The organism is Parahaliea mediterranea, assembly GCF_003402235.1.
GTDB lineage: Bacteria > Pseudomonadota > Gammaproteobacteria > Pseudomonadales > Halieaceae > Parahaliea > Parahaliea mediterranea.
Genome location: NZ_QEWO01000002.1, coordinates 112,277 through 341,056 on the forward strand (window position 1 = coordinate 112,277; position 228,780 = coordinate 341,056).

Below are 228,780 nucleotides of genomic sequence, written 5' to 3' on the forward strand. Positions count from 1 at the left end.
TCGCCGTCCTCGATCATGTTGTAGTCGACAATGGCGTTGCCGACGTTGCGGCGCAGGCGCTTTTGCAGCTTGTTGAACTCGGTTTTTTCCTTGCGGGAAAGTTCGCGCATGGGGAGCGGTTTCATGTCGTTGATTCGCGGCGCATTTTACAGGGGGCTGCTTGTTTTTTCATCCATTTCCCCGGAGAATGAGCGCCCCGATTTTCCCCACATACCCCCCAACCGACTACTGAGGACGCCTCTCCATGAAAGCACCTGTTCGAGTCACCGTCACTGGCGCCGCGGGCCAGATCGGCTACGCCCTGCTGTTTCGCATTGCTTCCGGCGCCATGCTGGGCGACGACCAGCCCGTGATCCTGCAACTGCTGGACATCACCCCCGCCATGGAAGCCCTTGAGGGCGTGCGCATGGAACTGGATGACTGCGCCTTCCCGTTGCTGGCCGGCATCACCTGCTCCGACGACCCGAACGTGGCCTTCAAAGACGCCGACTACGCCCTGCTGGTAGGCGCCCGCCCCCGCGGCCCCGGCATGGAGCGCAAGGACCTGCTGGAAGCCAACGCCGCCATCTTCTCGGTGCAGGGCAAGGCCATCAACGACAACGCCAGCAAGAACATCAAAGTGCTGGTGGTGGGCAACCCGGCCAACACCAACGCCCTGATCACCCAGCGCAACGCGCCGGACATCGACCCGCGCAACTTCACCGCGATGACCCGCCTGGATCACAACCGCGCCATGACCCAGATTGCCCAGAAAACCGGCAAGACTGTCAACGACGTGACCAACATGACCATCTGGGGCAACCACAGCGCCACCCAGTACCCCGACCTGTTCAACGCCAAGGTAAGCGGCGAGAAGGCCATCGACCTGGTTGACCAGAGCTGGTACGAGGCCGACTTTATCCCCACCGTGCAGCAGCGCGGCGCCGCCATCATCAAGGCCCGCGGTGCTTCCTCCGCCGCCTCTGCCGCCAACGCCGCCATCGACCACATGCGCTCCTGGGCGCTGGGCACCGACGGTGACGACTGGGTCTCCATGGGCGTGTACTCCGATGGCTCCTACGGCATTGCCGAAGGCCTGATCTACTCCTTCCCCTGCCGTTGCAAGGGCGGTGACTGGGAGATCGTTCAGGGCGCGGAGATCGGCGAGTTCAGCCAGGCCAAAATGAAGGCCACCGAAACCGAACTGGCCGAAGAGCGCGACGCGGTACAACACCTGCTGCCCTGAGCCGCAGGCACCGCTGCAAGGCAATGACTGACGACGGGGGCAACCGCAGCTATCACCACGGCAACCTGCGGGCAGAACTGCTCGACACCGCCGTGGCGCAACTGCGGGAAAAGGGCGCGGAAGATCTCAGCCTGCGCGCCCTGGCGCGCGCCATTGGCGTGTCCCAGACCGCCCCCTACCGTCACTTTGCCGACAAGGGAGAGCTCTTTGCCGCCATGGCGGCCCGCGGTTACCGCGGGCTGCTCACCGCCCTCAAGCAGGCCGGCAATGTCTCCGGTGACTGCCCGGAAGAGCAACTCACCGCCTTCGCCCACGCCTACGTGGCCTACGCGGTGGAAAACCCCCAGCTGTTCAAGCTGATGTTCGGCCCCAGCACCCAGCCCGCGGTGCAGTACCCCGAGCTGCGCGAAGCCAGCCGCGCCACCTTCTTGCTGGTGCAGAGCATTCTGCGCCGCGGCATGGAACGGCAGATCTTCGCCGAACAGGACCTCGCCTACCTCGCCAACGTCGGCTGGGCCGGCATCCACGGCCTGGCCACCCTGCGGGTGGACGTGCCAGACCTGTTCCAGCGCCACATCGACCTGCAGCGCCAGGTTGACCTCAGCGTTAGCACCTTTATCGCCGGCATTCGCCAGGCACCTGCCAGCGCCTAAGCAAAACGCCAATCAAAGCGATACCACCCGCGCCTGCACCGCCTGCGGCTCGCCCCGCGGCAACAGGTAGCGCCAGTACACCAGGCCCGATACCCGCCCCTCCGTGTGCAGCCAGTTCGGGTGGCCCGGGTCCTCGTGCGCCAGCAGAATGCGAAAGCTCCCGTCGTCCTCGTAAACCAGCTGGTTGCGGTTAAAAGACACCTGGCGCCGGGTGTAGTCGTAGGTCTGCATGAAGCGGTTCCACAGCACCACATTGGCAAACCGGCAGTCTGGAAAGCGGCCGCGAATTTCCAGGGCCTGGCCCGGCATGACGACATAGGGCGCCATGGCGTACCAGGCGCTCAGGTTGCCGTAGCCGCTTTCGCTGCGCCACTGGCCCGGGGCGGCAAACTGGTTGGGCTTTAGGGACACCCAGGGGATGGGCGGGCGCTGGGCCGGATTGGGAATGGCCAGCGGCATCTGCCCGCGAACAAAATTGGCGACGCTTTGCAGCGACAGGGCCACCGCGCTGTCGCCACCCCAGGGCGCCGGTGGCGCCGCGTCAAGGGCCTCGATGGACAGCACCTGGCGCGCGGCGGGGTCACTCATCACACACTGGGGCGTTTCGTAGTAGTGCCGGGTGGTCACCTGGCCGGCCTCGGCGGGCAGCGGCAGCCAGTTGCCACGGGCGGGCTGCTCGCCGCCCAGCAGAATCTCGAAACTGCCGTCCACGGCAACCTCCAGCTCGCGATCGTCCAGCTCGGCGATGGAGGCCGAAGCCGCCCCGCCCTGCCCGCTGCCGGCCTCCACGGTAAACGACGTAAAGGTGGCGCTGCCAAGCTGGCCGCGAATGCGGTAGCGGCCGCCACCCTGCACCGGGGCAAAGTAATAGAGCGCATCGGGGTTGTCCCCCAGCAGCTTGCGGCGCTGGGTCACGTAGGGCACAAAGGCCGGGTGCGCGGTATCGGCCTCCAGCCAGAACTGCAGGCCGGTCTGCAGGATGTGAGCCAGCACGCGCTCGCCCTCGGCCACATCGTCCGGCCGCTCGATGCCATAGGCGGGGCTGATGAACTTCGCCTCAAGCTCCGCCAGGGCCTGGATCAGGTCCGCCATCGCCGTGCGACTGGCACTGTCGCTGCCGGCGGCGCCTGCCAGGCTCGCTCCCAGCATCGACAGGCCGCCAAGGGTACCGGCGCCCTGTAAAAACTCACGTCTATCCATGCTTCGCTCCTGTTGTTATTTTCGCGTTGTCGTTGTCGTTGTCGCTGGGCTTTTTGCTGAGCCTTTACTGAGCCTTTACTGGGCTTTGGCTGGACTTTGACTGGACTTAGATTCGCTTTGCACAGCCGCCGCGCCACACACCCGTGTGTAGCACAGCCCTTTGCGCCGCGGCCAGCGCGGGCCCGGGCAACCCGGCGGATAGTGCCCGCCATGCCAGCCTGCTGAACTGGTCGCTGGCTTGTGGGCACCCGGGGCCGCGGCTACACTCCATGACAAGCCAAGGGGCCCGCAACAGGGAGAGCCACATGCCGCAACGTATCCTCAAACTGACCACCGTCATTCTCGCCCTGCTGGCCCTGAGCGGTTGCGGCTACAACCGCCTCACCGCGGGGGACGAGCAGATCAAGGCGGCCTGGGCCGAGGTGCTCAACCAGTACCAGCGCCGCGCCGACCTCATCCCCAACCTGGTGCGCACGGTGGAAGCCTTCGCCAAACAGGAGCGGGACGTGCTGACCGGCGTGACCGAAGCCAGGGCAAAGGCTGGCAGCATCCAGGTGTCGCCGGAGATGGTGAACGACCCGGCGGCCATGGCGCAGTTCCAGCAGGCCCAGGGCCAGCTGAGCAGCGCCCTGTCGCGCCTGCTGGTGACGGTGGAGCGCTACCCGGAGCTGAAATCCGACGCCAACTTCCGCGACCTGCAGGCCCAACTGGAAGGCACCGAAAACCGCATCACCGTGGCGCGCAACCGCTACATCGACAGCGTGCGCGAATACAACACCCTGGCGCGCTCCTTCCCCACCAACCTCACCGCCATGGTCTTTGGCTTTGAGGTTAAACCTTCCTTCAGCGTTGAAAACGAGGCGGAGCTTGCACGCCCGCCAGAGGTACAGTTCGGCAACGATGGCTGAGCGCTTCCCGGCCGCGCTCCGCAACTGGTGCATAGCGCTCGCCCTGCTGCTGTGCGCGGGCGCTTTGTCGGCCCAGCCGCTGCCAGCGGTCCCAGCGCTGGAGACGCGGGTCAGCGACCTTGCCGGCACGCTCAGCGCTACCCAGCGCCAGGCTCTGGAAGAACGGCTCGCACAACTGGAGGCCGACACCGGCAGCCAGCTGGCCATTCTGATCGTTAACAGCACAGCGCCCGAGGACATTGCCGCCTACGGCATGCGCGTGGTGGAACAGTGGAAGCTCGGCCGGGAAGCCGTTGACGATGGCGTTCTATTGCTGATCGCCAAGCAGGACCGGCGCATGCGCATTGAAGTGGGCTACGGCCTGGAGGGCGCGATTACCGACGCCCAGGCGCGGCGCATCATCAGTGAGCGGATTGCCCCCCACTTCAAGAACAATGACTATGCAGGCGGCATCGACGCCGGCACCCGGGCACTGGAGGCGCTGATTCGGGGGGAACAACTGCCCCCGCCGGAAAAATCCCGGAGTCGCAGCAGTCAGGGCACCGACTGGGGTGCCTTATTGCCGGCTATTTTCGTGCTCGGCTGGATGCTCATCGGCACCCTCCACACCCTGCTCGGCCGCACCGGTGGCAGCATCGGCCTGGCGGTGATAACCGGCGGCCTGACCTGGGCCATCGCCGGCGCAATCGGCCTGGCATTCATCATTGCCATTGTCACCTTCATCGTCGCCATACTCGTACCCGGCGGCAATACCTGGTCCGACCGGGGCGGATTTGGCGGCGGCTATGGCGGCGGCTTCGGAGGCGGCGGCGGCTTTGGCGGCGGAGGCGGCGGTTTTGGAGGCGGTGGCGCCTCGGGAGGGTGGTAAATGCAACATCGCTGGCTGGCCAATCTGCTGACAACCCGCTGGTCGCTGCGCAGGCACTTCCCGCCGGCGGTGCTGGATGCCATCGAACAGGCCATTGCCGCCTCCGAGCAACGCCACAGCGGCGAATTGCGCTTTGCGGTGGAGAGCGCCATGGACCTCGCCAGCCTGGCCCGCGGCCACACCGCGCGCGAGCGCGCCATCGAAGCCTTCTCGCGCCTCCACGTGTGGGACACCGACGCCAACAACGGCGTGCTCATCTACCTGCTGCTGGCGGAAAAGGACATCGAGATCGTCGCCGATCGCGGCTTTAACGGCAAAGTCAGCGCCCAGCAGTGGCAGGCCGTGTGTACCGCCATGGAACAGGCCTTCGCCGAGGGGCACTACGAACAGGGCACCCTCGCCGGCATCGAGGCCATCTGCGTCCTCATCCGCGCGCATTTTCCGCCGAAAGCTGGCGACGAGAACGAGCTGCCGAATCGGCCGGCGGTGCTGTAATACCGGCCCGAAGCGGCAGAACGGCAGCGATACTTACAATTCCCGCAACACCGCCAGCGGCGGGCTCGATACCACGCCCCGGCAGCTGTACACCCCCAGCGCGCCAATCAGTAACATGCCACTGGTAATGCCAATCGGCCACAACCACGGCGAGGGCACGTAGCGCATATCCAGCACCCAGGCCTGCAGCAGGTACACGGAAAACTCCGCCGCCACCGTGGCCAGCAGCCCGGCAAACAGCCCGAGGGTGGCAAACTCAATGGCCAGGCCGCCAAGGATCAAACCGCGCCGGGCGCCCAGCGCACGCAGCACGGAGCTTTCGTGCAGGCGCGAATCAACACTGGCGCGCACCCCCGCCACCAGCACCAGGGCGCCGGCGGCCAGAATAACGCCCAACACCAGTTCGATGGCCGCGGACACCTGATCCACAATCCCCCGGACCTGCTCCACTACAACATCCATCTCGATGACGGTCACGGTGGGAAACCGGCGAATGAACTGATTGAGGAAGGACTTTTGCCCCGGGTCCAGGTGAAAACTGGTCATGAAGGTCGCAGGAAAGTCCGACAGCACCCGGGGCGGGAACACCATGAAGAAATTGGGCCGGAAGGACTGCCAGTCCAGCTTGCGGATGCTGGCGACGGTAACCTCCAGCGGCTCAGAGCCAATCAACAGGCCGATGCGATCGCCAACCGCCACCTCCAGGCGCTGGGCGAACTCCTCCTCCAGCGACACCAGCGCCTCGTCCGTACCCGCCGGCCACCACTGCCCCGCTACCAGTTGATTGCCCGCCGGCACCGTGTCGGACCAGGTGAAATTGGCGCCGCGCTGGTGGCGCTCGCTCTCGCCTGTCGCGTCTTCACGCGCCGGCAGGGCCTGCCCGTTGACCGCCATCACCCGCCCGCGAATCATCGGGTACAGGGCTTCGCTCGGCACATCGCTGCGGCGCAGCATCTGCTCAATGGGCTGCACGTCTTCGGGGGCAATGTTGAGCATGAAGTGATTGGGCGCATCGGCGGGCAACTGGGCCTGCCACTCGCGAATGAGCGAGGTGCGCACCAGCACCAGCACCAGCAGCAACATAATGGCCATGGCAAAAATCACCACCTGCAGGGCATTGGCAGTGCCCCGCCGCTGCAGGCCAGCCAGGGCCAGGCGCCAGATGCTGCCGGCACTCATGCCCACCAGGCGGCCGCCGCGCAGCAGGGTAAGCGCCAGGCCCAGGCCCAGCACACCGGTCACGCCAAGGCCCAGCAGCAGCGCGCCGGTCAGGCGCAGGTCGCCGCTGTACCACCACATCAGGCCCGCCACGGCGACAAAACCCAGCAGGTAGTCGCCCAGCGTGCGGCGGTTTTCACTGGGCATGTCGCGGCGCAACACCCGCAGCGGGCTGGCCTGGCCCAGGCGGCGCAGGGGCGGCCAGGCAAAACACAGCAGGCAGGTAAAGGCGGTGGCAAAGCCAATGGCGTAGGGCCTGGGCCCGGCGGGGCCCGGCATCACCGGCAACTGGTCGGCAAACAGGGCGAAGAACACCGCCTGCAGCGCCCAGCCGGCGGCGCAACCGATGGCGGTGGCCACCAGCCCCAGCAGCACCAGGCTGCTGCCGTACAGGCGGTTGATAACCCGGGCCTGGGCGCCCAGGCTCTTCATGATGGCCACATAGTCGGTATGTCGCTCGCTGAAGCGGCGCGCGGCCAGGGCAATGGCCACCCCCGCCAGTACCACCGCCAGGCTGCCGGCCAGCAGCAGGAAGCGCTCGGCCCGGGAAAGCGCGCGCCCCACCCCGGGCTGTCCCTGGTCCACATCCAGCAGGCGCTGGCCGTTTTCCAGCTGCGGTTGCAGCCAGGCGGTAAAGGCGGCAACGGTTGCGGCATCACCGGCATAGAGCTGCCGATACTCCACCCGGCTGCCGGGTTGCACCACGCCGGTGGCGGGAATGTCGCTGTAGTGCATCAATACACGGGGGCCAAAGCTGGCCAGCCCCGCCGCCTGGTCGGGCTCGGTGCGGGTGGCGGCCACCACGGTAAATTCCGCCTCGCCGATGCTGACGCTGTCCCCCACTGCCACATCGAGCAGGGCGAACAGCCGCGAATCCAGCCACACGGTGCCGGGCTGCGGGCCTTGGGCCGCCGATAGCACCTCGCCGAAAGGCTCGCTGCTGTAGGTCAACTCACCGCGCAGGGGGTAGCGGTCGCTGGCCGCCTTGACAGACGCCAGCACCATGGCCTCGTCGCCGGCATAAATCATGGAGGGGAAGGACAGGGTGGTTGCCGTCTGCAGGCCCCGTCGCCCGGCCTCTTCCAGCAACGTTGCGGGGGCCTCGCGGCTGCTGCGCAGCACGGCGTCGGCGGCAAGAAAGCGGTGGCTCTCCTGTTCCAGCGCCGACTGCAGCCGCGTGGTAAAGGCGCTGATGCCCGTCACCACGGCCACCGCCAGCACCAAGGCGGCCACCAGAATGCCCAGCTCGCCGCCGCGCCAGTCCCGGGCCAGCATGCGCCTGGCGGTCATCGCCATCTCAGCCCACCACCAGCTCGCCCGCCTCAAGCTGCAGGCGGCGCTGGCAGCGCTGGGCCAGCTTGAGGTCGTGGGTCACCAGCACCAGGGTGGTGCCGTGTTCTTTGTTCAATTCAAACAGCAGCTCAATGATGTGCTCGCCGGTGCGGCTGTCGAGGTTGCCGGTCGGTTCGTCGGCAAACAGGATGTCCGGCCGCGAGGCAAAGGCCCGGGCAATGGCCACGCGCTGCTGCTCGCCACCAGACAGCTGGCGCGGGTAATGGTCCAGTCGCTGGCCCAGCTCCACCCGCTGTAGGAAGTGTTCAGCCTGGTTCAGGGCATCCTGCTGGCCTTTCAGCTCCAGGGGCAGCATCACGTTTTCCAGGGCGGTGAGTGCCGGCAGCAGCTGGAAGGACTGGAACACAAAACCGACATTTTCCGCGCGAAACGCAGCGCGGCCGTCTTCATCCAGGGCGGACAGGTCTGTGCCGCCAATCACCACGCGGCCGGCGGAGGCCTCATCCAGGCCCGCCAGCAAGCCCAGCAGGGTGGACTTGCCCGAGCCGGAGGCGCCGACAACGGCAACGGTTTCCCCCGACTTGATTTCGAGGTTGATCCCTTTCAGTATCTCCAGCTCGCGCCCGCCCACGGGCACCGTTTTCTGAAGATTCTCGGCTCGTATCATGCGAACTCCCCTGGCGTCATTGGCACTCACCCTGTTACGGAATACCCTGCTGACCGGATGGCTTTGCCTGCTGCTGGTGGCGCAGGCCCAAACACAAACACAAGCCCAAACCCAAACCCAAACCGAGCCCCGCACAGTGATGGTGCTGGGGGATAGTATCAGCGCGGCCTATGGCATGTCTCTGCAACAGGGCTGGGTGAGCCTGCTGGGAGATGAACTGGCTGAGCGCGACCCGCCCTGGCAGGTGGTGAACGCCAGCATCAGCGGCGACACCACCGCCGGCGGCCTGCGCCGCCTGCCGGCGCTGCTGGACACCCACCAGCCACAGCTGGTGATTATTGAACTTGGCGGCAACGACGGGCTGCGCGGCTATCCCACCACCAAGCTGAAGGACAACCTGGTGCAAATGGCGCGGCTGTCCCGCGAGGCCGGGGCCCGTGTGCTTATTCTGCCGATGGAGATTCCGCCCAATTACGGCCCGCGCTACACGCGGGCGTTTCGCGAGAGTTTCAGCGCCGCCGCCCAGCAGGCAGGCGCCACCCTCGGCCCCTTCCTGCTGGACGGCGTGGCCACCGACCCGGCGCTGATGCAGGGCGATGGCATTCACCCCACCGCCGAGGCTCAGCCACTGCTGCTGGATAACCTGCGCAAATCCATCGCGAAGCTGCTGTAAATGGCGGAAATGCTGTAAATGGCGGAGCTGCTGTGAATGGCGAACTACTGAAAATCGTGGAGCAACTGTGAACGACAAGGCAAGCACCTGGAACACGCTGCAAGCGGCGGACCGCGCCACCCTGTGGCACCCCTATGCCTCGGCGACCCGCGCGGCGGATGCCTACCCCGTGGTGGGGGCCCGGGGCGTGCGCCTGCAACTGGCCGACGGGCGCGAGCTGATCGACGGCATGGCCTCCTGGTGGTGCGCCATTCACGGCTACAACCACCCGGTGATCAACCGCGCCCTCAACGAACAGCTGGAGCAGATGTCCCATGTGATGTTCGGCGGCCTCACCCATCCGCCAGCGGTGAAGCTGGCCGGCATCCTCCTTGACCACACCCCCGCCAGCCTCTGCCGCGTGTTTTTCAGCGACTCCGGCTCGGTGGCGGTGGAGGTCGCCCTGAAAATGGCCATCCAGTACTGGTATTCGGTGGGTCGGCCGCAAAAACAGAAGCTGGTGGCCCTGCGCAACGGCTATCACGGCGACACCTTCGGCGCGATGGCCGTGTGCGACCCGGTCACCGGCATGCATCACCTGTTTGGCGATGTGCTGCCGCAACACCACTTTGCCCCCGCCCCCGACTGCCCGGTGGACGGCCCCTGCAGCGATGGCGAGATCAAACCCATGGCCGACCTGCTGGCGGCCCACCACCAGGACATTGCGGCAGTGATCGTGGAACCGGTGGTACAGGGCGCCGGCGGCATGCGCTTCTACTCGCCGGAATACCTGGTGAAACTGCGTGCGCTGTGCGACGCCTTCGATGTGCTGCTGATCTTCGATGAAATTGCCACCGGCTTTGGCCGCACCGGCAAACTGTTCGCCCTGGAGCACGCCGGGATCGAGCCGGATATCCTGTGCCTGGGCAAAGCACTCACCGGCGGTTACATGAGCCTGGCCGCCACCCTGTGCAATCAGCGCATTGCCGAGGGCATTAGCGAGGGCGAAGCCGGCGCCTTCATGCACGGCCCCACGTTCATGGGCAACCCGCTGGCCTGCAGCGCCGCCATTGCCAGCACCGAGTTGCTGCTGTCACAGCCCTGGCAGCGCAGTGTGCAGCGCATCAACGCCGCCCTGGAGCGAGGGCTCGCGCCGGCGCGGGCGCTGCCGGCTGTGGCCGAGGTACGCACGCTGGGTGCCATCGGGGTGATTGAACTCAAGCAGGCGGTGGATATGGCGGTGGTGCAGCCGATGTTCGTCGAACGCGGCGTGTGGGTGCGACCCTTTGGCAAACTGGTGTACGTGATGCCGCCGTTCATCATGAACGATGAAGACCTGGCCACCCTGAGCGCCGCAATGGTCGACGTGGTAACCGTGTTGGGAGAACACTGACACTCTGCAGCGCCGTACCTGGCCTGCTATGCGGCTTCATAAAAAGCGCTGCCCCAATCGACGAAATTTCCCTATCATGATCTGACCGCTACAACTGCGGCTACATAACAACCTCATGAGGGAAGCAACATGGGAATGATCAGCGAGTTCAAGGAATTTGCCGTCAAGGGCAACGTGGTGGACATGGCGGTCGGCATCATCATCGGCGGCGCCTTTGGCACCATCGTCAAGAGCCTGGTGAGCGATGTCATCATGCCGCCCATCGGCCTGCTGCTGGGCGGGGTGGATTTTTCCAACCTGTTCCTGGTGATCAGCGGCGATGGCAACTACCAGACTATCGAACAGGCTGCTGCGGAAGGTGCCGTTACCATTAACTATGGCGTGTTCATCAACAACCTTGTGAGCTTCCTGATTGTGGCGCTTGCGGTATTCCTGCTGGTGAAAGGCATCAACAGCCTGAAGCGCAAGGAAGAAGAGGCCCCTGCCGCCCCCGCCGAACCGAGCGAGGATATTCTGCTGTTGCGCGACATTCGCGACAGCCTGAAAAACCGCTGATGACACGCCCGCCCGGCTCATGGAGCCGCCTTCGCGCGGGCTCCCTGGCCGGGGCGGGCGCAGGCCCTGTCACCGCCGCCTGCTTCACTCGTTGCAGAGGTCGGCCAAAACACCCCCAGTGATGGCCAGCAGGTCACCCGGCGCCAATTGGATTTCCAGCCCGCGCCGGCCGGCGCTGACGTAGATGTTGGCAAAGGCGCCGGCACGCGCATCGAGCAGGGTACGCAGGGCTCGCTTCTGCCCCAGCGGGCTGACCCCACCGAGCACGTAACCGCTGCTGCGCTCTACCTGCTTACCATCGGCCATGGCCGCCTTCTTGGCACCGGCGGCGCGGGCCAGTTTTTTCAGGTTGAGCGTGTGCTCCACCGGGATGATGGCCACCACCTGTTCCGCGCCCGCTTCCGCCACCAGGGTCTTGAAGATCTGCTGCGCGGGCACACCCAGCTTTGCGGCCGCCTCCAGGCCGTAGGACACAGCGCCCGGGTCGTGACTGTATTCGTGAATGGCAAAGGCAATGCCCGCCCTGCGGGCGGCTTCAATCGCGGGGGTCATGGTGGGGCAAACTCGTGTTCAGTGGGCTTTGGTTTTTTCCACGCCGCAGCGGCTGCAGCGATAGCGTGTCACCAGTTTGCCCTGCTTGACGTCGAATTGCTTGGCCTTGTCCACCACCCATTTGTGGTGGCCGTGCTTGCACAGGGTTTTGCCCTTGTGCTTGTCCTGCAGGGAGGGTCGCTTGAAGGGAAGTATGTCGGCCATGGGCGCTGTCTATGGGCTAGGGCTAGAACAAAGGACTAGGACAACGGCTTAACACAGTGCGGTTACAGCAAGGTGCGCTCCAGCGCTTTCTGCCAGCTGGCAAAGCGCTGGCGACGCCGGTGGGGTGTCATGCCAACCCGAAAGGCCTGATCTTCCTGCCAGATCTTGCGGATATCCCCCACGCCATTCCACAAACCCACACCGAGCCCGGCCAGGTAGCAGGCGCCAGCCACGGTGGTTTCTATCACCTGCGGGCGAATCAGCTTGCGGCCCAGTACATCGGCCTGAATCTGCATCAACAGGTTATTGGCGGCGGCGCCACCATCCACCCGCAGGGGCTTCATGCGCTTGCCGAGGTCGCGCTCCATGGCCAGCAGTATGTCGGCATTTTGCAGCGCCATGGCGTCCAGGGTTGCCCGGGCGATATGGCCACGCTGGGTGCCACGGGTCAGGCCGCCCAGCATGCCGCGGGCGTCGGGGGCCCAGTGGGGCGCACCAAGGCCTGTCAGGGCGGGCACAAACTCCACCCCACCATGGTCGTCCACTTCCCTGGCCAGAGCCTCCACATCCGCGGCCTTGCGAATCATCTGCATCTGGTCACGCAGCCACTGCACCGCCGCGCCACACACAAAGGCGCCGCCTTCCAACGCATAAACCGGCTTGCCGCCCTCCCCCAGCTGCCAGGCCAGGGTGGTGAGCAGGCCAGAGCGCGACAGCAATTGCTCGCTGCCGGTATTCATCAGAATGAAGGAGCCGGTACCAAAGGTGCACTTGGCATCGCCGGCGGTAAAACAGGCCTGGCCGAACAGGGCCGCCTGCTGGTCGCCAGCCACCCCGGCAATGGGAATGCCATCCGGCAAGCCCTGCACGGCGCGGGTATGGGCCAGCACTGCACTGGAGGGCACCACCCGGGGCAGGATGTCCTTGGGCACTTCAAACAAATCCAGCAGTTCGCTGTCCCAGTCGCAGCGCTTCAGGTCCATCAGCGAGGTGCGCGAGGCGTTGGAAACATCGGTAACGTGGGTGTCGCCGCCGGACAGCTGCCAGATCAGGTAGCTGTCCACGGTGCCCGCGGCCACTTTGCCCGCGCGCAGTTTGCGGCCGATACCGCGGGTATTGTTCAGCAGCCAGCGAAACTTGCTGGCGGAAAAATACGGGTCGAGCACCAGGCCGGCTTTGCGCCGCACCATTTTTTCATGCCCTTGGGACTTTAACCGCTCGCAGAATTCCGTGGTGCGCCGGCACTGCCAGACAATCGCATTGTTGAGCGCATCGCCAGTGTCGCGATCCCACAGCAGGGCTGTTTCGCGCTGGTTGGTAATGCCAATGGCGGCAATATCCGTCGGCTTGCACACGCGCTTGCGCAGCACCGCGCGAATGCCCTTGTGCACCGACTGCCAGATATCGGAGGGGGCATGTTCCACCCAGCCGGGCTGGGGGAAATGCTGGGGAAACTCAACGTTGACGCTGGCGCGAATTCGCCCCCGGCCATCCATCAGGGCGACGGTTGAGCCGGTGGTTCCCTGATCGATGGCGAGGACGAAGTCAGCCATCAGGCGGCGTAGCCTTCTACAGCCTTGATTTCGAGGAAATCGGTAAAGCCGTGGGCGCCCCACTCGCGTCCGTTACCGGACTGCTTGAAGCCGCCGAAGGGCACATCAAAACCGCCCGAGGCGCCGTTGATGTGAACGTTGCCGGCGCGGATGCGCGAGGCCACTTTGCGCGCGTGCTCGATGTCGCCGCTCTGCACATAGCCCGCTAGGCCGTAGGGCGTGTCGTTGCCGACACGGATGGCCTCTTCCTCGGTGTCGTAGGGGATCATCACCAGCACCGGGCCGAAGATTTCCTCGCGGGCGATGGTCATGTCGTTGTTGACGTTGGAGAACACCGTGGGGCGAATGAAGTAACCCTTGTCGATGCCTTCCGGGCGGCCGGGGCCGCCAACAACCAGCTTGGCGCCCTCTTCAATGCCTTTTTCGATCAGGCCCTGGATTTTGTTGAACTGCACTTCGGAGACCACCGGGCCCATGGTGGTTTTGTCGTCCTGTGGGTCGCCCACCACCACAGAGGCCGTTACCGCCTTGGCGATTTCCTCGGCCTGCTCCAGCATGGCCCGGGGCACCAGCATGCGCGAGGGCGCATTGCAGGACTGCCCGGTGTTGTTGTACATGTGCAGCACGCCGCGGGTAACGGCCGCTTCCAGGTCGGCATCGTCGAGGATGATGTTGGGCGACTTGCCACCGAGTTCCTGGGCCACGCGCTTAACGGTGGGGGCCGCATTCTGGGCCACCAGGGTGCCGGCGCGGGTGGAGCCGGTGAAGGACATCATGTCCACGTCGGGGTGCTGGCTGAGGGCCGTGCCCACGCCCGGGCCGTCGCCGTTGACAAGGTTGAACACGCCGGCGGGAACGCCCGCCTCGTCCATGATCTGGGTCCACACGTAGGCAGACAGGGGCGCCACTTCGCTGGGCTTTAGGATCATGGTGCAACCCACGGCCAGTGCCGGGGCCACCTTGCAGCCAATCTGGTTGACCGGCCAGTTCCAGGGGGTGATCAGGCCGCAGACGCCGATAGGCTCCTTGAACACGCGGTGCGGGCCCAGGTCTTCCTCGAATTTAAATTCCTTGAGCACGCGCAACGCTTCCTGCAGGTGGCCAAATCCGGCCATGGCCTGGGCTTCTACCGCCAGCTTCTTGGGCGCGCCCATTTCTTCGCTGATGGCCGCGGCCACGTCGTTAAAGCGTTTTTCGTACACGGCAACGCAGGACGCCAGCAGGTCGATGCGCTCCTGGCGCGCGCTGTAGCCGTAGGTGTCAAAGGCCTTGCGCGCGGCGGCCACGGCCAGGTCCACGTCAGCCGCAGAGCCAATGCTGATGACGCCGCAGGCCTGTTCCGTGGCGGGGTTGATCACTTCCAGGGTGCGCGGAGTCACCGGGTCGACCCACTGACCATTGATATAAAACTGGGTGTATTCGTGCATGGTTATTCTCCGATTGTGAATTTGCGGGTTGATGTAATTAGCATAATCGTACAGTGGCACAGAGGCGCTAGTGTAGCACCGCCGGGGGGCGAGGCTACCACCCCAAGGGGTTATCGGCGCCGCGCCCGGCGATAGGCCAGCGGCGACATGCCAGTCCACAGTTTGAACGCGCGGGAGAAGGCCGGTTCCGTCATCGCCAGCGACTGGGCCACTTCGCCGATGGGGCCGTTGCCCTCCAGCAGCATGGCCTCTGCGCGATCGCGCCGATACTGCTCGCGCAGGCGGCGGAAGCTGCTGCCCTCGCGCTTCAGCTGGCGGTGCAGGGTGCGGCTGCTCATGTGCCACTGGCCGGCCAGGGCCTCCAGGCTCAGGTCCGCCTGGGCATCGGCCAGCGCCCGCAACACCCGGGCGCTGACGCTGTCGGCAAAAATCTGCTTCACAAACCACTCATCCGGCAGGCGCTGAAGATAGCGGCGCAGGTCGCGCCGGGAACGGATCACCGGCGCGCGCAACCAGGCGCTGTCCACCTGGATGCTGCTGATGTCTTGGCGGTATTGCACCGGGCCCGGGAACATCAGACGGTATTCGGCCCGGTGAGCCGGCGCGGCAAAGCGAAAGGCCGTGCGCAGCAGCGGCATGCGCTCGCCGATCAACCAGTTGCAGAAGCGGTGCCAGATGAGCAGCATGAATTCTTCCAGCAGGTGGTCCGGGTCGGCCTCTGGCTCGGCCAGGCGCAGGGCCAGTTCGCAGTGTCCGCCCTCGCGCAGTTCCCAGCGCAGGGCCGGCGAGGTCAGGTTGTAAAAGCGCACCGAGTAGCGCAGGGCCTCCCCCAGGGTGGCGCTGTCCACCATCTGCCGGGCCATCAGGGCAAAGGTGCCAAAGCGGTGGGCGCCGGCGCCAAAGCCCATCAGTTCATCGTCCAGTTCCCGCCACACTAGGCGCATCAGCGCGCCCAGTTGCACCGGGCTGATACGCACCCGCCCCTCATCCAGCAGGTCGCGGTTCAGGCGCACCGCCTGCAACAACTGGTCCTGCGCCACGCCGAGCGCCGTGGCGCGCGCCACCAGCACACGGGCGAAGTGCGTGGCGATGCCGGGGCGGTGAAGATCGGCCAGTGTTGTCATGTAATGGTAATTCCGTTGCAACTGCCGGCGCTTTATACCTTAACTGCACAGCAATTGACCACCGGCTGTCGTCTACGATCAAAAATTGGCGGGTTGCGTCATTGTCTTGCCAGCGGCTTTTACTCACACTTTCGCCTTTCCCACGCCCGCGATGGAGCACCGTTATGGACAAAGAAGAATTGACCCTGTTTCGCGATATGGCCCGCCGTGCCTTCGAGCAGGAAATCGCCCCCCACTTTGAAGCCTGGGAAGAGCAGCACATGGTGCCTCGCGAGCTGTGGAACACCCTGGGCGCCGCCGGGCTGCTGTGCCCGGACGTGGACGAAGCCTACGGCGGCGCCGGCACCAGCGCCCACGTGACCCTGGCGCTGATCGAAGAACTGTCCGCCATGGGCTTTGGCGGCATTGCCACCGGCACCGGCATTCACTCCAACATTGTGGCGCCCTACATCAGCCGCCACGGCAGCGAGGCACAAAAGCAGCAGTGGCTGCCGAAGATGGTCAGCGGCGAAGCCGTGGGCGCTCTGGCCATGACCGAGCCCGGCGCCGGTTCTGATGTGCAGGGCATTCGCACCACCGCCGTGCGCGACGGCGACGAGTGGGTCATCAACGGCTCCAAGATCTTCATCACCAACGGCATTCACGCCGATCTGGTAATCGTGGCCGCCCTCACCGACCCGGGCAAGGGCGCCAAGGGCACCAGCCTGTTCCTGGTGGACGCCAGCCTGCCGGGCTTTGAGAAGAGCAAGAAGATCGAGAAGATCGGCCAGCACACCTCCGACACCGCCCAGCTGTTCTTCCAGGATCTGCGGGTACCGGCCGATGCGCTGCTGGGCGAAGAGAACAAGGGCTTTGTCATCATGATGGAAGAGCTGCCCAGGGAGCGCCTCGGCATTGCCGCCCAGGCGATTTCCGCCGCCGAGGGCGCCCTGGCCCACACCATCGAATACGTGAAGGAGCGCAAGGCCTTTGGCCAGAGCGTGAGCAGCTTCCAGAACACCCGCTTCAAGCTGGCGGACGTGCGCACGGAAATCGCCCTGAACCGCGCCCTGTACGAGCAGTGTGCCGACGAGTACACCCGCGGCGAACTGGGTGCCGACAAGGCGGCCATGCTCAAACTGGCAGCCTGCGAAATGCAGTGCAAAACCATCGACGACTGCCTGCAGCTGTTCGGCGGCTACGGCTACACCACCGAGTACCCCATCTCCCGCTACTACACCGATGCCCGCATCCAGCGCATCTACGGCGGCACCTCGGAGATCATGCGCGAGCTGGTGGCCCGCTCCATCCTCGGACGCTAGCCCGCAAGCCCGGCACCCCCGGGCCGGCTTTACCTACCAGCTGGCCTGCCACCGGGTTAGGCCAGCTCTCCCACCAGCCCCAGCGATACCAGCACGCTGAAGCCCACTGTCACCGTCAGGCCACACAGCAGCGTGGTGAGAATGATGATATTGGCCGCCAGGGTGCCGTTGCCCCGGGCCGCCACCACCATCACGAAACTGGCCGCCGCCACCGGCGCCGCCAGCAGCAGGAAGATCACCCCCAGGGCCTGCCCCCGCACTCCCATCAGCAAACCGAGGCCCAGGCCAATGGCCGGGCCCACGCACAGGCGCCAGGCCGCCGCCTCCCAAGTCATGCGCCCAAGTCGGTGCAGGGTATTGAGCTGAATCGCGCCGCCAATGGCCAGCAGCGTGAGGGGAATGAAGTAACTGGAAATGGCCGACGACACCGCCGGCACCAGGGCCGGCACGGGCAGGCCCAGCAGGGAGACGGCCACCCCAAGGCCAATGCCTATCAGCAACGGGTTGCGCAGCATGCCCAGCACCATCGCCCGCGGCGAGCGCTGCCCGCCCAGGGTGGCATTGAGCACCGCTACCGCCAGCACGTTGTAGAGGGCGGTCATCACCGCCAGCGGCAGCGTGGCCAGGGCCAGCCCCGGCTCGCCGTAGGCGGCGTGACACAGGGCAATGCCGACAATGGCGAGGTTGGAGCGATAGGATGCCTGCACGAACACCCCGGCATCCCCCAGGGCAAAACCGCGCCAGCGGCAGTAGGCGGCGCTGGCCAGCAGGGTGGCGATGGTGGCGGCAACACCGGCCATCAGGTAGCGGGCATCGCCGAGTTGCCGGTAGTCCACCGTCGCGGCGCTGGCAAACAGCAGCACCGGCAGCACGGCCATAAAGGCAACGCGGGATATCACATCCACATGGCGCTGCTGGATCAGCCCCACACGGCGCAGCAGCACACCCAGCAGCACCCACCCGAAGGTGGGGCCGCTGACCGAAAGTGCCGTTACGATGAGTTTGAGGGTATCGCTATCCGCCAAAAAGTGGGTACTGCCTGCCGGGGAAAAGCGCGATTATGCCAGTTCCCGCAGGGTCTCGCCGAGGGCCGACAGCAAACTGTCGATGGCCGTGGTCTCAATGACGAAGGGCAGACCCATCTGTACCGTGTCGCCACCGTAGCGCACATAAAAGCCCTTCTCCCACATTTTCATGGCCACCTCAAAGGGGCGCCGGGCCGGCTCGCCGGGGTAGGCCTGCAATTGCAGTGCGCCGGCAAAACCGCAGTTGCGGATGTCGGTCACATAGGGCGCGCTCTGCAGCTGATGCAGGCCGTCCTCAAAGTACGGTGCCAGTTGCGCCACCCGCGCGGGCAGCTGCTCCTGCTCCAGGATGTCCAGGGCGGCAATACCCGCCGCACAGGCCACCGGGTGGGCTGAATAGGTGTAGCCGTGGGGGAACTCCAGCATGTACTGCGGGCCGCCCTGCTCCATAAAAGTGTGGTAGATGTCCCCGTGGGCGATCACCGCCCCCATGGGAATGGCGCCGTTGGTGAGCTGCTTGGCCACGTTCAGGATGTCGGGCACCACCCCGAAGGCCTCGGCGCCGGTCATGGCGCCACAGCGGCCAAAGCCGGTGATCACCTCGTCGAAGATCAGCAGGATGTCGTTGGCGTCGCAGATCTCCCGCAGCCGCTTCAAATAGCCGAGCGGCGGTGGAATCACCCCGGCGGAGCCAGCCATAGGTTCTACAATCACCGCGGCGATATTGCTGGCGTCGTGCAGGGCAATCAGTTCCAGCAGCTCATCCGCTAGGTGTGCGCCATTGGCCGGCAGGCCGCGGGTAAACACGTTGTCCGCCAGCAGGGTGTGGGACAGGTGATCGGCATCCAGGCCCTGGCCGAACAGCTTGCGGTTGGCGCCAATGCCACCCACCGCAATGCCGCCCCAGTTCACCCCATGATAGCCCTTGGCACGGCCGATCAGCTTGGTTTTAGCCGGCTGCCCCTTCAGGCGCCAGTAGGCGCGCGCCATTTTCAGGGCGGTGTCGGCGCACTCGGAACCGGAGTTGGTGAAGAACACATAATCCAGCCCGTCGGGGGTCAGGGCCTTGATGCGGTTGGCCAGCTCAAAGGAGCGCGGCTGGCCAAACTGGAAGGCCGGCGAGTAATCCAAGGTCTGCAGCTGCCGGGTTACCGCCTCGCTGATCTCCGGGCGGTTGTGGCCGGCGCCGCAGCACCACAGGCCAGACAGGCCATCGAGGATGCGGCGGCCGCGATCGTCAATGTAGTAGCAGCCGTCGGCGCCAACGATCATACGTGGGTCGTCCTTGAACTGGCGGTTGCCGGTGTAGGGCATCCAGTGGGCTTCCAGTTGCGCGCGGGTGAGGTGCTGGGTGTCTGGCATGTGGGTCATGGCCTGGTTTCCAAGTGGCTAATGCGAGGCATTCTAGGCCCGGCTATTAGTTTCATAAATTCATATTTAAGAACGTATATTTTCAGTATTATGAAACTTTTGAATAGCGGGCAATCCGATGAAAAAACGCGCCCTGCTCGGCACCGTTACCGACAGCGACCTGCGCCTGCTGCGGGTGTTTCGCGCGGTGGTGGCCTGCGGCGGCTTTGCCGCGGCGGAGTTGGAACTGAACATCAACCGCTCGACCATCTCGCGCCACATCAAGGATCTGGAAACCCGCCTTGGCGTCACCCTGTGCCGGCGCGGGCGGGGCGGTTTCGCCCTCACCCACGAGGGCCAGCAGGTACATGCCAGCGCCCTGAAAATGATGTCGGCGATGCAGGACTTTCAGCACGAGGTGAACGACCTGCACCGCCAGCTCACCGGCAACGTGACCCTGGCCCTGTTCGACAAGACCGCCTCCAACCCCGAGTGCCGCATCGCCACCGCGCTGGGGCACTTTGATGCACTGGCGCCGGAGGTTCACCCCCAGGTGCATGTGGAACCCATCAACGCCATCGAGCGCGGGGTGATCGAGGGGCGCTACCACATTGGCGTCATACCCGAGCACCGCCCCTCCGCCAGCCTGCGCTATTTTCCCCTGTTCCGCGAGCAGATGTACCTGTACTGCGGCAGCGCCCACCCCCTGTTTGCCCAGCGCGCCAGCCGGGATGCAGTGCGCCGCAGCAAGTACGTGGGCATTGGCTACCACAGCCCAAACATGGAAGTGACCCGCCAGCTTGGCCAGCAACGCCACGCCACCGCCTACGATCAGGAGGCAGTGGCCCACCTGGTGCTGTCCGGCGCCTACCTTGGCTACCTGCCCGCCCACTACGCCGCCCCCTTCGAGGCCAGCGGCCAGATGCGCGCCCTGCTGCCAAAAACCTTCCAGTACGTGTGCGAATTCAGCGCTATCTTGCGCCCGGCGCCACCACCCAACCGGATTGTCAAAACCCTGCTCGACTGCCTGCTCAGTGCCCACGGGCTATCTGACACGGACGCGCTGAATTGGGTATGATGCCGCCCTTCACCGCAAGCCATCACTCAGACCATGAAAGGCCCCACGATGACCCAAAAACGACTGCAATCCCTCCTTGCCGGCTCGCTACTGCTGCTGGCCGGCACCGCCCAGGCACACGCCCCCACCGATATCGCCGGCGGCTTCAGCAGCGGCTTTTTGCACCCCCTGCTGGGCTGGGATCACGTGGCCGCCATGGTGGCCGTTGGCCTATGGGGCGCCTTCCTCGGCCGCCCCGCCATCTGGCTGCTGCCGGTGGTGTTCCCGCTGGTGATGGCCATCGGTGGCGCCCTCGGGGTGGCCGGCATTGCCCTGCCCGGGGTGGAAATAGGCATTGCCGCCTCGGCCCTCGTGCTCGGCCTGATGGTGCTGCTGGCGGCGCGGCCGCCGCTGCCGGTGGCCGCGGTGCTGGTGGGCGTATTCGCCATCTTCCACGGCCATGCCCACGGCACCGAATTGCCCCACGCCGCCAGCCCGCTGGCCTACAGCCTGGGCTTTGTACTCTCCACTGGCCTGTTGCACCTGGCCGGTATCGCCTTCGGCCTGCTTACCCGCCTGCGCTTTGGCAATACCCTGGTACGCGCCGGCGGCGCGGTTATCGCCCTGGCCGGCGCCTGGTTCCTGTTCCAGGCGCTTTGAGTGAAGCTCGCTCGCCCCGCCGCGCGGCCCGCCCTGGCTGCGCTGCTGGCCCTGCTGCCGCAGTTGGCCCTGGCCCACAGCCCCATTGAAGGCATTGGCCGTTTCTACGGTGGCCTGCTGCACCCGGTGATGGTGTTGCCCCACGCCCTGGCGTTACTCACCTTTGCCTTACTGGTGGGCCAGGTTGGGGTAAGCGCCATGCGCCGGGCCTACCCGCCCTTCCTGCTGGCACTGGCGGTGGGGCTGACGCTGGCCGGCTTTAATATTACCTTTGGCCTGCCAAGCGAACGCCTGCTGCTGTCCAGCGCCCTGCTGTGCGGGCTGCTTGCGGTTGCCCAGTGGAAACTGCCCCTGCTCGGTTTTACCGTGCTGGGCGCCCTGCTCGGCGCGGTGGTGGGGCTGGATTCCGGCGTTGAGGCAAGCCTAAGCCGCCAGGAGACCTTTGCCGCCCTGCTGGGCTGCTGGCTGGGGGCCGCCATCGGCCTGATTGTGATTGCGGGGGTTGTGGAACTGGCGCGCCGGCCCTGGCAGCGCTTAGCGGTGCGCATTGTCGCGTCGTGGGTGTGCGCCAGCACGCTGCTGGTGCTGGCGCTGGCCCTGCGCTAGGCAGCGAGGGCCAGTGCCGCGGCGTGCCGGTCAGTCGCGGTAGCCGGTGATGGCCTTGGCGGCCTGGTAGGCGAAGGTCATGGCCGGGCCCAGGGTTGAACCAGGGCCGGGATAACAGGGCAGCGTCGGCGCGCTGCAGTTACCAATGGCGTAGAGCCCCTCGATCACCGAGCCGTCATCCCGCACAACCTGGGCGTCGGCATTGATCACCATGCCGCCCTGGGTACCGAAGTCGCCCGGGTCAACCTTCATGGCGTAGTAAGGCGCGGTATCCACCGGCCCCAGGCAGGGGTTGGGCGAGAAGCGCGGGTCGCCGTAGTAGCGGTCGTAGGCCGCATCGCCACGCTGGCAATCCAGATCCACACCGGTGCGCGCGTACTCGTTCATGTTGTCCACGGTTTTTTGCAGGCCAGCCGGGTCGACGCCGATTTTGCGCGCCAGTTCGGGAATGGTGTCGGCCTTGGCAAAAAAGCCCTCTTCTTCATAGCGCTTGGGCAGGGCCCAGTCGGGGCGGAACTTGCTGTTGTACAGCGGCCCAACGAAGTAGCGGGCGCGGAAATTGGCGTCGAACACCTGCCAGGCCGGGTTGCAGGGGTTGTCCTCGCTGTGTTTCTGGAAGGTCTCCTGCTGGAAGGCCATGTAGTTCTGCGATTCGTTGCTGAAGCGTTCCCCCGCCGGGTTCACCACAATGGAGCCGGGGTAGGACTTTTCCATAATCGACAGGCGCGGAATCTCCTCGCCCGGCACGGAGATGGTGTTGCACCACCAGGCCTCGTTCATGCGGTGCATTTTGGCGCCCAGGCGAATGCCTTCGCGAATCGCATCGCCGGTGTTGTCCAGGGTGCCGGCGCTCCAGCGGTGGTCGGTGGGCTGGGGCAGGTACTGCTCGCGCATCTGCTGGTTGTGCTCGAACCCCCCCGCCGCCAGGATCACCGCCTTGCGGGCCTGGATGCGCAGCACCTGGCCGCCGCGGTTGACCTCGATACCCAGCACCTTGCCGTCTTCATCGATCACCCGGGTCATGGCGGTGTTCAGCCACAGGGGAATATCCCGGTCCTGCAGCGAGGCACGCAGGCGTGCCACCCCCGCGCAACCGGTGGCAAGGCGGCGGTGAAACTTGTCCTTCAGGCGCCAGGGAATATCCAGCACATAGTCCAGCACCAGCTTGGCGGCGGTTTTCCACCAGCCCGGTTGCTGGCCGACGAGCAGGGCCGCCTCTACCTGGGTGATGCCGATCAGCCCCCCCAGGTGCATCATCGGGTGGGTGCGCCGCAGGCGGCGCCACTCGTCACCGAGCTGGTCGGCGTTGAAGGGCTCGGGCTCCATGGAGCGGTGCCCCTCGCGGGAGCCGTCGAGGTTGGTGTAGTAATCCGGGTAGTGGGCAAGGGACACGTAGCGCACCTGGGTGCGCTCGTGCAGAAAGTCGACCATCTTGGGGCCGTTTTCCAGGAAGGCGTCCAGCTGGTAGTTGGGCACCTCTTCCTCGGTAATCAGCTGGCGCAGGTAGGTGCGCGCATCGTCGATGGTATCCTGCGCCCCCTGGGCCCTGGCGTAGCGGTTGCAGGGAATCCACACCCCGCCGCCGGAAATGGAGCTGGTGCCACCGTAAAGGTGGGACTTCTCCACCACCAGCACATCGCGGCTGCCCATTTCATAGCTGCACAGGGCCGCCGTTTGCCCCCCGTTGCCGGAGCCGACGACCACCACGTCAAAGCTGTAATCCCACTGTTGTTCTGCGGACATGCAACACCTCATAAAAAGCAAGGCGCAATGGTAGCCCAGCGACCACACAAATCGGCCCTCTGCGCCCGGTGAAGGGACCCAAGGTTCAATAAATTGGTCGCGCTGTGGGGGCTGGAATGAAAAGCTGCACCGTCGCCGCGCCGCCCCAGGCACGCACCGAGCCTTGCCAGCCATCGCCAGCCCTGTCTAAGATGCTGGCAGGTGGTGGTTCCGGTACTGCTGCCCTTTGAACGGCCAATCGCTGGAGCGGCCATTCTCAAGAACACGCTCGACGATCAATTGGACGATCAATTCGTCAACCAAATTCGACAACCAACCAGGCAACACACTCAACAAAAAAGGATACCGCCATGCGCAAGCTGCTTCGCCATTCCCTGATTGCCGCCGGCCTCAGCGCCGCCATCGCCGCCCCCCTCGCCGTTGCACACTTCGACGACAAAGAACCCCTGCAGTCCTGGCGGCAGTCCTATTTTGCTCTGCTGGCCGCCAATTTCGGCCCCATCGGTGCCATGGTCAAGGGCGAAGCGCCCTGGGACGAGGCCAAGCTGAAGGCCTACGCGGAAGACCTGGAACACATCAGCGAAGTGGATGCCCTGCGCTTCTTCGCCCCCGGTTCGGACAAGGGCCAGACCCGGGCCAAACCGGAAATCTGGAACAACATGCAGGACTTTTCCGACAAGTACGCCGCCCTGCAACGCGCTGCCGATACCCTGGAAGATGTGGTGGAAGACAGTGCCGGCGACCGCAAGGCCGTGGCCCAGGCCTTTGGTGAAGTGGGCAAGGCCTGCAAGGCCTGCCACGACGATTACAAAGCGAAGAACTATCTCTACTGAGCCCTGCCATAACTAGGCCCTGCCAACAACAGGGCCTACCAGTAGCTGACCGGTGCCGGCACCAGGGCGAAGGCGACCCACAGCAGGGCGCCGACCAGCACCAGCAGCAGCGGCGCGCGCCACCAGGGCACCGGTGGCGCGCTGCCCTCGCGCCCGGGGGCACGCCCGGCGAACATGGCCTGCAGGAGCTTTTCACCGCGCCCGAACTGGTAGTACAGCACTGCCGTAAGGTGCAGGCCGATCATCACCAGCAAGGCGTTAAAGCAGACCTCGTGCACTACCCCGGCGGTATCCTGCCATTCGCTGCTGGCCAGGTGGCGCAGCGGGCCGTCGAACAGAATATCGTCGCCGTTAAAGAGGCCACTCGCCACCTGCATCAGTAGCAGCGTCAGCATCACCAGCACCGACCAGCCGCCCAGGGGGTTGTGGCCCTCGGCGTGCCCCGCCTTGCCGCACACGTAGGCAATGAGCGTGGCGGGGCCGCGAACAAAACTGGCAAAACGTGACGCGCGGCTGCCGAGCCATCCCCAGCACAGGCGAAACAGCACCAGCAACAGCACGCCGTAGCCGATCCACTCGTGCCATTGCATGTGGCCCTCTTCCGCTGTCCACCAGGCAGCCGGCAGCGCCGCCACCAGCAGCCAGTGGAAGGCGCGGGTAGCCCAGTCCCACAGCGGATAGGCCGCGCGCTCAGACATGGCTCACCAGCCCCATGCGGCCGGCTGTTGTTGCCGGCCTAGCAAAAAAGCCACCCCCGCGTTCACTCGCCAGGGGCCTGCAGCAAATCCATCAGCGCGGTAACCGTGGCCTCCACCCCCAGGGTAACGGCGGGCTCGGGGGTGATCTTGAACAGCGGCGAGTGGTGCGATGGCACTGGCGTGCCACCGGCCTCCTCGCGATCGAAATCCGCCTGCGGCGTGCCGCCAATGGCGAAGTAAGTGCTCGGAATGTAGGGGTCGGTGGTGAAGAAGGGGAAGTCCTCAGCGCCCATGCCCTTGCGCTTCTGTGGCTCGGCGATGCTGTCTTCACCGAGTTTTTCAACCCACACGGAACGCAGGCGCTGGGTCAGCTTGCTGTCGTTGATGGTGGGGGGCACCCACTCCTCGGACACAATCACCTCGGGCAGTTTGTCTTCGGGCAGCCCGGCCACCCGGCCCATGTTCTCCGCCACCCGCTTGATGCCATCCAGCAGGAGCTGGCGGGTTTCCAGGTCGTCGTTGCGCACTGTCAATTGCAGGCGCGCCTGGTCGGAAATGATGTTGTGCTTGGTGCCGGCATGGAAGGAGCCCACGGTGATAACGCCACCGAAACGCGGGGGCTTTTCGCGGCTGATGACCGTCTGCAGGGCCAGCACGATCTGGCTGCCCAGCACTACCGGGTCCACACCGCGATGGGGGCTGGCGCCGTGGGCGCCCACCCCGTGGATGATGATGTCCACGGTGTCCGCGCCAGAGTAAGGCGAGTCTTCCGTCACCCCGATCTTGCCGGTGGGCAGCTCCGAGGTCACGTGAAACGCCAGGGCATAATCCGGCTGCCCAAAGCGCTGCCAGAGCTTGTCTTCCATCATCAGCTTGGCGCCGCCGACCCGTTCCTCGGCGGGCTGGCCAATCAGCATCAAGGTGCCGGACCACTGGTCCTTGCGCGCCGCCATGGCGCGCGCCGTACCCACCAGGGCGGTGATGTGCACATCGTGACCACAGGCGTGCATCACAAAGACCTCGTTGCCGTCCCAGTCCACCTGCTTGGCGCGGGAGGCATTGGGCAGGCCGGATTTCTCCTCCACCGGCAGGCCGTCCATGTCGGCGCGCATCATCACCAGCGGGCCCGGGCCATTCTTCATCATTGCCACCACGCCGGTACCACCGACGCCCTCGGTCACCTCAAAACCCGCGGCGCGCAACTCCTTGGCCAGGCGCGCGGCGGTTTTGGTCTCCATGTTGGAGAGCTCCGGGTTACGGTGAAAGTAGTCGAACAGTTCGCCGAGGTGGTTCTGGTAATCCTTCTCGACGGCCTTGCTGAGGTCATCGGCATGGGCCAGCGGAATAGACAGCGGCATGGAAAGGGCACCACCAAGGGTAGCGGCAGCAAACAGGGAGCGGGCTCGAGACATGGGCAGTTTCCTTGGAACGGAACAATCAGCCATCGAGGCTAACAGAGCCGGCGCAAAGCGCAAGCGCGCGGAACGGACAGCGCGCTGCGCAGACACACTGCGGAACTGATTAGCGAGGGCATTGATGTGGCGGTGTAGCAATCGCCCTGGCAGCGCAGGGTGATGAAGTGCATCCCCTGCCACGCAACAACGCTCCCGGCGCCTGAGCCGGGGTGTTGCACGTCAAATGATGAAAAAAAGTGTCTCGGCTGAGACTGTGGCTATCCGCTGAAGCCAAAACTATCGGCTAAACGAAAGGGTATCGGCTGCAACGGAAGGTGATCAGCTAAACGAAGGCTACCCGCTGAAGCGCATGGTCGCGGCCCAAACGAGAGCCATCGGCCGCAATGTGGCCTGTTGCCTCAGCCGAGGCGATCGGCCATCGACAGGTCGTAGCCCAGCTGGCGGGCCTGCTCCCGCGCCTGGGGGCGCTCGGCCTCCGGGCGCGAGGCAACCCACAGGTTGGTGGAGCGCGTTCCGCTGCGACAGAAGGCCAGCACCGGGCCCCCCTCGTCGAAGGCGGCGGCAATATCTGCCAGCGGCGCACCCGGAAAGTTCATCGCCGTTACCGGCAAAAAGCGGTATTCCAGGCCGGCAGCCGCCGCAGCGGCGGCCATTTCCGCGCTGCTCGGCTGGCCGGGCACTTCCCCGTCGGGACGGTTGTTGAACACCACGCGAAAGCCGGCCTCGGCGATGGCCGGCATATCCGCCGGCGAAATCTGCTCCGAGGCTGCCACGCTGTCACTGAGGCGAACAATTCTCATACCGGCTCCCACGAGGTCGTCAAAGGCTACTGCTTATACAGGGCTTCGAGGATCTGGTCTACCGTAAAGGAAGCCGGACGCTGGCGCGGCGGGTATTCCTGCAGCGATTTCACAAAGGCGCCGACTGCCACCTGGGCCTTCATCGCCTGGGGGCCAATCTTGCGATCCCACCAGTTGTTGTAGCCGTTGGAATCGGTATCGGCGCGCTCGAAGGGATCGCGGCGCAGGTGGAACAACTTGGGAATGCGCAGGGGCACGAAAGGATCGCGCCACACGTCGAAACGGTTGGCGCGCTGCTCGGCAAACACCAGTTTCCAGTCGCCGATACGGGCGGCGGTCAGCTGGCCGTCGTCGCTGAAGTAGAAGAATTCCTCGCGCGGCGTAGACTCGCTCTTGCCTGTGAGGTAGGGCAGGAAGTTATAACCATCCAAGTGGACCTTGAAGGACTTGTCGCCAAAACGCTTGCCCTTTTTCAGGTCTGCCACCACTTTGTCCTGGCCGGCGGCGGCCATCAGGGTCGGCACCCAGTCCAGGTGGGACATCACCTGGTTGCTGATACGGCCGGCGGGAATGTGCTGCGGCCAGCGCACCACGGCCGGCACCCGGAAGCCACCCTCCCAGTTGGTGTTCTTTTCACCGCGGAAGGGGGTAATGGCGGCGTCGGGCCACAGGTTGTAGTGGGGGCCGTTGTCGGTGGTGTAGAGCACTATGGTGTTGTCGGCAATGCCCAGAGCATCAAGCTTGCTGAGCAACTGGCCAACATGGCCGTCGTGCTCCACCATCGCGTCGTTGTAGAAGCCCTGGCCGCTGGCGCCCAGGGTATCGTCCTTCACGTGGGTGTAGTAGTGCATCCGGGTGGAGTTAAACCACACGAAAAAGGGCTTTTCCGCCTGGTGGGCACGGTCGATAAAGTCCAGGGACGCGGCCAGGAATTCCTCGTCGACGGTCTGCATGCGCTTGCGGGTCAGGGGGCCGCTGTCTTCAATGCGCCCGTCGGCAAAGCTGTGAATCACACCGCGCGGGCCAAAGCGCTTGCGGAAGGCCTCGTCCTGCGGGTAGTCGGGGTCTTCCGGGTTTTCCTCGGCATTCAGGTGGTACAGGTTGCCGAAGAATTCGTCAAAGCCGTGGTTGGTGGGCAAAAACTCGTCCCGGTCACCCAGGTGGTTCTTGCCGAACTGGCCACTGGTATAGCCCAGCGGGCGCAGCAGTTCGGCCAGAGTCGGGTCTTCGGGCTGGATACCCAGGTCCGCCCCGGGCACACCCACCTTGGTCAGCCCGGTGCGCAGGGGGTGCTGGCCGGTAATAAAGGCGGAGCGCCCGGCGGTGCAGCTCTGCTCACCGTAGTAGTCGGTGAAAATAGTGCCCTCGTTGGCGATGCGGTCGATGTTGGGGGTCTGGTAGCCCATCTGCCCCATGCTGTAGCGGCTGATGTTCCAGATGCCGATGTCGTCGCCGAAGATCACCAGAATATTGGGCTTTTCAGCCGCCAGTGCCAGCTGGCAGCCAAGGCCAATCAGCAGGGTCGCGGCCAGCCGGCCGATGCGCTTTCGCAGGAACATGCTTGTTATCCTTCTCGTGTTGATGACAGGGCCCCCAGGCTGACTATAGCCCAAGCGCGGCCAGCCAGCTTAGCGTGGGCGTGCCCACCTTTCTGTAAAACAGCTGACATTCTACGCTTCAGGTGAGGCCGACTTCACCCAGCCCCTGCCACAGCAGGCGGCAGCCCACCAGGGCCAGAAACACGCTGATAATACCGTAGTAAAGCCTGGGCTCGGTGCGCTCCACCAGGTAGCGCCCGAACAGCACTCCCAGTGGGGCCAGCGGCACCAGCACCAGGGAGTACAGCAGGTTTTCGCCGCTGAACTGCCCCAGCAGGTAGTAGGGAATGAGCTTGACGGCATTGACCGCAGCGAAGAACAGCCCGGCGGTACCGGCAAACAGCAGCGGCGGCAGCCCCCGGGGCAGCAGGTACATGGTCAGCGGCGGGCCGCCGGCGTGAATGCTGAAACTGGTGAAGCCGGCTAGGCTGCCGAAACAGGCGGCGCTGGCTGCCTTGTGGGGGCGGGCCTTGCGCGCCGCGCCAGACAACAGGAAATGGGCGCCAAACACCAGCGCAACCACGCCGATCAGCACCCGCATCCAGGCATCGCTGAAGCTGTCGGCGGTGAAGTAACCCACCGCAACCCCCACCAGCGCCCCCGGCAACAACAGGCGCAGGGCACGGCCGTCGTACTGGCCCCAGTAGCTTTTCACCACCACCGCGTCCATCACCACCAGAATCGGCAGCAGGATGGCGGCGGCCTGGGTGGGCGACATCACCAGGGCCATCAGCGGCACAGACACCATGGCGATGGCACCGCCAAAGCCGCCCTTGGCAATGCCGTACAGCAGTACCGCGGGAATGCTGACGAGGTAAAAAAGCGGCTCGTTCAGCAAAGCGGCGTCAATCGACCAGGCCGAATTCGTCGCGCAGGACGCTGATGATTTCCGCCTTGGGATTATCCGAAATCACCAGCTTCTCGCCGGTGATGCGCTCGGCAATGCCAACGTAGGTGTCGCTCACCGCCATCAGCACCTCGGTGGGCAGGGCGTTGTCCCGCGCCAGGGCCTGGCGCTCGGCCATGCGGTCCTTGTTGAGCAGAATGTCGCTGTCCGGGAAGTGGTTCAGCAACAGCTGACGGAAGCCCTCCTTGGAGTTCTCGACGATCTTGCCCTCGCGCCAGGCCGGGCCGTCCCAGATGCGGGAGGAATCCGGGGTGCCGACTTCATCCATGTAGATCAGTTTTTCCTGGCCGGCGGCATCGGTGACGTAGCCAAACTCGAACTTGGTGTCGACGAAGATCTGGTCCAGCTTGGCCAGCTCGGCGCTGATCACGTCAAAACCCTCTTTGAGCAGGGTTTCGTAGCGGTCGATATCGGCCTGGTTGCTGAAGTTGAAGGCCGCGTAGTTGGCGTCGATATCAGCGCGGGTAATGTTGACATCGTCCACCGCCGGCACGCCGGGAATGCCCTCGAGAATGCCCTTGGTGGAGGGGGTAATCAGCAGCTCGGGCAGTTTCTGGTCGCGCTCCAGGCCATCGGGAATGGCGATGCCGCAGAACTCCCGTTCGCCCTTGGCGTAGCTGCGCCACATGGAGCCGGTGATGTACTGGCGGGCAATGGCCTCGATCATCACCGGGCGCGCCTTCTGCACGATCCACACCAGCGGGTGGGGAATCTCCAGGATGTGGCTGTCGGCCAGGCCCTGCTCGCGGAACAGGCGGAACCAGTGGTTGGAAATGGCGTTCAGGGCTGCGCCTTTGCCCGGCACGCCGGCCATGCCACCCTCGCCGTGCCAGATACAGTCAAAGGCGGAGATGCGATCGGAGATCACCATAATGGCCAGCGGCGCATCGGCGGCCACATCGTAGCCGCGCTCGCGCACCAGGCGCGCGCTGTCTTCGGGGGTCAGCCAGTACACCGAGCGCACCTTGCCGCTGTGAATGGGCTCCGCGGTGCGGATGGGTAGATCGTTGTTTACCGCCAATACCTTGTCTGCAAGACTCATGTGCCTGTCCTGATCTGTCGATTGCTGAGGGGGATGAACACCGCGCCGACGCGGCGCCGCGAAAGGGCGAATCATAGCAAAGTCACCGGCGCGAAGGCATCCCCGGGACATCCCCGGAGTTTGTCGCCCTGCCGCCCTTTCACTATCATTGGCGGCCCTTTGCCACCCCGAGATGCACCATGCTGCGCTACCCTGCCATTCTGACCGCCCTCCTGCTGCTGGCCCTGCCGCCACACCCTGCGGGGGCCGCCACCTCCCTCGCCGACTGCGCGCTGATTCGCGACGACGCCCTGCGCCTTGGCTGCTACGACGCCCTGGCCCGAGACCAGGCCATGGCAGCCGAACCGATGGAGAACGACGCCCCGGAACAGGAGGTGATCGTGCAGGAAGGGCCCGGCCGCAAGGAACTGCTGGCCGGTGAGCGCCTGCGCCAGGAAGAGGCCATCGCCAACAACGCCTTTGTGCTGACGCCCCACCGCCGCAACTACCTGTTGCCGGTGACCTACAACGCCAAGCCCAACGAGGCGTCCTGGAATACCCAGTACCCCGACGAGGACATGCAGGACATCGAGGCCAAGTTCCAGCTGAGCGTGAAGGCCCTGCTGTGGGAGGACGTCTTCGGCGATCGCGGCAGCCTGTGGGTGGGCTATACCCAGGAAAACTGGTGGCAGGTTTACAGCGAATCCTCCCCCTTTCGCGAAACCAACTACCAGCCGGAGCTGTTCCTGACCTTCGCCAACGACTGGGAGGTTCTCGGGTTCACCAACACCGTGCTGAGCCTGGGCCTGAACCACCAGTCCAACGGCCAGGGCGGCGACCTGTCACGCAGTTGGAACCGCGTGATGGGCGGCGCAGTGTTCGAGCGCGAGCGCATGACCCTAAGCGCCCGGGCCTGGTATCGCCTGCCCGAAGACGACGAGGAAGACGACAACACCGACGTGCTGGAATACTACGGCTACGGCGATCTCACCGGCGTGTGGCGCTACAAGCAGAACGAGTTTTCCGTGATGCTGCGCAACAACCTGCGCGGCGGCGACGACAACAAGGGGGCCGTGCAACTGGAGTGGACCTACCCCATCAGCCCGCGCTTCAAGGGCTACGTGCAGTACTTTTACGGTTACGGCGAAAGCCTGATCGACCAGGACCACCTGACCAACCGCATCGGCATTGGCTTTTCACTGACGGACCTTTTGTAACTCACCGAAGGGCCGGTAGGTTACCGGCTCTCGCTGGGCAATATGGCGGTGCTCGCGCAGGTGCAGGGCAATGTCCACGCCCAGTTTGAGCAGGATCAGCACAACCAGCATAGACAGCGGCTCGCCCAGGGCCACCACACCAATGCCGCCAATCAGCACCGCCACGTGCAAAATAACAATGCGCCCGTAAGGCGCGAACATCAGCGCCTTGATGCCCAGGCGGTCGCGTTCGCGCGCCAGCAGGAAGTTCATCACGAACGACACCCCATGGCTCAGCACCAGGGCGGCGAAGGCCACCAGCCAGGCAGCGGGGGCGTGCGCCAGCACCTGGCGCACCACATCCACCAGCAACTGCACAAACACCAAAAAGAACGGCCAGGGCTCGCCGCTTAAAAAATCCGCCTGCGGGTCGACCAGCATTTTCAGGATGAACAGGCCGTGCACCGCACAGAAGCCGCCGTAATGCACCGTAAAAAAGCAGGCTGTGAACAGCCCGCCGATGGGCGATGTCACCAGCATTTTCAGCAGGGTATAAAAGCCCACCACCAGATTCTCCGACCAGTACAGCACCACCAGCGCCGCCACGTCCCAGTCCAGCCAGAGCACACCGTACAGGGGCAGCAGGTTGACCACGACCAGCAGCGCCAGCGACGCCCTGCGCCTTAAACCGTTATAGGATGGCTGGCTGTTAAGCGGCGTCTCTGTCATGGTGTGCCCCCGGCCCCTGCCCCGCCACCTGATTTGGGGCACAAAAGTGGCTAGAATAGCGCAGCCCCGCGACGCCACCAACGCAGGGGCTGCCATCCTATAAATCCAAGAGGTGCACCGCCACACCATGAAATACGCTAACGCCTGCCAATCCCGAACCCGCAAACTGACCCTGGCGCTGCTGCCCTGCGTGGCCGCCGCGGCCCACCCTGCGGCCTTTGCCAGCGCCGGCGAGCCGGCCCTGCACACCGAGCAGGTGCTGGTGACCGCCACCCGCAGCCCGCGGGATGCCCTGCGCATCCCGCTCAGCCACGCCAGTGTGGACGCCGATGCCATCGACCTCACCGGCGCCATCCATATCAACGAACTGATGCAGCGTGTATCCGGCAGCTGGATCAGCCGCGGCAACGGGCAGGAAAGCCTCACCGCGCTGCGCTCGCCAGTGCTGACCGGCGCTGGCGGCTGCGGCTCCTTCCTGATGGCCGCCGACAGCATCAGCCTGCGAGCGCCGGGTTTTTGCAACGTGAACCAGCTGTTTGACGCCAATACCGAGCAGGCCGGACGGGTGGAGGTCATCAAGGGCCCCGCCACCGCGCTCTACGGCACCAGCGCCATGCACGGGGTGATCAACGTGCTCTCCCCCACCCCGGCCGAAACCCCCGAGCAGCACTTGTCCCTGGAGGCCGGCGCCAACGACTACTACCGGGGCGGCTACCACTACAGCGGCAACCACGGCAGCCACGGCATCGACCTGCGCGTCAACGGCAGCACCGACGGCGGCTACCTGGACGACGCCGGCTACGACCAGCAGAAGCTCAGCCTGCGCCACGACTACAGCGGCGAAACCTGGGCCTTCCAGAGCGTGGTGGAAGGCAGCAACCTGAACCAGGAAACCGCCGGTTTTATCAGTGGCTACAAGGTGTATGAAGACGATGACCTGCGCCGCGACAACCCCAACCCGGAAGCCTACCGCGACGCCTGGTCGGTGCGCGCCTACAGCCAGGCCTCCCGCGAGCTTGCCGGCGGCACGACACTGCAGATCACCCCCTACTACCGCAAAAACCGCATGACCTTCCTGCAGCACTTTGTGCCCTGGCAGCCGGTGGAAGACAACGGCCACGAGAGTCTGGGCCTGCGCACCCTACTGCAGGGTGAACGGGGCGCGCTGACCTGGATGGCCGGCGCCGAGGCAGAGTTGACCGACGGCTGGCTCACCGAAATCCAGGACGGCGACTTCAGCCCCAACCAGCCCGCCGGCGTGCACTACGACTACCAGGTGGACGCCCTCACCGCCGCCCTGTTCACCCAGCTGAGCTGGCAGCTGGCGCCGCGCTGGACCCTCGACGGCGGCCTGCGCTACGAGGACACCCGCTACGACTACGACAACCGCACCGGCGATGGCGACGCCTGCGCCCCCGGGGCCTCGGCCTGTCGCTTCTATCGCCCGGCGGATCGCACCGACAGCTTTGAGGATGCCACCGTCAACCTGGGCCTGGCCTTTGAGTACCGCCCCCGGCAGGTGCTGTTTGTGCGCGCTGCCAACGGCTTTCGCGCACCGGAGACCAGCGAGCTCTACCGCCTGCAGGCCGGCCAGCAGGTGGCCGACCTGGATTCGGAGCAGATCCAGAATCTGGAGGTGGGGTTGCGCGGGGACGTGGGCGGTAGCCTCAACTACAGCCTGTCGCTTTACCACATGCGCAAGGACGATGTGATTTTCCAGGATGCCGACCGCTACAACGTGAGCGGCGCCCGCACCCGCCACCGCGGCGCCGAGCTGTCGCTGGACTATCGCTTTCTGGAACAGTGGTATGCCGGGCTCGACTTTACCGTGGCCAAGCACAGCTACGACAACAACCCACAGCTGCTGGGCCTGAATGAGAACATCGCCGGCAACGACATCGACACCGCCCCGCGCCGCTTTGGCAGCGCCCGGCTGGGCTGGCAGGGCCAGCGCGCGGTGGCGGAGCTGGAATGGGTGTACCTGGACGAGTATTACCTGGAGCCCACCAACAGCTTTGAATACGAAGGCCACCAGTTGTTGAACCTGCGGGCATCTACTGCCCTCGGCCGCGGCCTGTCCGCCACCGTGCGGGTCACCAACCTGCTGGACGAGGAGTACGCCGAACGCGCCGACGTGGGCTTTGGTGAATATCGCTACTTTGTGGGCCAGCCGCGCAGCGTTTTCCTGCAGCTGGATTACAGCCTGGGCGGGTAAGGCCGCCCTTTTGCTATAACAGGCGGCTCACCGCCGCCTGCATCAAGACGCGCTTAAAGCGCCTCAGGCCATCCGGCGAATGCCCACCGCCTCGCGCACACTGGCCAGCAGGGGCACGCTGTGCTCGCGGGCCTTCTCGGCCCCGCGCTGCAGCACCGATTCGATATAGGCCGGGTCCTGCAGCAGGCGGTTGTACTCCTCCCGGGCGGGCGCCAGTTCGCCGTTCACCAGCTCAAACAGCTGTTTTTTGGCTTCGCCCCAGGCAATTCCGTTCTCAAACTCACGGCGCATGCGCGCGGTTTCGTCGGGGCTGGCAAAGGCGCTCCACACCTGAAACACCGTGGAATCGTCCGGGTCTTTCGGCTCGCCGGGCTCCAGCAGGTTGGTCTTGATTTTGTTGATGTGCTTCTTGAGCTGCTTTTCCGGCAGGAACAGGGGGATGGTATTGCCGTAGCTCTTGCTCATCTTGCGCCCGTCCAGGCCCTGCAGCACGGCTACGTTATCGTCCACCACCGCCTCCGGCAGGGTGAACAACTCGGCATAGTTGTGATTAAAACGCTGGGCGATATCCCGGGCCATTTCCAGATGCTGGATCTGGTCGCGCCCCACCGGCACCCGGTGGGCGTTAAACAACAGAATGTCCGCCGCCATCAGCACCGGGTAGTTGAACAGCCCCATGGTGATGCCAAAGTCCGGGTCTTCGCCGGCCGCTTCGTTGTCCTGCACCGCCGCCTTGTAGGCGTGGGCGCGGTTCATCAGGCCCTTGGCGGTGTTGCAGGTGAGAATCCAGGTCAGCTCCTGCACTTCCGGGATATCGGACTGGCGGTAGAACACCGCCTGTTCGGTATCCAGGCCCAGGGCCAGCCAGGTGGCGGCAATCTCGCGGCTGGACTCGGCCACATGGTCCGGGTCCTGGCATTTGATCAGGGCGTGGTAGTCCGCCAGAAAGAAAAAGGACTCCATACTGGTGTCCCGGGACGCGGCGATCGCCGGGCGAATGGCGCCGACATAGTTGCCCAGGTGGGGCGTGCCGGTGGTGGTGATGCCCGTGAGGACGCGCTGTTTTGCGGCTTGGCTCATACGGCTGGCTCGGCTGTAAAAGGCGGCAATTCTAGCGGGATTCCCCGCCTCCGGCCAGCGCGCCCAGGGCCTGACGCCAGCGCGGCGCCAGCGCTGCCAGGCTGTGCCCGGCCACCGATGGCGGCTGCACGGTGCCGCGTCGCAAGGCGCTGGCCAGGGCCATCACCCGGTCGGCGGCGCCTGTGGCCTCGCGCGCCGGCTCATCCGGATGCGACGGATAGAGAAACGGCGCCGGATACAGCTCCGGGTAGGCCAGGCGCCGGGGCAGCACCGGCAGGCAACCGCGCTCCACCGCCTCCATCACCGCCAGCCCCTGAAATTCATGCAGGGCGGTGGCCAGCACAATATCCGCCTGGGCCAGCAACTGCTGGTAATCCGCCACCGCCTCCAGCCAGCCCAGTTGCACCAGCCGCGCACCCAGCGTGCGCTGGATGCGGCTGAACACCTCGGGCACCTGGCGAAACTGCTGGCCGACAATGGCCAGCTCAAAATCCAGCCCGCGCGCCAGCAGCACCGTCAGCAGGGCCTCCAGCCCCTCCCCGCCCTTGTCGTATTCCAGCCGCGCGGGCCACAGCAGCCGCAGGGGACGCTCGTTCACCGCGCCCTGCCCGCGCCAGGGGCAAAAGGTTGACGGGGCGTTCTCGCCAGGCAGCAGCGGCACCGGCAGCACCGCGCTTTTGTCCGCCAGCAGCGCCACCGCTTCGGGTGGGGCGTAGTCCGGCAGCCGTTTCAGCAGCGCGGTTACGCCGGCAAGGAAGCTGTCCCGGTTCCAGGCGCTGTTAAAGGCCAGTTGATCGGCAGCCAGGGCGCTGTACAGGCTGACCATCTGCGCCTCCAGCAGGCCGTGGCGAGCGCGCCCGGGCGGGTAGGCAAACTGGTTCTCGTGGAAGTACAGCAGGCTGGGGATACGCGCCAGTGCCGGCACCAGGCCGCGCAATGTAGCCAGGTCCACCATGGAGGTGGCAATCAGCCGGTCGGCCCCGGCCTCCAGGGTGTGGCGTTCGCGCAGGGCCCAGTGCAGGGGGTTGCCCCGCACGCGCCAGCTAAAATGGCGCGGCGGCAGGCCCAGGCAGGTCCACTGCCAGTCGGGCAGCATGCCGCGTAGGCCGCGCTGCCAGTAGCGGTGGCTGGGGGCGTCGTAGGCAGAAAGCAGCAGTGCCCGCAAGGCTGGCTCAGCCGGTGAACAGGGGGCCGACGTGATTGTAGAAGCGACGCAGCACGCGGCTTAAGTCCCAGGCGTCCCGACTGCCGGCCAGTTCGCGTATGGAATGCATACCAAAGGTGGGCACGCCGATATCGAGGGTGCGAATGCCTGTGCCCCCGGCGGTAATCGGGCCAATGGTGCTGCCGCAGGCCATGTCGGTGCGCACCACAAAGGCCTGCACCGGCACCTCCTCGGCGGCGGCCAGCAGACGGTAGAGGCCGGCGGTCTCGCTGTTGGTGGCATAGCGCTGGTTGGCGTTGATCTTGATCACCGGCCCGGCATTCAGTTTCGGGCCGTGGTTGTCGTCGTGCTTATCGGCAAAATTGGGGTGAATGCCGTGGGCGTTGTCGGCGGAGATCATCATGGAACCGTCGGTGAGCCCGGCGTAACGGGTTTCATCACCGCCCACCATCCGGCGCAGCACCGAGCGCAGCAGTGGCCCCTGGGCGCCGGCGGTGGACAGGCTGCCCACCTCCTCGTGGTCGTTGCACACCAGCAGGCTGCTCTGGCGGCCATCCGCCGCCAACAGCGCCTGCAGGCCGGTAAAGCAGCTGAGCAGGTTGTCCAGCCGGGCCGAGGCAATGAACTCGCCCGCAAGCCCCACCGGCGCAGCCACCTGGGTGTCGTAGAAGGACAGTTCGTAATCCAGCACCCGGGCCACGTCGATGCCATCGTGCTCGGCCCGCAGTTGCTCTGCCAACAGGGCGCGAAAGTCCGGCTTGTCGTCGCCCGGCAGCTGGGTGAGGATGGGCAGGATGTCGGTCTGGGGATTGACGCTGCGATGCTGGTTGACTTCCCGGTCCAGGTGAATGGCCAGGCTGGGAATAAACGCCACTGCTCGCTGGAAGTTGACCAGGGCTGATTGCATGGCGCCGGCTGCATCGGCGTAGCTTACCCGCCCGGCCAGGGACAGGTCGCGATCAAACCAGGGGTTGAGCAGCACACCGCCGTAAACCTCCACACCCAGCTGGTAGTAACCCTGGCGCACCTTCTCGGGCTGGGGTTTGACCATCAGGCAGGGGCTGTCGGTGTGGGCCCCAACCATGCGCATGCCCTGCTCCGGGCCGGCATCGCTGCCCATCACAAAGGCAACCAGGGAGCTGTCGTTGCGGGTCAGGTAGTATTTGCCGCCGGCCACCAGGGGCCAGTTATGCGCCTCCTGCAGGCGCTCAAAACCCGCCGCCTGTAACAGGGACGACATCGCCTGAACGGCATGAAAGGGGGTGACGGCGCGGGCGAGAAATTCGCACAGCGCCTGGTTGAACGCGTCGCAACTTGCCTGGGACATGACTACCTGACCTGGGGTGGGCGGGGCCGGCAGCCCCGCAAAAGCCCGCTAGGGTAGTCGGCTGCCCCTAGCGGCGCAAGTCGTTGATGGCGGCCTTCAGCAGGCTCTTTTGCACGGCGGCGCTCCACTGGCCATCGCCGGCGGCCGCGGCCACGCCAAGGCCGGAAACCAGGCAGTGCAGGGTACGCCAGGCGTTCAGTGGCGACACGCCTTTCTTCAGCTCTTTCTTCTGGGCCTGGCGCAGCAGGCGCATGGCCACCGCCTGGCGCTCGGCCTGGCGCTCGGCCAGTACTTCGGCGACGGCATCCGACTGCCCCGCCAGGGTGACAAAGGCCAGTCGCACCCGCCACTCATCCACCAGTTCATCGCTCACCGGCAACTGGGCCATCAGCCGTGCCTGCAGCGATGCCAGTCCACCGGGACCGTCATCCTCCGTCGGCAAACGGGCATCGCACTGGCCCTCGACGTAGTTCAGGGCCGCCAGCAACAGCTCGTGCTTGTCTGAGAAATAGTGTTGCACCATCCCCTTGGTGCAGCCGTGGCGGGCCGCCACGGTGCGCAGGGTTGTGTGCTCGAGTCCGGATTCAGCCACCACCTGTGCGACCGTCGCCGATAACAGTAAACGCTGTTCTTCGTGATCCACAATCTTGGGCATCGTCTGGGTCCTCCGGTGGGCCACCCTCGCTATTCAATTTGAGTGTAGCAAAGGCTATCGATGTTGCCCGTAAGATTTTTTGCTAGGCCACCCAGATGGCATATAGAAGCGCGGCAAGGGCAATGCGGTAGTAGACGAAAGGCATCAAGCCAATGCGGTCAAGCAGCCTGAGGAACAGGCCGATACAGGCATAGGCCGTGATACCTGCCACCAGGGCGGCAAAAACCAACGCTCCCCAGTCTACCGGCGCCGCCTGTTCCATCAGGTCGAGCACCTTGAGCAAGCCCGCCCCGCCAATCACCGGTATAGAAAGCAGGAATGAAAAACGGGCAGCATCATGCCGTGACAGGCCCAGCATCAGCGCCGCGGTGATGGTTACGCCAGAGCGCGACACCCCCGGGATCAGCGCCAGCGCCTGGGCCAGCCCCACTGCGATGGCAACCCCCCAACTCAGGGCGGCCCCACCGCCCCCCCTGCGGTCGGCCACCCCCAGTAGCAGGCCGAACACGAGTGTGGTGGTGGCAATCACCGGCAGGCTGCGCAGGTTGGCCTCGATAAAGTCATCCCCGGCAAAGCCAAACAGCACCGCCGGCAGGGTCGCCACCGCCAGTTGGGCCACCAGGCGGCGCTGGCCGGCGGCGTCCTGCCCCTTGCCACCCAGGCAGGCCGTGGCCATGTCGAACAGATCGCGCCGGTAAAACAGCACCACCGCCGCCAAGGTGCCCACATGCACCGCCACATCAAAAGCCAGGCCCTGATCGGGCCAGCCCAGCACCAGCGAGGGAATCACCAGATGGGCAGAGCTGGAAATCGGCAGGAACTCGGTCAGCCCCTGCAGCAGCGCCAGAATGGCGGCTTGCGTGTAATCAATCATGCGGATTTGCCCTGTTCCGACAGTTTTTTCCAGGAGATTTCATCACGGACATACACCGGGCACACCGCATCGGCGGCTTGTGTTTCGCCCCGGGCGAAGGCGGCCAGGGCAAGGGGGAACTGATCCCGCGCCCGGGGCAGCAGGTCTGGGTGACGTGCCCCAAGGCGCGCGCGCACACCCTCGGGCATGGCATCGAGATGGGCCAGGCCGCTCCCCAGGGCAACCAGTTCAGAATCGCCGCCCACGGCCAGATTCTGGGGCTTGCACACCGCCGCCGGCTGGATGGCCACAATGTGCTCGCCCTCCACCCACAACAGGCTCCAGTACAGCTCGCCAATCTGGGCGTCCAGGGTGCTAAGGAGCGTGTCGCCGCTGCTCACCCTGCCCTCCCGCAGGGCCGTGTAGGCCTGGGCGTGCAGGGTCGACACCGGCACGGCCGGCAGCTGGTTGGCAAAACACAGCCCCTGAACGGCACTGGCACATACCCGCAATCCTGTGAAAGAGCCCGGCCCTTCGCCATAGCTGATGGCGTCAATGCCCTGCTCGCGCAGCCGCCCGCTGGGCAGCAACTCGGCCAGCATGCCAAACAGGCGCTGGCTGTGTTGGCGCGGGATGACTTCGTGGTATTCGCTGATTTGGCCGGCGCATAGCAGGGCAACAGAGCAGGCGTCTGTGGATGTGTCGATTGCGAGCAGGTTCGCCATAGGGGGTGTGGTCGTGGTCAGCATGGTTCGGGGCGGGTGCCGGCCCATTGCCCGACACAATCAATTCTGGAATTATCCCACAGGCCCCGGAACGGGCGAAAGACGGGAAGAGGATTCACACTGAACAAGTTCAACCCAGAGAGCCATTGCATCACGGGCCTGCTGCTCGCCGGCGGTGCCGGGCGCCGCGTGGGCGGGCGCGACAAAGGCACCCTGATCTGGCAGGGGCGCCCCCTGGCAGAACACGTGGCCAGCCGCCTGCGGCCCCAGGTGAATGCGCTGTGGGTCAGCTGCAACCGCAATGCCCACTTCTACGCCACGATTGGCGACCGACTGTTCAAGGATCACCTGCCGGGCTTTGAAGGCCCCCTGGCCGGTATCGCTGCGGCGGCCAGTGCCATCAACAGCGAATTTTTGCTGGTCAGCGCCTGCGACACCCCTGCCCTGCCCACCGACCTTGCCCGGCGCCTGCTTGGCCCCATGAGCGATAACGCCTTGCAACTGGCCGTCGCCTTTGACGGTGAAAAGGAGCAGTACCTGGCGGCACTACTGCGCAGTGACTGCCTGGCATCGCTGCCCGCCTACCTGCAACGCGGCGAGCGCTCTGTGCGCGGCTGGTACGCAACACTGCGCCGGGAACGGGTGGACTTCTCCGACTGCCCGCAGGCCTTTGCCAACTTCAACCAGTTGGATCAGAACTGACACCCCCGCAACGAAAACCGCCGGCACGGGGCCGGCGGTAATGGGGTGAGGCTTTCGCGCTATCTTATCAGGACTTGCTTGCCGCCTTCCTCGGGGCTGCCTTGCGAGCGGCCACCTTGCGCTTGGGTGCCGCCTTGCGCGCCGCCGCCTTCTTCCTGGCGGGTGCCTTGCGAGCCGCGGCCTTTTTCTTCGCGGGCGCCTTGCGTGCAGTTGCTTTACGCTTGGGCGCAGCCTTGCTTGCTGCGGCTTTTTTGCGCTTGGGCTTGGCGGCGGCTTTTTTCTGGGCGGCCTTCTGCTTGGCAGCGGCCTTCTTCTCAATCGCCTTCAGCTCACGTTCGAGCTTTTTCTCCAGCGCCGATAGCTTCTTACCATCAGCACGGACCCGTGTTTTGCTCCAGGTGGCGGCGTACTTGGCCAGCGCCTTCGCCTTGTCGGCTTCGGTCTTAGCGGCAAGTTCTGCCTTTTTCAGTAACAGCTTTTCTTTCAGCGCCAGGCGCGACGCCTTCAGCTTGGCGTCGTCCGCCGCCTCGCTGACCCGCTTGCGCGCCGTGGCAATGCGCTCACGCACAGCCTTGACCCGGGCGGAAGCCTTGGATGATGCCAGCGCCGCACTCTTCGATGCACGCTTGTCTGCCTTTGCCTTGGCTGCCGCTACGCGTTTGCGAGCTTCCGCCAGTTTTTTCTGCTCCGTTTCCAGGCCCTTCTGCAGCTTGTCCAGCGCATCGTTCGCGCGTTTCAAAGCCGGTGTAACAGCAGGCTTGGCGGCTGCCTTCCTGCGGGGGGCTTTCCTGGCCACGGCTTTCTTCGCCGGTGCCTTACGGGAAGCTGCCTTCTTCTTAGCGGTTGCCATGTCGCAAATCTCCACGGTTGTGATACGGGTGACGCCCCAACAAAATAACAACAATCCCAAAAGCACACAACAAAATGCTCAGGCGTAATAGTCTGTAAATAAACGGGTTTGCGGCGTTATCGGCTGCTCGCCGCAAGCGCGCTGCAAGAACACGATCAACAGCAAACAATTTATAAGACCTCACAAAACACTATAAATATAGGGATTTAATACATCCGGCGTTTGCCAGGCAAAAAATTTCGCTTGCACCCTATCGCCAGAAACCGGCATAGCAACACGCCAAACGGCAAAAAAATCGTGCGAAAAAAATTTTATGCATTATTGCAGTTTTTGCCCGTACAACACCCACATCACCATACGCGCAACGCGCACATCATCACGCTCGTACTACAACAGCAACAACCCTGGCGATAAAAGCTCGCGCTGGCGAGGTGGCAATCCATTCTCCTTGCCTGCAAACCAGCGTCACGCTGTTGCCTCGCAACACGAACAACATGCCAAGTGGGAGAACGAAAAAAGGACGATTCACAGCGCGCATCGTTGCATGCGCGCGAACCTCAAATGACGAACAACCTGCTGCACCTAATCGCTGCCACGAAAAGATTGATCGACGCAGCCGATGAGTTAACACCGGTGATTTGATAAAGGGTGAAGACCGCCTTTTTCTCCTTCGCCGAAACGCAGACAACGGTGCTGGTGCCACCACATCAACCCCGACAAGATGGCAACGTCCAGCCCCGCCTCGAAGGGTCTGCGACACACCCTTAACCAGACAGAGCGCGCAGGGTTCAATACGGAGCAAACCGCTCGGTTTCGAATCGAGGATGGCTCAATGGGCTGTCAACAAACTTCCAGCCTTTCGAAGGGAGGTTAGACAAGTGGAGCTATAACGGCCGGGATCGCATTCGACATCGGACCACAGGCGGTTCGATGAGACATAAAAAAACCTCGAGCCTTTCGACTCGGGGGTTTGTTTGGTAGAGCTAAGGGCCGGGGTCGCGTTCGACATCGGGCCGCAGGCGGTTCGATGGGGCATAAAAAAACCTCGGGCCTTTCGACTCGAGGTTTAGATTGGTGGAGCTATGCGGGATCGAACCGCAGACCTCAACACTGCCAGTGTTTTTGAAAAAACTCATGTATCCATTTGTTTTTAAAGGGTTTTACTTGAATTTCTGTACACTAAAACCCGTGTACTTAGGGGTCTTAGGGGTAGTTGCGTCAACATTATGTGTGCCATCCAAGTAGAAGGCTTCGAGCCGGAATTCATGCTTTCGCCACCGCACAAATGGCCATTTTCTAACCACCCATGCCAAAAGAAAAAATTGGGGCCGGTCATATTCCAAATTCATAGCAGGAAAAGGATTTGTTCATTTTTTGATCGATAATTCTCATCTATATTTTTGTCGCCTACTTGGACTCCAATGTACCGGGGCCACTTTCGTAACCCATTTATTGTTCTGAGGAGAACCATTAGCGGACACTACTACGGCAGTCTACGTTGACGCTGAGTTACCATCCGGTCAGCGCTGTAGTGATGATCGAAATTGCTCGCAGACGCCAAAAAGTGTATACTTTGGCGACATACCGACTTCGCGATTGGATTGGTCACTGCACACCTACGAAGCTCCGTTTCTGCTATTCGTCTTCTACCCCGATCTTTGCTGGGGGAACCTTCTTCACCCTGTATCCAATACAACGGTCCTTGATCTTCCGAAGCAGGGTATCGAAACAGAACCTTTTAGGCTTCACGCACACTCTAGCCTGACTATCGAGATATCTAGTTATCTAGCATACCTCTCCAAACACCACCTATTGCTTCGTTTTAACGAGCCCGAAATCAATGGGGTCATGGAACTCGATTCTGATCCCGACATCGACGAATACGAAGAGATCGAGATTGACTATGGCATACTGTCGTTTCACCTCCCTGCCGCAGTTCAGGCCCTCACAGGGCTATCCAACGAAGTGGGCTTCAGCTTTATCGATGGGATGCTGTACTCAACAACCTACCTCGACATAGAAGTAGTTCACGGAATCGAATCCAGTACAACACGAGCTGCACAGATATGATGGAATGGGGAAACATTAAACCAGAGAACCGCATCAAAGCTTTACACCGCAGACTCGATGATCTGCTCGAAAACCCAGCCAGTAAGTTCATTCATTTTGACATTGTTGAGGGCTTCACGTTCTTGGGTTTAACCAGCTATCACTATAAGGGGAAGCTAATCAAACTAAACGACAGCAAAGATTTCAGAGTGATCTTCGAAGTCTGAGGTCTCGGTAAAGTCGTCCAGCGGTTAAAAGCGCGCGAATTGATTATTTTTTAACCAATTCAAAGGGGGGCGCACCTTCACTTTGATATCAATAAGTAAGCAAGTACCAACTTTTAAGTGCGATTAAAGCAGCCACACATCACAGGACGTACAAACCAACTTCCATCAATAAAAAAGTCTCTCGATCAATTTAAATACCGCCGAGGCCTCCAGTGAAGAGATGTACTTCTTAAATTCATGACTCACAAAAAAAACTAGATGTCCCATCAAGGAAGCAACTTCCGAAAACCACCTCAGATACCACCAAAACCACTAATAGAAGAAAAGGTATTACTCGACCCTTTATGCACCAAACAGGAAACTGCAGAAAGATATAGGCCAGAAATGAGATCAACAGGAAAGCAACCAATGTCAGAAGAGGGTCAACCCCTCCAGCACAAATAGTATCTGTTCGTTGGAACGTTTGAATAAATAAAACAACTGGCGTGGAAGTCAGTAGTGCTCGGGTTGCAGACACTGCCGCAACTTCTTTCGCTTCATCCCAATTTTCACAATTAAACTCATGCTCTTTGGCCAAAGTAGGAGCTAAAGCAATACCTAGCTTAACAAACGCACTAACAAGCATCCACCCCCATATCGATGCCCATTCAAATTCCACTCTATTTTACCTTAACTTTTTCTTTTACATTATACGTACTTGGTATCGGGTTTTGGCCCACCACATCAGTTCGCGCAACCAAGCTACACATTCCGACATCTATCGCCACCCACTCCCCCACATCTTGCGACATTCTATTGGGAAAAAAACCAACCCGGCCCCCGACCTGAAATTTTCCCGGACCAGACCCTCCATTCTTAAATCTTGACTTAGCCACCTTGGCTAATTCCGAGTTATGCGATATAACTTCACAATCGTAGGGCATGTTGCTGTGGTTCAGGCAATTGAGCAGAAGGTCTCCAGCGCTAATCGAGCTGGAATTTGATTTTTTTGTGGATTTTGGTTTAGCAACTAAACGAATCCAACCACCATTAACATTGACCCGATCACCCATATACTTGCTCACCCAAGTTGTTTTCGCTGCACAAGCCTTTCAACAGGCTTTCAGTCAATTTTCGACTTTCACTAAGCTTGTGATTTTCGTGGCTACTTGAAAGAAGATCTGAAAAATTTCGAAGTTGCGTGGAGGGGGCCATGATGGTGGCCGACGTGTACTGCTCTGTTAATCGATCGAGAATCAGCTCAACTTGAATATCACGATCTCCAATGACCATCATAATCGGCTTGGTATATCCATGTTGGTGAAAACTCCTAACAAAATCAGAAACGACTTTCTCGGAAGCGGTAGCGGAAAGGTCATGCTCGCTTATTCTTTCAAATACACTTCTCTCAGAGAAATTGTCAATAATATCCTGAGCCTCATCTTCATTTTCGTAAAGAACACTGCCAACCAAATTATCAATTTTTAGTTTTACGAATTCCCGAGCAACCCCAGCTAATACCTCCTGCCAGGATCGACTACTGTCCAACCTCCAGCCAATAACCCAGCTATCCCCTTCAATATTGCCATAGCCGACTACAACAGGCTCACCATTTAAGGTGGCGACCCTACGTCTAGGCTGCGCAGAATTCGTATCTGTTATATACTCAGTAATAAGAATCACCTCGCTCATATTACACACTCCTTACTACAGGAACCCCCAACCACAGTTAACACATAGACCACAGTCGCACAATTGACAACCCCGAAAATTCGATTTTTATCCGCCTCCCTGGAAAGACATGCGCCCTCGAGAGCGAGCCATTGATGTGAAAACGCTTCACGCCAAAATCGACCAGCTGACTCTAGAGAACGATTTTAGAAGGTGCGCACACCAAGGCGGATTTGCTGAGCGAAAAGCAATGATCGTCTGCACCTAGAGCTGCGTTTGCCGGTGCTGATATACTGCGCGACCTGATTCGTCAGGATCGCCATCAGGTAGGGCGAGGAAAAATATCCGATGAAGCTGACGGACATCGAAGCGCCCAACCCAAACCAAAGACGACACAGTGTCATCCAGCGCACCCCGTCTACCCCACTTACTCAAAATGCCTTGCCATCATCCGCCCCAACTAGACGAGGGCAATATGACCATGTCTCCTATGCACCAGATAACTTTCGTTTCTATGCGTATCGGCACATGGTTTATGAGCTACAAACCGACAAAACACCCGCTATCACACTCAATTAAATCGGCCTATGTTAGCCGATATGACAAATACTGTACGCTTCCAACATAATATGTACGCAATGGATAATTGATGCTAGAAAATGAGAACGGCAATTTTATACTGGAACGCCGGTCATCGGCTTTACAACTCGCTGTAATGCAAAAAAATTTCCAGAATTTAATTTTGGCAACTGCATAAGGTATGCCAAAATTCCGGGGAAATTGCGTCGAATGCCCACCGTCCCACGGACGGACTTGCACTTTCAAGCGTTATTTATCAAGGCTTCTGAAGCCTCAAGTTCATATCCATCTTGCTGTAAAAGTTCTTGGCGATGCCGTCCCACTTTCAGACTCGCCACGATCAATTCCCGTCAACTGCTCAGCACCCATGCTCTTGATATTATTTTTTAAGCCCACAAGCTCAGATATCGGGTAACGCGACATCGGACTGGGTCCGTTGCTGGTTTGTGTCCCGGGGGCTTCCCTTATGGGGATTCCACTTTACAGAAGCGCACCTGGGCTTTGAGCGTGCGTGTCCCGCCATGATTCGCCTGAAATATCGATTCACAGAACCAACCCCTTCGGTCCTGAGTCATTTCAGATTTCGAGATATGGTAACGACTACTGGCTACTATGACCGAAGCTGAACAACCGCCACCGGTCACTACCCAACCATCCTCACTGGGAAAAGATTCCGGAACTATTGCAGTGGCCGTCAAAGTGTCAACAGCACTCGGCTGCGTCGTTGATTCGTACACCTCGCATCTCAGCCTACGGGAGGAAGCGGTGGCCAGCTGAGCCTCAATTCTTTCCAGACGATTTTTCGCCGGCCCGTCAATCATCTCCTGAAACTCGACCCGCATATCCCCTGTGTCAGTCTTCACTTTTACGTTAGCAGGAGGAAAATACTCAGCCCTTTGCTCATAGAATTGGGTGAGCTTGCTAGAGCGTGTGCAACGCAGCGATTTCGAACGCGCCGAAAGCTCTATACTTTCCGATTCACCCAGCACCTTTCCGTCAACCTTGCACTGCATGTTGTGGGTGTCGACTCCTGTTAACAGAGCACTTCCAGAGGTCTGCGAAATTTCAATGTCAACCATCCGTTGGCTTTGATCAATTGTCGGAGTAATCTTGGTCTTTTTGTTCAGTAGGTCAATGCAGGATCGCCAGGCATCCAACCCCTTGTCGTAGAGGTTCTTAGTCATAACACGGACACGTAATGCATTCCCAGTCTTATGTTCCAGGACCTCACATAATTCCTGCGTACTAAGGTCTGACCCAGCACTGTCTTGAGAGGCTCCAATACCAAGAAAGTCGCTCAGAACAGATATCTCAAGCGCGTCAGAACTCGCTCGATTAGAGATGCCAGCAACGACACTACAGTGCCGCTCGTACATCAATGAATAATACTCGTGGTCCCCCGAATAATTCATTGTGTTGGTAATCCCATGTGACAACAATCGATTACAGGGTTCGTAGTTATCCTGAGCATGGCCGGCTGAAGGAAAGAGGTACAACGCACAAGCCGCAATAAGGCAATTCTTTGCTACAGGGCACATGGGCTTATCCTTAGTGTGATTGCACAGGATTGTATTTATGCAATTCAATTTAGTTCACATTTCTGAGGGTGGCAAGCTTTGATGTAGCGATTTCATGACAGATCGCGGGCAACCACCTTGCCCACGTAGAGATAATGTCAGGAAATCGGAAGAGATTAAGGCCTCTAAACCGCCAACAAACTTAACACATTGATTAGAAAGAAAAATAATCGTCAATTTTACCCTGTAAATCCTGATGTACATTGGCGATTTGTTAGTTTAAGGGCTCATTTTACGACCTGCAACGGACGTTTCGGGACCCAAAACCCTCTCCTAGTCAAAAATTTCTGAAAATTAGCGGTCAACTATTGTTGAAAACGACCACCGAAAAGCAACAGAATTCAAATCTTGTGATTGGTGGCATCGAGTCAAATCGAGTGTCAAAAGTGTCTGATTCCTAACATGTGAGGCTACTAGTAATGCCAAGCCTTGGCGTGGTGTGCCCCTCGACCCTCGTTGAGACTAACGCCCGCATGATGCATTGTTGACCGAATATACCCAAAAGCAAAATATCTGCTAACCTAAAAAAGAATATTACATTTCCAGAATCGAAGATCCACCTAAGTAACCCATCAATAAATTTCCAATCTTTGTGCGTCAGCGCGTATCGACGACTAGCTTAGGCTGACCAATGGAATTAGCAGGACCAATAACGTGCCAGATTATTACTGGCGAGGAAAAAGGCAGGTTAGACTATGATTTTTAAAAAGCTTTGCCAGGCTTCATCAATTTTCTTGTTTATTCTAGCTTCCGGATGTGCCTCAATTCGTGGCACAGGCTTATCCATACTTCCAAAAAACTGGGGAAATGAAGAGGGATACATCTGGTGCAATGCAAGGTATCTTGATATTAATGCGTACAAAGAATCAGGTTCAGCTAAGCCAGAGAGCGACCTGAAACTAGCTTTAGCGCGCAAAGGATATATTTATGCCTTGGCGGCAGGGCTAACTCTTCAGAAATCTGGTGAGAGCGAAGACAAGCACTTTTTTGCTCCCGACAGCCTCAGACGAATTGATACCCTGAACGTAGATGATCGTAAATCTGGATTTCAAGCAAGCACATTTGAATACTATGGGTCAGGTGATCGATTTTCGTCACCCAAGATCATTATTGCCTTTCGTGGAAGCGACGAGTTTTATCCAGATTATTTGAAGCACAACTTTGCTCTCTGGTGGGAGCCAGTCCAATTTAAACCAGCCCGTGAATACGTAAAAAAGGTCGCAAAAACGTACCCAAGCAATGACCTCATCGCTACTGGCTTCTCTTTAGGCGGCGGCTTAGCGATACATGTGCTTCAGAGCAAACCAACATCTAGCCTAATAACACAGGCATGGGCCTTCAATCCAAGCCATCGAACCGGAGTAAAGAAATCACCAAGTGATCGACTGTATCTAGCAGCAGTAGAAGGCGAAATTTTAGAATTATTCAGAACCGATGGATTGGGAGCTATCGAAGGCCACTATTCCAATGAATACGGGCTGATTAACTCTAGCTCAATCTATGGGCATTCGCGCTGGGTACTTATTAGACAGATGCTTTACTATGCTGATCTTGTCGAATTCGAAGAGTCTGGAAGAACTAAGAATCGTACTGAACCACTAGATATAATAATGGCTTCTAATGTACCGAATGGATGCACCGAAAAAATTCGTAGAGAGTTAGCCAACCACGGCCGCATTGCTAAGACCCAGACGAGTAGTCACTCAATTTGAACCAACCGGCTGCTGTTAAAAATTGATTTTATGGACCGGGATTTTAATCTGCTTCTTAGCCTAATTCCAGTCTCACACCTCTTGAATAGCGATACCAGCTCAATCCGAGTGTTAAATGTGGCCTTTCCTGATATGTGAGGCCGCTAGCTAAATCCCGCCTAGAGTCTCAAAACTGGAATACCCCAGCTGAGACTTTCACCTTTATCCAGAAGGGATTTTTCAAGGTGGCGTCCTGCCACAATTTACATAATCTTGATTCGTCATGATGCTCTTAAATCTACATGGGCCGGTGATTTTCGCACCTTCGGAAGCGCCTCCCGCATAGACGCAGTGAGAAGGATTATTGATATTAGCGGCCCACCCCTCAGGGCACCTAGCTGTATTGGTTTGGCCACCACCTGCCGTACGTTCCTGCGCAGTTTTCTCCTTAATTCTCTGGACTGAAGGTGGTATCTGTCTTGGTGTCGAAATTGATGGCAAAGAAATATCTCTCGCTGCTTCTTTTCGCGTCGTTTGCGGCACTTGCACTGCATTTTTGGCAGGTTGTACCGCATGGTTTGCGGAAGGAGCCACAGTCCATAGATTGCCATAGAAAGTCACAATACCCAAAAACATCAACACTGCCAGCAGTGCAATCAATGCATTGGAGTTACTGATTTTTTTAATGGCACTACCAACTACAGGTTGATTAGTATTCGTATGGCCAAGAGCATCCTCGGTGACCCCAAAATCAGATTCGCGCGTAGATCGTTGCTTGCGAGCAGCTTCTGCGCTATACATCACATGCACCAACGCACATAAAAGCAGCAGAAAAATGCCAAATATTGTGAAAAATGTCTTTCCTGGCGTGAACATCAGACCACCCAAGCCTCCAACTACACACCAAAACGTCGCTGGCTTTCCCTTCCCTTCAAAAACAATATTTCCAGCCCAATAGAGGATGCCGATAATGGCTAGAATGGTGAAAACAATAAGGTCGAGGACATTGCCGGAAGGTGATCCCCCACCAGCATCATAAACAATGGCTAAAGGATTGCTCCAAGTAGATTCACTGAGGATTGTCGATAGAACCGCAAACACCGCAGCGCTTCTTGGTGAAAAAAGGAAAGCACGCTCCATTTTTTGCTCCTTCTTTGGATTTTATTAGCGCATTTTAAGCGTTACATAAAAAGGTCTAAAAATATTAATCCGATATAGTTCAGAAAACAAAGAAAATTTCTAAGGAAATTATAGCAAGCACATCTAGCAAGAAAGTGCGGGTGAATCTAAGAATGAGAAAAGGTGTCTGGAAAAATAGGCGTAACAAGCTTCAGAGGCTGCCCCCCAAGGTTGCGGGCGTAACGAATGATTGGCGAAATAGTGTCAGTAACGATAGGAAAATAGAACTGTGGCTCATCGCATTAGCCGTATTTATCTCGGTGATTGGCACTATCTGGACAGAGTACCGAAGCATGAGACACGACAAGTTATCGGTGCGACCATATCTTCAGCTTAGAGGCTCTGTATTGGTCGAGACCGGCGTATTCGAACAGAAAATTGTTAATACTGGGCTTGGCCCTGCCATTGTATCGACGTTCAACTTGAGCGTTGATCATATCGATGTGGATGGCTTCCGAAATGCGATCGCCTTGCTCGAGTCTGGCGCGAATACACGCAGGTGGGAATTTAACGACTTGAAAGAAGGAGCTGTTATCCAGCCGGGGGAAGAAATATTGCTTGTTAGAAAGTCACTTCTGGATGAGTTTACCGAGGAAGAGTTTTTGCATTACAACGCCTCCTTTAACAAAATCGTTGTGCATATCTGCTACTGCTCTATGTACGGTGAATGCAGGTCAATTAATCAAGGAGGCTCACTCCCTGTCTGTAAGAGCATATGACTTCAACTCTGAGGTGTTACCGGCCGCCGGTCTGGCCGATTTTCATTTCTCTTAAGTTGTGACACCCCCTCCTCCGCATCCCATATGGGTCTCGGTAAATTCGTCCAGCGGTTAAAAGCGCGTGAATTGATTATTTTTTTACCAATTCAGGGAGGCCCGCATCTTCACTTTAATATCAACAAGTAAGGAAGTACTAACTCTTAGGTGCGGTAAAACAGCCGCACGTCACAGAACACCATCCGCCCCTATCAGGCGTGAGCAATATGGCCATGCTTAGGATTTGGGAGGCTTCGACGGCCCTCCAAGCGGTCTTTTCTGACTGCGTTTGAATCCCGTTCTCCACCCTATTAACCCCCATGAAATTCATTTGCTCGGGGTATATATTCTATTCAATGCATGGCCCATACAGAGGACCCGGTCGGTCAGTCCGGGCTTGGAATGAGACGACTGGGATAGCCGTAAACTAATATTACCTTGTTGCCAGCGACGAAAATTGGGTTTCCTTCATCGATCTGGGCTACTGTGAAAATAGCTTCTTTTGATGTTTTTATTACGTATTCCGTAGCGTTATAGACGTTATTCATTCCCTCAATGGCATCGCCAATTAGTATTCCCCCGACGATGCCCGCAATAATTACGCCTGCGTTGTCGCTATTTGCCGCCAATCCTCCACCCGCAAGGCCACCCAACGTTGAACCCCGTCCAGTAGTGTCGTATTGGATGTAGGCTGGCCTAGCAGAAATGACAACGGCATCAACAGATCGTTGTGCATTTCCTATAGATTCTACCCGGTAACGACCTTGCCCATCGACCGTCGAACAACCGCCTAAGACTGCAATGGTGAGCACTGTCAGAAATGACAGTGCCTTCACTGGATACGGCAAAGTTCTATTCCCCGCTTCCTTCGAACATTGGTTTGGAAAAGTCGGCTTGCTCTAAAAGCTTGATAAAGTCAGCAATGTTGTTTCGTACGGCTCTATTCCATGATTCCACAGCGCGAGCTTGACCATTCAAGGCGTAACCAGCCGGCACGACACCTTCACTCATAATCTCCTCCGCAAACAGAAGATCACCCGTCTCTCGGTCAACGATCTCATAAATGGCACCTACAGAAGTGGTCATGGAGGCACCAAATGCTGGGATATCAAACTCAGTGATACGAACTGATACGTTAACTTTCATTTCCGTGTCATCTGAAAAAATCAAAGACCGGTTGATGGCGTCTTGCAGGCCTTCTTTCCAGACCGGCGGTATCGTTGCATTAGCTTCGACATTTCGCTGCTGAGATTGCGGAGCGTAACCAACAGTAAGAGATTTCATCTCGGCATTTTTCCGGTTGGTAACCATGCCAACGTCTTGAACGGTGAAGTCAACAGGCGGAATAGACGCACATCCCGCCATAATGGTTAGTGCGCACGCTGCAAACAAAACTCGAAGGAATGATCTCATTACTGGATTCCTTTTCTTGAACTAGATTTCCCTAACAACGGGTTAAGGTAACCATTTATATCTAAGATTGCCAGTGATCGAGAGCTAATGCTTGATCTGTATCAATCTCCGCCTATCTAGCTCTGGTCGATAGCTCCATGGTTTGAGCCGCAGCCCTTGATCCAGTTTGTAGCCTTTAAAAATCATGCTGGACAATTAAGCGATAAATTATTCGTCTACACTGGGAACACCAAACCCACGTCGCACCCAAGCAATACCATGGCCTAGTATTAGAATGACTAACGGAGGGACGACAGCAGAAGCTGTTCCGATATAACTGAAAAGAGCGCGACTCTCAGTTCGCGCAGCCTGAGCTGCAGACTCTTGCAAGGCAAAAAGTCTTGAAATCGCCAACTTAATTGCCGCCTCATATTCAAGAGTAACTCTCTCTTGCTCCTCACCGGAAATAGGTGCTCCACCTTTCTCTGCCAATTTCGAGAAGGCTTCATTTTTATCTGATGCTAGATCGTCCTTAGTGATCTTAAACCGCTCACCTTCCACGTTGGTGATCGTGGCCTCAAAAGTAAACTTTTGTGCATTTTCAATCGCTCGCTCCTGTGCACGCTTTACTCCATATTCGATATTGTCGAAGTAAATGATTGGCACAGTAACAGCACAAGTGATCACCCATACCGTAGACAAGAATACCCACAGCCGCATCCATCCGTTCACTATGTACCTCCGTGTGATTCTCGATTCGTCGATATCGCAAAAAACTCGGCTGTCGTTAACCAACCCCAAAAGGTTGATGTGGCGCGCAATAATTGGTCAGCGCTGCCAGCGTGGAGAACATTTCCACCTGCAAGTTTTCGGCATCCTGAATAAACTGCTCCAACTCCTTGGCGGTGATCACCACTTCGCGATTCTGGTACTTCGCAAAATCCACGGCCAGATCGGTGCCCTCTCGGTTGATGTACACACTAAAAGGGTTATGGACAAATATATTGCGTTTCCCGGCCAGCTCCGCCGCTCGCCTGAAATGGGCCCTTGCCTCTATCTTTAGATCGTCGGGCGCGTTGCTCCGCTCCACCATCCGTCGCAGTATGTCGAGTCGGCTGCCAAAACTAAGATTGACGATAAGTTCCTGCATGTTGTCCTGAGAATAGTGGCCTATGAACTCCTGCGTGACATGCTCGACACGGGCGAAGTACAGCACTGACTGCCCGAGCAAGCGAAGCGTAAGGAGTAAGTGGCAAGGAAGTGGTAGCTACTACCGGGATTTCTCGCTCCACCTACTTCCGATTGAAGAAGAATATAGACATGTAAACCGTTACTGAAGGCCCCGATAGCTATATAATCTTCAAGTACACATTTAAGATATTGCTTTCGCCTAGAGCCAAACCAAGGAACGACGTACTCAGGCCAAGGATTTTATCTCCTCTAGTCTATCATCAGATATCAACATAGTTGAGGAACCATCTTCCGAAGACTCAATAGATACACCCTCTCCCATCTGCACAGCCAGTTCAGTACCATGGTAACTCAGTAGTTTTTCATAGTCTTGTCTTTCTAAAATTTCTACTAATAGTTTGTCAATTGGAAATATGGAAGTGAAATTCTCAAACCGAAAAGAAATGAGTTTCTCAAAATTCCTGGGGAAAAACGCAGTAAAAGGAACGCCGTTCACTTCAAAAACTACAGAACTGCCAAGCTTCTCTACATTGCCTAAATCAAGGGGCGAGTTATCGAAGCTGACTACACTACCGCTTCTCCTGACTGCTCTCGCTCGAGACGCAAGCAGCTCTGAAAGCCTCCAGAATCCAGCGAATTTTGTCAATTTTGAGTAATAAAATAGTAGTTGGTAAATCAGTAAGTGGCGGGGAAAATCTGAAGGCACATAGTCAGGGTCAACAACCGTCATTTTCGTTGGTTTACTACCCCGGGGTATCTGACTAATGAACCCGTACTTTGGTGTAGTAACGCCAGATGCAAGTTTCTTATCGAAGATATCATTTCTTGCAGATGAAATACTTCCCTTCCTGCCCTTGGCCTCCAGCAAGTAACGCAAGCCATTTTTTTCAAAATAGAAGTCACAACGCTTTCTAGAACCGTCAATTACGTAAAACCGATTTCTATTTACAGAGAACAGCTTGGAAGCTAGGTCAAGACAAAGACCAACGGCCAGAACCTCCGAAGAGCGCGTTTGAAACTCCGCAGCTTCTTTCTCACGGATATAAAAATGTCCATCTTCACGAACACCATCTAGACTCTGAATCAAGTCAATGAGTGAGTTAGTGAAACGTAATATTGAGCTATCAGGAAAGCGTCCACTGTAGTGGACCATTGCAGAACGAATTATTCGCAGCGGAGTAGTTTTGAAACCAGTACCCTGTATTGTGGCATATGCATTTGTGTCAAACAGCGAAATATCTAGAGGATGAGCAGTGGAGTTTTCGAATACCACAGGCACTAATCTTGATTGAGTATACTTTTTCATTGTCTAAAGTGCCCTTAATCAATCCCAAAATGTAAGTAACTGAGCGTACAGGAGGGTTTGCTTCGAGGCTTCTCGCTTGCTCATCCCGAACACTTTAAAGCAGGAAGGATCAATATACGCCCTGTTAGTGCAAGGCCTGTAGTAGGATTGTATGCCACTCTTCAATTTGATAAGAATAATCAAGATTCGTGGATCAGGCACATCCTGATCCGCGAATCGATTCACCATCGATGCAGACCGCAGTCAGTTCTGTACCCGTAATCATGCATCCGAGGATTCCCTTTCCGGATTGACCACCGCGAATGACCGTGAACGAGGTTTCTACCTTAAAGACGGATTCAGACATTTTGGTAGAGTTAGTCAGAAGATCAAAATCATCGTCAATATACACGCTAGCTTGAATACCTCTAGAGTAGTGGATGTCTGCATAGCCAATGCAAGCATCGACAGCCCCACTATCATTGAGATGAGAGAAAGGACTCGCCGCCCTAAGTTCTGATGCGGCCTGCTCTGAAACAACTCGCTCTTGAACATCGTTGTAGTGTGCCAGCAACTCAGGCTTCTTAGCCTCATAGTCGTCAAGGACTGGGGCAACAACATTCTTCAAGACATTATCACTATTGGGTAGTGCGGCGATCATTGGCAGAACGGGGAGCCTATCCTCATTTACGCTGCTCCGAACAGATATGGGATCAAACTCCAAATAGCTAACATAATCTAAATTTAGTTGCGGGCTAATCTCCACTATATTCCCGTCAGCGTCTATTTTTCGTTCTGTATCTGCGTTCAGATAGTCTCTATAGATTGAATCGATTGAGGAAAGAACTTCGTCACTATGCTCGATGTCAGTAAGAGTAAAGACCCGGATGTATTTTGTTCCACGCAACGAATCAGCACAACGATGTAGTCCATCGAAATATGCACCGCGCTGATTCTCCGACATTTTTTTCACCTGCCCATGCAACCACTGGTAGGCGAGATCGTCACTAGAATCGGGGTTCCAAGAATCGAAACCGCTTAGTGTCGTACCATACATACCCGGTCGATAGTAGGACTCATGAATACCAATATACCGATTCACGTACTCATTAGATTGGATGGCTTTACAAACATTTTCCTCTGCAAATTCACTCCGTTCTGCGTGTCTGCTGAGTGCCCCGAAAAGTCCCGAAACCAGTTGTACTGCAGCATCATCAGAACCCGCAGTGCTTGGTGAGCTAACGCCGACGAGCGCCGCTATCAACGGTAATGAACGGAGAAAGTTTGATGTCATATTGTGTCCTTGATCATTATTTGCACACTGCATAATGCCCCTTCACCAAGAGCACGCAGGGAGAAGGTGACAATCCTAATGGCATAAATAGAGAACGTCGACACTTAATCTGCCATAACCTTACCGGGAATTCTGTTGAGCATACTCTCTGTGAGGCAGCTCACGATTTGGGGCGCTGTCCCAGTCGGCGATTGACAAAGCCAGTTTAAAGTGATGCCGCCTAGAAGTGCGGCAATTTATGCAACTTCTAATGCAAAGGGGACGATTGAATCGCCTCCCCTTCAAAGCTAGTATTCAACCCAGACCTAGCTGGACGACCACAAGCCACCTCACAGCATCATAAGACCAATTAAAGTACTAAGGCTGCACGCTCGAATAGTCAGCCTTAAGTTGCTCAGCAACCTTATCAATCTCAGGGTAAATTGTAGCTTGAGATATTCCTAGCGAAGAAAGTTGCCCGAGGATTTTCGACTTATTGCGCCTAGGGATAGCCAGACGATTCTCACTAACTACCCAATCGTCATTGATCGTCGCTGGCATTGTCATCTGACCATTAACCCCGAACAACAGAAATGCTCCATCTTGCCGGATCACTCTCGGATTGGAGAGAAGAGGCTTCACGAAAACGACCGATTCTAGATGCCGCTTATCGATTCTTGGCTTGAAGTACGGCTTTTCTCGCTGAATTTCATGAAGTAGGTACTGTATTTGAGTTTCATCGTTGAAGTCATCGATGTCGGTGAGTTGGGGTATTTGAAAGCTACTTGGACGACGAGCTAAGTTCGATATCACACTTACCGTATCGCTATCGTTGTACTTAATCTGCCGTTTTGGAACTTTGAAAACAACCACTTCACCAAAATCTGGGCCATTGTCAGCCTCCAGACAAGCAAAGTAGAGCGCAATCAATGGATTTGCAGTGATATCCAGTAGACGAGTTGGCAAAGAATAGTGCTGCATTTTGACCAGCATCTGGAAAGTATTGTCGGCTGCATCAAAGTCATTAGGGCATCTCAACACCATCTCTTTAAAGAGGATGTCTTCATTCTCGATCAACGAACGATCCCGGTATATTGACGGGACTAGCTGATGTTCATAGTCGGTATGGCCCCTGTAAAATAGCGCCTCGTCACGTGTCGGTTCTATTTTTTCAATAATATCAAGTAAAGTGCGGACACTACCGACAGTTTCCGCTCCATCTGGTGTCATTCGTCGTCTACGCCTACGAGCTTCCGGCATGCCACCTCCATGTATTCATAAGGCCACTTGAGATATATTATTTTATCTGGTCGCTGAGCGATTATAGTTTGTTTTGTTTTATTGTCACGCACACCTCCCTCATCAAACGTATGCGTGATAGTTGGTTTAAAGAAAATTAAATTTTGGTGAAAGTTATGGGCACAGCTCTCCCGCCCGCAGGTGCGAGTATACTTCAACGGGGCTCTTAATGGCCTAATTTCTGTTATTTGCTAGCATTGCACGACGTCTCGCGCACACCACCCACTCGCGCGCCGCAGGTGGCCATTAGTATTTAGTAGTCTCGAATATTGAGATGTGTGTTCTTAGGACTTAGCCAATTGGTCGTGTCTGCAAACCGGCTATCCTTGCTTATATAATCGAATAATCCTTCAGCATCGTATATCGGTTTGTACCAGCATTTTTTACTACTGGATGAACAAGGCTCACCTTTGGCGTGAGTGCATTTTGGTACCGCATTTGGAACGAAGAATCGCATTTCACGGGGGTTCCCCCCTCTTCTTTTTAGACTATGCCGCTGCCTATGAAACTCTTTCCTCCCTACAATCCAGCAGTTATAGCCCAACTTTTTTGCTTGGACAGGATCACTGAGTTGCTCATCACCAAGTGCACTGTGCACATGTAATCGGCCTGCCGCCGTCCTCTCGAATGAAGTTACCGCATTAAATTTTAGGCTATGTCGGCCCACACGTGGATAGAGCACTGCGTGAAGTCGGCGATAAAACTTTTCTACGCATGTTTCTGCCTCCTCGCGTGTGACATCGTAGTCAAAACAAAGCGTGTAAAAGGCGTCCCACCGAAAGGGTGACACCCACTGTATAAAGTGTTCTTGCGTTAATGTGGTTAAATTTTGGTCAAACATAATCCCTTTTTGTTAGTAGAAGATTAAATGGCGCACCGCCATTCTCGTTGATTGCGATCCACCACACATGCTCCCCTGAGCACGTGAGGCACACTTTATCATTTTCTAAATTTTCTATGCAACATATTATTTTCTATTTTAGAATATTTGTAATTTTCTGGAAGACAGAGAATTTTGAGTATACTGTCTAGTCCTCAAGTAGTCGGAGGCGGGTGACCGCAACAGGGAGACGCAGAGTTGAAAAAATCAGTAGATGCAGTACAGATAGCGGAACTTTTGATCAGTCAAAAGCTGGACATAGAAGAACTGAAGAAGTTGACGGGGCTCACCAAAGCCCAAATCAAGTCTATCCTGCGCGATAACGCTCAGGAGGCAGCTAACCGTCTGGTTTCAAAGGCCTTCACCGCGCTAGATATCCCCGATCCCTTCCTGTTCAATCGCCAGCCTGAAGACCGCCCTACCAACTGGTCATCAAAGTACACACCCTCGGCCGGGACGAAGAAGGGATCGAAGATCAGTCAAGCTGTGGCTATCCTCAAGGCTCACAGCGATAGTGGCACCTTGCTACGCGAAAACCGAGCAGAGATCGTAGAGGAGATCGCCAACAAGCTAAAACTCAAGAACGAAATGACCGCATCAACATACTTTGCTGACGCCAAACGACTGGCAGATGTAGAGTACAGCGGCTAGTACTGCAAGAGATCGAGGCCCAACTACTCATTGGCCCCCCCTGCTCGGATTCTAATCCCAGTGTTCTCGCCCGATAGTACTGCGCTCCCACTGACGTTCTTCTTCTGTCAGCTCGATATCTTCAGGACACAAACCTTCTAGCAGCAGATAGATCAAGCTTACTCGGGTGAAGGTCTTAGTACTGCGGTAACAGCAATAGCTTACCTGCCTCGATTTCAGTCGTTAGCGCTTGGCCATCATGGAGGCCAAGTTCAGCAACTATCACATCTGGCAGTTATAATAGCCACTTGCCAGTCTCTTTTCGTAAATGAAGCGTCTTGGGCATTTGGAAGATTCCTGTACGCAACGCACTTTATGGAAGGTTAAGCTTCTACTTCGTAGTTTGCTACCAATGTACCGTACAAATGTCTTCAGACTGCGAAGCCTCCAAAGTTCTATATAATTCTTTACAAATTCTATTTTTTCTATATTATGGGCGTATGTTCAACTACAACTCGATAGAGTAAGGAGACTATGAATGAATCAAAACATCACCAAAAAGCTACTAACATTATCCAATCTAGCCTGAAAAGATGGGACAAGTTTGCTGCAGAACATCTCGATCCAGCTCCCGACAAGCGAGTAGGAAGGCGTTTAATAGAATCTGGTGAGATAAAGGGGGAATTTCTTAACGGCTGGCCATGGGTGGATATGAATTGGTGGGAGACCCGGCATGAAAGACGCAGGGTAATCGAGTTCGAAGATGAGAATTGGTTGCATTAACTCTTGCTTCAAATACACCAAATCATTTATCGAGTATCCAGATAAACATCCATGAAAAAGAGACTTTGTAAACACACGAGCAAACCCCTGCCCGATCATGTCTACAATGACCCAAAAGGCCGGGTTGGGATTTACCGATACAAGCGACCAGATGGAAAGTTCAAGCTAGTCCGTGGCAGCCATGCTGAAATTTGTAGAAAGGCTGAGCATTTCAATGCGATACGGCAGCGCACCTCGGCAGGCAGCGGAACTATTCAGCACTGGGCCGACCGCTATATCCACTGGTACGAACTGCAGAACCCAATAGAAAGTGAGAAGAGTAGTTGGAAGAACCGTTGTCGTCTGATTAGAAAGTTTGCTTGCGACTTCAACCACCTACAACTAGGAGAAGCTACTGTTCCGCGCCTCACCGCGTGGTGGGATACGCTAACATACGACCAGCAGCATAATCGACGTGCAGCATTTAGCTCTTTCTTCCAATGGACAATGAGCCAAGGAGCCAAGGAGCTACGCAGCAAAACCCCTTCAACAAGAGCGATAGTGCTGTACGGTTGATCGAAAAGAAGAAACCTCAGAAAAAACGACTATCTTTGCACCTAAACGAGTTCTGGGAGGTCTACCGTCACGCCGAAACCTATGTGCAGAAGGCAATGGTCATAAGCCTCATGACGACTATGCGAGAGGCTGACATCGCAACCCTTCGGTTTGACTCAGTACATGATGGTCAACTCTGCGTATCCATCGGAAAAAGCGTCTCCCAGCGAGGATCGCAAGGGGCAGCCCATTTGAAATGGGATTTGTCTGAGCACGATAGTTTGCGGGCAGTTATTAATGAATGCCGAGAAATATCACTCAAACACCAAAGATGTCCATTTATCATCTCCCGTGCCCGAAAAATTAAAAAAGAACGAGACGGCTTTCCTCATCCTTTTCAAGTCACACCTTCAGATATATCGAAAGGCTTCACTAAGGCCGTTAGGAATTCTGGGATATGGAAAAGTATTTCCCCAGAGCGTACTCCCCCTACATTTCATGAAGTACGTGGACTCTCAATAAGTCTTTTTCTGAATTCAGGCATCGATGCACGCGATGTGGCTCAATTGGCCGCACATACGGACGTATCCGTAACAAAGAGTTACACTGCGAATCACCGTCCGGAGTATCGGAATACAGGTCTAGTAATGACCAACCAAATGATGGCTATCCCATCATGAGTGATCAATTGACTAGTCTTGCCATCTGCAGGGGACAGGCATGGATGGAAGAAGCCAAGTTAGGAAGAATGGCACAAAAAAAGCGGGCACTGCCCGCTTTTTTCTTGGTACAAACTTCGGTTTTGTACCTTTTTGTACCCGCAAGTGACTACTAACCTGTAATCCCTTGTAGATTGGTGGAGCTAAGCGGGATCGAACCGCTGACCTCAACACTGCCAGTGTTGCGCTCTCCCAGCTGAGCTATAGCCCCAGTAAACTGGTAACTCGTTGAATTATCAGGCAATTAATTGCGCGCAGCTCAACGAAGTGGTGCGCATTGTAGTGACGCACCCAGGGGCTGTCAACACTTTACAGCGCATTTTCCCACCCCCGGCCATTCAGCACTCGATAATGCTGACCGGCACCTCCAGCACGTTCACCGCCAGTCCGCCCCGGGCGGTTTCTTTGTACTTGTCCTGCATGTCGCGGCCGGTGTCGCGCATGGTCTTGATGACCTGGTCGAGGGAGACGTAGTGTTCGCCGGAACCGCGCAGCGCCATGCGCGCGGCGCTGATGGCCTTGATGGCGGCCATGGCGTTGCGCTCGATGCAGGGCACCTGCACCAGGCCGCCGATGGGGTCACAGGTCAGCCCCAGGTTGTGCTCCATGGCAATTTCGGCGGCGTTTTCCACCTGCGCCGGGGTGCCGCCCAGGGCATCCGCCAGCGCGCCGGCGGCCATGGAACAGGCGGAGCCTACTTCGCCCTGGCACCCCACCTCCGCACCGGAAATGGAGGCATTGATTTTGTACAGAATGCCGATGGCCGCCGCGGTGAGCAGAAAGCGCACCACGTCTTCCTCGCTGGCGCCCTTGCAATGGGTCAGGTAGTACTTGAGCACCGCCGGGATGATGCCGGCGGCGCCATTGGTGGGCGCGGTGACAATCCGCCCGCCGGCGGCGTTTTCCTCGTTCACCGCCAGGGCGTAAAGGGTGACCCAGTCCATGGTGGTGAGGGTGTCATCGCCCAGCGAGCCAGAGGCACTTTTCAATTGCCGGTGCAACTGCGCGGCGCGGCGCTTGACCTTGAGCCCCCCGGGCATGATGCCCTCAGTGGATGCGCCGCGCCGGATGCAGTCGTCCATCACCCGCCAGATGGCCAGCAGGCCTTCGCGTATCTCCGCCTCGCTGCGCCAGGACTTCTCGTTGGCCAGCATCAGGGCGCTGATCGACAAGCCGTGCTCACGGCACTGCTGCAACAACCCGGCGGCACTGGTGAAGGGATAGGCCACCTGGGTCGGGTCTTCCACCAGCACATCGCCTTCGGCGGCGGCCTCGTCAATCACAAAACCGCCGCCAACGGAGTAATAGATGCGCGAATACAGTACATCGCCGCCGCTGCCATAGGCGCTAAAGCGCATGCCGTTGGCGTGGTAAGGCAGCGATTCGGTGCGGTGCATGATGAGGTCGTTGCGGTAGCTGAAGTCGATCTCGTGCTCGCCCATCAGCATCAGGCGTCCGTCATCGCGCACCGCGGCCACCCGCTGTGGGATGCTCTCTACGTCCACGCTCTCCGGCGCTTCGCCGGCAAGGCCGAGGATCACCGCCTTGGGCGAGCCGTGGCCGGCGCCCGTGGCGCCAAGGGAGCCGAACAGTTCTGCGGTCAAACGGGTGCAGCGCCCGAGCTTGCCACACTCTTTCAGGCCCTCGGCAAACTGGCGCGCGGCGTTCATCGGGCCCACCGTGTGCGAGCTAGAGGGTCCGATACCGATTTTGAACAGGTCGAATACTGAAATGGCCACGTTGCCATCCACCGGTTACTGCGATGGCTCGTATTGTAGGCCCCGCCGGGGTATGGGGCCACCGCTACCCCGCGGCAAATTGGCCCCACTGGCCGGCATGAACGACAGCCAACGCCGACAGACCAAGTAGACCCTGCAGAAGATACCGAGCGGTGTATCCCAGGCCCTGCAGAGCGCCCGCGAGCGCAGCCAGCAGTATTCACAGCAGCACCCGATTCAGCGCCCGCAGATTGACCGCAGCGGCCTGAGCCGGGATTACCGTGTCCGCAACCTGGGCGCCAGCCGCCAGATGCGGCGCCCCCAGATGGCGCCTTGCGCCACCGCTGAGAGCGTTTGACTAGGCCGCTGCCGGGGCCGGCGGCAGATCCTGGTAGGCTTTTTCCAGGCGTTTGGCGGCTTTTTTGGACACGCCGCCCAGCACCTCGATGGCGTGGCGCAGGCGGGCCCGGCTCATATCCGGCCCCAGCAGTTCCATGGAATCCACCACCGAGAAGGAGGCGCTGGTGCCGGCAATGGCGATAAACACCGGCGCCAGGAAGTCCTTCACCTTCACGCCCTCGGCGTCGGCCAGGGCTTTCAGTTCATTCCAGATGGCATCGCGGTGCCAGTTGCGCAGCGCTTCCATGCGCCACAGGGCAAACTGTAGCCCGCGCACCACGTCCTCGCGCTCGCCCTTGAGCGTGGCAAAGCTGTCTTCGGTAATCGGCAGGGTGCCAGCCACCAGGAAAGCCGCCAGCGGCGCAAAGTCGCTCAGTGTCTCCATGCGCTTCTGGGCGTGGGGCAGCACCTTGCGCAGGTTGTCGGCATTGAAGGCCCAGTCCACCAGGCGCTGGGCCAGTTGGTCGGTGTCCAGGTCTTCGCGCATCCACAGGCCGTTCAGCCAGCGCAGTTTTTCCACGTCGAAGATGGGGCCGCCGAGGGACACGCGCTGGATATCGAACTGCTCAAGCATCTCGCCAAGGGAGAACTTCTCGCGCTCGTCGGGCATGGACCAGCCCATGCGGCCAAGGTAGTTGAGCAGGGCCTCCGGCAAAAAGCCCATGCGCTGGTAATACAGAATGCTGGTGGGATTCTTGCGCTTGCTGAGCTTGGATTTGTCGGGATTGCGCAGCAGAGGCAGGTGGCACAGCCTGGGCATGTTCCAGCCGAAGTACTCATACAGCAGTTTGTGCTTGGGCGCGGAGTTGATCCACTCCTCGCCGCGCAGCACATGGGTAATGCCCATCAGGTGGTCGTCCACCACGTTGGCCAGGTGGTAGGTGGGCATGCCGTCGGATTTCAGCAGTACCTGGGCGTCCACCAGGTTCCAGTCCAGTTCGATGGTGCCACGCAGCATATCGTCAATCTCGCAGCGGCCCTCCTCTTCCGGCACCATCATGCGAATGACGTAGGGAGCACCGGCAGCTTCGCGCCTGGCCACTTCCTCTGCCGGCAACACCAGGTCGGAAGGCTTCAGCGCCATGCTGTTGCCGCTCTCCCGGCGCGCTTCGCGCAGGGCGTCCAGCTCTTCGCTGGTGCGATAGCAAATGAAGGCCTTGCCTTCATCCACCAAACGGCGGGCGTATTCGCCGTAAATATCCATGCGCTCGCTCTGGCGATAGGGGCCGTGCTCGCCGCCCACATCCGGGCCCTCGTCCCAGTCCAGCCCCAGCCAGCGCAGGGAGTCGAGAATGGCCTGCTCGGATTCCGGCGTGCTGCGCACCTGGTCCGTATCCTCGATACGCAGCAGGAACTGCCCGCCGTGGGCACGGGCAAAACACAGGTTGAACAGGGCAATATAGGCGGTGCCGACGTGGGGGTCACCGGTAGGGGAAGGCGCAACGCGGGTGCGAACAGTCATGGCATCTGGGGGAGTTGATTCAGGGAGGGGCGATTATACGGACTCGCCCCGGCAAATCCTACACGGCCACCGCCCCGACAACGCCCTGACACTCGCTGGACAGGGAAGACTCCGGAAAGTGATGGCGCAAGGCCGCATCGGGCAGAAAGCGAATGTAGTCCCGCGGCTGGAATGGCTGCCAGTTATCCCGCGGCTGACACAAACGATCCGCCAGTGCCAGCAGCACCAGCGGGTGGCGATGCATACCGAAGTGCGAACAGCGCACGCGGAGATTCTCGCGCGGTGCAGCGGCGCTACTATTTGCGACCGTAGTGTCGGGAATCAGCGCGGTGGGTTCTGGCACAGCGCCATCTACCGGGGAGCAAATCGCCACATAGGGTAACCGGGGAGTGTCCGCCGGCCAGTGAAACAGACCGCCCTCGCCTGCCTGCTCGTTGAAATCAGCCGCACCGGATAGCCGCCCCACCAGCCATTCCAGGGCCCGGTTTTGCAAGCCGGCCTGTGCCGGATCATTGGTTGGCGCCGCCAGGGTAATGACCCGGTCTATATGCTCACCGAAGCGCCCGGCGACTTCGCGGGCAAACAGCCCTCCCGCACTCTGCCCCACCAGGGACACGCCACAGCCATAGCGCTCAGACAACACCCGTATCTGCGGGCCAAGCTGTTGCTCGAGGTTGTCAACAAATTCCGGGATGGTCTCGCCACGCGGAAAGCCGGCCTGAAAGGTCTCCACTACAAACCCCCTGTCGGCCAGGAAGCGGCGCAGGCTCTTGTGTGATGACCGGGGCGCGGCAAAACCCGGTAATGTAATCACCGGGCGGGGCTGTTCGGTACGGGGCGCCCGCCAGCGCAACCAGCGATCCAGGGCCGCTGCAGCGCCCCGATCAAGGGTAGAACGGGAGAAGTCCCGCTGCAATTTCAAAGCATCCTCAAGCATTCGCTTCACGTTTTGACTCTCCTTGTAGATCTTGTACGCCTTGCACGGCCACCCTTGGCCTTGCCATCCGGCTTGCCGGCACCGAAAAGCAGCCGTTCAAGTGCCATTTGTTCGTCCTGCATGTATTCCAGAATTCGCTCCGGCTCCGGCACCGCCTGCGCGCAACAGGTGAGTCCGGTCACCACTTTTCCTGCGTAACTGGTGAAGGTGCCGCCCACCGCCTGCCCCTGCAGCAGCATCGGCATGCCGTGGTTGGATTCCACCAGTGCGCCAGCCACGTGTATGGGCGTAGCGGGCGAAGGCACGTTGGAGAGCGCCACATTGCCCGGCGGTGGATTCATTTTTGCCAGCGCGCCCGAGGCCAGCGGCAGCGCCATGGCCCGCACCATCAGCGATGGCATGCGCATGCCGCTCCCCACCGCGGAGGCGGTCAAAAGAGACTGCAGGAACTGCTTGGCGGCGGCCGCTTCCTCCTTAATGAATGCAGCGCGCTCCTGCGCGTCGGCGATGTGCGTCCCGATCGGCACCCACATGGTCAACACGGCATTACCACCCTTGCCGCTCGCAGCCAGTGCCACAGGCACATTGCACACCAAGCTGGCTTCAGGCAGCGCGTCCAGTTCATCAAGGTAGCGACGCAGGGCGCCACCAAACAGCAACAGGCCGACATCGTTGAAGGTGATCCCGAGCACCTTGCGCACCCGGTGGAGCGGCTCGACCGGCCAGGTACGCGCAACAAATCGCCGTTCGTCAGACAGGGGGCCGTTGAGATGCGTCACAGGCCGCTGAGCCAGTTTCGCGAGCATCTCCCGGTTGCTGCCCTGAACCAGCGCCCGGCTTGCACCGGCGATGGCACCCGTGGTTTGCAGCAGTCGGCGGCTGTCCTCAATCACCCCGCCAAGGTTGCGGCGCAACCAGCCCGGCGACTCCCGCGGCACTTCGTCATCCGCCGGCCAGGGGCACCCTCGTCACTGAACAGATCGACCAGCCGCAATGCCGTCTTGCCATCCACCAGGGCATGATGGAATTTCTGCAACAGCACCAATCGGCCGTCCTCCAGCCCTTCTATGAGGTAGAACATGAAGAGTGGCCGGTCGAAGTCAAAGGGCAGGTGCTGCAGCCGTCCCAGCTTAAAGGCAAGTTCCCGCTCGCTACCGGCTGGCACCCGGGTGCGGCGAATATGGTAGTCAAAATCGATATCTTCCACGGGCGCCCAACTGGGCAGCCCGAGGGGATCCATGATCAAACGCTGGCTGAGGCTGGGAACCTGGGATACCCGCTCGATCAGGAAGTCGCGCAGGCGCCTGAAATAGGCATCGATATCACTGTCGGGCAGGCGCAGGAACTGGACGGACCCCATATTCATGGGCGTAACGGCGCTTTCGGCGTAGGCGAACATCGCATCGGTGGCACTCAGGCGACTCATCCCCTTCCCTCCTTATCCTCATTGTTCAACCGGGTCGCAGCGAAACTTAGGTAGATTTCGCCTTTTTGTCAATTATATTGACATTATTTTAATTCTGGCCAAACTTGCCAAACCATGAAAAAAATAATCTTAAATGGAATGGGCGGTTCGCAGTGCGGTGAACTTGCCTCCAATGTCCCACCCCCGGGTACACCACTACTCATTGGGAAAGCACATGAAACAACTCAGCCCCATCGACTCCATGTTCATCTTCAATGAACAGGAACATGCCCCCATGCATATCGGCCCGGTCATGCTCTATGACCCCAGTAGTGCCCAGGGCGATATCGTTCGCTTCAAAGATATCCTCGAGGTGTTTCGCAGCCGCCTGCGCCTGTCGCCAGTGTTCCGGCGCAAACTGGTGAAGGTGCCCCTGGATATCGATAACCCGTACTGGGTCGAAGATGGGGATTTTGACCTGGAGTTTCATGTGCGCCACCTGGCGCTACCGAAACCCGGTGACTGGCGACAGTTCTGCATTCTGGTAGGCCGCCTGCACTCGCGACCGCTGGACATGAAACGGCCACCCTGGGAGGCCTACATCATCGAGGGGCTGGATACCATCGAAGGCTTGCCCCCCGGCTGTTTCGCCATGTACATGAAAATTCACCACTCGGCCATCGACGGCGCCACCAGTAACCAGATCGTCTCGGAGCTGCACGATCTGACACCCTTTCCCACCGTGTCTGATCGCAGCGACAGCTGGCAGCCCGAAGCCGTACCGGCCCAGTGGAAGTTGCTGGGTCGCTCCTACGTCAATTTCCTGAAGCAGCCCTCACGCGCCTTGAACCTGGCGAAAAATGCACTGACCTCCCTCAATCTACCCGATGAAATTGTCGCCAGCCGGGACGACATGCAGGACCACGGCATCCACTTCCTGACCCGCTTCAACCGTGATATTTCGCCGCACCGGGTGTTCGGGTCAGTGGATGTATCGCTGGCTAGCATGAAGGCCATCAAGAACAGCGCGGGGAACTGCACCCTGAACGATGTGGTACTCGCGATCATCGGCGGCGCGCTGCGCAGCTACCTGCTGGACAAGGACGAACTGCCCGACAGCTCCCTGGTAGCGGGGGTACCGATCAGCACACGGCGCCCCGAGCAGCACGATGCCGGCGGTGGCAACGCGGTATCTGGCATGCGTCTTACCCTGGGTACGGATATCGCCGATCCGCTGCAGCGCCTGCACAGCATCAACGCCGACGCCGTCGCCTCCAAGGCCTATGCCAATGCGGTATCGGCAAAATTGCTGGTAGACGTGGCAGAGACCGTACCCCCCAGTGTCGCGGCCATGGGCATGCGGTTGATGGCGGCTACCGGGCTCAACTCCCGTAACCCGGCCGCCCACACCATCGTCACCAATGTGCCCGGGGCGCAGCAACCGGTGTACATGTGCGGCGCCAAAGCCATCAAATGGATCGGCGCCGGCTGCCCGGTGGACGGGGTGGGCCTGTTCAACACCGTAAACAGCTACAACGGCCGAATGTCGCTGGCCTTTATCTGCGATCGCGACATGATGCCGGACCCCCAGTTCTACCAGGACTGCATTGCACAGTCCTTTGCCGAACTGGAGGCCGCCGCCACCCGCACCACCAAACCCAAAGTGCGGCGCAAGCCCGCTACCAAAAAACGGGCAAAATCTGGCTAAACCGCAACGCGTGCTACAGTGCAGGGGTAACCATCTCCGAGGACATCGCCGTGCCCCTTCAACTTCCCCGCGCCTGGCGCCGCCCACTGGCGGCCCTGGTGTTGACCCTGCCCCTGGCCGCTCAGGCAGCAAGCCCGACGCCACCCAGTTGGGATACCTTCGTCGACAGCTATATTGAGTCTTTCTTCAAAGCCCACCCCGCCTTTGCCGTGGTGCAGGGCCGCCACGAATTTGACGGCCAGTTGCCAGACTGGAGCAAGGAAGGCATCGCCCGCGAGATCGCCCGCCTCAAGGCGCGGCGCACCGCCGCCCTCGCCTACCCCAACAGCGCGCTCAACAGCGCACAGCAATACCAGCGCGACTACCTGGTGGCCGCCATCGACAGCCAGCTGTTCTGGCTGGATGACGCCGAGTGGCCCTTCCGCAGCCCGGATTTTTATTTCAGCTGGCTCACCGACTCCATCGACCCGGCGGCCTACATCACCCTCACCTACGCCCCGCCGGAAGAGCGCATTAAGGCCTTTACCCGCTACGCCAACAACATCCCCACCGCGGTGGCGCAAATTCGCGACAACCTGCGCATGCCCATGCCCCGCACGCTGCTGCAATACGGCATCGACTCCTTCGGCGGTTTTGCCGACTTTTACCGCACGGATGTGGCCGAGGCCTTCGCCAGTGTGAGCGACAAGGCCCTGCTCGCAGAATTCGACGCAGCCCGGGAAAAAGCCGCCAGGGCAATGGAGTCACTGGCGGACTACCTGCAAAGTCAGCGCGCATCCGCCACCGAGGACTACGCCCTCGGTCCCGAGCTGTTTCGCAAAATGATCTACGCCACCGAGCGGGTGGATATTTCGCTGGAGGAACTGGAAGCCATCGGCCGTGCCGACATGGCGCGCAACCAGGCAGCCCTGAAGGCAGCCTGCGCCGACTTTGCCCCAGGTAAATCCATCCCCGACTGCTTTGCCAAAATGGCCAGCCGCAAGCCCGAGGGCGGCTCGGTGGTGGCCGCCCGGCGCCAGCTGGATGAGTTGAAGGCCTTTGTCATCGACAAGGACCTGGTGACCATTCCCGGCAAAGAAGAGGCCCTGGTGCGCGAATCGCCGCCCTACGCCCGTTCCAACTCGGCCTTTATCAATACCGCCGGCCCCTACGAGAAGGACCAGCCCTCCATCTACTACATTTCGCCCCCCAACCCGGCCTGGCCCAAAGAGGTGCAGGACGCCTACATTCCCGGCGAGTCGGACCTGCTGTTCACCTCGGCCCACGAAGTGTGGCCCGGGCACTTCCTCAACTTCGTGCACGCCAACCGCGCCGACTTCACTTTTGGGCGTGTATTTGTGACCTACGCCTTCGGCGAGGGCTGGGCCCACTACACCGAGGAGATGATGCTGGAGGCCGGCCTGCGCGAGCAGTCGCCGGAAACCCGTATCGGCCAGCTCGGCAATGCCCTGCTGCGCAATGCGCGCTTCCTGTCGGCCATCGGCCTGCACACCCAGGGCATGACCATCGAGGAATCCGAAAAACTGTTCATGGAGCAGGCCTACCAGGACAAGGGCACCGCCGAACAACAGGCCGCACGGGGCACTTACGACCCGGCCTACCTGAACTACACCCTGGGCAAGCTGCTGATCCTGCAGCTGCGCGAGGACTGGACAAAGGAGCGCGGCGGACGCAAGGCTTGGCGCGATTTCCACGACCAGTTCCTGTCCTACGGTGGCCCGCCCATTCCGCTGGTGCGCGGACAAATGCTGGGCACCGAGCCAAAGGCGGAGTTCTACCGCGAAAAATAGAGTCCCAGAACGCAAAAACCCCGGTACGAGCCGGGGTTTTTGCTGGGGGCAGGCGCTCGGTGAATCAGCCGCCCAGGGCGGTAACCACCTGGGCGCGAATGTCATCGACACTGCCAACGCCCACAATGCGGTGGTACTTGGGCGCGGCTTCGCCCTGCATACCCTGGTAAAAATCAATCAGCGGCGCGGTCTGCTCCTGGTAAACCTGCAGGCGATGGCGCACGGTGTCTTCCTTGTCGTCATCGCGCTGCACCAGCGGCTCGCCGGTTACATCGTCCACACCTTCCTGCTTCGGCGGGTTGTACTGCACGTGGTAAACACGGCCGGAGGCCGGGTGTACCCGACGGCCGCTGAGGCGGGCGATGATTTCTTCATCATCCACCGCGATTTCCACCACGTGATCCAGATTGACGCCGGCATCCACCATGGCCTCGGCCTGGGGAATGGTGCGCGGAAAGCCATCAAACAGGAAACCGCCGGCGCAGTCCGCCTCGGCGATACGCTCTTTTACCAGGCCGATGATGATGTCATCGGAAACCAGCCCGCCGGCGTCCATGATCTCCTTGGCCTGCAGTCCCAGTTCGGTCTGGGCCTTCACCGCGGCGCGCAGCATGTCACCCGTGGAGATCTGCGGAATCGCATATTTCTCACAGATAAACTGGGCCTGGGTGCCTTTGCCAGCGCCTGGCGCGCCCAAAAGAATCAATCGCATTGGGGTGTTTCCTCGGTAAAAAAGCCGGCGCCGGAGCAGCCCCGGGGGGGTGAATCGGTATTATGAATAACGCGAAGGGCAGTAACCATACACAGCGGGCCGGGGAAGCACAAGCCCCGTCAGTTCAGGCCCTTGGCCTGCTGCCACAGGTCTTCAAGCTGGTCTGCGCTGTGCGCTGACAGGGGTGTTTCAGCGCGCTCGGCGGCCGCTTCCATGTGCCGAAAGCGCTGCTCGAACTTGGCGGAGGAACGGCGCAGAGCGGCTTCGGCATCCACACCGAGCTGGCGCGACAGGTTGACGCAGGTAAACAGCAGGTCACCGATTTCCTCCTCGACACCCGCCTTGTCGCCACTGGCAAGCGCGGCGCGCAACTCGCCGGCTTCCTCTTCCAGTTTGTCGAACACCGGGTCGGCGGCGGGCCAGTCAAAGCCCGCACGGGCCGCGCGCTTTTGCAGTTTTTGCGCTCGCGGCAGGGCCGGCAGGGCCACCGGTACATCGTCCAGCAGGCCGTGCTGTTCCCGCGCGCTGCGCTCGCTCTGCTTGATCTGCTCCCAGCTGTCTTTGACGGCCTCAACACCAATGCGCTGATCCACTACGCCTTCAATCTGGCCATCGGCAAACACGTGGGGATGGCGCCGCAACAGCTTGTCCACCAGGGTATGTACCACCTCGGCAAAGCTGAACAGGTTGCGTTCGCGGCCGAGCTGGCTGTAGAAAATCACCTGGAACAGCACATCGCCGAGCTCTTCAGCCACGTGGGGGAAATCATCGTGTTCGATGGCCTCGGCCAGTTCGTAACACTCCTCCAACGTGGAGGGCACGATGCTGCGAAAGTCCTGCTTCAGGTCCCAGGGGCAGCCGTGTTTGGGGTCCCGCAGCCGCTCCATCACCCGCAGTAAATCGTCGATGCTGTAGCGCGGCTGATCCATAGTGTCTCCGGTGTTATTCCGACAGGCGCGATGCGTTGATCACGTTGCTCAGGCGGTTGATGCGCTCCAGCAGCCGCGACAGGGCGCCGAGGTCGGGTACTTCCACCCGCAGGCGCATGGTGGCGGTGTGGCTCTTTTTGTTGGTCTGGGTGTTGATGGACAGCACGTTGATGCGCGCGTTGGCGAACAGGCCGGTGATGTCCCGCAGCAGGCCCTGGCGGTCGTAGCACTCGATGGCCACGTCCACTTCGTAGTTTTCCTGCGGCGATTCGCCCCAGTCCACTTCGATGATGCGCTCGGGGGAGGATTCCTCCAGCCGCACCAGCCGCCCGCAGTCACTGCGATGAATGCTGACCCCGCGCCCCTGGGTGATAAAGCCGGTAATGGAATCCCCCGGCAGGGGCTTGCAGCAGCCGGCCATGTGGGTCAGCAGATTGCCCACTCCGCGCACATGCACACGGCTGCCGGACACCTTGCGGCTGGCGCCGCGGGCAATTTCCAGTTTCGGCTCGCTGACTTTCTCTACCAGCCCCTGGGCGGCGTTGAGCACCTGGGCGGAGGACAGATCCCCCGCGCCCACCGCGGCGTACATGTCCTCCACGGTGCTCATCTGCACCTTGGCGGCAATGCGCTTGTAATCCACGCTGGTCAGGGCCATGCGCTTGAAGTCGCGCTCCAGCAGGTGGCGGCCGGCGTCGATGTTTTCTTCCCGCGCCTGGGCCTTGAACCAGTGGTGCACCTTGGCCCGGGCGCGGGAGGTGCGCAGGTAGCCAAGGCCCGGCTGCAGCCAGTCACGCTTGGGGCGACCCTCCTTGCTGGTGAGGATTTCCACCCGTTCGCCGGTCTTCAGGCGGTAGGTGAGCGGCACGATGGAGCCGTTGACCTTGGCCCCGCGACAGCGGTGCCCCACCTCGGTGTGAACGTGGTAGGCAAAATCCAGGGGCGTGGCGCCCTGGGCAAGGTTCACCACGTCGCCTTCCGGGGTGAATACGTAGACCCTGTCCTGGGCCACATCAAAGCTGAACTGCTCTGCCACGCCGTGGGCGTCGCCGGTTTCCTCGTGCCAGTCCAGCACCTGGCGCAGCCAGGCGATCTTTTCTTCGTAGGTGCTGGCCATGCCGGACTCCCGGTCAGAGCCCTTGTAGCGCCAGTGGGCGCACACCCCCAGTTCCGCCTCTTCGTGCATCTGCCGGGTGCGAATCTGCACTTCGAGGATTTTACCCTCGGGGCCGATCACCGCCGTGTGCAGGGAGCGATAGCCGTTTTCCTTGGGGTTGGCGATGTAATCGTCAAACTCGTTGGGAATGTTGCGCCACAGGCCGTGCACCAGGCCGAGGGTGGCGTAGCAGTCCTTGATTTCCGGCACCAGAATGCGCACAGCGCGAATGTCGTACACCTGGGAAAAGCCAATGCCCTTGCGCTGCATTTTGCGCCAGATGCTATAGATGTGCTTGGCCCGCCCGGAGATATCAAATTGCAGCCCCGCCGCCGACAGGACCCGAGTCAACTCCTCCCGCACCCGCTGGATGAAGCGGTCGCGCTCCAGCCGCTTGCCGTCCAGCAGGCTGGCGATTTTGCGGTAGGCGTCGGTGTGAATGTAGCGGAAGGACAGGTCTTCCAGCTCCCACTTGAGATGCCCGATGCCGAGCCGGTGGGCCAGGGGCGCGTACACGTCGAACACCTCCTGGGCAACGGGCCGGCGCCGGGCGCTGTCGTTCTTCACCGCGCGGATGGCGCAGGTGCGCTCGGCGAGCTTGATCAGCGCCACCCGCACATCGTCCACCAACGAAATCAACATCTTGCGGATGTTGTCCTTCTGGCCGTGAGCCTGGCCCAGCACGGGGCTTTCGGTGGGATTCTTCAGGTCGGAGATGGCCGCCATGCGCAGCACGCCCAGCAGCAGGCTGGCGACGTCGTCGCCGAATTCGCCGGCCACGGCTTCCAGCGACAGGCGGTCTTCGCGCACGGCGCGGTACAGCAAGCCCGCCAGCAGGCAGTCCACCCCCACGTGCAGCTCTGCCAGTATCTGGCAGATATCCAGCCCGGCGGTAAACGGGTTGGATTCGCTGGCCCAGTCCGGCACATCGTTGCCGGGGCGCCCGGCGGCTGCTCGGGCCGCCGCCAGTCCGGCCTGCAGGCGCGCCTGCTCGGCGGCGTCGAAGGCCACCGGCAGTTGCGCCAGCCAGCGTTCGAGGTCGACCTCACCGGCCTCGCTCAGGTGTGATTCTTCGCGTACCCGAACCATGACGGACTCAGTCCCCGGCGAACACGCCGGTGGACAGATAGCGATCGCCGCGATCGCAGATAATGGCCACAATCACGGCATTCTCTACCTCCTGCGACAGGCGCAGGGCGCCGGCCACGGCGCCGCCGGAAGACACGCCGCAAAAAATACCCTCCCGAGACGCCAGGGCGCGCATGGTGCGCTCGGACTCGGCCTGGGAAATATCCATGACCCGGTCCACCCGGGCGGCATCGTAGATTTTCGGCAGATAGGCCTCGGGCCAGCGGCGAATGCCGGGGATGCTGGAGCCGTCCTGGGGCTGCAGGCCGACAATTTCGATGGCCGGGTTCATCGCCTTGAGATAGGCGGAGCAACCCATGATGGTGCCGGTGGTGCCCATGGAGCTGACAAAATGGGTGATGCTGCCATCGGTCTGCTGCCAGATCTCCGGGCCGGTGCCCTTGTAGTGGGCCAGCGGGTTATCCGGGTTGGCAAACTGGTCCAGCACCCTCCCCTCGCCGCGCGCCTGCATGGCCAGGGCCAGGTCGCGGGCGCCTTCCATGCCCTCTTCCTGGCTCACCTCGATCAATCTGGCGCCATAGGCAGACATGGCCTGCTTGCGCTCCTCGCTCATGTGGGAGGGCATGATCAGCGTCAGCCGGTAACCGCGAATGGCGGCCGCCATGGCCAGCGCAATGCCGGTGTTGCCGCTGGTGGCCTCGATCAGGCTGTCACCGGGGGCGATGTCGCCACGGGCCTCGGCCTCGGCAATCATGCCAAGGGCCGGGCGATCCTTGACCGAGCCGGCGGGATTGGTGCCTTCCAGTTTCACAAGGAGGGTGTTGCTGGTATCGCCCGGCAGGCGCTGCAAACGCACCAGCGGGGTATTGCCGATACAGGCTTCAATGGTTGGATATCGGGACATAACTCACTACCGCCACGGTCAGCGCAGAGTATATCGGCTTTGCCCGCCCCTGGCAGTCCCTGTTGGGGGCAGCTGCGCAGTTCAGCCTGGCGTCAGTGCGCCATCAGTACAGCAAAGGCGACTACATAGTGTTGTTCGTCGGCAATGCTGAGCAGCACCCGGCTACCGCCACGGGCCGCCGCCGCCCGCTCGGCGCCGCCAGACAGGGTGACCAGGGGCGCGCCGTTGGCGTCGTGGTGCACCAGCATGTCCTGCCAGCTGACGCCGCGGCCAATGCCGGTGCCCAGGGCCTTGGCGATGGCCTCCTTGGCGGCAAAGCGCTTGGCCAGCAGGCGCAGGGGCAGTTTGCTGGCGTGGTATTGCGCAAGTTCTTCCGGGCGCAGAATGCGTTTGGCAAAGCGCTCCCCGAGGCGGCCGACAACCCCTTCCAGGCGCGCGATTTCCAGAATATCGGTGCCTACGCCAATCACGGTGGCTCCCCGGGGGCTGGGCTTGGCCCCTGGCGATACTGGCGGAACAGGTCGCGGGTGTGCAGCGGCCGCCCCCCAAGATGCTCGGCAATAACCAGCCGCAGCAGGCGCTTGGCGGAACCCGCCGCCGGCCCGCTGAACTCGCCGCGGGCAATCGCCAGCAGGTCGCTGCCGGAAAACCGCGGCCCGGGTGCATCCGCCCCCGGGGTGCAGGCGATCAGCCCCACCCCTTCGCTGTAGCGGTACCAGTGCGCCTCGCGCACGGCCTGCTGGCTCTGGGCGTCCTGGGCCGGGTCAAAGCCATAGCCCAGCTCGTCCAGCAGCTGCAGTTCGAAGGCGCGCAGTACCGGCTCGCTGGCAGGGGCCTGCGCCAGTTGCTCAAGGGCGCCGGCGTAGGCGGCAAACAGGGTGGGATGCGGGTCGTGGCGGTGCAACAGGCGCAGCAGCAGCTCGTTGAGATAGAGCCCGCTGAACAGGCGCTCACCCAACAGTTGCACACCGGCACCGGCGCTCTCCAGGGCGTTGAGGCTTTGCAGTTCGCTGCGCCCGCCAAAGGACACCAGCAGCGGGCGAAAGGGCTGCAGGTTGGCGCGCAGGCTGCCGCCGCGCGCGCGCCGGTGCAGGCCCCGCCCCACCAGACTGAGGCGGCCGTGTTCAGCGGTAAAGAGTTCCAGCAGTTGGCTGCTGTCGCGATAGGGCCGCGCGTGCAGCAAATAGGCCGGTTGCAGGTTGACGCGCATGTGCGCTCAGCGGTCGTCGTAACCCAAGCTGCGCAGGGCGCGCTCGTCGTCCGACCAGCCGGATTTCACTTTGACCCACAGGCGCAGCATGATTTTGCTGTCAAAGAGCTGCTCCATGTCCTTGCGCGCTTCGCTGCCGATACTGCGCAAGCGCGAGCCGCCCTCGCCAATCAGGATTTTCTTCTGCCCCTTGCGCTCCACCAGAATGAGGGCGGAAATATGCAGGGTTTCGCCCTCCTGGCCGAACTCTTCAATCTCCACGGTCACTGAATAGGGCAGTTCATCACCCAGCTGGCGCATGATCTTTTCGCGCACAATTTCCGCCGCAAGAAAGCGCTGGCTGCGATCGGTGATCTGCTCTTCGGGGAAAAAATGCACAGACTCCGGCAGCAGCTTCAGCACCTCCTGCTCCAGGGCATCCAGGTTGGTGCGGCGCAGGGCAGACAGGGGGATCACCGCGGCAAAGGCGCCCTTGTCGGACAGCGCCTGCAGGCGCGGCAGCAGCACACCCTTGTCCTGCAGCAAATCCACCTTGTTCACCGCTAAAATGGTGGGCCGCTCGGCGCCCTGCACCTGCTGCAGCACCATCTCGTCCTCGTCGGTCCAGGCGGTGCGATCCACCACGAACACCACGGCATCCACATCGGCAATGGCGGAGCTGGCGGCGCGGTTCATGAAGCGGTTGATGGCCTTGGGCGCCTCCCGGTGCAGTCCGGGGGTATCGACAAAGATGATCTGGTTGCCGCCCTCGGTTTTGATGCCCAGTACCTGGTGGCGCGTGGTCTGGGGTTTGCGCGAGGTGATGCTGATTTTCTGCCCCAGCAGGTAATTCAGCAGGGTGGACTTGCCCACATTGGGGCGCCCGACAATGGCCACGTAACCACAACGTCCAGTCAATTCAGCCACGGGCCTGTAACCTCTCCAGTGCGGTGGCGGCGGCGGCCTGTTCGGCCTTGCGCCGGCTGCTGCCAGCGCCCTGCACCTGCAGTTTGGGCTGGGCCAGCTGGCAGCTCACTTCAAAATGCTGCTGGTGATCCTCACCCTCCACGTTGACGAGTTCATACACCGGCAGCGGGTTGCCGCGCCCCTGCAAAAATTCCTGCAGGCGGGTCTTGGCGTCTTTACTGACGTCGCCCTGTTCAAGGTCGTCCAGGCGGGATGCAAAATGACGCAGCAGGAAGTCGCGACAGGTATCCACGTCGCTGTCGAGCAGAATGGCGCCAGACACTGCCTCGAAGGCATCCGCCAGGATGGACGCCCGGCGATGGCCACCGCTCTTGCGCTCCCCGCCCCCCAGTTTCAGGCATTCGCCAAACTCCAGCTCGCGGGCCAACCGGGCCAGGGTGTCGCCCTTCACCAGCGCCGCCCGCATGCGGCTCATGTCACCTTCACGCACTTTCGGGAAGCGGTGGTACAGGGCCTCGGCGATGACGTGGTTGACGATGGAATCCCCCAGGAACTCAAGCCGCTCGTTGTTCCGGCTGCCGGCACTGCGATGGGTCAGGGCCAGCTCCAGCAGGCTCCGGTCGCGAAAGGTGTAGGCCAGGCGTTTTTCCAGGCGAGCGAGTTTATCCACAGTGCCTCAGGGTGCCGAGGCCAGCGGCTCTGCCTGGCCCGCCTCGTACTTGAGATCGTCGAATTTAAACAGGGCGTCGATGCGCCACATGACAGGAATACGCACTTCGTAGCTGGCGTCGATATAGGTTTTGCCTTCCTTGCGGAACACTTCGACATCCTGCGGCTTGAGGCCGTATATCTGGTTGGTGTTGAGCAGGTTGGCAATGCGGCGGCGGATATCGGCAATGCTGTCCTGCTCCGGTTTGTACTCGGTGGACACCTTGCCCATGATTTCCTTCACCGACAGGTATTCGAAATAGCTCGGCCCCATTTTCAGCAGGCACATCACGAAAAAGCCGATCATGATGGCGACGCAGAGCATCCCCAACAGCGACATTCCCTTCTGTTGCTGGCGCAGCTTCATTACTGTTTCCCCCGGATAGTGGCCGACTGGCCTTATCTTATAGCAGCTATTCTATCGCGCCTACACGGCTGAAGCTGGGGATGCTGAGCAGCGAATCCCAGTGCATCCAGATCGCGAAGGCCTTGCCGACTATATCCTTTTCCGGCACCTGGCCCCAAACGCGACTGTCGCTGGAGTTGTCGCGGTTGTCGCCCATCATGAAGTAATGGCCGGGCTTGACCAGCACCGAGAAATCCCGGGCCGGACGCATCGGGTCCACCTGGGTCAGGTGGTTGGACTCGCCCAGTTGCTCCAGCGCCACCGCGTGGCGGCCACTGCCCTCGGGCAGTTCCGCCAGGGCATCCCAGGGCAGCTCTTCGCCGTTCACAAACAGGCGTTTGTTGCGGTAGGTCACGGTGTCGCCGGGCAGGCCAATCACCCGCTTGATGTAGTAGGTATCGTTCATGTGCGGCGGAAAAAACACCATCACATCGCCGCGTTCGGGCTCGTTCAGGTCCAGCACTTTGGTGCGCAGCACCGGCAGGCGAATGCCGTAGGTGAACTTGTTGACCAGGATGTAATCGCCCACCTGCAGGGTCGGCACCATGGACGACGAGGGAATCTGGAAGGGCTCCACCAGAAAAGAGCGCAGCACAAACACCACAAACAGCACGGGGAAAAACGAGCGCGCGTATTCCACCAGCAGCGGTTCGCTGGCGCGACGCTTGGCCTGGGCGGCAAACTGGGCCGACTGGGGGCTGTTGTCGTCACCGTGCTGGGGATACTGCGCCTCCAGCGCTGCCAACTCGCGGCGCCGGCCCGGGGCCCACAACAGCGCATCGGCCAGCCAGATCAAACCACTGCCAAATACCAGCACTACCAGAATCAGGGGGAAATCAATCGACATGCTACGTCCCTGTCAGCTGTCTACTTTCAGTACGGCGAGGAAGGCAGACTGGGGGATTTCCACCCGACCCACCTGTTTCATGCGTTTTTTGCCGGCTTTCTGTTTGTCCAGCAGTTTGCGCTTGCGACTCACGTCGCCGCCGTAACACTTGGCGGTCACGTTCTTGCGCAGGGCCTTCACGGTCTGGCGCGCCACAATCTTGCCACCCACCGCGGCCTGGATGGCCACGTCGAACATCTGCCGGGGAATCAGCTCTTTCATCTTCTCGGTGAGGGCGCGGCCGCGGTACTGCACCTGGTCGCGGTGCACGATGATGGCCAGCGCATCCACCCGTTCGTTGTTGATCAGCACGTCCAGTTTGGACAGGGGCGCCGCTTCAAAACGCTGGAAGCTGTAATCCAGCGAGGCATAACCGCGGCTGACCGACTTCAGGCGGTCGAAGAAGTCCAGCACCACCTCCGCCATGGGGATGTCGTAGGTCAGCGACACCTGGCTGCCCAGGAACTGCATGTCCACCTGCTCGCCGCGTTTTTCCACGCACAGGGTGATGACATTGCCGAGGTAATCCTGGGGCACCAGGATGTTGCAGCGGGCGATGGGTTCGCGCATTTCCTCGATTTCACCGACATCCGGCAGCGCCGAGGGGTTGTCCACCTGGATCACCTCACCGTCCTTTTTCACCACTTCGTAAATCACCGTGGGGGCGGTGGTGATCAGATCGAGGTCGTACTCGCGCTCCAGCCGCTCCTGAATGATCTCCATGTGCAGCATGCCGAGGAAGCCACAGCGGAAGCCAAAGCCCAGGGCGTCGGAGGTTTCCGGCTCATAGAACAGCGAGGCGTCATTGAGGGTCAACTTGGCCAGGGCGTCGCGAAAGTCCTCGTAATCGTCCGAGGAAATGGTGAAGATGCCCGCGTACACCTGGGGCTTCACCTTCTGGAACCCGGGCAGGGCCGGTACATCGGCGGCCTGGTTGGCGGGCACCAGGGTATCCCCCACCGGGGCGCCCTGAATGTCCTTGATGCCGGCCACCACAAAACCCACTTCCCCGGCCCGCAGTTCGCCGGTTTCCAGCCGCTTGGGCGTGAAGATACCGATGCTGTCGACCTGGTGGGATTTGCCGGTGGATTTGGTAATGAATTTGTCGCGCTTTTTCAGCACGCCCTGCTTGACCCGCACCAGCGACACCACGCCCAGGTAGTTATCGAACCAGGAGTCGATAATCAGGGCCTGCAGGGGGGCGTTGCGGTCGCCCTCGGGTGGCGGGATCTTCGCCACCAGGTATTCCAGGGCGTCTTCAATGCCCATGCCGGTCTTGGCGCTGACCGGGCAGGCATCGGTGGCGTCGATGCCTATAATCTCCTCGATCTCGACCTTGACCTTGTCCGGGTCGGCCTGCGGCAGGTCCATCTTGTTGAGGATGGGCAGCACTTCCAGACCCTGCTCAATGGCGGTGTAGCAGTTGGCCACCGACTGGGCCTCCACGCCCTGCCCCGCATCCACCACCAGCAGCGCGCCTTCACAGGCGGCCAGCGAGCGGGACACTTCGTAGGAGAAGTCCACGTGCCCGGGGGTGTCGATGAAATTCAGCTGGTAGGTCTGGCCGTCGCGCGCCTGGTAGTCGAGGGTGACACTCTGGGCCTTGATGGTAATGCCGCGCTCGCGCTCGATGTCCATGGAATCCAGCACCTGCTCGGCCATCTCCCGGTCGGAGAGGCCACCACAGTGCTGGATGAAACGGTCGGCGAGCGTGGACTTTCCATGATCGATGTGGGCGATGATGGAAAAATTGCGGATATGCTGGAGGTCACTCACTCGGCAAAGCTCGGTTGTGGCAGCGCCCGGCAGAGAGGCCGGGCGCCAAAAAAGACGCGGGATTGTACCCTAACGCGGCGAGCGCTGCTATCGGCCGCCGCGGCGGAAAAATACCCTTTAATCGTCCTTCAGCTTCAGGCCGATGAAGATCGGCGCACCGCGACGAATCAGGCGCAGGGGCACCGAGGTGCCGGGCTTGAGCTTGCTCACCGCGCGTTCGAAGGCCTCGACATTGGTGACCGGGGTGGAGCCCACCAGGGTGATCACATCCCCCGGCACCACGCCGGCATCGGAGGCCGGTGAGCCCGGCGCCACCTGGCGCACCACAACGCCGCCGGACAAGCCCAGGCGCTGCAGGCTGTCGGGGCTGGCGGCTTCCACCGCCACACCCAGGCGACCGCCTTCAGCTTCGTCGGTGCGGCCCGGGGTCAGCGCATAGCTGTCCTCAGCATCCAGGCCGCCCACTTTGACCTTGAGGCTGCGGCGCTTCTGCTCGCGCACAATCTCCACCGGCACGGTGGTGCCCGGGGCGATCAGGCCCACCACATGGGGCAGGTCGGCAGAGGTGCCGATGTCCTTGTTGTCAAAGCGCAGGATCACGTCGCCCGCCTCCAGGCCACCCTTGGCAGCGGGGCCGTCTTCGGCCACCTGGGCAATCAGCGCGCCCTGGGGGCGGTCAAGACCAAAGGATTCGGCCAGGGTTCTGTCCACATCCTGGATGGTAACCCCCAGCCAGCCGCGGGTAACCCGGCCGTTTTCCTTGAGCTGTTCCACCACGTTGTGCACCACGCTCACCGGAATGGCGAAGGACAGGCCAATGGAGCCGCCGCTGCGGGTAAAGATCTGGGAGTTCACCCCCACCACTTCGCCATCCAGGTTGAACAGCGGCCCACCGGAGTTGCCGGGGTTGATGGCCACGTCGGTCTGGATGAAGGGCACGTAGTTCTCACCTTGCTCGGTGGGCAGGCTGCGGCCCATGGCGCTGACGATGCCGGCGGTCACCGAGTAGTCCAGGCCAAAGGGAGAGCCAATGGCCAGCACCCATTCACCGACGTCCAGGTCCTCATCCTCGGCCAGCGGCAGCACCGGCAGATCGTCGGCGTCGATATGCAGCAGCGCAAGGTCGGAGCGCGGGTCAGTACCCACCACCTCGGCGTCGTACTCGCGCCGGTCCAGCAGCCGCACCAGCACGCTGCTGGCGCCGTCCACCACATGGTTGTTGGTCACGATGTAGCCGTCACCGGAAATGATAAAGCCCGAGCCCATGGCCATGGAGGGTCGGCCGCCGCCCCGGGGCGCGCCGTGAAACTCGAAGAAGCGGCGCAGCGGCTCGGGGATTTCCTCGCCCTGCCATTGCTGGTTGCCGTTGGCAGCGCTGTGTTCCACGATGATTTTCACCACCGCCGGGGAGTTGTTCGCCACGATTTCGCGAAACTCCGGCAGCGCGGCAGAGCGCGCGGGCAGGCTCGCGAGCAGGCTGCAAAACACCAGGAGCAGCGCAGCCGACAGTCGGTAGGTCTGTACTTTCATACTTACGGACATCCTTGCTGTTGTGGGGAGAGAACGTACAAAAAAAGTGGGGGCCATTGCGCCGAGTTCAATCAAGCCGGGTTCAATCAAGCCGAGCTCACTCATGCCGCGTCAAGCCAGTCAAGTCACATCAGCCGAGCTCAAGCGCCTCCACGCGGGCGGGCTGGGCTGTTGTGCGGCCAAGCAGAGTAGGTTGCAAGGCCGGGTCGTCGGCGTGGCGGACAGCGTGCAGGCGCACCCCAAAAACCCCCAGGGCAAAGCCCGCTGCCGCACCGCCCAGGGCCGCCAGGTCGCTGGCCGGCCACTGCCCGGCGGCCAGGGCCGCGCCAGCCAGCATGGCCAGCAAGGGCAGCAGGTACACCACCAAAGAGCCTTGCAGAATCACGGTTTCAGGTATGGCGATGTCCACCGTATCACCCACCCGGCAGGCGGCGGGCTGGATGCTGCCGGGCAGCACCCGGATGTAATGCCGCCGGCCACTGCCGAGGCGGTTGAGCAGGCCGTGGCCGCAGCCCTTCTGGGCGGCGCAGCTGCCGCAGGTGCTCTGGCGCAGGGTTTCCACCCACACCGCATCCGCTTCCACGGCCACCACTTCACCGCGCTCGGTCAGCATGTCACTGCGCCCAGCGCACGGAGTCGGCCACCATGCGGGCGGTGTTCACCGGCACTTCGCCGATCACCGTCACCAGCACCGGCTGGTCGGACAGGCTGAGCCCCCGGGTGTAGGACAGGGTGCTGCCCTCCCGGGCGATGCCCTCCCCGGCGCGGATCTCCCGCGACAGGGGTTCGAGAAAGACTGAGAATGCCGCCAGCCCGTCGGTAAAGGTGCGGCGCCCGCTGCGGGTGGCCGGGTCGGCCTCGGTGAGCACAAAGCCCCGCGGGAGCCACTGTACCGACCAGCCGCTGTGCAAATCCTCGGTGCTCATGGCGCTGTCTGGCAGCGGGTGGGCGGCCTCGTGGGTCACCTCCACGTCGGCGCCGGAGGGCATGGGGCTGCCGTAGGACAGGTTGGCAAACTGGAAGCGCTCCAGCACCAGGTCACCGCGGCCCAGCGTGCTGGACTTGAGCAGCAGGCCAGTCTCCCTGTCGAGTTCCATCAGGTAGCCGTAGCGGTACATATCCAGGGGTTCCACCCGGATGCGCACTGCCTGGCGGCCGGCAATCCGCTCGCCCTCGCTGACATCAAAACGGTAGTACTCGGCAACCCCGCACTCGCCAGCACCCAGGGCAGCCCCCAGTTGCAGCAGGCGGTGGCCGGTGTGCACGCAGTCCAGCGGGTGATCCTCCCGCACAATGCGCGCGCCCTGCCCGGTGAGCTTGGTGAGCTGTTCAGAGGTGGTGTCGCCGCTGACGGAGTGGCTAATCTGCATCACCTGCATGTCCTCGCCACGCTGCAGGGTCACCACGCCATGGTAGGCGGCCTGGTGACTGCTGCGGGACATGCGATCGAGCCACTTGAGTGCCTCCGGGTCGGCCCCGGGGCAGCTGGCAGCCAGGGCGGCGGCCGGCAGGGTAGTGGTGGCGACGGCGAACAGCCAGCGGCTCAGGCGCCGGGCCTGTGCCGTCATCAGGGGGAGGCGGGGGAACAGGCGCGGCAAAATCGGTGTTACTCCGTAATGCGTTGGACGCGGGCAAAGGGCAGCATGCCCTGGGGGGTATTCAGGGCGGCCTGTTCGGCATGCTCCTGGGCAAAGCGCTGCATGCGCTGGCGCGCCAGCTCACTGTAGGCGGTGCCAGTGGCCGGCTGCAGCACCGGAACCGACTGGGTCCCGAAACTGGCTCGCACCGAGGTGGCGCCAAGGCTGTTCACCAGCCCCACCGGGGCCATGCCCATGGCCACGTCGGCCTCTGCGGTGGCGGGGCTGCCGTTAAGACTGGCCAGCTGCTGGCCGCCCAGCACCACGGTGGTAGCCACCGATGCGGCAACGGCGAAACCCGCAACCGGGCGCAACAGGCCCTGCCAGCGGCGGCTGCCGGTGGTGGCCGGCTGCGCGATGGCATCGCGCACGCCGGCGGAAATATCAATGGAGAGGTCGGGCACAGCCTGCTTGCCAATAACCGCCTGTACCGCGTGGTAGCGCACCCAGGTGGCGCGCAACTCGCCGTCTTCGCCGATCTGCTTGAGCACCCGTTCCAGCTCGAGCTCGTCGGCCTCCCCGTCCATCAGGGCAGAGAGGGACTCCCGCATTCTCTCAGTCATTACTCATATCCTCCGCGCCGCCGCACGAATGTGTGTCACTGTAGCGGTGTGCCGGGCTTCAACCAAGTCCGTCCACCTGTTGTTTGACCTGTCGGTCGATGGCCTCCCTGGCCCTGAAGATGCGGGAGCGCACGGTGCCCACCGGGCAACTCATTACTTCCGCGATATCCTCGTAACTCAGACCGTCAAATTCGCGCAAAGTTACAGCTGTGCGCAAATCATCGGGCAATTCGCTGATGGCGCGCTCCACCACCGCCTGCAATTCGGCACCGTAAAGGGCCGCTTCGGGCGATTCGATATCGCGCAGGGCGCCACCGCCTTCGTAATACTCCGCGTCTTCCACTTCCACGTCGCTGCCGGGTGGGCGCCGCGAACGCGAAACCAGATGATTCTTGGCCGTATTGATGGCGATACGGTACAGCCAGGTATAAAAGGCACTGTCGCCCCGGAAATTGGGGAGTGCGCGATACGCCTTGATGAAAGCCTCCTGGGCCACATCCTGCACCTCATCGGCATCGTGTACATAGCGACTCACCAAACCGAGGATCTTGTGCTGGTACTTCAACACCAGCATATCGAAGGCGCGCGAATCACCCTTCTTCACCTTGGCGACGAGCTGCTTGTCCGTCACTTCGGCAGTCAAGTCCTGTCCCCCATACTAGCCCTGGACATGCCTGCCCTGGTTCTTTTCAAACTACTGTCCCGATAGACCAACAGGCGCGCTGATAGTTCGCTGCACCGTCGCACGGGACGACAGTAAGAGGCAGACGAACGAAAAAAGTTCCGCAACGGTGTATTTCCTTAATTCGCGCCTCCTGCTTTATACTCGCCGGCGCAACGCGACTCGCGTAAGTGATTGCGGCACATCATATAAGTCACCCACAAACGCAGCAAGCCAGCCACCTATGCCCCACTCCCTCCAGTACGATGTGCTGATCATCGGCGCCGGCGCCGCCGGGCTCAGCCTTGCCCTGCAACTCCCGCCCCACCTGCGGGTGGCGCTGCTGTCCAAAGCAGACCTCAACCAGGGCTCCACCTACTGGGCCCAGGGCGGCATGGCCGCGGTGCTGGACACCAAAGACAGCGTGGACTCCCACGTGGAGGATACCCTGGCCGCCGGCGCCGGCCTGTGCCAGCGCGAGGCGGTGGAGTTCACGGTGAGCAACAGCCGCTCCTGCGTGGAGTGGCTGGTGGCCCAGGGTGTGGACTTTGACCTGCGCCCGGATCACGCCGACGAATTCCACCTGACCATGGAAGGCGGCCACAGCCACCGCCGCATCATCCACGCGGCGGATCGCACCGGGCGCGCCATCTCCGAAGTCCTGACCGAAAAGGCCCAGGCGGCGGACAATATCGAGATACTCACCCACCGGGTGGCGGTGGACCTGGTGGTCAAGGAGGGACGCTGCCAGGGGGCCTACATTCTCAACCGCCAGAGCGACCATGTGGAGCTGTTCCTGGCCCGGGCGGTGGTGCTGGGCACTGGCGGCGCCAGCAAGGCCTACCTTTACACCAGCAACCCCGACGGCGCCAGCGGCGACGGCATCGCCATGGCCTGGCGCGCCGGCTGCCGGGTGGCCAACCTGGAGTTCAACCAGTTTCACCCCACCTGCCTTTACCACCCCAAGGCCAAGTCCTTCCTGGTGACTGAGGCCATCCGCGGTGAAGGTGGCCGGCTGCTGCTGCCGGACGGCAAGCCCTTCATGCAGCGCTACGACGCGCGCGGCGAGCTGGCCCCCCGGGACATTGTGGCCCGCGCCATCGACCATGAAATGAAGCGCCTCGGGGTGGACTGCGTGTTCCTGGACATCTCGCACAAGTCGCCCGAGTTTTTGCACGAGCACTTCCCGACCGTCACCCAGCGCTGCGCGGAGTTGGGCATCGACATCACCCGCGAGCCCATTCCGGTGGTGCCCGCGGCCCACTACACCTGCGGCGGCATTGTGGTGGACACCCAGGGCCGCACCGACCTCGCCGGACTGTACGCCATTGGCGAGGCCTCCTGCACCGGCCTGCACGGCGCCAACCGCATGGCCAGTAACTCCCTGCTGGAGTGCATCGTTTACGCCCGCTCCGCCGCGGGCCACATTGCCAACACTATCGACGCCGCCCCGCTGCCACAGCCGGTGCCCGCCTGGGATGAAAGCCAGGTGACCGATTCGGACGAGGACGTGGTGATCTCCCACAACTGGGATGAGCTGCGGCGCTTCATGTGGGACTACGTGGGCATTGTGCGCACCAACAAGCGCCTGCAGCGCGCTGAACATCGCATTGAACTGCTGCAAAAGGAAATCGCCGAGTATTACAGCAACTACAAGGTCAGCAACGACCTGCTGGAACTGCGCAACCTGGCCATGGTGGCCCAGTTGATGATCCGCTGCGCCCTGGCGCGCAAGGAAAGCCGCGGTCTGCACTACACCCTGGACTACCCGGCGTTGTTAGCGGAGGCCCGCGATACCGTTCTGGTGCCGGCCAACGCCGCCCGCCAGAGCGCCCTGGAGCCGTAGCGCCTTGCGCAGCGGGCGCCACTGGCTTGCCGCCACGCTGTCGGGCCAGAGATAGAGCCAGCGCAGCGCCTGCTCCTCAATGCACTCGCTGCCCTCATTGCCCACCCGGCGCCAGCGCACTGCCAACAGCCAGGGCGGGCTGTGCAGGGGCCCGACAAGTTCTACATCACACCAGCGCCCGGCCAGATGCAACTGCCACTGCCCATCCTGACTGCGGATGCCGCGAGGGCGCCGCTCACCCGGCCAGCACAACCACAGCACCACCAGCAGGCTACCCAGCGCAAGCAGCGGATAGCCTTTTATCAGCAGTAGAACAACGGCAGTAAGCAGCGCCAGACGATAGCCGGCGGCGCAGAGCCAACCCGGGCGGGAGGGCCTAATCGCGGTCGCGACGGTGGGCGTGGTCGAGAATCTGCGACACGATGGCGGCGTGGTCTTCATTCTGGGGGCGTTCCCGGCGCAGGAACCAGGCGAACAGTTCCTGATCCTCACACTCCATCAATTGCTGATAGCGCTGACGGTCGCGCTCGCCCAACTGGCTGTAGCGCTGGCTGACGAAGGGCTCCAGCACCAGATCCAGTTCCAGCATGCCGCGGCGGCTGGCCCAGCGCATACGTTTAAGCTCTTCGTCCTGAATCATAGGGTCCTGCACGTTTCGGGGAACATCAAAACGCGGCATTATACACGCTCGCCGGCCCGCGGCAGACAGTCACACCGGGGCAGCCACCGCGGCCCCGCCAACAGGAGTTTCCATCCGTGTCCGCTTTTTTTTGCCCCCTGGAAAACGAAAGCCTGCTGCAGGTCAGCGGCCCCGACGCCGCCACCTTCCTGCAGGGGCAAACCACCTGCGATGTGCGCCAGGTGAACGACCACAGCGCCCGCCCCGGCGCCTGGTGCAGCGCCCAGGGCCGTATCCTGGCCGACTTCCTGCTGAGCCAGTGCGCGCCGGAGACCTTTCTGCTGCGCCTGCGCGCGGACATCGCCGACACCACCGCCGAGCGACTGAAAAAATACGTGGTGTTTTCCAAGGCCAGCGTTGTGGTTGCCACCGACTGGCAGGTGCTTGCCTGCTGGGGCGATGGCGCCGGTGCCGCGCTGCGGGCGGTGCTGGGTGAGACACCCACCGCGCGCTTTGGCAGCTGCGCCAGCGAGGGCGTTGTGGTGATTCAGGTTGATGAGGCCGGTCAGCAGTTTGAAGTGCTGCTCAGCCCTGCGCGCAGCGACCTGCTAGACGCCCTCGGCGCGCAGCTGCAGGCGGCGCCAGCCAGCCAGTGGCAGGCCCTGCAGGTGGCGGCTGGCATCGGCCGTATCGAGGCGCCGACGGTGGAGGCGTTCCTGCCGCAAATGCTGAATTACGACCTCACCGGCTTCGTCAGCTTCCAGAAGGGCTGCTACACCGGGCAGGAGGTCATTGCCCGCCTGCACTACCGGGGCAAGGCCAAGCGTCGCTTATTCCTGGCGCGGCTGGATGGCGTGGACGCCCCCGCCGCCGGCACGGCCCTGTACCCGCCGGGCGCCAGCCAGGCGGCGGGGGCGGTGGTCAATGCGGTGGCGGTTGATGGCCAGCACTGCCTGCTGCTGGCCTGCGCCGCTCTTAATGCAGCTCTTAACTCAGACCAGGCACCGCTGCACCTGGGCAGTGCCGAGGGCCCCGCGCTGCAGTTGCAGGCGCCAGATTACCTGGACCTGCAGGCGGAGCAGGGCTAGTCGGGAATACGCCAGTCGATGGGGGCCTCTCCCCGGGCGCTGAGGTATTCGTTGGCCTGCAGGAAATGGCCGCAGCCGAAGAAGCCCCGGTGGGCGCTCAGCGGTGAGGGATGGGGCGCCTTGAGCACACAGTGGCGCGCTGTGTCGATCACCGCCCCCTTGCGCTGGGCATAGCTGCCCCACAGCAGAAACACCACACCGCTGCGCTCGCGGTTGATCACCTCCACCACCCGGTCGGTAAACTGCTCCCAGCCCTTGCCCTGGTGGGACGCGGCACGGGCGCACTCCACAGACAGCACACTGTTCAGCAGCAGTACGCCCTGGTCCGCCCAGTGCGTGAGGTGGCCATGGGCGGGTATGGGGTGGCCCAACTCGGCGTGAATTTCCTTGTAGATGTTCTGCAACGACGGCGGCACAGCCACCCCCGGCCGCACCGAAAAGCACAATCCATGGGCCTGGCCCTCGCCGTGGTAAGGGTCCTGGCCGATGATCACCACCTTGGCCCGTTCCAGCGGGGTGTGGTTGAAGGCATTGAACATCTCATCACCGGCGGGAAAGATGCGCTTGCCGGCGCGCTTTTCCTCGCGCAGAAAGCGCGACAGCTGCTGCATGTAGGGCTGTTCAAACTCGGCCTGCAAATGGGCCAGCCAGCTCGGCTCCAGGTCAATGGTGCGGCTTTCGACCACGCTTTGGCTCCTTTCTCGCGCTATTTAGCCGCTGTCTCACGGCGCTCAGTTGCAGGCCGCCAGCAGCACTACCTGCTCGCGTTCGGGCTCCGGCAGGCATTTGCTGCGCTGGCGCTTGCCGGCGGCCTGGTTGTCCACCGCCAGCAGGTCGCCGGCCCGGCTTGCCGCCAGGCGGCGCTCGTCGGGCACATCGCCGTACAGGGTGGTGCGCTGGCGCGGCATGCGGCCCGCGGCGCGGATGTGCTGCTCCATAATCGCCGGCGCCCACTCCTGGCCGTGGCTGGAGCCGGCGGCGCGGGTGATGCTCTCGTTCATCAGGGTGCCGCCGAGGTCATTGACGCCGGCATTCAGACAGGCGGCCACGCCGGCGGCGCCCATCTTCACCCAGGATGTCTGGATATTGTCGATCAGCCCGTGAAACACCAGCCGCGCCACGGCGTGCATCAGCACCGCCTCGCGAAAGCTGGGGCCGCGGCGCGAGCGCCCGCGCAGGAACATGGGCGCTTCCATGTGCACAAAGGGCAGCGGTACAAACTCGGTAAATCCGCCGTGGCGCTGCTGCAGCGCGCGAATGGCGAGCAGGTGCCGGGCCCAGTGACGGGGCCGGTCGATGTGGCCGTACATGATGGTGGCGGTGGTTTTAAAACCGGCCTCGTGGGCCGCGGTCATCACCTCCAGCCACTCGCGGCTGCTGAGCTTGTCGGGGCACAGCACGTCGCGCACTTCATCGTGCAGCACTTCCGCCGCGGTGCCCGGCAGGGTGTTGAGTCCGGCGGCCTTCAGCTGCCGGAGGAACAGCGCCGGGCTCAAGCCCAGCGTGGCAGCCCCCTGGGAGACCTCCAGCGGCGAAAAGGCGTGGATGTGCATGCCCGGGGTGGCGCTGCGCACGGTGCGCAGAATGTCCAGGTAGGTCTGCCCGGTGTAATCCGGGTGAATGCCGCCCTGCATGCACACCTCGGTGGCGCCCCGCTCCCAGGCCTCGCGGCAGCGGCGGGCAATTTCCTCGCCGGAGATATCGTAGGGCCGGCCGCGCAGGTCCTCGTGCTGTTTGCCCTTGGAGAAGGCGCAGAAGGCGCATTTGAAATAGCAGACGTTGGTGTAGTTGATGTTGCGGTTGACCACGTAGGACACGCCGTCGCCGCAAGCTTGCCGGCGCAGGTCGTCGGCGGCCCGCACCACCTGGGTGAACTCGTCGCCGCGCACCTCGAACAGGCGCGCCACCTGGGCCTCGGTGAGCGCCCTGCCCGCCCGGCAGTCATCCAGCAGCGCCGACAGCTCGGCACTGGCCGGCGCGGCACGGTGGCCGGCATCCAGCAGGGCGGCGTCCTCCGCCGGCACCGGCGCATCCTCGCCGGGGGCCCAGCGGTCGCGCCGCGCAAAGCCGCTGCCGTCGGACTGGCGCTGCACCGGACCCTGCAGGGCCTCGTCCAGCCAGCGCGGCGCATCGCAGGCGTAGGCCGGGTAGATGGTCAGGCGCTGGTCCAGGTATTTGCCGGCGGCGCGGGTTTCCTGGGCCAGGCGGTCCAGGTGCGGCCAGGGCGCCTCCGGGTTGACGTAGTCCGGGGTCAGGGGCGACACCCCGCCCCAGTCGTTGATGCCCGCCGCCACCAGTTGGGGCAGCACACCGGGGCTGAGGTTGGGCGGCGCCTGGATATTCATGGCCGGGCCAAACACCAGGCGCGCCACGGCAATGGTCCACAGCAGGTCGTTGAGGTCCGGCTCGGGCGCCTGGGCCATCAGGGTGCCCGGCTTGGCGCGGAAGTTCTGCACAATCACTTCCTGCAGATGGCCATGGCGCTGGTGCAGATCGCGCAGGGCCAGCAGGGATTCAATGCGCTCGCGGCGGGTTTCGCCGATGCCGATGAGAATGCCGGAGGTAAAGGGCACCGCCGCCGCGCCGGCCAGGGCAATGGTTTCCAGGCGCCGGGCGGGTTCTTTGTCGGGCGAGCCGTAGTGCGGCATGCCCTTCTCGCCCAGGCGCTCGGACGCCGACTCCAGCATGATGCCCATGGAGGCACTGACCTTGCGCAGGCGGGCGATCTCCTGTGCTGTCATGCAGCCGGCGTTGATATGGGGCAGCAAGCTGGTTTCGCGCACAATGGCCGCCGCCACGGCTTCCACGTATTCCAGGGTGGTGGCGTAGCCCATGTCGGCCAGGGCCTTGCGCGCGGCGCTGTAGCGCAACTCGGGTTTTTCGCCCAGGGTCAGCAGGGCTTCCTGGCAGCCCAGTTGCTCCGCCGCGCGGCATTGTTCCAGCACGGTTTCAATCGGCATGTAGGGCTGCTCAACCCGCTTGGGCGTGCGGGCAAAGGTGCAGTAGTGGCACACATCGCGGCACAGGTGGGTCAGCGGCAGGAAGAGCTTGCGCGAGTAGGTGATGACATTGCGGTGGCCGCGATCGCGCAGCTCACCCGCCAGGGCGGCCAGGGCCGCGGTATCGTCTACCGCCGCGAGCGCCAGGCACTGCTCCGGGGCCGGCGCGCTGCCGCGCTGCCACTGGGCCGCGAGGCTCTCGATCAGGGCGTGGCCTTGCGCACTGGCGTCAGCACCACCGGCTGGCGCTGCCGGCAAAACACCGGCGCTGTCACCATTACTGTTATCACTACGATCACTGGCGCTGCTCATGTGTCGCTCTCCCCCGAGCGGTGACTGTCCCGCGTTGTATTGTCGATGGTCAGCCCCAGTGCCTCCACCGCCACGTTAAGGCGGCTGCGCAGCCCCGGCTGGGCCAGCCAGGCGCTCGTGGCCGCGCCCGCCCCCGGCGCCGCCAGCAACTCGGCGATATCCCGCGGCTCGTCGATATCGGCGGCGGTGCCGTGGCGCTGCAACAGGCTGTGTGTTCCCGCCGCCTGCCGGTGGTGGCGACAACTGTCGCGACCAAAGCGAAACGCCGGGGTGGCCGGCGCATCAAACAGCAGCAGGTTGGTGCCGGTGGCGGCGCGATCCGGCGCAATCAGCAGGCCGCCCTGCCCGGCCTGCTGGGCCAGCGCGGCATCCAGGTCGGCGGCGCCCAGCCAGGGCAGGTCTGCATGCAGCACCATGATGCGCTGGGCACCGGCGCGGGCGACGGCACTGCAGGCAGCCTGCAGTACAGCGTTCAGGCCCTGGCAGGCCAGGGTGGATTCCGGCAGGTGGCGGGCACCGAAATGGCCGGCCAGCAGCGCGGCACCCGGGTCGTCGGACACCAGCCACACCGCATCCACCGCCGCATGGGCACACAGCACCGAGAGCACGTCCTCGGCCATGGCCTGCATCAGGCCACGGCGCTCGGACGGGCCGAGCAGGCCCGAAAGCCGCGTCTTGGCGGCCACCAGGTCTTTCAATGGCAGTACGGCGTGGAGCATCAGCGCCTGGCCTCCGGCAGCACATTCTTAAGTACTTTTGTAAGCACATCCCGCGCCAGCTGCCGCTTGTCGTCCAGGGTTTTCATCAGGGTGTTGTGCACAGCTATCTCTTCGTTGCCGCTCTGCCCCAGGGCATCGGCCAGGGCGGCGTCTTCGTTATCAAGTACAACGTGGCTGACCAGCCCCGGGTAGCGCTGGCGGTAGTGTTGCACCACCGCCGCGGCATCCACCGGCAGGCCCAGCTCGGCCATCATTTTGGCTGCCGGCCCCTTCACCGCCCGCCCGCCGATAATGGGCGACACCGCCACCACCGGCACCGCCAGGGCGGCGAGCTGCTGCCACAGGCCCGGCACACCGAGAATGGGGTCGATGCTGACAAAGGGGTTGGAGGGGCAGATCACCACCGCCGCCACCTCGCCGCTGGCCAGCAGGGCCTGCAGCGGCGCAGGCACGCGGGCCGCGTCCAGCCCCCGGAAACTGAAGCCGCTCACTGCCGGCTCACAGCGCCGGCGCACGAAATAATGCTGGAAGGGCAGCTCGCCCTCGTCGGTATGCACCAGGGTGCTGACGGGCTCCTCGGCCATCGGGTAAATGGCGCTCTGGATACCCATGGCCTGTGCCAGCCGCGCGGTGACGGCGCTCAGCGCCTGCCCTTCGGCCAGCAGTCCGGTGCGCAGCAGGTGGGTGGCCAGGTCGCCATCACCCAACTGGAACCAGGTATCGCCCCCCAGCGCGGCGAGGGCCTCGCGCACCTGCCAGGTTTCACCTTCGATACCCCAGCCCTGCGCACGATTGCTGCGGCCAGACAGGGTGTACAGCAGGGTGTCGATGTCCGGGCTGATATGCAGGCCGTGGTGACGGAAGTCGTCCGCGGTATTGACCAGCACCGCCAGCGCGCCGGCGGGCAGCTCCTGCGCCAGCCCCAGGGCCAGCTTGGCGCCGCCAACGCCGCCGGACAGGGCCAGGATTTTTTTGCCCGCGCCCGCCATCAGCGGAACATATCCAGTTCGCGCTGGCGCAGCAGGGCATCCGCCCCGCCCAGGCCCGGGCGCAGGCGCGCGCCACGCACCAGCACTACCGGGCAGGCCTCGTCGGACTGCCCCTGCACCAGGGACGCGGCGGCGGCCAGTTCATCGGCAACCGCTGCCTCGGTCACTTCCAGCACGTTGCCGAACAGGTCGCGCTCGCCAATCTGGTTGTAGAGCGGGTCCAGCCCGGCGCAGCCAATGGCCATGCCCACGGTACCCATGCGCCAGGCCCGCCCGACACTGTCGTTAATGACCACCATGGGCGCCTGGCCGGGGCCGGGGCTCAGGGCCTTGCGCAGCGCCTGGGCGGAGCGATCGGGGTCTTCCGGCAACAGCAGCACCTGCGGGTCGCCCTCGGGCTGTTCAATATTGGAGCGATCGATGCCGGCGTTGGCCATGACATAGCCCAGGCGGTGTTCGACGATAATCACCCCCGGCCGCACCCGCAGCACCTCGCGGGACTCCCGCAGGATGCATTCCACCTGGCGCGGATCCTTGTTCGCCTGCTCGGCAATATCCCGCGCCCGCTGGCTCGGTTCGATGTCGGCGAGCCGCAGGTAGCGGCCCTCGGCCTTGGATACCACCTTCTGGGCCACCACCAGCACGTCACCGGCTTCCAGGGTCAGCTGGTTGCGGTGCAGCGCATCGGCAACCAGCGCGGCCAGATCATCGCCCGGGGCAACCAGCGGGAAATCCCGCAGGGGAATGATCTGCAGGGCCGGATTCATTCAGCATGATCCAGACCGGTAATGCGAATGCCCGCATGACAGCTGTACTGCTTGTTGATGGTAATCAGCACCGAGGTGAGGGCCTCGGCGGCGGCGGCGTTGTTGATCATGCCGGCGTGGAAGCCGCGCATGCCGGCGGCCTCTACCAGTTTGATTACCTCGGCCCGCGCTTCCTTCTTGTTGCCGCACACCAGCACGTCGCAATCCAGGCCAGCCCCTTCCTGCAGGTGGTGGGCCGCCACGTTCTGGAAGGCCGATACCACCGCCACCTCGTCCCCCAGGATCTCCTGGGCGATCTGCCCGGCGCTGCCCTGCTCCGGCAGCTGCACCCGCGCCACCCGGGGCGGCACCAGCGGCACGGTGACATCAATGAGGATTTTGCCCTGCAGGGCGGGCTTGAGTTGCTCCAGCGTGGATGCCTGGTGGCTGAAAGGCACAGTGAGGGTGACGATGTCGGCGGCCTCGGCGGCGGCCTGGTTTTCCATCGCTTCCACCGTCACGGCGGCAACACCGCGCTCGGCCATGACTTCACGCAGGTCGGACACGGCGGCCTCGGCCTTGTCGGCGGTGCGCGAACCGATAATGACCCGGTAGCCGGCCTGGGCCCAGCGCCGGGCCAGGCCAGTGCCGAGATCGCCGGTGCCACCGAGAATGGCCAGAACCGGAAGAGTGTCTGTTGTCATCGTTGTTGGGTCCTGTGGAGTGAATCTGTCGGGAACGGGGGTTCAGATTGTGCGACCAGCGGGGCTTCGCTGGCGAGGCCAGGGCAGCACTATGTCGCTGCGCTTGCCAGCCACCCGAATTCGTTTAGCATGCGCATGGCCAAGGCATCTTAGGGAAATCAAAAGGTGACCACAAGACAGCCCGGGCTTGTGTAATAAGGAGTTAAACCACGATGGACAGCCCCCTGGATTTCAGCGGCAAGGTCGTTCTGGTCACCGGTGGTGGCAAGGGCGTGGGCCGCGGTATCAGCGAACGTTTTCTGGCCGCCGGCGCCGATGTGATGATTTGCGGGCGCAGCGAACCGGACACCCTGCCCGAGGCCGCCGGCCGCCAGGCCGTGTTCACCGCCTGCGACGTTCGCGACTTCGAACAGGTGGAGGCCTGCGTCAACGCCACTGTGGCGCGCTTCGGCCGCCTGGATGTACTGGTGAACAACGCCGGCGGGGCGCCCCACGCCGACGCGGCCACCGCCTCGCCGCGCTTTTCCGAGGCCATCATCCGCCTCAACCTCATTGCCCCCCTCAACTTTGCCCAGGTGGCCAACCGCCAGATGCAGCAACAGGACAGCGGCGGCAGCATTATCAATATCGCCAGTGTCAGCACCATTCGCCCCTCCCCCGGCACCGCCGCCTACGGCGCGGCCAAGGCCGGCCTGGTGAACCTGGGCACCTCACTGGCGGTGGAGTGGGCTCCCAAAGTGCGCGTGAACGCCGTGATTGCCGGCCTGGTGCGCACCGAGCAGAGCCACCTGCACTACGGTGACGAGGCGGGCATTGCCGCCGTTGGCGCCACCATTCCCCTGGGTCGCATGGCCGTGCCAGAAGACATTGGCGATGCCTGCCTGTTCTTGGGCTCGCCCCTGTCGTCCTATGTCAGCGGCGCCAGCCTCACCGTCCACGGTGGTGGTGAAGCCCCCGCCTTCCTCGGCGCCGCCAATACCGACAGCGGCCAGTAGGCCAACGCTCGCAGGCCCTTATACACAGGGCCAAACGCGTATCGGCCGGTTGTCCGCCGACCCTATCGCGGTATACTGCTGGCATTGTCGCGCCGTTCCCGGCGCGCCCTGCCAGCGACCCGATACCAAGAGACTGCATGTCCCAAGCCGCCACCCCACCCGAAAGCCACGCCGCTACGCTGGAGCTGCCCGACGCGGTGCGACTGTCGGGCAAGGTTATTGCGGTCACCGGAAACAACTTTGAACTGCGCGATGTGCGCCTGGTGGGGGGCCGCGGCCCCCAACGCATGAGCCTGAAAAAAGGCACCCGCGCCACCCTGATGCCACAGGCCCTGCGGGATGCCCAGGGGCCCATCGACCGCGTTGGCGTAACCGTCAGGAATGTCAGCGGCGGCGTGGTGCTGCTGAGCCCCGACGGGGTTGAGGGCAGCCGCTGCCACCGGGCCCTTGGTGGTGCTGACACACCCGCCGCAGCAGCCAAACCCGCCGCAACCCCCACCCCTGTAGCGGCCAGGGGCAACGCCCTGCTCGAAGGGTTTGAGCGCACCGCCTGCGACCAACTGCAGCCCCTGTGGGCGAGCTTCGTCGGCTCCCTTGCGGAGCGCCTGAACGAGCGCAGCAAGGCCGTGCAGGGCGGCGACCCGGAGCTGAAGGAGGCCGCCATCACACTGGCTGAGCGAAGCCAGGACTTTATCGACGGCATGATGGACATGGTTCGCGCCCATTTCGATGACCTGGTGCCAGCCGAACCCGAGCGTCGCCAGCAGTGGCAGCAGAGCGCCGAGGGCGGCCATACGCTCGACCTGGTGGACCTCGAGGACTTCGAGGACTTTCTCGCCATCGACCGCATGATCAACCTGGGGCAGGAATGGTACGGCGAAGTGCTGGAATGCCTGACCGTGCGCCTGGCCACAGCCATCGACGCACCGCCGCTGGATGTGCGCCTGCCGGTGCATATCGCGCAGCTGTGCACGACGCTGCAATCCCTGCTGGCCCAGGCCGATATCAGCCACAAGGCGACCTCGGCCATTTTCGACGCCTTCCTGCGGCTCTTCATGCCCCGGCTCGAAAACTACTACCGCATCCTCAACCAGCACCTGACCAAGGCCGGTATCTTCCCCGAACTGGAAGAGGAAATACGGCTCAAGGGCTCGGTGCTGGAGCGGGCGCGGGCGCGGGCCGAGCGCGAGAGCGTGGCCAAAGCCCCGCGCCCCGCCCAACCAGCTGCTCAGTCAGCCGCTCAGTCAACCGCCCAGCCAAGCGCTGAGGCACAACAGAGCGCCGAAACAGCCGCCATCGCGGGCGTTAGCGACGGCGGCGAGCGCCGCGTGCCGCCGGCCTCCGCCACCATTTACCAGTCGGTGCTGGATGCGCTGAATTTCCAGCGCGAGGCCCTGCCCGGCCAGAGCCCGCCCAGCAATGCCCCGGCCGCCAGCACAGACTCGGTGCTGCAGGCCCTGGACAACCTGCAGCGCGACAGCGCGCTGCGCCAGGAACTGCGCGACATCGGCTCACTGCGCCAGTTTCTGGCCGCCAACAGCGATCGCTTCGACACCCTGCGCGGCACCGCCGGGTCCGGCCCGGACAGCATCAACCAGCTGGATCTGGTAGACACCCTGTTCAGCACCATCCACACCCAGATGGATGTCTCCGAACAGTTGCAACCGACCCTGTCGGAGCTGCAGGTGCCACTGGCCAAGCTGGCGTTGCAGGAGCCCCGCTTCTTCAGCGACAACCAGCACGCCGCCCGGGGCGTTATCGACAAGCTGGCCCAGCTGGCCGCCGCCGGCAACTTCCCCAACCGCATGCTGGAGGGCAAGGTCACCGGCATCATCGAAGGCATTGTGGCCGGCTACGATCGCGACGCGGGTGTGTTCGATACCGCGCTGGAGGAAATCGACCGCCTGGTGCAGCAGCAGGTATCGGCCCAGAGCCGCAACGTGGAGCGCGTCATCCGCACCCAGGAGGGCCAGTATCGGCTGCGCCAGGCCCGTGCCGAAGTGGACAACACGATCCGCCAGCACCTGGGCGATGCCGAGGTGCCCCAGTTGCTGCTGGAGTTCATCCAGCGCGGCTGGCGCGATCTGCTGGTGCTGACCTGGATCAAACAGGGCACCGACAGCGCCAGCTGGCAGGACCAGCTGCGCACCATCGACCTGCTGGGCGAGTGGCTGAACGAGCAACAGGAACAGCCCGGCGCGGGCAAATCCATGCAGCACGGCCTGGAGGCCGGGCCCTTCATCGACATGCTGGAACAGCAGGTTGCCTCGGAACTGCCGGCCAACATCGAACTGGGGCCGGTGCTGGACGAGCTGCGCATGGCGCTGTCCGGCGAGCACCCGGTCACCAGTTGCACGCTTGGCGACGACGACTTCAACCCGGGCCCCAGCGCCGCCGAACTGCAGCAACGGCTGAACCGTACCCGGCGCCTGCGGCGCTGGGTAAAACGGGTGCAGCAGCTCAAAACCGGCAGCTGGCTGAGTTACCGCGACAGCAAGGGCGTGCGCAAGCGCATGCAGCTGGCCTGGGTCAGCCCCGATCTCAATCATTTTATTTTCGTCAACGAGCGCGGCCAGAAAGTGGCCGAAACCAATGCCATCCAGCTGGCCCGGCAACTGAGCCGGGGCGCCAAGCCGCCCTCCGCGGCGGACCAGATGTCACTGGTGGACCAGAGCCTGTACGGCACCCTGGAATCGGTGCAGGAAACCCTCAACTTCAGCCGCAACCACGACCAGCTGACCCGCCTGATCAACCGCCACACCTTCGAGGAGCAGGTGGCGCGCGCCCTGCGCCACGCCGATCACAAGGGCTCCCAGCACGCGGTGCTGCACCTGAACATCGACCGCTTCAGCCTGGTGAACGAGGTCTACGACGACGTGACCGGCGATCAGGTGCTGATGGAGTTTGCCCGGCTACTGTCTCAGCTGCACGGCAGCAAAATGTCCACCGCCCGCCTGCAGCAGGACAGCTTCGGCATCCTGCTGGTGGACCACGACATTCCCCGCGCTACCGCGGCGGCAGAAAAAATCCGCGCGGACATCGAGAACGGCAGCCTGGAGATCGAGAACGACCTGATCCGCTTCACGGTGTCCATCGGCATCGCCCCCATCGGCCAGGACAGCCCCGATGTGGACACCATTCTGGCCGCCGCCGAGCGCGCCATGCACCAGGCGAAGGACGAGGGCCGCAACCGGGTGGCGATCGCCACCGACCTGGACGCCGACCCGCAGCGCGCACGCAAGCAGCGCCGGGCCGAACGGCAGGACCTGGAACAGGCCCTGGCCACCGACCGCTTTGTGCTGCGCGCCCAGCCGATTGTGAAGACGGCCCTGCGCGGCGGCGGCGAAACCAGCCACCACTTCGAGTTGCTGCTGGGCATTCGCAACAACGACGGCGAAATAGAGTCGCCCGAGAAGTTCATTCTCACCGCCGAGCGGCACGGCTTTATGACCGAGGTAGACCGCTGGGTGGTGCGCGAAGCCTTCCAGTGGATCAGCCGCGTGATGGACGCGCAGAAGGTGGTACCCAACCTCGCCATCAATCTGTCGGGCATCAGCATCACCAATGACGAGTTCATGGAGTACCTGTTCGAGCAGATCTCCGAGTTCGGGGTTGGCACCAACCGCCTGTGCTTTGAAATTACCGAGACCGGCACCATTACCAACCTGGTAAAGGCGGCGGATTTTGTCCGTGCCTTCCGCAACATCGGCTGCAAATTCTCCCTGGACGACTTTGGCACCGGGCTCGCCAGCCACAGCTACCTGCGCGAGCTGCCGGTGGATTACGTCAAGATCGACGGCACCTTTATTACCGGCATCCACGAGAACCGCAACGACTTCACCATGACCCGCTCGATCAACGACCTCGCCCACTTCCTGGGCCAGGAGACCATCGCCGAATCGGTGGAGAGCGAGCCCATCATCGTCAAGCTGGAAGAACTCGGCGTGGACTACCTGCAGGGCTGGGGCGTGGGCCGCCCGCGCCCGCTGGAGGACATTGCTGCCGAGCTGTCGAGCATTGAGAAGTAACATGCCAGGCGGCACGCACAGCAGCGACGACTTCGAGCAACTGCTCGGCCTGATCTACGACGGGCCGCTGGAGGATCGCCCCTGGCAGAGCGCCCTGCCCCAGCTGCGCGAGCGCTTTGACGCCCAGGTGGCCTCGCTGGTGCTGCGCCCGCCGGCCCAGGACGACAATGGACTGATTCTCAACAGCCTGCGCGACGGTGCCGACGAGAGCCTGGCGGACCCCAACGACTGGGAAGTGATCGCCTACCGGGAGCAGTTCTTCGCCCTCGACCCCTTCATCAACCTGCCCCTGAACCGGGTGGTGGCGCTGGAGGACATGCTGGACGCCCAGGAGCTGGAGCACTCCGACTACTACCGGCACTACCTGCAGCCGGTCAACCTGTTTCATATTCTGGGTATCGACACCGCCGAGCCGGGGGGCATGGTGGCGCGCCTGCGATTTTCCCGCCGCCGCCAGGACGGCGCCTTTGACCGCCAGGACCGCGCCCTGCTGGAGCGCATCGCCCCCCACCTGCAACGCGCCCTGCACATTCACGCCCGCCTGAGCCGCACCACCAGCGAGCGCGACCTGTACGCCGGCGCGGTCAACCAGCTGGCGGTGGCCACCATCATCCTGGATGAAACCGGCCGCGTGCTGAACACCAACGCCCTGGCCAAGGCCCTGCTGGAAGAGCGCAACGGGCTGCTGGAGAAAGACCAGCACCTGCAGGTTGGCAGCCGCGAGCTGAACCGGCGCCTGCAGGAGGCGCTGACCACGGTTATTCGCGCCCAGCAGCGCGGCGAAGCGTCGGTGGTGCGCGCCCTGCGGGTTGCCCGCAGCGACGGCCATGCCGACCTCGGCCTGGTGATTCGCCCCATTCCCAGCTCCGAGTGGGGCGAAGGCCAGGCCAGCCCCTGTGCCGCCGTGTTTATCAGCGACCCGGAACTGCGCGAGTCCGCCTCCCAGAACACCCTGGGGGAGCTGTTCGGCCTGACGCCGGCGGAAGCCAACCTCGCCATTCTGCTGTCGCGCGGCCTCAGCCTGGCGGAGGTTTCCGAGGCGCAGAACGTGTCCCAGCACACGGCCCGTGCCCAGCTGAAATCCATCTTTGCCAAAACCGGTGTGTCACGCCAGGCCGAGCTGGTGCGCCTGGTGCTGAAGAGCGTCGCCTCCCTCGGTTGAGGCTGAAGCCCGCCCCCGGCAAGCAGCCCCCGGCAACCAACCCCAAGCCCCCGCTTTTACCCCCTGGGACAATTTGTCCTCCCTATTTTTGCGGCCCGCGAGTTGTATGCCGTTGTGTTTAGGCTACAATTTCCACAAAGCTTGTAGGGCTTTTTTTGGGGAAGCCAGCGCCGCGCTCGCGAGCGGCATGGCAAAAACGTAACAGGCCGCTGGTACTGTCATACGCCCAGGGGGCGTTCACACCTGGCCAGCCTTCGGACCGTTGGGGAGAGAGCAATAAGATGATCCAACACACCTTTGGTTTGCTGGTTAAGCCCAGTGAACAATGGCGCATTGTGGCGAACCTGCCCAGCCCATCTTTCAATACGCTGCTGCTCTACCCCTGCATCATGGCGCTGCTACCGGCGGTGGCCTGGTACTTCGGCACCAGCCAGGTGGGCTGGACCGTGGGCAGCAGCGGCCAGCCGGTAAAGCTGACCCCGGAAAGCGCCCGCCAGATCAGCATCCTGTTCTACCTCGGCATGCTCGCCTGCGTGGCGGGCATCGGCTACTTCATCCACTGGATGGCCCACACCTACGGCGCCGAATCCAGCACCACCAAGGGCATTGTGGTGGCCGGGCTCACCGCCACCCCCCTGTTCATTGCCGGCCTGGTGGGTTTTTACCCCCTGCTGTGGCTGGACATGCTGGTTGGCGTGGCCGCCGTCAGCTGGTCGGTGTACCTGCTCTATCTGGGGATTCCCATCATCATGAATATCCCCGAGGAGCGCGGCTTTCTGTTTTCCAGCGCGGTGATCGCCATTTCCCTGGTGATCCTGATCTGCCTCATGGTCGGGTCGGTATTCCTGTGGGACCTGGGCGCCGCCCCGGCCTTTACCGACTAAAAGGCCCTGCCAACCACCTCCTGCATGACGATGGAAGCAAATCATGAGCGAACTTAATTCTGCACTGGAGCACCCCACCTACAACTACAAGGTGGTGCGCCAGTTCGCGGTGATGACCGTGGTCTGGGGCATTGTCGGCATGCTGGTGGGGGTGTGGATTGCCGCCCAACTGGCCTGGCCGGCCCTCAATTTCGACCTGCCCTGGACCAGCTTCGGGCGCCTGCGGCCGCTGCACACCAATGCGGTGATCTTCGCCTTCGGCGGCAGCGCGTTGTTCGCCACCTCCTACTATGTGGTGCAGCGCACCTGCCAGGTACGGCTGATCTCCGACAAGCTGGCGGCTTTTACCTTCTGGGGCTGGCAGGCGGTGATTGTACTGGCCGCCATCACCCTGCCGCTGGGCTACACCTCGTCCAAGGAATACGCCGAGCTTGAGTGGCCGATCGACATCCTGATTGCGGTGGTCTGGGTGAGCTACGCGATTGTCTTCTTCGGCACCATCGCCCGGCGCAATACCAGCCACATCTATGTGGCCAACTGGTTCTACGGCGGCTTTATTCTCACCGTGGCGGTGCTGCACATTCTGAACAGCCTGGCGGTGCCGGTGGATATGACCAAGTCCTACTCCATCTACGCCGGCACGGTGGATGCCATGATGCAGTGGTGGTACGGCCACAATGCGGTGGGCTTCTTCCTCACCGCCGGCTTCCTCGGCATGATGTATTACTTTGTGCCCAAGCAGGCGGAGCGCCCGGTGTACTCCTACCGGCTGTCCATCGTGCACTTCTGGGCCCTGATTGCCGTGTACATCTGGGCCGGCCCCCACCACCTGCACTACACCGCCCTGCCCGACTGGGCCCAGAGCCTGGGCATGGTGATGTCGGTGATTCTGCTGGCGCCCTCCTGGGGCGGCATGATCAACGGCATGATGACCCTGTCCGGCGCCTGGCACAAACTGCGCACCGACCCCATCCTGCGCTTTCTGGTGGTCAGCCTGTCCTTCTACGGCATGTCCACCTTCGAGGGGCCGATGATGTCCATCAAGACGGTCAACGCCCTGTCCCACTACACCGACTGGACCATCGGCCATGTGCACTCCGGCGCCCTGGGCTGGGTGGCCATGATCTCCATCGGCAGCACCTACCACCTGATCCCCATCCTGTTCGGCAAGGAGAAGATGTACAGCGTGGAGCTGATCAACGTGCACTTCTGGATGTCGACCATTGGCACCGTGCTGTACATCGCCTCCATGTGGGTGAACGGCATCATGCAGGGCCTGATGTGGCGCGCCTACAACCAGGACGGCACCCTCACCTACACCTTTGTGGAGTCGGTGGTGGCGAGCCACCCGGGATATATCGTGCGGGTTGCCGGCGGCGCCATCTTCTTCGCCGGCATGCTGGTGATGGCCTACAACCTGTATATGACCGCCCGCCGCGATGCGAGCGAAGACCAGCCTGCCTCCGCGGCAGCCAGCGCGGCGTAAGGAGCGGACACCATGGCCCTGAGTAAACACGACAAGATTGAAAAGAACGTCAGCCTGATGATTGTGCTGACGATCGTGGCGATCAGCTTTGGCACCCTGGTGGAGCTGGCGCCGCTGGTGTTTGGCAAGCAGGTGAAGGAGCCCATCGAAGGGCTCAAGCCCCTGCCCGCCCTGGCCCTGGAAGGCCGGGACATCTACATTCGCGAGGGCTGCAACACCTGCCACTCGCAGATGATCCGCCCGCTGCGGGCCGAAACCGAGCGCTACGGCCACTACTCGGTGGCGGGGGAGCTGGTGTACAACCACCCCTTCCTGTGGGGCTCCAAGCGCACCGGGCCGGACCTCGCCCGGGTGGGCGGGCGCTACAGCGACGACTGGCACCGGGCCCACCTGTTCAACCCGCGGGATGTGGTGCCCGAATCCATCATGCCCTCCTACCCCTGGCTGTTTGACCACACCCTGGACGGCGCCACCACCGGGCGCAAGATGGCCGCCCTGCGCAGCCTGGGCGTGCCCTACACCGATGAAGACATCGCCGGCGCGGCCGATGCGGTGGCCGGAAAGACCGAGGTGGATGCCGTTGTGGCCTACCTCCAGCAGCTGGGCACCCTGCTGCAAATGCGGAGGTAGCCATGGATATCAACGATCTCAGGGGGCTGAGCACACTGTTTTTGATGATCTCCTTCATCGGACTGTGCTTCTGGGCCTACAGCAGCAAACGCAAAAAGGCATTTGACGAGGCGGCACAACTGCCCTTCGCCGACGACGACATGAATCAACGCACGATGCGGGAGGACGTCAGGAATGACTAGTTTCTGGAGCGCATGGATCATTATCCTCACCAGCATCACCCTGATTGCGATGACCTGGCTGCTGCTGGGCAACCGCAAAACCGGCGCCAAGAAGGAAGACACGCCCACCGGCCACGCCTACGACGGCATTGAGGAGTACGACAACCCGCTGCCGGCCTGGTGGTTCTTCATGTTCCTGATCACCATTATCTGGGGCGTGGGCTACCTGGTGGTCTACCCCGGGATGGGCAACTTCCCGGGCGTCATCGGCTGGACGTCAACCGGCCAGCACGCCGAGCGCGTGGCCGCCGCCGAAGAGCGCCACCGCGCCATGTACGACCGCTACCTGGCCATGCCCATCGAAGATATTGCCAGCGACCCGATGGTGCGCCGCATGGGCATGCGCATGTTCGGCAACAACTGCGCCCAGTGCCACGGGGCGGATGCCCGCGGCGGCTACGGCTTCCCCAACCTGACTGACAGCGACTGGCTCTACGGCGGCGATGCCAAAACCATCGAGGCCAGCATCACCAACGGCCGCCAGGCGGCCATGCCGGCCTGGGAGAACGTGATTGGCGATCGCGGGGTGGAGGAAGTGGCCGCCTATGTCCTGCGCCTGAACAACCACGAGCCCGATGCAGCCATGGCCGACGCCGGCGAGGCGCACTTCAAAACCTACTGCGTGGCCTGCCACGGCCCCGACGGCAAGGGCAACCCGGCCCTGGGCGCCCCCAACCTGACGGACGGCATCTGGCTGTACGGCGGCACCCCGTCGGAAATCGCCCACTCGGTCCGGGCGGGCCGCAACGGCGTGATGCCCGCCTTCAACCACCAGCTGGGCCCGGAGAAAATCCACATTCTCTCCGCCTACGTTTACGGCCTGCGCGAGGCCAACTAGCCACCGCGCACCCCGGGCAGGGGTGCGCCCCCGCTCACCCCTGCAAGGTAACGCGCGATGTCTGAACCGGATCTCATCAATGTGCAGGACGTCGCCCCCGCCGAAGTCGGGGAGATGGACCTGTACCAGCGCCGCGAAAAAATCTACACCCGCAAAATCGAGGGCTTTTACCAGCGCATCCGGGTGTACACCGGCTGGCCCCTGCTACTGGGCTATTTCCTGCTGCCCTGGTTCAGCTGGGACGGGCGCCAGGCCGTGCTGTTCGACCTGCCGGCGCGCAAGTTCCATATCCTCGGCCTGACCTTCTGGCCCCAGGACTTCTTCCTGCTGGCCTTTTTGCTGATCATCGCCGCCTTCGCCCTGTTTGCCGTTACCACCTTTGCCGGCCGTATCTGGTGCGGCTACACCTGCCCGCAAACCGTGTGGACCAGCATTTTCATGTGGATCGAGCAGAAAACCGAGGGCAGCCGCAACCAGCGCATCAAACTGGACAAGGCGCCCTGGAGTGGCGAAAAGCTGCTGCGCAAATGCGCCAAGCACGGCGGCTGGCTGCTGGTGTCGCTGGCCACCGGTTTTACCTTCGTCGCCTACTTTTACCCGGCGCGGCAATTGTTGCCGGAACTGCTCACCGCCTCCAGCAGCCTGATGGTGGTGGCCTGGGTAGTCTTCTTCACCTTAGCCACCTACATCAATGCCGGCTGGATGCGCGAACAGGTGTGTACCCACATCTGCCCCTACGCCCGCTTCCAGTCGGTGATGTTCGACCAGGACACCCTGATTGTTTCCTACGACCCGGGCCGCGGCGAGCAGCGGGGCTCGCGCAAGCGCGGCAGCGACTACCGGGCCCAGGGGCTTGGCGACTGTATCGACTGCGAGTTGTGTGTGCAGGTCTGCCCCACCGGCATCGACATCCGCGACGGCCTGCAGTACCAGTGTATCGGTTGCGCACTGTGCATCGACGCCTGCAACTCGGTCATGGACAAGATGGAATACCCCCGCGGCCTGATTCGCTACACCAGCGAGCACCAGCTTGAAGGCGGCACCACCCACTGGCTGCGCCCGCGCATCATCGGCTACGCCGCCGTGCTGTGCCTGATGGTCGGCGTGTTCGCCTTCACTGTGTTCAGCCGCGTACCGATGGAAGTGAGCGTGTTCCGCGACCGCAGCCAGCTCTACACCACCACCGCCAGTGGCGACATCGACAACATCTACACCCTGCACGTGGCCAACATGGACAGCGAAATGCACGAATTCCGGGTGAGCGTTGGCGGGCTCGACGGCGTTACCGTGATCGGCGAGACCCACTACACCCTGAACGCCGGCGAGGTGCGCGAACTCTCCCTGCGCCTGCGCATGCCAGACGGCGCCCTCAGCCGCCCCAGCACCGCCATTGAATTCACCGTGAGCGCTACGGATAATCCCGACATCGCCATGAGCGCGGAGTCACGCTTTATGATTCCCTTCCAATGAAGCCCCTGCACGATACGCCCGCGCCCCCCTGGTACCGCCAGTTCTGGCCGTGGTTCCTGATCGCCCTGCCCGCCTGTGCCGTGCTGGCCAGCCTGTGGACCCTGGTGATTGCGCACACCGGCGCCGATGACCTGGTGGTGGACGAATACTACAAAGACGGCCTGGCCATTAATCGCGAGCTAGAAAAACGCCAGCAGGCCGAGGCGGCGGGCATATCCGCACAACTTTCGCTGGATGGCGACGCCCTGCGGGTCGCGGTCGCCGGGCCGGTGCACCAGCGACAGTTGCGGCTGTCCCTGTCCCACCCCATGGAAGCCGACCGGGACTTTGCCCTGCCCCTGATGCAGGCCAGCCCCGGCCTGTACCGCGCACGCTTGCCGAGCCTGCCGGCACCGGGCTGGCACTGGGTGCTTGAAAACGACACCCCACCGTTGTGGCGGCTGGACGGCCAGTTCAGCGCCGCGGACTTCAGCCATGCCGGGCAGCGCTGACGCCCTGGCAAACGCCCTGGCCGACGATCAGTCAAACGGCCCCGACGACGCCCTGGCAACGCACTGCTTTCACTGTGGCGAGGCGGTGCCCGCCGGCACGCATTTCACGGTGTTGATCGAGGGCTGCGAACGCCCCATGTGCTGCCCCGGCTGCGAGGCCGTTGCCACCCTGGTGCGCGACGGCGGCCTGCAGGCCTACTACCGCCGCCGCAGTCGCTACGGTACCAAACCCGATGCAGAACCCCCGCCCGCCGCCCAGTTTGCCCTGTATGACGAGCCCGAGGTGGCCGCCGGCTTTACCTGCACCGACCCCAGCGGCCGCTGCGAAGCCCGGCTGCTGCTGGGCGGCATTTCCTGCGCCGCCTGCAGCTGGCTGATCGAGCAAGGTCTGGGGCAACTGCCAGGGGTCACAGCGGTCAACGTCAGCCTGCAGCACCAGCGCCTCGACATAGTCTTTGATGCCAGCGCACTCAAGCTGTCGGAGGTTTTCGCCCGGGTGGAACAACTCGGCTATCGCGCCCAGCCCTTTCTGGCCCAGGCCCAGCGCGAGCAGATGGATACCGACCACCGGCGCGGCCTGCGCCGGCTCGCGGTGGCCGGCCTTGGCATGATGCAGGCCGGCATGTTCGCCATTGCCCTGCACGCCGGCGACCTGCAGGGCATCGAGAGCGAATACCGCAACCTGATGCGCTGGGTGAGCCTGATCATCACCACCTTCGTGGTGCTGTATTCCTCGCGCAGTTTTTTCGAGAACGCCTGGCGCCACCTGCGCGCCGGCGCCCTGGTCATGGACCTGCCGGTGGCCCTGGCCATCGGCCTGGCCTGGCTGGCCAGCGCCTGGGCCACGGTGCAGGGCAGCGGCCAGGTGTACTTCGACTCGGTGCTGATGTTTACCTTCTTCCTGCTGCTGGGCCGCTTTCTGGAGCAGCGCATGCGGCGCCGCTTCCAGCTCAACTGGTACGAGGTGGAAAGCGCCCTGCCGGGCATGGTGCAGCGCTGGGCCGACGGCGCCTGGCATGCCGTGCCGCGCGCCGGCATTGCCCGGGGCGACCGCCTGCTGGTGCCGGCGGGCAGCATTATCGCCGCCGATGGCCGGGTGCAGGCCGGGCACAGCTCAGTGCGCGAAGACAGCTTCAACGGCGAACATCAACCGCGCCCTGTGGCACCGGGGGAGGCCGTGTTCGCCGGCACACTGAACCTGGAGGACGCGCTGGAAATAGTGGCCGATGGCCCCTACAGCGAAACCCGGCTCGCCGCCCTGCAGCAGTCGGTGGGGCGCGCCAGCGGAGCCAAGCCGCGCCTGTGGCAACTGGCCGACCGGATTGCCGGGGTGTTTGTGCTGGCCGTGCTGCTGGTGACCTCCGCCACCGCCCTTGTGTGGTACCAGATCGACCCGCAGCGGGCCCTGTGGGTCAGCCTGTCGGTACTGGTGATCAGCTGCCCCTGCGCGCTGGCGCTGGCCACGCCGGCGGCCCTCACCAGCGCTGCCGCCGCCCTGCGCCGCTGCGGCATTCTGGTACACGGCGAAAATGCGCTGGATGCCCTGTCCCGGGCCGATACCTGGCTGGTGGACAAAACCGGCACGCTGACCCACGGCACCCTGAGCCTGGCCCAGCTGCTGCCGCTGTCTACAGTGCCCGCGCCCGAGTTGATGCAGCTGGCGGCGGCCTTGCAGCGGGTGTCGCGCCACCCGGTGGCGGCGGCCTTTGACGCGCTCGCCCCGCCCCCCACTACCGCCTTCGACGCGCTGCACTACCGGGTTGGGGCCGGTGTCAGCGGGCGCCGCGATGCCAGCGAGTGGCGCATGGGCAGCGCTGCCTTCTGCCGCGAGATTGCCCCCGCGCTGGCGGAGCCGCCGGATACCCTGCGCTACTGGGTGGCCCTGGTGCGCGACAACCAGGCCCTGGCCTGGTTCGGCTTTGACGATGCCCTGCGCCCCGACGCCGGGCCCCTGCTGCAACAGTTCAGCGCGGCGGGCATGGCCGTTGAGCTACTGTCCGGTGACCGGCCTGAGCGTGTTGGGCCGCTCGCCGCCACCCTGCCCCTGGCGCGGGCCGAGGGCGGGCTGTCGCCAGAACAGAAGCGCCAGCGCCTGGCCACGTTGCAGGCCAGTGGGCATGTAGTGGCCGCCATTGGCGATGGCCTGAACGACGGCCCCCTGCTGGCCCAGGCGGACGTGTCCTTCGCCGTCGCCCAGGCCACCGACCTGGCCCGCGCCCAGGCGGATTTGGTGGTGGAGAACCGCGACCTCGGCAGCATCGCCCTCGCCTGGCGCACCGCCCGGCGCTGTCGCAGCGTGATCAAGCAGAACATGGCCTGGGCCCTGGGCTACAACCTGTGCGCCATTCCCCTGGCCGCCGCCGCTCTGGTGCCCCCCTGGGCCGCGGCCCTGGGGATGTCCGCCAGCTCGCTGCTGGTGGTGCTAAACTCCCTGCGACTGACCCACAACATCCGCTGATCTGTTCATGGCAAGCCTCTACCTGCTCATTCCCGTCGCGCTGATTTTCTGCATTATTGCCGTGCGCCTGTTGCTGTGGGCCATCAACAATGGGCAGTACGACGACCTCGACAAGGAAGCCTGGCGGGTGGTGATGGACGACGACGCACCGCAGGCGCCGCGCAACGACAATGAAGACGCAGAAGCGGCAAGTGACGATGCCAGCAACACCCCCGGCCGGAACTGACCGCCTTGCCCGATAGCCTGCTTACGCTGCTTACACTGCCTGCCTTTGCCGCCCTCGGCGGCCTGCTGGCGGCCTTTACCGTGGGCCTTGCCGGTGCTGGCCACTGCCTGGGTATGTGCGGCGGCATCAGCGCCGCCCTCGGCCTTGGCGGCGCGGCGAAGCCGGCCATCACAACGGCCTATCACGGTGGGCGCCTGCTGAGCTATACCGTACTTGGCGCTGGCGCCGGCCTACTGGCCGGGGCGCCGGATTTTGCCGCGTGGACGCTGGCGCTGCGCTATATCGCGGCGCTGCTGCTGATTGCGATGGGGCTCTACATCGGCAACTGGTGGCGGGGCCTGCAGTGGCTGGAGCGCGCCGGTGCCCGGCTGTGGCAACCGCTACAGCGGCTTGCCGCGCCGCTGCTGCCGCTGCGCTCGCCCCGCCAGGCCCTGGCCCTGGGCCTGTGCTGGGGCATGATGCCCTGTGGCCTGATTTACAGTGCGCTGGCACTGGCGGCAACGCGCCAGAGTGCCGCCGAGGGCGCCGCGACCATGCTGAGCTTTGGTGCCGGCACGCTGCCGGCCATGCTGCTGGTGAGCCTGGGAGCCACCCGCCTGCAGGCCCTGCTGCGCTCGCGCGGCATGCAGCGCGCCATCGCCCTGCTGCTGATTGCCGGCGGTGCGTGGAGCCTGGCCATCACCGCTGCCCACAGCGGCCACCTGCTGACGGCCGCCAGTGAAGAGGCCGCCCACCATCACCATTGACCCCCGCCCGATAGCGGCTTGGCATCGGTATCGGTGTGGCAGTTGCGATAGATCACATCGCCAATCTCCAGGCTGCCGTCGCGGCCTTTGCCGACAAAGAGCACATCGCCCTCACCGTAACGCACACCTGAGCCGCTGCGCTGCTGCGCCAGGCGGTAGTGTTTGCCATTCAGCCACACGTCCATGCGCTCGGGGCCAAACTGGGCGGTAAAGGCACCGCCGTTGCACTGGTAGACAAAGGCGTCGTCCGGGCTCAGCTCAATGCCGGACAGATCGGTCGGGTCAGGTTCAGGGTCACTGCTGCGGGTATTGCCCGCGCCGCAGGCAACAAGCAGGGACAGGGCGGGAACAAAACAAAGCCAGCGTGCGTTCATGGGGCCTCCCAATTCAGGACGGCACCCACGTTAGCACGCGGCGGCGGGCGGCGCACCGGGCGCCGCCGCAAGGGCTCAGGAGGCGAGGCAGATGGCGCGGCCGTGGTCGTGGGGCTCCACCAGGCCGGCGTGCAGGCTGCGAATGGCCTGCTCGTAGTCCTCTTCGTTGACCACAAACTGCATGTCCACCTGACGCATGGACTGGTGTATGGCCAGCACGCTGATATCGTGCTCCGACAGGGCGTTCACAGTCTTTGCCAGAATGCCCGGCACCTGCATGTCGCTGCCGATGGCCGACACGATCGCCACCTTCTGCTGGCGGATTTCCGCCTCGGGAAAGCGCTCTTCCAGCACGTTCCTGATCCGTTTCACCGTTTTCAGGTTGGTGGCCAGGTAGTTGGTGACCGTGTTGGCGTTGATGTCCTTGGCCACGTTGTGGGCGCGGAAGCGCTGGATGGTCTTGAGGATTTCCATGTCGTAATCCGCCACCTTGCCGGCCATGTCCTGGTCGAACAGCTCCAGGGCATACACACCGCGACAGCCAGCGATGATTTCCACGCAGGCGGTGTCGGACACGTAGTCACCGGTGATCAGCGTGCCGCCGTGCTCCGGCTCGAAGGTGTTTTTCACCCGCAGGGCAATGCCGTTCTGGCGCAGGCCCTTGGCCGCCTTGGGGTGAATGGCCTCCATCCCGAGGTTGGCCAGTTGGTCGGCCACATCGTAGTTGGTGCGGCCGATGGGCACGGCGTTGTCTTCACCCACCAGGCCCGGGTCGGCAGTGGACAGGTGAAACTCCTTGTGGATGATGGCTTCGCGTGCGTGGGTCAGCACCGCCAGGCGGCTGAAGGTCATCTCGCTGTAACCGCGATCAAAGGAGCTGATCAGGCCGTCTTCACTGTGGGCGTAGCCGGTGACAATCGGCATCTGCTTGCTGAGGTCCAGGTTGGCGAAGGCCTGCAGGATGCGCTCGTCCAGGGAGATATGCTCGGCAGACTGCCAGCCGGTCAGGTCGACAAACGCCGCGTTGATGCCATCGCGCTGCAGCAGCCGCGCGGTGTTCCAGGCACTGTGCGCCTCGCCCACGCTGGCCAGCATTTCGCGCACGGTGGCCAGGTGATCCTCCACCGAGAAGTGGCCGTGGCGACACAGGCTCTGCAGGTCTTCCAGGCACTGGCGCGCGCTGTCCAGGCGCTCGCCGATGAATTCGTTGGCGGCGCGCAGTTGCAGGGGGTCGTCGAACAGGGTGGCGTTCTTCTCGTACATGGCCGCGCGCACCCCTTCCAGGGCGGCTACCCAGTTATCGTCGCGAAAGCCCTCGGCAAACAGGCCGTACACGCCGGGCGTGCCGTCTTTCTTGTCTTCCAGCAGCTTGTTGGTCATGCCGCCGTAGGCCGATACCACAAACACCCGCTGGTACTGGGTGTTTTCGGCGGCCTGGGCAAACACGATGTGGTCGCGTACGGCGATGTAGTCACTCATTGACGTACCGCCGATTTTCTCCACGCTGTGTAAATTCATGTTGTCTCCCGTTCCTGTTGAAGTGAGTGAGTCAGGCCGCGCCTGCGGCCCGTGGGCATCACTTCAGTCGGTAACGGCTTCTGCCTCCAGTTCGTAGGCGCCTTCCTTGTTGTGCACCTCGGTGCCATGCAGGGGCGGGTTGAACACGCAGGCCATTTTCATCTCTTTGGTGGCGCGCAGGATGTGCTTGTCGTTTTTGTCCAGGATGTACAGGGTGCCGGGCTTGATCGGGTACTTCTTGCCATCGGCGACGGTTTCCACCTCGCCTTCGCCGGACATGCAGTACACCGACTCCAGGTGATTCTGGTAGTGCATGCCAAAGTCGGCGCCGGCATAGATGGTGGTGATGTGGAAGGAAAAGCCCATGTTGTCGTCTTTGAGCAACATGCGCACGCTGTCCCAGTTGCCATCCGGCGATACAATTTTGCGGCCGGAGGCGGCAGCAGTTTCAAGATCTCTGACAATCATCGTTTACTTCACTCCGTGTTGGTCGGTTGAGGCCGGGCTTACTGTCCCGGCCAGCCATGAATGGGTGCTGTCTGCGCGCTTTAGCTGGCGCGCTGCATCACCTCTCGTTCGCTTTCGTCGCCGGCTTCGATCTGGTAGTCGTCGTCGAAGTAGTCCACCGTCTCGGGGATGCTGTCTTCACCGGCGCACACCTCGGCAATGGCCTGCTCGACAATATCGATGCCGCGCTTGAGGCTGGCTTCGCTGATCACCAGCGGACACAGGAATTTCACCACCTGGTCGTCGGCGCCGCTGGTTTCGATAATCAGGCCCTTCTTGAAGGCGGCGCTGGTGATCTTGCCGGCAATGTCGCCATTCACGCAGTTGATGCCCCGGAACATGCCGCGGCCACAGGAGGTGAAGTTACCCTCGCCGTACTTCTCGACAATCTGGTCAAGGCGCTTGGCCACGTAGTCACCCTTGGCGCGCACGCTGCGGGCAAACTTGTCGTCGCTCCAGTAAGTATCGATGGCGGCGGTGGCGGTAACAAAGGCAAAGTTGTTACCGCGGAAGGTGCCGTTGTGCTCACCGGGCTTCCACTGGTCCAGTTCCGGGCGAATCAGCACCACCGCAAAGGGCAGGCCGTAGCCGCCAAGGGACTTGGACAGGGTGATAATGTCGGGCGTAATGCCGGCCTCTTCAAAGCTGAAGAAGGTACCGGTACGGCCGCAACCCGCCTGGATATCATCCACAATCAGCAGCAGGTTGTGCTTGCGACACACGGTTTCCAGGTTGCGCAGCCACTCAACGCTGGCGGCGTTGATGCCGCCCTCGCCCTGCACGGTCTCCACAATCACCGCCGCCGGCAGGTCTACACCGCTGCTGGAGTCGGAGAGCACCTTGTCCAGGTAGGCGGTGGTATCGATCCCCTCGCCCAGGTAACCGTCGTAGGGCATGCGGCTGCTGCCACTTAGGGTGACACCCGCCGCGCCGCGGTGGTGGGAGTTACCGGTGGTCGCCAATGAGCCCAGGCTCACGCCGTGAAAGCCATTGGTAAAGGAGATCACGTTCTCGCGGCCAGTGACGCTGCGGGCCAGCTTCAGGGCGGCCTCCACGGCGTTGGTGCCGGTGGGGCCGGTGAACTGCATCACGTATTCCATGCTGCGCGGCTTAAGGATCTTCTCGTTGAAGGCCTCAAGAAAGGCCGCCTTGGCACGGGTGTGCAGGTCCAGGCCGTGGGTGATGCCATCGGCGTGGATGTACTCCAGCAGCTTTTCCTTGAACGTCGGGTTGTTGTGGCCGTAGTTCAGGGTGCCGGCTCCCGCCAGGAAGTCGATGTATTCGTTGCCGTCCTCATCGTACAGAAACTCGCCCTGGGCGCGGTTGAACACGCGGGGAAAGGAGCGGGCGTAACTCTGAACTTCGGATTCGACTTCTTCAAAAATTTTCATTGCAGGTCCTCTTGGGCGTATGCGTGAGAATGAATGTCTGGTTGTTGCGAATACGTTATGGGCTGGCGCCGGGCACTAGGCGGTAGCGCGCACCGCCGCCTGGTTGCCAAAGGGGCCAATGCGCACCAGCAGTTCGGAGGCATGTTCGCCGCCAAAATGCCGGTCCCGGTCGAACATGACGCTGCGCGCCATCTCGGCGTCCCGGCGCTCGGCAAAGCGGCTGAACAGGGCCCAGGAGGCCTCGTTGTCCTCGGTGATGGTGGTTTCCATAAACTGCACCTCGGCGCAGCGCTCGCGGTCGACAATGTGGGCCAGCATCTTGCCCGCCAGCCCCTGGCCGCGGGCCTTCTCGCCCACCGCCACCTGCCAGATGAACAGGGTGTCGTCGCGACCGGGGATGATGTACCCGGAGATAAAGCCCACCAGTTCTCCATCCATTACTGCCGCCACCGAGGTGTCGGCAAAGTGGGCGCACTGCAGGAGGTTGCAGTACAGGGAATTGGTGTCCAGGGGCGGACAGTTTCCGATCAATTGGTGTACTGCATTGCCGTCTTCCCGGGTGGGAACGCGCAATGTCATGTCGGCTGCCATCTATTTACTCCTAAATATTTCTGCTCAAATATTTCGTGCTCAATATTATAGGGCCGGAATTTACATTTTATAACCCCTAATTTCGCGTTATTTGTTCACATTTTAGTCAAAATAAGGGAGAATCGCGTTCAAATCGAACGAAATATTTATTTAGCTTTCTATATATTTCAATACAATGACAAGCCAGCGAGGCGCATATGCCCCCTCAAACCGCCAGAAAAATGTCAGTGGAACCCAAAGCAGTGGATGATTTCGGCGCAGAAGTGCTCCGGGAATGGGAGGCCGGTGGGTATAATCCGGCCCTTCTCTTCACAGGACAGGACACGCTCTTGGGCCGTATCGACGAAGTTCTGGTCGCCCTGCGCCGGGTTATCCGCGCCACCGACCTGCACTCCAAGCACCTCGCCAAAACCACCGGCCTGACCGCGCCGCAAATCCTGCTGCTGCAGTCCATTCGCGACAAGGGCGAGGTGACCATTGGCGAGCTGGCCACCGATGTCAGCCTCAGCCAGGCCACGGTGACCTCCATCCTGGACCGCCTGGAGAAGCGCGAGCTGATCTACCGCGAGCGCTCCAAGACCGACAAGCGCAAGGTGCACGCCTACCTCACCGACCAGGGTATGGAGATGCTCAAAAGCGCCCCCCTGCCCCTGCAGGCCCAGTTCACACGCCAGTTCGGCGACCTGCAGGAGTGGGAGCAGACCATGATCATCTCCTCACTGCAGCGCATCGCGCAGATGATGGATGCCCAGCACATCGACGCCTCGCCGGTGCTGGATATCGGCATGCTGGACCGGCAGAACGCCATTCACGAACGCCACGACGTGCTGCGCGACGAGGGCGGCAACGAGGACTCCCGGGGCTAGCCCGGCCAGAGCACCAGCGCAATCATGCGCAGGGCAAGCAGGCTGACCAGCAGGCGAAACCAGCGCTGGAAATTCGCCTGGGGCAGGTAGGCCCGCAGGCGGGTGCCCACCCAGGACCCCAGCACACTGGCACCGATCATGCCCGCCAGCAGGCCGAGCCAGGGGCCGAGGCTGAACCCCATCAGGCCGAAGGCCGCCCCCCGCAGCAGGTGGCTGATGCTCATGTACACTGCGGTGTTCACCACCAGCCAGTCGCGCTGCACCGAATAGCGCGCCAGCACCGCCGCCCCCAGGGGGCCGGTGGCGCCGGCCACCATGCCGAGCCCGGTCTGGTAGAAACCCAGCAAGGCCAGCGCCCCCTGCCCCCGTCCCCGGGGCTGTGGCAGGGGTAGCCAGGTCAGCAGCAGAATCAGCACGCCGATGACCGCCGGCAGCCAGTCCAGCGACAGGGAGCGATAGATGCCCCCGCCCACCGCCGCCCCCAGCGTGCCCCCCGCGGCGACGGCCGGCTCCAGCCGCCAGTCGATATGGCGCCAGCCGAAGGCGGCCCGGGACAGATTGCTGGCCAGTTGGGTCAGGGCGTGCAGCGGCAGAATGGCCGGGGCCGGCACCAGCCCGGGCATCAGGGTCAGCAGCAGCACGCCGCCGCCCATGCCAATGGCGCCAGCCAAAGCCGAGGTTAAAAACGCCAGCGGCAGCAACAGGTATTCACCCACCCGCCCTACTCCGCCGCAGGGCTTTCGAGACCGGGCTCATCGAGGTCGGGCTCATCAATCCCGACCTCATCAGCCTCGACCACCCAGTGCTCCGCGGCGGCGGCTCGCTCCCATTCCTGCATTGCCTCGTCGGCGCGCAGATGGCGCACATAATCGGCCACCGGCCCCGCCGGCAGGGCCACGCCATAGCCGCCAAAGCGCACCGCCACCGGCGCAAAGAAGGCATCGGCAATACTGAAGCGGCCCAGCAACCAGGGGCCATCCGCCCCGTAGCGCTGCCGCGCGCTGGCCCAGCGCTCGATAATGCGCGCGATATCCGCCTGCAGGGCCGGGGTGCTCGGCACCCGGCGCTGGCGGGCGCGAAAATTCATCGGCATGGCCGAGCGCAGGGCGCCGTAGCCGCTGTGCATCTCCGCCACCAGCGAGCGGCCAAAGGCCCGGGCGCCGGCATCCTGGGGCCACAGGGTGTTGGCGGCAAAGGTTTCGTTGATGTATTCGCAAATGGCGAGGGAATCCCACACGCAGCGCTCCCCGTGCCACAGCACCGGCACCGTGCGCGAGGGCGACAGCTCCGCAATGCGCGCAGCGAATTCCGGCGTATCCAGCGGCAGCAACTCTTCCTGAAAGGTCGCCCCGCTCTTGCGCAGGCACAGCCAGGCGCGCAGTGACCAGGAGGAATAATTGCGGTTGCCGATAACCAGTGTGATGCGCTCCATTGCCCTGCCCTCGGTAAAATCCAGCACTGCGCTGTGAAATCCTGCAAATTTACCTGACCTTTTCGCGCGACTACAATACGCCCCTTCGGCGGCCCGGTGATCCCGGGCCCCAGCTCCGGCAAGGAATCCACACCATGACGATTTACGATTACGATGTACTGGTAATCGGCAGCGGCCCGTCGGGCGAAAGCGCTGCACTGAACGCGGCCAAACACAACAAGCGCGCCGCGGTGATCGAAGACCGCCCCATGGTGGGCGGCGGCTGCACCCATCGCGGCACCATCCCCTCCAAGGCCCTGCGCCACGCGGTAAAGCAATTGATGCGCTTTAATACCGGCCGCCTGTTCCGGGAAATCGGCCACAGCCGCCAGATCCCCTACCCCACCGCCCTGTCCGTCGCCAGCGGCGTGATCGAAAAACAGGTGGAAATGCGCAGCCGGTTTTACGCCCGCAACGGCATCGACCTGCACATCGGCCAGGCCAGCTTCGTCGACGCGCACACGCTGGCCATTCGCCAGAGCGACGGCATTATCGAAAAGGTCACCGGGCGCGACATTGTCATCGCCACCGGCTCGCGGCCCTATCGCCCGGAGGATGTGGACTTTAACCACCCACGGGTGTACGACAGCGACACCATCCTCGACTTGAAGCACACACCGCGCAAAATCCTGATCGTGGGCGCCGGGGTTATTGGCTGCGAGTACGCCTCCATCTTCAGTGGCCTTGGCGTCAAGGTGGAGCTGATCAACAGCTTCGACTACCTGCTGGCCTTTCTGGACGATGAGATTTCCGTGGCCCTGAACTACCACCTGCGGGATCTGGGCGTGATGGTGCGCCACCGGGAAACCTACGAGCGGGTGGAAGCCACCGAGGAAGGGGTAACCCTGCATTTGAAGTCCGGCAAGCGGCTGCGTGGCGACGCCCTGCTGTGGTGTAACGGGCGCACCGGCAACACCGACCGGCTCAACCTGGCATCGGTGGGGCTGGAAGCGGACAGCCGCGGCCAGCTGCAGGTAAACCAGCAATACCAGACCAGCACCCCCAACATCTACGCCGTGGGCGATGTCATCGGCTGGCCCTCACTCGCCAGCGCCGCCTACGACCAGGGGCGGGCCGCCGCCGCGGTGTCACGCGGCAAAGAGACCACCCGCTACGTGGATGACGTGCCAACTGGCATCTATACCATCCCGGAGATCAGCTCGGTGGGGCGCACCGAGCGGGAGCTGACCGACGCCAAGATCCCCTTCGAGGTGGGCCGCGCCTTCTTCAAGGATACCGCCCGGGGGCAGATTTCCGGGGAGGACGTGGGCATGCTGAAAATCCTGTTCTGCCCCGATTCGCTGGCGATTCTGGGCATTCACTGCTTTGGCGCCGAGGCCACCGAAATCATTCACATCGGCCAGGCCATCATGAAGCAGGACGGCAAGGGCAATACCCTGCGCTACTTCATTACCACCACCTTTAACTACCCCACCATGGCGGAGGCCTACCGCATTGCTGCGCTGAACGGCCTGAACCGCCTGAGCGGGGTGTAACGCCGTGGGCTGAGCGCCTTGGCGGCCGGCGTGGATGCCATCGTGCTGGCCGGCGACCGCGGCGCGGCGCGCCCGGTTGGCGGCGCCGCCAGCAAATCGCTGCTGTGCATTGGCGGCAAGAGCCTGCTGGAGCGGGGGCTGCTGGCGCTGTCGCAGGTGGCCGCCGTGCGGCGCATTGTGGTGGTTGGCCCCGCCGACCTGCTGCACCCGGTGACCAGCGCCCTGCCCGCGGCGCCGCGCATTGAGCTACTGGAGCAGACCGAAACCGCCTACGGCAACTTCTGGCGGGGCTTTACCCACCTGGAGCGCAGCGGCGGTGGCGAGCGGGCGGATCGGCAGGTGCTGGTGCTCGGCGCCGACATGCCGCTCATCAGCGCACAGGAGATCAACGAGTTCCTCGACAATTGCGCGGCGCGCGAGCTGGATTACTGCGTGGGCATGAGCGCCGAACCCGCCCTGCAGCGCTTTTATCCCACCAGCACACTGCCGGGCATTCATATGCGCTACCTGCACCTGGCCGAGGCCAGCCTGCGCCTGAACAACCTGCACCTGGTGCGCCCGCGCCGGGTGGCCAACCGCGACTATATCGACGATGTCTATCGCTTCCGCTACCAGCGCGATGTGGGCAATATGCTGCGCACCGCCCGTGATCTGCTCCGCCAGCCGGGCGTGGGCTGGCGCGCCCTGCGCCTGTACCTGATGCTGCAACTGGCGGAACTGGGCCATCAACTTAACTGGCAGCGCTGGTGTCGGTTTTTCCGTCGCCGTGTGCCGCTTGCGGCCGTGGAGGCCATCGCCAGCGCCGTGCTGCAAACCCGGGCGGGCATCGTCCAGACGCGCCAGGGCGGCTGCGCCATCGATATCGACAACGAACAGGATTACGCCGCGCTGCAGGCGCGGTGGGAAGAGTTCAGCGGTGAACGCTAACGGTTTGGGTAAAGGAGGGCCAGCTTGCCCGGACCGAGGTTGGAGTCACCTGGGCCCGGGTTTTGGGGCTTGAGGCTCAAGCCGGGGGTTTAAGCCTTGGCTCTATGCTAAAGCTTTTTGCCCAAAGGCTTTATGCCCGAGGCTTTATGCGCAAGGTTTTATGACCAAGGTTTTATGAAGAGCATCGACGCTCTCAGGCGCCGATCTTGTCCCGCTCTTTGGCCATATCCAGCGCCAGGTCCTCAATCATGTCTTCCTGGCCACCCACGGTGCGGCGCCGGCCCAGTTCCACCAGAATGTCCCGCGCCGACAGGTTGTACTTTTTCGCCGCCCGCTTGGCGAACAGCAGGAAGGAGGAGTACACACCGGCCCAGCCCAGGGTGAGGGAATCCCGGTCCACCCGCACGATGTCATCCATCATCGGCACGATCAGGTCTTCCGCAACGTCCATGGCCTTGAACAGGTCCACGCCGGTTTCCACGCCCATGCGGTCGCACACTGCCAGGAACACTTCCAGCGGGGTGTTGCCGGCGCCGGCGCCCAGGCCCGCCAAAGAGCCGTCGATACGGGTGGCCCCTGCCTCCACCGCCGCCAGGGAGTTGGCGATGCCCATGCCCAGGTTGTGGTGACCGTGAAAGCCGATCTCGGTATTAGGGTTCAGTTTCTCCCGCGCCAGGGCCACCCGGGCGGTCACGTCGTCCGGCAGCATGTAGCCGGCGGAGTCGGTGATGTACACGCAGTTGGCGCCATAGCTTTCCATCAGCTGCAGCTGTTCCAGCAGGGCCTCGGGCTCGATCATGTGGGCCATCATCAAAAAGCCCACCACGTCCAGCTTGTCGTACTTGGCGGCCATGGTCAGGTGCTGCTCGGACACATCCGCCTCGGTGCAGTGGGTGGCCACGCGGATGGTGCCAATGCCGCAGTCCACCGCCATTTTCAGGTGGTCGACGGTGCCGATGCCGGGCAGCAGCAGGGCGGACACTTTGCTGTTCTTGACCGCGCCGCACACGGCGCTCAGGTACTCTTCGTCGCTGTTGGCGGGGAAGCCGTAGTTCACCGAGGCACCGCCCAGGCCGTCGCCGTGGGTGACTTCAATCAGTGGAATACCGGCGGCGTCCATCGCCTTGGCGACGGTGACCATTTCGTCCACGCTGATCTGGTGCTGCTTGGGGTGCATGCCGTCGCGCAGGCACATGTCGTGAACGGTGATTTTCTTGCCTTTCAGATCCATGGTGTCAGTTCTCTCTCGGTAGCGATCAGGCGGCGCTGGGCACGAAGTTGCCCGCCAGGATTTCCTCGGCGTACATCTCCGCCGTGCGCAGGCCCGCGGCGGTCATAATGTCCAGGTTGCCCGCGTACTTGGGCAAAAAGTCCCCCAGGCCCTCCACCTCCATGTAGATGGACACCCGCTTGCCGTCGAACACCGGGCCGTTCTTCAAGGTGTAGCCCGGCACGTACTTCTGCACCTCGGCAATCATGTCGTCGATGGACTGGCGGATCGCATCCTGGTCCGGCTCATCCACGGTCAGGCAGTGCACGGTGTCGCGCATGATCAGCGGCGGCTCGGCCGGGTTGATGATGATAATCGCCTTGCCTTTCTCGGCACCGCCCACGCTCTCGATACCGCGCGAGGTGGTGCGGGTGAACTCGTCGATGTTCTTGCGGGTGCCGGGGCCAGCGGACTTGCTACTCACGGTGGCGACAATCTCGGCGTAGGACACGCTCTGCACGCGCGATACGGCGGCCACCAGGGGAATGGTGGCCTGGCCGCCACAGGTGACCATGTTCACGTTCATTTTGCGCTCGGCCACGGCGTTGGACAGGTTCACCGGCGGCACGCAGAAGGGGCCGATGGCGGCGGGGGTGAGGTCGATCATCACCGCGCCCTGCTCGTTCACCTTGCGGCTGTTCTCGGCGTGCACGTAGGCGGAGGTGGCGTCGAAGCAGATCTGCACGCCGTCTTCACGCATGGTGCTCAGCATGCCGTCCACGCCCTCGGCCGTGGTCTTCAGGCCCATTTCCTGGGCGCGGGCCAGGCCGGGGGAATCCGGCACCACGCCCACCATCCAGACCGGTTCGATCACGTCACTGCGCATGGCCTTCATCAGCAGGTCGGTGCCGATGTTGCCGGGGCCGATGATGGCGGCTTTGATCTTGTTGCTCATGCTGTCTCTCTCAAAAATACGGTTTGCAAAGTGTCGGGCTCAGACAAAGCGGCAGGAACAGCCGCCGATGCCATCAATTTCCAGGCGCATTTCGTCGCCGGCTACCACCGGGATCAGCGGCGCCAGGGAGCCGGACAGGATGACCTCCCCCGCCTTGAAGGGAATGCCGAACTCGCCCAGGGTGTTGGCCAGCCAGGCAACGGCGGTGAGGGGGTTGCCCTGCACGGCGCTGCCCAGGCCCTCGCTGTGAAACTCGCCGTTTTTCCAGATGGTCATCTTGAGGTTGGGCAGGTCAAAGTCGCGCGGGTCCACTTCGTTCTTGCCCAGCACATACACGCCGCAGGAGGCGTTGTCGGCGACGGTGTCCTCGATCTTGATTTTCCAGTCGTCGATGCGCGAATCCACAATCTCGAAGCAGGGCATGATGGACTCGGTGGCGTCCAGCACGTCCTGCTCGGTAACACCGGGGCCCTTCAGGTCCTTCTTCAGGCGAAAGGCGATTTCACCCTCGGCCCGGGGCTGGATCAGGTTGCCCGCCACCGGAATGTCGGCGCCGTCGGCGTACACCATGGCATCGGTGAGAAAGCCGAAGTCGGGCTGGAATACGCCCAGCATGTCCTGCACCGGTTTGCTGGTTACGCCGATCTTCTTGCCGACGATTTTCTCGCCATCGCGCTCTACCCGCTGGTGCACCATATGCAGGCTGATGTGGTAGGCGTCGTCGATGCTGATGCCGGCTTCGCGGTCGGTCAGCGGCGCCAGTGTGCGGCCTTCGCGCAGGGCGCTGTACAGTTCGTCGCCGAGTTCGGCTATGCGTTGTTTATCCACGATAGTGCTTATCCATGCTGCAGAAAATCAAGGCAGGCACGATTGAACATGTCCTCGTGCTCCACCATCACCCAGTGGCCACACTCGGTCACCAGAATCAGGCGCAGGTTACGAATGTGCTTGGCCATCGCCATGATGCCATTCTCAGGCATCATCTGCTCGTCCATGCCCCAGAAGCCCAGCACCGGGCACTGCAGCTCCTTGAAGCGGTCAACCAGGTTCGGGATTTTCATGGTCGCCATCACATGCCCGTTCATGATCTGCATGATCTGCATGCGCTCTTCCACCAGCTCGTCGGTGGCATACTTGGCGTCGTACATCAGGCCAGTGGCGAACAGATCCTTCATTACCTCATGAGTGACCGGCTCGCCGGAGCCGAACACCTGAAACACCTTCTGCATGCCGGGCATGGCCTGGTATTCCGGCAGCTCGCTGAGGCCGCCGGGGGCCATCAGGATCAGCTTGTCCACCAGCGCCGGGTACTCCAGCGCCAGGCCCAGGGCCACGGCGCCGCCAAGGGAGTTGCCCACCAGGGTGCAGCGCTCAACGCCGGCAACGTCCAGGGCCTGCTTGATGCACTCCACAAAGAACGACAGCGGGTGGTCAACATCGTCGGGCTTGTCGGAAAAACCGTAGCCGATGTGATCGGGCACGATACAGCGGTAGCCCGCCTCCACCAGCGTCGGGTAGTTGCCCTTGAAGTTGCTGTAGCCGCTGGCGCCGGGGCCGGAGCCGTGCAGGAACACCACCACCTCGCCCTGGCCTTCGTCCAGATAGTGGATGCGATAGCCATTGGCGCAGTCGGCGTATTGCCCTTCGGGCAGGCGTCCAATCATTCCCATGCGATTCTCCTTGTCAGCAAGCCGCGTTAGATAGCGTAGTCGGCGTTGTCGGCGCCGAACAGCACGCCGCCGAAATTCACCGCGAAGGGGGTGACGTGGTTGGCCACGTGAGCCTGGCTGGCGAGGATATCCAGGTGGCGCGCCAGCAGTTCGCTGCCGTTGCGGATACCGCCGCTGCCAGCGGCCTTGAGCATCTTGCCGGACAGCTCCACGCAGCGATCAGCCACCACCGCGGAGTCGTAGCGGTAGCGCACGCGATCCTCCACCGGAATCGGCACGCCGGCGCGATTGCAGTCCATCATCGCGTCGAAATTGCGCACCATGGTCAGCTTCATTTCTTCGATGGAGGCCTTCACCTCGGCCGCCAGGCGGCGGGCAAAGGGATCGTCGCTCATTTTCATGGGGCCAACCCGGCGGGTTTTGGCCACATCGATGTAGGCTTCCAGCGAGCCCTGCAGGGCGCCCAGGGTGGCGGTGCACACGGCGCGCACAAACACCTGCATGAAGGGCAGGCGATACAGCGGGGCGGTGTTCACCACGTTGCCGGGGTTGTCGCACAAAAAGCCGTCCATGGATTTGTGGGTGCGGTGCTCGGGCACAAAGGCGCCTTCCACGCGCACGTCATGGCTGCCGGTGCCCTGCAGGCCCACCACGTCCCAGTTGTCGACGATTTCGTAGTCGCTGCGCGGCACCAGGAAGGTGCGGTAGTTGGCCATGTCAAAGGGCGCATCCGGGGTGGGTACCACGGCGCCGAGGAAGGCCCACTGGCAGTGCTCGGAACCGGAGGAGAAGCTCCACTGGCCGCTCAGGCGGAAGCCGCCATCCACCACTTCCACCTTGCCCACCGGCGCATAGGAGGAGGAGATCAGCACGGTGGGGTCGTCCGCCCACACGTCCTGGGCGGCCTGATCGTCGAACACCGCCAGCTGCCAGTTGTGCACGGCCACAACGCCCAGCACCCAGGCGCTGGACATGCAGTGCTTGGCAATTTCCAGGCCCACGCAGTAGAACACCTGCGGGTCCATGGCGTAGCCGCCCCACTGCTCGGGTTGCAGAATCTTGAAGAAGCCCGCCTGGTGGAAATCCGCGATGGTCGCCTCGGGCACTTTGCGCTCGGCGCGACACTGGGCGGCGCGCTCGCGCAGCACCGGCCCCATGGCGCGGGCGGCGGCAATCAGTTCCTGGGCGCGGGGGGATTCAAGTCCGTAGGCATTCATGGCAGTACCTTGTATCTGGTTGTTGTTAGCGGCCGCTTGCGACAATGGCCGGCCCGTTGGGGCACCCGTTCAAGCACCCGTTCATGTAAGTATCGAGTGTGATTAAAGCGCCCCCGGGTGTCACATACATCCTCTATTTGGGCTATCGACTTTACTCCACCACCGCGTCACCAAACTCGGTGGGCGGCCCGAAAAAGGCCCGGTGCGATGGCGGCTGCTTGCCGTCGATGTCGGTGACGCCGTACTCCTCGCCCAGTTCCGCGCCAATCAGCACGCGGCCGCTCTTTGCCATACGCTGGGGGTCGCGGGCCAGGGCATCGATCACCCGGCCGGTGAACTGCGGGTGCTCGGCGGTGCCGGCCAGATCGGCGTATTTGTCCGGCTCTGCATCAAACACCCGCCGGGTGCGCTCGGTCAGCAACAGGCCCATCCAGATGGAGACCACCGCCACGTTGTGGGGTTTGAAGTCCACTGCCATGTCGTGGGCCATTTTGTCCGCCGCCGCCTTGCCGGCGCCGTAGGCCGGCCCGTGCATGTAAATGCGCCCGCCAAAGGAACTGGTATTGACCACCAGCCCGGCCGGGCTCTTCAGCAGCAGCGGCGCAGCGTAGTAGGTGGAGACATAGTGCGAGCGCATGCCCACGTCCCAGATTTCGGTGAGCGACAGGGGCTTCTCCCAGAAGGGACCGGTTTGCACCAGGGCGTCATGCACATAGGTGGCGTTGTTCACCAGGATGTCCAGGCGCCCCTGCTCCGAGGCCACCCGCTCGAACAGGGCCTTTACCTGCGCGTCGTCGCTGTGATCGCAGGCCACGGCGATGCCCTGCCCGCCCGCCGCGGTAACGGCATCCGCCGTGGCGGCAACCGTGCCCGGCAGGGGCGCTGCGCCCTCTTCGACCGTGCGGCCGGTCACGTAGACCGTGGCCCCTGTGGCACCGAGTGCCTCGGCAATCCCCTTGCCCGCGCCGCGACTGGCGCCGGTGACAACCACTACCCGAGTCTGTTCGCTCATATGCTCCTCGCTAGTCCCGCGCTTTACCCGCGCGGGAGGCTCCTCTAGTATCCGGGCCATCCTAATGCGCTGCCCGGCGCGGGCCAAGCCAAGCCCGCCCCGGGGGGCACAACATGTTAAGCCAGGCGTGAAAATACCTTGCCAATCCGATACTTACAGACGTTTCAGCGCAGCTGCACTGCCCGGGCGCTGCCCCTGGTAGCGGCAATCGCGACGGCAATGGTGGCGGCCCTGCTACTGCCCCCTGCCGCCACCGCGGACAGCGACCCGCGGCGCCGCTTCAGCGCGGGCGAATCGCCCGACTGGTTGCGCGCGGTGGGCCGCCTGGTAGTGCCCGGCATCAAGCTGGAGGACGGGCGCCGCCGGCATCACATTGAGCGCTGCAGCGCCACCCTGGTGCAAAGCCACAGCGGGCGCCGGGCAGACACCATCGTCACCGCCTGGCACTGCCTGGAATACTACGAGGACCTGAGCCGGCGCATTGTGTTCCAACTGACGGACAACAGCGGCCAGGTACTGGAATTTGAGGCGCGGCAACTGGCCGATGGCGGCAACATCGAGGCGGACTGGGCCATTTTGCGCCTGCAGCGGGCGGTTCTGCCGGGCACCGCACCGGCGCTGGCGATTGCCGACACAGTGGCGAGCGCGCCGCTGCTGATGGCCGGTTACAGCCGCGATGCGGGCATCGGCATGGCCGGGCAGCAATTGAGTTACGACCCGGCCTGCGCCGTTACGCACCAGGACAAAACCTTCAGCGACAGCGACTGTCGCGCCTACAAGGGGGCCTCCGGCGGCGCGGTGATACAGGTGGGCAGTGATGGCTCGCCGGCGTTGACCGGCGTTATTTCCCAGGGTGATGGCGAGGGCCTGAGCCGTTACATCCCGATTGGCATTTTCAAGCGAACGCTGCTGGGGTATCTGTAGGACAGCAGGCCCGGGCTGTTACGGGGCCGCGGCCGCTACTCTCAGTAACCGTCAGCCTGCTCCGGGTGCGGCTCCTGCCGCGCCGGAGGCGGCGCGCCTACGTGAACCTCACCTCGCGCCCTGGCCAGTTCAATCTGCTTCTGCCGCTCTGCAAAGCGCGCTTTCTGGTCGTCGCTCAGGCTGTCGTAGCAGCCGGGGCAGCACACGCCCTTCTCGTACTTCGGCGACAGTTTGTCCTGCTCGGTAATCGGGTGGCGACAGCCATAGCACTGGTCGTACTGGCCCTTCTCCAGCTGGTGATTCACCGCTACCCGATTGTCGAACACGAAGCACTCCCCTTCCCAGGTGCTCTCGGCCTCCGGCACTTCCTCCAGGTATTTGAGAATGCCGCCCTGCAGGTGATAAACCTCTTCAAAGCCTTCCTTGAGCATAAAGGCCGAGGCCTTTTCGCAGCGGATGCCGCCGGTGCAGAACATGGCGACCTTGCGGTGCTTGCCGGGGTCCAGTTCGCGCCGCACGTAGTCGGGGAATTCGCGGAAGGTGGTGGTGTTGGGGTCACGGGCACCGCGAAAGGTGCCAATGCCGTATTCGTAGTCGTTGCGGGTATCGATCAGCACCACGTCCGGGTCGTTGACGATGCGGTTCCAGTCTTTGGGGGCCACGTAGGTGCCCACGCAGGCGTTGGGGTCGATGCCCTCCACCCCCATGGTGACAATCTCTTTCTTGAGCTTCACCTTCATACGATAGAAGGGAATGTGATCGTCGAAGGATTCCTTGTGTTCGACATCGGCCAGGCGCGGGTCGGCGCGCAAAAAGGCCAGCACCGCATCAATGCCTTCGCGACTGCCGGCGATGGTGCCGTTGATCCCCTCGTGGGCAAGCAGCAGGGTGCCCTTGACGCCGGCCTGCACACAGGCATCCAGCAACGGCTCGCGCAGTTCGTGAAAATCCGGCAGCGATACAAATTTGTAGAGGGCGGCAACCACGGTCTCCATGGGCTAGCCCTCCGCCTTGCTGCCGCCAAGGCAGTCCGGCGACGGGCGCACCTGTTCTTCCCGCGCCTGCCATTCATCGGGCGTGTACAGCTGCAGCGCCAGGGCGTGTACCGGGCCCGCCAGCTGCGCCGCCAGCAGGCCATAAATCCGCTGGTGGCGCGCCACCTTGCGCTGGCCGGCAAAGGCATCGCTGACCGCCACCACACGGAAGTGGGTTTCGGAATTGGGTGGCACGCTGTGCATGTGGCTTTCGTTGGCCACATCCAGATAGGCGGGGGCCAGGGCTTCGTTCAGGGTGCTTTCAATCTGCTCCTGTACGCGCATGGGTCGCTCCGGGGCTGAAAAAATGGGGCAAAATTATAACGCAGTCACACTGCGCTGACACTTACGTCGGCTTGCGACTGTCTGCGCTTGCTTGCTCGTGCCCGCTCGCGCCTAGGCCAACTTGCGTTGCCCGGCCCGGAACTGGCCCGGGGTCTGGCCGGTCCACTTCTTGAACGAGCGGTGGAAGGCGCTGGGGTCGGTAAAGCCCAGCTGCAGGGCCACCTCGTTGATGGACAGCTCCGGCCGCCCCAGGTGCAGGCGGGCGGCGTCGCAGCGGGCCTCGTCCTTGATCTGCTGGAAGGTGGTGCCCTCGCGCTTAAGGCGCCGGCGCAGGGTCGGGGCCGACATATTCAGCGCCGAGCTGATTGCCTCGAAGCTGGGGAAGCCTTCGCTGAAGTCGTGGCCGATCATGGCCTTGACCTGGGCCGCCAGGTTATTGCGGTCCGGGTCCACATCCATGATCAGCAGCTGATACGGTGCGGTGCGCAAAAACTCCTGCAGGGAATGCTCGGTGTGCACCACCGGCCAGGCCAGGCAGGCACTGTCGAAGTAGAGCAAGTCAGAGGCCTGGTTGAAGTACAGGGGGGCGTGAAACAGGGCTTCGTATTTCTCCAGCCGCTGGGGGGGCGCGCCCTTGAAGTCCACCCGCTTCAGCTCGATGGAGCGGCCGCACAGCCAGCCAAAAAAGCGGTGCCACACTGACAGACCGTAGGCCTCCATGGCCCCCACCCGCTCCTGCGCTGCCGGTTGGCGGGTGCGGTAACCCACCCGGGTAACCTGGTCGGAGAAATTGGTATAGAGCTGGCTGCGTTCATCAAAGAAGGTGCGGTAAAACTCCGCCGCCCGCTGGATGGCCTGGCCCAGGGTGTCGCAGGCAATGATGCAGTAGCACATCATGCGAAACGCGCCGGGGGTCGCCAGGCCATTGCCGGCCACGCCGAAGGTTTCATCCTGCAGGCGCCGCAGCACCTGCTGGTAAACACGCGAGTACTGCATGGCGCTGACTTCCGGCCGGTAGCGCGGTGCGCTTTCATCGGTGGGGTCAAAGTCCAGCCCGGCATCCGCCAGCACTGCCGAAAAATCGTAGCCGTGGTCGTAAACCAGGCGCAGCAGGCTGCGTACAAAGCGTGTGGGAACCCGGTCACTCATCGGGAGCAGGTGATCCTGTGTGCAAGGGGCGCCCATACTAGCAGACCTCCCGGCGCGTTGTGAGCGGCGACCAGCGCGGTATACTGGCCCCAGCCAGCAGCGCAGGAGCCGGGCATGGAACCACTCTACAACGTGTACTTCGCCGGGGAAGTCCTGCCGGGGCAGGATGAAACCGCGGTGCGCCAGCGCCTGCAGGGGTTGTTCAAGGCCGACGAGGCCACTCTGGCACGCCTGTTCAGCGGCAAGGCCCAGCTCATCAAGCGCGAGTGCGACAAGCCGACGGCACTGAAATACAAACTGGCGATGGAGAAGGCCGGGGCCAAACCGGTGATTCGGCGCCATGCGCCGGCGCAGCACGCCGCGGGCGCCACTGCGAGCACCACTGCATCGCAGCCTCAATCAAGGTCCGGGCAAGCACCTGAACAAAAAACCTCTGATCCGCAAACCTCTCGCCCACAAACAATGGCCGAGCGGGTCGCGGCGCTGGCGGCGGAACCCGCATCGCAGGCCGGACGTACTGCCACTGCCGCACCGGCTACCGCCACCACCCCCGCGGCAACCGGCGACGAGGGCGGCCTGTCCCTGAGCCCGCCGCGCAGCGAGGTGCTGCGCCCGGATGAGCGCCAGCCATTCCACCCACGGGAGGTAGACACCTCGGCCCTGTCGGTTGCACCGGGCGGCGAGCGCTTGTCTGAACCTGAACTTGAGACGGCACCATCCCACACCGTCGCCCCGGATACCCGCCATCTGAGCGTGGCGACCAGCGGCGAGAACATCCCCAACCTGCCGCGCTTTGAAGCAGCACCGGCGCCGGATACCAGCGCCATCGACCTGGCGCCGCCGGGCACTGATTTCAGCGATTGCGCCACTCCGCCGGAACCTGCCCCCGCGCTGGACCTGGACGGGCTGGCTATGGCGCCCAGCGGCGCCGACCTGCTGGAGGCGCGCTACCGCAGCACAGCCGAACCCGCCGCGCCCGACACCAGCCACCTGTCCCTCGACAAGCCCTGATCACCCGTCGCCTCAGGGCAGCTCCACCACCACCCGCAACCCCGGCCGGTTACTGGCCAGCAGGACGCTGCCGCGATGGTAGTGGGCAATGGCCTGCACCAGGCTGAGGCCAAGCCCATGGCCGGGCTCCTTGCCCCGGCTGGCCTCCAGGCGGTAGAAGCGGCGAAAGACGTTCTTGCGATCAGCCACCGGAATGCCCGGGCCACTGTCGCGGACTGTCACCCGGCGCCCGCTGTCGCTGGCACCCAGTTCCACGGCAATCTCGCCACCGGCGGGGGTGTACTTGATGGCGTTGTCCACCAGATTGGCAAACAGCTGGAACAGCAGGTCGTTGTCGCCGCGCACCACATGGGGGCCGGGAGCCTGCAGCGACAGGCGAATGTCCTTGTCGATGGCCAGCGGCTCGTAGAGTTCCACTACATCCGCCAGCAGGCTGGCCAGGTCCACCTCGGTGTCCGGGGCGCTGCGGCTGCCACTCTCCAGGGTGGAAATTCGCAGCAGGGCGTTGAAGGTGGCCAGCAGGTCGTCGCAGTCCTCGATCACCCTGTCCACCGCCTCCTGGCGGGCGGGTTCCAGCGAGTCGCGCAGCTGGTTGAGGTTGTTGCGTACCCGGGTCAGCGGGGTGCGCAGATCGTGGGCAATGTTGTCCGACACCAGCTTGATGGCCTGCATCAGCTGGCTCATCTGGTCCAGCATGCGGTTGGTGACCTGCGACAGGTCGCGCAGGTAGCCCTCTTCGCCCTTGATAGGCATGCGCTCGCCGGGGTTTTCCCGCACGATGCGCGACAGGCGCTGGCTGAAGCCCTCCAGGCGCTGCACCGCCATGGAGGCCGTGAAATAACCACCGATAATGCCGAGGATGAGGGTGGCGGTCATCGCCCACAGCAGGGTGCCAAACACCACCGCACCGCTCTCGGAAACCGCGGCAAAGTTGTAGGCCACCAGCGCCTCCAGCCCGCCGTCGAGGCGGCGCGAGCGGGCGATAAAATCCACGTCGCTGCTCTCGTCCCGGCGCAGCAATGACATCTGGAAGGCCCACCAGCCCTCGGAAAAGGCACGGTAGCGGGGCATGGTGGGCAAATCACCGGCCAGCTTGTCGCCACTGGCATCGGTCAGCAGGTAGGAAAAACTAGCCCCGGCGGGCGCGCGAATCTGGTCTTGCACGTACTGGCGCAAACCGGGCAGTGCCTGCCCGCGGTACACCAGTTGCAGGGTGTCCAGTTCGTCGCCAATGCTGTCGGTGAGCTGGGTGAAGTAGCTGTAGCTGAGGTAGGTATACAGCAGGCTCAGCACGGCAAACACCGAGGCCACCAGCGCAATCACGTAACGCAGGATGAAACGAAACGTCAGGGAGTTGACGACCCGCAGAATGCGCACGGCGGCGGGCTGTCTTCAGTCGCCGCCGAGGCGGTAACCGGCGCCGCGCACCGTGGTGAGCAGGGGCGGGTCGAAGTCGCGGTCGATCTTCTGCCGCAGGCGCGACACGTGTACGTCAATCACGTTGGTCTGGGGGTCAAAATGGTAGCCCCACACGTGCTCCAGCAGCATGGCGCGCGTCACCACCTGGCCGGCGTGCCGCATGAGGTATTCCAGCAGTTTGTACTCGCGCGGCTGCAAGGTGATGGGGGTTTGCTGGCGCCGCACTTCCTGGCTCAGCAGGTCCATCTCCAGATCCGCCACCTGCAGGCGGGTGGGGGCGTCGCTGCTGGCGGTGCTGGCGCGGCGGTGCAGCACTTCAAGCCGGGCCTGTAATTCCGCCATGGAAAACGGCTTGGTGAGATAGTCATCGGCACCGCAGTGCAGGCCTTCGACGCGATCTTCCACATCCCCCAGTGCGCTGAGTACCAGCACCGGAGTGGTGTCACCGGCCTGACGCAGCGCCTGCACGATGGACAGACCGTCGATACCCGGCAGCATGCGATCCACCACCAGCACGTCAAACTGGCCTTCGCGGGCCGCTTCCAGGCCCAGTTTGCCGTCGTCCTGCAGCAGGCAATCATAGCCTGCGGCGCTCAGTTCACCGGCGATAAAACTCCCTACCGAGGGATCGTCTTCGACGAGCAGGACTTTCAAGGGCGACATCCTCCAATGGCCGCCGACTGTAGCACGGCGCCGGAAACGCACTCAATTTACAATTCGGTAATACACCGGCGCTGCGCTAGAATCGCGCCATGCCGACACTACACAATACCCCCATCCCCGCCACCGCCCCTGCCCTGCCCCGCCGCCTGATGGCCATGCTGTACGACACCTTCCTGGTGCTGCCACTGATTATGCTGTCGGTTGCCATCGGCATGGGTATACACAGCGCCATCGCCGGCGGCAACGCCGAACCGCTGCACCCGCAGCTGGTGCAGCTTCTGGCCCTGCTCACCCTGTTCGGCTTTTTCAGCGCCTTCTGGCTGAAGAGCGGCCAGACTCTGGGCATGCAGGCCTGGCGTATCAAGCTGGTCACCAGCGATGGCAACACACCCGGGGTTGTGCAGGCCCTGCGCCGCTGCCTGGCGGCGGTGCTGTCTGCGGCCTGCTTCGGCCTCGGCTACTGGTGGTGCCTGTTCGACCGCCGCGGCCGCTACTGGCACGACTACCTCTCCGGCACCGAACTGGTGCTGGTGGACAAACCCGCCAACAAGAAAAAACACGCCAAAAAGAAAGCGCCGGCAGCCGCCCCGGCAACCGACTGACTACTGCGCCCGGCGCAACAGCAGCAGCCCGACACCCATGCTGAGCAGCACCGGCACCAGCGCGGCATAAAGCGGCGCAAAGCCAAACACCAGGCTGGCCGGCCCGAGCAGATCCTGGCTGGTGCGAAACACGATGCCCACCAGCACCCCGGCAAAGATACGAAAGCCCAGGGTACCGTCGCGCAGCGGGCCAAAGATAAAGGAGATGGCCACCAGCACCAGCCCCGCCACAGTCAGCGGCTGCAGCAGCTTGCGCCACATGGCCAGCTCGAAATCCTCCGCCTCCAGCCCCTGCTGGGCCAGGTAGCGGCTGTAGCGATACAGGTCCACCAGCGGCAGTTTGTCGGGCGACACCACTTCCATGGTCAGCAGTTCCGGCGTGATGGCCGTATCCCAGCGCAGGGTATCGTAGGGGGTGCGGGTGGTCTGCCAGCTGCTGAAGTCGGTACGCACTGCCTGGTGCATTTGCCAGTGATCGCCGGCAAAGGTGGCGCTTTGGGCGCGCAGGGCGGATTGCAGCTGCAGGCGCTCGTCAAACTGCAGGAGAATGACCCCGAACACCTCGCCGTCAGGGTCCAGGGCGTTGAAGTGCAGGAAGGTATCGCCCTCGCGGTTCCACAGGCCGTGGCGGCCCGCCACGCCCTCGCCGGGATTCTGGGCGATGGCGCGGCGGCTCTGGGCCAGTTGCTCTGCCCGGGGCGCAACGTATTCACCCAGCAAAAAGGCCACCAGGGCAATCACCAGGGTGGGCTTCATTACAATCCACACAATGCGCGCGATGGACACGCCGGCGGCGCGCATCACCACCAGTTCGCTGCTGGAGGCCAGCTGCCCCAGCCCCACCAGGCAGCCGATCATGGTGGCAAAGGGGGTAAATTCGTAGAGCCGCCCCGGCAGGGTGAGCACTACGTAAATCAGCACTTCCAGCGCCGTGTAGCTCTCGGAAATATCGCCGGATTCATCGATAAACGCAGTTACCGCATCCAGGCCAACAATAATGGCCAGCACCAGCGCGGTGGCCAGCACCACGGTGCGGGCCAGGTAGCGATCAAGCCCGCGCACGGCGCAGCCTCCAGTAACGCAGGCGGGCCAGCAGATCGGGGCCAAACAGCAGCGCCAGCCCCAGCAGCAAAAACAGTGCGTGAACGCCCCAGAACCCGCCGAGCATGGCCATCTCGCCGTCTTCCACAGCAGAGCGCGCATTGGCCAGCAGCAACAGGTAGGCAAGATACAACAGGAAGGCCGGGGCCATTTTGATATAGCGCCCGCGACGGTGGTCGGTGCGGCTCATGCACAGGGCGATAAGCGCGACAATGGGCACCATCACCGGCAGCGACAGGCGCCAGTGCAGCGCGGCGATATCCTGGGGCGCATCAGAAGCCAGCAGCGCCGCCGTCGGGCGCCCATCCACCGGCGCAGCGGTGCGAATGCCCCCTTCCGGCTCCGGGATCAGCTCGCCGAAGCGCTCGAAACGGGTCACGCGGTAGTCCAGGTCGCCCGGCACGCCCTCGTAGCGGTAGCCCTTGCGCAGCTCCAGGTAACGGGCCCCGGTGTCCGGGTCCATGCGCACCTCGCCTTCCTGGGCCACGGTGAGCACCATGCGCGGGTCGTCACTGTCGCGGCCGCCACCCTGGGACAAGAACACCGACTGCATGGCCCCGGTTTCCGGGTCGATATCGCGGGCATAGCTGACCACGCCGCTGCCACGGCGCGTCTGGAAGCGCCCGGCAGCCAGGGTTTGCAGGCCCTGGGACGAGCTTGGGTCCTGCAGCAATTCGGCGGACCGGGCGGCGCCGAGGGGGGTGATAAGCAGGCTCAGCAGGCCCACCACCACGGCCACCACCAGCGCCGGCACCATGGTGTAGGCTGCTAGCCGGGCGGGGCTGACCCCACAGGCGCTGAGCACCACCATTTCGCTTTCCACATACAGGCGGCCGTAGGACATCAAAATGCCGATAAACAGGCCCAGCGGCACAATCAGCTCCAGAAAGCCAGGCAGGCGGAAGAACATCACCGGCAGCAGGATATCCGCCGCCAGGTCGCCCACCGCGGCCTCGGCCAGGTACTTCACAAAGCGGCCGCTGAAAATCACCACCAGCAACACAAAACTCACGGCGAGCATGTGGGTGAGAACGTCGCGGGTGAGGTAGCGCAGGATTTTCATTCAGTGGCAGGCGTAGGAGAAAGGCGCGTATCGGTTCAGTTTGGGCGCCCGACATCATACACTACCGCGTCTCGATGCGAAGCAAGGAAACCCCATGACCGCTATCACTTTCAGCGCGCGCCAGAGCGCCGACGCCAGCAAAGGCAAAACCCAGTGCGCCATCGTCCCCGTCTTTGGCAAACACCTGTCCGACGCTGCCCTGGATTTTGACAAAGTAGGCGATGGCCTCGCCAACGCCGTGATGGCCCTCGGTGATTTCGAGGGCAAGCCCGGCCAGAGCAGCATGCTGCCGGCCATTGGCAACGCCAAGCGGGTACTGCTGCTGGGCTTTGGCCCACTCGACAAAATCACCCTGGCCACCGTGCGCGAGGTGACCGACGCCCTGTACCGCCGCCTGAACAAGTGCGGCGCCACCGACGCCGTGCTGCACCTGGGCGACCTGGCCGGCAGCAAGCTGGACCTGGAAGAAGCCCTGGAACAGTTTGCCCGCCTGCTGACCGCGGCGGCCTACCGCTACACCGAGACGGTGTCCAAGCCGCGCAAGGCACTGGCCCTGAAAAAACTGGCGGTGAACCCGGGCAAGGCGCTGCCTGCCGGCAAGGCCCAGGCTGCATTGGAACGCGGCGCCCACATTGGCGGCGGCGTCAACCTGGCGCGCAACCTGGCCAACCTGCCGGGCAACATCTGCACCCCCACCTACCTCGCCCAGCAGGCCCGCAGCCTGTGCCGCGGCCACAAGAACCTCACCGCGCGCATTCTCGACGAGAAGAAAATGCAGGAGTTGGGCATGGGCTCGCTGCTGTCGGTATCCGCCGGCAGCGACCAGCCCGCCAAGCTCATCATCATGGAATACAAGGGCGGCAAGGCCAAAGACCAGCCCTACGTGCTGGTGGGTAAGGGCATCACCTTCGACACCGGCGGCATCTCCCTGAAGCCCGGCGCCAAAATGGACGAGATGAAATTTGACATGGGCGGCGCCGCCTCGGTGTTTGGCACCCTGCAGGCCGTGCGTGACCTGCAGCTGCCGCTGAACGTGGTGGGCATTGTGGCCGCCGCTGAGAACATGCCGAGCGGCGGCGCCACCAAGCCCGGCGACGTAGTGACCAGCATGTCCGGCAAAACCATCGAGATTCTCAACACCGACGCCGAAGGGCGCCTGGTGCTGTGCGACGCCCTCACCTACGCCGAGCGCTACAAGCCCGCCGCCGTGGTGGACATTGCCACTCTCACCGGCGCCTGCGTGGTGGCCCTGGGCTCGCATGCCTCGGGCCTGTACGCCAACAAGGACGAGCTGGCCGACCAATTGCTGGAAGCCGGCCAGCAAACCTTCGATCGCGCCTGGCGCATGCCCCTGTGGGACGATTACCAAAAGCAGCTGTCGTCCAACTTTGCCGATATGGCCAACATCGGCGGCCCAGGCGGCGGCAGCATTACCGCGGCCTGCTTCCTGGCGCGCTTTGCCGACAAGTACGACTGGGCCCACCTGGACATTGCCGGCTCCGCCTGGGACAGCGCCCCCAAGGGTGCCACCGGCCGCCCAGTGGCCCTGCTCACCCGCTACCTGCAACAGCGCGCGGGCTGATACAGCGTGACCCGGGTCGGCTTTTACGTGGTTCAGGCCAGCGGCGAGGCCGAGCGCCTGCGCGTTGCCGCGCGGCTGGCAGACAAAGCCTTCGCCCGCGGTCACCGTATCTACATCAATGCGGCCGACGAAGCCCAGGCCGCCCAGCTCGATGCGCTGCTGTGGAGCTTTCGCCCGGCCAGCTTCCTGCCCCACGGCCTGGCCGGCACCGCGCAGGCGCAGCAGATCGCCATCGGCTGGGGCCAGGAGCCGGTCGATCACGACGACCTGCTGATCAACCTGCAGCTGGGCATTCCGGGGTTTTTTGGCCGCTTTCAGCGAGTGGCTGAGGTGGTTACCCAGGAGCCGGACAGCCTGGCTGTCCTGCGCGACTCATGGCGCTTTTACCGCGAGCGCGGCTACCAGCTCGAAAAGCACGACCTGCCCGCCTGAGCTGCCCGCCTGGGCCGTCAACGCAGCCCCGCGGTGCTGGCCCAGCATCGGCCCAGCGCGTATAATTCCGCTCTTTTTTCAGCCCATTCCGACTTTCTCCGGATTTCTTTTCCATGGACAAAACCTTCCAACCCGCCGACATCGAAACCCGCTGGTACCAGCAGTGGGAAAGCAGCGGCTACTTCCAGCCCCAGGGCGGCGACAACGCTTTCAGCATCATGATCCCGCCGCCCAACGTCACCGGCAGCCTGCACATGGGCCATGGCTTCCAGGAAGCCATCATGGACGCCCTGATCCGCTACCACCGCATGCGCGGCGACAACACCCTGTGGCAACCCGGCACCGACCACGCCGGCATCGCCACCCAAATGGTGGTGGAGCGCCAGCTGGAAGCGCAGGGCCTCACCCGCCATGACCTCGGCCGCGACAAGTTCATCGAGAAAGTGTGGGAGTGGAAGGAGCAGTCCGGCGGCCAGATCACCCAGCAGCTGCGCCGCCTGGGCGCATCGCCGGACTGGTCGCGCGAGCGCTTCACCATGGACGAGGGCCTGAGCAAGGCGGTGCAGGAAGTGTTCATTCGCCTCTACCGCGAGGGTTTGATCTACCGCGGCAAGCGCCTGGTGAACTGGGACCCGGCCCTGCACACCGCCGTGTCCGACCTGGAGGTGCTGTCGGAAGAAGAGCAGGGCTCCCTGTGGCACTTCCGCTACCCGCTGGCCAGCGGCGACGGCCACCTCACCGTGGCCACCACCCGCCCGGAAACCATGCTCGGCGATACCGCGGTGGCGGTTCACCCGGAGGATGAGCGCTACGCCCACCTGGTCGGGCAGGCCATCGCCCTGCCCCTCACCGGCCGCGAAATTCCCATCATTGCCGACGATTACGTGGACCGCGAATTCGGCACCGGCTGCGTGAAAATCACCCCGGCCCACGACTTCAACGACTACGAAATGGGCAAGCGCCACAACCTGCCCATGATCAACATCCTGGACGACAATGCCGCCCTCAATGACGAGGTGCCAGAGGCCTATCGCGGCCTCGACCGCTTCGAGGCGCGCAAGCAGGTGGTGGCCGACCTGGACGCGCTGGGCCTGCTGGACAGGATCGAGCCCCACACCCTCAAGGTGCCGCGCGGCGACCGTTCCGGCGTGGTTATCGAGCCCTACCTGACCGACCAGTGGTACGTGGACGCAAAAACCCTGGCCAAACCCGCCATCGAAGCGGTGGAGAACGGCGACATCCAGTTTGTGCCCAAGCAGTGGGAAAACACCTACTACGCCTGGATGCGCGACATCCAGGACTGGTGCATCAGCCGCCAGCTGTGGTGGGGCCACCGCATTCCCGCCTGGTACGACGAAGCCGGCAACATCTACGTTGGCGAGAACGAAGCCGCCGTGCGCGCCGAGCACAACCTGGGCGCCGACATCACCCTGCGCCAGGACGAAGATGTACTGGACACCTGGTTCAGCTCCGCCCTGTGGACCTTCTCCACCCTGGGCTGGCCGGAGGAAACGCCGGAACTGGCCACCTTCCACCCCAGCTCGGTGCTGGTGACCGGCTTTGACATCATCTTCTTCTGGGTCGCCCGGATGATCATGATGACCCTGCACTTCCGCCGGGAAGTGCCCTTCCACACCGTTTACGTGCACGGCCTGGTGCGGGACGCGGAAGGCCAGAAAATGTCCAAGTCCAAGGGCAACGTGCTGGACCCGATCGACCTGATCGACGGCATCGACCTCGAAGCACTGGTGACCAAGCGCACCGCCGGCATGATGCAGCCCCAGCTGGCGGCAAAAATCGAAAAGGCCACGCGCAAGCAGTTCCCCGAGGGCATTGCCGCCTACGGCACCGACGCTCTGCGCTTTACCTATTACTCCCTTGCCTCCACCGGCCGTGACATTCGCTTTGATATTGGCCGCATCGAGGGCTTTCGCAATTTCTGCAACAAAATCTGGAACGCCGCCCGCTACGTGCTGATGAACTGCGAAGGCCAGGACTGCGACCAGAACGGCGATGGCGAGGTGGAGTTGTCGCTGGCCGATCGCTGGATCATCGGCCAGTTGCAGCAGACCGAGGCCGCTGTTGCCAAAGCGGTGGAGGCCTACCGCTTCGACCACGCCTCCCAGGCCCTCTACGAATTTATCTGGAACCAGTATTGCGACTGGTACCTGGAGCTGTCCAAGCCGGTGCTGTGGGACGACGAGGCAAGCGAAGCCGCCAAGCGCGGCACCCGCCGCACATTGATCCGGGTGCTGGAAGCCGCCCTGCGCCTGCTGCACCCTTTCATGCCCTTCATTACCGAAGAGGTATGGCAGGCCGTGGCGCCGCTGGCTGGAAAATCCGGCGCCACCATCATGCTGCAACCCTATCCCATTGGCGAGGGTGAAAGCGTGGACAGCGCCGCGAACGCAGATATAGAATGGCTCAAAGGCGTGATCGTGGGCCTGAGAAACATTCGTGGCGAAATGAATATTCCGCCCGGCAAAGCACTCACGGCACTGCTCAAAAATGGCGGCGAAAGCGATAAATCCAGACTGGAACAAAATGCCACCGCCCTGAAAAAACTGGCCCGGCTGGATGACATCCGCTTTGTGGCCGATGGCGAGGAAGCGCCGGTAGCAGCAACGGCACTGGTGGGGGATCTGGAAATCCTGGTGCCAATGGCGGATCTGATCGACAAGGACGCCGAGCTTAAGCGCCTCGCCAAGGAAATTGAAAAGCTGGAAAAAGAGCTGTCGCGCATTGAAGGCAAACTGAACAACGCCGCCTTCGTCGACAAGGCCCCCGATGCGGTTGTGGCCAAGGAACGCGAAAAGCAGCAGGCCCAGCAGATGGCGCTAGGCAAGCTCCGGGAACAGGAGCAGCGCATAGCGCAGATGTAGGCGGCGGCCTGGCCGCAGCCACATCAACCTCGGTCGGTAAGGTTTCAATGCCCCGCCGCATTGGGTGGCGGGGAATAATAAGAAGTGGTAACCGAGGGAAAGTGGTATGAGTGATCGTGTCCATGGCACAGTAAAATGGTTTAACAATGCCAAGGGGTTTGGCTTCATCACCCGCGAGGAAGGTGACGACGATGTTTTCGTGCACTTCCGTTCCATTCAGGGTGATGGCTACCGCACACTCAATGAAGGCCAGTCGGTCGAGTTCAAGCTCGTCGAAGGCCCGAAAGGTCTGCAGGCTGAAGATGTGTTAAAGCTGTAGGACCAGCGTCGCCGCAGGGGAAGCACGGGCAGCGAAGCGCTTCCCCGCTGACAGGACGGCCCCACCCATCGTTGCACATTACGCCACCACGGTAACGGCATGGCCTGCTGTTGCCGGTTGTCCGGTTTTTTTGGGCACAGGTGGCGCACATGGGTGGTGAAAAAAGGAGCGTACGCCACAGACCTTGTGCGCTCTCGCGGCACTTGGCCGCTACCAACACAACAAACGACAATTGACAATCCACAATGGGGACCATCATGACAACGACCATCCGTATTATTCTCAGCCTGCTGATTGCCGCCCTCGCCTACGGCGCCGCTTCAGTGATCGCCGGCGCCGACCTCAGCAACGTGCCGCTGCTGCTGTGCTTTGCCGCTGCCACCCTCATCACCGCCCTGCTGCCCACCGCACACAGCGCCCCGCAAGCTCACGCGCGGCGCGCCGGCGACGAGGGCCGCCGGCAGCCCAAAAGCCCTGCCCAGGTGGCCTCGAACGTCCCCGCCGGCGCACCGCGCGAGACGGGCTCGGTGAAATGGTTCAACGTCTCCAAGGGTTTTGGTTTTATCATCCGCGAGGACGGCGAAGAAATCTTCGTTCACTTCCGCTCCATCCGCGGCGACGGGCGCCGCAGCCTGCGCGACGGCCAGCGGGTGGACTTTGTGGTGGGCAGCAGCGCCAAGGGCCCCCAGGCCGAGGACGTGGTTGCCCTCGACTGAGCCGGCGGGCCTCAGGCAGGCTCAGTCGGCCTTGCCCAGGCGCTTGATCAGATCCAGCCAGTAGGCGCTGATCATACTGGCGCCGCAGTGCAGCACCGCCTGGGGCGGCAGGTCGTTGTCGCCCAGGGCCAGCTCCACCACACCGTAAAACGTGTCAACGGAAATCCGCGCGTGGATGAGCATTTCCTCGTCCACCGCCACGCCCAGGGCCTCGGCCACCAGGTCGCTGAAGCGGCGCGCCACAATCTCGTGGGACTCCATGCGCAGCTCCTGCAGGGGCTGCACCGCCCGCAGGGCCTGGGTGATTTCGTGCCCGCCCACCTGGTCGCGAGTGGCCCGGTAGGTTTCCAGCAGCAACTCCTCGACATTGCCCATCAGCCCGGCCACGCCACCGTCGGCGTAGTGGCGCTCATGCCACTGCTCAAAGATCACGTTCTGGCGATCCATCAGCACCGCACCCAGGGCATACAGCACAGCATATTTGTTGGGGAAGTAACGGTACAGGGCGGGCACGGTAATGCCGGCGTTCTCGGCAATCAGGTTGGTGGAGATGCGCTCCACCCCCACTTCCACCAGCAACTCGGCGGCGGCCATCAGAATGTTTTCGTAGGTGCGCTTGGCCCGCGCCTGGCGCGGTCGGTTTTTTTCCAGCAGTTCGACCGGGGGTCGCATTCGGCTCATGGTGATTTCTCCGGCTGTCGCACACGGATGGCGAGGCGCGACTGGTATTCCTTCACCGCAAAATGCCACAATGATCTGCCAGCCTCTAGCAAAATCTGACGAAAAGGACAGCCCCTTGACCCGATCGAGACCCGTGGTAGCCAGAACGTTTCGCGGGGTCAGCATCCCCACCTCCAGTCACCCAGCCATTCGCAAGGTACGCCGCCAGGGCACGGTGCCGTCCATCCACGGCAACAAGTTCTGGAAATCCAGCGCCCTGCTGATTGACTACCTGAAGAAGCACCCGCCGGCGCACTGCAAGCGGGTCATTGATGTCGGCTGCGGCTGGGGCATTGGCGGCATCTGGTGCGCAAAAAAACTCGGTGCCAAGGTCACCTCGGTGGATGCCGACCCGGATGTGTTCCCCTACCTGCATGAAGTGGCTGCGATCAACGGGGTCGAGGTCAAAACGCAGGCCCGCCGCTTCGAGCAGCTGACGGTGAAGCAGCTCAGCAAGTACGACATGCTGATCGCCGCCGATATCTGCTTCTGGGACGAACTGGTCAAGCCGGTCTCCAACATGGTGAACCGGGCGGTAAAAGCCGGCGTCAAGCACATCTACATTGCCGACCCGGAGCGCTCCACCTTTCTGGAAATGGCCGAGGGCTGTGTCGAGCGCCACTGTGCCGACCTGATTGAATGGCGCACCCGCGGCAACGTGGAGGCGCGCGGGGCCATCATGGCCATTGAGAACGCCTGAGCGGCAGCCACAGATAATCGCGCCGCAGCGCGCTCGCCAGGGGCTGGCCCTGGCGATCAAGCCGGGGGCGAAAGCGCACATCGCGCAATTCGCGCAGCACGGCAAACTGCGCGTTCTCGGCCGCGTCGGGCACACTGACCACTTGCGCATTGCGCACCCTGCCCTGCTCGGTCACTTCAAAGCTCACCGTCACCGGCCCGTCCGCCGCCTGCCCTGGCACCAGCGCCTGCCAGAAGGCGCCGTTATCCGGCAGCTCCACCGGCGCGTCGAACCAGTCCCGCCACTGCGCTTCGGCGCCGGCTTCTATCAAGTCCTTTGCCAGTGCGGCGTAAAACTCGCCCGCCCGGCGGCTCTGGCCGTGCCACTGGAACCAGTCCGCCAGGGCCAGCTGGGCGGCAAAGGTGTACGGCGCACCCGCTGGTGCGGTAGCCAGGTAGTCCTGCAGCAGCTTGCGCCCGCGCAACAGGCCATTGCGGCGCTGCTGTTCCAGGCGCTGGCGTTCGTGATCCAGTTCATTGGCACTCAGCGGCCGATAGGCGCGCTGCAGGCGCATGCCCGCCTCGTCAAAGGGCGGCGGCAGGGAATCCTGCAGCAGGTAGAGATTACGCAACTGGCTCTGCACCAGCTGCCAGCGCAGCGCCGGAGTCAGCGCCTGTGCCGCGCCGTCATCCCCCAGCAGGCGATCGTTCAAATCCAGCAGTGCCAGCAGGCGGCTGCGCCCCTGGCTGGACCTCACCCCCAGTCGCAGCGCCTCCCGCTGCCAGCGTAAATAAGCCAGCTGTACGGTCACCGCGGCCTCGTCCCGGGGTTGCCGGCCAGCCCCCTGCAGGAAGTAGAGGTAGTCATAGCGATCGTCCAGCTGCTCCAGGTCGCCGGTCTGCCGGGCCAGGCTGATCAGGCGCTGCAACAGACTCAGCTGGCCCTCGCTACGCAAGCCTTCATTGATGCGCTGCAGGTGCAGGGCCCGGGTGTACAGGGATTGCGCGCCGGCCAGATCGCCACTGCGGGCCTGCAAATCCGCCATGGCTTCAAGGTTTTCCACCAGACCCGCCGCGTAGGGGCCGCCCTGGCGCTGCAGCGCCTCGATTTGGCGGATGTAGGCCGCAAGCGACTGCGCTGCATCGGCGGGCGCCGGCGCCGCAAAGCCAGCGGGTGGCGCAGGCAGCGTGCCATCACTCCACTGCTGGCCGCTGCGCACCAGCCGCTCGCCATAGGGGCTGGCGGTGTCATCGGCCAGGGCACCGGCCGCCGTCAGCGCAAGCACGCACGCCAGTGCTGGGGCGGTCAGTGCCCGGGCGGCCAGTACAGGAGTCAGCACAGGGGCCAGAAAAGCGGCCAGCCCCACATGGCGATGCGGCGTGCGAAGGCACAGGCGTGTCATGGCTTCCTCATAGGCAGATTGGCGCCGCCGGGGCTGGCGGCTGAATGAGGGAAGAGTAAGTGATTGGCGCGTGCATAAAAAGGCGGGCGCCCAGGGGGGCGCCCGCAATGCTGCCGCATTCCCGGCATCCGGTAGTGTCGCCGGGGGTCTGCAGGACTTAAGTTAGCTCAGGTAATTCTTATTTGCAAACGATTCTCGTTAATAAATGAGAATTTTTCGTAAAAGGTGATGGAGGCGCCCTGCCTAGAAGGGAAACACCAGAGGCAGCAGCACCAGCACCACCGCCGAATAGGCCAGCGAGACAGGCAGGCCCGCGCGCACGTAGTCGCGCAGGGTGTAGCCGCCCAGGTTCTGCACCATCAGGTTGGTGGTGTAACCATAGGGGGTGAGGAAGCTGGCGCTGGCGCCAAAGGCAACCGCCATGACAAAGGGCATGGGGCTCAGGCCATAGCTTTCCGCCAGCCCGAAGGCAATGGGAAAGCTCAGGGCGGCGGCGGCGTTGTTGGTCATCATCTCGGTCAGCAGCAGGGTGCCCAGGTACACGCCAGCCAGCGCGGCGTAGGGCCCCAGGCTGGACAGCTCGCTGTGCAGGCCGCCAGTCAACTGGGCAACCAGCCCGGAGTTGGTCAGCGCCTGGGACAGGGTTAGGGCGGAGCCGATGATCAGCCAGATTTCAAACGGAAAGCGCCGGCGCAGTTCGGATGCGCGCACCAGGCGCAGCGCCAGCATCACCACCAGCAGCAGCGACAGGCCCTTGATCAGCGGCAGCAGCTCCAGCACCGACAGGGTGACAATGCCGGCCAGCCCCAGGCTCACCACCCAGTTCTGCAGCGGCGTGGTGTTGGTGCCGTTGACCGCGTCGTCGATCACCACAAAGTTCTTGCCCAGGTTGTTGCGATCGTGGAAGTCGGGACCCGTGGCCAGCATCAGGTTGTCGCCGGCCTGAATGGTAATGTTGCCGAGTTTGCCGGACAGGCGCTTGCCGCCGCGGCGCATGCCCACGACCGCCGCGTCAAAGAGCGAGCGGAAGCCGCTGTCCTTGATGGTCTTGCCCTCGATGCTGGCGTTGGGCATGACGATGACTTCCATCATGTTTTCCCGCAGCAGGCCCTCCTCCACGGCAAACAGCTGCAGGCCGTCCAGGGCATCCAGCACACCCACCTGTTTGATGTCGCCGGAGAAAATCAGCTTGTCGCCGGCCTCGATGTACTCACTGGGCGCCACCGGGGAGATCAGGTGTTCGTCGCGCACAATCTCAACCAGAAAAAGATCGTCCAGGTCGCGCAGCTGGTTATCGGCGATGGTCTTGCCGATCAGGCTGGAGCCGGCGGTAACTTCCGCCTCGATCAGGTATTCATTGATGTCGATGCGCTCGCTGCTATCGGCGGGAAGCAAGCGCACCGAGAGAAACATGACCGCCAGGCCAATCACGGTGGCGCTGCCGCCCACCACGATAAAGTCGAAGAACGACAGGCCCTGGCCTGTGGCATCTTCCAGGAAGCTGCTCACGATCAGGTTGGTGCTGGTGCCGATCAGGGTCATGGTACCGCCCAGGATGGCGGCATAGGACAGGGGGATCAGCAGGCGCGAAGCCGGGTGGTGGCGGTTGTTGCGCACGGTCTGGGCCAGGGTGGCCACCACCGCGGTGTTGTTGACGAAGGCGGAAAACAGCGCGGTCACGCCGCCCAGGCGCAGCAGACTCAGGCCAAGGCTCGGGCCAACCAGCTTGCCCGACAGGCGATTCAGCCAGGACAGCCGCTCCAGCCCCACCGATACCAGCAGCAACAGGATCAGCGTAATCAGCCCGCTATTGGACGCCTTGTCGAGAATCTCGTCGGTATCCACCAGGCCGGCAAAATAGCTTGCCAGCATGGCGCCGACGAAAATGCGCGACGCCGGCCAGTCAGTGAAAATCAGGCTGCCCAGCAGGAACAGGAAAACAGCCGAAATCAGTAACTGGTCGATCATACAGGGGTCTCTTGGGCCTTGGCCGGGTTGCGCAAGCATACGCAATCGCCCGATACAGGGACAAGCTGGCCCGGCCCAGATACACTAACCAAATTCGCATAAGCTAATAACGGCCCGCCTCATGCAACGTGTTCTTATTGTTTTTGCCGCCCTGCTGCTGCTTGCCATCGCCCTGCTGTACAGCTGCCAGGATCAGTTGAAGGAAGCGGCCTACAGCAAGGTTACCGAAGGCATGTTTGTGCCGGCGGACACCGACAGCTTTGACCCGGGCCCGGCGCTGGGTTCGCGCTTCCCCGGGGTGCACGCCCGCCACAAGGGCGAGACAGTGCGCCTGCTGGATGACTTTGCCGGCCCGGCGGGCACAGTGCTGGTTGCCAGCCGCTCGCTGGTCTGGTGCCCCTACTGCATGAAGCAAATGGTGCAGCTGCAGGCCCACAAGGCGGCCTTCGACGCCGCCGGCATCGGCCTGGTGGCCATCACCTACGACAGTCCCGCCGAGCAACAGGCCTTTGCCGACAAGCACGGCATTACCCTGCCCCTGCTGTCGGACATCGACGCCATGAGCTTCAAGACTCTGGGTATTCTCAACGAGCAGTACCAGTCGGGTGATCGCCAGTACGGCATCCCCCATCCGGGGATGATCATCATCGATCCCAAGGGGCGGGTGGCCGGCAAGCTGTTCATCGAGGCCTATAGCAGCCGGGTGGACTCAGCCGCCGCGCTGGACTTTGCCCAGCGCGTGCTGGCCAGCGGCGACTGACCTAGCTGGCCGGGGTATACCAGACCGGTGATGTCCAGGCGCGCTCCTGCACCACCGGGCGGTGCTCGGCGGCGCAGCAGTTGGCGAAGGCGTCTGGCACGCTGCCTGGGTTGTCGCACTGCACGCCGGCGGCAATGCACTGGCGCTGGCTCCAGCGGCAGCTGGGGTTTTCCACCACGCGGGAATAGTAATAGGCCGACTGGCCCGGGTTGAAATCGGCGTCCTGCCACACCGTACATAGCTCGGCAAAGCCATCGCCATAGGTGGCGCAGGTGTCGGTGTTCACGCCGGCGCCGTTGTCGGCATTGCCGGCAACGTCCAGCACACGCTCGTGGCGCTCACCGCCGGCGTCAATCCAGCTCTTGATGACCTGCAGGCGCTGCAGTGGCATGCCTGGCTGATCGGCCGTGCCGCTGTCCTGGCGGGCGGCCAACAGAAAGGTGGGTTTGGCATCGGCCGCCGGCGGCGCGCTCATCTGCCCACCCATCGGCACACCGCCAGCATAGGCCCTGGCGATGCGATCCGGCTGCTGGCACAGGTCTTCGGCGTAGTCCCAGCCAGCAAAAAAGCGCGCTTCGATGCGCGGGCCGCTGGTGCCGTAGGCTTCACGGCGACGCATGGCATCAAACAGGGCGTCGCGGCTGTTTTCTTCGGCCCACAGTACCGCCAGGCCGCCGGGGTTGTACTCCAGTTTGTCCGGCAACCCCGGGGGCACTTCCTTCGCTGCGGGCACGCCGGCGCCGCCGTGGCCCAGGAAGCGGTCTTCCTCCACCGCGCCCGGCGCGCCCAAATGAGTGTCGGTGCTGGCGATAAAGCCCTGCTGGTAGGGGTTGACCCCCAGTTCGCGCTCGATCTGCATGCCCTCGCCCAGCGCCCGGCGCAAAAAGCCAGTTTCCGGGCCGGGTGGATTGTCAAAACCTGAGATATTGTCGATGGGCTGCTGCTCGAAGGCGCAGAGCTCATCCTGGGTCACGCCAGCCTGGTAGAAGCACTCGGAGGCTCCCTTGTGCTGCATGATCTCGGCCAGCGGCTCGAACTGCTGGCGCAGGCGGGCGTACTCGGCATCCATCGGGCTGCCATCGTCCTTGAGCCCGCTGTACATGTAGCCGGCACTGAGGTTGGCATTGTGCGGAATCACCAGGGAATCGCAGGCACCATCGGCGCTGTTGCACTGCTCATCCAGGCTGCGCCACAGGCTGGAGGCCTGGGGGCCATCGATAAAACTGATGGGCCGCAGTGGCACCACGGCGTTGCGGAACACCACATTGCGGTGCAGGTTGCCACCGCTCTCGGCTTCGCCGCCGGTCCACTCGTAACCGACGAAGGTGGTAAAGCTGCAGTCGGCGCTGCGGTCATAGTAGGCCTCTGCGGCCTCGCGCATCTCCCGCCAGGGCCCTTTGGCCGCCTCCAGGCAGAGTTCGTCATTTTCGCCGCACAGGCCAAGGTGAGAGGCCTGGATAGAGGCCCAGGCGTTGAACAGGTAGAACGCACCCCGGGGCCAGTGCCGGTACACCAGGCACTGCCAGCTGCTGTAGCCCTCCATGTCGGGCGTATTGCACATGGCCACTTCGCCAATCAGCTCCGAGTGGTCCGACACCATGGCGAAATCCAGCGGCCGGCGCAGCTGCAGCGAACGCACGCCCTGACCGTCCTCCGTCCAGGGTTGTATCGGCAGCTGCTCGCCGCGGGCAAAGGCGTAGGCCTGGGCCGGTGAGGTACGTGTGCCCTGGGTGCTGGCATCCAGCGAATAGCGGGTATGCACATGCAAGTCGCCAAAGAAGGGCTGTTTGTGCGCCTGGTAGTTGTCGCAGGGCGCGCGTTGCTCGCTGTAATCCGGCTCCGCTGCAGCGCCCACCGACAGCGCCATGCACACACCCGCAAGCACATAGCGCACTGCGCGCGCGTGGCGCCGCACTCTCGCGCAAACCCCCTGCACGCAAACCCCCTGCGCACAAACCCCTTGGTTGGGCAGAACTTTCACCGTGTTATTCCTTATGCGAGTGAATTGTGGCGACCATAGGCCCCGCGACCAAACCCGTCAATCGGCAGGGCCGGCATGTTGAACTGGCGGCGTGATTGTTGTTGCCGCGCGTGTTCATCGCCCCGCTGGCATGCTTCCATACAGGTAAAGAGCGCACGAATAAAAGCCAATAAATGCCCCAACACCGTGAAGATAACGATAACGTGACACAGCAGGATTATGCGGTTGACTGGCTGGTGGCAGGCGCCGGCGCCGGCGGCATGACCGGCGCCGTGGTGGCCCACCAGCTGGGCGGTAGCGTGCTGCTGGTTGAGAAAGAGCCCGTTTATGGCGGCACCACCGCCAAATCCGGCGGCGTGGCGTGGATTCCCGCCAATCACCGCCTGGGTGAGTTTGGCATTGAAGACAGCAGCGAGCGCGCCTACCAGTACCTGCACGGCCTGATTGGTGACAGCGTGCCCGCGCCCCGCGTGCGCGCCTACGCCGAGCGCGCCAGCGAAATGCTGCGCTTCATGATGCGCCACAGCCATGTGCACTACACGCCGCTGCCGGCCTACATGGATTACTACGACAGCGTGCCGGGCTACCTGAATGGCGGGCGCTCCATGGACCCGGCACCGCTGCACATCCGCCACCTGGGCGCGGCGGCCAGCACCATGAGTCGGGATCACTACACTGGCCTGCTGTTGCCCTTCAACGTGTCGGTGGTGGAGGGGCGGCGCCTGCAGGACATGGACGCCGGCGCCTACCTGCTCGGCGCAAAACTCGCCGCCCGCTACTACCTGGACCTGCCCGCCCGCCTGGCCAGGCGCGGCGACGACCGGCTGACCCTGGGCCCGGCCCTGGTAGCCCGCCTGCGGCGCTCGCTGCTGGACCGGGACATACCGCTGTGGCTGGATACGCCGATAACCGAGATGTTGTATGAAAACGGCCGCGTGTGCGGCGCGAAGGTGTTGCGTCGGGGTGAGCCGGTGACGGTGCGCGCCAAACGTGGCGTTCTGTTATGCACGGGCGGTTTTGCGCGCAATGCCGGCCTGCGCCGGCAGTACCAGCCCCAGCCCTCCAGCGACCGCTGGACCGCGGCGGCCCCCGGCGCCACCGGCGACGGCATTGCCCTGGGCGAACAGGTCAACGCTGCGCTGGGCTTCATGGGCAGCGCCTGGTGGTCACCCACCTACCTGCTGCCCGATGGCCGCAGCCTGGCGCTGATTTCCGGCAAGTCCAACCCGGGCTCCATCATGGTCAACCGACAGGGCAAACGCTTCACCAACGAAGCCCAGCCCTACGAGGACGTGGTAAAGGACCAGTATGCCTCCGAGGGCCGCGGCGAAGGCGCGGTGCCCTGCTACCTGATTTTTGACGCACAGTTCCGGGAGAAATATACCGCCGGGCATATCAAACCGGCGAAGATCACCCCCGACAGCCGTCTGCCGCAGGATTACTTCGACAAGGGCCTGTTGAGCCGCGCCGACACCCTGTTCGAACTGGGGGCAACACTGGGCATGGACGGGCACGCCCTGGCGCAGACGGTGGCCGACTTCAACCACCACGCCCGCCTCGGCAAGGACCCGCTCTTTGGCCGCGGCGACAGCCTGCACGACCGTTACTACGCGGACCCGAAGGTGCAGCCCAACCCCTCCCTGGCGCCGCTGGAAAAAGCGCCCTTCTATGCCCTGCGCTGCGAACCGGGAGACCTGGACACCAAGGGCGGCCTGCTGTGCAATGAACACGCCCAGGTGCTGGACCGGAGCGGTGATGTGATTGCCGGCCTGTACGCCGCGGGCAACGCGAGCGCCGCGGTGATGGGCGACACCTACCCCGGTGCCGGCTCCACCATCGGCTCCGCCATGACCTTCGCCTACATCGCTGCCCGTCATGCCCTGGACAACGGCGCAAACCAACAGCCATGAGCCCATAAAAAGCCCTGAGCCCACAAGGAGCCGCCATGAGTAAATACGCCTACCTGGAAGCGGGCCGCTACGCCCGCGGCTGGCACATCGTGCTGTTTTCCCGCGAGTTGGAGCCCGGGGAGGTCAAGCGCTTCCACTACTTCGACCGCGAGTTTGTCATCTGGCGCGGAGAATCCGGCGAGGCCTTCGTGGTGGATGCCTACTGCCCCCACCTCGGCGCCCACCTGGCCAGCGACGGTGGCCGCATTCGCGGCAATGCCATCGCCTGCCCCTTTCACGGCTGGGTGTTTGAGGGCAGTGGTGAATGCATCGAGATCCCCTACGCCAAACAGATACCGCCGCGCGCCAGGCAAGCCCTGAAGGGCTGGCCAGTGCTGGAGCGCAACGGGTTTATCGCCATCTGGTACTGCCCGGAGGATTCCGAGCCGGTGGACTACCTTCCCGCCATTGACGACTGGGGCCCGGGCAAATGGGGCGACTGGCAGTTCCAGCGTTCACGCATTCGCGCCCAGCCCTGTGATGTGATCGAAAACATCGTCGACATTGCCCACTTTCCCCATGTCCACGGCGGCAATGTGCACGCCTTCGAAAACCGCTTCGGTGACTTCACTGTTACCCAGATTTCCCGGGTCAAACGCGACCCACAAGCGGGTATGATCACCCCGCCCGGCCTGCCCTTCGACCTGGTGGACGCCCGCAACCAGGGCGCGGGCATGGAGGCCGATGCCTGGGGCGACGCCACCTATCACGGGCCGTCGATCATGTATTACTACACCGAATCACGCAGCCCGGACATCAGCTTCAAGAGCTGGTGGGTGAACTACCACACGCCGGTCAACGACAGCGAAGTGGATCTGTGCTCCGCCGTGATCATGAGCAGCCTGACGGACGCGGCGCTGCCTGAGGAATTCACCCAGCTCTACCCGGCAGTGGCCCACGCCGCCTTTGGGCAGGATGTGCTGATCTGGCAGGACAAGGTGTACCGGGAAGATCCCATCCTCTGCGACGGCGACGGCCCGATCAATAAACTGCGGCGCTGGTACGAGCGCTTTTATCTACCGGCCTAGGGTGTCTTCGGCCCTGTCTATCCCTTAGCTGCCAGCGCCGGCCATGCCTGCCCGGTGAGCAGCGGGGCCCGTTAGATTTTGCGGGCAATGTACATGCCGTAACCGTAGTGCCGCTGGTGCTGGTGGTAAAGGGCGATGTCGCGCCGCTCTGCTGCCACCAGCGCCGTTGCGGCAGGGCTGTTGCCGTGTTGGGCCAGGAAGCCGGGAAAGCGCGCCTCAAGCGGCTGGTAGTAATTATCCAGCCAACAGGCAGGCGGCAGCACAAAGTAAGCCAGCGGTGAAAAGCCCTGGCGCTCCAGCATCTTGAGCTTGGCCGATGCGGTATCAATGCCCGGGTAGACCGACTCCCAGTGCTCGCGCAATGCCTGTGGTGGTGCCGACGTCAACCAGGTCAGCTCCGACACCACCAGCAGGCCGCCGGCCTTCAGACAGGGCGCCCACTCACGCAGGCCCCGCTCAAAGCCAATGTTGTAGATGGCCCCCTCGGACCAGATGACATCCAGCTCCCCCTCGGCAAAGGGCAGGTCCTCCATCGACCGGCACAGTGGGCTGATGCGTTGCGCAACGCCCTGCTCCCGGGCCCGGCGGGTAAGCACATCGAGAAAGTCCTGCAGGAAGTCAACCGCGGTAATGTGGACGTTAGGCATACGCGCCAGCACCAGACTGGCGGCGCCGGTGCCACAGCCAATGTCGGCAATGCGCAATGGCGCGCAGCGCTCGAGCCCCGCCAGGGCCAGGGCCTGCTCGGTCTGCGCACGGCCGCCCGGGCCCTGCCGCTCGGCCTCTTTGTGCAGATCAATCAGTAGGGCCAGTTCGTCCATCGTCATCGCTCCACAGGGCTCCCCTGCCTGTTTAGCAGTCCGCCTTGCGGTTGGTTTTGTGGCGCTTTTTGCAGCGCCGCTGGGATTCGGTTTCGCTGCCGGTTTCTTCACCGGTGCTGTCGGCGCTATCACGGCTGGCTGCGTCTTCGTCGGCATGTTCACCGTCCGTCTCGCCGGCAACGCCGCCAATGGCCTGGGCCACGTTCTCAATCATCGCGTTGGGTATCGGCATGCTCAGGTTGTACTGGGCAATTTTCCAGCCGCTGTCGGTTTTCAGTAGCAGGCCAGAGCCGCGGCACAGGCCGAGCTTGTCGTTGTCGAGCAGCTCATCGAACCAGGCCACCTCGCCAGAGGCAGCAATATCGATGTGGCGCGCCCGGGGGCGATAGGTCCAACCCTGGCCCTTGTCGAAGTAGGGCTTGGCAAAGGCGATAAACTCTGCCCCCTGCCAGCGCTCGCTGGCGTCGGTACCAAGGAAGACGATGTCCGTGGTCATCTGCTGGCGATAAGTGGGCAGGTCGGCCCGGGCGGCGGCATCGTGAAAGCGATCCAGCACGGCGGTAATGTCATCCTGCGGCGCGGCGTGAACGCCGAGGGACAATAAAAACAACAGGGCAAGCCATTTCTGCATGGGGCATCCTCGAATCAGTGAAGTCGCCAGAGTAGCCCCTGCCGCAAAGGCGGCGCAAGGTGGGGGCGAGGGCGTGTGGCCGCCTTGCCTCAGCCCTTGGCCACCATGCCCCCGTCCAGGGCCAGTACCTGGCCTGTCATCCACTCCGAAGCGCGGGAGGAGAGGAAAATCGCCGTGCCGGCGGCGTCTTCCATCGCGCCCATGCGCGCAATGGGGAAGTGGGCAGACAGCTGCTCTTCGCTAGCGGCCTCCATCATGTAGGCGGTCATCTGGCTGGGGAACAGGCCGGGGGCAATGGCGTTCACGTTGATGCCAGCCCCGGCCAGCTCCACCGCCAGGTGGCGGGTTAAATGGTGGATGGCCGCCTTGCTGGCGGTGTAGGCAAAGTTCTGCATGGCGGTGTCGATGCTGAGGCCGTTGACGGAGCCGATGTTAATCACCCGCGCCCTGCCCCCCTGCCCGGCGGCCGCGCGCAACAGGGGCAGCAGCCGCTGCACCAGGAAGAAGGGCGCCTTCACGTTCAGGTCCATGGTTTTGTCCCAGCCCTTCTCGGGAAAACTCTCTACCGGCGCTCCCCAGGTAGCACCGGCGTTGTTCACCAGAATATCCAGCTGTGTCTCCCCTTCGGCGATGGCTGAGGCAAAGGCGTCGATACCCTCAAGGGCCGACAGGTCGGAGGGAATGGCCACGCAATCGCCGTACCGGGCCAGTTCCTGCTGCGCCTGATTCAGCTCGTCCACCTTGCGGGCGGTGATATAGACCTTGGCCCCCTGCTCCAGAAAGCCGCGGGCAATCATGGCACCTATGCCGCGGGAGCCGCCGGTGACAACGGCAACCTTGCCGCGAATATCAAACAGGTTCTGCATGTTGGCTCCTTGGTAGTGTGAAGCGTTGTTGCGAAGTGTTGGTATGCAGCGTTGTCGATCAGCGGCTGGGCCGGTACCAGATGGGCGAGCTGTAGGCCCGCTCCTGCAGGGTATCCGGGTAGCCGGGGGCCTCTTCCTGGCCCAGCGCCAGGGCGTCCAGGTAGGAGTGGCGGGCGGTGGGCACCTGCAGCACCCGCACGTAATAAAAGGCCGGCTGGCCCGGGTTGAAATTTGGGTCTTGCCAGTAGGCCAGCAGTTGCGGCGCACCCGCCTCCACCGCCACCTCGCCGGTGCGCGGGTCCACGCTGGATTCGGCGGGGGGCAGTTGCCCGCGGGCATTTGCGCTGCGCTCGCCAGACCACACCACGTCAAATACCTGTTCACGGGGCTCGCCGCTCGCGCTCAGCCAACCTTTGACGATCTGCACACGCTCAAGGCCCGCGCCAACCGGGTCTTTTACCGCCTGCACCAGAAAGCCCGGCGCGCCACCTTCGGTGGCAGCTGGCAGAACGCCGCCCATCGGCACGCCAGCGGCGGTGGCAGCCTCATACAGGGAGGGGCTTTGCAACTGCGCCTCGCTCAGCTGCCAGCCGCCAAAAAACTGCAGGCCAATGCGCGGCCCGGTGGTGGCGTACACCTCGCGCCGCTTCATGGCCGCCATGATGGCTTCGCGGCTGTTGTCCTCGGCCCATACCGCCGCCATGCCCGAGGCGGACATGGCCCAGCCATTGGTGCCGCCCTCCTCGTCGCTCCAGCCCAGTTGCTTGTTGGCGGGAATGGAGTCGGTGGCAAACTTGCCGTGGAAGTTGTCTTCCTCGGCGGTGGACAGGCCGGTATGGGCGTCGGTGGAACCGATAAAGCCCAGCTCGTAGGGGTTGCTGCCAAGTTCCGCCGCCAACTGCATGCCCCGCAGCAGGGCCGGGCGCAAGTAGTCACCCACCTCGGCTTTGTAGGGGGTATGCCAGCGCTGAATGTAGTGGGGATACTCCTCGAAATCCGCGAAGGGGTCGTTCGGTGACAGGTCCGGGTGGGTTTCCGAGTCGCCCTTCAGCTGGGTGATCTCGGCGATGGGCTCCCACTTGCGCCGGGTGGCCACGTAGTCCGCATCGAAGGGCTCGCCGCGCAGGCTGACCGTATCGAACATGTAGCCCTTGGAAATGTTGGAATTGTGCGGAATAGCCAGAAAGTCGATGCCGGTTTCGGCGCGGGTGCTCTCCAGCCAGGCCCAGAGGTCTTCCGGGAAGGGGCTGTCGTCAAGGCCAAAGGGTTCGAACGCGCTGGCCTTCTGGGCATCCGCGTCGGAAATCACCACCCGGTGCAGGTTGGCGCCGCCGGGAATGGAGCTCCACTCCCAGCCAATAAAGGCGGTGAAGGTGCCGGGCTCATTAAAGCGGTCGGCGGTGTCGATAATGCTGCGCCAGGTGCTGCTCTCCACAGCGCCCATGGGCGGCAGCCAACCCACCTGGCCGCCAAGTTGGGCGGCCTCGGCGGCCTGCCGCGCGTCCCCGGGCTCTGGCAGCACGTCCACGAAGAGTTGCCGGCCCTGCCCCTGGCCAATCTTGCGCTGCAGTACCCAGGCGGCAATGCGCGCCTTGAGCGCATCCAGCAGGCCGAGGTCGTCGGTATCCACACCATTGAAGTAGGTGTGGTTGATCACCCCGAGAAATTCCGCGTGGTCTGACACCACGAGAAAGTCCAGCGGGGTGCCAATCTGTACCCGCGCCTTGTGGTAGGGATGCAGCACCGGCTCGCCCCGGGCATAGCGGTAGGCGGTATCCGGGTCCGCCACCAGGTTGTTGTTGGCGAAGGCATCGGAGGAATAGGAGGTGTGCAGGTGGGTGTCGCCCCACAGCAGTTGCGGGGCGGCGCTGGCCGCAGTGGACAGGCTCATTGCAGTACACAGGCCAATCAATCGGCGCATGGTGTTCTCCTTGTCGTTGTTATTGTTCGCCCGGGGATTATGCCCCCGCGCTGCGCAGTGCCGCCAGCACCACCTCGCGGGTTCCGGCCGGGTCGATCACCGCGTCAATCTCCAGGAATGAAGCGGCCTCGGTGGCCTTGCCCAATTCATACAGCTGCCCCACCAGCGTGTTAAACAGCGCCTCGCGTTCGGCGGGGTCTTCCACGGCGTCCAGTTCCTTGCGATAGCCCAGGCGCACCGCGCCCTCCAGGCCCATGCCGCCGAATTCGCCGGTGGGCCAGGCGGCGGCATACACCGGAGCGGCAAAACTGCCCGCCGTCATGGCCATGGCGCCAAGGCCGTAGCCCTTGCGCAGGAAGATGGCCACCAGCGGCACCGTCATAGAAGCCCCGGCGACAAACAGCGACGACATGCGCCGCACCGCCGCCGCCTTTTCGCTGGCCGGCCCCACCATAAAGCCGGGGGTATCGGTGAGGGACAGCACCGGCAGGCCGAAGCTGTTACAGATCTGCAAGAAGCGCGCGGCCTTTTCCGATGCCTCGGCATCCACCGCCCCGCCCAGCTGCTGGCAGTCGTTGGCGATCAGCGCCAGCGGCCTGCCTTCCATGCGAATAAAGCCGGTGACAATACTGCGGCCGTAAACCCGTCGCAGCTCCAGGAAGCTGCCCTCGTCGGCCAGGGTTTCGATAACCCGCCGCACCGGGTAGGCCCAGCGCCGGTCTTGCGGGATGATATCGCGCAGGCCTTTCTGGTCGGCGCAGCGCCAGTGGGCCACCGGGCCCTGAAAATAGGACAGCAGTTGCCGTGCCAGGCGGGTGGCATCCGCCTCGTCCTCGGCGAGGATATCAATCACCCCGTTGCGCAGCTGGTCTTCGGCCGGGCCGATCTCCCGCGCGTCCACCACGCCCATGCCGCCGCCTTCGATCATGGCCGGGCCGGCCATGCCGATCCACGAATTGCGGGTGGCAATGGTGAAGTCCGCGCAGCCGAACAGGGCGGCGTTGCCGGCAAAGCAGTAGCCGTTGTTGACGGCAATGCGCACCACCTTGCCCGTCAGTGCCGCCCAGGCGCGGAAGGACTGCAAATTGAGTCCGGCGATCTGGGTCGTGACGTCGGTATCGCCGGGCCGGCCCCCGCCGCCCTCGGTGTACATCACCACCGGCAGACGGTGTTCGGCCGCCAGGTCACAGATGCGATCCAGCTTGTGGTGGTGAAAGTAACCCTGGGTGCCGGCCAGCACGGCGTAGTCGTTCACCACCACGGCGGCACGGGCACACTCGGGGGCTACGGTGTCGCTGTTGATGGTGGCGGTGCCGGTGATAATGCCGTCGGCAGCGGTGGCGCGTTGCAGCTCCTGGTAATCGCGGCGGCTGCGCTGGGCGGCCACCGCCAGCTGGCCGTACTCCAGAAAGCTGCCCTCATCCACCAGGTCAGCCAGGTTCTCCCGGGCGCTGCGGTTGCCCCTGGCGTGGCGTTTTTGCAGGGCCTCGGCCCGCTCCCCGTCGAGGGTGCGGGCCAGGCGCGCGCGCAGGGCGGCGAGTTCGGGCCTTATTTCCCCTGCCATACCGGGGCGCGCTTCTCGACAAACGCTTTTACGCCCTCGGCGGCATCGGCGCTGTTAATGCACAGGTGCTGCAGGTCCGCCTCTGCGGAAATAATCTCCGCCACATCGGCCTCCATGGCCTGGTTGAGGGCCTGTTTGGCATAGCGCAGGGCCAGCGGCGCCTTGCCTGCCAGTTCCTGGGCCCAGGCCAGGGTGGCGGGCACGAGCTCATCGGCGGGCACCACGCGGTTGCACAGGCCCAGGGCCTGGCACTTCTCGGCGCGCAGTTTTTCGCCGGTGGCAATCAGCTCAAAGGCGCGCTTGCGGCCGATGCTGCGGGCCAGGTGCCAGGTGGCGCCGCCATCCGGCACCAGGCCAATGGCGGCAAAGGCCTGATAGATAAAGGCGTCTTCGGCCATCACGGTGAGGTCGCACACCATGGCGAAGGCGCTGCCGATACCGGCGGCGGCGCCGTTGACGGCGCTGATCCAGGGCTTGCCGGATTCGCTGATGGCCATCAGCACCGGCTTGTATTCCTCATTCAGCTGGCGACGCACATCAAAGTCATCGCCCTGCACTTCCATCAGGTCGGCGCCGGCGCTGAAGGCGCGGCCCACGCCGGTAAGCACCACCACGCGAATGCTGTCGTCGGCATTGACCTCATCCACCGCCGCGCCGATATCACGGCGCAATTCGGCGCTGAAGGCATTGAGGCTGTCGGGGCGGTTCAGGCTGACCAGGGCCACGTTGTCGTGGCGTTCAATGGTGACGGTTTCGAGTGCGGACATGTCGGTTTCCTTACGGTGGTAGGCGCGGCGGCTCAGTGGATACTGCCGCCGTCGCGCAATTGTGCCAGTTCCTGCTCGCCAAAGCCCATGGCTTTGAGTACGGCATCGGTATCTTCACCCAAACTGTGTGCGCCGTGGGCCACCGTTGACGGCGTGCGGCTGAAGCGCGGCGCCGGCGAGGGCTGGGTGACGCCGTCCAGTTCCATGTAGGTGTTGCGCTCCACATTGGCCGGGTGTTTGGGCGCATCCACAAAGGACAGCACCGGCGCAAAGCACACGTCGGTGCCTTCCATGATCTCGCACCACTGGGCCTGGGTTTTCTGCTTGAAGATATCCGCCAGCTTCTCCTTCAGCGCCGGCCACTGGGCCTGGTCGTGCTGGGCCTTGAAGGCCTCGGGCAGCTGCGCCAGCTCCATCAGCAGGGCGTAGAACTGGGGCTCGATGGAGCCGATGGCCACGTACTCGCCGTCGGCGCATTCGTAGGTGTCGTAGAAGTGCGCCCCGCCATCGAGCATGTTGGCGCCGCGCTTGCCGGCATCCCATACCCCCAGGGCCTGGAAGCTGTGGAACATCCACATCAGCTGGGCGGCGCCGTCCACCATGGCGGCGTCGATCACCTGGCCCTTGCCGGAGCTGGCGGTTTCCAGCAACGCCGCCAGCACCCCGTTCACCAGCAGCATGCCGCCACCGCCCATGTCGCCCACCAGGTTCAGGGGCGGCACCGGCTTTTCGCCGGCGCGGCCAGTGGCGTACAGGGCCCCGGTAATGGCGATGTAGTTGATGTCGTGGCCGGCGGCATTGGCCAGCGGCCCGTCCTGCCCCCAGCCCGTCATGCGGGCGAACACCAGCTTGGGGTTACGCTGCAGGCAGACCTCGGGGCCAATACCCAGCTTTTCGCACACGCCGGGGCGGTAGGGGTCGATCAGCACATCGGCGTTTTCCACCATGCGCAGCAATACTTCAACGCCCGCCGGGTCCTTGAGGTTCAGAACCACCGACTTCTTGCCGCGAAAACTCACGTCCTTCATGGCCTTGGGGTCGGGGGCGCCGGCGCGTTCGATGCGAATCACTTCCGCGCCCATGTCGGCCAGCATCATGCCCCCCATGGGAGCGGGGCCAATGCCCGCCAGCTCGATCACGGTAAAACCGTTCAGTGGTCCCATGTCTGCTCCTCAGCGCGGTTGCATGCGGATGGCGCCATCCAGGCGGATGCACTCACCATTCACGTAGTCGTTTTCGGCGATAAACACCGACAGGTGGGCGATTTCCGCCGGCTTGCCCAGACGCTGCGGGTAGCACACGCTGGCCTCCAGCGACTGGTAGGCAGCCTCCGGCAGGGATTCAAACAGCGGGGTGTGAATCAGGCCCGGCACAATGGTGTTCACGCGCACACCGTAGCTGGCAAGGTCCCGGGCCATGGGCAGGGTCATGCCGATCACGCCGCCCTTGGAGGCGGAGTACGCCAGCTGGCCCACCTGCCCTTCCATGCCGGCGATGGAGGCGGTGTTGATGATCACGCCGCGGCCACCGTCGCCGTTGATGGGCGCGTTGTTGGCCATTTGCTCCGCCGCGTAGCGGGACACATTGAAGGTGCCCACCAGGTTGACGTTGATGACGCGCATATAATCGTCCAGCGGATGCACGCCCTTTTTGCTCAGAATCTTGCAGGCGCTGCCGATACCGGCGAAGTTGTTGCAAATGTGGATGGCGCCGAATTTTTCCACCACCCCGGCAACGGCCGCTTGCACCGACGCCTCGTCGGCGACGTTCACATTCCAGAAGGCAACGTTGTCGGCGCCGAGCTGGCCAATCACCTCGTTGGCGTTGGCTTCGTTCATGTCGAAGATGGCGACCTTGGCGCCCTTGGCCACGTAGGCTTCCACCGTGGCGCGGCCGAGGCCGGAGGCACCGCCGGTGACAATGGCAATTTTTCCTGCGAGTTCCATGTTGTAATTCCTCTGCTAACTAATGACGGTCAGAAATTGCGTGTATTGAACGGGGTATAGCCATCACCCAGGCAGTCGCGGCTGATGATGATTTTCATCACCTCCGAGGAGCCTGCGTAGATGGTTGAAATCTTGGCATCGGTATACTGCCTGCTGATGGGATACTCGTCCATGTAACCGGCGCCGCCGTGCATCTGCACGCCCACATCCGCCACCTTCACCTGCAACTCGCTGGTCACCAGCTTGGCCTTGGCGGCATCCACCGCGGTCAGGGAGCCGGCATTGAAGGCGCGGACACACTGGTCAACATAACACTGGGCCAGATCCAGTTCAGTGCGCAATTCGGCCAGTTTGAACTGTGTATTCTGGAACGCCGCCACCGGCTTGCCGAAGGCCTTGCGCTCCTTCACATAGTCGGCGGTCAAATCCCAGGACAGCTGGGCAGCGCTCAAATAACCCACCGCGCCAATCAGCCGCTCCTCGGCCAGGCCCTGCATGAGGTAGATAAAGCCCTTGCCCGGCTCGCCGAGCACGTTGGCCTTGGGCACCTTCACATTGTTGAAGAACAGCTCGGCGGTGTCCTGGCCCTTCAGGCCCATTTTCTTCAGGTTGCGGCCACGCTCAAAGCCTTCCATGCCCCGCTCCACCAGGAACAGGGTCATGTGATGGGGGTTGTTGTCCGGGTCGGTCTTGGCGGCCACCACCACCAGGTCGGCATTGATACCGTTGGAAATATAGGTTTTGGAACCATTCAGCACCCAGTGGTCGTCGGCCTCCACAGCGGTGCTGCGCATGCCGGCAAGGTCAGACCCGGCATCGGGCTCGGTCATGGCAATCGCGAGGATGGTTTCGCCACTGGCACATTTGGGCAGGAAGCGACGGCACTGTTCTTCACTGCCAAAGCGGGTGAGGTAGGGCCCCACCAGGCGGCTGTGCAGGGAGTTGTACCAGTCACCGGCCCGGGCGTAGGCGGTTTCCTCGATGATGATCTGCTCGAAGCGAAAATCCGCATCACCCATGCCGCCGTAGGCTTCATCCGGCCACACCATCAAAAAACCCTGTTCGCCGGCCCGGCGGAAGGCCTCGCGATCGACAATGCCCGCCTCACGCCACTGCTCCATCTGTGGCACAATCTCCGCGGCCAGGAACTTGCGGTAGGCGTCCCGGAACATCTGTTGTTCTTCGGTAAATTCACGGCTTAGCACGGTCGGCCTCCAGGGCTGGATAATAATGGCTGGCTAGTATGGTGAGCGCCAGAAAAGCCAACAATGACCTGTGCCTACAGATAAATTGACTTAAACTGACAAGAAAAAAGACGGGGCTTTGGGGGCACATTCAATGGAGCAGATGCTGACGGAAAGCCAGACGCTTCCACTCTACACACTCTACATTCTGGTGTTTTCGCTCACCTGCGCACAGGTGCTGGTGCTGTACTTCCTGAGTGCATCCCACACGGCGCCCCAGGGGCTCGGCCTGTTCACCGTGTACTTCATGGCCTCGCTGACCGGCTGGATTCTGTTCGCCCTGCAACAGGGGCAGGCCGCCGGCGCGCTGGGGGTTGACCCGGCCACTGTCGTGGCCCTGCTCAATGCGTATCTGCTGTTTCTGGCCTGTGGCCAGCGTGCCGGCATCCAGCGCGGCCGCGCTGTGGTGGGTGTCCTGTGCCTGGCAGCGGCCTTCAGCGCCTTCTACCTGAGTGCCCAGCGCATGTTCACCGTGCAGCTGGTGGGCTGTGCGCTGCTGTGGGCCGCGGCCGGGGTCATCAGCGCCCAGCGCGGCTGGCGCCAGGCCAATGTCGGCGACGGCTTGATCGCCGGCGCGGGCCTTGGCCTGGCGGCGGGGCTCGCCTGGCTGGCGCTCAAAGGCGGCCAGCCGGGCCGCGACCAACAGCTCGCCCTGGCTCTGTATGCCTGTGCTCACGCGCTGGTAGCGGTGGGCTTTCTCGGGTCTGCACTGCTGGAGTACCAGCAGCAGCTGTCGCAGCTGGCCACCCGCGACTCCCTCACCCGCCTGTTCAACCGGCGCGGGCTGGAGGAGGCCCTGCACCTCACCCTGGCCGCGGCGGCGCGCCACAATACCCGCACTTCCGCCGTGCTGGTTGACATCGACCAGTTCAGCCGCATCAACGACAGCTTTGGCGCCGAAACGGGCGACGCCGTGCTGCAACAGGTAGCGGGCCTGTTGCAGGACCAGTGCCGGGGCAGCGACGTGGCGGCACGCATCGGCGGCGAACAATTCCTGCTGGTGCTGCCCAACGCCGACGGCGAGGCGGCGCGCATTGTGGCGGAGCGGCTGCGCAGGGCGGTCAGTGACAGTGTGTTTCGCGCCGAGCGCCAGCCGGTGGCGGTGTCGGTGAGCGCCGGTGTGGCGACCCTGGAGGGCACCACCACGGTGGACGAGCTGGCCCTGGCCGGGGCCCGCGCCCTGCAGGTGGCCCGCCGCGAGGGCCACAACCGGGTGGCGGTGGTGGACCAGCAAACCCACCTGTTCCGCACCGGCGCTGCGCCGGAGGGCGTGTAAGCCCATGCGTAACCGCTCCATTTCGGTGTATTTCGCCCGCGCCATTCTGGAAAACGCCGTGAGCCGCGGCCTGGACCCGGCGGAGCTGCTGCGGCGCAACCGCATCTCACCCCGGCTACTGAACGAACCCAACGCGCGCATTTCCATCGAGCGCTTCGCCGACCTGCAAGTGAGCACCATGGTGGCGATGGATGACGAATCCCTGGGCTATGCCAACCGCCGCCACCCGGTGGGGTGCTGGTCCATGATGTGCCATGCGGTCATCGGCAGCGAAACCCTGGGCCAGGCCCTGGCCCGGCACTGCCGCTTTTACCAGCTGATCGACTTCGACATGCACCCGGAATTCACCGTTGGCGAGGATACCGCCAGCGTGCGTGTGTTCAGCCAGCAGAGCACGCCGCTGGCCCCCTACATGGCGGAGCTGACCCTGTTCAACGTGCATCGTTTTGCCAGCTGGCTGGTGCAGGAACACCTGCCGGTGCAGCAGGTGCGGTTGAGTTACCCGATGGCCGCCGACGTCAACGACTACCGCCACATGTTCCTGGCCAACCCGGTGAGTTTTGAGGAGGACGACTGCGCCATGGTGTTCTCCCGCGCGCTGCTGGAGAAGCGCATCACCCAGAACGAGCAGAGCCTGCGCCACTTCCTGCGCCACCCGGTGCTGATCATGATGACCCAGAACTACGCCCGCAACAGCTGGACCACCCGGGTGCGGGAGATGATCTCGCGCAACATGCTGGCCATGCCCGAGTTGCCCGAGGTGGCGGCGCAGCTGGAAATGCACCCCCAGACACTGCGCCGGCGCCTGTCCGCCGAGGGCACCACCTTCAAGGACATCAAAAACCAGCTGCGCCGGGATACCGCCCTGCACTTCCTCGGCAAGCGCGGGCTGTCCATCGAGGAAATTGCCCACCGCTCGGGCTTCTCCGAGTCCAGCGCCTTCATCCGCGCCTTCAAGGGCTGGACCGGGGTCACCCCCTACAGCTACCGCAAGGGCATCTGAGCTAGCACAAGCGCATCTGAACTATCGCAAGGGCATCTGACCCGCCGCCTCACAGCATTGGCGGGGGCCACCAGGCTTTCGCTATAGTGGTGGTGATGCCACCGTCAATAGTGAGTCTGTCGTGAAAAAACTGCTGCGCACGCTGGCCCTGATCTACCTGGGCTACCTCGCCGTCTGCGTGCTGATCATCCTGCCGCTGCTGAATTTTGTGCCACCCTGGTTTGTGCACAAGCAGTACCAGCGCGACCTCGACATGGAACTGGCCCTGTTCAACCCCTTCGCCCTGTCGCTGCAGGTGCGCCAGGCGCGCCTGTCGGAAGCGCCCGGCACCCCGGTGGCGGGCTCCCCCACCGGGGCCACCTTCGCCAGCCTGGACCGGGCCGAGGTGAACCTGTCCCTGGCCAGCCTGTGGCGCACCGGCTGGGTCTTCGATGCCCTGGCGCTGCAGGGCGTCAACCTGCATCTGCGGCGCCTGGCGGATGAATCCCTCAACATCAGCGACTTCCTGGTGCCCGGGGATACGCCAGACAGCGAACCCACCGGCGCCCTACCCGGCGTCACGGTGGATGACATCCACCTGTCGGCGCACCGCATCCGGGTCAGCGACGAGGCCCGCCCCACCCCCTACACCACCCACTGGGACGACCTGCAGGCGCGCATGTCGGACCTGTCCACGGTGCTGGAAGCGGGCCATCCCTACCAGCTGCGGGTGTACGACGAGAGCGGCGGCAACCTGCAGTGGGAGGGGGAGCTGTCCATCCCGCGCGGGCACAGCGCCGGGCGCATTGAACTCAGCGCCATTGGCCTGCGCCCCTTCTGGCGCTTCATCAAAGACCAGGTGGACTTTGAACTGCTGGACGGCCACCTGCATGTGGTGGCCGACTACCGGGTGGACTGGTCGGCGGGCCTCAGCTATGCGCTGGACAATGCCGCGCTGGATATCGCCAGCGTCTCGGTGGCAGCGGCAGACCGGGCGGCACTGCCGGATACCAGCATTGACCTTGCCACCCTGGGTATTGCCGGCATCGCCGTGGATGGCGATCGCCAGCAGGTCAGCATCGAGCGCATCGACGCCGACGGCCTGAACATCCGCGGCTGGCTGGAGGGCGACAGGCTCTCCCTGGCCGAGCTGTTCAACACCCGCTTTGCAGCATCCGGCGGTGACAAAGATGCGCCGGCGAAAGCCACCGACACCGGGCCACCGTGGCAGGTCAGCGTCGGCCAGGCCGCGGTAAACGGCGCCAAGGTGGCCTGGCGCAGCCAGTTTACCGAGCCGGCCCAGCTGCACATCACGCCGCTGGACATCAGCGTGGACAGCCTGCACTGGCCGGTGCGCCAGGCCAGCCCCCTCGGCCTATCGCTGACCGTGAACGACACCATGACAGTCCAGGTGGATGGCGAACTGCATCTGACATCCGGCGACGGCACACTCAACCTGGCCGTGGACAAGGTGCCACTGGCCTGGTTTGCCCCCAATATCCCGGCGGTTCTCAACGCCCGCATCGACTCCGGCCAGGCCCGCACCCGGGGCAGCCTGGCCCTGGCCGGCTTTGCCCCCCAGACGGTGACGCTCACCGGCGCCGTGGAGGACTTTGGCGTGCACCTGTATCAGGCCGACGACGCCTTTACCCGCTGGGACAGCCTGGCTTGGGAGGATCTGGCGGTGGACTTGCCGGGGCGCAGCGTAGCGCTGGCCCAGCTGCACCTGGACGGCTATTCCGGGCGCGTTCACATCCAGAAAGACGGCAGTCTCAACATCCAGCGCCTGCTGCGCGAAGAAGCCGAGGCGAATGCCCGGCAGCAGGCGAACAATGGCAAGGCAGCCGACAATAGCGCCGCACAGGAAGCCGACAGCGCCACCGAAGATGCCCCCGCCGAGCCCTGGCAGTTCAGCGCGCCGGCCATTTTCATCAGCGACAGCGAAGTGGATTTTATGGACGAATCCCTACCGCTGTTCTTTCGCACCGTGATCGGCGATGTGAACGGCGACATCAGCGGCCTGTCCAGCGACCCGGACAGCACACTGGCTGTGGACATCACCGGCTCGGTGGACGGCTACGCCCCGGTAGTGCTGGCGGGTAGCGCCAGGGCCTTTCACGTACCCCCGGCGCTGGATTTGAACCTGACCTTCCAGGGGGTGGACCTGGCCCGCCTCACCCCCTACTCCGGCACCTACGCCGGCTACGCCATCGACCGCGGCACCCTCAACCTGGACCTCAACTACAGCCTGGCCGAAGATCGCCTGCAGGGAGACAACAAGGTTGTCATCCGCCAGCTCAAGCTGGGGGAGAAAATCGACAGCGACAAAGCCCTGGACATCCCCCTGCAGCTCGGCATCGCCCTGCTGACCGATGCCAACGGCGTCATCGACCTGGCGGTGCCGGTCAGTGGCGATGTCAACAATCCCCAGTTCGAGTTGGGTTCGGTGATCATGGGCGCCTTCGTGAACCTGATTACCAAGGCCATTACCGCACCCTTCACCCTGCTGGCCAACCTGGTGGGCACTGAAGACGACCTGCAGCGCGTCAACTTCGCCGCCGGCAGCAGCGCGCTGGATGACCACGGCCGGCAGAAGCTGATGGAACTGGCCGAGGCCATGGCCCAGCGGCCCCAACTCAAGCTGGTGATTGGCGGGCGCCTCAACCCCGACAGTGATCGCAAAAAACTGCAGCAGCAACTGCTGCAACAGGCCCTGCTGGACGGCGGGCTGACGGCGGAGGATATCAGCGGCAAGAGCGCCGCCTGGGCCGAGGCCATTGCCCTGCGCTACGCCGCCCTGCCCCCCGAGGCGCAGATTGCCAGCGAAGACGGCGAGCCCCCCTCGCCCCTGGCCCAGGCGCGGCGGGTGCAGGCCCGCTTCCCTGTGCCGGATGCGGCGCTCAAAGCCCTGGCCGAGGAGCGCGCCGCCAGCAGCAAGCGGCTGCTGGTGAACGAGGGCAAGGTGGCCGCGGACCGCGCGGTGATCGAGCAGACCGACCCGGCGGCGGACTACAACAGTTTCAGCGGCGTGGAGATGTCAGTCGACACCTGAGCCCGGGCGCAGCGCCTCGCCACAGGCGCGGCACAGGTAACTGCCGCTGCCGCGCCGCACCCGGTTGTGACGGGTGGTGGACAAATCGTGCTGGCGGCAGCCGCAGTGGTAGGCATGGGTGCGCTGGCGGCGCTGGGGAATGTCCGACAGGTCGCGATCGAAGGTCACCTCTGGCGGCGCGCCCAGCAGCGCCATTACCGCCTGCCATTCGCGGCCGTGGGGCGCCACCCGGCGGCGCCGGTAGAGGCTGTGCACAATGTAGTGAGCCACCTCGTGGGGCACCGTGCCTTCCAGGTTCTCCCGGTAGTACTTGGCGAATATCCAGGGGTTGTAGCGAATCCACTGGCTTCGGCCGTCGCTGCGGAACATGCCGGCGGTGCGCCCGCGCAAATCAAAGCGCACTGACGGCACGGGAAATTCCCGCCCCAGCGCCCTGGACACCCTGGCCACGCAATCGGCGGTGGCGGCTTCCACTTCCCGCCGCTGTGCGGCGCCAATGGGTTGAATGGTCTGGCTCACGGCTGTTTCGCGTCCTTCTTTGCCGCTGCGGCAACAGATTGGCCGGGCAGTCTATCAGCCCAGCTCTGCTCGCACAGGTCCAGCCACGCGCTGAGGGCGGCGCCGTGGAACTTGTCACGGTGCAGGATGAGGTTGAGCCGGCGGCGAAAATCGCGCCCCGGCACCGCCAACGGCACCAGCGAGCCACGGGCAAAGGCCTCCACCAGGCTGATCCGCGACAGGCAGCCCACCCCCAGGCCCGCCTCCACCGCGCGCTTGATGGCCTCGGTGTGGGGCAGTTCCAGGGCAATGGTGAGGTCCGGCAGAATGCCGTGCATGGCGCGGTCGAAGGTCTGGCGGGTGCCGGAGCCGCGCTCGCGCACAATCCACTCAAGGCCCAGCAGATCCCTGTCCGACAGTTTGCGCCGCCCCGCCAGCGGGTGGCCGGGGGCGGCAAACACCTGCAGTTCGTCTTCGCGCCAGTGGCGGGTTTCCAGGTCCGGGTGGTTCAGCTCACCCTCCACCAGGCCCATGTCCAGTTCGAAGGCGGCGACCTTGTCGGCAATGCGCTCGGTGTTGTCCACCGTCAGGGCCACGTCGGCCCCGGGAAAGCGGCGCCGGAAATCCGCAATCATGGGCACCGCCAGGTAGTTGCCAATGGTGAGGGTGGCCCCCACCTGCAGCCGCCCCGCCACCTCGGCCCCCGCCAGCGCCTGTTCCAGCTCCCGCGCCTGGGCCAGCAGGTTTTCTGCCCGTGGGCGCAGCTGGGCGCCCAGCTCCGACAGCTGCAGTCGCTTGCCCCGGCGGTCGAACAGCTGCACGTCAAACTGGCCTTCCAGGTCCTTGAGCGCCCCGCTGGCGGCGGACTGGGACATGGCCAGATCCGCCGCGGCCCGGCTCACATTCTCATGGCGGGCAGTGGCGATGAACACCTCTAGCTGACGCAGGCTGAAGCGCATGGCGTATATCCGAAAAAGTGATAATTGATATCCATTATTCCCGCTTTGCCAATATAAGAAAAGCCCCTACAGTGCCGCCATCACCCACGCTGGTAAAAGGAATCCGCTCCATGGCCACACTGCTCCGGGAACAGGTCACCGAAGTCCACCACTGGACCGACAGCCTGTTCAGCTTCAAAACCACCCGCGACCAGGGCTTTCGCTTCAAGAACGGCTATTTCACGATGATTGGCCTGGAGCACGAAGGCAAGCCCCTGCTGCGCGCCTACAGCCTGGCCAGCGCCAACTACGAGGACCAGTTGGAATTCTTCAGCATCAAGGTGCCCGACGGCCCGCTGACCTCCAAGTTGCAGAACATCAAGGTGGGCGACGAGTTGCTGATCAACAGCAAGGCCACTGGCACCCTGGTGCTGGACAACCTGCTGCCCGGGCGCAACCTCTACCTGATTGCCACCGGCACAGGCCTGGCCCCCTTCCTGTCCATCATCAAGGACCCGGAAATCTACGAGGCCTTCGACCGGGTGATCCTGACCCACGGCTGCCGCTTTGTGGAAGAGCTGGCCTACCAGGAAGTGATTACCGAGCACCTGCCCAATCACGAATACCTGGGTGAGGACGTGCGCAGTAAACTGGTGTACTACCCCACCGTGACCCGCGAGGAGTTTCGCAATACCGGCCGGCTCACCGACCTGCTGGACAACGGAAAACTGCCGGCGGACATTGGCCTGGACCCGATCAACCCCGAGCACGACCGCTTTATGATCTGCGGCAGCCCGAGCATGCTGAAGGACATCTGCGCCCTGCTGGATTCCCGCGGCTTTAGCGAATCGCGCCACGGCAAGCAGGCCCACTACGTGATTGAGCGGGCCTTCGTGGAGAGCTGAGGCACGGCACCAGCCCTTCTGTAAGGCGGGCCCCTGCAAGGCGGCCCGCGCAGGGCCTCAGGCCGCGTTCGCGGTGTCGAGGCCCTCGCGCAATTCGCGCTTCAGGAACTTGCCGTTGGCATTGCGCGGCAGCGGCTCATCCAGAAACCACAGGTAGCGCGGCACTTTGTAGGGCGAGAGCAAACCTGTGCAGTGCGCGCGCAGGCCATCGGCATCGGGCGTTGCGCCCTCGCGCAGGTGTACCGCCGCCCCCACTTCCTCCCCCAGGCGGTCGTCCGCCACGGCAAATACCACGCACTCCGCCACATCGGGGTGGGCGAACAGGGCGTTTTCCACCTCTGCGCAGTACACGTTCTCGCCGCCGCGCAGCACCATGTCCTTGGCCCTATCCACCAGGAAGATAAAACCGTCCTCGTCAAGGTAGGCAATGTCGCCGGTGTGCAGCCAGCCCTCGGTGATGGACTCGGCGGTGGCATCGGGGCGGTTCAGGTAGCCGGCAATCACCGGCGCGCCACGCACCCACAGCTCCCCCACCTCCCCCGATGGCAGGGGCTCCCCCGCCGGGCCAACGCAGCGCGCCTCGAAGGTGGGCATGGCGGGGCCGACACTGGCCGGCTTGCTGGCAAAAAACACCGAGGATACGGCGGCGATAATGCCGCAGGTTTCGGTCATGCCATAGCCGGTGTTGGGGCGGGCTGCGGCGGTGCGCTGGCCAATCTTTTCCACCAGATCCGGCTGCAGGGCGGCGCCACCGCCACCCAGGGTTTTCAGGGATGAAGTATCGCGCCGCTCGAAGTCCGGGTGCATGAGGATTTCCCGCGCCATCATTGGCACCGCATTGAACACACTGACCTGCTCGCGCTCGATCAACGCCAGGGCCTCGGCCGGGTCCCACTTGTACATATGCACAAGGCGCCCGCCGGCCACTGTCGTTGCGTGGGCCACGCAGTTGTTGCCGGTAACGTGGAACAGCGGGGTCGCCAGCAACGACACCGGCGGCGGTGGCGGCGTGGCGGCACCCGTTGCCGCGCCGTCCTTATCCCCATCGCCGCCCTCGCTCAGCCCGGCCTTGGCCAGGGCCAGTGGCTGCACCGCGTTGGCGAAGGCCACGTTCAGTATGTTGTTGACACAACCGCGGTGGGTCAGGCGCGCGCCTTTGGGGCGGCCGGTGGTGCCGGAGGTATAGAAAATACAGGCGTCTTCATCCGGGGCAATGCTCACCTGGGGCAGCTCGCCAGGGGTGTTGACCACCGTCATCCACTCGGTGGCCCAGTCGGGCGCCGGCTCGGTCAGACGCACCGCGGCCACCACCAGGTCGGGGAAGTGGGTGCGAATCTCGGCAAAGCGCTGCAGGCGTTCACGATCACAGATCAGCACCTTGGGCGCCGCATCTTCCAGTGCGTACTGCATCTCGCCGGCCACCCACCAGGCGTTCATGCCCACCACAACGGCCCCCATGGACACCACGGCCCAGTAGGTGAGCATCCACTCGGGGTAGTTGCGCATGGCAATGGCCACCCGATCGCCGCTCTGGATGCCCTGTTGCGCCAGCCAGGCCGCCACCGATGCGCTGATCTGGTGGGCGCCGGTGTAGCTCAGGCGCTCGTCGTTGAACACTAGGTAATCCGCATCGCCGTGGGCGGCGCTGCCAAGCCACACTTCGCGCAGCGAGGGCGGCGCGTGCCGGTAGCTGCGCAGGGGCACGCCGGCCACCTCCACGGTTTCCACTTCAAACATCTGCCCTGGCGCGGTGAGTTCCTGCCAGGCGGCCCTGAGTTCCTGATACACCGTTGCATGCCCCTCTTGTAATGGCTTTTAGCGAAGCGCCTGGCAGCATACCTGCTCTTCGAAAATGCCTCAATGGAGCGGGCTCTGATGGTGCCCAGATGTACGCCAGGGTCAATTTCTTTGTGGTTTTGTGTCATTGTTAGGCCCACCGACTCCACACAGACTGTGCCGCCGTACCGCGTCATCGCAATCAGCCACATCATCGCAAACAGCCATAGCCCACTGCAGGAAGCGCCATGAATACACAACAACTCGACACCAGCCGCCTTACCGACTACCTGCGTCAGCATATTCCGGGCCTGGACGCCGAGCTGTCCGCCGAGAAATTCCCCGGCGGCCAGTCCAACCCCACCTTCAAGCTGAGCAGCGGCAACCGCGCCTTTGTGCTGCGGCGCAAGCCGCCGGGTGAACTGCTGCCCTCGGCCCACGCGGTGGATCGTGAGTACCGGGTGATCAGCGCCCTGCAGGACACCGACGTGCCGGTGCCGCGCACCTATGTGCTGTGCGAGGACGAGAGCGTGATTGGCTCCATGTTCTACGTGATGGAGTACATGGAGGGGCGCATCCTGTGGGACCCAGTGCTGCCCGAGGCCAGTGACAACAGCGAGCGCGCCGCCTATTACGACGCCATGAACAAAACCATGGCCGCGCTGCATTCGGTGGATGTGCAGAAGGTAGGGCTGGCCGACTACGGCAAACCGGGCAACTACTTCGAGCGACAGGTGGGGCGCTGGACCAAGCAGTACCGCGCGTCAGAGATGGATCGCATCGAGGCGATGGAAAAACTCATTACCTGGCTGCCGGCCAACATGCCCGCCGACGACGGTACGGTGAGCCTGGTGCACGGCGACTACCGCCTGGACAACATGATGTTCCACCCAGACAAGCCCGAGGTTATCGCCCTGCTGGACTGGGAACTGTCCACCCTCGGCCATCCGCTGGCGGACTTGGCCAACCAGTGCATGGCGTGGATGCTGCCACGGGACAGCAGCATGAAAGGACTGGCCGGGGTGGATCGCGCGGCGCTGGGCATTCCTTCCGACGAGGAGTACATCGCCCGCTACTGCGAACGCACCGGCCGCAGCGGCATCGACAACTGGAACTTCTACCTGGCGTTTTCCCTGTTCCGCCTGGCGGCCATTGTGCAGGGCATTCGCAAGCGGGCGGAAATTGGCACCGCCTCCAGCGCCGAGGCCGACGCCCGCGGCAACCTGGTTTACCCCCTGGCGGAGATGGGGCTCAGCCTGACCGAATAGTCAGGCTGCGGCGCTGCGCTTGCCGGCCCGGGCCTTGCCCTTGGCCGGCGTTTTGCTTTTTAGCGCGCCGGTTTTGGCCGCCGCCTTGTTGGGGGAGCCGGCCTCGGAGCGTGTCTGAGAGACAGCCTGGGAGCGTGTCCGGGGCTTGCGCTGGGGCACCGTTGCGGTGCGCTCGCGCAGCGCCTCGCGGTCGGTACGGGTGGCCGGGGGCCGGCGGCGCGAGGAGCGCGGGCGGCGGTAATCCGCTTCGGTGGGGCGCAGGTCGCCGTATTCAAAGCGCTGCAGAATCTCTTCCATGGTGCGGCTGATCTTGGTGCACACCCGGATGGATTCGATATGGGGATAGGCGCTGTGCTCGCCCCCCTCCACCAGCGCCAGCAGTTCCTTGTCGGAAATGTGCGACAGCAGCTTGGCGGGGTTGTACCAGCGGAAGCTGGGAATAATATTGATATCGCCGCTGTATTCCTGATCCATCAGGCTGTGAATGCCGTTCAGCAGCAGGTTAAAGCGCGGCCAGTTGTCACCCTGCCTCTGGGCGATGCCGCGATAGAAATTGAGCAGCTCGCGCCCCATGCCAATCCCCAGGCTGCCGAGCGCCGAGGACAGCTTGCTGCGCTTGCCGCCGCGGTTTAAGAAGGGCGTGGCGATGGGGTTCACCATGCTGACGATAAAGTGGTTGGTGCTGAACAGGCGGCTCAGGCGCTTGGCCGGCAGGTCGTCGGCGATGGAGCCGTCCACCCACTTGCGGGTGGGCAGGTAGGGCTGGGCTTCGCCGTGGACATTCTTGGCCATCAGCATCACCGGCGGGAACACCCCCGGTACCGCGCAGGACGCCATGACCGCCGCGCGCACATACACGTTAGGTGAGGTGATGGCGTTGAGCAGGCGCGAGCGCTGGTGCTTCTCGGCAGGGGCCACGGTGATGCTGATCTGGCGGCCGGTTTTTTCGTAGGCCTCCTGGAAGGTTAAATCCGGCACCAGGCGATCGACGATGGATTCCAGGTCGCGCACATCAATCTGTGGGTTGTTGCCGAAGAACATGCGGGAAAATACGCTGGCTTCTTTCTCTGCCTCGAAGTGCAGGCTGGAGGGGTCAAACAGCGTTTCCAGCTCTGCATCGCTGTGGGTGCCCACCACGCCGGCCACCAGGGAGCCGGCGCTGGAGCCGGAGATCACCCGCGGCAACAGGCCCTGGGCGTGCAGCACCCGCACCACCCCCATGTGATAGAAACCCAGCACACCACCGCCGCTCAGCATCAGGGCGGAGCGCCCGAAGCAGATGTTGGAACGGTAGAAGAAGTCGATTTTGTCCTGGGTGCTGATTTCCTCGGATTTCAGTTCCGCGAGAAAGCGCAGGGAGTCATCTATTTCGTCGATGTACTGCTCAATCAGCTGTTTGGTGCCGAATTTGGCGCGCTGATACAGACTGCTGCGGCCCATGCCGCCCATATTGCCGTGAATGCCCTCGTTGAGGGCAAACAGCAGGCCCTGGTAGTCGTGGCGCGAGCGCAGGGCCCGCAGGCGATCCAGCCGCAGGCGGATCTGGGCGTAGTCGTACTGGCTGGTCTGGTCCACTTCCCGCCAGCGCTTTTGCCCCGAGTATTCATCGTGGGCGATGGCCGCCTCGCGCCACTGCTCGTAGCTGGTGCTCTTGTCCATCTGTTTTTCCAGCTGGCGGAGTTTGCGGGCGTTTCTCACTGCAGTACCTCGGGGATCGGTGAATTAAGGCAGTTTACCTCACTGTTGGTCACTGCCGCGCTTCTGCGCATCCTGTCGATACTGCTCTACCAGATGCTTTTTGTACAGTTTGCCGTTATCGGCCCGGGGCAGGCGCTCATGGAAGTCCAGGCTGCGCGGCACCTTGATGTGGGACAGGCGATCCCGCAGCCATTCCAGCAGCTCAAAGGCCACTTCGTCGGTGGCATCGGCCCAGTTCTGGGGCTCCACCACCGCTTTTACCTCCTCGCCAAACTCTTCGTTGGGAATGCCAAATACCGCCACATCGGCCACTTTATCGTGGGTAATCAGCAGGTTTTCCACTTCCTGCGGGTAAATGTTGACCCCGCCCGAGATGATCATGAAGTTCTTGCGATCAGTGAGGTAGAGAAAGCCGTCCTTGTCCAGGTAGCCCACATCGCCGGTGGTGGCCCAGCCGCGCTCGTTGTAGGCCTCGGCGGTCTTGCCCGGCTCGCCGTGGTACTCAAAGGTTGCCTGGGGGCCGGAAAAATACACCGTGCCAATCTCCCCCTCCGGCAGCTCGTTGCCTTCGTCGTCGACGATATGCACCTGCCCCAGCAGGGCCGGGCCCACCGAGCCCTTGTGCGTGAGCCAGCTGGCAGCGTCGATAATGGTAATGCCTATGCCTTCGCTGGCGGCGTAGTATTCGTAGATCACCTCGCCCCACCAGTTGATCATCTGCTCCTTGACCTCCACCGGGCAGGGGGCGGCGGCGTGAATGGCAAAGCGCATGCTGGACACGTCGTAGCGCTGGCGGGTCTCCTCGGGCAGCTTGAGCATGCGAATGAACATGATGGGCACCCACTGGCTGTGGCTCACCCGGTGCTCCTCAATCAGTCGCAGGGCCTGCTCCGGCTCGAACTTCTCCATCACCACCGAGGTGCCGCCCTGGTAGATGTTCATGAAATTGTAATGCAGGGGAGCGGCGTGATAGAGCGGTGCCGGCGACAGGTAGACGGTTTCTTCGCTGAAGCCAAAGGCCGCGCCAAGGGTATTGGCCAGGGGGAAGTCCGCCAGCACGTCGTCGCTGTGGGGGGCGACAAACACGCCCTTGGGCTTGCCGGTGGTGCCGGATGAGTACAGCATGGCCACGCCATTGCCCTGGTCCTCGATGGGCTCTGCGGGCTGGGCGTCCACCGCCTCTTCCCAGGCTTCAAAGCCCTCGCAGATGCCGCCCACCATCAACCAGCCGGCAAGGTCCGCCCCCAGTTCCTTGAGGCCGCAGGCCACTTCCTTCAGTTTGTGCGAGCCGATAAACACCCGCGCGCCACAGTTCTGCAGAATGTAGGCCGCCTCTTCCTTTTGCAGGTGGGTGCTGAAGGGCGTAAAAATCACACCCGCGCGCTGGGCCGCCCAGCAGATTTCCAGGAACTGGCGGTTGTTCTCCATCATCATGGCGATGTGCTCGCCCTTCTTTACCCCCAGTTTGCGCAGCAGCTGGGCACCCTGGTTACTGCGCTCGTCGAGCTGGGCATAGGTGACGATCTCCCCCGACTCGCCCATGATGATGGCGGGCTTATGGGGGTAGGTCTGGGCAGTAATACTGGGATGTGGCATCGCGGGCTTACCTCTTGACTGACAGCGCCAGGTGGCTGTGCTGGTTATGTTTATGGTCAGCAAGGACTATAGTGTGTCGGTAAAGTGCCAGGCAATCCCACGCTGTCAGTTCCGATAGCATCTGCCGCCGCGCTGGATTGCCCGCCACCCGGCTTCTGGACCAATACACACCGCTCACTTTGGCATACTATGCCGGTGAAGCACACCGGCCCCCGACGGCATTCGCCTGACACCGGGGCATCACGAGGTCATCCATGTCGTCTGACACTCTGCAACAACTCTCTCCCGCCGAACTGCGCCAGCGCATTCGCCAGGGGCAACACCGCGGCAATACCTCGGGCTACGCCCAGGGCTTTGTGCAGTGCAATCTCGCCATCCTGCCGGCGGACTGGGCGGCGGATTTTCTGCGCTTCTGCCAGCTCAACCCGCGCCCCTGCCCGCTGGTGGGCATGTCCACCCGCCCCGGCGATGTGGCGCTACCACCTTTGGGGAATATAGACATACGCACCGACGTGCCAAGCTACCGCGTCTTCCGCCACGGGGAATTCGTCGAAGAAGTGCATGACATCAGCGCGCTGTGGCGCGACGATCTTGTGGTTTTTGCACTGGGGTGTTCGTTCTCCTTCGAGGAGGCGTTGCTGGCCGACGGCCTGGACGTGCGCAATGTCAGCATGGGCGTGAATGTACCGATGTACCGCACCAACATTGCCTGCCAGCCGGCGGGTGCCTTTGCCGGCAACATGGTTGTCAGCATGCGCCCCTTCAAGGCGGCCGACGCCATACGCGCGGTGCAGATCTGCACCCGTTTTCCCTCGGTGCACGGCGCGCCGGTACACCTCGGTGACCCGGCGCTGATCGGCATCGGTGACCTGGCGCAGCCGGACTACGGCGACGCGGTCACCGTGGCCGAGGACGAACTGCCGGTGTTCTGGGCCTGTGGCGTCACGCCGCAGGTGGCGCTGGAGGCAGCAAAGCCGCCTTTTGCCATCACCCACAGCCCGGGCTGCATGCTGGTGACCGACCTGCGCAACAGTCGCCTGGCGGTGCTGTAACAGAAATGACAGGGGACTCTGGAACAATGCGCCTGAACTGCGATCTGGGCGAAAGCTACGGCAGCTGGACCATGGGGCTGGACGCCGAGGTCATGCCCCACATTCACCAGGCCAACGTGGCCTGTGGCTTTCATGGCGGCGACCCGGTGACCCTGCGCAACACCCTGCGCCTGGCCGCCCGGCACGGCGTGAGCGTGGGCGCCCATCCCGCCTACCCGGACCTGGTGGGCTTTGGCCGGCGCAGCATGGCCCTGAGCCGCGACGAACTGGTTGCCACCCTGCTCTACCAAGTGGCAGCGCTGGATGGCATGGCCGCCAGCGAGGGCCTGCAGCTGGCCTACGTCAAACCCCACGGTGCCCTGTACAACGACATGATGGCCAATGCCGAGGTGCGCGCCGGCGTGATGGAGGCCCTGGCCGCCTACCACCGCCCCCTGCCGCTGATGCTGCTGGCCACCCCGGCGGCTGGCGATCACCGCGCCGAAGCCAGCGCCACCGGCGTTGCCGGCCTGCTGTTTGAAGCCTTTGCCGACCGCTGTTACGACGACGACGGCGCCCTGCTGTCGCGGCGCAAACCGGGCGCGGTGCACGACCAGCAGCGCACCCTGGCCCAGGTGCGCCAGCTGGTTGACGAAGGCACCGTTACCTCGGTGAGTGGCAAGCGCCTGCGCCTGGATGCGGATACGCTCTGCGTTCACGGCGACAACGCCGAGGGCGTGCGCGCCATCGCGGCCATTCGCGCCATCGTCGACGAGGCCTGATTCATGCGTTTGTCCCAGGCGGGCGAAGCCGCCCTGATGCTCTATCTGGGGGATGAGACCAGCCCGGCCGTATCGGCCCGGGTGCAGGCCGCGGCGCAGGCGGTAGAGGCAGCCCTGGGGGATGACCTAGTGGATCTGGTGCCCTCCTACGCCTCGCTGCTGATCATCTACAACCCCCTGACCACCGACCACTTCAGCGTTGGCCGGCGCGTGCGCAGCGCCGTGGGCGGGCTCGACACCGGCAATGCCGGCGAGGGCCGCGAGGTGCGCCTGCCGGTGTACTACCATCCCGAAGCCGGTGAAGACCTGGAGGCTCTGGCCCAGCGCGCGGGCCTTGGCGTGGACGAGGTGATCGCCATCCACAGCGCCACCGAATACCGCGTCTACGCCATCGGTTTTGCCCCGGGTTTTGCCTACCTTGGCCAGGTGGACGAGCGCATTGCCGCGCCGCGCCTGGCCACCCCGCGCCAGCGGGTGCCACGGGGCGCGGTGGCCATAGCCGACCGCCAGACTGCGGTGTACCCGGCGGTATCCCCGGGCGGCTGGAACCTGATCGGCCGCTGCCCCACCCGCATGTTCGACCCTGCGGCCGAGCCCACCATGCCGGTGGCCGTGGGCGACAGAGTCCGCTTTGAGCCCATCGACCGCAGCCGCTTTCTGGCGCTGGGGGGCGAGCTGTGAGCCTGCAGGTGGTGCAACCCGGGCTGATGAGCCTGCTGCAGGACGGCGGCCGCTACGGCCAGCAGCGTATCGGCCTCACCACCGGTGGCCCCCTGGACCCGGAGGCCTTTGCCCTGTGCAACCGCCTGCTGGGCAACGATGCCACCGCCACCGCGGTGGAAGTCAGTTTCGGCGGCCTGGTGCTGACGGCTACCGTGGATACGCGCATTTGCGTTACCGGCGCCGCGCTGCCCCTGCGCATCAATGGCAAAGAACAGGCGCGCTGGTGCGTGCACCGGGTGGGCGCCGGCGATGAGATTGCGGTGGACTTTTTGACTGCCGGCACCGCCGCCGGTTGCCGCGCCTACCTGGGCGTGGCCGGTGGCTTTAGCGTGGCGCCGCAGTTTGGCAGCAGCAGCACCGTGGTGCGCGAGCACATTGGCGGCCTCAAGGGCGAAAAATTACAGCCCGGCGATACGCTGCCCTGCGCAGCCAGCAGCGGCGGCCCCCTGCGCCGGCTGCCCGAAGCACTGCGCCCGGTGTATGGCAACAGCGTCGTGCTGCGGGTGATTCCCGGCTACCAGCAGGCGCACTTTTCACCCCTGCAGCAACGCCGCTTCTACAGCAGTGAATACACCGTGAGCGAGCGCTGCGACCGCATGGGCTATCGCCTGGAGGGCACCGCCATCGCCTGTGATATCGAGGGCATACTGTCCGAGGGCATCTGCTTTGGCGCCATCCAGATTCCCGCCGATGGCCAGCCAATCGTACTGTTAAACGACCGCCAGACCATTGGCGGCTACCCCAAGATCGGCGCCGCCCTGTCACTGGACGTGGCGCGCCTGGTGCAACTCACCCCCGGCGCCACGGTGCGCTTTGAAGCAGTGAGCCGCGATGCCGCCCACAATGCCCTGCACCTGGCCGCGCACCGCTTGCGTACCCTGCCACTGGCGGAGTTTTCCTTATGAATGAACAGGACCTGTCGGTCGCCATCGAGAATGCGCTGGTGGCGCGCAACCTGCGCCAGATGCGCGTGGCCCAGGCCGCTTTGCAGCCCGGCTACTACCTGCGCGCGGCGCGGCTGCTGCAACAGGCCGGCACCGCCCGGGCCGGGGCCCGGGTGCTGATTGGCACCGGCTTCCCGGTGGTGGATACCTTCGAGACCGACGGCCCGGTGGGCGCCATCGCCCTCTATGAAGCGCTGGCGGCGCTGGGCTACCAGCCGACCCTGGCCTGCGCGGCGCCACTGGCGGCGGCCCTGGCGCCGGACTTTGCCGTGCTGGAGCTGACCGGCAGTGATCTTGAGGGCGCCCGCCACCAGGCCCGCGACGCCCTCACCGCCCTGCAACCGGCGGCGGTGGTCTCCATCGAGCGCCCGGGGCTCGCCGCCGATGGCCGCTACTACAACATGCGCGGCGAGGATATCAGCGCCCGCTGCGGCATCTTCGACCCCTTTATGGAACTGGCCGACTGCCCCACCATTGCCATTGGCGATGGCGGCAACGAGATCGGCATGGGCAATATCGCCAGCGCCATCAGCGCGCTGGATATTCGCGTGTCCGTCACCACCTGCGACGAACTGCTGGTGGCGGATGTCTCCAACTGGGGGGCCTACGGCCTGATCGCCTTCCTCGGTATGTGGCGGGGGCGCGACCTGCTGGGCGCCGTCTCCCCCATTGCCATCCTCGACTATCTTTCCCAGCGGGGCAGCGTGGACGGCGTCACCCGGGAAAACACCCCCACCGAGGACGGCCTGGACGCCGCCGAAGGGCTGGCGGTACTGGCACAGCTGCGCGCCCTGACCGGCTTCGCGGATCGCTGACGACAACACAGAGCAAAGGGACAGCCCATGAGCATCGTATACCTGAACGGCGAATACCTGCCGATGACCGAGGCCCGCATTTCTCCCATGGATCGCGGCTTCCTGTTTGGCGACGGCATTTATGAAGTCATTCCCTCCTACAACGGCAAGCTGGTGGGTTTTGGCCCCCACATGGACCGCATGCAGGACGGCCTTAACGCGCTGGAAATTGCGCTGCAACTGGACCAGACCGAATGGCGCCAGATTGCCCAGACCCTGATTGAGCGCAATGGCGGCGGCAATCTTGGCATCTACTTCCACGTCAGTCGCGGCGCCGACGTGATTCGCAACCACGCCTACCCCAGCGCCATCGAAGCCACCCGCTACGCCTTTGCCTTCGAGATTCCGCCGGCGCCGCTGGCCGACAAGGCGGCGGCCACCTGCTACAAGGTGTCCACCACCGAAGACCTGCGCTGGAAGCGCTGCAATATCAAGTCCACCGCCCTGCTCGGCAACGTCATGCACTACCAGCACGGCTACGCCCAGGGCAACAGCGAGACCATCCTCTACAACACCCGCGAAGAACTGACCGAGGCCGCCGCCTGCAACGTTTACGTGGTAAAGAACGGCGTGGTGGCCACGCCTGAGCTGGACTACCAGAAGCTGCCCGGCATCACCCGCCTGATCCTGCTGGACATCCTGCGCAAGGACGGCAGCATTCGGGTTGAGGAACGGGTGGTGAGCCTGCAGGAGCTGCGCGACGCCGACGAGGTGTGGCTGTCCTCCTCCAGCAAGGAGCTGGCGCCGGTGGTGCAGGTGGACGGCGTTGCGGTGGGCGACGGCAAGCCGGGGGATGTGTGGCTGGCCGCCCAGACTCTGTTCAGCCAGCACCGCTACGACTACTGATGAGCCGCCCGAGTCAGGCCCGCCTGGATCTTGCGGCCCTGCGCCACAACGTGGCGCTGGCCAGCGAGCTGGCGCCCAACGCCAGGGTAATGGCGGTGGTCAAGGCCAATGCCTACGGCCACGGCGCGGTGACCATGGCGCGCGAACTGGAACCGCGCGTGGACGCCATGGCCGTGGCCTGCCTGGAAGAGGCGCTGGAGCTGCGCGAATCCGGCATCCGTGCCCCCATCCTGTTGCTGGAGGGCGTGTTCGAGCCGGCGGAACTGGCGGTGGCCGCCCGCGAGCAAATCTGGGTCACCGTGGACAACGCCACCCAACTGGCATGGCTGGAGCAGGCCCGGCTGGATAAACCCCTGCAATGCTGGCTGAAGGTAGACACCGGCATGCATCGCCTTGGCACCGAGCCGGGCCAGGCCCAGCGCTATTTCGAACGCATCACCAGCTGCCCCAACAGCCTCGGCAAGCCGGTGGTGTCCACCCACTTCGCCAGCGCCGACGATACCGGCAGCGAAACCACCCGCCGCCAGCTCGCCCTGTTCGAACAGGCCACCGCGGCCCTGGGCGTCCTGCGCAGCGCGGCCAACTCGCCGGGCCTGCTGGCCTGGCCGGCCTCCCACTACGATTGGGTGCGCCCGGGCTACATGCTGTGGGGCAACTCGCCCTTTGGTACCGCCCTGCAGGCCAACGCCGCCCGCCTGCGCCCGGTGATGACCCTCTGCTCCGCGGTGATTTCCGTGCGCGATGTGGCCAGCGGCGAAGCCGTGGGCTACGGCGAAAGCTGGCGCGCCGAGCGCCCCTCGCGCATTGCCACCGTCACCATCGGCTACGGCGACGGCTACCCGCGCACCGCCCGCAACGGCACCCCGGTGCTGGTCAACGGCCAGCGGGCGCCGCTGGCCGGGCGGGTGTCGATGGACATGATCACAGTGGATGTCACCGACCTGGTCCCGGTGCAGGTGGGCGACCCGGTGGTGCTGTGGGGCGAGGGCCTGCCGGTGGCGGAGGTGGCCGAGCCGGCGGGCACCATCGGCTACGAACTGCTGACCCGCATGCCGCCGCGCTGCCCGCGCATTGTGGTGAACGCCTGAGTAGCGCATCTGCTACCATGGACACACCCTCAACTCAGGAACGCGCTGCCCTTGGTTTCCGACAGCGAACAGCACCCCGCCGCCACCGATAGCACCCAGCCCCTGCGCGATGGCAGCCTGTTGGCCGCCATCGACCTGGGCAGCAACTCCTTCCACCTCATCATCACCCGGGTTGAACACGGCGAAATCCGCCCGGTGGAGGCGCTGGCGGAAAAAGTCCAGCTGGGCGCCGGCCTGGTGGATCACCAGCTCAGCCAGGAGGCCATCGACCGCGGCCTGGAATGCCTGGCCCGCTTCGGCCAGCTGCTTGGCAGCGTGGAGCCCGAGCGCATCCGCATTGTGGCCACCCACACCCTGCGGGTGGCCCACAACCGGCGCGATTTCACCCGCCCGGCCCGCGACCTGCTGGGCACTCCGGTGGATGTTATCTACGGCCGCGAAGAAGCGCGTCTGGTCTACCTCGGCGTGGCCCACACCCTGGCCGACGACGCCCAATCGCGGCTGGTGATTGATATCGGCGGCGGCAGCACCGAGCTGATCGTGGGCGAGCGCTTTGAGCCGCGGGAGTTGGAAAGCCTGCAGATGGGCTGCGTGTCCTACAGCCGCGAATTTTTCGATGGCGAGACCATCAGCGTGGATCGCTACCGCGCCGCCTGCAACCGGGCCCGGCTGGAGCTGTCCCACATCCGCCAGCGCTATCACAGCGGCCACTGGGTGGACTGCGTTGGCTCCTCCGGCACCCTGCAGGCCATCGAGGGCATTCTGCAGGCCCACGGCTGGAGCAGCGGCGGTATCGACAGCGCGGGGCTGGCCAAACTGGAACAGCGGCTGCTGCGCTTCAAGCGCTTCAGCGCCATCAAGCTGGACGGACTGTCGCCCCAGCGCCGCAATGTCATTCTGGCCGGTGTGGCCATCACCCGCGCCCTGTTTGATGTGCTGGGCATCCAGCACATGCGCACCTCCAAGGGGGCGCTGCGCGAGGGCGTGATCTACGACCTGCTGGGGCGCCTGTCCCACGAAGACGTGCGCGAGCGCAGCATCAATGCCCTGATGCAGCGCTACAACGTGGACACCGCGGCGGCCGCGGTGGTGGAGCAGCGGGCGCGTGTGCTGTTCGATGCAACACGCAAAACCTGGGAACTGAAAAAAGCCGACTGGGATCTGCTGTACCGCGCCGGCTGCACGCTGGATGTGGGCATGGCCATCTCCCACAAGCACTACAACCGCCACTCGGCCTACCTGCTGCAGAACACCGACCTGGCGGGCTTCTCGCAGGAAGAACAGGAACAGCTCGCCCTGCTGGTGCGCTGCCACCGGGGCAAACTCGATGCGGCCCTGTGGGCGGATCTGGCCGAACCGGAGGTAACGCGGCTGGTGCGCCTGATCACCCTGCTGCGCCTGGCCTACCTGTTCAAGCACGTGGAACAGCTGGAGCAGCTGCCGGCCTTCAAGCTGCGCGCCGGCAAGCGCTCGCTGAAACTCTCCTGCCCCGAGGGCTGGCTGGAACAGCACCCCCTCACCGCCTGGGAGCTGCAACAGGAGTGCGCGGTGCTGGGCAAGCTGGGGCTGAAGCTCAGCGTGCAGTAGCGCGGCTGATATCGCCCAGGTAGTCAATCAGCAGGCGATTTACCGCCTCGGATGCTTCCAGCTGCACCATATGCCCGGCGCCCGGGATCATATCGACCCGGCGCAAATCCGGGAAAATCGCCCGCATCTGGCCGATGGGGTCCTCGCCGTGAAAACCCTCCAGGTCCACGTCGTGGCTTGAGCCAATAAAATACGCCGGCACCGCACTCTGCACGCCCTCGTAGGGGCGGCGCTGCTGCCACTTGATGTCAAAGGCGCGGTACCAGTTGAGGCCGCCGGTGAAGCCAGTACGGCTGTACTCCGACACAAAAAACTCCAGCTCCAGCTCGCTCAGCCAGGGCCAGGGCAGCGGCGGCGGCTCCTCCATCGCATCGATGTAAGACGTGCCCGGCGGGTGCTTGAACATCTCGAAGAAGTCACAGGCGCCGCTCAGGGTGTGGTAAACCTTATGCAGAAAGCGCCGCGGCTGGGCGGCCAGTTCCTCGTCCGCCCGGGGCGGCTCACGAAAGTACTCAATGTGCAGGAAGTGCTGCTCGGCCATGCGCCGGTACTCGGCAAAGGGCGGTTCGTCCGGGTTGTGCGGCGCGGCCGGGTTTTCAAGCCCGATCACCGCCCGCACCCGCTGCGGGTGGCGCAGGGCCAGGTCGTAAATGGCAAAGGCGCCAAAGTCCAGGCCGGCAAACACCGCGCTTGGCAGCGCCAGGTGATCCAGCAGCCCCACCAGGTCGCCGGTGATGTGGTCGATGTCGTAGGCACCCACCTCGGCGGGCGCTTCCGTCTGCCCCATACCGCGCATGTCCGGGGCGATCACCCGGTAACCCGCCGCGGCCAGCGCGCTGATCTGCCGGTGCCAGCTGAACCACAAGTGGGGGAAACCGTGGCACAGCACCACCGGCAGCCCCTCGCCCTGTTCCACATAGTGCATGTGGATGCCGTTGATGGTGGCGTGGTGGTGTGTCCACTGCATGAGCTGACTCCGCTGCGTTGTTATTCTGGCAGGCCATGCTGCCACAGCCATCAAAAACTGTCAGTGCAGCCTTTCAGCCCGTTGCGGCTTGGCGCATCCGATGGTGCATGCTTCAATACGCCCTTTTTGCCACGGAGCTTCGCCATGCGCCGCCTTGCCACCGCATTCTCTTTTGCCACCGCCCTATCCCTCACCAGCGCCGCCAGCAATGCGGCCAACGTCATCCTGATTGTGGGCGATGGCATGGACGACCAGCAGGTCACCATCGCGCGCGACTATCTGAAGGGCGCCAACGGGCAGCTGCTGATGGATACCCTGCCGGTGCGCGGCGCGGTACAGATTCTCACCGTGGAAGACAGCCTTGAGGGCAAACCGGTGTACGTGGCCGACTCCGCCAACACCGCCACCAGCCTGGCCACCGGCGTAGTCACCAGCCGCGGGCGCATTGCCACCAGTGCCGGCGACGACCGCGACCTGCCCACCATCGCCGAGCTCGCCAAGGCGGCGGGCCTGCGCACCGGCGTGGTCAGCACCGCCAGCGTCACCGACGCCACCCCGGCGTCATTTGCCGCCCATGTCAGCTACCGCATGTGCGAAAGCCCGGAGCTGATGGCCGACATCACCTACGCCGGCGTCCATCTGGGCGACTGCAAGCAGGATATGAAAGCCAACGGCGGGCCCGGCTCCATCAGCGAGCAGCTGGCCGCATCCGGCCTGGACGTGCTGCTGGGCGGCGGCGCCAAGCACTTCCAGAGCGCCGTGGAAGGCGGCACCGAAAGCGTGCTGCGCAGCGCCCAGCTGAACGGCTTTAACGTGTTGCGCAAGCGCGACGAACTGCTGGCCGCACAGCCCGGCGAGCGCCTGCTGGGCCTGTTCTCTCCCGGCACCATGCCCGTGCGCCTGCGCGGTGAAGACGGTCGCCTGGCCGAAGCCCCCCGCCCCAGCCTGCTCAACCGGATACACGAATACCTGGGCAGTGTGGAACTGCCAGAGCCCATGCACTGCGAGCCCAACCCCGACGCCGCCGGCATGCCCAGCCTGCAGGAGATGACTGACGTGGCCCTGCAGCAACTGTCACACAACAACGAACGCGGCTTCTTCCTGATGGTGGAATCCGCCTCCATCGACAAGCAATCCCACGAGCGCAAACCCTGCGGCTCCATCGGCGAACTCGAGCAGCTCAACGAAGCGCTGGCTAGCGCCCTGGCCTTTGCCGAACAGCACCCGGACACCCTGGTGCTGGTGACTGCCGACCACAGCCAGGCCGCCCAGTTGATTCCCCAGCGCAGCATGTTCGAGGCCTACACCATCCCCGTTTACACCCCCGGCAAACTGGCGCGCATCATCACCCCCGAGGGCAGCATCATGGGTGTGAACTACGCCACCAACGACTTCGGCTACGAAGAACACACCGGCGCCAACGTGCCCCTGTACGCCAACGCAGCCGCCGAGGGCCGCGTCAACACCTTCCAGCGCCAGCCGGAGCTATTCGGGATTATGCGGGACTTTTTGGGGTTGTAAGAACCGCCGGGAGCGCTCGCCGCTTATTGCGCCCAACACGCCCCGCCCCTTCCTGCCCTGAGTACCAGCGCTCGCTAACCCACGCAGGTTGACTCACCCAAGAGCTCACCTGCCAGAGCTTGCCATCGCCACCGACAGGTGTACCATGTACACCTGTCGGCCAAGGAGGGTACGATGGATGCACCAAGCCATTGCGTTTGTAGAAACCACAGTTTTCACCAAACAAATCTCGGCTCTGGCTAGCGATGAAGACCTTTGGAGACTGCAACTGGAGTTGATTGCCCAGCCCACCAAGGGCGACCTCATCCGCAATACAGGAGGTCTTCGCAAGATTCGTATGGCCACTTCAGGCTTGGGTAAAAGCAGCAGCCTTCGGGTCATTTATTTTCTGGCTCACGCCGAGAAAATTTATTTGCTGCTCGCCTACCCAAAGAGCACCAAGGATGATTTGACCGCAGCCGAAAAGAGCGTGCTCAAGCAACTGGTGAACCGATTAAAAGGAGAGAAGTGATGAGCGTGTTTAACGAACTGAAAACCTCTCTTGAAGAGGCCGCCGATATTGAAGCCGGAAGCCGCAAAGCGTCCCGTGTGACGCGCTATACCGTGGTGGACGTGAAGGCGGTCAGGGAACAGCTATCCATCACCCAGGTTGAGTTGGCGGCCGCATTGTCGACCAGCGTAGATACCATCAAGAGCTGGGAAACCAAGCGGCGCAACCCGACGGGACTGGCTGCCAAGGTACTCACCCTGATTCGCGATAACCCGGCCCTGTACCAGGAAATCTCAGCCCGCTAGCGCGTAGGCGCTGTAGCACTATACAAGCCGCACAAACCGCATTGCGGGCACTACAAATTCACCCAGCTATTCAAGGCCTTCAAGCGGAATTCCTGCCCGTCATAACTCAGCACCACGGAGTCGGACAGCACTTCCACCACTTTCACTCCCTTGCCGAGGGACTGGCCATTGCCAGCGGTGGTGCTGTTAATGGTGACGGTGGAGCCGCCCTCTCCACGATAGTCGTGGTGGCTGTAGAACAGGGTGGGAATGGCATCCTTGCGCTGCTGCGACAGAGTGCTGAGGAAGGGCGCGCTGTGTTCTTCCAGCTCGGCGTTGCGCAGTTCGGCCTGGGCCTTTGCCACCAGGGCTTCCACATCCAGCGGTTGTTCCTCGGCTGTGTCGCTCTCGGTGCTGATCGTTTCAGCGCCTTGGCGGGCAGGCTGGCGGGCAGGCTGAGAGTCGGGCTTGCGGGTTGGGGCTTCGTCGGCGGCGGCCGCCTGGGGCTGCTGGTACAGGGCACTCACCTCGGGCGAGGCGGGCGCGGGCCTTGCCGGCAGCTGGCGCACGGTGGGCTCTGCGGCTGGCTCGGCCACCGTCTCGGCACGCATCTTGTCACCCGCCCCCTCCCCGGCTTGTTCGCCCACAGATTTTTCGCCTGTGGTGCGCGCTGTTTTATTCGCGCTATCAACCGGCTTTAGAGCCTGGCCGGCATGGGCCCCGGATTCGCCAGTCACCGGTGCCGGTACACCCGGCAATGCCGCCGCACCGGGGGCCGGCTCGGCGGGCGATGCCGGTTGTGGTGCCGCGTCCGGGCGAAACAGCAGCCAGGCACTGGTCGCCAGTGCCACCACCAGCGCCAGCCCCAGGGCGCCCACTTTCCAGGCCGAAGGGGCAACGGTGGCCTCGGCATAGTGCGCGGTGGCAATACCCGGCACTTCGCCGGGGTTGGCCCGCTCGCGCTGGGAGCGATTGATGGCATCCAGAATCAGCGACACCCGCGGTACCTCGTCATAACAGCTTCTCCGACTGCGCCCGGCTGGGGTCGATGCCCAGCAACTCGTTCAGTTTCAGCAGGGTGCGCACGCCCACCACGCCGTCGTTGTCCAGTTGATTGGCCTGCTGGAACAGCTCCACCCGGCTCTTGAGGGCGCGGTTGAACTGGTTTTGCGCCAGTGCCTGGGGCTGGCCATCGAGCCTGGCGAACATCTTCGCCACCGCCGCCACCGCCGGGCCACTGTCACCCAGGGCCAGCGGCCCCCGGTAGCCATCGGGCACCTGCCACAGCAGGTAGTATTCCCCCTGCCAAAGGCCCGCCAGCTCCCGCAGGGCCACGCTCTGGACGCCGCCGCCCACCGTGGCCAGGCGCGCCTGTTGGCCACTGAGCCCCAGCAACACCGCCGCCGCGCGAAACCGCTCGGGCGTCACCAGCTCCAGCACCAGGGGCCGGTCGTAGGCCAACAGGGCATCCCAGGTTTGCACCTGGTCCCGGTAGCAGCCCAGGCCATTCACCGGCTCTGCAGGGCAGACCGCCAGCGGTGGCGTGGCAGCAGATTGCAGGCGCCACAGCAACAGCCCGGCCTCGGCAGGGGTCATTTCCCATGCCGGGTGGCTTGTCACTGGCTGGGGTTCGGATGAAGCTTCGGCGGCAGCGGTCTGTGCTGAGGTTTGAACAGCGCCCTGAAAAGACTGCTGCGCAGGATTTGGTGTCGGGCTTGGTGCCGGACTCTGCATGTGCGCCGGTGCAGGCGTGTCTGCCGGCCCGCGCGCTTTATTCACTGCCGCTGCCACAGGCTCTGCTGCCTGCGCTGCGCCAGATTCAGGCGCGCGCCCGGGCTGCTGCGACAGCTGCCACCACCCGCCGGCACCGATCGCCGCCAGAATCACCACGCCCCCGGCCAGCGCCCAGCCAAGCCGCGAACGCGGGCGCTGGACTGCGCCCTCGCCCATCACCTCCCGCGCGGCGGTGGCCACCATGACACGATCCACCCGGCCTTTGTTCTGGCCATAGGCGCCGAGCAGGGCCCGGTCGCAGAGCACATTGATGAGGCGGGGAATGCCCCGGGTCAGGCGGTGAATGTCGCGCACGGCCGCGGCGGGGAACAGCTCCCGGTCGGCGGTGAGCCCGGCCACCTGCAGCCGATGACGAATGTAGGCGCGGGTTTCCTCCGGGTTGAGGGGTTCCAGATTGTAGCGGGCGGTAATGCGCTGGTTGAGCTGGCGCAGCTCCGGGCGCTGCAACAGGCTGGCCAGCTCGGGCTGGCCGATCAGCACGATCTGCAGGAGTTTTTCGTGATTGGTCTCAAGGTTGGTGAGCAGGCGAATCTGCTCCAGCACGTCAAAGTTGAGGTGCTGGGCCTCGTCGATCAGCAGCACGGTTTTGCGGCCCCGGGCATGGTTGGCCAGCAGAAAGGCGTGCAGTTTGTCGGTGAGGGTCTTCAGGCTGGTGGCTTCGCCGGCGTAATCAATGCCCAGCTCGTCGCACACGCTGGCCAGCAGCTCCAGCGCATCCAGCGCCGGGTTGAGGATGATGGCGATATCGGTATCGTCGGGCAGTTGCTCCAGCAGGCAGCGGTTGATGGTGGTTTTGCCCGTGCCCACCTCGCCGGTGAGCAGAATAAAGCCGCCGCCGGCACCCACCCCGTACAGCAGGTGCGCCAGCGCGTCCCGGTGGCGGGGGCTCATAAAGAGATAGCGCGGATTCACCGCAATGGAAAACGGCGCTTCTTTCAACCCGAAGTACTGGTGATACATAGCAGCCCGTGCAAGCCCGATGTTTGTCCGGCAATCGTCCGGCGGTCGTCCGGTTAGCAGCCCGGCGATGATCCGGTGCCAACGCGGGGTCCGTAAAAGCCCAGCATTATGCCCAAGGGCCGCCGCCCCGGCTATGCTGTCGCGACGCTTTCCACCCCGGCGAGCAACTCCAGCGCCTCGTCGCACCAGGCCAGGAACTGCTCACCCTGGCGAATGCCGGCGATCAGGGCCAGGTACACGCCCTTGCGGCGCAGGGGCAGGGCTTGCGGTTGATCGTAATGGCGGCGGCGGATTTTCTCGTAGAGGTAGAGGCGGCCCATCATCTCCTCGCGCCGCAGTGCGATCTCGGCGGACAGGCGGCTCACGTTGTCCGGGCTCAGGTTGTAGAGCTTCACCCAAAGGTCGTCCTTGGCCTCCTGCACCCGGCTCTCGCCCCACACCCAGTCGGCCAACGCCTCGCGCCCGGCACCGGTAAGGCGGTGCACGGCCTTGTCGGGCTTGCCCTGCTGGGCCACCACTTCCTTCTCCAGCCAGCCCTTGGCCACCAGCTTGCGCAGCTCCTGGTAGATTTGCTGGTGGCTGGCGTGCCAGAACAGGCCGAGGGACACATCAAAGGCCTTGGCCAGCTCGTAGCCGGACATTTCGTCCTCGATCAGGGCAGTCATGATGGCGTGGGACAGGGCCATATAGCGCATCCTCGGCAGTGCGGTGATTGGCTGGGAGGATAACGCGGACGCACGCCATATACAAAAAGTTGCATATCAAAATAATATGAAATAAATTGCATAACCACTGATCAACCCCATTTCACCCCCACTCCACACAGAAAGAGGAAGTGCTCACATGGCCTTGCCCGAATCCCTCTCCAGCCGCCTGCGCCTGCCGGCTGTCGCCTCGCCCATGTTTATCGTCTCCAACCCGGACCTGGTCATCGCCCAGTGCAAGGCCGGCATCGTCGGCTCCTTCCCCGCGCTGAACGCCCGCCCCGCCGCAGAACTGGACGTGTGGCTCAAGCGCATTACCGAAGAGCTGGACGCCTACAACCAGGCCAACCCCGACGCCCCAGCCGCGCCCTTCGCGGTCAACCAGATTGTGCACGGCTCCAACGATCGCCTGCAGCACGACATGGAGATGTGTGTGAAGTACAAGGTGCCGATTGTGATCACCTCACTGGGCGCCAAGGAATTCGTGAACGAGGCCGTGCACTCCTACGGCGGCATCACCCTGCACGACGTGATCAACAACCGCTTCGCGAAAAAGGCTATTGAGAAAGGGGCCGACGGACTGATTGCCGTAGCGGCGGGCGCTGGCGGCCACGCCGGCGGTATTTCCCCCTTTGCCCTGATCCAGGAAATCCGCGAGTGGTTTGACGGCCCGCTGCTGCTGTCGGGCTCCATCGCCACCGGCGACGCCATCCTCGCCGCCCAGGCCATGGGCGCCGACCTGGGCTACATCGGCTCTGCCTTCATCGCCACCGAAGAAGCCAATGCCGAGCAAGCCTACAAACAGGCCATCGTCGACAACGGCGCCTCCGACATCGTCTACACCAACCTGTTCACCGGTGTGCACGGCAACTACCTGCGTCCCTCCATCGAGGCCGCCGGCCTGGACCCGGACAACCTGCCCGCCTCAGACCCCAGCGCCATGAGCTTTGGCTCCGGCGGCGACTCCGCCTCCAAGGCCTGGAAGGACATCTGGGGCTGCGGCCAGGGCATCGGCGCAGTGAAAGACGTGGTGCCCGCAGCCGAGCTGGTGGCGCGCCTGCAGCGCGAATACCAGGCGGCGCGGGCGCGTTTGCTGGCGGCGTGATGCGCTCCGGTGGCACCCACTCGCGCGTGGGTGCCATCGATTTCACCTCAATTCCCAGCGCTGCACCAACCCGGCGCTAACCCATCCGACACAGGCCAACAGGGCCCGCATTATCGGCAGACTATCTGCCACCTTTACCAGCGCCGGACTGACTATCGATACCCGCGCGCGCAAACCCGCGTTGACGCGACGACCCCGTACGCCTAGTTTTACAGGGAGGTGCCATAACACACAGATAACAGAGGTGCTCACCATGACCGGGATTTCCCTACACCCGCAACAGGCGCTCGCCGCCCTGACCCTGGCTGCGGCACTGCCCGTCGCCCTGGCGCCAGCACAGGCGCAGACCCAGACCGATCGGCCCACTGCCCTTGAAGAGGTGGTTGTGACTGCCCAGCGGCGCGAGCAGGATCTGCAGCGCACCTCCGTGTCGGTTACTGCCCTGAGTGGTGAGTTGCTGGCGGATGCGGATCTGCCGGAACTCTCCAGCCTGGAGAATCTGGTGCCCAACCTGAACTTTCGCATCGGCAGCGACGGTGGCAACAGCACGCTGCAGGCCTTCATTCGCGGTGTGGGCCAGTTCGATTTCGCCATTACCACCGACCCGGGCGTGGGCATGTACATCGACAACGTCTACCAGTCGCGCACCATTGGCGCCAACCTGGAGTTTGCCGACATTGAACAGGTTCAGGTGCTGCGCGGCCCCCAGGGCACGCTCTACGGCAAGAACACCATTGGCGGCGCCATTAACGTGGTGACCAAGAAGCCGGGCGACGAGGTGGAGTTCCAGCTGGAAGGCGTCACCGGTTCCTACCAGCACCGGGAACTGAACGGCTACCTTTCTATTCCATTGATCAGCGACACACTGGCGGCCAGTGCGGCGTTTTTGGTGCGCGAGTCCGACGGCTGGCAGGAGCGCCGCGGGCAGGATGCCGGCAACGACGACATGGCCGGCGGCCGGGTTCATCTGCTGTGGACACCGGGGGAGCGCTTCGACAGCCACCTGGTGCTGGACGCCGCACACCAGCGCCAGAACGTGTATCCCCGGGTGCTGGCCACTTTCAACAACGCGGAATTCTTTCCCTTTCTGTACAACACCTTTGTCAGCCCCGGCGACCCCTGCTGTACACCCAATACCGATATCGACAAAAGCAATGTACTGAACGAACTGGAGCGGGACGACCTGGATTCACGCGGTGCCAGCTGGACCAATACCTGGCGCTGGGACGATCTGCAACTCCAGTCCATAACCGGCTATCGTAAACTCGAGTCGGAGATTTATCGCGACAGTGACAACAACCCGCAGGATTACTTTTCCGTGGGCAGCAAGATTGACGGCGACCAGTTCAGCCAGGAGTTTATTGCTTCCGGGCTGGCCCTGAACGACAAGCTGGACTGGGTTGCCGGCCTCTACTACCTGGATGAAGACGCCGAGCACGACAGCGACATTACAGTGGCCTCGGGGCTGTTCGAGGCGCTGTCCAGCCAGCCGCTGGATGTGACCCTGCCAGATGGCACGCCAGTGGCCTTTCTGGCGGTGCCGCTGGACCTCACCCTGCACTACGCGCGCCAGCAACAGACCACCAGCTACGCAGCCTATGTACACGGTATCTACAGCCTCAGCGACCACCTGCGGCTGACCCTCGCCGCGCGCTACACCGACGAGGAAAAAGAACTGGATATGTTCTCGGTGCGCCGCGCCAGCCAGACGGCCTTCATCACCCCCGGGGCCACCGACCCTGGCGCCTGCGGCGATGTGGTGGCCAGCGGCAACGGCAGTCGCTACCAGTGCAAGGAGCGCTGGAATGAGATCTCCCCGAAAATTGGCCTGGAGTGGGACATCAGCGATGACATCATGACCTACGTAAGTGCCTCCCAGGGTTTTCGCAGTGGTGCATTCAACGGCCGCCCCACCGCACTGGCCGAAATTTCCGTGGCCGACCCGGAGATCCTCACAGCCTATGAATGGGGACTGAAATCCGCATGGCTGGACCGGCGCCTGATTGTGAACGGCGCCCTGTTCTACAACGACTATCAGGACCAGCAATTTCTGGTCAACCGCTCGTCGGCCTCTCTCGGGGGCGGCCTGGCGCTGATCGTCGACAATGCCGGTGACTCCAGCATCACGGGCGCTGAATTGGAAATCTCCGCCCTGCCCATGGAGGGACTGACCCTCACCGGCAGCCTTGGCTGGATTGACGCCGAGTTCGACACCTTCGAGAGCATCAACCCGGCCACCGGGCAAGTGGAGGATCTCAGCAACCGCCCCTTCCAGGACACCCCGGAATGGACCGGCAGCCTGATGGCCCAGTACGAGTGGGTGTTCAGCCAAGGCGGCAGCCTGAAGTTACTGGCGGATGTGTATTACAAGGACGATGTCTACTACACCAACGACCGGGCCGCCCGCGACTTTGACGTGCTGCACCCGGACGGCTTTACCACCTGGAACGCCGGTGTGATCTACACCACCCCACAGTCCCACTGGCAGGTGGCCCTGCACGGGCGCAACCTCGGGGACGAGCGGGCGATCAATGGCGGCTTTACCATTGATGCCTTTGGCGCAACCGATGTGAGCTACACCGCCCCGCGCCGCTACTTCCTATCACTGCGCTACCAGTTGTAGGCCGCCTGTCGGGAACCGCTCAGGCCGACAGGTTGAAACACACCGTCTTGGTTTGCACCATCTGGGCGATGGCGTGGCGCACGCCTTCGCGGCCCATTGAGCCCCGCTTGCTGCCACCAAAGGGCATGGCGTCCAGGCGATAGTCGGTGGAGTCGTTCACCAGCACGCCAGCGCACTCCAACTCGCGGATGGCGCGCATGGCCTCCTGCAGGCTGTCGGTGAAAATGGCGCCGTGAATCATGTAGTCGGGGCGGTTGGCCGCGGCGATGGCTTCATCCAGTGCGTCGTAGCTGTGCAGGCTGACCACCGGCCCGAAAACCTCGGTGTCGCACACGCTCACCTGGCGCTGCCCCACGTCCAGCACGGTGGGCAGATAGGCCACGGCTCCCACGGCCTCGCCGCCGCACAACAGATTGGCGCCCTGGGACAGGGCCTGCTGCACCCACCGGTCCACCCGCTGCACATCGGCCGGGGAGATCAGCGGGCCGACATCGCAGTGCTCGCTGCCGGGGTCTCCCACCTGCAGGGCGCGGGCCTGGCAGGCAAAGCGTTCGGCAAACTCCCGGTAGATGCGCTGCTGCACGAAGATGCGCTGCACGCCCACGCAGTTCTGCCCGGAGGCCCAGTAGGCACCACTCACGCAGGACGGGACTGCGCGATCCAGGTCGGCCCGGTCGCTGACAATCACTGGCGAGTTGGCGCCCAGCTCCATGAGCAGGCGCTTCATGCCCGCCTGCCGGGCGATGGCCTGCCCCGCCGCTTCGCCGCCGGTGAAGGACACCAGCGCCACCTCCGGCGCGCCCACCAGCGCCGCGCCAAAGTCGCTGCCGTAGCCGGTGAGCACGTTCACCACCCCCGGCGGCAGGCCTGCCTCCAGCAGCACCCGCACCAGCATCAGGGCGCTGAGGGGCGCCTGTTCGGCGGGTTTGAGAATGGTGGCGTTGCCGGCGGCGATGGCCGGCCCCAGTTTGTGGGCCACCAGGTTGAGGGGGTCATTGAACGGCGTGATGGCCACCACAATCCCGAGGGGCTCGTACTGGTAGTAGCCACTGCGCCCCGCTCCGCCCTCCACACTGTCAAAGTTCAGGGTTTCGCCAACAATGCGCGTGGCCTCCTCGGCGGACAGCCGCAGGGTATGGATGCAGCGCGCCACCTCTTTTTGCGCGGCGCTGATCGGCTTGCCGCTTTCGCTAGTAATGCAGCGGGCAAATTCCGCGGCCCTGGCCTGCACCAGTTCCGCCGCCCGCCGCAACAGGACGGCGCGCTCACCGCTGCCAAGGGCGCGGCTGCGCCGGGCGCCGCTACGGGCATATTCCAGGGCCCGGGCCACCTCGGCCGGGCCGGCGCAGGCCACCTCCTGCAGCACGTCCCGGGTCCAGGGGTTATACACCGGCATGCAGCGCTCGCCGGCCTGCCACTGACCGCCCAGCAACAAGGTGCGCCCCACCGGCAGGTAATGCTCCGCCGCTGCGATCACAGTTTGTTTTTCCTCAGCACAAGGCCGTCGTATTCGCGGCTGTCGATAATGGCCTCCACAATCACCGGCCCGTCCATGCCCACGGCTTGCTGCAGGGCATTGCGGTAGCTTTCAGGATCCTCCGCCTTCAGCACCGGCACACCGAACAGGTTGTCGCCGCCGATGGTGCCGGCTTCGCGAATGGGGGTGCCGTAGATCGGGTTGTCTTTCTTCTCCTGTTTGATGCGGATCAGGGCCAGGTCGTTGTCGGTAAACACCACGAATACGATCTTCAGGTTCAGCCGTACCGCCACCGCCAGCTCGCCACAGGTCATCAGGAAGCCGCCGTCGCCAATCACCGAGCACACCGGCAGCTCGGGCCGGCACAGCTTGGCGGCAATCGCCGCCGGAATAGCAAAACCCATGGCCGACCAGCCGTTGGTCATCAGCTGTTTGCCGGGGGCAGGCGTCGGCCACTTCTGGCCAATCAGGTGAATGTGGGCACCCACGTCGCAGGTCATGATGCCCTCCTGGGGCCATACCTCGCGCAGCACATCCAGCGCGGCACAGGGGCCGAAGGTGGTGGAATCTGGCGACATGCGCGCAAACATGGCGCTGCGCCGCGCGCGCATGGCGTCCAGGTCCCAGTTGCCGGGGCTGGCGCCTGCGCCCGTGAGGGCCTGCAGCGAATGGGCGATGTCGCCGACCACATCGGTCACCTCGGGATACTGGGCACGGTCGATATCCACGGCCACGGTGTCCAGGTTGAGCAGCGCCGCCGCCGGCATCCACTGCTCGTAGTTGAATTCCACCGGGTCGTAGCCAACGCCGATCACCAGATCGGCCTGGCTGTAGGTTTCGGCCACCACATCCGACAGCGCGTGGAACAGCACGCCGGCGTAGAGGGGGTGATCTTCGGCCACCATGCCCTTGGCCATCGGGTTCAGCACAATGGGTGCCTGCAGGGCTTCTGCCAGGGCAATGGCCTGCGCGGCCACCCCGGCGCGCACGGCCCCAAGGCCAAGCACCAGCAGGGGTTTGCTGGCCGCGGCCAGGCGTTCAGCCGCCTCGGCCAGTGCCTCCGCAGCCGCCTGTGCCGGCGCCGGGATTGTGTCAGGCTCTGCCGAGGGGCCGGCGGCCTGCGCGCTCAGGCCCACCGGCAGGCCGATATGCACCGGCCCCGGGCGCTCGCTCATGGCAAGCCGGCCGGCATCCATCACAATCTTGCGGGCGTTGTCCGCACTCAGCCGGGTCGTGGCCTTGGTAACCGGCGCCATCAGCGCCTGGTGATCAATCCCCATCTGGGTCACCCGGTGGCGCATTGGCTCTGGCATCTCGTCGGTCAGGGCGATCATCGGCGAGCGATCCAGCAGGGCGCTGCCAATCCCGGTGGACAGGTTGGTGGCGCCGGGGCCGAAGGTGCCAAAGCACACGCCGGGTGCCCCGCTCAGGCGGCCGCACACATCCGCCATGAACGCTGCACCGCCCTCGTGGGTGGCAAGCACGAACTCAATGCCGTCCGTCTGCCGCAGGGCTTCCATGTAATCCACCCAGCCACCGCTGGGCACGCCAAATACATGCTTGACGCCCAGATCACGCAGGGCTTCCACTACTTCAAATGCGACGGTTTTTGCAGTCATGACGACCTCTTGTTGCCGGGAATGTGGGAGCAGTCTAGCGAAGGGGGGGTATATGGGATAAATACAATTTGTGGCGGGAGCTATAACAAAAAGCGCGTTTGTGATGAACGCCAGCGCGCCGCAACCGGCTAACCTCGGCGCTGCGCAAAAGCGGAGCCCGACATGCCCACCATCAGCGAATTCTTCGGCATTTACATCAGGATGTACTACGACGATCACAGTCCGCCGCACTTTCACGCCTATTACAACGAGCACCAGGCGTTGATCTGCATTGAAACACTGGCGATCATAGACGGCGAACTCCCCAGGCGCGTGCGCTCCCTGGTACTGGAGTGGGCCGTTGAGCACCGACAGGAGCTGCGCGAGGACTGGCAGTTGGCTCAACGGCACCAGCCACTGAATTCAATTGACCCATTGGAGTAACACCCATGCGCCGAGTCACGCAGGTTGAAACCAAAGCCGGCTACATCCTGCTACTAACCTTCGACGACGGCACGACGGGCGATGTGTGTATTGCCGACCGTCTGTTTGGGCCAATGTTCGCCCCGCTGAAAGACCCGGCCCTGTTCGCCCAGGCCAGAGTCGATGAGTTCGGCGCAGTGTGCTGGCCGAACAAGGCCGACCTGGCGCCCGATGCGCTGTACCGGCAAATCACCGCCCACTGACGAAAAAAGCCGCCCGAGGGCGGCCAAACTGCACAGCAGGTAAGGGGCTCAGCGCGGCGGCCAGGGTGTGTCCGGCACGCCGCTCTGGGGTTCGCCCAGCAGCGGCGTGCTCAGGGCGTAGATGGCGTAGTTGGTAAACAGCCACAACACGTTGCGGTCGTACTCCACATAGATACCGTAGCTGAGGTTGCCGGTGACATAGTCCGGCGCCTCTTCCGGGGTGGGAAAACGCGGCACGTAGTAGCCGGCAATGGTCGCGTTGGTGGGGTCGCTCACGTCGAATATCTGCACCCCGGCGTTATAGAAGGCGTAGGGTACTATGCCCTGCTTCCAGCGGCCGGGCTGGGTGGTGTGATAACCCGGGCGCTTGGGGCCAAAGCTCCCCTTGCGCTGGCAGTAGTCGGTAAAGGACGCCTCTGCCGGCGGTGTGGGCCGCGGCAGTTTGGCGGCCACCTTCGGCGCGCTGACATCACTGGCGTCAACCACGAAGATGTCCTTGTAGGGTTCGTAGCATTCGTCGTTCATGGGGTAGCCGTTGGTGAGCACGTAGCCGGTGCGCTCGTACTGGCTGACATCCACATTGTCGAACTCGGTGCCGGCAAACTTGGGTGGCACGTTGAGGCTGCCCACTTCCTTCATGTTGGCCGGGTCGCTGACATCGAGGATGCGCAGGCCAAGTCCGGCCATGCCGCCGAAGGCGATCTTGCCCCCCTCCTCCACCGGCTTTGGCAAAAAGGGCGGCATGCGCGAGCCCATCCAGGATGTGCGATTGCCCGCCCGCGGGTTCATCAGGTAGGCGTCTTCGTGAGCGGCCTCGCCGGCAATCTGGCCGAGGGCGGCAAACTGGTCGAGGAATTTGGGATTGGCCGGGTCGGTCATATCCCAGGCCTGGTAACCCGGCGAGTAGAGGTAGTCCGGGTATTCGCTGAGGGCGAAGGTCTCATCCGGCGCCGCCGACAGGAACATGTATTTGCCGCCAAACCAGGCCGGCACATCCAGCGCGCCGGAGCCGCGCTGCTCGCCGATCGGGGCATCCGGGTGCTGGTAGTCTGTGTTGACCGTGGCCAGCAGCTCCCATTCGTCAGGCAGCGGGCCGTTCATGGCATATACCTTAAAGCCCTTGTGGGCCGGCCAGTGGCGCACGTAATCCACCCGCTCGGGCTCTTTCATTTTGTCGGTCATAACGCCGATGCGACCCACTTCGTAGGACTGCACCATCACGTACTTGCCCAGTTTGTCGTGCCACTGGATGGAAGCGGCGCCAAAGCGCTCGCCTTCGGGGAAGGGGTTTACTTCCTCGCTCGGGCCCTTGCCGCTCCACTTGCTGCCCTTGCTGTGCACCAGTTTGGCACGGGCTGGGTCGGTAATATCGAAAATGCGCAGGTTGCGACTGCCGTAAACATACAGGTAGCGCGTATCGCCAAAGTCGACAATGTTCTGCCAGGAGTGAAAGGGCGAGGCGATGTCGGTGTACACCGCCAGCACCTCCACGTTCTTGGCGTAGCTGTTCTGGTCCCAGTGATCCAGCTGCCCCTCGAAGTTGGGGAACTCGGTTACCAGCGGCGTGGCCCTGGGGTGGTGAAAAACCCCGATTTTTGGGTCCATGCCGTAGTCCACCCCCGGCACCGGGGCCGGGGGTTTCTGGTCGTAGACCAGATCGTGCAGGATCTGGATCTGCGGGTCGCGGATGTCGATGGGCGCATCGGCGGGCAGCGAGCCGCCCCCGGCGGCGGCCACGCCACCCGACACCAGGCTGGTGAGGGCAGCGGCCAGAGCCCGCCGGCGCAGGGCGGTAAACGGCGTGTACATCATTGTGCTCCTGTTCGGTTGCATGGGGCTCAGTCGAGGTTCCAGCGCACGGTGGCGCCCCAGGTACGCGGCGGCGCATAGGAGGTGAGCACCGAGCCAATCACGTCCACCTTGCCGGAGGCATACAGTTCGTCGTCCAGGTTTTTGCCCCACAGCGAGAGCATCCACTTATCGGTGGGTGAGTACCAGTTGACGCTGGCGTTCCAGACGCTGTAAGCGTCGTTTTTGGTGCGCGGGTTGTTCTCGTTGTCGAAGAAGTAGGCGTCGGTGTAGCTGTAGTCCACCACAAAATCGACGGCGCCGGCGCCGCCCAGCTCAAAGCTTAAGGTGTTCACCAGGTTATAGGAATTCTCCGGCGTGCGGCGCAGGGTGTTGCCCTTGAGGTTGGTGTCCTCGCGCAGGTTGGAGCAGTCACACTCCGGGTTGTAGCCAAGGGTAGTGCTGATCAGGTCGCCGGTGATTTCACCGTCCTGGTAGGCGTAGGTGCCAGAGAGCGACCACCACTCGGTGAACACGGCGGAAAATTCCAGCTCGATGCCCTTCACTTCCGCCTCGCCGGCGTTGGCGATGATGTTGTCGGGCGGCAGGTTTTCGTCGTACACCACAAACTGCTGGGTTTGCAGGTCCTCGTAGGTGGTGAAGAAGCCGGTGGCATTCAGCCGCAGGCGGTTATCCAGCAGCTGGGTTTTGCCGCCGATCTCAAAGTTCACCGCTTCTTCGGTGTCGTAGGGTTGGGCCGCCTCCGCCGCGGTGGTGGCGTTCTCGCCGTTCCAGCCGCCGCTCTTGAAGCCGGTGGAGGCCGAGGCGTAGAGGAACACATCGTCGGTGGCCTGCCAGTTCAGGGTCACGGCCGGGTCGATGGAATCCCAGCTATCGCTATCACTGGCGCTAAAGGCCTGAATAATGTTGCCATTCTCGTCCTCAAAGGGCGCCCCGAGGAAGTTGCCCACGTTGCTGCGTTTTACCGCAAAATCCTTTTCATCCAGGGTATAGCGCAGGCCAAACACCGCGCTGACAGAATCGGAAATGTCCCAGGTGAGCTCGGCAAAGGCGCCGTAGGTGTCGTTTTTGGAGGTGGTGACTGCGCCCTCGTAGCCCTCGTTCCAGAAGTCGACAAAGAGATAGTCGGCGTCTTCTTCGCGCTGGATGTCCTCGTACATGTAGAACAGGCCAAGCATGTAATTCACGCTGCCATCCATGGCGGACTGCCAGCGCAGTTCCTGGGAGAAACTGTCCACTTCCTCGGACTTGCGGTTGACGTAGTAGTCATCGTTGAAATCCGCCGCGCTCACCGGTCCGTCGCCAAAGTGCAGCGTGAAGAAATCAACCCGGCCATCGTCGTCATAGGGCAGTGCATCAAAGTCGATGAAGCTGCCGCCGTCGTTGGAGAGGTAGTCGAACTGGCCCTTGCGCACAGCGGTGATGGAGGTGAGGGTGCCGCTGTCGGTGGTCCAGTTGATGTGCAGGTCGGCCCCTTCCACCTCGGCGTCGGATTCGCCGGTGATGTTGTTGGGCCCCTTGCGCGGGTCGCGGTTTTTAAAGGGCACGTTGTGCTCTGAGGGAATCTCCATATCGATCCAGGGAGCGGTGCCCTCCCGGCGGTTGTAGTCCGCGCTGAACAGGAATTCCAGGTCATCGTTGGCCAAATAGCGCAGTTGGCCGCGCACGGCGGTGGATTCCAGCGTCTCCATGTCGTCGCCAGTAAAGGTATTGTCGGCAAAGCCGCCACGGTCGCGGTAGCTTGCGCTGATACGCCCCTGCAGGTTGTCGCCAAGGGCGCCGTTCACAAAGCCCTGGGTTTCGATCAGGTCGTAGTCACCGGCGGTAATCTCCACCTGGGCGTCGGTTTCGTCGCTCGGGCGGTTAGTGACAAAGTTCACCACGCCGCCAGTCACGTTCTTGCCGTAGAGCGTGCCCTGGGGCCCGCGTACCACCTCCACCCGCGCGATATCCACCAGGTCCATGGAAAAGGCCATGGCGCGGGACAGGTACACCTCGTTCACGAACATGCCAATGGCGGAGTTTGACGCGGCGCTCTCGATATCGGTGCCAATGCCACGCATGAAGATGTTGGGCTCAGTCACGTTATCGGCGTTCATCACAAAGCCGGGCACGCGGCCAATCACCTCAGAGATATCGTTGATTTCGGATTCCGCCAGGAAGTCGGCATCAAACACTGCCGCCGATACCGGCGCGCTCTGCAGGCTCTCACTGCGCTTGCGGGCGGTAACCACCACCTCTTCCAACGCCAGCGAGTGGCCCTCCTGGGCATGCAGCGCCGCAGGGGTGATGCCGGCCATTACGGCACCAGCCACCAGTGCCGGCAGCGTTTTCTTGTGTAGTGCCGGCAGCGTTCTTCTCTGTAATGTCGTCTTATTCATTATTCCCCGTCCCCCAGCTGCGCTGAAAGTGCCAGATGTGTGAATGCGGCAAGTGCCTTTGTTTGCAGTCCCTGACGAATTCCACAGAGACAGTGGGGTCAAACTTACGAAGAGACCAGCTATAAAGTAAAATAACCTTTCGTGCGCCAGCTATATCAAACCCATATATAACAAAGTCGCTATAGAAAGCCATGAGATGGCGATTTTTCAGGCCGGTGGCAAGTGCGCCAGTATGTCCTGCCCCGCTGCTTATGGAACGGCCGTGACCCGCTGTCTACGACATGCCCGGCATTATATCGCCAGCCTGCTGTTGCTGTGGGGCTTCTCGATGCCTGCGGCTGCCACGTTGTTTCGCATTGGGCTGATCACCCCGCCGGGGCACCAGTGGACGGACGCCGCTGACGCCTTTGCCAGTGCGGTGGCCACACAGTACGGCGGCGAACATGAAGTAATCGTCTATCCCAGTCGCCAGCTCGGCACCGAGGCCCAGATGCTGCAATTGCTGCAAACCGGTGCCCTGGATTTTGCCATTCTCACCGTCTCGGAACTGAGCAATCGCCTGCCGCGCTTCAATGCCTTGTACGCGCCCTACCGGGTTGGCAGCGCTCAACAGGCAGCCGAACTGCTTGGGTCCGCTGCAGCGCGCGAGCTGCTGGCCGGCTTGCCCGACGAACTCGGGGTGATTGGCACCGGCTATACCATGGCCGGCATGCGCCACATTCTGAGCCGAAAACCACTAGCACAAGTGCAGGACTTGCAAGGCATCAAGGTGCGAATTACTCCGCTCGCCCCGGTGCGGGATTTTTACCGGTTGCTTGGCGCTGCGCCCACCCCCATGCCGCTGTCGTCGGTGTTTGATGCCCTTGCCAACGGGCAGATTGACGCCATCGACATGGATCTGGAATCCATCTGGACACTGCGCTACTACGAATACGCCGACACCCTGCTCCTTTCAGGCCACATGATGTTCCCTGCGGTAGGCCTGATGTCCGCCCGCGGTTCACTGCGCCTGCCAGCTCACCTACGGCAGGCTTTGGCAGCCCTGCTCCAGCAGCAGTTGGAGGCGGTGCTGAATCGCTACCCGGCACTGGAAGCCCAATGGCTCAACCAGTTGCAGGCCACCGGTATTACCATCACGGCGGTGGATGCCGCCTGGTTTGGCGAGGCTCCTGTACAGTGGCAGCAGCACACACTGCCGCCGTGATGCTCCTTGGGCGCATGGCCGATGCCTGGTGCCGTGTGCTGCACTGTTGCGCCGCCGGCCTGCTCGGCGCAACGGCGCTACTCATTCTGTTGAATGTCATCACCCGCTCCCTGGGCAGTGCGCTGTTCTGGGTGGACGAGCTGGCGGTGTACTGCATGATCTGGTCGGCCCTACTGGGCGCCGTCACAACAGTGCGCCGGCGGGAGGCCATTGCCCTGCGCCTGCTGCCATCGCTGCTTGGCGCCCGCTGGCGCCGCGGCCTGCACTACCTTGCCGACACGGCGGTGCTCGCCTTCGCCCTGGTGATGGTGGCGACATGCTGGCTGTGGTTTGACCTGCCGCTACTGATCAGCGTTGGTTTTGACGTAGATGCCTTTATCCGCGCCAGCTACAACTTTATTTACCGTGACCCCACCCACACCCTGGGCATCGGCCGCATCTGGCCGTGGCTGGTCATGCCAATCATGGCCCTCAGCCTTCTCCTGTTCTCGCTGGCCAACCTGCTGGAGAATCGCCACCTGTGACCATCGCGCTGTTCCTGCTCCTGTTGCTGGCCGGCGTGCCCATCGCCGTCTGTCTGGGGCTAGTAACGGCAACCTATATCGTGGTCTCTGGCAATACGGTGTTACTGCAGTCTTATGCGCTGCAGCAGTTTGCCGCCGTGGAAAGCTACGGGTTGCTGGCCATTCCCCTGTTCATGCTGGTGGGCGAGCTCATGAATGGCGCCGGCATTACGCCACGCCTGGTGCGGGCTGCCTCAGTAATGGTTGGCCAGGTGCGCGGCGGCCTTGCCTTCGTGAACCTGCTGGCAAATAGCCTGGTGGCGGCCATTATCGGTTCGGCGGCGGCGCAGATCGCCGTGATGTCGCGCACCATGACGCCAGCAATGAAGGCCCAGGGCTACAGCCCGGCCTTCGCGGCAGCCACCACCGCCGCAGGCGGGCTGCTCTCTCCGATTATTCCACCCTCCATGCTGCTGGTGATTTACGGCGTGCTGGCACAACTGTCCATTGCGGACCTGTTCATCGCCGGCATCCTGCCTGGCCTGCTGCTGTTGTTCGCTTTTCTTGCCACACTGGGTGTTCTGTCGCGCCGGCTGGATCTGCCCAGAGGCGATGCCCTGAAGGGACAAGACCGTCGGACCCGGCTGCGCGAAGGCCTGGTGCCAGCTCTGGTACCCTGCATCATCATTGCCTCCATCACCCTTGGCCTGGCGACGCCAACCGAGGCTGCCGCCCTGGCCGCCGCCGCCGCCTGGGCGCTGGGGCGCTTTTACTACCGGGAGCTGGACAGGCGCGCCCTGTGGCAGGCACTGTTGCGCGCCAGCACTGGCGCAGCCCTCATCCTGTTCGTGATTGCCACTGCCGGCCTGCTCAGCTGGGTGCTGCTTTTCGAGCAGATTCCCCAACAGCTGGCCGCGGGCATCACGGGTCTCACGCAAAATCCGTTTTATTTCCTGCTGCTGGTCAACCTGGCTCTGTTGCTGGTAGGCGCCCTGCTGGACGGTATTCCCGCCATGATCATGCTGGTGCCCATTCTGCTGCCCATCGCAGCCACTCAGTATGGCATCGACCCCTACCAGTTCGGCATCATCCTGTCACTGAACCTGGTGCTGGGGCTGCTGACACCACCGGTGGGCACCGGGCTCTATATTGCCGCCGAGGCCGCCCAAATCGGCCCCGGCCGGGTATTCCAGGCGGTACTGCCCTTCCTGCTGGCCGCCACCTTGGTGCTGGTTCTGCTAAGCTGGCAGCCCGGAGTGATTACGGCGCTGCACTGAGCGCCGCAGCGCGGCAGGCCAATGGGCGTTTAACCCGGCCAAGGCCGGGATGGCTGCTACACTTATAAGTCATCAAAAACTGTCGTTTTGCTGACAGTATCATTCGACAAGACCCGCTATTGTCGCGCCGGCTCCGTCCAGCGTGCCTAAAAAATAGCCGCTGGCTGCATGATAATCGGCCACCGCAGGCCAGATAACAGTGACACCGATAACAACCGAGGAACGACCCATGACACCACGTCTCTTCAGGCTCAGTGCCCTGACTGCCGCCCTGACCGCCGCCCATATTGCCCAGGCACAGCCTGCGCTGGAAGAAGTTGTTGTTACCGCCCAAAAGCGCGCCCAGGACATCCAGGATGTGCCCATTTCCATCACCGCCTTCTCCGGGGACTACCTGAACGCAGCCGGCGTGAAGGACATCGGCGATGTGGCCCAAATGACGCCCAACTTCACCATTTCAAACTCGTCCCAGCAGACCAACAGCCGCATTGCAATACGCGGTGTGGGCTCAGTGGGCAACAGTGGTATTGAGCCCAGTGTTGGCGTGTTCATCGACGGTGTTTACTACCCTCGCCCCGGTTCGGTCATCGGCCAGCTGATGGATGTTGCCTCCTTCGAGGTACTGCGCGGCCCCCAGGGCACGCTGTTTGGCCGCAACACCCCCATGGGTGCCCTGAACATCACCACCAACAACCCCGGCTACGAGCACGAGGGCATGGTGGAAGCCGGCTTTGGTGACTACAGCGCCTACGAAGTGGGCGGCATGTACAACGCCCCACTTGGAGAGAAAGTAGCCGGGCGCATCGCCATCAAATACTCCGAGCGCGACGGCTACGGTAAAAACCTGCTCAACGGCGACGAGATTGGCGAGCGCGACGACCTCAACCTGCGCGGCAAGCTGCTGTTTGACTTCAGCGACAACCTGTCCATGCTGGTGACCGCCGACTACGCCGAAATCAACTCCGGCGGCGGCGCCATCGAAATCACAGAAGGCACCGAGAACCCGGTGTTTGACGCCACCCTGCAAGCCCTCTACGGTGCCGGCGCGTCCACCAAGGACGGTTACGACCAGCAGATCAGCCAGGATCACCGCGACAAGCTGAATGACGAGCAGTATGGCCTGTCGGTTGATATCAACTACGACTTCGCCAGCGGCATTCGCCTGCGCTCCATCTCCGCCTACCGCAACTGGGAGGCCGACGTCTACGAAAGTGCCCTGCGCATCCCGGCCTACATGGTGCTGCGCGACACCCTGTACGAAACAGAAACCGTGTCCCAGGAATTCCAGCTCATCTCCCCCGGGGGCGCCACCATCGACTGGGTGGGCGGCCTGTTCTACTACCAGGAGGAGTACAACATCGGGCAGGCCTTCGATGCCGGTGACGACTACTGCACCCCCACCATTGCTGGCCTGGTGGGCCTGGAAGCTGGCCTGCAGTGCGATACCTTGCAGCAAGACGCCATGGTAGACAGCCAGTTCACCCAGGACCTGGACAGCATCGCCCTCTTTGGCCAGGCCACCTGGAACATCAGCGAGGCCTTCACCGCCACCTTTGGCGGCCGCTACACCGAAGACCAGAAAGATGGCGACTTTGTACAGGTGGTCAACAATCCCTTCGGCGGCCTGGTGCGCACCAACGAAACCGTGCTCGACATGGAGCGCGACGACTCCAAGTCCACCTGGTTCGGCAACGTTAACTGGTTCGTCAACAACGACATCATGCTGTTTGCCACCGCCTCCACCGGCTACAAGTCCGGCGGCTTTAACTCCGAAGGTGGCAGCATCGCACTCGGCCGCGAACGCCGCATCTTCGGCCCGGAAGAGGCCACCAACTATGAGTTGGGCCTGAAGAGCACCCTGCTCGATGGCAGCATGACCGCCAACATCACCGCCTACCGCACCGACCTGGAAGACTTCCAGGATCGCCTGTTCGACGGCCTGTCCTTCGTGGTGGTCAACGCCGGCGAGGTACGCCAGCAGGGCCTGGAAGCCGATATTGCCTGGGTACCGCTGGATCAGCTGTCCCTGCGCGCCGGCATCAGCTACCTGGATTCCGAATACCTGGACTTCAAGGACGCCCCCGGCCTGCCTGGCGGCCCCAACCAGGATCTGACCGGTGAGAGCAAGCCCTACTCCCCCGAGTGGCAGACCTCCCTTGCCGCCGATTGGAGCGACAGCCTGGGCGATAGCATGGAGTGGTTTGTGGGTGCCAGCTGGATGTGGATGGACGAGCAGAATCTCGGCGCTGTATCCAACAACAACCCGCAATCGGTGCAGGAGGCCTACTCCCTCATCGACGCCCGCGTGGGTGTGCGCGACGCCGGTGGCAAGTGGTCCGTGACCCTGTTTGGCAACAACCTGACGGACGAAGGCTACTGCCTGACCATGTATGACCAGCCCTTCGGCGCCCAGCTCGGCGCGCTGAATGCTGCGAACAACACCATGGTCCAGCGGTGCGTGCTGGGTGCCCCCAGCACCTGGAACGTGAAGATGGACTACTTCTTCTAAGCTCCACCTTCAGCGTTGCCGGCCAGCCCTGCCCCGCCCTCCGGCATGGGGCACCCAGGCAGGGCTGCCCGCCCGCTCCAACATACGCCCCGCTCCCCGGGGCGTATGCACATTGCCGCCATCTCCATGCCCACGCGCGCAGCGGCAATGTTCGCTTGCTGATACGAACAGGCGACCGCCTGTTGACCGAACAAGAACAAGGAGAGCAGCCATGTACCACCGCCACCACACCGGTTCCAACACCAACTACCGTCCCTTCGCCCTCGCCCTGGCCTGCGCCGCGGCCCTTGGCACTGCCGGCCTGAAGGCCGCCGAGCCCGCGACTGCCCAGGCCGCCACCGCAAGCCAGGCAACCGCAGGCCAGAAACAGCTGCTGTGGGGCGATACCCACCTGCATACCAGCCAGTCCACCGATGCCTTTGGCTTTGGCGTGCGCCTGGAGCTGGAACAGGCCTTCCGCTTTGCCCGCGGCGAAACCGTCACCTCCAGCCACGGCCTGAAGGCCCGGCTGGACCGACCGCTGGACTTCCTGCTGGTTGCCGACCACGCGGAATCCCTGGGCATCATGCAGCGTGTGTACGACGGTGACCCAGAGGTGACCAGCAACGAGACCGCCGCCCACTGGCATGAACAGGTCACCGGCTCGGCGCAGCAGCAGCGCGCCTTCCAGGCCATGATCAAGGACGGTGAGCAGCGCCGCGCGGCCTTTACCCTGCTGTCCACCCTCGGCGGCCCCGCCCTGCACCAGTCCATCTGGCAGGACACCCTGGCCACCGCAGAGCGCTTCAACCAGCCCGGCGAGTTCACCGCCCTGCTGGGCTACGAATGGACCGCTGGCGTACGCGGCAACAACTTGCACCGGGTCATCATGTACCGCGACGATGCCGCCACCGTCGGCCAGATACAGCCCTTTTCCCAGACCGACAGCTCTGACCCGCGCGAACTGTGGGACTACATGGCCGGCTACGAACGCGATACCGGCGGCCAGGTACTGGCCATTCCCCACAACGGCAACCTCAGCAACGGCGTCATGTTCCCGGTGGAAACCACCCAGTTTGGCGCCGCCGTGGATGCCGACTACGCCGCCAACCGCCGCCGCTGGGAGCCGGTGTATGAAGTCACCCAGATGAAGGGCGACGGGGAGACCCACCCCCTGCTGTCGCCGGACGATGAGTTTGCCGACTACGAAACCTGGGACCGCGGCAACTTCTTCGGGCTGCCCAAAACCGAGGACATGCTGCCGGCGGAATACGCCCGCTCTGCGCTGAAGAGCGGCCTGGCCATTGCCCGCCGGGAGGGCGTAAACCCCTACCAGTTCGGCATGATCGGCTCCACCGACTCCCACACGGGCCTCAGCACCGCCGACGAGGACAACTTTTTCGGCAAGCACAGCGGCGTGGAGCCCGACGCCGGGCGCTGGCAGCGGGCAATCGGCAGCGCGGGCGACTGGAAAGTGATGGGCTGGGAGCAGACCGCTTCCGGCATGGCCGCTGTATGGGCGAGCGACAACACCCGCGAAGCCATCTGGGATGCCTTCAAGCGCCGCGAAGTGTATGCCACCACCGGGCCACGTATTGCCGTGCGCCTGTTTGCCGGCTGGCACTTTGACGATGCCGACGTACAGGCCGCAGACCTGGCCGCACGCGGCTACGCCGGCGGCACCCCCATGGGCGGCACCCTTTCTGGCACCCCGGAGGGCAGCGACACTGGTACGGCCCCGCGCTTCCTGGTGGCCGCCAGCCGCGACCCGCAGGGCGCCAACCTGGATCGCATCCAGATCGTCAAGGGCTGGATAGACGCCAAGGGCGACACCCACGAGCAGGTTTACGATGTGAGTTGGTCCAGCCCCGACAGCCGACAGCCCGGCGCCGATGGCAAACTGCCCCCGGTTGGCAACACCGTGGATGTTGCCGCCGCCAGTTGGAGCAATACCATCGGCACTGGCGAGTTGGCCACCGTGTGGCAGGACCCAGACTTCGACCCGTCACAAGCGGCCTTTTATTACGCCCGGGTATTGCAGATCCCCACACCGCGCTGGACCGCCTACGACGCCAAGCGCTACAACATCAAGATGGATGCGGAAGTTCCCATGATTACCGTGGAGCGCGCCTACACCTCCCCCATCTGGTATCAGCCATAGGCCTGTGTTGGGCCTGTGACCGGCGCCCCTGCTGTTGGGTTTTGATCAGCCCGCCAGCAGGGAATAGCACAGGCCCACCAGCACCGCCGGCACCGCAAAGCGCACCGACAATAACCACAGGCGATAGGGCAGCGTGTCCTGCCCCAGGCCAAGCTCTTCGGCGGTCACCCGCCGCGCCAGTGCCCAGCCCACGTACAGCGCAATGCAGGCGCCGATCAACGGCGACAGCAGGCGGGTGACCACAAAGTCGAACAAGTCGAAAAAGGTCATGCTCTGGAAGTAGTCCAGCCCCCCGAGCGGGTGCACCCCCGCCAGATAGCTGAAGGACAGCACGCAGCTAAGCCCCAGCAGCCACACAACGACCCCCACCGCCAGGGTGGCCGGCCGCCGGCGCCAGTGCCGTTCGTCGATCAAGTAGGACACGGGCGTCTCCAGCATGCACAGGGCCGAGGTCAGCGCGGCAAAACTCAGCAGCAAAAAGAACACAGTGCCAAGCAGCAGCCCGCCGCTCACGTTGCCAAACACAATGGGCAGGCTCATGAACACCAGCCCCGGCCCGCCGGCCGGCGCCAGCTGGTGGGCAAAAATCACCGGGAAGATCGCCAGGCCCGCCAGCAGGGCCACCAGGGTATCGGCGCCGACAATCACCGCGCTGGAGCGCACAATGCTGGTGCTGCGACTCATGTAGGCCCCGTAGGCCATCAGGTTAGTGAGCCCCACACTGATGGAAAAAAACGCCTGGCCAAAAGCATCCAGCACAATGGCGGGAGTCACCGCACTGAAATCCGGCACAAACAGAAAGGCCAGTGCGCGGGTGAAATCGCCGGTGATGGCAGCGTAAATCACCATGCCCACCAGCATCACCAGCAGCGCCGGCATCAGCAGTTTGACCGTGCGCTCCACCCCGGATTGCAGGCCCAAGGAGGACAGGGCGACGGTAATCCCGAGGAAGGCCGTGTAGGCCAGCAGCATCAGGCCCGGGCTGGCGGTGAGGCCATCAAACAACGCCTGCAGCGCCTCGGCGGACTGCCCCTGCAGGCCGCCGCTGCCGGCAATGGCCACGTAGCTCAGGGTCCAGCCGCCCACCACAGAATAAAAGGCCAGCACCAGCACCGCCGCCAGCAGGCCACCGTAACCCATCAGGGTCCAGCCGCGGCTGGCGCCGCTTTCGGCGCTGGCCCGGCTGATTGACAGGGTGGGCGTGGCCTGGCCGCGCCGCCCCACCAGCAGTTCCGCCATCAGCAGTGGCAGAGCCACGGTGAGCACCGCGCCGAGGTAGATCAGCACAAAGGCACCGCCGCCACTGACCCCCGCGGTGTAGGGAAAGCGCCACATATTGGCCAGGCCGATGGCCGAGCCCATGGCCGCCAACATAAAGCCCCACTGGGAGGACCACTGCTCGCGACCGGCCATCAGGTCACCGCGCTGCGGCGGTTGAACTGCTCCTGGCGCCACTCTTCGCGCGCCATCACCTGCACCAGATGCTCCACCGCGTCCCACACGTCGCAGAAGCCGTTATACAGCGGCGCAAAGCCAAAGCGCATGTTGCCCGGCTCCCGGTAATCGCCAATCACACCGCGGGCAATCAGGGCCTGCACAATGGCGTAAGCCTGCGCGTGATGGAAGGACACCTGGCTGCCGCGACGGGCGCTGTCGCTGGGGCTCACCAGCGTAAAGCCCGCCTGGGGGCAGCGCTGCTGCACCAGGTCGATAAACAGCTGGGTGAGCTGCTGCGACTTGGCGCGCACACTGGCCATGTCCTGGGCAAGGAACACATCCAGCCCGCACTCCACCAGCGCCAGGCTGAGGATGGGCTGGGTGCCGCTCAGCATCTGGCGCACGGAGTCATGGGGCGCGTAGTCGCGGGTAAAGGCAAAGGGCTGGGCGTGCCCCCACCAGCCGGTCAGGGGCTGCTGGGCCCTGCCGTGGTGGCGCTTTGCCGCAAAAATAAAACCGGGGCTGCCGGGGCCGCCGTTCAGGTATTTGTAGGTGCAGCCAACGGCGAAATCCGCCTGGCAACCGTTCAAGTCCACCTCCAGCGCGCCGGCGCTGTGGCACAGGTCCCACACGCTGATGGCGCCGGCGGCGTGGGTGCGGCGGGTCAGTTCTGCCATATCCAGCACGCGCCCGGATTTGTAGTGCACCTGGGTCAGGCACACCACCGCCACCGTCTCATCAATGGCCGAGGCCAGTTCCTGTTCCTCGGCAAAGCGAATTTCATAGCACTGCCCCAGCTGCTGCACCAGGCCCTGGACTATGTAATTGTCGGTGGGAAAGTTGCTGCCCTCCAGCACAATCACCCGGCGCTCGGGCACCAGTTGCAGGGCGGCGGCCACGGCCTTGTAAACGTTAATGCCGGTGGAGTCGGTAATTACCACCTCGCCGGCATCGGCGCCAATCAGTTTGCCCAGCTTGTCGCCAATGCGGGTGGGCAGGTCCCACCAGCCGGCCTTGTTCCAGCTGCGTATCAGGTCTTCGCCCCATTCCTTATCCAGCACGGCCCGGGCCCGCTCGCGGGCGGCCAGCGGCAGCACGCCCAGGGAGTTGCCATCCAGGTAAATGGTGCTTTCGGGCAGGTGAAACTGCCCCCGGCAGCCCGCCAGGGGGTCGGTGTTGTCACGGGCTTCGCAGTCGGCGCGGTTGATCGCGGCCATGTTGTTACTCCATCCAGTTCAGTACGGCCCGGTTAAATGCCGCCGGGCTTTCATAAAAGGCCGAGTGGCCTGTATCGGGGATTTCCACCAGTTGCGCGCCGGCCACCTGCGCCGCCACCAGGCGAATGGCGGCAATGGGAAACAGCACGTCGTCGGTGCCGGCGATAAACAGCACCGGCACGCCAGTGTACGCCAGCGCCGACGGTGCATGGCGAACAAAGGCCCCGGCAAGATTGTGCCGGGTGACGGCATTGAAGCTGTTGATCTGTCGGTAGAGCACCGCGGCAGTGGGGTCCTCTTCCCGCACCCGCCGGCCCAGCACCCGCTCGATCTGGCCGAGGTTGGCGGTGGCGGCGCGGGCGGCGTCCATTATAGTGGCCACCTCGGGCCCTTCCTGCAATGCGTGCAGCGAATCGGCCACCACCAGCGAGGCCACCCGCCGCGGGTGCTGGCATGTGAAGCTGATGCAGGTGCCGCCCCCCATCGACTGACCCAGCAGGTGGGCGCGCTCAATGTGCAGGTGATCCAGCAGGGCCAGCAGATCGGCCACGTAGGCGCTGCGCCCTTCCCCCGCCGGGTCGCTAGAATTGCCAAAGCCCCGGTGGTCGAAGGTAATCACCCGGAACCTGGCGGCAAAATCCGTGAGCTGCCGGAACCAGATGGCGTGATTGCCCCCCATGCCGTGGGCCAGCACCAGTGCCGGCGCATCGGCCCCAAGCCCGTGCTCTTCGTAGTACAGGGTGGCGCCGTTGGCCTGCAGATGGGGCACGCTAGCGCACGCCCATCAGTTCGGACAACTGCACAATGTAGTCGCCAAAGCGCGGGTCCTCGCGGGTGTCGGACGGGTCCCGCGGGCGCGGCAGGTCGATGCTCACGTCTTCAATCAATCGCCCCGGGCGCTCGGACAGCACCAGCACCCGGTCCGACAGCAGCACCGCCTCGCTGATGCTGTGGGTAATCAGCACCACGGTTTTTTTGCGCGCCTGCCAGATGCGCAGCAGCTCCATGTTCAGGTGGTCCCGGGTCAGCGCGTCCAGGGCACCGAAGGGCTCATCCATCAGCAGCACCGCCGGGTCGCGTATCAGCGCCTGGCCAATGGCCACCCGGTGACGCATGCCGCCCGACAGCTCGTGGGGGTAGCGCTTTTCAAAGCCGGTGAGGCCCAGGGTGCCCAGCATGGCGGCGCGCTGCTCGGCGCTGGCATCGCTGCCGTTGACCCGCAGGGCCAGGGTGAGGTTCTCTTCCACGTTCAACCAGGGCAGCAGGTTGGAGGTCTGGAACACCACGCCCACTGGGTCCAGCGCGCCGTGCACCGGCTCGCCGGCCACCTGCACCGACCCACGCTCGTAGGGAATGAGCCCGGCCAGAATACGCAGCAGCGTGCTCTTGCCACAGCCGCTGGGGCCAATCACTGACACAAACTCCGAGTCGCGAATGCTGAAGCTCACATCCGACAGGGCGGTCACTTCGCTCTCGCCCTGCCCGAAGATTTTGCTGACTCCGGCCAGTTCGATGCCGTTGCGCCCAGCGGCCGCCACGGGCGCCGCCTCCCCTTCTTTGTGATTCACTAATTGGAGCGCCACCAGACCAGTCTCCCCAGCAGTTCAATGATGTAAAACAGCGCCAGCGACAGGGCTGTCACCGCCGCCAGCGCGGCAAAGGTCAGGGCCGTCTGGGACGAACCCGTGGCCATCAGGATCAGGTTGCCGAGCCCGTCGTTGGAGCCGACGAATTCCCCCACAATGGCGCCAATCACCGCCAGCGGCATGGCCACCTTGCAGCCATCGACAAAGTTCGGTAGGGCCGAGGGCACCCGCAGGCGCCAGAAGGTGGCCCAGGGCGAGGCGCGCATGGCGCGAAAGTGCTCCTCCAAGTGGGCCGGCACACCGCCGAGCCCGCCGAGGGTGGAAATCACAATCGGGAAGAAGGCAAACAAAAAGGCCATGATGACCTTGGACGACAGCCCATAGCCAAACCACACTACAATCAAAGGCGCCAGGCCGATCTTGGGAATACTCTGCAGCGCGATCATGAAGGGGTACAGGGTGCGCCTGGCCAGCGGCACGAAGTAGATCAGCACCGCTATCAGCACGCCCAGCACCACTGCCGACAGAAAGCCCCACAGCACCTCGCCCAGGGTAATCAGGCTGTTCTCCCAGATTATGGCCCGCGACTGCCACAGGGCATCGGCAATATCGCTGATGGCCGGCAGCAGGTAGGGCTTGATGTCAAACACGTGGACGGAGGCCTCCCAGATCACCCCCAACACCACAAAAAACAGCAGCCCTTCCAGCAGGCCGCGATTGGCGCTCGCTTTCATGACACCTCCCCGCTCTGGCGCTTGAGTATCTGCTTGATGCGCTCCGGCGGCTCCACCACAAAGCGTTCCAGGCGCCAGCGGTCGAAGGTTTCCAGCTCGCCGCCATCCCACACCTGTGGCTGGCGCGCGCTGGCGCGGGGTATCTGCTCCATGTCGGAATAGAATTCCACGTTATTGCCGTCGGGGTCGCGAAACACAATGAAGGTGTTTTCGCCGGGGCCGTGGCGCCCCGGGCCGCGGTCGATCTCGATACCGCGCAGCTGCAGCATCTCGGTGATCTGCAGGATTTCGTCCACGCTCTCCACCCGGTAAGAGAAGTGCTCCACACCGGTGTAGTTGCCCGGTGGTGGGTCGATGGCATCCGGCGGCAGTTGCAGCAAGGCAAGGTCGTGGTGGTCTTCGCCGGCGCGCATGAACACCATGCGATCGTCAATCCAGTCGGAGACTTCCAGGCCCACCACATCGCGATAGAAGGCGGCGGAGCGCTGTACATCGCGCACTTTCAGCACCAGGTGGCCAATGCGGGTCGGTTGCGGTCGGTACATGGCCCTCACTCCCCCGCCGGCGCAGCAAAAAACTGCATGGTGTAAACATCCTTCGTCTCCAGCGCCTTGTCCACCGCGTAGGCGGCGCTCAAGAAGGCCAGGGTGTTGCCCACCTTGCCCTCTTCCAGCCGGCCGAGCTGTTCGGCGCTGCCGAGCAGTTCAGACATCTCGGCAATCTGCTGCGCCGTTACCTCGCGGTTGAGCACCGGGAACTGGCGCTGCATGATGTCGGTGGCCTGCTGGGGGTTGTCGCGCATCCAGGCGTAGCCGCGGTAGGTGGCATCCACAAAACCCTGCACCAGCGCCGGATGCTCGTTGATCAGCTTGTCGGTGGTGGCCAGGCCGCTGCCGTAGATATCCAGGTTGAACTGGCTGTACTCGATCCAGCCCACACTCAGGCCGGCCTCGGCGGCACGCTTCTGGTACACCGCCAGGCTGTTGCCCAGCCAGCACTCGCCAGCGTCGATATCGCCTTCAATCAGCGAGGCGGCAATCACCGACGGGTCCAGCTGCATCATGGTGACGGTGTCACGCGGCAGGTTGTTGGCTGCCAGCCAGGCCGGCAGAATGGCCTGCACCGGCGAGTTCTGGCCGCCGCCCACTATCAGGCCGGCCAGATCGGCGGGCGTATCGACGGTATGACGCTCGGCGATGTAGCACAAACCCGCCGGCCAGCGCTGGTTGAGGGCGCCAATCATGCGTGTGTTGCCGCCGTTGGAGCGGTTGAGGATGATGGCCAGCGGGTCGCCGTAGCCGAACTCGAACATGCCCTGGTCCAGTTCGTTCATGGTGCGAATGCCGCCGAAGCCGCGCGTCACCGACACTGCCAGGCCCTCCTCGGCGTAAAAACCCTGATCCATCGCCACGATCACGCCGGCCATACTGCCCTGGGGCAGCCAGGACATATTAAAAGTCACCGGTGTCAGTTTGGATTCCACCTGGCCTGTGTTGTGCTTGTCGTTGTCTGTGTCGCCGCAGGCCGACAACACGGCGGCAAAACCCAGGCCCGCCGCCACTGTCTTCAGGATGTTCATGCGCAGTCCCTCGTATTGTGTTCAATGGCTTCCGCCGCCACCGGGTTGCGGATGGTGCCCACCGAGCCGACCCGCGCTTCCATTACATCACCCGCCTTCAGGAACAGGCCGCGCCCCATGCCAACGCCGGCGGGTGTGCCGGTCATGATCAGGTCGCCGCTCTGCAGGGTGAGGATGCTGGACAGGTACTCGATCTGCTCGAAGATATTCCAGATCAGCTCGCTGGTGTTGCCGTCCTGCATAGGCTCGCCGTTCAGGCTCAGGTGCAGCGACAGGTTGTGGGGGTCCGCCACGCAAGCGGCAGGCACAAACCAGGGCCCCATGGGGCAGAAGGTGTCCCAGCTCTTGCCGCGGAACCAGTCGTGCTTGAAGGGGTAGTCGCTGCGCCGGTTCATGTCGCGGGCAGACACATCGTTGACCACGGTATAGCCGGCAATATGCGCCAGGGCGTCTTCCTTGCGGATACGGCGCCCGCCCCGGCCGATCACCACGCCCAGCTCCACCTCCCAGTCGGGCTTTTCGGTCTCTGGCGGCAGCAGCACGGTGGCACCGGTGCCGATCACGCTGGTGGAAGCCTTCATGAAAATATAGGGGCTGGATTCGCTTTTGGCCGCAAGCAGGGTGTTCATCTCGGCGGCGTGCTCAATGTAGTTGGACGCGGTGCCGAAGATGCGCGGTGGCGTGTAGGGCGCCGGCAAGTGGCGGGCATCCACCGGCAGGGCCTGCAGCTGGCCGGCGGCGGCACGGGTGCTGGCCGCACTGGCCAGTTGCGCCAGAGTGGTTGCGCAGCCGGTGGCAATAACCTGCCCCACGCTGGCGGCCCAGGCCGGTGGCGCTGCGCCCTCAACGTCGCGCCAGCACTGGGCCAGGTCGTACAGGGTGTCTCCCAGCACCAGTGCCGGCGCCGTTCCCGCCCCGGTCTCGTAGGTCGCCAACGCGTACCACATAATCCCTCTCCTGTTGGTGTTATCGATTTGACTTGAATACAATCTTGGAATTTTGTGTACCTGTAAATTAACGATCTGGCGACTGGCTATCACGTTTTTGCTATAGCCAAGCCGATTCGAGGAACAAAAACACCATGAGCGGAACCATCGCAGAGCGCATTGCCCAGCAACTGGCGGACCAGATTCTGTCGGGGGAGCTGGCGCCGGGAGAGCGCATCGAGGAAAAAAAGGTCACCGAGCAGTTCGGCGTATCGCGCACGCCAGTGCGCGACGCCCTGCGCCACCTCGCCGCCACCGGCCTTGTCGCCATTCGCCCCCACCGGGGCGTTACCGTGGTGGACCTGGAAGTGGAGCAGCTCAGCGATATGTTTGAAGCCCAGGCAGAGATCGAGGCCCTGTGCGCGCAGCTGTCGGCACGGCGCATGAGCAACATCGAGCGGCGCAAGCTGGAGATGATTTCAGAGCGCAGCCGCCCCGCCCTTGAGGACACCGACCACGCCCTGTACTCCGCCACCAACGAGGATTTTCACAAACTGATCTACGCCGGCTCCCACAACGACACGCTGGAGCAGATGGCCCTCAACCTGTGGAACCGGGTGGCGCCCTTTCGCCGCTCCATCTTCTTCAAGCTGGGCAACCGCATGGAACAGTCCTTCGACGAGCACGGCGAGATCATCGCCGCCATCACCGCTGGCGACGAGACGCGCGCCCGGCAGGCGATGCACGCGCACATCACCAATTCCAGCGTAAACGCCATCGACTACCTGTTGCGGCACGGGCGCGATGGCGCGGCATAAAAGAAATGAAAATGAAGCGCTTTATAGCTTATTAACAGGCCGTTGAAAAACGTTTCTAGGGACGGCTTTCTCTGCTCGATTCACTAAGGATCGCCGCTCCTACGTGAAATCTGGAGCAGTTCATGCCGTTTACTTCTCTAGATTTCACGTAGAAACGCATCATTCGTCCCCCCAAAACGGTTTTTTAACAGCCTGCCAGGACGTCTTATCGAAGACGCAGCGTAAAAACGAGCATTCCCGATATCACCAGGGGAATTGAGAATGCAATGAAATTTGATTGAGCAGTAACACCTGACTCGAGCGAGAAACCGGCCACGGCTGGGGCAATCACCGCGCCGAGCCTTCCCATGCCCAAAGCCCAGCCAACTCCGGTCGCCCGAACATTCGTAGCGTAGAGCTTCGCTGCTACCGCGTAGAGGGCGTTATAGGCGCTTTGTAACATAAAGCCCGTTAAAAGTATCAGGAGAAGAAGCTTTTCCTTCCCCACCATCACTTGACTAAGAATCAACATCAGGCCGCTGGTAGAGAGCATAAACACGCCAACCAGACTGCTAAGAGCGTACCGGGCTGACAACATTCCGAACACCAGAATCCCCAACACGCCGCCAAAGCTAAATATTGTGTACGCGCTGTACGATACAGTATCGTCAAATCCCATCTGTGTTACCAACTTGGGAATCCAACTCATAAGAAAGTACAGCGTTGACGAGCAGCAGCAAAATACCAGCCAAAGTACTAGTGTTTTCTTTCTGTAACCAGCCTCGAATAGCGCCCTGATACTGCTCCACGCCCCCCGCTTTGCGCCAGGATCGGCAGTCTCAGGCAATTTGCTCAGTGGCGGCCGATTAAACTGGCGAAGAACAGCGTTCATACGTTGCAGTGCGCCTTCTGGCTGCCTGTTACCCAGATAGGCCAGCGACTCAGGTATCAATGCAATAGCCAGCAGGGTGAGAACCGCTGTGACTGCCCCGCCTGCCAGGAACATGCCCTTCCAGCCGGCCACAGGCATAATCACGCCAGCGACGATGCCCGTGGTCATCGCCCCCAAAGGATATCCAGCGGTAACCAACGTAATGGTAAGTGTTCGATACTTCTCGGTTGAGAACTCACTGACCAACGAAGCCTGGGTAGCGAGTAGCGCTCCTGCACCCAGGCCACTTACAAAACGAAGTGCGATCAAAGAATAGACATCCCGCGACAGGGCCGTCATGAGTACGGAGAAGCTGATGGCACAAAGGGCGCCTATGATAACCTTGCGGCGGCCCAAGATGTCTGCAACGGGGGCGATCAACATGCCCCCGACCATCATTCCCGCCAGAGCGAAGCTAAACAGCAAGCCAATACGGCTTTCATCGAGGCTGAGCGCCGCGCCTATCTCCTTCGCTGCTACCGCCATCACGGTAATGTCGAAACCATCGACAATATTGAATAGAAGGCACAAGGCAATGACCACGACCTGCCGCGAGCAGGGCTTAATCTGGATCGCTTCGGCCGCATCCAAATCACGCCAAAGGTTAGCGACTTGCTGAGGGGCTTCCGTGGACGATTCTCTTTTATTCATCAGGCAACTGAGCCCGCGAGGGAAGATTCATATTCATCCAGGCACTTGAAAAGACGGCGCTCTCCCACACTGGCAGATCGGCGCGGTCATTCTCAACGACTAGCCAGCCACTGAAGTCCTCACCCAGCGCCTTGAATACCGCTGCCAGATCGAGATCACCTCTACCCGGTTCAATCCAGATACCGCTTTTAACAGCATCCTGGTAGGTGCCTGTTCCCTGGTGGCTGGACCTGGCAATCGCCCCCCTAACATCTTTGATATGTACGCCTGCAACCCTGTCGTGGTAGTCACGGATAATCATGGCCGGATCGACCCCCGCCCAATAGAGGTGCCCCACGTCCGGACCAAAATCCAGTATTGCCGGGCTCACATAGTCGAGCACCTGCCGGACTTCGCTTTCGGTTTCGATCCAGCCCCCCACATGCTGGTGCAGCGCGGGACGCACTCCCTCCGCAACAAGCACGTGAGCTATCTGATCCATTAGTTTGGCTATGCGCTCAAGACGGGCCAGGTCAAAGGCAACTCCCTGGGCGGGCACCGCCACGCGCGGCGCACTTTTGAGTTGGGACATTGAAACGAACATTCGGTCCTGGCCGCACACCACATGCTGCTCTGCAGCTTGCTTTACAAGTTCGAGCGTTGTCTTCTGCGACCGGCCTTCTTCAGGCAGACGGATGGAAAGATAGCCCGGGGCAGCCTCAAGGTCCGCCTGCGCCAGTGCCGAACGAAACTCCTGAGCTGAAATGTCTCCCGGGACCGCGACGGGAACGGCGTTAAACCCCGCCGATTTGACTAGGTTCAGCAGCTCACCCAACGGAGGCAAAAGCCGCGGGTCGATCCAGCCATCGGGCGTCGCCATCCACTGAATGGGATTGAGCGCCATTTTCCATCTATTCCGGGCTTCCGAGCTTTCAGGTCGGTCAGGACAATTCCCTGCCAACGCGTGGGTACCTGTGGCGGTGATCGCCGCAAATGCTGACGCACCTAGAAAATTTCGTCTGCCAAAGCCTGCTGCCATGTGCTCCTCCTTGGATTCATTCAAGCTTCCTCCCCGTCATCAGTGGGTTGCCGGATCGATTCGGCAGCCAATCACCATTCGCCCCAGCGCCATCGTCTTAACTTCTATCGCTTCAGCACATCCAATCAATACCAAATGTAAACGTTTACATTATATATTTCAAGTATTAAGCTTCATCTATCCCTCTGCCTATGGTTCTGGGCGGATGCGGGGCTTACACCCGTGTGAATGAGTAAATCTATTTTTGGATAAGGACATGAACAGAAGGCAACTACTGGCCGCTTCAGCCTGGGCACTGGCAATCACTGGATCCTGGCCCGTTGCCTCGGGCCTGCGCTCCTCGGCATCGACGTCTTTCACTTCCAGTAGTAGCGAAACACTATCCGCTCACAAACGAGAGCTTGTGCGATGCATTTGTGAGGCCATTATTCCAGAAACCGATACGCCTGGAGCCACTACTGCGCGAGTCCCGGATTTCATAAAGCTGATCTACGATGACTGGTTCACAGCCGAGGAACGTCGGGAGTTTCTGTCTGGCCTGTATATCGTCGATGGGTACGCCCGACGCAGGCATTCGCAATCCTTTATCAGGCAACCCCTGTCGATACAACAGGACATTTTTCGTTCTCTGCAGCGGGAAGCCGAGGAAGCCCAAGACAGAAATATCGACCTTCGGGAGTTCGTTGCCACGATTCGGGAACTGGTCGTCACCGGATACTTCATGTCTGAAGCGGCTTCCAAGAACACCCTCGCCTACAACCCGGCGCCAATGAGCTATGAAGGAGATTACGCGCTCGACAATGTCAACAAACAGTGGACCTACTGAGAACATCGTCCGAACTGCGGAGACCATGATATGCCTTTACAAGAGAACCCTGAATTTCATGCCATCGTCATAGGTTCCGGTATCACAGGTGGCTGGGCTGCCAAGGAACTGACAGAAAAGGGGCTCAGCGTGTTGCTACTCGAACGCGGTAAAATGATCGAGCATGGCAAGGACTACCGGGGCGAGCATATGCCGCCGTGGCAGATTCCTTTTGGCGGACTTCCGCTGCGGGATTTGTATGATCGAGACTATTTCATTCAGCGAAAGAGTTATGCTTTTGACGAAACGACAAGGCACTTCTGGAATAATGACCGCCTGAACCCCTACCTACACGAAAACAACGAATTTAACTGGATGCGGACAGATACTGTAGGCGGGCGCTCACTGGTATGGGGGCGCCATGTATACCGGTGGAGTGACCTCGATTTCAGCGCCAACGCCAACGACGGCCACGGCGTGGACTGGCCGATTCGATACACCGATATCGAGCCCTGGTATAGATATGTGGAGCGCTTTATTGGCGTCAGCGGCCAGGCGGAACAACTGCCCCACCTTCCAGATGGTGAGTTCCTTCCCCCCATGGAACTGAACGTAGCGGAGGAGCACATTCGCGGCTGCATCGCCAGGCGCTTCCCCGGCCGGCTCTTGACTCCGGGAAGGCTTGCGATTCTCACACGAGCACACAACGGTCGTGCGCCCTGCCACTACTGTGGCCCTTGCCACCGGGGGTGCTCGACCGGATCTTACTTCAGCACCCAGAGTTCGACCCTTCCCGCGGCAATAAAGACAGGTAAGTTGACCCTGAAAAGCGATGTCGTGGTCGAAAAATTGAATTACGATCCCGAGCGTGCACGAATTGCATCTGTAGACGTTATCGACACTCGAACCCACGCCCGCAAAAGACATACCGCGAGAATGGTATTCCTGTGTGCCTCCACGGTTGGATCGACACAAATACTGCTGAACTCCAGCTCGGAATCTTTCCCAAACGGATTGGGCAACCGCAGCGGTGCGCTTGGCCGCTACCTTATGGACCATACCATGGCATCCAGCACAACCGCCATCGTGCCGGGAATGCTCGACAGATATGTCTACGGAAACCGCCCCTCCGGAATCTACCTCCCTCGGTTTCGCAATCTCCAGCCAGAGCGCGAAGTAGATTTTGTGCGTGGATATGGCTATCAGGGAGGCGCCAAGCGCATGACCTGGCAGAATATGATTCACGCCACCAGCGACATTGGAGAACGCTATAAGGATCGACTTTCCGCACCCGGCCCTTGGTCCATTCGTCTGGTCGGCCTCGGGGAATGCCTCCCCTATCGAACGAATGCCATTACATTGAATCACCGGAAGCTCGACCGCTTTGGAGTGCCCCAGGTCCAGTTTGCTTTCAGTTACCGGGAGAACGAGCACCGAATGGTTCGGGATATGGCGACCCAGGCTGAGGTAATGCTGCGTTCCGCAGGGTGCATGGACATAAAATCCCATATCGAAATGAACACCGGGGGAGATACCATACATGAGATGGGAACCGCCCGAATGGGAAGAGATCCGCAAACATCGGTTCTTAACCGCTGGAATCAGGTGCACGATGTACCGAACCTGTTTGTCACCGACGGTTCATGTATGGCGTCGTCGTCTTGCGTCAACCCTTCGCTGACATATATGGCGTTGACTGCCAGGGCAGCGGACTACGCAGCCAAAGAGTTCAAGGCCGGACGCATATAGCCTGCCCGGCGAGGTCAGGAGCCAGCGGACGCTATTGCTCAGCACTTTCGGGATTCAGGCCGTTGCCCGGTAACACCACATCTGATTTGCAGGTCGAGGTTTCGAAAAGCTCCATCTGGTCGCTATAGTGTTGGTCTGGATGCCCGCTCGGGCCGATAAACCCGCTTTGACCCGGTGCGGTCACCGAACAGAGGGTTACACTTCCCTCCCGCATTTCCACCAGGAAATTCGTGGTGCCCCTGTTCATATACTGTGGCAGGGATAGCAGTTCATCCACTCCGGCGATGGGTACGCCAAGCGCGTTTTTGGGCGGGAAATAGTGCTTCGCAACGGGTGTCAGCCAGCCCTTAGACTCCTCACCAAAGCGCTCCGACAATTGACGGTCAACATCGGCCAGGGCTTTGAGTATTACACTATCAGGCGTCGCACCGTTTAAAAAGTCGTATTCCTGGGGTATACCGGACGCGGAGCCCTCCAGTGCGTTGAAAAGTATCTTTGAGAGCTGTGCCGTCCGTATGCTTCCCGGCGATGATTTGTCCGTGGGCTCAGGATAACCCAGACGTTGATAGTCCCTGTATACAGACCTGGGCAAGTCGTCTCGAAAGACACGCCGCTCCATGGCCAGAAGCCAGGCGCGAAACACTGTCACTGCCGGGCTGTCATAGTTTCCGTCACCATCGCTGTCGCTGTTTTCCATATTCCAGGCTTTGAGAAGACGCAAGAGCCGGTGACGAGTGTCGCTGGCATCAAGGTCGCTTGCCGCCCGTAGAATGTAGGGAATGAAGTACGGCGCGTTCAAGTCGACCGTCGAAACTAATTCGCTGATCTTCCAAATTTCGTGTGCGCTGAACTCCGGCCTGCTCTCAAGCGACTGGACGATGGCATTGACACGATCCACCACAGAAAAATTCGCTCCGTCCGCCCTGAGACCACGTACTATCTGGTTATTCCAGCTTGCCAGATAGCCCTGTTCTGGATTTAGCGATCTGGGGTTTTGCGCGAACGGTTTGAAACCACGCCATTCGCGACTTCCGTCTCCTGGTGAGGGGAACTGGATATCGACATAAGGATCACGAAGTGGTTGCTTCCCCAGCCCCACTGCACCGATATTGCCTGCAGTATCTGCGAAAAACCAGGTGATTGAGACACTAACACGCGATGCATACTCCAAGTATTCATCCCAGCTCTCGGAACGTGCGGCCTGAGCCCACGCAATCATGGTCTCGAGTTCCCGCCCCTCCCAACTGCGTTTTATCGTGTAGGCACTGTCGTTTTGCTTGTCCCAACTTCTTACAAAACCGTGTACGGTAGAATAGATATCAATCTTTACAGCCTCTTCGCCCCTCACCTCTATAATATCTGTTCTCTTGCTCATCGGACGATACGCACCGTTGAACCAGTATTCGTAGGGATTATTCGGATTCAGACGCTCTTGGAAAACATCGTTCGTATCTAGTGAACCTACCGTCGATCCCCAGGCAACTCGGCCATTTGTCCCGAAGAGGACGGGGATCAACCCCACTGGCGTCATGCCGGTTATATTGTAACCGACACCATGCAATCCAATCCCATAGACGAAGCCCGGGTTACTGAATCCCTGCTGGGGAGCGTTGTAAAGTATCGCGCTCCCGCCAGTGTTCTTTGTTGGCCCGATAACCCACGCGCTGCTAGCGGTGGGCATGTTATACGCGGACTCAAGGCCGCTAAGTGCGACTTGCGCCCGCCGGAACGCCGCTGCGCCTTTTGACGAAACAGGTTGAAGAGCCAACGACGCGACGGCTCCATCGACTTTTTTTCAGCCCCTCTGTCCGCCTCTCCGGGAATTATGGTAGGAGCGTGAGGATCCTCTTTCCAGCGTAGTTGCGCGTATATTTCCCGGCCATTTTTATCGCCCTTTTCACGCTGTAACTGCGTAAGCAAGGTAAGGTTATCTACTTCCATGCTGTTGCCGAAAAACCTATTGAAGATCAGACCAACACCGATCATCACCACATCAGATTCGGTCCAGAAAGTCGGTTCAAAATCATATTCCGCGAACTGTCGCGGCAATAACCGCTCTTTGTCGGAAAGGACTTCCCGCACACGCTTGTTAATCCCGGCGGCATAGCCTTTGAACATCGCTCTGGCATCATGGGGTAGTTCCTCCAGTTGTGACTCTATTGACTGTGGGGAGATCGATCTGCGGGTGGCGATGTCTGTTATCAGGTATTCGCTTCCCAGAACCTCCGCGATAGAGCCATTTCCAGTTCGCTTGGCCATCTCCAGCTGAAACAGCCGATCCTGTGCTATGGCGTACCCGAAGCCAAAATACAGAGACACGATGTTGGCGGCGTAGACGTGCGGGACACCGTAACTATCACGCCGTATTTCAAACTGCTCGTGTTGAGCTGAACAGCTCAATGAAATGACATATATACCTAAGAGTATGGATTTGAACGAGAATTTCCAGCGATTCTCTGAAGTCATAGAATATTCGTTGTAAAAAAGACCCAGGCCTTCTTCAAATTTCGAAAGAAAGCACTGGGTCAACCGCCAATAATAGCTTTCGTACCAGCTCCAGCGAATAACACTGCAAGCGCGTTCTAGCGCGGATGTCAAAGCCAGCGGTAAGTGAGTTTGATTCCGTAAGTGAGAGGAGTCGATAGACCATAGGTGTAGCTACGCCACAGCCCACTTTTCCCGGCACTGGTAATAACCACATCGTCTTCCAGATTCCGAGCATAACCCTGGAGTGTCCAATCTGAATTGTTACTCTGATAAGTCAGAAGGATATCTGTTCTAGTAAACTCGTCCTTCTCCTGGAAGCCGAGATTGGCCACACCAAGGTAGGATTCCGTTTCATAGTGTGACTGAATGCGCGCTGTTAGAACTCCCCGAGTAAATTCAAAATCATGCTCGTATCCAATACCAACTGAAGTATCCGGTGTTTGTGTGGGTGAGTTACCAGCAAAGTCAACCAAGCATTTTCCGCCAGCAATATATTGCGCACAGAAATCTGTGTATTCAGCATCCAGAAAAACTACTGAACCGTCAAAACGATCCAACGGTGTAATAAGTGCTGTCCAATCAAACTCTAGGCCAACTATTTCAGATTCGCCCGCATTCACAATCGACGATAGGCCATCGGCGTTTCTGACCGATGCCTGCTGATCGCTGTAATCATAACGAAATGCAGCTATGTTCATCTGTATCCTGCCATCCAGATACTGCCCTTTTACGCCCGCTTCAAATGCTTCCAAGGTTTCCGGACCATACGGATTGGATTCAGCCCTACCCGGTACATTGTTAAAACCACCCGCCTTATAACCCGTACTGAACTTGGCGTAGGCCATGACATCGTCACTAATGTTCCAGTTAGCCCCAACATGATATGTAGACTTGGAATTATCTCCGGAGTTGTCGTAAACAGAAGGCGTCCCGAATACGAGTTGGTTGCCGCGGCGAGACAATTCATCTTCCGAGTACCGCGCACCCAACTCAAAGGTAAGGACGTCCGAGAAATCATAGCTGGTGTGAACGAAAACAGCAGTCGACTCTGATTCGACATCAAAGTCGAAGACCATCAGGTCCACCGGGATCGCTGTATCCGTGTAATCTCGGAAAATGGAGGTTAGAGCATTGGTCTCCTTGAAGTAATTGCCACCAAGTTGCCATTGAAAATCGCTGCTATCGCTGGATGCAATACGTAATTCGTGTGAGATATCTTTTACGTCTTCGCTCAGGTCAAAATAGTTGTCCGAACGAAAGAGACCATCCAGGTCGCGCCTCTGTCTGTAGTCAGATCTACGAACACCCCCAATATAATTCACACTCACGTTGTCAAAATCATACTTTGCGGTAACCTGATACGTCTGGTAGTTGTGGTCCAGATACTGGTTCGGTTTGCCATGCGACACCCCTCCTTTGTCCATTCTGGGAACGGCGTTATCGGTCCACGCCTCGACTGGGGTTCCTGTTACTGTCGGCCCTACTCCTCCCAGTTCGGTAAACTGTGCTGAGAAGAGGAGATAAAGCCGTTCTGTAGGCTGATAATCAAGATGAAAGCGGCCTGATTTCATGTCGGCATCATCACCTGCATCCGCCGGGCCTTCATCCTCTCGGTACCCATCGTGTTCCCGAGTCATGAAAGAAGCCCGGGCATTTACCTTGTTAGACAATGGGAGATTGATCATACCCTCGGTATTGAAGGTGTCGTAATTGCCGAAACCGGCTGAAACCTCTGCTTCAAATTCCGGTACGGGCTTTTCAGTAATGAAGTTAATGACCCCTCCAGTCGCATTTTTCCCATACAGAGTACCTTGGGGGCCACGCAGCACCTCAACTCGCTCCATATCGTACAGTGCGTTGGAGAAGGAATTGGCCCTCTCAATGTAAAAACCATCTTGGGCGATCGCTACCGCCGGGTTCCCAGTTTCGTTGGTATCCTGGCTGTTGACACCTCTTATGCTGACGACGACGTTGGCTGAGTTTTTGGTAAATGTTACGCCCGGTGCAATACCA

At 62.8% G+C, this 228,780-nt stretch carries 210 protein-coding genes and 1 tRNA gene (2 of these 211 only partly in view); 83 read left to right on the forward strand and 128 right to left on the reverse strand.

Translation table 11 applies throughout. From position 1 onward, the window contains the following. A protein-coding gene (gene ttcA / locus DDZ17_RS06090; RefSeq protein WP_116365095.1) for a tRNA 2-thiocytidine(32) synthetase TtcA crosses the window boundary here: on the reverse strand, positions 1-110 show its beginning. Its footprint begins 733 nt before the window's first position; only the first 110 of its 843 coding nucleotides appear in the window; it begins with the start codon at positions 108-110; its stop codon lies beyond the left edge, outside the window. A gap of 134 nt (positions 111-244) precedes the next feature. Here ttcA and DDZ17_RS06095 point away from each other — a divergent pair, with 134 nt between their 5' ends. Then, the gene (locus DDZ17_RS06095) at positions 245-1,225 is read left to right on the forward strand and encodes a malate dehydrogenase (RefSeq protein ID WP_116365096.1); all 981 of its coding nucleotides are present in this window, start codon (positions 245-247) and stop codon (positions 1,223-1,225) included. A 23-nt stretch (positions 1,226-1,248) separates the two neighbouring features. Beyond that, complete coding sequence (locus tag DDZ17_RS06100; RefSeq protein ID WP_116365097.1) at positions 1,249-1,878, forward strand: TetR/AcrR family transcriptional regulator; 630 nt, start codon at positions 1,249-1,251, stop codon at positions 1,876-1,878. Between the two features lie 12 nt (positions 1,879-1,890). Here DDZ17_RS06100 and DDZ17_RS06105 read toward each other — a convergent pair whose 3' ends face one another. Continuing rightward, positions 1,891-3,078, reverse strand: coding sequence for a DUF1214 domain-containing protein (locus DDZ17_RS06105; RefSeq protein ID WP_116365098.1), 1,188 nt, complete (start codon positions 3,076-3,078; stop codon positions 1,891-1,893). Positions 3,079-3,383: 305 nt separating this feature from the next. On the opposite strand from DDZ17_RS06105, the gene DDZ17_RS06110 reads away from it, so the two are divergent. The 3 genes from DDZ17_RS06110 to DDZ17_RS06120 are packed head-to-tail and all read left to right on the forward strand — an operon-like array spanning position 3,384 to position 5,349. Next, a complete protein-coding gene (locus tag DDZ17_RS06110; RefSeq protein ID WP_116365099.1) occupies positions 3,384-3,986 on the forward strand; it encodes a LemA family protein in 603 nt (200 codons plus the stop codon). Next, positions 3,979-4,854, forward strand: coding sequence for a TPM domain-containing protein (locus tag DDZ17_RS06115; RefSeq protein WP_116365100.1), 876 nt, complete (start codon positions 3,979-3,981; stop codon positions 4,852-4,854). Before DDZ17_RS06110 ends, DDZ17_RS06115 begins: the two co-directional genes overlap by 8 nt. After that, complete coding sequence (locus DDZ17_RS06120; RefSeq protein WP_116365101.1) at positions 4,855-5,349, forward strand: TPM domain-containing protein; 495 nt, start codon at positions 4,855-4,857, stop codon at positions 5,347-5,349. A 33-nt stretch (positions 5,350-5,382) separates the two neighbouring features. On the opposite strand, the gene DDZ17_RS06125 is transcribed toward DDZ17_RS06120, so the two are convergent. Next, a complete protein-coding gene (locus tag DDZ17_RS06125) occupies positions 5,383-7,857 on the reverse strand; it encodes an ABC transporter permease (RefSeq protein ID WP_241505802.1) in 2,475 nt (824 codons plus the stop codon). 7 nt (positions 7,858-7,864) lie between these two features. Then, positions 7,865-8,527, reverse strand: coding sequence for an ABC transporter ATP-binding protein (locus DDZ17_RS06130; protein WP_116365102.1), 663 nt, complete (start codon positions 8,525-8,527; stop codon positions 7,865-7,867). Here DDZ17_RS06130 and DDZ17_RS06135 point away from each other — a divergent pair. The 3 genes from DDZ17_RS06135 (at position 8,526) to mscL (ending at position 11,127) form a co-directional block, all read left to right on the forward strand. Then, positions 8,526-9,200 carry an arylesterase gene (locus tag DDZ17_RS06135; RefSeq protein WP_116365103.1) on the forward strand — a complete coding sequence of 225 codons (675 nt, stop codon included), beginning with the start codon at positions 8,526-8,528 and terminating at the stop codon, positions 9,198-9,200. The genes DDZ17_RS06130 and DDZ17_RS06135 overlap by 2 nt on opposite strands. 67 nt (positions 9,201-9,267) lie before the next feature. Beyond that, on the forward strand, positions 9,268-10,572 hold the full coding sequence (gene bioA / locus DDZ17_RS06140; protein ID WP_241505803.1) for an adenosylmethionine--8-amino-7-oxononanoate transaminase: 1,305 nt from the start codon (positions 9,268-9,270) through the stop codon (positions 10,570-10,572). A 129-nt stretch (positions 10,573-10,701) separates the two neighbouring features. Then, positions 10,702-11,127 (forward strand): large conductance mechanosensitive channel protein MscL, encoded by a 426-nt coding sequence (mscL, locus tag DDZ17_RS06145; RefSeq protein ID WP_116365105.1) that lies wholly within the window; start codon positions 10,702-10,704, stop codon positions 11,125-11,127. Positions 11,128-11,211: 84 nt separating this feature from the next. Here mscL and ybaK read toward each other — a convergent pair whose 3' ends face one another. The 5 genes from ybaK to DDZ17_RS06170 all read right to left on the reverse strand — a co-directional run bounded on the left by ybaK (position 11,212) and on the right by DDZ17_RS06170 (position 15,987). After that, entirely contained in the window at positions 11,212-11,679 is a 468-nt protein-coding gene (gene ybaK / locus DDZ17_RS06150) for a Cys-tRNA(Pro) deacylase (protein WP_116365106.1), read from the reverse strand. Between the two features lie 18 nt (positions 11,680-11,697). Next, positions 11,698-11,883 carry a hypothetical protein gene (locus DDZ17_RS06155; RefSeq protein ID WP_116365107.1) on the reverse strand — a complete coding sequence of 62 codons (186 nt, stop codon included), beginning with the start codon at positions 11,881-11,883 and terminating at the stop codon, positions 11,698-11,700. Between the two features lie 62 nt (positions 11,884-11,945). Further along, a complete protein-coding gene (gene glpK / locus DDZ17_RS06160; RefSeq protein ID WP_116365108.1) occupies positions 11,946-13,436 on the reverse strand; it encodes a glycerol kinase GlpK in 1,491 nt (496 codons plus the stop codon). Further along, positions 13,436-14,863, reverse strand: coding sequence for an aldehyde dehydrogenase family protein (locus tag DDZ17_RS06165; RefSeq protein WP_116365109.1), 1,428 nt, complete (start codon positions 14,861-14,863; stop codon positions 13,436-13,438). The genes glpK and DDZ17_RS06165 overlap by 1 nt, the downstream gene beginning before the upstream one ends. A gap of 110 nt (positions 14,864-14,973) precedes the next feature. Next, on the reverse strand, positions 14,974-15,987 hold the full coding sequence (locus DDZ17_RS06170) for an AraC family transcriptional regulator (protein ID WP_116365110.1): 1,014 nt from the start codon (positions 15,985-15,987) through the stop codon (positions 14,974-14,976). Between the two features lie 164 nt (positions 15,988-16,151). On the opposite strand from DDZ17_RS06170, the gene DDZ17_RS06175 reads away from it, so the two are divergent. Then, positions 16,152-17,288 carry an acyl-CoA dehydrogenase family protein gene (locus tag DDZ17_RS06175; protein ID WP_116365111.1) on the forward strand — a complete coding sequence of 379 codons (1,137 nt, stop codon included), beginning with the start codon at positions 16,152-16,154 and terminating at the stop codon, positions 17,286-17,288. Between the two features lie 56 nt (positions 17,289-17,344). Here DDZ17_RS06175 and DDZ17_RS06180 read toward each other — a convergent pair whose 3' ends face one another. Further along, a complete protein-coding gene (locus tag DDZ17_RS06180; RefSeq protein ID WP_116365112.1) occupies positions 17,345-18,313 on the reverse strand; it encodes an AEC family transporter in 969 nt (322 codons plus the stop codon). Positions 18,314-18,346: 33 nt separating this feature from the next. Then, positions 18,347-19,684: an omega-aminotransferase AptA gene (aptA, locus tag DDZ17_RS06185; RefSeq protein WP_116365113.1), complete on the reverse strand. Its 1,338-nt coding sequence runs from the start codon at positions 19,682-19,684 to the stop codon at positions 18,347-18,349. 118 nt (positions 19,685-19,802) lie between these two features. Between aptA and DDZ17_RS06190 the strand changes: the two genes are divergently transcribed. Genes DDZ17_RS06190 through DDZ17_RS06200 form a run of 3 tightly spaced genes read left to right on the forward strand, consistent with a single transcriptional unit; the run spans position 19,803 to position 21,986 of the window. Next, entirely contained in the window at positions 19,803-20,741 is a 939-nt protein-coding gene (locus DDZ17_RS06190) for a LysR family transcriptional regulator (RefSeq protein WP_116365114.1), read from the forward strand. Between the two features lie 48 nt (positions 20,742-20,789). Further along, positions 20,790-21,380, forward strand: coding sequence for a HupE/UreJ family protein (locus DDZ17_RS06195; protein WP_116365115.1), 591 nt, complete (start codon positions 20,790-20,792; stop codon positions 21,378-21,380). Next, positions 21,381-21,986: a HupE/UreJ family protein gene (locus DDZ17_RS06200; protein WP_116365116.1), complete on the forward strand. Its 606-nt coding sequence runs from the start codon at positions 21,381-21,383 to the stop codon at positions 21,984-21,986. It abuts the gene before it with no gap. A gap of 30 nt (positions 21,987-22,016) precedes the next feature. Here the strand turns inward: DDZ17_RS06200 and DDZ17_RS06205 are convergent, their stop codons facing one another. Further along, a complete protein-coding gene (locus tag DDZ17_RS06205; RefSeq protein ID WP_116365117.1) occupies positions 22,017-23,729 on the reverse strand; it encodes an FAD-binding protein in 1,713 nt (570 codons plus the stop codon). A 350-nt stretch (positions 23,730-24,079) separates the two neighbouring features. On the opposite strand from DDZ17_RS06205, the gene DDZ17_RS06210 reads away from it, so the two are divergent. Then, positions 24,080-24,562 carry a c-type cytochrome gene (locus tag DDZ17_RS06210; RefSeq protein ID WP_116365118.1) on the forward strand — a complete coding sequence of 161 codons (483 nt, stop codon included), beginning with the start codon at positions 24,080-24,082 and terminating at the stop codon, positions 24,560-24,562. Positions 24,563-24,597: 35 nt separating this feature from the next. Here the strand turns inward: DDZ17_RS06210 and DDZ17_RS06215 are convergent, their stop codons facing one another. From DDZ17_RS06215 to DDZ17_RS06240, 6 genes are all read right to left on the reverse strand, one after another. After that, positions 24,598-25,260, reverse strand: a complete 663-nt coding sequence (locus tag DDZ17_RS06215) for a cytochrome b/b6 domain-containing protein (RefSeq protein WP_116365119.1) — start codon at positions 25,258-25,260, stop codon at positions 24,598-24,600. A gap of 62 nt (positions 25,261-25,322) precedes the next feature. Then, complete coding sequence (locus tag DDZ17_RS06220) at positions 25,323-26,672, reverse strand: amidohydrolase (protein WP_116365120.1); 1,350 nt, start codon at positions 26,670-26,672, stop codon at positions 25,323-25,325. Positions 26,673-27,073: 401 nt separating this feature from the next. Continuing rightward, positions 27,074-27,475: a protein tyrosine phosphatase family protein gene (locus tag DDZ17_RS06225; protein WP_116365121.1), complete on the reverse strand. Its 402-nt coding sequence runs from the start codon at positions 27,473-27,475 to the stop codon at positions 27,074-27,076. 26 nt (positions 27,476-27,501) lie between these two features. Then, entirely contained in the window at positions 27,502-29,034 is a 1,533-nt protein-coding gene (locus DDZ17_RS06230; protein WP_116365122.1) for an arylsulfatase, read from the reverse strand. Between the two features lie 118 nt (positions 29,035-29,152). Continuing rightward, positions 29,153-29,911: a sulfite exporter TauE/SafE family protein gene (locus DDZ17_RS06235; protein WP_116365123.1), complete on the reverse strand. Its 759-nt coding sequence runs from the start codon at positions 29,909-29,911 to the stop codon at positions 29,153-29,155. Positions 29,912-29,918: 7 nt separating this feature from the next. Beyond that, positions 29,919-31,022, reverse strand: a complete 1,104-nt coding sequence (locus tag DDZ17_RS06240; protein ID WP_116365124.1) for a phosphoribosylaminoimidazolesuccinocarboxamide synthase — start codon at positions 31,020-31,022, stop codon at positions 29,919-29,921. Between the two features lie 179 nt (positions 31,023-31,201). On the opposite strand from DDZ17_RS06240, the gene DDZ17_RS06245 reads away from it, so the two are divergent. Then, positions 31,202-32,218, forward strand: coding sequence for a phospholipase A (locus tag DDZ17_RS06245; RefSeq protein ID WP_116365125.1), 1,017 nt, complete (start codon positions 31,202-31,204; stop codon positions 32,216-32,218). Here DDZ17_RS06245 and DDZ17_RS06250 read toward each other — a convergent pair. Beyond that, positions 32,198-32,926 (reverse strand): DUF6498-containing protein, encoded by a 729-nt coding sequence (locus tag DDZ17_RS06250; protein WP_157976487.1) that lies wholly within the window; start codon positions 32,924-32,926, stop codon positions 32,198-32,200. The genes DDZ17_RS06245 and DDZ17_RS06250 overlap by 21 nt on opposite strands. Before the next feature lie 127 nt (positions 32,927-33,053). On the opposite strand from DDZ17_RS06250, the gene DDZ17_RS06255 reads away from it, so the two are divergent. After that, positions 33,054-35,141, forward strand: coding sequence for a TonB-dependent receptor (locus DDZ17_RS06255; RefSeq protein ID WP_116365127.1), 2,088 nt, complete (start codon positions 33,054-33,056; stop codon positions 35,139-35,141). Positions 35,142-35,204: 63 nt separating this feature from the next. Here the strand turns inward: DDZ17_RS06255 and DDZ17_RS06260 are convergent, their stop codons facing one another. The 6 genes from DDZ17_RS06260 to tsaB all read right to left on the reverse strand — a co-directional run bounded on the left by DDZ17_RS06260 (position 35,205) and on the right by tsaB (position 40,946). After that, entirely contained in the window at positions 35,205-36,221 is a 1,017-nt protein-coding gene (locus DDZ17_RS06260) for a tryptophan--tRNA ligase (protein WP_116365128.1), read from the reverse strand. A gap of 31 nt (positions 36,222-36,252) precedes the next feature. Next, positions 36,253-37,386, reverse strand: a complete 1,134-nt coding sequence (locus DDZ17_RS06265) for a tRNA-queuosine alpha-mannosyltransferase domain-containing protein (RefSeq protein ID WP_116365129.1) — start codon at positions 37,384-37,386, stop codon at positions 36,253-36,255. Between the two features lie 7 nt (positions 37,387-37,393). Then, on the reverse strand, positions 37,394-38,713 hold the full coding sequence (locus tag DDZ17_RS06270; RefSeq protein ID WP_116365130.1) for a M18 family aminopeptidase: 1,320 nt from the start codon (positions 38,711-38,713) through the stop codon (positions 37,394-37,396). Between the two features lie 67 nt (positions 38,714-38,780). Continuing rightward, on the reverse strand, positions 38,781-39,368 hold the full coding sequence (locus DDZ17_RS06275) for a TetR/AcrR family transcriptional regulator (RefSeq protein WP_116365131.1): 588 nt from the start codon (positions 39,366-39,368) through the stop codon (positions 38,781-38,783). Positions 39,369-39,450: 82 nt separating this feature from the next. Continuing rightward, on the reverse strand, positions 39,451-40,239 hold the full coding sequence (locus DDZ17_RS06280) for an undecaprenyl-diphosphate phosphatase (RefSeq protein WP_116366123.1): 789 nt from the start codon (positions 40,237-40,239) through the stop codon (positions 39,451-39,453). Then, positions 40,239-40,946 (reverse strand): tRNA (adenosine(37)-N6)-threonylcarbamoyltransferase complex dimerization subunit type 1 TsaB, encoded by a 708-nt coding sequence (tsaB, locus tag DDZ17_RS06285; RefSeq protein ID WP_157976488.1) that lies wholly within the window; start codon positions 40,944-40,946, stop codon positions 40,239-40,241. Before tsaB ends, DDZ17_RS06280 begins: the two co-directional genes overlap by 1 nt. Before the next feature lie 36 nt (positions 40,947-40,982). On the opposite strand from tsaB, the gene mobA reads away from it, so the two are divergent. Further along, a complete protein-coding gene (mobA, locus tag DDZ17_RS06290; RefSeq protein ID WP_116365133.1) occupies positions 40,983-41,648 on the forward strand; it encodes a molybdenum cofactor guanylyltransferase MobA in 666 nt (221 codons plus the stop codon). A 67-nt stretch (positions 41,649-41,715) separates the two neighbouring features. Here mobA and DDZ17_RS06295 read toward each other — a convergent pair whose 3' ends face one another. Continuing rightward, complete coding sequence (locus DDZ17_RS06295; RefSeq protein WP_157976490.1) at positions 41,716-42,498, reverse strand: hypothetical protein; 783 nt, start codon at positions 42,496-42,498, stop codon at positions 41,716-41,718. 1,596 nt (positions 42,499-44,094) lie between these two features. Between DDZ17_RS06295 and DDZ17_RS22285 the strand changes: the two genes are divergently transcribed. Continuing rightward, complete coding sequence (locus DDZ17_RS22285; RefSeq protein ID WP_157976491.1) at positions 44,095-44,568, forward strand: hypothetical protein; 474 nt, start codon at positions 44,095-44,097, stop codon at positions 44,566-44,568. Positions 44,569-45,009: 441 nt separating this feature from the next. Here the strand turns inward: DDZ17_RS22285 and DDZ17_RS22290 are convergent, their stop codons facing one another. From DDZ17_RS22290 to DDZ17_RS06315, 4 genes are all read right to left on the reverse strand, one after another. Then, positions 45,010-45,432 carry a hypothetical protein gene (locus DDZ17_RS22290; RefSeq protein ID WP_157976492.1) on the reverse strand — a complete coding sequence of 141 codons (423 nt, stop codon included), beginning with the start codon at positions 45,430-45,432 and terminating at the stop codon, positions 45,010-45,012. A 1-nt stretch (position 45,433) separates the two neighbouring features. Further along, positions 45,434-45,826 carry a hypothetical protein gene (locus tag DDZ17_RS22295; protein WP_157976493.1) on the reverse strand — a complete coding sequence of 131 codons (393 nt, stop codon included), beginning with the start codon at positions 45,824-45,826 and terminating at the stop codon, positions 45,434-45,436. Continuing rightward, positions 45,819-46,445, reverse strand: coding sequence for a hypothetical protein (locus DDZ17_RS06310; protein ID WP_116365137.1), 627 nt, complete (start codon positions 46,443-46,445; stop codon positions 45,819-45,821). Before DDZ17_RS06310 ends, DDZ17_RS22295 begins: the two co-directional genes overlap by 8 nt. A gap of 1,022 nt (positions 46,446-47,467) precedes the next feature. Then, complete coding sequence (locus tag DDZ17_RS06315; protein WP_116365138.1) at positions 47,468-48,187, reverse strand: hypothetical protein; 720 nt, start codon at positions 48,185-48,187, stop codon at positions 47,468-47,470. 1,088 nt (positions 48,188-49,275) lie between these two features. On the opposite strand from DDZ17_RS06315, the gene DDZ17_RS06320 reads away from it, so the two are divergent. Continuing rightward, positions 49,276-50,292 carry a Tle-like phospholipase domain-containing protein gene (locus DDZ17_RS06320; protein ID WP_116365139.1) on the forward strand — a complete coding sequence of 339 codons (1,017 nt, stop codon included), beginning with the start codon at positions 49,276-49,278 and terminating at the stop codon, positions 50,290-50,292. A 219-nt stretch (positions 50,293-50,511) separates the two neighbouring features. On the opposite strand, the gene DDZ17_RS22305 is transcribed toward DDZ17_RS06320, so the two are convergent. Beyond that, positions 50,512-51,411: a hypothetical protein gene (locus DDZ17_RS22305; protein WP_157976495.1), complete on the reverse strand. Its 900-nt coding sequence runs from the start codon at positions 51,409-51,411 to the stop codon at positions 50,512-50,514. Between the two features lie 332 nt (positions 51,412-51,743). Here DDZ17_RS22305 and DDZ17_RS06325 point away from each other — a divergent pair, with 332 nt between their 5' ends. Continuing rightward, positions 51,744-52,169 (forward strand): hypothetical protein, encoded by a 426-nt coding sequence (locus DDZ17_RS06325; RefSeq protein ID WP_206613467.1) that lies wholly within the window; start codon positions 51,744-51,746, stop codon positions 52,167-52,169. 422 nt (positions 52,170-52,591) lie between these two features. On the opposite strand, the gene DDZ17_RS22310 is transcribed toward DDZ17_RS06325, so the two are convergent. The 7 genes from DDZ17_RS22310 to DDZ17_RS06340 form a co-directional block, all read right to left on the reverse strand. Continuing rightward, positions 52,592-53,041 carry a hypothetical protein gene (locus DDZ17_RS22310; RefSeq protein ID WP_157976496.1) on the reverse strand — a complete coding sequence of 150 codons (450 nt, stop codon included), beginning with the start codon at positions 53,039-53,041 and terminating at the stop codon, positions 52,592-52,594. 16 nt (positions 53,042-53,057) lie between these two features. Next, complete coding sequence (locus tag DDZ17_RS22690) at positions 53,058-53,618, reverse strand: hypothetical protein (protein ID WP_206613468.1); 561 nt, start codon at positions 53,616-53,618, stop codon at positions 53,058-53,060. 207 nt (positions 53,619-53,825) lie between these two features. Then, positions 53,826-54,329 (reverse strand): hypothetical protein, encoded by a 504-nt coding sequence (locus DDZ17_RS22315; RefSeq protein ID WP_157976497.1) that lies wholly within the window; start codon positions 54,327-54,329, stop codon positions 53,826-53,828. Between the two features lie 55 nt (positions 54,330-54,384). Next, positions 54,385-54,813, reverse strand: a complete 429-nt coding sequence (locus tag DDZ17_RS06335; RefSeq protein WP_116365141.1) for a hypothetical protein — start codon at positions 54,811-54,813, stop codon at positions 54,385-54,387. A gap of 201 nt (positions 54,814-55,014) precedes the next feature. Further along, positions 55,015-56,094, reverse strand: coding sequence for a hypothetical protein (locus tag DDZ17_RS22320; RefSeq protein ID WP_157976498.1), 1,080 nt, complete (start codon positions 56,092-56,094; stop codon positions 55,015-55,017). Between the two features lie 193 nt (positions 56,095-56,287). Continuing rightward, on the reverse strand, positions 56,288-57,367 hold the full coding sequence (locus DDZ17_RS22325) for a hypothetical protein (RefSeq protein ID WP_157976499.1): 1,080 nt from the start codon (positions 57,365-57,367) through the stop codon (positions 56,288-56,290). Positions 57,368-57,724: 357 nt separating this feature from the next. Next, on the reverse strand, positions 57,725-58,576 hold the full coding sequence (locus DDZ17_RS06340; protein WP_157976500.1) for an FRG domain-containing protein: 852 nt from the start codon (positions 58,574-58,576) through the stop codon (positions 57,725-57,727). 1,147 nt (positions 58,577-59,723) lie between these two features. Between DDZ17_RS06340 and DDZ17_RS06345 the strand changes: the two genes are divergently transcribed. The 4 genes from DDZ17_RS06345 to DDZ17_RS23020 all read left to right on the forward strand — a co-directional run bounded on the left by DDZ17_RS06345 (position 59,724) and on the right by DDZ17_RS23020 (position 62,152). Beyond that, positions 59,724-60,176: a hypothetical protein gene (locus DDZ17_RS06345; RefSeq protein ID WP_116365143.1), complete on the forward strand. Its 453-nt coding sequence runs from the start codon at positions 59,724-59,726 to the stop codon at positions 60,174-60,176. 513 nt (positions 60,177-60,689) lie between these two features. Beyond that, entirely contained in the window at positions 60,690-60,938 is a 249-nt protein-coding gene (locus DDZ17_RS22330) for a hypothetical protein (RefSeq protein WP_157976501.1), read from the forward strand. Between the two features lie 51 nt (positions 60,939-60,989). Then, positions 60,990-61,493 (forward strand): hypothetical protein, encoded by a 504-nt coding sequence (locus DDZ17_RS22335; protein WP_157976502.1) that lies wholly within the window; start codon positions 60,990-60,992, stop codon positions 61,491-61,493. Beyond that, complete coding sequence (locus tag DDZ17_RS23020; protein ID WP_116365144.1) at positions 61,418-62,152, forward strand: tyrosine-type recombinase/integrase; 735 nt, start codon at positions 61,418-61,420, stop codon at positions 62,150-62,152. Before DDZ17_RS22335 ends, DDZ17_RS23020 begins: the two co-directional genes overlap by 76 nt. 174 nt (positions 62,153-62,326) lie before the next feature. On the opposite strand, the gene DDZ17_RS06355 is transcribed toward DDZ17_RS23020, so the two are convergent. The 6 genes from DDZ17_RS06355 to DDZ17_RS06380 all read right to left on the reverse strand — a co-directional run bounded on the left by DDZ17_RS06355 (position 62,327) and on the right by DDZ17_RS06380 (position 68,133). After that, positions 62,327-62,402, reverse strand: a tRNA-Ala gene (locus DDZ17_RS06355). Between the two features lie 127 nt (positions 62,403-62,529). Next, positions 62,530-63,930: an L-serine ammonia-lyase gene (locus DDZ17_RS06360; protein ID WP_116366126.1), complete on the reverse strand. Its 1,401-nt coding sequence runs from the start codon at positions 63,928-63,930 to the stop codon at positions 62,530-62,532. A 337-nt stretch (positions 63,931-64,267) separates the two neighbouring features. Then, on the reverse strand, positions 64,268-65,770 hold the full coding sequence (gene gltX, locus DDZ17_RS06365) for a glutamate--tRNA ligase (protein WP_116365145.1): 1,503 nt from the start codon (positions 65,768-65,770) through the stop codon (positions 64,268-64,270). A 58-nt stretch (positions 65,771-65,828) separates the two neighbouring features. Continuing rightward, entirely contained in the window at positions 65,829-66,716 is an 888-nt protein-coding gene (locus tag DDZ17_RS06370) for an esterase/lipase family protein (protein WP_157976504.1), read from the reverse strand. Beyond that, positions 66,713-67,621 (reverse strand): WS/DGAT domain-containing protein, encoded by a 909-nt coding sequence (locus DDZ17_RS22890; RefSeq protein WP_170150168.1) that lies wholly within the window; start codon positions 67,619-67,621, stop codon positions 66,713-66,715. The genes DDZ17_RS06370 and DDZ17_RS22890 overlap by 4 nt, the downstream gene beginning before the upstream one ends. Next, a complete protein-coding gene (locus DDZ17_RS06380) occupies positions 67,597-68,133 on the reverse strand; it encodes a wax ester/triacylglycerol synthase domain-containing protein (RefSeq protein ID WP_116365148.1) in 537 nt (178 codons plus the stop codon). The genes DDZ17_RS22890 and DDZ17_RS06380 overlap by 25 nt, the downstream gene beginning before the upstream one ends. Positions 68,134-68,347: 214 nt before the next feature. Here DDZ17_RS06380 and DDZ17_RS06385 point away from each other — a divergent pair, with 214 nt between their 5' ends. Together DDZ17_RS06385 and DDZ17_RS06390 are read left to right on the forward strand one after the other, a co-directional pair. Continuing rightward, complete coding sequence (locus DDZ17_RS06385; protein WP_157976505.1) at positions 68,348-69,820, forward strand: WS/DGAT/MGAT family O-acyltransferase; 1,473 nt, start codon at positions 68,348-68,350, stop codon at positions 69,818-69,820. A 50-nt stretch (positions 69,821-69,870) separates the two neighbouring features. Next, entirely contained in the window at positions 69,871-71,610 is a 1,740-nt protein-coding gene (locus DDZ17_RS06390; protein WP_206613469.1) for a DUF885 domain-containing protein, read from the forward strand. Positions 71,611-71,674: 64 nt separating this feature from the next. On the opposite strand, the gene adk is transcribed toward DDZ17_RS06390, so the two are convergent. The 16 genes from adk to rpoE all read right to left on the reverse strand — a co-directional run bounded on the left by adk (position 71,675) and on the right by rpoE (position 86,665). Continuing rightward, the gene (gene adk, locus DDZ17_RS06395) at positions 71,675-72,322 is read right to left on the reverse strand and encodes an adenylate kinase (protein ID WP_116365149.1); all 648 of its coding nucleotides are present in this window, start codon (positions 72,320-72,322) and stop codon (positions 71,675-71,677) included. Positions 72,323-72,441: 119 nt separating this feature from the next. Next, positions 72,442-73,251 carry a nucleoside triphosphate pyrophosphohydrolase gene (mazG, locus tag DDZ17_RS06400; RefSeq protein ID WP_116365150.1) on the reverse strand — a complete coding sequence of 270 codons (810 nt, stop codon included), beginning with the start codon at positions 73,249-73,251 and terminating at the stop codon, positions 72,442-72,444. A 13-nt stretch (positions 73,252-73,264) separates the two neighbouring features. Then, a complete protein-coding gene (relA, locus tag DDZ17_RS06405; RefSeq protein WP_116365151.1) occupies positions 73,265-75,496 on the reverse strand; it encodes a GTP diphosphokinase in 2,232 nt (743 codons plus the stop codon). Between the two features lie 7 nt (positions 75,497-75,503). After that, a complete protein-coding gene (gene cysM / locus DDZ17_RS06410; protein ID WP_116365152.1) occupies positions 75,504-76,400 on the reverse strand; it encodes a cysteine synthase CysM in 897 nt (298 codons plus the stop codon). A gap of 92 nt (positions 76,401-76,492) precedes the next feature. Then, positions 76,493-76,870, reverse strand: coding sequence for a holo-ACP synthase (gene acpS, locus DDZ17_RS06415; protein WP_116365153.1), 378 nt, complete (start codon positions 76,868-76,870; stop codon positions 76,493-76,495). Further along, positions 76,867-77,610 carry a DNA repair protein RecO gene (gene recO, locus DDZ17_RS06420; RefSeq protein ID WP_116365154.1) on the reverse strand — a complete coding sequence of 248 codons (744 nt, stop codon included), beginning with the start codon at positions 77,608-77,610 and terminating at the stop codon, positions 76,867-76,869. Before recO ends, acpS begins: the two co-directional genes overlap by 4 nt. Positions 77,611-77,616: 6 nt before the next feature. After that, positions 77,617-78,516, reverse strand: coding sequence for a GTPase Era (gene era / locus DDZ17_RS06425; RefSeq protein WP_116365155.1), 900 nt, complete (start codon positions 78,514-78,516; stop codon positions 77,617-77,619). Next, a complete protein-coding gene (rnc, locus tag DDZ17_RS06430) occupies positions 78,509-79,186 on the reverse strand; it encodes a ribonuclease III (RefSeq protein ID WP_116365156.1) in 678 nt (225 codons plus the stop codon). The genes era and rnc overlap by 8 nt, the downstream gene beginning before the upstream one ends. 6 nt (positions 79,187-79,192) lie before the next feature. Continuing rightward, positions 79,193-79,591 carry a DUF4845 domain-containing protein gene (locus tag DDZ17_RS06435; RefSeq protein ID WP_116365157.1) on the reverse strand — a complete coding sequence of 133 codons (399 nt, stop codon included), beginning with the start codon at positions 79,589-79,591 and terminating at the stop codon, positions 79,193-79,195. A gap of 46 nt (positions 79,592-79,637) precedes the next feature. Then, positions 79,638-80,477, reverse strand: coding sequence for a signal peptidase I (gene lepB / locus DDZ17_RS06440; protein WP_116365158.1), 840 nt, complete (start codon positions 80,475-80,477; stop codon positions 79,638-79,640). A 12-nt stretch (positions 80,478-80,489) separates the two neighbouring features. Continuing rightward, on the reverse strand, positions 80,490-82,292 hold the full coding sequence (gene lepA / locus DDZ17_RS06445; RefSeq protein ID WP_116365159.1) for a translation elongation factor 4: 1,803 nt from the start codon (positions 82,290-82,292) through the stop codon (positions 80,490-80,492). A gap of 117 nt (positions 82,293-82,409) precedes the next feature. After that, complete coding sequence (locus DDZ17_RS06450; RefSeq protein WP_116365160.1) at positions 82,410-83,822, reverse strand: DegQ family serine endoprotease; 1,413 nt, start codon at positions 83,820-83,822, stop codon at positions 82,410-82,412. Positions 83,823-83,952: 130 nt separating this feature from the next. Continuing rightward, the gene (locus tag DDZ17_RS06455; protein WP_116365161.1) at positions 83,953-84,435 is read right to left on the reverse strand and encodes a SoxR reducing system RseC family protein; all 483 of its coding nucleotides are present in this window, start codon (positions 84,433-84,435) and stop codon (positions 83,953-83,955) included. 1 nt (position 84,436) lies between these two features. Further along, on the reverse strand, positions 84,437-85,420 hold the full coding sequence (locus DDZ17_RS06460; RefSeq protein ID WP_206613470.1) for a MucB/RseB C-terminal domain-containing protein: 984 nt from the start codon (positions 85,418-85,420) through the stop codon (positions 84,437-84,439). Between the two features lie 8 nt (positions 85,421-85,428). Continuing rightward, entirely contained in the window at positions 85,429-86,022 is a 594-nt protein-coding gene (locus DDZ17_RS06465) for a sigma-E factor negative regulatory protein (RefSeq protein WP_116365162.1), read from the reverse strand. Between the two features lie 58 nt (positions 86,023-86,080). Beyond that, the gene (rpoE, locus tag DDZ17_RS06470) at positions 86,081-86,665 is read right to left on the reverse strand and encodes an RNA polymerase sigma factor RpoE (protein WP_116365163.1); all 585 of its coding nucleotides are present in this window, start codon (positions 86,663-86,665) and stop codon (positions 86,081-86,083) included. Positions 86,666-86,927: 262 nt separating this feature from the next. On the opposite strand from rpoE, the gene nadB reads away from it, so the two are divergent. After that, on the forward strand, positions 86,928-88,529 hold the full coding sequence (gene nadB, locus DDZ17_RS06475) for an L-aspartate oxidase (protein WP_116365164.1): 1,602 nt from the start codon (positions 86,928-86,930) through the stop codon (positions 88,527-88,529). On the opposite strand, the gene DDZ17_RS22615 is transcribed toward nadB, so the two are convergent. Continuing rightward, complete coding sequence (locus tag DDZ17_RS22615; RefSeq protein WP_170150169.1) at positions 88,461-88,970, reverse strand: protein YgfX; 510 nt, start codon at positions 88,968-88,970, stop codon at positions 88,461-88,463. The two genes, nadB and DDZ17_RS22615, sit on opposite strands and share 69 nt — an antisense overlap. Beyond that, the gene (locus DDZ17_RS06480; protein ID WP_116365165.1) at positions 88,906-89,169 is read right to left on the reverse strand and encodes an FAD assembly factor SdhE; all 264 of its coding nucleotides are present in this window, start codon (positions 89,167-89,169) and stop codon (positions 88,906-88,908) included. Before DDZ17_RS06480 ends, DDZ17_RS22615 begins: the two co-directional genes overlap by 65 nt. Before the next feature lie 116 nt (positions 89,170-89,285). Between DDZ17_RS06480 and ygfZ the strand changes: the two genes are divergently transcribed. Next, entirely contained in the window at positions 89,286-90,236 is a 951-nt protein-coding gene (gene ygfZ, locus DDZ17_RS06485; protein ID WP_116365166.1) for a CAF17-like 4Fe-4S cluster assembly/insertion protein YgfZ, read from the forward strand. Here ygfZ and ung read toward each other — a convergent pair. Genes ung through npdG form a run of 6 tightly spaced genes read right to left on the reverse strand, consistent with a single transcriptional unit; the run spans position 90,233 to position 96,705 of the window. Further along, positions 90,233-90,922 carry a uracil-DNA glycosylase gene (gene ung, locus DDZ17_RS06490; RefSeq protein WP_116365167.1) on the reverse strand — a complete coding sequence of 230 codons (690 nt, stop codon included), beginning with the start codon at positions 90,920-90,922 and terminating at the stop codon, positions 90,233-90,235. The two genes, ygfZ and ung, sit on opposite strands and share 4 nt — an antisense overlap. 45 nt (positions 90,923-90,967) lie before the next feature. After that, the gene (cofH, locus tag DDZ17_RS06495) at positions 90,968-93,547 is read right to left on the reverse strand and encodes a 5-amino-6-(D-ribitylamino)uracil--L-tyrosine 4-hydroxyphenyl transferase CofH (protein ID WP_116365168.1); all 2,580 of its coding nucleotides are present in this window, start codon (positions 93,545-93,547) and stop codon (positions 90,968-90,970) included. Beyond that, entirely contained in the window at positions 93,544-94,266 is a 723-nt protein-coding gene (gene cofC / locus DDZ17_RS06500) for a 2-phospho-L-lactate guanylyltransferase (RefSeq protein ID WP_116365169.1), read from the reverse strand. Before cofC ends, cofH begins: the two co-directional genes overlap by 4 nt. Further along, positions 94,266-95,255, reverse strand: coding sequence for a 2-phospho-L-lactate transferase (cofD, locus tag DDZ17_RS06505; protein WP_116365170.1), 990 nt, complete (start codon positions 95,253-95,255; stop codon positions 94,266-94,268). Before cofD ends, cofC begins: the two co-directional genes overlap by 1 nt. After that, on the reverse strand, positions 95,255-96,022 hold the full coding sequence (gene cofE, locus DDZ17_RS06510) for a coenzyme F420-0:L-glutamate ligase (protein ID WP_116365171.1): 768 nt from the start codon (positions 96,020-96,022) through the stop codon (positions 95,255-95,257). Before cofE ends, cofD begins: the two co-directional genes overlap by 1 nt. Continuing rightward, entirely contained in the window at positions 96,019-96,705 is a 687-nt protein-coding gene (gene npdG / locus DDZ17_RS06515; RefSeq protein WP_116365172.1) for an NADPH-dependent F420 reductase, read from the reverse strand. The genes cofE and npdG overlap by 4 nt, the downstream gene beginning before the upstream one ends. 212 nt (positions 96,706-96,917) lie before the next feature. On the opposite strand from npdG, the gene DDZ17_RS06520 reads away from it, so the two are divergent. The 13 genes from DDZ17_RS06520 (at position 96,918) to DDZ17_RS06580 (ending at position 112,340) form a co-directional block, all read left to right on the forward strand. Further along, complete coding sequence (locus tag DDZ17_RS06520; RefSeq protein WP_116365173.1) at positions 96,918-97,700, forward strand: SDR family oxidoreductase; 783 nt, start codon at positions 96,918-96,920, stop codon at positions 97,698-97,700. 137 nt (positions 97,701-97,837) lie between these two features. Then, complete coding sequence (locus DDZ17_RS06525) at positions 97,838-101,728, forward strand: DUF1631 family protein (protein ID WP_116365174.1); 3,891 nt, start codon at positions 97,838-97,840, stop codon at positions 101,726-101,728. A gap of 1 nt (position 101,729) precedes the next feature. Beyond that, the gene (locus tag DDZ17_RS06530) at positions 101,730-102,890 is read left to right on the forward strand and encodes a helix-turn-helix transcriptional regulator (RefSeq protein ID WP_116365175.1); all 1,161 of its coding nucleotides are present in this window, start codon (positions 101,730-101,732) and stop codon (positions 102,888-102,890) included. Positions 102,891-103,171: 281 nt separating this feature from the next. Continuing rightward, positions 103,172-103,774, forward strand: coding sequence for a Yip1 family protein (locus DDZ17_RS06535; protein WP_116365176.1), 603 nt, complete (start codon positions 103,172-103,174; stop codon positions 103,772-103,774). A 43-nt stretch (positions 103,775-103,817) separates the two neighbouring features. After that, positions 103,818-105,260, forward strand: coding sequence for a cytochrome-c oxidase, cbb3-type subunit I (ccoN, locus tag DDZ17_RS06540; RefSeq protein WP_116365177.1), 1,443 nt, complete (start codon positions 103,818-103,820; stop codon positions 105,258-105,260). Positions 105,261-105,272: 12 nt separating this feature from the next. Continuing rightward, complete coding sequence (ccoO, locus tag DDZ17_RS06545) at positions 105,273-105,890, forward strand: cytochrome-c oxidase, cbb3-type subunit II (RefSeq protein WP_421909998.1); 618 nt, start codon at positions 105,273-105,275, stop codon at positions 105,888-105,890. Positions 105,891-105,892: 2 nt separating this feature from the next. After that, positions 105,893-106,072 (forward strand): cbb3-type cytochrome oxidase subunit 3, encoded by a 180-nt coding sequence (locus DDZ17_RS06550; protein WP_116365178.1) that lies wholly within the window; start codon positions 105,893-105,895, stop codon positions 106,070-106,072. Continuing rightward, positions 106,065-106,949, forward strand: coding sequence for a cytochrome-c oxidase, cbb3-type subunit III (gene ccoP / locus DDZ17_RS06555; protein ID WP_116365179.1), 885 nt, complete (start codon positions 106,065-106,067; stop codon positions 106,947-106,949). The genes DDZ17_RS06550 and ccoP overlap by 8 nt, the downstream gene beginning before the upstream one ends. A gap of 57 nt (positions 106,950-107,006) precedes the next feature. Further along, positions 107,007-108,419, forward strand: a complete 1,413-nt coding sequence (ccoG, locus tag DDZ17_RS06560) for a cytochrome c oxidase accessory protein CcoG (protein ID WP_116365180.1) — start codon at positions 107,007-107,009, stop codon at positions 108,417-108,419. After that, positions 108,416-108,910, forward strand: coding sequence for a FixH family protein (locus tag DDZ17_RS06565; RefSeq protein WP_116365181.1), 495 nt, complete (start codon positions 108,416-108,418; stop codon positions 108,908-108,910). The genes ccoG and DDZ17_RS06565 overlap by 4 nt, the downstream gene beginning before the upstream one ends. Further along, positions 108,894-111,368 (forward strand): heavy metal translocating P-type ATPase, encoded by a 2,475-nt coding sequence (locus DDZ17_RS06570; RefSeq protein WP_116365182.1) that lies wholly within the window; start codon positions 108,894-108,896, stop codon positions 111,366-111,368. The genes DDZ17_RS06565 and DDZ17_RS06570 overlap by 17 nt, the downstream gene beginning before the upstream one ends. A gap of 7 nt (positions 111,369-111,375) precedes the next feature. Next, positions 111,376-111,594, forward strand: coding sequence for a cbb3-type cytochrome oxidase assembly protein CcoS (gene ccoS / locus DDZ17_RS06575; protein ID WP_116365183.1), 219 nt, complete (start codon positions 111,376-111,378; stop codon positions 111,592-111,594). Between the two features lie 5 nt (positions 111,595-111,599). Continuing rightward, entirely contained in the window at positions 111,600-112,340 is a 741-nt protein-coding gene (locus tag DDZ17_RS06580) for a sulfite exporter TauE/SafE family protein (protein ID WP_241505804.1), read from the forward strand. Here DDZ17_RS06580 and DDZ17_RS06585 read toward each other — a convergent pair. From DDZ17_RS06585 to ectA, 5 genes are all read right to left on the reverse strand, one after another. Continuing rightward, positions 112,331-112,714, reverse strand: a complete 384-nt coding sequence (locus DDZ17_RS06585; protein WP_116365184.1) for an MliC family protein — start codon at positions 112,712-112,714, stop codon at positions 112,331-112,333. The two genes, DDZ17_RS06580 and DDZ17_RS06585, sit on opposite strands and share 10 nt — an antisense overlap. A gap of 75 nt (positions 112,715-112,789) precedes the next feature. Beyond that, the gene (locus DDZ17_RS06590) at positions 112,790-114,232 is read right to left on the reverse strand and encodes an aspartate kinase (RefSeq protein ID WP_116365185.1); all 1,443 of its coding nucleotides are present in this window, start codon (positions 114,230-114,232) and stop codon (positions 112,790-112,792) included. A 63-nt stretch (positions 114,233-114,295) separates the two neighbouring features. Beyond that, entirely contained in the window at positions 114,296-114,700 is a 405-nt protein-coding gene (locus DDZ17_RS06595) for an ectoine synthase (RefSeq protein ID WP_116365186.1), read from the reverse strand. An 80-nt stretch (positions 114,701-114,780) separates the two neighbouring features. After that, positions 114,781-116,130, reverse strand: coding sequence for a diaminobutyrate--2-oxoglutarate transaminase (ectB, locus tag DDZ17_RS06600; RefSeq protein WP_116365187.1), 1,350 nt, complete (start codon positions 116,128-116,130; stop codon positions 114,781-114,783). A gap of 75 nt (positions 116,131-116,205) precedes the next feature. Beyond that, positions 116,206-116,721 (reverse strand): diaminobutyrate acetyltransferase, encoded by a 516-nt coding sequence (gene ectA / locus DDZ17_RS06605; protein ID WP_116365188.1) that lies wholly within the window; start codon positions 116,719-116,721, stop codon positions 116,206-116,208. A 329-nt stretch (positions 116,722-117,050) separates the two neighbouring features. Here ectA and DDZ17_RS06610 point away from each other — a divergent pair, with 329 nt between their 5' ends. Next, complete coding sequence (locus DDZ17_RS06610) at positions 117,051-117,587, forward strand: MarR family winged helix-turn-helix transcriptional regulator (protein WP_241505805.1); 537 nt, start codon at positions 117,051-117,053, stop codon at positions 117,585-117,587. Here the strand turns inward: DDZ17_RS06610 and DDZ17_RS06615 are convergent. After that, positions 117,584-118,303 (reverse strand): sulfite exporter TauE/SafE family protein, encoded by a 720-nt coding sequence (locus DDZ17_RS06615; RefSeq protein WP_116365190.1) that lies wholly within the window; start codon positions 118,301-118,303, stop codon positions 117,584-117,586. The genes DDZ17_RS06610 and DDZ17_RS06615 overlap by 4 nt on opposite strands. A 5-nt stretch (positions 118,304-118,308) precedes the next feature. Next, positions 118,309-119,019 carry a glutathione S-transferase family protein gene (locus tag DDZ17_RS06620; protein WP_116366139.1) on the reverse strand — a complete coding sequence of 237 codons (711 nt, stop codon included), beginning with the start codon at positions 119,017-119,019 and terminating at the stop codon, positions 118,309-118,311. A gap of 134 nt (positions 119,020-119,153) precedes the next feature. On the opposite strand from DDZ17_RS06620, the gene sthA reads away from it, so the two are divergent. Both sthA and DDZ17_RS22620 read left to right on the forward strand, forming a co-directional pair. Next, entirely contained in the window at positions 119,154-120,554 is a 1,401-nt protein-coding gene (gene sthA, locus DDZ17_RS06625; RefSeq protein WP_116365191.1) for a Si-specific NAD(P)(+) transhydrogenase, read from the forward strand. A 30-nt stretch (positions 120,555-120,584) separates the two neighbouring features. Then, complete coding sequence (locus tag DDZ17_RS22620) at positions 120,585-121,481, forward strand: NTP transferase domain-containing protein (RefSeq protein WP_170150170.1); 897 nt, start codon at positions 120,585-120,587, stop codon at positions 121,479-121,481. 193 nt (positions 121,482-121,674) lie between these two features. On the opposite strand, the gene dmpG is transcribed toward DDZ17_RS22620, so the two are convergent. From dmpG to DDZ17_RS06660, 6 genes are all read right to left on the reverse strand, one after another. Then, positions 121,675-122,712: a 4-hydroxy-2-oxovalerate aldolase gene (dmpG, locus tag DDZ17_RS06635; protein WP_116365193.1), complete on the reverse strand. Its 1,038-nt coding sequence runs from the start codon at positions 122,710-122,712 to the stop codon at positions 121,675-121,677. Between the two features lie 25 nt (positions 122,713-122,737). After that, positions 122,738-123,646 carry an acetaldehyde dehydrogenase (acetylating) gene (locus DDZ17_RS06640; protein ID WP_116365194.1) on the reverse strand — a complete coding sequence of 303 codons (909 nt, stop codon included), beginning with the start codon at positions 123,644-123,646 and terminating at the stop codon, positions 122,738-122,740. A 39-nt stretch (positions 123,647-123,685) separates the two neighbouring features. After that, complete coding sequence (locus DDZ17_RS06645; RefSeq protein WP_116365195.1) at positions 123,686-124,474, reverse strand: fumarylacetoacetate hydrolase family protein; 789 nt, start codon at positions 124,472-124,474, stop codon at positions 123,686-123,688. 8 nt (positions 124,475-124,482) lie between these two features. After that, positions 124,483-125,316 carry an alpha/beta fold hydrolase gene (locus DDZ17_RS06650; protein ID WP_116365196.1) on the reverse strand — a complete coding sequence of 278 codons (834 nt, stop codon included), beginning with the start codon at positions 125,314-125,316 and terminating at the stop codon, positions 124,483-124,485. 26 nt (positions 125,317-125,342) lie between these two features. Beyond that, positions 125,343-126,533, reverse strand: a complete 1,191-nt coding sequence (locus tag DDZ17_RS06655) for an acyl-CoA dehydrogenase family protein (RefSeq protein ID WP_116365197.1) — start codon at positions 126,531-126,533, stop codon at positions 125,343-125,345. A 151-nt stretch (positions 126,534-126,684) separates the two neighbouring features. Beyond that, the gene (locus DDZ17_RS06660; protein WP_116365198.1) at positions 126,685-127,545 is read right to left on the reverse strand and encodes an SDR family NAD(P)-dependent oxidoreductase; all 861 of its coding nucleotides are present in this window, start codon (positions 127,543-127,545) and stop codon (positions 126,685-126,687) included. Between the two features lie 138 nt (positions 127,546-127,683). Here DDZ17_RS06660 and DDZ17_RS06665 point away from each other — a divergent pair, with 138 nt between their 5' ends. Next, the gene (locus DDZ17_RS06665; protein ID WP_157976506.1) at positions 127,684-128,469 is read left to right on the forward strand and encodes a trypsin-like serine peptidase; all 786 of its coding nucleotides are present in this window, start codon (positions 127,684-127,686) and stop codon (positions 128,467-128,469) included. Between the two features lie 41 nt (positions 128,470-128,510). Here DDZ17_RS06665 and trhO read toward each other — a convergent pair whose 3' ends face one another. From trhO to DDZ17_RS06680, 3 genes are all read right to left on the reverse strand, one after another. Continuing rightward, positions 128,511-129,464, reverse strand: a complete 954-nt coding sequence (gene trhO, locus DDZ17_RS06670; protein WP_116365200.1) for an oxygen-dependent tRNA uridine(34) hydroxylase TrhO — start codon at positions 129,462-129,464, stop codon at positions 128,511-128,513. A 3-nt stretch (positions 129,465-129,467) separates the two neighbouring features. Next, positions 129,468-129,788 carry a BolA family protein gene (locus DDZ17_RS06675; protein ID WP_116365201.1) on the reverse strand — a complete coding sequence of 107 codons (321 nt, stop codon included), beginning with the start codon at positions 129,786-129,788 and terminating at the stop codon, positions 129,468-129,470. Between the two features lie 111 nt (positions 129,789-129,899). Continuing rightward, the gene (locus DDZ17_RS06680) at positions 129,900-130,937 is read right to left on the reverse strand and encodes an AraC family transcriptional regulator (protein WP_116365202.1); all 1,038 of its coding nucleotides are present in this window, start codon (positions 130,935-130,937) and stop codon (positions 129,900-129,902) included. 114 nt (positions 130,938-131,051) lie between these two features. Here DDZ17_RS06680 and DDZ17_RS06685 point away from each other — a divergent pair, with 114 nt between their 5' ends. After that, positions 131,052-131,948, forward strand: coding sequence for a hypothetical protein (locus DDZ17_RS06685; protein WP_116365203.1), 897 nt, complete (start codon positions 131,052-131,054; stop codon positions 131,946-131,948). Between the two features lie 12 nt (positions 131,949-131,960). Here DDZ17_RS06685 and DDZ17_RS06690 read toward each other — a convergent pair whose 3' ends face one another. Both DDZ17_RS06690 and DDZ17_RS06695 read right to left on the reverse strand, forming a co-directional pair. Then, positions 131,961-133,325, reverse strand: a complete 1,365-nt coding sequence (locus DDZ17_RS06690; RefSeq protein ID WP_116365204.1) for a sensor histidine kinase — start codon at positions 133,323-133,325, stop codon at positions 131,961-131,963. Positions 133,326-133,340: 15 nt separating this feature from the next. Further along, positions 133,341-134,021, reverse strand: coding sequence for a response regulator transcription factor (locus DDZ17_RS06695; RefSeq protein ID WP_193940556.1), 681 nt, complete (start codon positions 134,019-134,021; stop codon positions 133,341-133,343). 98 nt (positions 134,022-134,119) lie between these two features. Here DDZ17_RS06695 and DDZ17_RS06700 point away from each other — a divergent pair, with 98 nt between their 5' ends. Beyond that, positions 134,120-134,632: an RDD family protein gene (locus DDZ17_RS06700; protein ID WP_116365206.1), complete on the forward strand. Its 513-nt coding sequence runs from the start codon at positions 134,120-134,122 to the stop codon at positions 134,630-134,632. On the opposite strand, the gene lptG is transcribed toward DDZ17_RS06700, so the two are convergent. Continuing rightward, positions 134,633-135,694, reverse strand: a complete 1,062-nt coding sequence (gene lptG, locus DDZ17_RS06705; protein WP_116365207.1) for an LPS export ABC transporter permease LptG — start codon at positions 135,692-135,694, stop codon at positions 134,633-134,635. Then, the gene (gene lptF, locus DDZ17_RS06710) at positions 135,681-136,796 is read right to left on the reverse strand and encodes an LPS export ABC transporter permease LptF (RefSeq protein WP_116365208.1); all 1,116 of its coding nucleotides are present in this window, start codon (positions 136,794-136,796) and stop codon (positions 135,681-135,683) included. Before lptF ends, lptG begins: the two co-directional genes overlap by 14 nt. Positions 136,797-136,890: 94 nt before the next feature. On the opposite strand from lptF, the gene DDZ17_RS06715 reads away from it, so the two are divergent. The 5 genes from DDZ17_RS06715 (at position 136,891) to DDZ17_RS22795 (ending at position 142,727) form a co-directional block, all read left to right on the forward strand. Then, entirely contained in the window at positions 136,891-138,378 is a 1,488-nt protein-coding gene (locus tag DDZ17_RS06715; RefSeq protein ID WP_116365209.1) for a leucyl aminopeptidase, read from the forward strand. 6 nt (positions 138,379-138,384) lie between these two features. After that, positions 138,385-138,810, forward strand: coding sequence for a DNA polymerase III subunit chi (locus DDZ17_RS06720; protein ID WP_116365210.1), 426 nt, complete (start codon positions 138,385-138,387; stop codon positions 138,808-138,810). 113 nt (positions 138,811-138,923) lie between these two features. Then, entirely contained in the window at positions 138,924-141,692 is a 2,769-nt protein-coding gene (locus tag DDZ17_RS06725) for a valine--tRNA ligase (RefSeq protein WP_116365211.1), read from the forward strand. A 106-nt stretch (positions 141,693-141,798) separates the two neighbouring features. Further along, positions 141,799-142,011 carry a cold-shock protein gene (locus tag DDZ17_RS06730; RefSeq protein ID WP_116365212.1) on the forward strand — a complete coding sequence of 71 codons (213 nt, stop codon included), beginning with the start codon at positions 141,799-141,801 and terminating at the stop codon, positions 142,009-142,011. A gap of 482 nt (positions 142,012-142,493) precedes the next feature. Beyond that, positions 142,494-142,727, forward strand: a complete 234-nt coding sequence (locus tag DDZ17_RS22795) for a cold shock domain-containing protein (RefSeq protein ID WP_241505844.1) — start codon at positions 142,494-142,496, stop codon at positions 142,725-142,727. Between the two features lie 21 nt (positions 142,728-142,748). Here the strand turns inward: DDZ17_RS22795 and DDZ17_RS06740 are convergent, their stop codons facing one another. Then, the gene (locus DDZ17_RS06740; protein ID WP_170150172.1) at positions 142,749-143,408 is read right to left on the reverse strand and encodes a TetR/AcrR family transcriptional regulator; all 660 of its coding nucleotides are present in this window, start codon (positions 143,406-143,408) and stop codon (positions 142,749-142,751) included. 115 nt (positions 143,409-143,523) lie between these two features. Here DDZ17_RS06740 and DDZ17_RS06745 point away from each other — a divergent pair, with 115 nt between their 5' ends. Further along, the gene (locus tag DDZ17_RS06745) at positions 143,524-144,147 is read left to right on the forward strand and encodes a class I SAM-dependent methyltransferase (protein WP_241505806.1); all 624 of its coding nucleotides are present in this window, start codon (positions 143,524-143,526) and stop codon (positions 144,145-144,147) included. On the opposite strand, the gene DDZ17_RS06750 is transcribed toward DDZ17_RS06745, so the two are convergent. Both DDZ17_RS06750 and DDZ17_RS06755 read right to left on the reverse strand, forming a co-directional pair. After that, positions 144,125-145,528 (reverse strand): energy transducer TonB, encoded by a 1,404-nt coding sequence (locus DDZ17_RS06750; protein ID WP_116365215.1) that lies wholly within the window; start codon positions 145,526-145,528, stop codon positions 144,125-144,127. The genes DDZ17_RS06745 and DDZ17_RS06750 overlap by 23 nt on opposite strands. Before the next feature lie 243 nt (positions 145,529-145,771). Further along, positions 145,772-147,496 carry an SLC13 family permease gene (locus DDZ17_RS06755; RefSeq protein ID WP_116365216.1) on the reverse strand — a complete coding sequence of 575 codons (1,725 nt, stop codon included), beginning with the start codon at positions 147,494-147,496 and terminating at the stop codon, positions 145,772-145,774. Between the two features lie 121 nt (positions 147,497-147,617). On the opposite strand from DDZ17_RS06755, the gene DDZ17_RS06760 reads away from it, so the two are divergent. After that, positions 147,618-148,256 carry a peroxiredoxin family protein gene (locus DDZ17_RS06760; RefSeq protein WP_116365217.1) on the forward strand — a complete coding sequence of 213 codons (639 nt, stop codon included), beginning with the start codon at positions 147,618-147,620 and terminating at the stop codon, positions 148,254-148,256. 1 nt (position 148,257) lies between these two features. Here the strand turns inward: DDZ17_RS06760 and DDZ17_RS06765 are convergent, their stop codons facing one another. Continuing rightward, the gene (locus tag DDZ17_RS06765; protein WP_241505807.1) at positions 148,258-150,150 is read right to left on the reverse strand and encodes a DUF3604 domain-containing protein; all 1,893 of its coding nucleotides are present in this window, start codon (positions 150,148-150,150) and stop codon (positions 148,258-148,260) included. A 290-nt stretch (positions 150,151-150,440) separates the two neighbouring features. Between DDZ17_RS06765 and DDZ17_RS06770 the strand changes: the two genes are divergently transcribed. Next, on the forward strand, positions 150,441-152,147 hold the full coding sequence (locus tag DDZ17_RS06770) for an FAD-binding protein (protein WP_157976507.1): 1,707 nt from the start codon (positions 150,441-150,443) through the stop codon (positions 152,145-152,147). Between the two features lie 35 nt (positions 152,148-152,182). Then, positions 152,183-153,214: a 3-ketosteroid-9-alpha-monooxygenase, oxygenase component gene (locus tag DDZ17_RS06775; protein ID WP_116365219.1), complete on the forward strand. Its 1,032-nt coding sequence runs from the start codon at positions 152,183-152,185 to the stop codon at positions 153,212-153,214. Between the two features lie 71 nt (positions 153,215-153,285). Here DDZ17_RS06775 and DDZ17_RS06780 read toward each other — a convergent pair whose 3' ends face one another. From DDZ17_RS06780 to DDZ17_RS06820, 9 genes are all read right to left on the reverse strand, one after another. Further along, on the reverse strand, positions 153,286-154,035 hold the full coding sequence (locus tag DDZ17_RS06780) for a class I SAM-dependent methyltransferase (RefSeq protein ID WP_116365220.1): 750 nt from the start codon (positions 154,033-154,035) through the stop codon (positions 153,286-153,288). A gap of 31 nt (positions 154,036-154,066) precedes the next feature. Beyond that, the gene (locus tag DDZ17_RS06785) at positions 154,067-154,666 is read right to left on the reverse strand and encodes a nuclear transport factor 2 family protein (RefSeq protein WP_116365221.1); all 600 of its coding nucleotides are present in this window, start codon (positions 154,664-154,666) and stop codon (positions 154,067-154,069) included. A gap of 89 nt (positions 154,667-154,755) precedes the next feature. After that, the gene (locus DDZ17_RS06790; protein WP_116365222.1) at positions 154,756-155,532 is read right to left on the reverse strand and encodes an SDR family oxidoreductase; all 777 of its coding nucleotides are present in this window, start codon (positions 155,530-155,532) and stop codon (positions 154,756-154,758) included. 58 nt (positions 155,533-155,590) lie between these two features. Beyond that, positions 155,591-157,453 carry a DUF3604 domain-containing protein gene (locus DDZ17_RS06795; RefSeq protein ID WP_116365223.1) on the reverse strand — a complete coding sequence of 621 codons (1,863 nt, stop codon included), beginning with the start codon at positions 157,451-157,453 and terminating at the stop codon, positions 155,591-155,593. A 37-nt stretch (positions 157,454-157,490) separates the two neighbouring features. Next, entirely contained in the window at positions 157,491-159,017 is a 1,527-nt protein-coding gene (locus tag DDZ17_RS06800; RefSeq protein WP_116365224.1) for an acyl-CoA carboxylase subunit beta, read from the reverse strand. After that, positions 159,002-159,784 carry an enoyl-CoA hydratase/isomerase family protein gene (locus tag DDZ17_RS06805; RefSeq protein WP_116365225.1) on the reverse strand — a complete coding sequence of 261 codons (783 nt, stop codon included), beginning with the start codon at positions 159,782-159,784 and terminating at the stop codon, positions 159,002-159,004. Before DDZ17_RS06805 ends, DDZ17_RS06800 begins: the two co-directional genes overlap by 16 nt. A gap of 32 nt (positions 159,785-159,816) precedes the next feature. Continuing rightward, positions 159,817-160,947, reverse strand: a complete 1,131-nt coding sequence (locus DDZ17_RS06810; protein ID WP_116365226.1) for a CaiB/BaiF CoA transferase family protein — start codon at positions 160,945-160,947, stop codon at positions 159,817-159,819. Positions 160,948-160,956: 9 nt separating this feature from the next. After that, the gene (locus DDZ17_RS06815) at positions 160,957-161,730 is read right to left on the reverse strand and encodes an SDR family NAD(P)-dependent oxidoreductase (RefSeq protein ID WP_116365227.1); all 774 of its coding nucleotides are present in this window, start codon (positions 161,728-161,730) and stop codon (positions 160,957-160,959) included. A gap of 29 nt (positions 161,731-161,759) precedes the next feature. Continuing rightward, a complete protein-coding gene (locus DDZ17_RS06820; protein ID WP_116365228.1) occupies positions 161,760-162,935 on the reverse strand; it encodes an acyl-CoA dehydrogenase family protein in 1,176 nt (391 codons plus the stop codon). A 133-nt stretch (positions 162,936-163,068) separates the two neighbouring features. On the opposite strand from DDZ17_RS06820, the gene DDZ17_RS06825 reads away from it, so the two are divergent. From DDZ17_RS06825 to DDZ17_RS06835, 3 genes are all read left to right on the forward strand, one after another. Beyond that, the gene (locus DDZ17_RS06825) at positions 163,069-164,250 is read left to right on the forward strand and encodes a GGDEF domain-containing protein (RefSeq protein WP_116365229.1); all 1,182 of its coding nucleotides are present in this window, start codon (positions 163,069-163,071) and stop codon (positions 164,248-164,250) included. 4 nt (positions 164,251-164,254) lie between these two features. Then, complete coding sequence (locus DDZ17_RS06830; RefSeq protein ID WP_116365230.1) at positions 164,255-165,253, forward strand: AraC family transcriptional regulator; 999 nt, start codon at positions 164,255-164,257, stop codon at positions 165,251-165,253. 121 nt (positions 165,254-165,374) lie between these two features. Next, complete coding sequence (locus DDZ17_RS06835; RefSeq protein ID WP_116365231.1) at positions 165,375-168,284, forward strand: DUF748 domain-containing protein; 2,910 nt, start codon at positions 165,375-165,377, stop codon at positions 168,282-168,284. On the opposite strand, the gene DDZ17_RS06840 is transcribed toward DDZ17_RS06835, so the two are convergent. Further along, on the reverse strand, positions 168,270-168,803 hold the full coding sequence (locus DDZ17_RS06840) for a SprT family zinc-dependent metalloprotease (RefSeq protein WP_241505808.1): 534 nt from the start codon (positions 168,801-168,803) through the stop codon (positions 168,270-168,272). The two genes, DDZ17_RS06835 and DDZ17_RS06840, sit on opposite strands and share 15 nt — an antisense overlap. Further along, positions 168,800-169,741, reverse strand: a complete 942-nt coding sequence (locus DDZ17_RS06845; protein WP_116365232.1) for a LysR family transcriptional regulator — start codon at positions 169,739-169,741, stop codon at positions 168,800-168,802. The genes DDZ17_RS06840 and DDZ17_RS06845 overlap by 4 nt, the downstream gene beginning before the upstream one ends. Positions 169,742-169,851: 110 nt before the next feature. On the opposite strand from DDZ17_RS06845, the gene DDZ17_RS06850 reads away from it, so the two are divergent. Beyond that, positions 169,852-170,625 (forward strand): ferredoxin--NADP reductase, encoded by a 774-nt coding sequence (locus DDZ17_RS06850; RefSeq protein WP_116365233.1) that lies wholly within the window; start codon positions 169,852-169,854, stop codon positions 170,623-170,625. A 57-nt stretch (positions 170,626-170,682) separates the two neighbouring features. On the opposite strand, the gene DDZ17_RS06855 is transcribed toward DDZ17_RS06850, so the two are convergent. After that, complete coding sequence (locus DDZ17_RS06855; protein WP_206613471.1) at positions 170,683-172,413, reverse strand: class I adenylate-forming enzyme family protein; 1,731 nt, start codon at positions 172,411-172,413, stop codon at positions 170,683-170,685. Between the two features lie 236 nt (positions 172,414-172,649). Between DDZ17_RS06855 and DDZ17_RS06860 the strand changes: the two genes are divergently transcribed. Further along, positions 172,650-173,669 carry a phosphotransferase family protein gene (locus DDZ17_RS06860; RefSeq protein ID WP_116365235.1) on the forward strand — a complete coding sequence of 340 codons (1,020 nt, stop codon included), beginning with the start codon at positions 172,650-172,652 and terminating at the stop codon, positions 173,667-173,669. On the opposite strand, the gene DDZ17_RS06865 is transcribed toward DDZ17_RS06860, so the two are convergent. Together DDZ17_RS06865 and DDZ17_RS06870 are read right to left on the reverse strand one after the other, a co-directional pair. After that, positions 173,670-175,328 (reverse strand): DUF3336 domain-containing protein, encoded by a 1,659-nt coding sequence (locus tag DDZ17_RS06865; RefSeq protein WP_241505809.1) that lies wholly within the window; start codon positions 175,326-175,328, stop codon positions 173,670-173,672. It lies immediately after the preceding gene. A 78-nt stretch (positions 175,329-175,406) separates the two neighbouring features. Continuing rightward, positions 175,407-176,963, reverse strand: coding sequence for an acyl-CoA synthetase (locus tag DDZ17_RS06870; RefSeq protein ID WP_116365237.1), 1,557 nt, complete (start codon positions 176,961-176,963; stop codon positions 175,407-175,409). Positions 176,964-177,217: 254 nt separating this feature from the next. Here DDZ17_RS06870 and DDZ17_RS06875 point away from each other — a divergent pair, with 254 nt between their 5' ends. From DDZ17_RS06875 to DDZ17_RS06910, 8 genes are read left to right on the forward strand one after another with little or no spacing between them, the layout of a single operon-like run. Continuing rightward, on the forward strand, positions 177,218-178,015 hold the full coding sequence (locus DDZ17_RS06875; RefSeq protein WP_193940558.1) for a putative hydro-lyase: 798 nt from the start codon (positions 177,218-177,220) through the stop codon (positions 178,013-178,015). Between the two features lie 26 nt (positions 178,016-178,041). Further along, positions 178,042-178,776 carry a 5-oxoprolinase subunit PxpA gene (locus DDZ17_RS06880; protein WP_116365238.1) on the forward strand — a complete coding sequence of 245 codons (735 nt, stop codon included), beginning with the start codon at positions 178,042-178,044 and terminating at the stop codon, positions 178,774-178,776. 3 nt (positions 178,777-178,779) lie between these two features. Then, positions 178,780-179,457: a 5-oxoprolinase subunit PxpB gene (gene pxpB, locus DDZ17_RS06885; protein ID WP_116365239.1), complete on the forward strand. Its 678-nt coding sequence runs from the start codon at positions 178,780-178,782 to the stop codon at positions 179,455-179,457. Then, positions 179,454-180,404: a 5-oxoprolinase subunit C family protein gene (locus DDZ17_RS06890; RefSeq protein WP_116365240.1), complete on the forward strand. Its 951-nt coding sequence runs from the start codon at positions 179,454-179,456 to the stop codon at positions 180,402-180,404. Before pxpB ends, DDZ17_RS06890 begins: the two co-directional genes overlap by 4 nt. Next, complete coding sequence (locus tag DDZ17_RS06895) at positions 180,401-181,258, forward strand: glutamate cyclase domain-containing protein (protein ID WP_116365241.1); 858 nt, start codon at positions 180,401-180,403, stop codon at positions 181,256-181,258. Before DDZ17_RS06890 ends, DDZ17_RS06895 begins: the two co-directional genes overlap by 4 nt. A 27-nt stretch (positions 181,259-181,285) precedes the next feature. Then, on the forward strand, positions 181,286-182,143 hold the full coding sequence (locus tag DDZ17_RS06900; RefSeq protein WP_116365242.1) for an aminotransferase class IV: 858 nt from the start codon (positions 181,286-181,288) through the stop codon (positions 182,141-182,143). After that, positions 182,143-183,231 (forward strand): alanine racemase, encoded by a 1,089-nt coding sequence (gene alr / locus DDZ17_RS06905; RefSeq protein ID WP_116365243.1) that lies wholly within the window; start codon positions 182,143-182,145, stop codon positions 183,229-183,231. The genes DDZ17_RS06900 and alr overlap by 1 nt, the downstream gene beginning before the upstream one ends. A 51-nt stretch (positions 183,232-183,282) precedes the next feature. Further along, positions 183,283-184,818, forward strand: coding sequence for a Ppx/GppA phosphatase family protein (locus tag DDZ17_RS06910; protein ID WP_116365244.1), 1,536 nt, complete (start codon positions 183,283-183,285; stop codon positions 184,816-184,818). Here the strand turns inward: DDZ17_RS06910 and DDZ17_RS06915 are convergent. Continuing rightward, positions 184,805-185,785: an alpha/beta fold hydrolase gene (locus DDZ17_RS06915; protein ID WP_116365245.1), complete on the reverse strand. Its 981-nt coding sequence runs from the start codon at positions 185,783-185,785 to the stop codon at positions 184,805-184,807. The two genes, DDZ17_RS06910 and DDZ17_RS06915, sit on opposite strands and share 14 nt — an antisense overlap. A gap of 144 nt (positions 185,786-185,929) precedes the next feature. Between DDZ17_RS06915 and DDZ17_RS06920 the strand changes: the two genes are divergently transcribed. From DDZ17_RS06920 to nadS, 3 genes are all read left to right on the forward strand, one after another. Next, the gene (locus tag DDZ17_RS06920) at positions 185,930-187,306 is read left to right on the forward strand and encodes an alkaline phosphatase (RefSeq protein WP_116365246.1); all 1,377 of its coding nucleotides are present in this window, start codon (positions 185,930-185,932) and stop codon (positions 187,304-187,306) included. A gap of 178 nt (positions 187,307-187,484) precedes the next feature. Continuing rightward, the gene (locus tag DDZ17_RS06925; protein WP_116365247.1) at positions 187,485-187,817 is read left to right on the forward strand and encodes a type II toxin-antitoxin system RelE/ParE family toxin; all 333 of its coding nucleotides are present in this window, start codon (positions 187,485-187,487) and stop codon (positions 187,815-187,817) included. Further along, entirely contained in the window at positions 187,817-188,101 is a 285-nt protein-coding gene (gene nadS / locus DDZ17_RS06930) for a NadS family protein (protein WP_116365248.1), read from the forward strand. Before DDZ17_RS06925 ends, nadS begins: the two co-directional genes overlap by 1 nt. A gap of 50 nt (positions 188,102-188,151) precedes the next feature. Here nadS and DDZ17_RS06935 read toward each other — a convergent pair whose 3' ends face one another. The 3 genes from DDZ17_RS06935 to DDZ17_RS06945 form a co-directional block, all read right to left on the reverse strand. Beyond that, the gene (locus DDZ17_RS06935; RefSeq protein WP_116365249.1) at positions 188,152-189,078 is read right to left on the reverse strand and encodes a general secretion pathway protein GspB; all 927 of its coding nucleotides are present in this window, start codon (positions 189,076-189,078) and stop codon (positions 188,152-188,154) included. Positions 189,079-189,091: 13 nt separating this feature from the next. Further along, the gene (locus DDZ17_RS06940) at positions 189,092-190,834 is read right to left on the reverse strand and encodes an AAA family ATPase (protein ID WP_116365250.1); all 1,743 of its coding nucleotides are present in this window, start codon (positions 190,832-190,834) and stop codon (positions 189,092-189,094) included. A 131-nt stretch (positions 190,835-190,965) separates the two neighbouring features. Further along, on the reverse strand, positions 190,966-191,520 hold the full coding sequence (locus DDZ17_RS06945) for a PadR family transcriptional regulator (RefSeq protein WP_116366149.1): 555 nt from the start codon (positions 191,518-191,520) through the stop codon (positions 190,966-190,968). Between the two features lie 157 nt (positions 191,521-191,677). Between DDZ17_RS06945 and DDZ17_RS06950 the strand changes: the two genes are divergently transcribed. Together DDZ17_RS06950 and DDZ17_RS06955 are read left to right on the forward strand one after the other, a co-directional pair. Continuing rightward, positions 191,678-192,643 carry an NAD(P)H-dependent flavin oxidoreductase gene (locus tag DDZ17_RS06950; protein WP_116365251.1) on the forward strand — a complete coding sequence of 322 codons (966 nt, stop codon included), beginning with the start codon at positions 191,678-191,680 and terminating at the stop codon, positions 192,641-192,643. Between the two features lie 253 nt (positions 192,644-192,896). Continuing rightward, entirely contained in the window at positions 192,897-195,266 is a 2,370-nt protein-coding gene (locus tag DDZ17_RS06955; protein WP_116365252.1) for a TonB-dependent receptor, read from the forward strand. Between the two features lie 19 nt (positions 195,267-195,285). On the opposite strand, the gene DDZ17_RS06960 is transcribed toward DDZ17_RS06955, so the two are convergent. Continuing rightward, the gene (locus DDZ17_RS06960) at positions 195,286-196,743 is read right to left on the reverse strand and encodes an aldehyde dehydrogenase family protein (protein WP_206613472.1); all 1,458 of its coding nucleotides are present in this window, start codon (positions 196,741-196,743) and stop codon (positions 195,286-195,288) included. Next, complete coding sequence (locus DDZ17_RS06965) at positions 196,740-198,362, reverse strand: thiamine pyrophosphate-binding protein (protein WP_116365253.1); 1,623 nt, start codon at positions 198,360-198,362, stop codon at positions 196,740-196,742. The genes DDZ17_RS06960 and DDZ17_RS06965 overlap by 4 nt, the downstream gene beginning before the upstream one ends. A gap of 162 nt (positions 198,363-198,524) precedes the next feature. Here DDZ17_RS06965 and DDZ17_RS06970 point away from each other — a divergent pair, with 162 nt between their 5' ends. Both DDZ17_RS06970 and DDZ17_RS06975 read left to right on the forward strand, forming a co-directional pair. Continuing rightward, a complete protein-coding gene (locus DDZ17_RS06970; RefSeq protein ID WP_116365254.1) occupies positions 198,525-198,785 on the forward strand; it encodes a DUF4160 domain-containing protein in 261 nt (86 codons plus the stop codon). Between the two features lie 5 nt (positions 198,786-198,790). Further along, positions 198,791-199,027 (forward strand): DUF2442 domain-containing protein, encoded by a 237-nt coding sequence (locus tag DDZ17_RS06975; RefSeq protein ID WP_116365255.1) that lies wholly within the window; start codon positions 198,791-198,793, stop codon positions 199,025-199,027. Positions 199,028-199,075: 48 nt separating this feature from the next. On the opposite strand, the gene DDZ17_RS06980 is transcribed toward DDZ17_RS06975, so the two are convergent. Both DDZ17_RS06980 and DDZ17_RS06985 read right to left on the reverse strand, forming a co-directional pair. Further along, positions 199,076-200,836, reverse strand: coding sequence for an LVIVD repeat-containing protein (locus tag DDZ17_RS06980; protein WP_116365256.1), 1,761 nt, complete (start codon positions 200,834-200,836; stop codon positions 199,076-199,078). Positions 200,837-200,865: 29 nt separating this feature from the next. After that, a complete protein-coding gene (locus DDZ17_RS06985; RefSeq protein ID WP_116365257.1) occupies positions 200,866-203,217 on the reverse strand; it encodes a TonB-dependent receptor in 2,352 nt (783 codons plus the stop codon). Between the two features lie 262 nt (positions 203,218-203,479). Here DDZ17_RS06985 and DDZ17_RS06990 point away from each other — a divergent pair, with 262 nt between their 5' ends. Genes DDZ17_RS06990 through DDZ17_RS07000 form a run of 3 tightly spaced genes read left to right on the forward strand, consistent with a single transcriptional unit; the run spans position 203,480 to position 206,201 of the window. Beyond that, the gene (locus DDZ17_RS06990) at positions 203,480-204,421 is read left to right on the forward strand and encodes a TRAP transporter substrate-binding protein (RefSeq protein ID WP_157976508.1); all 942 of its coding nucleotides are present in this window, start codon (positions 203,480-203,482) and stop codon (positions 204,419-204,421) included. Continuing rightward, the gene (locus DDZ17_RS06995) at positions 204,394-204,945 is read left to right on the forward strand and encodes a TRAP transporter small permease (RefSeq protein WP_157976509.1); all 552 of its coding nucleotides are present in this window, start codon (positions 204,394-204,396) and stop codon (positions 204,943-204,945) included. The genes DDZ17_RS06990 and DDZ17_RS06995 overlap by 28 nt, the downstream gene beginning before the upstream one ends. Continuing rightward, positions 204,942-206,201 carry a TRAP transporter large permease gene (locus DDZ17_RS07000; RefSeq protein ID WP_116365260.1) on the forward strand — a complete coding sequence of 420 codons (1,260 nt, stop codon included), beginning with the start codon at positions 204,942-204,944 and terminating at the stop codon, positions 206,199-206,201. The genes DDZ17_RS06995 and DDZ17_RS07000 overlap by 4 nt, the downstream gene beginning before the upstream one ends. A gap of 99 nt (positions 206,202-206,300) precedes the next feature. On the opposite strand, the gene DDZ17_RS22895 is transcribed toward DDZ17_RS07000, so the two are convergent. After that, the gene (locus DDZ17_RS22895) at positions 206,301-206,432 is read right to left on the reverse strand and encodes a hypothetical protein (RefSeq protein ID WP_277749300.1); all 132 of its coding nucleotides are present in this window, start codon (positions 206,430-206,432) and stop codon (positions 206,301-206,303) included. Here DDZ17_RS22895 and DDZ17_RS07005 point away from each other — a divergent pair. Both DDZ17_RS07005 and DDZ17_RS07010 read left to right on the forward strand, forming a co-directional pair. Beyond that, on the forward strand, positions 206,431-208,710 hold the full coding sequence (locus DDZ17_RS07005) for a TonB-dependent receptor (protein ID WP_116365261.1): 2,280 nt from the start codon (positions 206,431-206,433) through the stop codon (positions 208,708-208,710). The two genes, DDZ17_RS22895 and DDZ17_RS07005, sit on opposite strands and share 2 nt — an antisense overlap. Before the next feature lie 211 nt (positions 208,711-208,921). Next, entirely contained in the window at positions 208,922-210,850 is a 1,929-nt protein-coding gene (locus tag DDZ17_RS07010; protein WP_116365262.1) for a DUF3604 domain-containing protein, read from the forward strand. Between the two features lie 45 nt (positions 210,851-210,895). Here the strand turns inward: DDZ17_RS07010 and DDZ17_RS07015 are convergent, their stop codons facing one another. The 8 genes from DDZ17_RS07015 to DDZ17_RS07050 are packed head-to-tail and all read right to left on the reverse strand — an operon-like array spanning position 210,896 to position 218,350. Continuing rightward, a complete protein-coding gene (locus DDZ17_RS07015) occupies positions 210,896-212,263 on the reverse strand; it encodes a sodium-dependent transporter (RefSeq protein WP_116365263.1) in 1,368 nt (455 codons plus the stop codon). Next, on the reverse strand, positions 212,263-213,504 hold the full coding sequence (gene kynU / locus DDZ17_RS07020; RefSeq protein WP_116365264.1) for a kynureninase: 1,242 nt from the start codon (positions 213,502-213,504) through the stop codon (positions 212,263-212,265). Before kynU ends, DDZ17_RS07015 begins: the two co-directional genes overlap by 1 nt. A gap of 4 nt (positions 213,505-213,508) precedes the next feature. Then, positions 213,509-214,273, reverse strand: a complete 765-nt coding sequence (locus tag DDZ17_RS07025; protein ID WP_116365265.1) for an alpha/beta fold hydrolase — start codon at positions 214,271-214,273, stop codon at positions 213,509-213,511. Between the two features lies 1 nt (position 214,274). Next, on the reverse strand, positions 214,275-215,087 hold the full coding sequence (locus DDZ17_RS07030) for an ABC transporter ATP-binding protein (protein ID WP_206613473.1): 813 nt from the start codon (positions 215,085-215,087) through the stop codon (positions 214,275-214,277). Then, entirely contained in the window at positions 215,072-215,824 is a 753-nt protein-coding gene (locus DDZ17_RS07035; protein ID WP_116365266.1) for an ABC transporter permease, read from the reverse strand. The genes DDZ17_RS07030 and DDZ17_RS07035 overlap by 16 nt, the downstream gene beginning before the upstream one ends. Continuing rightward, positions 215,821-216,369: a VOC family protein gene (locus tag DDZ17_RS07040; protein WP_116365267.1), complete on the reverse strand. Its 549-nt coding sequence runs from the start codon at positions 216,367-216,369 to the stop codon at positions 215,821-215,823. The genes DDZ17_RS07035 and DDZ17_RS07040 overlap by 4 nt, the downstream gene beginning before the upstream one ends. A gap of 5 nt (positions 216,370-216,374) precedes the next feature. After that, positions 216,375-217,403, reverse strand: coding sequence for an ABC transporter substrate-binding protein (locus DDZ17_RS07045; RefSeq protein ID WP_116365268.1), 1,029 nt, complete (start codon positions 217,401-217,403; stop codon positions 216,375-216,377). Continuing rightward, on the reverse strand, positions 217,400-218,350 hold the full coding sequence (locus DDZ17_RS07050) for a fumarylacetoacetate hydrolase family protein (RefSeq protein ID WP_116365269.1): 951 nt from the start codon (positions 218,348-218,350) through the stop codon (positions 217,400-217,402). Before DDZ17_RS07050 ends, DDZ17_RS07045 begins: the two co-directional genes overlap by 4 nt. A gap of 134 nt (positions 218,351-218,484) precedes the next feature. On the opposite strand from DDZ17_RS07050, the gene DDZ17_RS07055 reads away from it, so the two are divergent. Beyond that, positions 218,485-219,147, forward strand: coding sequence for a GntR family transcriptional regulator (locus DDZ17_RS07055; RefSeq protein WP_116365270.1), 663 nt, complete (start codon positions 218,485-218,487; stop codon positions 219,145-219,147). Positions 219,148-219,352: 205 nt separating this feature from the next. On the opposite strand, the gene DDZ17_RS07060 is transcribed toward DDZ17_RS07055, so the two are convergent. Together DDZ17_RS07060 and DDZ17_RS07065 are read right to left on the reverse strand one after the other, a co-directional pair. Next, entirely contained in the window at positions 219,353-220,708 is a 1,356-nt protein-coding gene (locus tag DDZ17_RS07060; protein ID WP_116365271.1) for an MFS transporter, read from the reverse strand. After that, positions 220,701-221,750 (reverse strand): sugar phosphate isomerase/epimerase family protein, encoded by a 1,050-nt coding sequence (locus tag DDZ17_RS07065; protein ID WP_157976510.1) that lies wholly within the window; start codon positions 221,748-221,750, stop codon positions 220,701-220,703. The genes DDZ17_RS07060 and DDZ17_RS07065 overlap by 8 nt, the downstream gene beginning before the upstream one ends. A 232-nt stretch (positions 221,751-221,982) precedes the next feature. Here DDZ17_RS07065 and DDZ17_RS07070 point away from each other — a divergent pair, with 232 nt between their 5' ends. Both DDZ17_RS07070 and DDZ17_RS07075 read left to right on the forward strand, forming a co-directional pair. Continuing rightward, entirely contained in the window at positions 221,983-222,552 is a 570-nt protein-coding gene (locus DDZ17_RS07070; RefSeq protein WP_157976511.1) for a gluconate 2-dehydrogenase subunit 3 family protein, read from the forward strand. Between the two features lie 30 nt (positions 222,553-222,582). Then, positions 222,583-224,280 carry a GMC oxidoreductase gene (locus DDZ17_RS07075; protein ID WP_116365274.1) on the forward strand — a complete coding sequence of 566 codons (1,698 nt, stop codon included), beginning with the start codon at positions 222,583-222,585 and terminating at the stop codon, positions 224,278-224,280. 31 nt (positions 224,281-224,311) lie between these two features. Here the strand turns inward: DDZ17_RS07075 and DDZ17_RS07080 are convergent, their stop codons facing one another. The 3 genes from DDZ17_RS07080 to DDZ17_RS07090 form a co-directional block, all read right to left on the reverse strand. Next, positions 224,312-225,934: a penicillin acylase family protein gene (locus tag DDZ17_RS07080; protein ID WP_241505845.1), complete on the reverse strand. Its 1,623-nt coding sequence runs from the start codon at positions 225,932-225,934 to the stop codon at positions 224,312-224,314. Further along, a complete protein-coding gene (locus DDZ17_RS23025; RefSeq protein ID WP_157976512.1) occupies positions 225,817-226,746 on the reverse strand; it encodes a penicillin acylase family protein in 930 nt (309 codons plus the stop codon). Before DDZ17_RS23025 ends, DDZ17_RS07080 begins: the two co-directional genes overlap by 118 nt. 128 nt (positions 226,747-226,874) lie before the next feature. Further along, positions 226,875-228,780, reverse strand: partial view of a TonB-dependent receptor gene (locus tag DDZ17_RS07090; RefSeq protein ID WP_157976513.1) — the 3' portion only. Its footprint extends 233 nt past the window's final position; 1,906 of the gene's 2,139 nt are visible here — the last part of the coding sequence; its start codon lies off the right edge, out of view; it ends in the stop codon at positions 226,875-226,877.

Bases quoted from the DNA above. Each gene is read 5' to 3' on its own strand.
- cofC (WP_116365169.1), bottom strand. From the start codon at position 94,266: ATGCTCCACGCCGTACTGCCATTGAAAGACCTGGTGGCCGCCAAGACG.
- DDZ17_RS06795 (WP_116365223.1), bottom strand. From the start codon at position 157,453: ATGCGCCGATTGATTGGCCTGTGTACTGCAATGAGCCTGTCCACTGCG.
- DDZ17_RS06215 (WP_116365119.1), bottom strand. From the start codon at position 25,260: ATGTCTGAGCGCGCGGCCTATCCGCTGTGGGACTGGGCTACCCGCGCC.
- DDZ17_RS06115 (WP_116365100.1), top strand. From the start codon at position 3,979: ATGGCTGAGCGCTTCCCGGCCGCGCTCCGCAACTGGTGCATAGCGCTC.
- DDZ17_RS06680 (WP_116365202.1), bottom strand. From the start codon at position 130,937: ATGAGTGACCGGGTTCCCACACGCTTTGTACGCAGCCTGCTGCGCCTG.
- nadB (WP_116365164.1), top strand. From the start codon at position 86,928: ATGCCCCACTCCCTCCAGTACGATGTGCTGATCATCGGCGCCGGCGCC.
- DDZ17_RS06775 (WP_116365219.1), top strand. From the start codon at position 152,183: ATGAGTAAATACGCCTACCTGGAAGCGGGCCGCTACGCCCGCGGCTGG.
- relA (WP_116365151.1), bottom strand. From the start codon at position 75,496: ATGGTTCGGGTACGCGAAGAATCACACCTGAGCGAGGCCGGTGAGGTC.
- DDZ17_RS06760 (WP_116365217.1), top strand. From the start codon at position 147,618: ATGCAACGTGTTCTTATTGTTTTTGCCGCCCTGCTGCTGCTTGCCATC.
- DDZ17_RS06340 (WP_157976500.1), bottom strand. From the start codon at position 58,576: ATGACACCAGATGGAGCGGAAACTGTCGGTAGTGTCCGCACTTTACTT.
- DDZ17_RS06740 (WP_170150172.1), bottom strand. From the start codon at position 143,408: ATGAGCCGAATGCGACCCCCGGTCGAACTGCTGGAAAAAAACCGACCG.
- DDZ17_RS06550 (WP_116365178.1), top strand. From the start codon at position 105,893: ATGGATATCAACGATCTCAGGGGGCTGAGCACACTGTTTTTGATGATC.
- DDZ17_RS06260 (WP_116365128.1), bottom strand. From the start codon at position 36,221: ATGAGCCAAGCCGCAAAACAGCGCGTCCTCACGGGCATCACCACCACC.
- DDZ17_RS06900 (WP_116365242.1), top strand. From the start codon at position 181,286: ATGAGCATCGTATACCTGAACGGCGAATACCTGCCGATGACCGAGGCC.
- DDZ17_RS06565 (WP_116365181.1), top strand. From the start codon at position 108,416: ATGAAGCCCCTGCACGATACGCCCGCGCCCCCCTGGTACCGCCAGTTC.
- DDZ17_RS06100 (WP_116365097.1), top strand. From the start codon at position 1,249: ATGACTGACGACGGGGGCAACCGCAGCTATCACCACGGCAACCTGCGG.
- DDZ17_RS06830 (WP_116365230.1), top strand. From the start codon at position 164,255: ATGCGTAACCGCTCCATTTCGGTGTATTTCGCCCGCGCCATTCTGGAA.
- adk (WP_116365149.1), bottom strand. From the start codon at position 72,322: ATGCGATTGATTCTTTTGGGCGCGCCAGGCGCTGGCAAAGGCACCCAG.
- DDZ17_RS06435 (WP_116365157.1), bottom strand. From the start codon at position 79,591: ATGAAGCTGCGCCAGCAACAGAAGGGAATGTCGCTGTTGGGGATGCTC.
- DDZ17_RS07050 (WP_116365269.1), bottom strand. From the start codon at position 218,350: ATGTGGTACGCGTTGGCGACCTACGAGACCGGGGCGGGAACGGCGCCG.
- DDZ17_RS06450 (WP_116365160.1), bottom strand. From the start codon at position 83,822: ATGAAAGTACAGACCTACCGACTGTCGGCTGCGCTGCTCCTGGTGTTT.
- DDZ17_RS07060 (WP_116365271.1), bottom strand. From the start codon at position 220,708: ATGAATAAAAGAGAATCGTCCACGGAAGCCCCTCAGCAAGTCGCTAAC.
- DDZ17_RS06865 (WP_241505809.1), bottom strand. From the start codon at position 175,328: ATGGACAAGAGCACCAGCTACGAGCAGTGGCGCGAGGCGGCCATCGCC.
- DDZ17_RS07045 (WP_116365268.1), bottom strand. From the start codon at position 217,403: ATGAACATCCTGAAGACAGTGGCGGCGGGCCTGGGTTTTGCCGCCGTG.
- DDZ17_RS06320 (WP_116365139.1), top strand. From the start codon at position 49,276: ATGATTTTTAAAAAGCTTTGCCAGGCTTCATCAATTTTCTTGTTTATT.
- DDZ17_RS06985 (WP_116365257.1), bottom strand. From the start codon at position 203,217: ATGAATAAGACGACATTACAGAGAAGAACGCTGCCGGCACTACACAAG.
- DDZ17_RS23025 (WP_157976512.1), bottom strand. From the start codon at position 226,746: ATGACTTCAGAGAATCGCTGGAAATTCTCGTTCAAATCCATACTCTTA.
- DDZ17_RS06250 (WP_157976487.1), bottom strand. From the start codon at position 32,926: ATGACAGAGACGCCGCTTAACAGCCAGCCATCCTATAACGGTTTAAGG.
- DDZ17_RS06650 (WP_116365196.1), bottom strand. From the start codon at position 125,316: ATGGGAATGATTGGACGCCTGCCCGAAGGGCAATACGCCGACTGCGCC.
- DDZ17_RS06730 (WP_116365212.1), top strand. From the start codon at position 141,799: ATGAGTGATCGTGTCCATGGCACAGTAAAATGGTTTAACAATGCCAAG.
- DDZ17_RS06210 (WP_116365118.1), top strand. From the start codon at position 24,080: ATGCGCAAGCTGCTTCGCCATTCCCTGATTGCCGCCGGCCTCAGCGCC.
- DDZ17_RS07040 (WP_116365267.1), bottom strand. From the start codon at position 216,369: ATGTACCGACCGCAACCGACCCGCATTGGCCACCTGGTGCTGAAAGTG.
- DDZ17_RS06845 (WP_116365232.1), bottom strand. From the start codon at position 169,741: ATGCGCTTCAGCCTGCGTCAGCTAGAGGTGTTCATCGCCACTGCCCGC.
- DDZ17_RS06240 (WP_116365124.1), bottom strand. From the start codon at position 31,022: ATGAGTCTTGCAGACAAGGTATTGGCGGTAAACAACGATCTACCCATC.
- DDZ17_RS22895 (WP_277749300.1), bottom strand. From the start codon at position 206,432: ATGGGTCGTTCCTCGGTTGTTATCGGTGTCACTGTTATCTGGCCTGCG.
- DDZ17_RS23020 (WP_116365144.1), top strand. From the start codon at position 61,418: ATGGACAATGAGCCAAGGAGCCAAGGAGCTACGCAGCAAAACCCCTTC.
- DDZ17_RS22305 (WP_157976495.1), bottom strand. From the start codon at position 51,411: ATGGAGCGTGCTTTCCTTTTTTCACCAAGAAGCGCTGCGGTGTTTGCG.
- DDZ17_RS06595 (WP_116365186.1), bottom strand. From the start codon at position 114,700: ATGATTGTCAGAGATCTTGAAACTGCTGCCGCCTCCGGCCGCAAAATT.
- aptA (WP_116365113.1), bottom strand. From the start codon at position 19,684: ATGACCCACATGCCAGACACCCAGCACCTCACCCGCGCGCAACTGGAA.
- DDZ17_RS06750 (WP_116365215.1), bottom strand. From the start codon at position 145,528: ATGACACGCCTGTGCCTTCGCACGCCGCATCGCCATGTGGGGCTGGCC.
- recO (WP_116365154.1), bottom strand. From the start codon at position 77,610: ATGCGCGTCAACCTGCAACCGGCCTATTTGCTGCACGCGCGGCCCTAT.
- DDZ17_RS06120 (WP_116365101.1), top strand. From the start codon at position 4,855: ATGCAACATCGCTGGCTGGCCAATCTGCTGACAACCCGCTGGTCGCTG.
- DDZ17_RS06805 (WP_116365225.1), bottom strand. From the start codon at position 159,784: ATGTCCGCACTCGAAACCGTCACCATTGAACGCCACGACAACGTGGCC.
- DDZ17_RS06785 (WP_116365221.1), bottom strand. From the start codon at position 154,666: ATGCAGAAATGGCTTGCCCTGTTGTTTTTATTGTCCCTCGGCGTTCAC.
- DDZ17_RS06870 (WP_116365237.1), bottom strand. From the start codon at position 176,963: ATGCCACATCCCAGTATTACTGCCCAGACCTACCCCCATAAGCCCGCC.
- DDZ17_RS06965 (WP_116365253.1), bottom strand. From the start codon at position 198,362: ATGACTGCAAAAACCGTCGCATTTGAAGTAGTGGAAGCCCTGCGTGAT.
- DDZ17_RS06790 (WP_116365222.1), bottom strand. From the start codon at position 155,532: ATGCAGAACCTGTTTGATATTCGCGGCAAGGTTGCCGTTGTCACCGGC.
- sthA (WP_116365191.1), top strand. From the start codon at position 119,154: ATGACGATTTACGATTACGATGTACTGGTAATCGGCAGCGGCCCGTCG.
- DDZ17_RS06815 (WP_116365227.1), bottom strand. From the start codon at position 161,730: ATGGAACTCGCAGGAAAAATTGCCATTGTCACCGGCGGTGCCTCCGGC.
- lepB (WP_116365158.1), bottom strand. From the start codon at position 80,477: ATGTCGATTGATTTCCCCCTGATTCTGGTAGTGCTGGTATTTGGCAGT.
- ccoO (WP_421909998.1), top strand. From the start codon at position 105,273: ATGGCCCTGAGTAAACACGACAAGATTGAAAAGAACGTCAGCCTGATG.
- DDZ17_RS06860 (WP_116365235.1), top strand. From the start codon at position 172,650: ATGAATACACAACAACTCGACACCAGCCGCCTTACCGACTACCTGCGT.
- DDZ17_RS07015 (WP_116365263.1), bottom strand. From the start codon at position 212,263: ATGGCCGGTCGCGAGCAGTGGTCCTCCCAGTGGGGCTTTATGTTGGCG.
- DDZ17_RS07010 (WP_116365262.1), top strand. From the start codon at position 208,922: ATGTACCACCGCCACCACACCGGTTCCAACACCAACTACCGTCCCTTC.
- DDZ17_RS06105 (WP_116365098.1), bottom strand. From the start codon at position 3,078: ATGGATAGACGTGAGTTTTTACAGGGCGCCGGTACCCTTGGCGGCCTG.
- mscL (WP_116365105.1), top strand. From the start codon at position 10,702: ATGGGAATGATCAGCGAGTTCAAGGAATTTGCCGTCAAGGGCAACGTG.
- DDZ17_RS07005 (WP_116365261.1), top strand. From the start codon at position 206,431: ATGACACCACGTCTCTTCAGGCTCAGTGCCCTGACTGCCGCCCTGACC.
- DDZ17_RS06825 (WP_116365229.1), top strand. From the start codon at position 163,069: ATGGAGCAGATGCTGACGGAAAGCCAGACGCTTCCACTCTACACACTC.
- cysM (WP_116365152.1), bottom strand. From the start codon at position 76,400: ATGTCCCGATATCCAACCATTGAAGCCTGTATCGGCAATACCCCGCTG.
- DDZ17_RS06295 (WP_157976490.1), bottom strand. From the start codon at position 42,498: ATGGCAACCGCTAAGAAGAAGGCAGCTTCCCGTAAGGCACCGGCGAAG.
- kynU (WP_116365264.1), bottom strand. From the start codon at position 213,504: ATGGCCGCGATCAACCGCGCCGACTGCGAAGCCCGTGACAACACCGAC.
- DDZ17_RS06970 (WP_116365254.1), top strand. From the start codon at position 198,525: ATGCCCACCATCAGCGAATTCTTCGGCATTTACATCAGGATGTACTAC.
- DDZ17_RS06950 (WP_116365251.1), top strand. From the start codon at position 191,678: ATGGCCTTGCCCGAATCCCTCTCCAGCCGCCTGCGCCTGCCGGCTGTC.
- lptF (WP_116365208.1), bottom strand. From the start codon at position 136,796: ATGAAAATCCTGCGCTACCTCACCCGCGACGTTCTCACCCACATGCTC.
- DDZ17_RS06170 (WP_116365110.1), bottom strand. From the start codon at position 15,987: ATGACAACACTGGCCGATCTTCACCGCCCCGGCATCGCCACGCACTTC.
- DDZ17_RS06850 (WP_116365233.1), top strand. From the start codon at position 169,852: ATGGCCACACTGCTCCGGGAACAGGTCACCGAAGTCCACCACTGGACC.
- DDZ17_RS06165 (WP_116365109.1), bottom strand. From the start codon at position 14,863: ATGCACGAATACACCCAGTTTTATATCAATGGTCAGTGGGTCGACCCG.
- DDZ17_RS06980 (WP_116365256.1), bottom strand. From the start codon at position 200,836: ATGTACACGCCGTTTACCGCCCTGCGCCGGCGGGCTCTGGCCGCTGCC.
- ccoG (WP_116365180.1), top strand. From the start codon at position 107,007: ATGTCTGAACCGGATCTCATCAATGTGCAGGACGTCGCCCCCGCCGAA.
- DDZ17_RS06875 (WP_193940558.1), top strand. From the start codon at position 177,218: ATGTCGTCTGACACTCTGCAACAACTCTCTCCCGCCGAACTGCGCCAG.
- DDZ17_RS06685 (WP_116365203.1), top strand. From the start codon at position 131,052: ATGGAACCACTCTACAACGTGTACTTCGCCGGGGAAGTCCTGCCGGGG.
- DDZ17_RS06715 (WP_116365209.1), top strand. From the start codon at position 136,891: ATGACCGCTATCACTTTCAGCGCGCGCCAGAGCGCCGACGCCAGCAAA.
- DDZ17_RS22325 (WP_157976499.1), bottom strand. From the start codon at position 57,367: ATGACATCAAACTTTCTCCGTTCATTACCGTTGATAGCGGCGCTCGTC.
- DDZ17_RS22615 (WP_170150169.1), bottom strand. From the start codon at position 88,970: ATGAAGACCACGCCGCCATCGTGTCGCAGATTCTCGACCACGCCCACC.
- DDZ17_RS06975 (WP_116365255.1), top strand. From the start codon at position 198,791: ATGCGCCGAGTCACGCAGGTTGAAACCAAAGCCGGCTACATCCTGCTA.
- DDZ17_RS07035 (WP_116365266.1), bottom strand. From the start codon at position 215,824: ATGAAAGCGAGCGCCAATCGCGGCCTGCTGGAAGGGCTGCTGTTTTTT.
- trhO (WP_116365200.1), bottom strand. From the start codon at position 129,464: ATGGAGACCGTGGTTGCCGCCCTCTACAAATTTGTATCGCTGCCGGAT.
- DDZ17_RS06520 (WP_116365173.1), top strand. From the start codon at position 96,918: ATGGACAGCCCCCTGGATTTCAGCGGCAAGGTCGTTCTGGTCACCGGT.
- DDZ17_RS06225 (WP_116365121.1), bottom strand. From the start codon at position 27,475: ATGAGAATTGTTCGCCTCAGTGACAGCGTGGCAGCCTCGGAGCAGATT.
- alr (WP_116365243.1), top strand. From the start codon at position 182,143: ATGAGCCGCCCGAGTCAGGCCCGCCTGGATCTTGCGGCCCTGCGCCAC.
- DDZ17_RS06895 (WP_116365241.1), top strand. From the start codon at position 180,401: ATGAATGAACAGGACCTGTCGGTCGCCATCGAGAATGCGCTGGTGGCG.
- DDZ17_RS06325 (WP_206613467.1), top strand. From the start codon at position 51,744: ATGAGACACGACAAGTTATCGGTGCGACCATATCTTCAGCTTAGAGGC.
- DDZ17_RS22320 (WP_157976498.1), bottom strand. From the start codon at position 56,094: ATGAAAAAGTATACTCAATCAAGATTAGTGCCTGTGGTATTCGAAAAC.
- DDZ17_RS06570 (WP_116365182.1), top strand. From the start codon at position 108,894: ATGCCGGGCAGCGCTGACGCCCTGGCAAACGCCCTGGCCGACGATCAG.
- DDZ17_RS06245 (WP_116365125.1), top strand. From the start codon at position 31,202: ATGCTGCGCTACCCTGCCATTCTGACCGCCCTCCTGCTGCTGGCCCTG.
- DDZ17_RS06530 (WP_116365175.1), top strand. From the start codon at position 101,730: ATGCCAGGCGGCACGCACAGCAGCGACGACTTCGAGCAACTGCTCGGC.
- DDZ17_RS22295 (WP_157976493.1), bottom strand. From the start codon at position 45,826: ATGGGTGATCGGGTCAATGTTAATGGTGGTTGGATTCGTTTAGTTGCT.
- DDZ17_RS07075 (WP_116365274.1), top strand. From the start codon at position 222,583: ATGCCTTTACAAGAGAACCCTGAATTTCATGCCATCGTCATAGGTTCC.
- DDZ17_RS06175 (WP_116365111.1), top strand. From the start codon at position 16,152: ATGGACAAAGAAGAATTGACCCTGTTTCGCGATATGGCCCGCCGTGCC.
- DDZ17_RS06130 (WP_116365102.1), bottom strand. From the start codon at position 8,527: ATGATACGAGCCGAGAATCTTCAGAAAACGGTGCCCGTGGGCGGGCGC.
- DDZ17_RS06155 (WP_116365107.1), bottom strand. From the start codon at position 11,883: ATGGCCGACATACTTCCCTTCAAGCGACCCTCCCTGCAGGACAAGCAC.
- DDZ17_RS07070 (WP_157976511.1), top strand. From the start codon at position 221,983: ATGAACAGAAGGCAACTACTGGCCGCTTCAGCCTGGGCACTGGCAATC.
- DDZ17_RS06125 (WP_241505802.1), bottom strand. From the start codon at position 7,857: ATGACCGCCAGGCGCATGCTGGCCCGGGACTGGCGCGGCGGCGAGCTG.
- DDZ17_RS06880 (WP_116365238.1), top strand. From the start codon at position 178,042: ATGCGCCTGAACTGCGATCTGGGCGAAAGCTACGGCAGCTGGACCATG.
- gltX (WP_116365145.1), bottom strand. From the start codon at position 65,770: ATGACTGTTCGCACCCGCGTTGCGCCTTCCCCTACCGGTGACCCCCAC.
- DDZ17_RS06945 (WP_116366149.1), bottom strand. From the start codon at position 191,520: ATGGCCCTGTCCCACGCCATCATGACTGCCCTGATCGAGGACGAAATG.
- DDZ17_RS06385 (WP_157976505.1), top strand. From the start codon at position 68,348: ATGAAACAACTCAGCCCCATCGACTCCATGTTCATCTTCAATGAACAG.
- DDZ17_RS06620 (WP_116366139.1), bottom strand. From the start codon at position 119,019: ATGGAGCGCATCACACTGGTTATCGGCAACCGCAATTATTCCTCCTGG.
- DDZ17_RS06275 (WP_116365131.1), bottom strand. From the start codon at position 39,368: ATGCCCAAGATTGTGGATCACGAAGAACAGCGTTTACTGTTATCGGCG.
- DDZ17_RS06535 (WP_116365176.1), top strand. From the start codon at position 103,172: ATGATCCAACACACCTTTGGTTTGCTGGTTAAGCCCAGTGAACAATGG.
- DDZ17_RS06590 (WP_116365185.1), bottom strand. From the start codon at position 114,232: ATGAATTTACACAGCGTGGAGAAAATCGGCGGTACGTCAATGAGTGAC.
- DDZ17_RS06920 (WP_116365246.1), top strand. From the start codon at position 185,930: ATGCGCCGCCTTGCCACCGCATTCTCTTTTGCCACCGCCCTATCCCTC.
- cofD (WP_116365170.1), bottom strand. From the start codon at position 95,255: ATGGCGGGCGCGGGCAAAAAAATCCTGGCCCTGTCCGGCGGCGTTGGC.
- DDZ17_RS06640 (WP_116365194.1), bottom strand. From the start codon at position 123,646: ATGAGCAACAAGATCAAAGCCGCCATCATCGGCCCCGGCAACATCGGC.
- DDZ17_RS06655 (WP_116365197.1), bottom strand. From the start codon at position 126,533: ATGAATGCCTACGGACTTGAATCCCCCCGCGCCCAGGAACTGATTGCC.
- DDZ17_RS06780 (WP_116365220.1), bottom strand. From the start codon at position 154,035: ATGGACGAACTGGCCCTACTGATTGATCTGCACAAAGAGGCCGAGCGG.
- mazG (WP_116365150.1), bottom strand. From the start codon at position 73,251: ATGGATCAGCCGCGCTACAGCATCGACGATTTACTGCGGGTGATGGAG.
- DDZ17_RS06725 (WP_116365211.1), top strand. From the start codon at position 138,924: ATGGACAAAACCTTCCAACCCGCCGACATCGAAACCCGCTGGTACCAG.
- pxpB (WP_116365239.1), top strand. From the start codon at position 178,780: ATGCGTTTGTCCCAGGCGGGCGAAGCCGCCCTGATGCTCTATCTGGGG.
- DDZ17_RS22335 (WP_157976502.1), top strand. From the start codon at position 60,990: ATGAAAAAGAGACTTTGTAAACACACGAGCAAACCCCTGCCCGATCAT.
- DDZ17_RS06955 (WP_116365252.1), top strand. From the start codon at position 192,897: ATGACCGGGATTTCCCTACACCCGCAACAGGCGCTCGCCGCCCTGACC.
- DDZ17_RS06940 (WP_116365250.1), bottom strand. From the start codon at position 190,834: ATGTATCACCAGTACTTCGGGTTGAAAGAAGCGCCGTTTTCCATTGCG.
- DDZ17_RS06660 (WP_116365198.1), bottom strand. From the start codon at position 127,545: ATGAGCGAACAGACTCGGGTAGTGGTTGTCACCGGCGCCAGTCGCGGC.
- DDZ17_RS22330 (WP_157976501.1), top strand. From the start codon at position 60,690: ATGAATGAATCAAAACATCACCAAAAAGCTACTAACATTATCCAATCT.
- DDZ17_RS06195 (WP_116365115.1), top strand. From the start codon at position 20,790: ATGACCCAAAAACGACTGCAATCCCTCCTTGCCGGCTCGCTACTGCTG.
- DDZ17_RS06205 (WP_116365117.1), bottom strand. From the start codon at position 23,729: ATGTCCGCAGAACAACAGTGGGATTACAGCTTTGACGTGGTGGTCGTC.
- dmpG (WP_116365193.1), bottom strand. From the start codon at position 122,712: ATGGATCTGAAAGGCAAGAAAATCACCGTTCACGACATGTGCCTGCGC.
- DDZ17_RS06480 (WP_116365165.1), bottom strand. From the start codon at position 89,169: ATGATTCAGGACGAAGAGCTTAAACGTATGCGCTGGGCCAGCCGCCGC.
- DDZ17_RS06270 (WP_116365130.1), bottom strand. From the start codon at position 38,713: ATGTCCCAGGCAAGTTGCGACGCGTTCAACCAGGCGCTGTGCGAATTT.
- DDZ17_RS06380 (WP_116365148.1), bottom strand. From the start codon at position 68,133: ATGAGTCGCCTGAGTGCCACCGATGCGATGTTCGCCTACGCCGAAAGC.
- DDZ17_RS06915 (WP_116365245.1), bottom strand. From the start codon at position 185,785: ATGCAGTGGACACACCACCACGCCACCATCAACGGCATCCACATGCAC.
- glpK (WP_116365108.1), bottom strand. From the start codon at position 13,436: ATGGCTGACTTCGTCCTCGCCATCGATCAGGGAACCACCGGCTCAACC.
- DDZ17_RS06095 (WP_116365096.1), top strand. From the start codon at position 245: ATGAAAGCACCTGTTCGAGTCACCGTCACTGGCGCCGCGGGCCAGATC.
- cofE (WP_116365171.1), bottom strand. From the start codon at position 96,022: ATGAATCCGGCCCTGCAGATCATTCCCCTGCGGGATTTCCCGCTGGTT.
- DDZ17_RS06925 (WP_116365247.1), top strand. From the start codon at position 187,485: ATGCACCAAGCCATTGCGTTTGTAGAAACCACAGTTTTCACCAAACAA.
- DDZ17_RS06525 (WP_116365174.1), top strand. From the start codon at position 97,838: ATGTCCCAAGCCGCCACCCCACCCGAAAGCCACGCCGCTACGCTGGAG.
- DDZ17_RS06800 (WP_116365224.1), bottom strand. From the start codon at position 159,017: ATGGCAGGGGAAATAAGGCCCGAACTCGCCGCCCTGCGCGCGCGCCTG.
- DDZ17_RS06700 (WP_116365206.1), top strand. From the start codon at position 134,120: ATGCCGACACTACACAATACCCCCATCCCCGCCACCGCCCCTGCCCTG.
- DDZ17_RS06810 (WP_116365226.1), bottom strand. From the start codon at position 160,947: ATGGGACCACTGAACGGTTTTACCGTGATCGAGCTGGCGGGCATTGGC.
- nadS (WP_116365248.1), top strand. From the start codon at position 187,817: ATGAGCGTGTTTAACGAACTGAAAACCTCTCTTGAAGAGGCCGCCGAT.
- tsaB (WP_157976488.1), bottom strand. From the start codon at position 40,946: ATGGCGAACCTGCTCGCAATCGACACATCCACAGACGCCTGCTCTGTT.
- DDZ17_RS06465 (WP_116365162.1), bottom strand. From the start codon at position 86,022: ATGACTGAGAGAATGCGGGAGTCCCTCTCTGCCCTGATGGACGGGGAG.
- DDZ17_RS06190 (WP_116365114.1), top strand. From the start codon at position 19,803: ATGAAAAAACGCGCCCTGCTCGGCACCGTTACCGACAGCGACCTGCGC.
- DDZ17_RS06110 (WP_116365099.1), top strand. From the start codon at position 3,384: ATGCCGCAACGTATCCTCAAACTGACCACCGTCATTCTCGCCCTGCTG.
- DDZ17_RS06255 (WP_116365127.1), top strand. From the start codon at position 33,054: ATGAAATACGCTAACGCCTGCCAATCCCGAACCCGCAAACTGACCCTG.
- ccoP (WP_116365179.1), top strand. From the start codon at position 106,065: ATGACTAGTTTCTGGAGCGCATGGATCATTATCCTCACCAGCATCACC.
- DDZ17_RS07055 (WP_116365270.1), top strand. From the start codon at position 218,485: ATGAGCGGAACCATCGCAGAGCGCATTGCCCAGCAACTGGCGGACCAG.
- DDZ17_RS06230 (WP_116365122.1), bottom strand. From the start codon at position 29,034: ATGTTCCTGCGAAAGCGCATCGGCCGGCTGGCCGCGACCCTGCTGATT.
- DDZ17_RS06675 (WP_116365201.1), bottom strand. From the start codon at position 129,788: ATGCGCGTACAGGAGCAGATTGAAAGCACCCTGAACGAAGCCCTGGCC.
- ectA (WP_116365188.1), bottom strand. From the start codon at position 116,721: ATGGCAGCCGACATGACATTGCGCGTTCCCACCCGGGAAGACGGCAAT.
- cofH (WP_116365168.1), bottom strand. From the start codon at position 93,547: ATGAGCAGCGCCAGTGATCGTAGTGATAACAGTAATGGTGACAGCGCC.
- ybaK (WP_116365106.1), bottom strand. From the start codon at position 11,679: ATGACCCCCGCGATTGAAGCCGCCCGCAGGGCGGGCATTGCCTTTGCC.
- DDZ17_RS06315 (WP_116365138.1), bottom strand. From the start codon at position 48,187: ATGACTAAGAACCTCTACGACAAGGGGTTGGATGCCTGGCGATCCTGC.
- DDZ17_RS22690 (WP_206613468.1), bottom strand. From the start codon at position 53,618: ATGAGATCATTCCTTCGAGTTTTGTTTGCAGCGTGCGCACTAACCATT.
- DDZ17_RS06455 (WP_116365161.1), bottom strand. From the start codon at position 84,435: ATGCTGACCGAGCGCGGTGAAGTGGTGGCCGTGGAAGCGGATGCGGTG.
- DDZ17_RS06585 (WP_116365184.1), bottom strand. From the start codon at position 112,714: ATGAACGCACGCTGGCTTTGTTTTGTTCCCGCCCTGTCCCTGCTTGTT.
- ectB (WP_116365187.1), bottom strand. From the start codon at position 116,130: ATGAAAATTTTTGAAGAAGTCGAATCCGAAGTTCAGAGTTACGCCCGC.
- npdG (WP_116365172.1), bottom strand. From the start codon at position 96,705: ATGACAACAGACACTCTTCCGGTTCTGGCCATTCTCGGTGGCACCGGC.
- DDZ17_RS06310 (WP_116365137.1), bottom strand. From the start codon at position 46,445: ATGAGCGAGGTGATTCTTATTACTGAGTATATAACAGATACGAATTCT.
- DDZ17_RS06135 (WP_116365103.1), top strand. From the start codon at position 8,526: ATGCGAACTCCCCTGGCGTCATTGGCACTCACCCTGTTACGGAATACC.
- ccoS (WP_116365183.1), top strand. From the start codon at position 111,376: ATGGCAAGCCTCTACCTGCTCATTCCCGTCGCGCTGATTTTCTGCATT.
- DDZ17_RS06755 (WP_116365216.1), bottom strand. From the start codon at position 147,496: ATGATCGACCAGTTACTGATTTCGGCTGTTTTCCTGTTCCTGCTGGGC.
- DDZ17_RS06220 (WP_116365120.1), bottom strand. From the start codon at position 26,672: ATGTCTCGAGCCCGCTCCCTGTTTGCTGCCGCTACCCTTGGTGGTGCC.
- ccoN (WP_116365177.1), top strand. From the start codon at position 103,818: ATGAGCGAACTTAATTCTGCACTGGAGCACCCCACCTACAACTACAAG.